Source organism: Serratia sp. CMO1 (assembly GCF_015689115.1).
Taxonomy (GTDB): Bacteria; Pseudomonadota; Gammaproteobacteria; order Enterobacterales; family Enterobacteriaceae; genus Serratia; species Serratia marcescens.
On the sequence record NZ_CP065032.1, the window covers coordinates 2,383,164 to 2,611,241 of the forward strand.

The window sequence follows — 228,078 nt, forward strand, 5'->3', positions numbered from 1 at the left end:
GGAAACGCCGCGCAATATCTCGTTTTGCGGCCATGCTATCTTGCAACGCGAAGCGCTGGTGGTGCCCGATACCGCCAACGATCCGCGCTTTTTTGATAATCCGCTGGTGATTGGCGGACCGCGGATCGGTTTCTACGTTGGGCAACCGCTGCTGTCGCTCGACGGGTTGCCGCTCGGCACCCTGTGCATTATCGACAGCCAGCCGCAGCCGTTTTCCCCGGAACAACTGGCCGACCTGCACGACTTCGCCGCCGTGGTGGAGGAGTATTTGCAGAGCATTGAACGCCACGTCTATACCGAAAACCTGAAGTCCAATCTGCAACGCTCGGAAGCCCTGTTCGAACAGACTTTCGCCCAGGCGGCGGTAGGGATGGCGCTGGTGTCGCTGCAGGGGTATTGGCTGCGGGTCAATCCGCGCATCTGCGAAATGTTGCGCTATTCCGAGCGCGAGCTGATGGATCGCACCTTTCAGGACATTACCTATCCGCTCGATCTCAACACCGATCTGGAAAAACTGCAGCAGCTGCTGAGAAACGAGATCAGCACTTACTCGCTGGAGAAACGTTATTTCCGCGCCGACGGCTCGATCGTCTGGGTGCAGCTGACGGTGGCGTTAAATCGGCTGCCTAACGGTAAACCGGATCATTTCATCTCGGTTATCGTCGATATCAGCGAGCGCAAGGCGGCGGAGGCCGATCTGTTCGCTCTGCAACACGAGCTGGAACAACGCGTCGAAATCCGCACGCGGGAGCTGAACGTGGTCGTCAAGAAACTCAACGAAGAGATTGAAACCCGGGTGCTCGCCGAATATCAGCTCAGCGCGGAGAAGGAACGCCTGCGCGCCATTACTGACAATATGCCGGCGTTGATCAGCCAGATCGACGGCAATGAACGCTACCTGTTCGCCAACAGCGCCTACAAAACCTGGTTTGGCCTGGAAGAAAGCCGCCTCAGAGGAATGACGGTGCGCGATTTTATGGGGGAGAACGTTTATCAGATAGCGAAACCGATGATAGACAGGGCCTTGGCGGGGGAAATGGTGAGCTTTGAAAATGAGCTCCAGACCCAAAAGGGACTGCTGATGATCCACACCACGCTGGTGCCGTGCGAAACGCAGGGGTTTTACATTCTGTCCATGGACATTACCGAGTTGAAGCGGCTGCAGCAGCGGCTGGAATATGACGCAACCCATGACATGCTGACTGGATTGACCAATCGACGCGCGTTTCTGCGCCGGTTGTCGGGCACGCTGCAGGCCTGTTGCCATCAGCGGCAGATGGCGCTGTTGTTTATCGATCTCGACGGGTTCAAAACCCTTAACGACAGCTATGGTCATGACTTCGGCGACGCGATCCTGAAGACATTCGCCACATTGCTCAGCGCCTGCGCAGGCGAGCACCACAGCGTCTCGCGCCTGGCCGGTGACGAGTTCACGGTGATCCTGTGGCCGTTGACGGATCCGCGGCGCGAGGTCAGCGAATTTTGCGAAAACGTGTTGGCGCAACTGGCCAAAATTACGCAGATCGGGCCGCAGAAAGTACGGCTTTCCGCCAGCATCGGCGCGGCCATTTCTCCACGCGGCGATGTGACGGAGGAGATGCTGTTGACCCGTGCCGACGGCGCGATGTATCAGGCGAAATCGGCCGGAAAGGGCACTTATGCCATCTGCGAGCTGTGAGCGTGCAACGGTGGCGGTCTCAGGGTAAGCTGTTTTTCTTTTCCTGTGAGCAGAACTCCGGATTTATTGCATGGCGTCAAATCATCAACATAAAGATTGGCTTGAACTGCGACGCGATGAGGAAACCGGTATTGAGAGCGTCAATGCCCACTTTCAGGGGCATGCCTACGATCCTCACGATCATGATGAAATGCTGGTGGGTGTCACGCAGCAGGGTTTACAGCGTTTCAACTGCCACCGCTCATTGCATACCAGCCGGCCGGGACGCGCCATGCTGATCGAACCGGGTGCGGTGCATGATGGCCATGCGCCGCAGGCCGAGGGATTTACCTATGCAATGCTCTATTTACCCCAGCATTGGGTATCCGCCGCTATGCACCGCCGCGGATTGGGGGACGCTTCAGTGCTGGAAGGCGCCTTCCACAGCACGTTGACCGACGATCCGATGCTGGCGACCGCGATACAACAGGCTTTTTTTGCGTTGCATCAGAGGGAAGGCCGGCTGGCGCGCGATCAAAGCCTGGACCAACTGCTGACGCTTTTGGCGCGGCATATACGCGTCAGGCCAACGTCCCAACGCGATGACGCTTTGATTGAGATGAATCGTTTACGGGACTACTTGCACGAGCACATGGCGGATAATCCCAGTCTGGAGGAACTTGCGCTTCAGTGCGGCCTGGATCGTTTCCGTCTGACTCGCCAATTCACCCGCGCTTTCGGCCAGTCGCCGCATGCTTACCTGATCCGGCTGAGGCTGCGTGCCGCGCGACTGTTACTGGCGCAGGGGGAAGAGCCGGCGCAGGTCGCCATGCGGGTAGGCTTTGCCGACCAAAGTCATTTGGGCCGCTGGTTCCGGCGCGCCTACCGTTTATCGCCGGCGGCCTATCAACGGCAGTGCACAAACGTTCTATACCGCTGACTCGCTCATCGCCGATGATGCGCTTTTAAGAGCACAACGGAGTAGAGCGAAACATGTTTGATACCAAGATAGCGTTTATCGTGCGCGACGATCTGCAAACCTGGCAGCGGCTGAACGTGGTGGCCTTTCTGGCGACGGGCATCGCCGCCGCCGCCCCGGAGATCATCGGCGAATGTTACGTGGATGCGCAAGGCAGACGCTACGGCGGCATTTCCGGGCAGCCGATGCTGATTTTCGCCGCGGATCTGCCGGGCCTGCAAAATGCGCATCGCAAAGGGCTGGAACGGGAATTGACGCTGATCCCCTATGTGCACGCCATGTTCTCGACCGGGCACGATGCAGCCAACCGGCAGGTTTTTCTCGCCGAAGACGCGGACAACCTGGATTTGGTCGGCCTGGCGCTGCGCGGACCGAAAAAAGCGGTGGATAAGGCGATAAAAGGCCTGGTGCTTCACGGCTGAGAATACCGTTAGCGCGGTGCGCTTTTGCGGCGGGATCCAATAGGCGCTTAGGCCTGGAACGTATGCAGCCAGGCGGCGAACTTTCTCACGACCTCATCGTCCCGATCGCGCAGCAGCAGGGAATAAACGCCGGTTCGAATCGTCAAAGCCGGGAAGGGCGACACCAGCCGACCGGACGACAGATGTTTGGCGCAGAACAGGTAAGGCACGACGGCCAGTCCCAGGCCGTCTTCGGCCGCCTGAATGGCGGCGAAGGTATGGTCGAGCGTCAGCGCCGTCGGATAGGTATTCAACCAGCTGCGCCACAAATCCTCCCGGGCGCGGATGCGAATGGCTGTATGCCCGGCCAGATTGTCTGGCGCACCGATCGGCATGGTGTGCAAATAGCTCTGGCTGCAGACCAGCAGGCTGTCTTCCTGCAAAAAAGGGATCGCCTTCAGCCCTGAGAAGTGCGCGGGATCGCGCCTGATCGCCAGATCAAACGGCATATTGCGATCGACGGCCCCAGTGGCGGTGGTGATATCAACCGCGACCTCCGGATGAATCTCGTTGAACGCCGCCAGTTTCGGCATCAGCCAGTGCATGGTGAACGTCGGCAGGCTGTGCACCACCAGCCGTTGCCGACCGGCGCTCGCTTTCAGCGCGCTTTCCGCGGCATACAGTTCGCTTATCACCCGAGATGCGGTGCGGGAAAAATTCTCGCCGGCCTGCGTCAGCCGCACGGATTTGTGTCCGCGATAAAACAGCGTGACCCCCAGCTGCGCTTCGAGACTGCGAATATGGCGGCTGACCGCGCCGGTGGTGAGAAACAGCTCATCCGCAGCGATGCTGAAGCTGCCGAGACGGGCGGCGGCTTCGAAAGCGGACAGGTGCGGCAGGGAGTGGATTTTTTTCATAGGTTGAGTCTAGCTCAACCAAATGAGGGAGGAAAGATCGTTTGTCAGCCGTTGATTTTGCTCACTATGATGAGGCATTTCCTTCTGATTGCTGAGTTTATGATGCGGATCTTTTGGCTATCGGTCATGTGTGTTAATGGCGTTATCCGCACCCTGCGGTTGGCAGGGAGGCGGCGCTGAAATGCGAGCTTTCTTTTTGCTTTGCGTGAGCCGGGCTGGCCTCTGCCTGGGCACCATGATGTTTGCCGGCGCGCTGCCGACCATCAGAAGCGAGTGGCAGCTCGACGCCGCCTCCGCCGGTACGGTGCAGACGGTGTTCAGCCTGACCAACGCCCTGGCGTTGCTGGTGGCTTCCTGGTGGTGTGATTCGCTGGGCGCGCGTCGCGTGTATCTGCTGTTTTCCTGGCTGGGCGCCGGTGCGCTGATGCTGTTCGCCGTGTTTGCCCATTCGTATATCGGAGCGCTGGTGTTGATAGCCTTCGTCGGCCTGACGCAGGGCGGCGCCTATACGCCGGCGCTGCTGTTAGCGATGGGGATGAACGGCCCGGCCCGACGCGGTTACGCCATCGGCATGATCCTGGCGGCCAGTTCGTTGGGGTATTTTCTGTCGGTTTTCATCGCCGGTTGGAGCGCCATGCGCTGGGGCGCCGGCGTGGCGTTTTCCCTGTGCGCCGCCGGTGCGTTACTGGGGGCGCTGGCGGGTTCGTTGGCCCTGGTCGGTTATCAGGAACCGCAACCGCGCACGCTGGGAAGGAAGACGAAACGAGAAAGCTATGCTATCACCTATGCGACCCTACTGTTGCTGATCGGATATATCGCTCACAGCTGGGAACTGCTCGGTAACTGGGCCTGGGCACCCAGCCTGGTCAGCGAGGCGTTGAGCGTTTTCTCTCTGGATCCGCTCAGCGCAGGATTGATCGTCGCGGCGGTGATCCACCTGGCAGGCATGATCGCCACGCTGATTGTCGGCACCGTTTCCGACTATTTCAATCGTGCATCGGTGTTGATGTTTATGGGCGCCGCGGGCGCGTTGGGATCGCTGCTGATGGGGGGGGCGGCGAACTGGGGGCCAGGCTGGACGCTGCTGTTCGTCAGCATCGGCAGTTTCTTTATTCTCGGCGACTCCGGCGTGCTGTCGGCGGCGATGGCGGACAACGTGCCGCCGCAACAGCTCGGTAGCGTGATGGGCTGGCGATCGTTGCTGGGGTTCGGCATCGGTTCGTTCGCCCCGTTATCCTTTGGCGTCGTGATGGATACCACCCAGAGCTGGGGCACGTCTTATGCCGTGTTGGCCTGCGGCGGCGGGGTAGCCTGCCTGGCGGCAGGGTTGCTTTGGCGACAACATTTGAAATGAGGCACGGGCATCATTAATGAATGAGAAAACATCAGGTTACCGCTCAGCGCGATTTATTGATAATGGAATGTGAAAAGATGGATATCACCGCGATTGCCGCTCAGTTTGGGTTGGATGCCACACAGCCGCCGCTCAGTCTTTATCCCTATGCGCCGGTTTATAAGATAGGGGAACATGTGCTGAAACGTACCCGTCCGACGACGGATGAAGCCCATGCGCTGGCGGCGTATCTCGCCGAGTTGCGTTATCAGGGCGTAGATATCGTAGTGCCGACGGCGTGTCCGCAAGAGATGAAGGGAAGCATGTGGGTGGTTTATCCCTTTATCTCGGGAGAGAAATATGCAGGCCGCGATGAACAGATCGTGGCGGCCGGCAGGCTGCTTGGTCGAATACACGCGCTGTCTCCGACAAACCATAACGCCGGGCTGACGACCTATGACGAGTACGCGCTGACTGAAGAAGACATCTTGGCGGATCTGGATGTGATCGCCGACCATGCGGCTGAGCAGGGGATTACTCTCGATATCACGGCGTTCAAAGCACGCATGCTGCAGATTGCCGAACGGCAGATGGCGCTGAAAGAACAGGCTCTTCCTTGTGTGGCGACGCCCTATGACTTTAAAGCCGATAACTTGGTGTATGTCGCGCCGGATAGGCCGGTGCTGATCGATCCCGATAACGCGCTGTTTTTACCGCGGGTATTTGACCTGGCGTTGGCGCTGCTGCTGTTCCACAATACCCTGGCTTCAGCCCCCGGCCGTGTCTTCAGCGTGTGGGAATGGCGACTGTTCTTGGCGGGTTACGGCGAGTCTGTCACGCTGACGGCCGATGAACTACAGGGCTGGCATCAGGCAGTGGAACATCTGTTTCTCGACGAAGTGCTGTGGCTGATGGCGGACTTTGCCGATGGCTGGCGCGATCCCCGGCAGACGGCGCTGTTCGTCTCGCTGTTCAAGCTGCTGGATAATCTTTCCGACTACGGATTAACACCGTAATGCGCTCAACGTTGCAGCGGTTTTTTGCGCCGTCGGCGAGGCTCTTATATATTTAGTAGCATGCCTGAGGCAGGTTAGGCATGAAACGGCGGTCGATCGAGCCGCTGCAAGTACGACAGTTAATCCGTTCGCCAAGAGGCTGCGAGCCTGTGCTTTCGGTAGGGACAGCCGCCAATCGTTTTTACGGCGACCGAAGGCGGAGCAGCTACTCACCGGTCACGAGGACACTTACCATGCATAAGAGAACACTGGCGTCACTGCATTACGAAAACATGCCTTACGATGGGGTACACTTTCACATTTTGAAACGGGAGACGCCTGGCCATACGGCGTTGCTGAAGCTGGATGCGGGCAGCCGGCAACCGGCGCGTTTTCACCCGGGCTGGGTGAAACTGATGGTGCTGAGCGGTGAACTGAAGGTTGACGATCAGACGTTGCAACCCCATGAGATGTTGATCATTCCTGCCAATACCGCTTATACGGTACAGGCCATCACGGAAGTGATTTGTCTGGCGATTTCCGAGCTGGACGGCGCCGAGTTGGCCCGTTGATGAGATAACCACGTTGGATGGAGGAGAGCCTAGGCGCTCTCCCTATCCCTTCAGCAGTAAGCCGCCCCCCAGGCCGAGCTACCTGCTGATTGATGCATACACCTCCTGATTTATGCCACCGCGCTTTCCCTCTCCATCACTTTCGGCCGCGTCGCCCCCGCAACGAGCCGCCATCGCGCAGCGCATGCGCAACGTCATCGCCTCCGTTTTACGCAGAACGATGAAATTTTGGTGTAAATAGTGAGTTTCTTCGCATAAGGCCCCTGGTGTGGCTTGCGAGAACGTCACTATATGGAGGATCATGCGGTCCCTCTATCAAATAAAAGACATTCGCGTTATCAAAAGGGACAAACGATCATGGGATTCGAAGTCGACAACGCCGAAACGAAACGCATCGACCTCAGCAGCCACGAAAATTCCTCGTTCGAGGTGACGGGGCTGGTGAAACACTATCCGGCGGGCTTCGTCATTCCTTACCACTCGCATAAACGCTGTCATTTGCTCTATTCGCAACAGGGCGTTATGGCGGTCGAGGCGAGCAGCGGGCGCTGGATCGTGCCGCCCACCACCGCGGTTTGGTTGCGGCCGGGGGTAGAACATCAGATCGTCATGCAGAGCAACATCTGCGTTTACGGGATTTTGGTCGATGAAATCACCGCCGCGCGTTTGCCGCTGCGCGACGGCGTATTACAGGTTTCACCGCTGTTGCGAGAACTGATCGCCCAGTTGGCGACGCTGGCGCCTGAAGGGCCGGAGACCAAACGCAATGCGCTGCTGAGAGCGTTGTTCCTGGAGGAACTGAGCCTGCAGCCGCAGCTGGCGCTGCATCTGCCTTGGCCGGCAGAGGCGAGAATGGCCGAAATTTGCCGGCAGTTGGTCATCACGCCGGCCGACGAACGCGGTATTGAGGCCTGGGCCGATTCACTGTCGATCAGCGTAAAGACCTTTCAACGCCATTTCAGTCAACAAACCGGCATCACCTTCGGCCAGTGGAAACAACGTCTGCGGCTGCTGTCGTCCATTCCGCTGCTGCTGGCCGGCAACTCGATCATCCACGCCGCCTTCGAAAGCGGTTACGAGAGTCACAGCGCCTATTCGGTGGCGTTCAAAAAATTGTTTGGCGTTTCGCCTTCGCGCTTTACGCTATAGCCTTATGGCATAGCGCGCTTCTCCTATAGATTGAAGCAACCTAATGACGTATAAAGCAAAGCAGTCAACCTCCGAGGCCGCTTCCCGTGATAAAAATTGTCGTGTATCTGATTCTCGCCGTGACGATCGCCATTATTGCGGCAAGAGTCCTCTTTCGTTTGCCGGATATTTCCCAGCGTCTGCCGCAGGCGGCGTTGCCGGCGGATCCTGCCGCCCAGTTACCGGCGAGGGCCGCCGAACTGATGGCGGCGCATCCAGGCCTGAGCGGCGTGGTGCCGCTGGCCAGCGGGCACGATGCGTTCGCCAGCCGCCTGGCGTTGGCGCGGATGGCGGAAAGGTCGATCGACGCCCAGTACTACATCTGGCATAACGACACCTCCGGGCAGATCCTGCTGAAAACCCTGTATGACGCCGCCCAACGCGGCGTGCGCGTGCGGCTGCTGCTGGACGATAACGGCGTCGCCATGGACGAGACCCTGGCGGCGCTGAACGCCCAGGAAAACGTCGAGATCCGCCTGTTCAACCCATCAACCGTGCGCACGCCGAAGCTGGCCGGCTACGCCTTTGACTTTATGCGCATGAATCGGCGCATGCATAACAAGTCTTACATCGTCGACGGCGCCGTGGCGATCATCGGCGGCCGCAACATTGGCGACGAGTATTTCCAGGTCGGCGACGAAAACTATTTCCTCGATCTCGACGTGCTGAGCGTCGGCAGCGTAGTGGCAGAAACGGCCGAGGTGTTCGATCGCTACTGGAACAGCGCGTCGGTGTTCGGCGTTGAGCAGATTATCCGTGGCAAAGGTAATCTTTCTGCCTTCCTGACGCAGGCCACCGCGACCGAAAGCAGCGAGCGGGCCCGCAAATTGGCGGTGCAGCTGGAAACCAGCGCGGTGCGCTTTCGCGATGGCGCCGTCCAGCCGGAATTCACCCAGGTAGAGCTGGTGGCCGACGATCCGGCGAAAGGGCTGGGCAAGGCGTCGCGCGATCGGTTGATGGTGACGCAGCTCGGCAAGATCATCGGCGGCGTCGGCCGGCAGCTGGATCTGGTTTCCGCCTATTTCGTGCCGGGGCGGGAAGGGGCGAGCTTCTTTGAATCGCTTGCCAAACAGGGGAAGTCCATACGCGTGCTGACCAACGCGATGAACACCACCGACGTGCTGGTGGTGCATGCCGGCTACGCCAAATACCGGCGTGAGCTGCTGCAGGCGGGCGTCGAACTGTTCGAGCTGAAGCTGCGCGCCGGTCAACCGACCGGGCGCAAGGAACTCAAGCCGCTGGGGCTGTCCGGCGCGGCGCTGCACGCGAAAACCTTCGCCATCGATGATAAGCGGGTGTTTATCGGTTCGTTCAATTTCGATCCGCGCTCGGCGCACCTGAACTGCGAAATGGGCTTCTTGATCGACAGCCCGACGCTGGCGGCCGACACCCGCCAACTGTTTGATGGCCCGCTCGAGTACGCCGCCTACCGCCCGGTGCTGACGCCCGAGGGCAAAATGGTGTGGAAAGAAGCCTTCGAAGACGGCCACACCGAGGTGCATCAGCAAGAGCCCGGCGCCGGCTGGGTAAAACGCATTATTCTCACCGTGGCCGGCTGGCTGCCGATCGAGTGGATGCTGTAACGGCGTGGCGGGAGGGAAAAGGAAGGCTCGCCGGTTTTGGCCGGCGAACCTTGCGAGGCTCAGTAGGCCAGCTTGTCACGGTGCTTGCGGATAAACGCCCTTAGCCGCATCGGCTCTCTCCCCGCGATCTGCGGGAAATTATCGAAAACCTCATCGACGCCTGGGATATCGCGAGCCGCTATGCGGCGAAAATTGTCGTAGACGCAGCTCATGTAGGCCATTTCGGCGCCCGTCGCGCGCATCTCATCCAGAAAAACCTGCGGATCTTGCGCTTCATAGCGGAACGTCTGCCCCAGCTCTTCCGTCATCATGGCAGCGATCTCGCCGTAGGATTTAACGTCATAGCCCATGCGGTAGGTTTGGCCGCCGTGCCGCTCGGGGTGCAGCAGCGCCAGCGCCGCCGCCTGCGCTACATCGTCGCCGTCCACCCAGCTGAACGGCGCATCGCCGGTATATTGCCGGATCACGCCGTTTTTCACCGCCGGTACGCCGTCGTAGTTGAGCAGGTTCTGCATAAAGCACTCCGGCCGCAGGTGGGTGAAAGAAAATCCCGACCACTCGATGTAACGCTCGATGAGCTGGTGCCAGGCCCAGTGCGCGACGCTGGTGTCGTCACGGCCGCAGGCGCCGAGGTGCACGACATGCCGTACGCCGGCCTGGCGCGCGCGATCGAGAAACACCTTGCTTTGCCGCAGCATGTCCACCGTGTAGCCAGTGGCCAGAAATACGCGCTCGATGCCGGCCAGCGCCGGTGCCAGCGTCTCTTCCCGATCAAAATCGAGCTGGACGGTGCGGATACCCAGTTTTTCGAAGGGCGCCGCCTTGGCGGGAGAGCGCACGGCGGCAACCGGCTCGATCTCTGCCTGGGATTGTAAAAGACGCAGGGTCGCACCGCCTATCTGGCCGGTGGCGCCGGTGATCAGGATCCGGGGCTTCTTGTTCTTCATAACTTACCTCTTGCGGTTTTTAACGCTGTGAGGGAAAGTCTATCGGAATAAAAATCATGATTTGCGCTATAAATTACCGAGTTGCGGGAACTAAATTCATCAATAAGGCAGGGGCATGTTTTCTTCCGAACGTCTTAAAGGGATCGGTCTGTTTGTTTGCGTGGCCGATATGGGCAGCTTTACGCTGGCGGCGGAACGCCTGAACCTGACCGCTTCTGCCGTCAGCAAAGGGATCGCCCGGCTGGAAAGCCGATTACAGACGAAGCTGTTCCAGCGCACCACGCGGCGGCTGGCGCTGACCGACGCCGGCACCCAATTTTATCGCACCTGTACCGGCGTGTTGGCCGAGCTGGAAGAGGCCGAACTGGCGATGCAGGCGGAAAGCGCCGAGCCGCGCGGCAGGGTGCGCATCGATCTTCCCGCTTCCTTTGGCCGTTTGCATGCGCTGCCGGTGATCTTGCGATGTATTGAGGATCACCCGTTGCTGGTGCCGCATATCACGTTTTCGGACCGCTTCGCCGATCCGGTCAGTGAAGGCATCGATATCCTGGTGCGTATCGGCGGTTCGGATGTGTGGCCAAATACGCTGGGGCATCACTACCTTGGTAAGCAGCGGCATATCTTCTGCGCCGCGCCCGGCTACCTGAAGCGCCAGGGTGAACCCACCACCGCTGCTGAATTGGCGCATCATCACTGCGTGCTGTATCAGGAAAACGACGGCGTGCAGACGCCCTGGCATTTCTCGGGAAGCGGTGCCCAGCCGGTAGAGCGAAGAACGCTGACGCCGCGGGTGGCCATTGGCGATGCTGAGGGGCAACTGACGGCGGTGCTGGCGGGGCACGGCATCGCTCAGTTACCGACCTGGCTGGTCAAACGGCAGCTAGAGGAGGGGGCGTTGGCCGAGGTGTTGCCGCATCTGGCGACCGACGGCCTGCCGATCAACGTGGTCTGGCTGAAAAGCCGCCGGGCGCAGCCGAAGGTCAGCGCTTTACTGCAGGCGCTGATCGCCGGGTTGACGCCGGAGGGACAGGCTTAATGAGTTTCACTCAAACTAACCGTCGCCGTGCGGCCGGCGATCAGCTCGACGCCGTGGGGAATGGTGTCGATCGCGATGCGCACCGGGATGCGCTGCGCCAGACGGATCCAGCTGAATGTCGGGTTGACGTTGGCGAGCAGATTGCCGGCGGCGGTGGTGCGCTCGCTGTCGTTGATGCCGGCGGAAAGCCCGTCGACGTGGCCATACAGCGGCTGCCGTTCCCCCATGATGCGGATCACCACCTTGTCACCGTTCTGGATGCGGCCCAGCTTGGTCTCTTCGAAGTATCCGGCGATGTAGAAACTGTTGGAATCCACCAACGCCATGATCGGCTGACCGGCGGTCGCGTAAGCGCCGGGGCGCAGGGAGAAGTTGGTGATCACGCCATCCACCGGCGCATAGAGATCGGCGCGCTGCAGGTTGATGCGCGCCAGCGCCCGATCCGCCAGGGCCTGATCCAGATTGGCCTTTGCCAGCGATTGGGCATCGCGGCGATTGTCGCGTTCCTGCTGTGAAATAGCCGACTGCAGCGCCTGATAGCGCCGGTTTTCGCGCTGGGATGACGCCAACTGGACGTTGGCGCGTTCAACGGCGGCCTCGGCCTGATCCAGCGCATTGCGCAGCCGTACTTTGTCCAGGCTGAGCAGCAGCTGCCCTTTATGCACCACCTGGTTGTCGTGAATGTGCACGGCGTCCACCTTGCCGGAAACATCCGTGGCCAGCGGCACCACGTCGGCGCGGATCTTGCCGTCGCGCGTTTGCGGGGCATAGGTGTAATAGAGATAAAGCTGCCACAGCACGCCTGCCGCGATCAAAACGGCAATCAGGGTCAGCGCGGGGCGCAGCAGAACAAGGGTACGTTCACGAAACATGGGGTCCTCAGGGGGTGGTAAGCCATTTCAGGCCGTGGAAAAACAGCCCGGCCAGAATAAGAAACAGGGCGGTGTCGAACAGCGGGCGCTGCGCGACCCAGCGATAGACGCCCACCGCGCTGAGCGTCCAGGAAAGCGCCATGCGCGAGAAAAACGCGCACACCAGGCACAGCAGCAAGGGCGAGATGAACACGCCGTCAATGTTGATTTCACCGATCATGTCAGGGATTCCAGTGCAAAGCCGTGGGGAAGTGCAGCAGCCGTAGCCGGGTAAGCGGCCGCAGCGCGCGCCGATCGTTCTGCCGCCAGGCCTGTTGCAGACCGACGTCGATCTGGCCCAGCAGCGCGGAGGGGGCCTCAGCGTGCAGAGAAAGTTGGCGGAACGCCGCCGGCAGACCGGCGTTCGGCGAAGCGCCAGGGCTGAGAGCGCCGGCCTGCTGCAGACGAATCAGGTCGATAGCGGTTTTTAAGCGCATCAACAGCTGTGGGCTGCGATCGGCTTGCCCAACGGCGGCCAGGCGGCTACCCAGCGCGGTGATGCGATCCAACGCGCGGGCCTGATAGCGCTGTAAGTCGCGCTCCGTGACGTGGCGATTGAGGCGCAGCATCTCTTGCGCATCCTGCCGCATCAGCCGCGCCACCACCTGATCGGTGCCCCAGCGGCGGAACAGCGCGGCGCACAGGAATGCGAAATAGACGCCGATCAGCGTGCCGGTAGTGCTTTCCAGATACAGCCCCATATTGTTAGGCGCATAGTGCCCCTGAAAGTTGACGTTGCTGAGCGACAGGGCGATCGCCAACGTCGCCAACGGGTTGCTCGCCGCCCACACGCCGAGCGGCAGCAAAAACAGCCCCATCACGATCAGGAAACTGCCGTAATCCCCGGCCAGCGGCAGCAGCACATAGCTGAGCAGGGCGCCGAGGGCCATAGCGATAGCGGCGAAGCGGCCAAAAGTGGCGATGGTGGCGCCGGGATTGTCGCCGGCGCCGAAGAAGGCGATGGCCACGATCCCCATCAGCACCATATTGGCGCCCTGTTCCCAGCCGGTGAAATACCAGAGACCGCACAGCAGGGCGTAGGTCGTCAAAATTCCGGCGAACATGCGCACCGCCATGCCGATATCCGGCGGCGGCGAGAAGACGCGGCTGCGCATCATCTGCGCCTGCAGCGCCGCGGGCAGCGGCTCGCCGTCCAGGAATGCGTTCAACTGCTGTACCTCGGCCCACAGCGTTAACCACTGCTCAACCTGTTCAGCCAGCTCGTCGACGATCAGCGTTTCCCACGGCGACAGCGACGCCGCAGGCGGCAACAAGCTTACCGAGGGCGCAGCGTGCGGTGCGGGTTCAACGGCCTGCCGCCGGACCTCATTCAGCCACGGCTGCAGGCGGGGGCGCAGGCCGACCGGCAGTGCGGCGATGCTGTTGCCGATGGCCGAGAGCAGCGGCACGATTTGCAGTACGCGTTGCTGTATCGAAATCGCCGCCTGACGGGTGGGCTTATCGACCGAACTGTCATAGCCAAGGGTGGTCATCATCTGATTGAACGAGGCGATGTCGCCCAGCAAACGGATACGGTCCGCGTCGGCCTGGGCGTCACTGCCCTTGCCGTCGAGGCTGTCCTCCTGCCAACGCGCCAGGTCAGCCAGCCAGCCTTTCAGCCGCGTGCGCAACACCGGCGCCAGCGACGATGGGAATAGCACGCTGTCTACCAGCGTCACCGCCAAAATACCCAGGCAGATCTCCGTTACCCGCGTGACGACCATAGTGAACATCGTGTCCGGGTGATTGATGTAGGCGATGGCGACCAGCATCATGGTGATGGCGCCCAGCTGGAAAAAGTAAGCGCGTGGCGTGCGATCGAGATAGGAGAGGCCCAGCATCAGTGACGATGACAGCCCAGCGGCGACGATCAACAGCACCGGCGTGTTGCTAAGCCAGGCCGAAAGGCCCAGCGTCAGCACGCCGGCGAACAGCGTGCCGCAAAAACGGTAGGTGGCGCGGGCGCGTACGGCGCCGCTGACCGGATTGCTCAGCACGCAGCAGGTCACCATCGCCCAATAGGGATTTTGCAGGCCGATGCTTTCCGCCAGCGCGAAGGCCAGCATGGCGGAAATAAACAGTTTCGCGGCGTACAGCAGCTGCGGTTTACCGATGTTCATGGCTCATTGCCGGCCTGTTGCAGATAGTGGCCTGCGCGCTCTTCAAACAGGCGCAGAATGCGAGTGGCGGTTTCAATATCTTCCAACGGCACGTCGTGCATCAGCTCGACTCGCAGCTTATCGGCCGCGGTTTCGACCTTTTTGGCCAATTCGGCGCCGGCGGGCAGAATGCGCAGGGTTTTAAACCGACGATCGCCGGCCGACTCCTGCCGCTCGAGGAAGCCTAACGCGGCGGCCTGATCCAACAGACGCACCATCGCACCGGGATTGACGCCGACTTCTTCCGCCAGGTCGCGCTGATTGATGCCCTGCGGATTGCGGTGCACCAGAACCACGACGGTAGCCAACGACATGGAGATGCCGGATTTGGCGATCGCCAGCGTCGCAGCCTGTTTCCACACCCGGCGAACCGGTTGCAGGGCGTTGGTGAGGGCATAGAGGGATTTTTCTTTCGATGACATGGGATACCTCGGCAAACAGTGTATATAGGTTAAATTGCAACAGTTGCTTTGGCAATTAGTTTTGAACACTCGACTGAGAAACAAAAGGTAAGACATACGTGACGACGTCACATAAAACAAACGGGCTACATAGGTAGCCCGTTTGAAAGGTGGGTATTACAGCGCCTGAACGGGGTTCATCGCAGCGCCGGGGAAGGCCGTATCTTCACCGCGTTCACGCCACGGCGCCAGATCGCGGCTGCGGGAGGCTACCGCGCTGTCCCACAGCTGATACGCGTCCTTACCGAGCATCAAACGCACCGGCGGGGTGGCGCTGGCCACCATATCGACGATCACGCGAGCGCCCTTGACCGGATCGCCCATCTGTTTGCCGTTCTGCGTGCGGTAATACTCCACCATGCCGGCATCCAGTGGCGCATAGGCAGCGATTTCGCGTTCGGCCTTCATGGCGGCGCTGCTGGCGAAACCGGTACGGAAGGCGCCCGGCTCGATCAGCGTGACGTGGATCCCCAGCGGCTTGACCTCGTGGTGCAGCGCTTCGGTAAACCCTTCCAACGCGAACTTGGTGGCGTTGTACAGACCGCTGCCGGGGAAGGCCACCAGGCCGGCGATGCTGGTCAGATTGAGAATATGGCCGGACCGTTGAGCGCGCATCTGCGGCAGCACTTCACGCGACAGCTCGGCGGCCGCGAAGAAGTTCAGCTCCATCTGGGCGCGGATCTGTTCGGAAGTGAACTCTTCCAGCGCCCCGTAAGAACCGGCGCCGGCGATGTTGGCCAGTACGTCGAGGCGGCCGAAGGTTTCGACGGTCTTCTTCAGGGCGGCGGCGCGCGCCGCAGGATCGGTCACGTCCAGCTGCAGAGCCAGCGCGCGTTCGCCGTGGCCGGCGGCGATCGCCTGCAGCGGCGCCAGGCGGCGGGCGGTGAGCACCACGTTGTCGCCCTTGGCCAGCACGGCTTCAGCCAAAGCCTGGCCGAAGCCGGAAGATGCGCCTGTAATAAACCAGGTTTTGTTCATATCGAGATTCCTCGTTATCGTGGGGAGTTACAGTTGAATTTCAGTGAGTTCTGCGCCATCAAAAGCGGTGTCTTCGCCCCGTTCGCGCCAGGCGTTAAGCTCCTGCTGGCGTTTGGCGAGGGTGGTGTCCCACATGGCGTAAGCGTCGCGCCCCAGCATCAGGCGCACCGGCGGGGCCGTGAGAGTGACCAACTCCAGCATGCGCTGCGCCGCTTTGGCGGGATCGCCCATCTGTCGGCCGGCGGACTGCGCCAGGTAGGTTTCAAACGGTGCAATCGACGGGCGGTAGGCCTCGATGCGCTGCGTCGGCCGCATGTTCACGTCGCCGGCGAATTCGGTGCGGAAGGCGCCGGGCTCGACCAGGGTCACGTGGATCCCCAGCGGCCTGGCCTCGATGGCCAGCGACTCCGTCCAGCCTTCGAGGGCAAACTTCGCCGCGCAATAGGGGCCGGCGGCGTTCATCGCCACCAGACCGGCGATGCTGCTTACGGTGATCACGTTGCCGCTGCCCTGGCGCCGCATCTGCGGCAGCACGGCGCGGGTCATCTCCGCCGCCGCAAAGAAATTCAGCTCCATCTGCTCGCGCAGCTGTTCGAGGCTGAACTCTTCGCAGGCGCCGGCTACACCGCGCCCGGCCAGGTTGGCCAGCACGTCGATGCGGCCGAACCGCGCCAGGGTATCGGCGACCGCCTTATCGCGCGCGGCGGCATCCGTGACGTCCACCGCCAAAGGCAGCACGCGATCCTCCTGGCCCTTAGCCAGCGCCTGCAGGCGGTCGAGACGGCGGGCGGTCACCACCACCCGATCGCCGTTGGCGATGGCCGCTTCCGCCAGGGCTTTGCCCAGGCCCGACGAGGCGCCGGTGATCAGCCACACTTTATGGTCATTGTTCATTTCAGGTTTCCTGCGAATAAATAAAACGGCGCTTAGCGCCACCAACGGCTGCCGGGGTGCGGCCGAACGATATCGACACGTTCGCCGATCATCGGCGTCGCGACCTGCACGCTAAAGGGAGCGGCATGGCGCAGTACCTGGTCGAACGGGTCTTGCCAGGCGTGCATCGCCAGATCGAAGGTGCCGTTATGGATCGGCAGCAGCCAGCGGCCGAGCAAATCCCGGTGCGCCTGCACGGTTTGCTGAGGGTGCATATGCACATAGGGCCAGCGTTTGTCGTAGGCGCCGGTTTCCATCAGCGTCAGGTCAAAGGGGCCAAAACGGCGGCCAATCTCGGCAAAACCGGTGAAATAGCCGCTGTCGCCGCTGAAGAACACCCGCAGCTCATCGTCTTCAATCACCCAGGAACACCACAGCGTGCGGTTGCCGTCGGTCAGGCTCCGGCCCGAAAAGTGCTGGGCCGGGGTAGCCGTCAGCCGCAGGCCGTCGATTTCCGTGCCTTGCCACCAGTCGAACTGGCGGATTTTGTCCGGCGCCACGCCCCAGGCCGCCAGGCGATCGCCCACGCCGAGCGGTGCGACGAACTGGCCCACCTTGCCGTCCAGCGCCCGAATGGCGGCCTGGTCCAGATGGTCGTAATGATCGTGTGAGAGGATCACGGCGCGGATCGGTGGCAGCTCCTCGATCGCGATCGGCGGCGCGTGAAAGCGTTTTGGCCCGGCGAACGGCAGCGGCGATGCCCGCTCGGAGAACACCGGATCGGTCAGCCACCATTGGCCGCGCAGCTTGAGCAACACCGTGGAATGCCCCAGACGGTACAGGCTACGATCGGGTGCCGCCTCAAGCTCGGCGCGCGACAGGCGCTGAATCGGCACCGGCGTCGCCGGCACCGTGCCTTTGGGCTTGTTGAAAAATACGTCCCACCACACGCGCAGGGTGGACTCGGGCAGGTCACCCGGCGCCGGCGGCCGCTGATTGTTAAAGCGCCGATCGCGCCATTGTGGCGATGAAGCATAGCCGCCCGCTGTCGGGCGCAATTTGGAACAACGGCTCAAAGTCAGAATTCCTTCAGCACAGCAATGGATGATTCGGGCAGCGGCGCGGTTCAGGTCGCCTTTGCCCGCACGACGCGATAAAACTTGTTGTCAAGAATAAGCCTTGAGAGACGGACGATCCATGCGCTAAAGTACTTGTTTGTTTATCAAGAGTACGGATTTCATCATGGACCCGCTGTCAGACGTGTTGTCGCTGCTGCAACCCCAAAACCAGTTTTACGCCGGTTTCGACGCCGCCGGGGACTGGTCGTTCGAGTTTCCCCCTCATGAAGGCATCAAATTCACGGCGGTGATGCGCGGCGCCTGCTGGGGCATGACCGACGATCTGGCGCAGCCGATCCATTTCCGCGAAGGGGACTGCTTTTTGCTGAACAGTCGGCGGCGCTTCAGGGTCGCGTCCGATCCGGCGTTGCCGCCGCAGGGAGGGGAGCAAATCATGGCCGAGGCGACGCGCGACGGCATCGCCGTGCATAACGGCGGTGGCGAGGTCTTTTTGATCAGCGGGCGTTTCGGTTTTTCCGGCCAGCATGCGGCGCTGCTGTTTGATGCGCTGCCGCCGATCATCAACATCCCCAAAGCCTCGAGCCAGGCGGGCGTTTTGCGCTGGACGCTCGAACAGTGGACGAACGAGTTGCGTCACCCGCAGCTCGGCGGTGCGCTGATGTCGACCCACCTGGCGCACTTGATGCTGGTGCAGGTGTTTCGCCAGTTCCTCGAAACGGCCCATGGGCTGCCGAAAGGTTGGTTTCTGGCGCTGACCGACCGCCAGATCAGCCTGGCGATCGCCGCCATGCATGCCGAGCCGGCGCGCAACTGGACGCTGGAAGAGCTGGCCCGCATCGCCGGCATTTCCCGCACCGTATTCGCTCAACGTTTCAAAGGGCTGGTTGGCAGCACCGCCATGGAATACCTCTCGCGTTGGCGTATGCTGCAGGCGGCAGATCGCCTGCGGGCCGGTAAAGAAAACGTCGCGTCGATCGCCTACTCGTTGGGATACGGCTCGGAAAGCGCGTTCAGCACCGCCTTCAAGCGGGTGATGGCGCAGTCGCCGTCGCAGTATCGGCGGCAAACGCCGGCCGGGGCGAGTGAACCGGAGTGAATGGGGCGCAGCGGCCGTGGCCGCCGCGCCTGGCTTTACTGGCTGATGCTCTGCTGCAGCGCCTGAACGGAGGAAACGATGCCGGCATCGACCGACATGGTCAGGTCTTCCATTTCCAGCGACACCCAGTCGTTGTAGCCCATCATGCGCACCACCGAGAAAAACGCCTTCCACCACTGCAGATCCCGGCCGCAGCCGACGGCGACATAGTTCCAGGCGCGGCGGGCCACGTCGTCGATCGGTTTGGTCTCCAGCAGCCCGTTAACCTCAACGACGCCGCGCTCAAGGCGCACGTCTTTGCCGTGCACATGGTGAATGGCGGGGCCAAGGGCGCGGGCCACCGCGATGGGATCCGCGCCCATCCAGATCAAGTGGCTGGGATCGAGGTTCAGGCCCACCATCGGGCCAACGGCTTCGCGCAGCCGGAACAGCGTTTCCGGGTTCCACACCAGCATGGCGCTGAAGTTTTCCAGCGCAAAGCGCTCGACGCCGCACGCTTTGGCTCGGGCGACCAGCGCCTGCCAATAGGGGATCGCCACCTCATTCCATTGATAGTCCAGACAGTTTTTCACCGTAGGCGGCCAGCTGACGGTATAGGTGATCCAGTTGGGGACGGTGTCATGCGGGCTGGCCGGCGGCAGGCCGCTCATCATGACGATTTTCTTCACCCCCAGCAGGCCGGCCAGCTCCAGCGTATTGTCGGTTTGGCGCAGATGGCGCTGCCCCAGCTCGCCCGGATCGAGCGGATTGCCGGAGACATTGAGCGCGGCGATCTCCATGCCACGACTGGCCAGCGCTTGCTGCAGCTGCCGACGTTTGGCGGGGTTGGCCAGCAGTTCCTTGGTATCCAGATGGGGCGCCGGGGACCAACCGCCGGTGGTCATCTCCACGCCGCGCACCCCCAGCTCCAGCAGCCGATCCAGCATCGGCTCGAAGGGTAAATGGCCCAGGCTGTCGGTACAGAACGAAAGTTTCATGGTGCTTTCCTTATTGGTAATTAACCCAGGTGGCGCAGTTGTCGGCGGAACGAACGCAGTTTTCAATCCAGCGCACGCCTTCCAATCCGGCATCGATATCCGGATAGATCAGCGCGGCCAGCGTCTGCCGATCGCCGCGCTGACTGGCGCTGATGGCGATGGCGAACTTGAGGTAAATATTGGCCCAGGATTCGGCTAGCCCTTCGGTATGCAACGCGCCGAGCCGCTCTTCGGCCAGCGCGCTGTCGTCCAGATAGGGCATGCCATGGTGCAGCGTTTGGTTGGGCCGCCCCTGGATCTCATAGCGCAATTCGCCGGGCGTGGAATCGCTCCATTGCAGGCTGGCGCGTGAGCCCACCACGCGAATGCTTTGGCTGTCCATCGCGCCTGCGTTGATGGCGGAGGCCCACATGCGCCCGACGGCGCCGTTTTCGTAGTGCATCAGCACCATGGCATTGTCTTCCAGCGGGGCGCGGGAAGGGATAAAGCTCTGGCGGTCGCACAGCAGGGAGGCAATTTTCATGTCGGGCATGACCAGCTGTGAGATGTAGAAGGTGTGGGTGGAAATGTCGCCCAGCACAAAGGAGGGGCCGGCGATTTTCGGATCGACGCGCCACTTTTGCGCCTCGAACGTGTCCGCGCTTTCGTTGGCGTTGAAGCCATGGGTGTACTGCAATTCGACCATGCGTATTTCGCCGATGTCGCCGTTCGCGATCATGGCGCGCATCTGCATCAGCAGCGGATGCCCGGAGAAGCCGTAGGTTACGCCGACGATCAGGCCTTTCTCCGCCGCCAGCGCCTTGATTTCTCTCGCCTCCGCCGTAGTGAAGAACAGCGGTTTTTCGCAGATGACATGCAGGCCGGCATTCAGCGCGGCGCGCGTGATTTCATAGTGGGTGCCGTTAGGGGTGGCGATGGTCACCACCTCAACGCCATCTTCGCGGTTGGCCTCTTGTTTCAGCAACTGCTGATAGTCGTCATAGCAGCGTTCGGCGGGCACGCCGAGATTGACGCCAAACTCACGCCCGCGCGCCGCGTCGATATCAAAAGCGCCGGCAACCAGCCGATAGGCGGTATTGTCGCGCAGTGCGCCGGAACGGTGCTTGTAGCCCACCTGGCTGAGGCGGCCGCCGCCGATCATCGCCCAACGCAGCGGGCGAGGGATGCTTCTTTCACCATTTAACATGCTGACTCCTGACACTGTGGCTTTGCACTCGGGTGCAAAGCGGGTTGAAAAAGAGAGTGGCAACGGTTTATTTCTGGTTCATCTGCGCAAATTGCGGGTAGTTTTCTCGCGTCACGGTGGCATAAGGCACCCAGTTGTAAGACTCGGTTTTGGCGTGATCCAACATCGCTCGGGTCACTTGCACCGCGCCGATCGCCTGGGCTTTGGCATCCTGGAAAATGGTCACCGCCAGGTCGCCGTTTTTGATAAATTGCAGGCCGTCGGGCGTGCCGTCGATACCGGCAACCCGTACGCCGTTCTTTTTGGCCTGCTTCAGCGCCATGATCGCGCCGATGGCCATCTCATCGTTGTTGGCGGCGATCGCATCGATCGGTACGCCGTTCAGCAACCAGCCGGAGACCACGTCGACCGCTTCATTGCGTTGCCATTTCGCAGTTTGTTTCTCTACCACTTTCAGCTCTTTGTGTTTGGCGATCACCGCTTCCACCGCGCGGGTGCGCTCGCGGGTTTCTTCGTTGGAGAGGGCGCCCATCAGGATCGCCACGTTGCCGCGGTAATTCATTTTTTTCGCCAGGGCCTCCATCTGCAGGCGGCCGCTGAGCGCCGAATCGGAGCCGACGTAGGCCGTCGCGCCGCTCAGCGGCACTTCGGGTTTGCGGTTGACGAAGATAAGGGGGATAGCGGCGCGTTTGGCGGCCGCTATCATCGGCTGGACGCCTTGCGTATCGACCGGGTTGAGGATAATGGCGTCCACGCCCTGATTAATCAGATCGTCTACCTGCTGCACCTGCAGGGCGACATCGCCTTTGGCATCGACGAACTGGCCTTGCAGCTGCCGCGCAGCCAGTTCACGCGCCATTTGGCTGCGCAGGATGGAGACGAAGTTGAGATCGAAATTGGCCAGCGCCACGCCGACCTGATAGCTCTTGGCCTGAGCGGTCATGACAAACAGCGAGCAGGCTAACATCAACAACAGTCTGGTTTTTTTCATTACGGTATCCTGTTGAGAAGAGAGGTGTTATGTAAAAACAACGTTTTTGCAACCGGGTGCAAATCAGAAGGAAAAACGGCGACGAGTCTCTGAATGCCACCGTGAATGTCGGCCATGGATAAAATTTGGTCAACAGGGGAAAGGTGAAAACAACGCGGACGATCACAAACTCTTTACGGTTTGCACCCGATTGCACAGCAAATTGCAATCGGGTGCAAAAACGATACATAATTGCAGCAGATATGCCGAAAGGCGCTTAGGGGATCTGAGCGAGCAGGGTATAGTTTGACTTCACCGAAGCAAGGATCGACGCAACCATGATAAAACACCACAAAGCCACCGCCAGCGACGTCGCCGAAAAGGCCGGCGTCTCTAAATGGACGGTATCGCGCGCCTTTACGCCTGGTGCGTCGATCTCGGACAACGCGCGTGAAAGCGTGTTGGCGGCGGCCGCCGAGCTGGGCTATCGGCCAAACCTGCTGGCGCGCAGCCTGTCGCAAAAACGCACGCACATCATTGGCGTAGCCATCGACGAGATGAAGAACCCGCATTCGATGATGATGCTCGATATGGTCACCAAACAGCTGCAAACCCGCGGCTATATGGCGCTGCTGCTGAACATCACCGCGGGCGAAAACTACCGGGCGGTGATGGCGATGGCCGACCAGCTGCAGGTCGATGGCATTCTGTTCCTGGCGACGGTGTTAACCCAAGAGTGGGCGGCGATCGCGCAAGATCTGCATCAGATCCCGCTGGTGCAGGTGTGCCGCAATACGGAAAGCGAACACATTGATGTGGTCAATATCGACGGCTACCGCGCCGGCGAAGAGATCGCTGCGCTGCTGATAGAGCAAGGGCATCGGCGCTTTGGTTACATGAAGGGGCCGGACACGCAAAGCAGCCATTTACTGCGCATGGAAGGCTACCGCGACAGGCTGATGGCCGCCGGCTTTCAGTTGAATCGGGTGCTCACCGCCGGCCACTACGATCGCCAACGCGGTTTCCAACTGATGAGCGAATACCTGCAGGCAACGCCGGAAAGCGAGCGGGTTGAGGCGCTGTTCTGCGAGAACGACGTGCTGGCGCTGGGGGCGCTCGAAGCGCTCAGGCAAACGGCGCCGTCGTCCGCGATGGCCGTGGTGGGCTTCGACGATATCGATGAGGCCGGCTCAGCCAACTGGGCGCTGACCAGCTACAACCAACGCATCGACCGGCTGGTCGAAGAAGCCTTGAATCGCCTGATCGACAATCGCGCCACGGCAGACGGCGCCTGGCGGCACGGGGAATTGCGGGTTCGGCGGTCGCATGTGAAGCAAGAGGGAATTCAGATCGCTGATTGAGTTCATGGCGGATAATATTTCCGCCATGCTAAAATTATGGAGTTTCATCTGGCACAGAGATAAGCCAGGGTGTAGCAGAGCCATTTTTTATGGCCTCAAGATAATTTCCCACCATAATCTGATTTTTTTCAGACATTTCACAAAATATTACCAGTTGGCCGAATAGTTCAGTGTTATCATTGATTTCATCAGGAATTACTTCTGGAACGAATGTAATAGCACGTTTAGACAACGTTCGCACGGTGAATTTTTTGCCAAAATCAGGTTGGCTATCAAACGCATTAACGCCTATTTCAAGTAAATTCAAAGAGGGTGAATAGATGGCATACCATGATTTTTGGTAGCAAAAAATCCCGCTTTTAAATTTTGGCATTGCTTTGAAATTAATTGTGTTTTCCGTTTTTATTCGCTTTATGGCAGTTAATGTATACTTTTTCGTTGAGTACAGATCCTTGAGAAAAATGGCAGCGCATAAAAAAACAAAGCCTGCTGAAAGAAAAGAAAATATGGTAATCAGAATGCCAGTGGCAGAAAGATCTGAATTGAGAAGGAACATTATCGTAATAGCGATAACTAGAAATGAAGCTATATTTATCAACCCATCTTTTTTTGTTATGTCCTTCCTGAATTTCACAATGAAATAAATTACTGCAGCAATGACTAAACCATAAAAAAAGAGTAATGACCGATCGGGCATGATTCCATTCGCCAAAAAATTGATATTGCGTGTAATTTATAGTAATGGTTTAAAATAAGCAATATCCGGTTTGATTTTCAACCGTTACGACAGGAATCACATCCGCTTAAATCTGAACCCCTGTGTGAGTTTCTTGTCTCCAGATTTCACGTAGCGCGATCAAAAAGGAGGGCATGTTGACCCATTTTGCAGAGTGGCTTAGCCAAATTCAGGCGCTTGAGGTTGAACTGCACCAGCCAACGACGCGCTGCGATCCAAAACGTGTCGCGGCATTGTTGCATGAAGACTTTGAAGAGATCGGTCGTTCAGGGCTGCGCTATGACAAACGCCAGACCGTTGCGGCGCTGGAGATGGAAACGGATTATCCGCCGATTGTCGCCGAAGCTTTTAAGCTGGCGCAAATCAGCGAAGGTGCCGTGTTGCTGACGTATAAAAGTTTTCAGCGTGACGCACAGGGCCGCGCCGTTCGTTGCACTGAGCGCTCATCGATTTGGCTCCTGAAAGATAAAGAGGGTTGGCAGATGCGGTTTCATCAAGGTACGCCGACTGATGATTGATTGCGTTTAAAAGCGGCGAGTGACAGTAAGCCTGGCGGGAAAATGGAATGTCGGAATGATAACGTTGAAGGTGAGGCGAGAGATGATGTGCAGGGCTAATCCCGGTGCGTATTCAGTATTTTAATTTAACATAATATACATTATGCGCACCAATGTGAAGGTATGTGGATTCTGCCGTCCAGGCCTGATTCTTGGGGTTTCTCCTGCGGCCAACCCGACCAGCGCCAACTGCTCGTGCCGTTGAATAAATTCGTTTTTCAATCGGCCATAAGCCACTGGGTTTTGCCGGCAGTCTTCGCTGCCTGGCATTTGATTGCCGCGTATTGCTGAGCAACATCATGATGCTTGCGCAGATAATCTCTGAACGCCAAATGTCTGATCGCCTGTTCACTCTCCGCAATAATGCATGCACGCGATGCGTGCGCTTGCCGTTCTCGCCACGCGGCGTATATCCCATGTCACGCATCCTGTCATTCAAGCTATCCAACGCCGCCAGACTTTCAACCTCCAGCAATATATCAATCGTTGGTTTGGCTGCCAGTTCCGGTACTGCTGTGCTGCCGATATGATGAATGGCCGTTAAAACGCCAGCCAATAATCTCGCGTAGTTTCGATGCGCGCTGCCATTTTCCACTTCAATAATGATGACCGGGCATGATTTTCAATGGCGCGTACCTGCCGGTATTGGCCAAGCATCCCCCTGCTTTTTTGATCGCGCTACGTGAAATCTGATAAAACGTAGCGGCTACGATACTGCAGATTTCTCTAAAACGCGTCATTTAAGCGGACAGTATTTGCACGCTAAATGCGCATTGGCGCGCGTTTGATCGCTTTCGGCACGCACCGCGGCGTTGGCTATACTGAATGGGAACATTCCTCCTCGCTCCAGGAGCCTCCCCATGTTTGATCATGTGAAATTTGGCGTCAGCGACTTTGCCCTCAGCAAAGCGTTTTTCCTCAATGCGCTGGCGCCACTGGGCGTAAAAATCGTTGCCGAAGGCGACCCCGGCTATGGCATTGAGTTGTGTCCCGAACGGGGTAATGTGTCATTGTGCCTGTTTCAAACCGATGAAAAACCGGCACATCTGCACCTGGCATTTGCCGCAAGCAGCCGTGAGCAGGTCGATGCGTTCTACCACGCCGCGCTAAACGCCGGCGGCAAAGACAATGGCGCGCCCGGTTTGCGGCCCAATTACCATGCCCATTACTATGCGGCATTTGTGATCGCCCCGGATGGCCACAATATCGAGGCGGTTTGCCACAATCCGATGGACTAATGATTTTTCTATTTAAAACAGTCTGTTAATTATGACATTATACACTCTATTTAACATAACATTGTGATGCTCGCTAATCCTGTTCTGGCCGCCATTCTTCATATTTCCAGTAAAGCGGATGGTGATCCGTTACCGACAACGATGCCCGTCACGCTTAACTTCCATCCTGATGCGCTATACCGTGGAATGACCATGATTGAGGCGTTAGCTGAGGATGGCGTGTATCGTTCGCAGTTTGAAACGCATACCAGCAACGGTGGATTAACGGCATACCCCGGTGGAGATCGTTGGGCGTGGGAAAACGCTATTTTTGGCATGGCGTATGCTGACGCAAGCCCGGAACTACGCCCTAAATATGGGGCGCTCAATTACCGAAACAGCATAACGGGAGGCTCGCCGCGCTTTGGGTCATCGCATTTCCGTATGCGCCCAGCGGCCATGGAGAGAACGACATTCTGTTACCCCGATAGCTTTTTCGCGCCGTCACATTTTGCTACTGCCGAAAAGTGCGCGCTGATTGAATTAGCCGAGCGAGATAGCCCAATCACAGACGTTTTAGATAACTATATAGAAGCTCACATACACGGCATCATGACTATTGCGGACGACGTTGAAGCCGTAGTGCTGGATGGTTGCTATAAAGACACGCCGATCGACATTTTCGCTCACCGGCTAGCCTGCCCGGTAGAATGGCATCCTGGTTACCGGCTGGCGGAAAAACACCTACCCGAGTGCGTCGATTACCGGGGAAAAGAGATTGCCGATCTGGCGCGAAAACTCGTTAACAACGGTTTTGTGACGCCATTTGATATCGGGCTCGCTCGCGGGAAAGGTTATGACCCACAGCATTTGAAGAAGGTATGGCATTGCGTCGCTAAATTTGGCAGCCCCATCGCGGAGTAAAATATTCTGTAGGCTGATGTCATTGACGCTGCTCTTCCCTACTCTCCTTATATCTGAAGTCCCTCAGCCTTCAGTATGGCGTACCTGACGACGAATAACTTGCGGCGGCTGCCCAATCGTACGAATAAAAGCGCGTCGCATGCGTTCTCTGTCGATAAATCCTGTTTGCCTGGCGATCTCATCCAGTGAACTGTTGCTCTCCTCTAACATCGCCCGCGCCGATTCCAGCCGCAGATACTCAACGGCCCTTGCCGGCGACTGTCCGGTTTCCGCCTGAAAGATACGGCTGAATTGACGAGGCGACAGATTCGCCACGTCGGCCAGTTCTTCAATATTTAGACGACGGTCCAGATTGCGGCGCGCATAGGTCAGCACCTTCTGAATGCGATCGGTTTTCGGTTCCAGCTCCAGTAGTGACGAGTACTGCGATTGTCCGCCCGTGCGGCGATGGTAAAGCACCAGTTTTCGCGCTATAGACCGGGTGATACCGGGGCCCAAATCACTTTCGATCAACGCCAGAGCGAGGTCGATAGCCGCTGTCATCCCTGCTGATGTCCAGTACGGACCATCGCAAACAAATATCCGGTCTTCTTCAACCTGTATCTTCGGGTAGCGCTGCTTGAGTTCCCGGGCATACATCCAGTGCGTGGTGGCGCGATGTCCGTCCAGCATTCCGGCTTCCGCAAGCAAAAACGTCCCAATACACGCTGCTGCGACCCGACGGGCGAATGGCGCGGCGCGGCGCACGAACGCGATGGTATCGGGTGTCGCCTTTTCCATACTGGCGCCAAACAGCAAAACATCGTAATGCGTTTCAGTAAAGGCTTCCGTCACCACATCGAAGCCCGCGGATGTGCGTAACGCGCCGCCATTTTCCGAAAGCAAATGAATGTCATAGACAGGTTCCGGCAACACCATATTGGCGACTTCAAACGCGGTAATAACCGCAAAGCCCATCGGCGAATAACCGGGTGTGAGGATAAAACCGACTCTGCGCATATAGCGGACCCATCATAATCCAATGTCATAAAAAGGTGTTTATATGACATTTAAGACATGAAATGCGAGTGTTATTGTGCTCATCATTGAAAATAACCACCCTGGAGAAAAACATGAGCACATCATCAAATGGCACCGCCCTGGTGACCGGCGCTTCAAGCGGCATCGGCGCACTCTATGCCGACAGACTCGCTAAACGCGGCTACGATCTGATCCTTGTGGCGCGCAATACTGACCGTCTGGAACAGGTTGCCCAACGGATCCGCGATACTCATCATCGTCAGGTCCGTATTATCGGCGCGGACCTCGGTAACCCGCAGGAACTACGCCATGTGGAAGAGCTACTGCGTAATGAAACGTCACTGACTATGCTGGTGAATAATGCCGGTTTTGGCGCCGTAACGCCGCTTCTGGATTCGAATGTTGATGAAATGGAAGCGATGATTAACCTCAACGTCACCGCGCTGATGCGTTTAACTTATGCGGCTGCACCGGCAATGCTCGCTCGCGGAACGGGAACAATCATCAATATCGCGTCTATCGTCGCGATTAGCCCGGAAACCCTGAATGGGATTTATGGCGCAAGCAAAGCCTTTGTGCTGGCGTTCAGCCACTCTCTGCAGCACGAGCTCGGGGATAAAGGGATTCGCGTTCAGGCCGTTTTACCCGGCGCGACGGCGACCGCGTTCTGGAATGTGCCAGGCGTAGGCGGCCATGAAAATCTGCCGCAATCATGGGTCATGAAAAGCGAGGAGATGGTCGATGCCGCGCTGGCAGGTTTAGATGCCGGTGAAACGGTGACCATCCCGCCATTGCAGGACGGTGAAGAATGGAATGCCTGGGAGGCCGCTCGGCGTACCATGAGCCAGCATCTCAGCACTGCGCAGCCGGCCTCGCGTTATCGCCGTTAAGGCACGTCCATTCATTACTTCTGATGCTCCAAAACCGCCTGAGGGATATTACGAAAGCTTATCGCCAGGCGGTTGTAGGCGTTGATGAGACTGATAGCCAGCGTAAGGTCACATACCTCTTCGTCGCTGAAATAGCGCCGCAAATCTGGCGCGCGTTCACGCCGGTTTGATGAAGGGGCAATGAGCGTCATATATTCAGCCCAGGCTAACGCCGCGCGCTCCTTTAAAGAAAAAATGCCTTCGGTACAGACCCATCCCTGGAGCGCCGCCAGTTTCTCGGCGCCGACGCCCTCTTTCATCAACATACGCGTATGCAAATCAGTGCAATACGCGCAGCCGTTAATCTGGCTGACGCGTAAATTAATGAGATCGCGCAGTCGCTCGTCCAAACCGCAATGACAGAGGTAATGGTCAATGGCGCTGAATGCCTGGACGCCAGCGGAGGACGTCCGGGTGTAATCAATTCGGACTCCCATTTATTACGGCTTACTGTCTGGCGTGGTGAGCTGAGTATCTTTGGTGTCCACGACAAATACCGCCAGTAGTTTCGCCGGTTTGGTTTTGCTGGCGTTACTGCTGACAACATGGTGCGCGCCAGGATCTTCATACCAGCTTTCGCCTGCCCGATAAGTCCGTTCAGGTTGACCTTCGACCTGACTGATAATCTCGCCTTCCACGACATAAGCGTAGATAAATGAAGAAGGAGCATGCGTATGAGATGCTGATGCAGCGCCCGCAGGATAAATGACTTCGACGGCAGTAAGCGATTTACCCGGAATGTTGGGGATCGCATGCGAAAAATTCGGTTTAACCGTCTCGCCTTGCCCCTGTGGTTCAACGCCATGCGCCAAAACGGTTGTTGAGAAGATCATTCCAACAGCGGCTACTGCGGATAATAATGGATTTCTGCTTATCATATGACGGGCTCCTGACTGGAGTTGTTAAAGCAGGTGTGACGCCGCGCGATCTCGCTACGTCACAACACGCAATATCAGGGTTTTTGCGCTTCCTGCGGTACATTGCGGAAACTGATAGCCAGACGGTTATAGGCGTTGATTAAGCCTATCGCCATCGTCAAATCCGCCAGTTCCTTATCTTCGAAAACGGCAGATGCCGCCGCAAAGGCTTCATCCGGAACATGCGTTTCAGAAACCCGGGTGACGGTCTCGGCCCAGGACAGCGCCGCCTTTTCACGCGCGGTAAAGACCTCTCCGGCTTCCTCCCAGACTTGCACCAAAGCAAGTTTGACGGGGCTGAGACCTTTCTTCAGGAGATCGCGTGTGTGCATATCCAGGCAATAAGCGCAGCCGTTAATTTGGCTGACGCGCAAATTAACCAGTTCCACGAGCGTATTCTCCAGGCCACATTGCGCGACGTAGGTATAAACACCACCGAGCGCTTTAACCCCTGCCGGAGAAGTTTTAGTATAATCAATGCGTTGACTCATTTTTTATTTCCTTTATCGTTGAAACTGAGTCAAGCATAACAGCTGGATTTACACTTAAAAGAACCAAAAAACGAAGATTTTGCTGTACCACGCATCCGGAATGGTTAAAACATGCTGACCAGAGATGCCTCTGCTATTTCAAGTACATCTGCTGATTAATGGAGCGATATATGAACAGACCCACTCTGGCGCTGACGATTGACCGTAACGCACGGATATCCATCGCCGAGCAGATCCGCCAGGGGATCACCGAAGCCATTGAGAGCGGTGTTCTTGCGCCAGGCACAAGGCTCCCTTCATGGATTGACCTTGCCATACAATTGGGTATCTCTCGCGGCACGGTTAAGACCGCCTATGAACGGTTATCCGATGAGCAACTTGTCGTGATGTCCCGCTCTCGTGGAACCTGTGTCGTGGATAATCTACCGCCGGGCAGGGCGGCGAAAAAGGTGCCTGAATCCGTACCCACTTCAGAATTGTTTCAGGATTTTCTCTTCCCTACAGGCGATTTTCAGATGGGGATCCCTGCCGGCGATGTCTTTCCCGTCCCCCTCTTCTCACGCCTTTTTGCGGCGTCAGCCCGTCACGCCGTGCAGTCCAGACAATGCTATGGCGACCCCAGAGGGGAAAGCGAGTTGCGCCGCGAAATCGCCGGTCAGCTCACCCTTTCCAGAGGAATCAAATGCCATCCTTCTCAAGTTTTCGTGACTGCCGGATTCACCGGAGGACTTGGCCTCATACTGCACGCGCTGTCTTTACGCGGGCACAAAGCCTGGGTGGAAAATCCTGGCTTTCCGCCGGCAAGAAAAGCCTTGAGCCTTGCGGGCCTGGCCACGGTACCTGTGCGGGTCGATTCCGAAGGGATGGATATAGAATATGGCATCCATCACGCGCCTGACGCGGCAATCGCGCTGGTCACCCCCGGGCAGCAAGCGCCCCTGGGGATGGCATTATCATTGGAACGGCGCCACCGTTTAATTGAGTGGGCCCACCAAAATGGCCGCTGGATCATCGAGGATGACTATCTGGGGGAGTTGCAGCTTAATCGCCGCGCGGCGCCAGCGCTGGCGTCACAGGATATTTATGGTCGGGTTATCCATATTGGATCATTCAGTAAAACCATTAGCCCGGCTCTACGCCTGGGGTTTGTCGTGGCGCCGCCATCGCTTGTCGAGACGGTTGCTGATGTCGCCGCCTCGCTTTCCCCCGCTCCGACTCCCGCGATCCAGATGGCGGTGCATGCCTTTTTGAGTGAGGGGCATTTTCTTCGGCATCTGCGAAAAATGAAAAGAGTTTACCATGCCAGAAGTACTGAACTTTCCCGCATAATGAAGGCGTTAGGCTACACCGTTCAGGTCCATGGTTTATCCGTCTTAATCAACCTGCCAGATGGCTCTCAGGATCGCACCATTGCGCATTACGCCTATAACTTTGGCCTGGCGCCATCCCCGCTTTCAGCCTGGTATCAGTCAGGGGTAGCGGAAAAGTCCGGTCTGTTGCTTGGCGTATCAGGCAAGGAAGGCGAATCACTCCTCCATGCCTGCGAGCGGCTGGATCGATTGATCCGTAAACTCGCTTAACGGCCCCTTGCGATTATCGTATTGACGAAGTGAGTGACATTTCAAACGGGCTAAATCGGGTGACTTTTTAATCTTGCAATAACACACTTGCAGTTACCCTGTCACGTCAATCCACTCCGCTCCGGTGATGCTGGCCAGCCGTTGCGGCGCAATTCTCACGCCTGAGTTATCACTGCCGCCTGCCGGAAGCACTTCACTGTAGCTGCACAGGCTGCGATCGCAGTAAACTCTCACCGTTGCCGGTGCGGCAAAGGGGCAAACGCCGCCGGGCGGATAGCCGGTCAGCGCCTCCACCTCCTCCGCCGGCAGCATGCGTGCCTTTACGCCAAAGAATTGCTTGTACTTCTTGTTATCGATTCTGGCGGTTCCCGCCATCACCAACAACACCACGCCGTCGTTCACGCGAAACGAAAGCGTCTTGGCGATCTGCCCGCCCTCCACGCCAAAGGCTTCCGCCGCCAGCGCTACCGTCGCGGTGTTCTTTGCCAGCACCGTCACCGCCGTTTCCGGCGCGTGCTCGGCCAGAAATCGCTGAACGCGCTCTACACTCATGCCCTTCCTCCAGATGTTGCTAAGCCATTGATAATGCCGTGGTGACGGTTTCGGTTTTAACATCGCATGCTAAAAATGAGAATCAAAATTGTTCAAATCGGTGAATCTGAACAAAGCTTTAAGGGGCCAACGCCTTTTTATCTATCATTTTTCATGGAGATACCAGTATGACCACGCAAACGACAGCAAGGCCTTCAGCGGCCGCGGTGGCCGTCTATGAATGGCTCAATCCGATACCCTATGGATTTTTTACCGCGGCGCTCATTTTCGACATCATCTATGCCTGCACGGCGAATATTCAATGGGTCAATGGTGCCAGTTGGCTGATCGCCATCGGCCTGATTTTTGCCATCATTCCCCGACTGATTAACCTGGTGCAGGTGTGGTTCGGCAGCGGCCGGCTACAGGGCTTATCGGTCAAGCTCCATTTCTGGCTGAATCTGTTGGCCATCGTTCTCGCCATTATCAACGCTTTCGTGCATAGCCGGGATGCGTATGCCGTGGTGCCGCAAGGCCTGGTGCTGTCTGCGATCGTGGTCGCGCTGCTGAGCTTCGCCAACATTCTGCTGGCCGTGAGCGCCCGCGCAAAATAAGGAGGTTTTCATGAAGCTATCATCCATCGCGATTGCGCTTTCGGCCGTACTGGCGCTGGCCGGCTGCGATAACAGTGCCGTCATTTCGCCGGAACAACAAATGGGGCCGGATCCGGCATTGCCGGCGGCGCAAGATTTCCTGATGCCGCCGATGCAGGTGCCAAAGGGCGTGGGCTGGCAGCAAAACCAGATGCCGAAAGTCGCCGAAGGCTTGAAAATCGACAAGGTGGCAGACGGTTTGCTGCACCCGCGTCAGTTGCTTACCCTGCCCAACGGCGATGTGTTGGTGGTGGAGGCCAACGGGCCGGGCACCGAAGCGGTCAGCACACCCAAGCAGCTGATCGCCGGGCTGGTTAAGGGGCAGTCAGGTAAAGGGGGAAAAGGTGGTAACCGCATCACCCTGTTGCGCCCCACCGCCGACGGCAGCTGGGAAAAGCATGTCTTCCTCGAGGGGCTCGATTCTCCATTCGGCGTTCAGCTGATTGGCAACACCCTGTATGTGGCCAACACCGGCAATATCATGCAGTACGCCTATCAGCCGGGCGAAACGCGCATCAGCGATCCGGGTAAAGAGCTGGCCGATCTGCCGGACACCATCAACCATCATTGGACCAAGGCCCTGCTGGCCAGCCTGGACGGTAAAAAGCTGTATGTCGGCGTTGGATCCAACAGCAACATCACCGAAAACGGCCTGGCCGTAGAGTACCGGCGCGCCGCCGTGTTGGAAGTGGACACCGCCTCCGGCGCCAGCCGCATCTTCGCCAGCGGCCTGCGCAATCCGACCGGGCTGCAGTGGGAACCGCACAGCGGCAAGCTGTGGGCCATCGTCAACGAGCGTGACGAGATCGGCGCCGATCTGGTGCCGGACTACCTGACCTCGGTACAGGACGGCGGCTTCTACGGCTGGCCTTACAGCTATTTCGGCCAGCACGTCGATCGTCGGGTGCAGCCGGCGCGGCCGGATCTGGTGGCGAAAGCCATCAAGCCGGACTACGCCCTCAGCTCGCACGTCGCGCCGCTGGGGCTGCTGTTCTACACCGCAAGCGCTCTGCCGGCCGACTATCGCGGCGGCGCCTTTGTCAGTGAGCACGGCAGTTGGGATCGCTCGCCGCTGAACGGCTACCGGGTCAGCTACGTGGCGTTCGAACAAGGCAAGCCGGTCGGTAAACTCAAAGCGGTAGTCACCGGCTTTGTCTCCGACGACGAGAAGGAACTCTATGGCGCACCGGTTGGATTAGCGGTCGACAAGGCCGGCGCCCTGCTGATTGCGGATGACGTGGGCAACACCGTTTGGCGCGTCAGCGCTAAATAACGTTAACGTGCAGGTTCCGATGAACCTGCACGTGACGTTGTCACTTGATGCTTTGCGCCAACCAGACCGTTCTTCCCCCGCAGGCGGGATCTTCCACCACATGATCGACCACGCGGAAGCCGTTCTCCTGCAGCAGGCGCGTATACTCCTCCGGCGCCAGGCTGGCGTGAAACAGCGGCTGGCCTTCGAAATTGCCGATCGCCACGCCGTCTTCAGGGCCGCTGGTGAACATCAGTGCGGCATGCGGCTTGGCGTGCCGTCTGAACAGTAGAAACATGCGGCGCTGATCGTTGCGCGCCAGATGGAAGAAGCTGTCCCAGGCCAGCAGGCCGTCGAATCTTGTCGCCAGATTCAGCCGGCGCATGTCCATCTGCCGCCACTCCTGCTGTGGAAAACGCTGCCGGCAGCGCGCGATCATCGCCTGCGCGCCGTCGATGCCGGTGACTCGATACCCTTGTTCGATAAAATAGGCGGCGATCGGCGCGCCATTGCCGCAGCCGAGATCCAGCAGCCGCGCGTTGGCCGGGGTAAGCTGCAAAAAGCGGTCGAGCCACGGCCGCTCGAACAGCGTGGTGGGTCTGAGGCGTTCCCAGGCGGCGGCATGTTCGTCATAAAGCGGAATAATCGTGCTCGCCAGTTCTTCCGTCATTAATATTGTCCCCGTCACGTTAGTGGCGCAATAAAAATAACCTTTGGTCAGAATTAAAGCGCTTATCCGATAATATATTCATCAACAGGCCGTTGACCAGAAATAAAAGGTTTTAACATTTCGACATAAACCAGTACAATTCCCTCCCCTGTGTTAACCCTTTTTTAGGTTGATTGTGTCGTTAATTCAGCCCTCTGCATCGCGAAATCGGGCCGCCGCCTGGTTAGGGGTGTTTGCCATTCTGATGTTGTTCATTGCGCCGGTGATCTCGCGATCTCTGGAGCATGTACGCGCCGGAAGTGCTGGAACGGCCGTCATGGCGGATTGCGGCATGGATATGCCGATGCATCACGGGATGCACTCGCCGCCGTCTGAACCTGAAAAAGCCTCGCAGCCGCTGATGCAGCACGGCGGCGGCCACCACAACATGGCGATGATGATGGACGACAGCGCCTGCGGCTACTGCGTGCTGTTGCTGCACGCGCCGCTGCTGGACGTGAGCCACGCCCCGCTGTTCTGGTCTCAGTCGCTGGCTTCGCGCCCGCCGCCGAACCGCTATCTCGTTCCCCTGTTTGCCCACGTCGTTCACACCGAATTACAGCCGCGCGCGCCCCCCCTCTCTTTCCTCTGATTTAACAATAAGCCCATTGCCGTTCTCTGTATTGCCGTTGATCGCTTCAACCCGGCGGAATTAATTCGCCCAACGATTAAGCACCGAGACGACATTATTAATCCGGTTATTTCCACGCTGATGGAATTAACCCCCGTATTTACCGATGGTGATTTTCGCCAGGCCGCCCCACGCCTGAATAATCCCTCGGCCAAGAACGGAAAAAAGTTAGCTTAAGGAAAGATGATGTTTAAACCCGTTTATAAAAAGAACGCCGCCGCCCGCGCCATCACCGCCGCCATGCCGCTGTTCCTGCTGGCTGGCCACGCGGCGCAGGCGCATCAGCACCCTGCCAACACACAGGTTAATGATGGCGACGTGATCACCGTCACCGCACCGCTCTACTCTCCGCTGACCATCGTGACGTCACCGAAAACTCCGCGTCAGCCGGTGCCGGCCAGCGATGGCTCGGACTACCTGAAAACCATTCCCGGTTTTTCTCAGATCCGCAACGGCGGCACCAACGGCGATCCGGTGTTCCGCGGCATGTTCGGTTTGCGGTTGAAGATCCTCACCGACGGTTCGGAAATGCTGGGCGCCTGCCCATCGAGAATGGATGCGCCCACCTCTTACATCTCGCCGGAAAGTTTCGATCTGCTGACCATCACCAAAGGGCCGCAGACGGTGCTGTGGGGACCGGGATCGTCGGCGGGCACCGTGCGTTTCGAACGTGAACGCCCACGCTTCGACAAGCCGGGCGTCAAGGGCAACGCCAGCGTGCTGACCGGCTCCAACGGCCGCTGGGACGAGAATATCGACGCCAGCCTCGGCGCCGAGCAAGGTTACTTGCGGGTGATGGCCAACAAATCTCGTTCCAACGATTATCAGGACGGCACCAATACGCGCGTGCCGTCGCGCTGGGACAAGTGGAACGGCGATCTGGCGCTCGGCTGGACGCCGGACAACGATACGCTGCTGGAAGTGACCATGGGCCGCGGCAACGGCGAAGCGCGCTATGCCGGCCGCAGCATGGACGGTTCGCAGTTCAAGCGCGAAAGCCTGGGCATGCGGGTGGAAAAATCCAACATCGGCGAGGTGCTGGATAAGCTGGAAGCGCAGGTCTACTACAATTACGCCAACCACGTGATGGACAACGTCACCCTGCGCTCACCGGGCAGCGGCGGCATGGGTGGGCACGGTGGCCATGGCGGTATGGGCATGGGCGGCCATGGCGGACATATGATGTCCTCCGGCATGACGATGCAGCTCGATCGCCGCACCGTTGGCGGCCGCGTAATGGGCACCTGGCTGTGGCAGGACGTGAAGCTGGAAAGCGGCCTGGACACCCAAACCAACACCCATCGCAGCATGAGCCGCGGCAGCTGGGAAAAAGACGCCCAGTTCAACAGCTACGGCGCCTTCAGCGAACTGACCTGGTCCACCAGCGAACAGGATAAACTGATCGGCGGCGCGCGTCTCGATCGCACCCTGGTGGAAAACTTCCGCAACGGCGGCGACGCGGAGCGTTCCGACACCCTGCCGAGCGGTTTTATGCGCCTGGAGCACACGCTGGCCGAGCTGCCGCTGATGCTGTACGCCGGCGTCGGTTATACTGAGCGTTTCCCGGATTACTGGGAGCTGTTCTCGCCGAAGCTCGGCCCGAATGGCAGCAAGGATCCGTTCTCCAGCGTCAAGAGCGAGAAAACTACGCAGCTCGACATCGGCGCACAATACAACGGCAAGCGCTTCAACGGCTGGATCTCCGCTTATGTGGGCCGCGTCGATGATTTCATCCTGTTCAAATACGATCCGCACAATGCGCGTCTCAGCCAGGCCGATAACGTCAACGCCAACATCATGGGCGGCGAAATGGGCATGGGTTATCAGTTGAGCGAGCACTGGAAAACCGACGCCAGCCTGGCCTACTCCTGGGGCAAAAACACCAGCGACGGCCGCCCGCTGCCGCAGATCCCGCCGCTGGAGGCGCGTCTGGGGCTGACCTACGAGTACGGCGACTGGAGCGGCACCGGGCTGTGGCGTTTGGTCAGCAGCCAAAACCGCGTGGCGATCAACGAAGGTAACGTGGTGGGCAAAGACTTTGCCGAAAGCGCCGGCTTCGGCGTGCTCTCCGCGAACGCCGCCTACAAGGTGAATAAAAACGTCAAGCTGAGCGCCGGTCTGGATAACATCCTGAACAAGACCTACAGCGAGCACCTCAACCTGGCGGGCAACAGCGCCTTCGGCTATTCGGCCAACAGCGCGGTGAATGAACCGGGCCGCACCCTGTGGGCCAAGGTTAACGTCACCTTCTAAACCGTTCACCGGGCGATGGGCAACCGTCGCCCGGTCATGCGATATGCGATCCGGTTCTTAGGATATGAGTTTTAAGTTTTTCCCATTCGGTTAGGCGGCGATTACTATCGTCCTCAGGTTAATCATGGCCCCGGAGGGAATATGCAAAAGATCACTCGTTTTCTGGCCCTGCTCGGCGAGCTGATGATCGAAAAAGCCGAAGACGCCGCGCCGCAAGCTGCTCAGCCTGACGATCGCGACGACGCGTTGCCACCGCGCCTCGAACGTGGCGTTCCGCTGGCCGACCGCTTCCTGTTCATGTAATTTCCCGCGCTGTTTACATTAGCCCGATCACACTGAACGCACGATATGTTCGCGCAGCCACCGGTGAGCGGGATCCCGATGCGATCGTTCGTGCCACAGCATCGTCATTTCAAAACCCGGCACCGCCAACGGCGGTTTGAGTTGCTGCAATAACGGTTGGTTGCGCACCAGCCGCTCCGGCAACATCGCCACCAAATCGGACTGCGTCAGTACCGAGATCACGAAGAGAAAATGCGGCACGGAAAGCACCACGCGCCGCGTCAGCCCCACGTCCGCCAGCGCCTGGTCGGTGATGCCGTAGAAACCGCCACCGTCCGGCGAAACCATCACCTGCTCCAATAGGCAGAATTGCGCCAGCGTCAGGTTTTCATGCAGCTTAGGGTGACCGACTCTGCCCACCAGCACATAGCGTTCACGGAATAGCGTACGCTGACGCAGACCGGGCGGCGCCCCTTCGCGGGTGTGAAACGCCAGATCGATCTCTCCCTGTTCCGCCAGTTTGGCGATGCGTGACGGCGCGGTTTCCAGCACCGCCAGCCGGGTGCCGGGCGCCGCCGTGCGCAAACCGTTCAGCGCCGGCAGGACGATGGTGGATTCGCCGTAGTCGAAGGCGGCCACACGCCAGATATCGGTCGCCACAGCGGGATCGAACGGCGTCGCCGGCGTCACCGCCAACTCAAGCGCCGCCAGCGCCTGACGCAGCGGTTCCCGCAGTTGCTCCGCTCTGGCGGTCGGACGCATGCCGCGCGGGCCGGGCAACAGCAGCGGATCGTCAAAGATCGCCCGCAGTTTGGCGAGATGCACGCTGACTGCCGGCTGAGAGAAATTGAGCCGCTGCGCCGCGCGCGTGACGTTGTGCTCAGCCAGCAGCGCGTCGAGCGTCACCAGCAGATTGAGATCCAGCCGCCTTAAATTATTCATGCTTATACCTGGGATAACGGTAATTCATTTCTAATATACCTCGTGACGCCCTACTCTGCAGCTCTCACACCAAGGAGCGTTGTTATGAATGTGCTGATTGTTTACGCCCACCCGGAGCCACAGTCGCTGACCGGCTCACTGAAAAACTTCGCCGTTGAGCGCCTGACGCAGGCCGGCCATCAGGTCCAGGTGTCAGACCTGTACGCCATGAAGTGGAAAGCGGCGATCGACGCCGACGACAGCCTGGAAGGCGCATCAGGGCCCCGTTTCGATCCTTCGCTGGATTCCCGGCGCGCGTTTGCCAACGGCGTGCAGAGCGCCGACATCGAACGGGAGCAACAAAAGCTGCGTTGGGCGGACGCGGTGCTGTTGCAGTTCCCACTGTGGTGGTTCTCGATGCCGGCGATGCTGAAAGGCTGGTTCGATCGCGTCTATGCCTATGGTTTTGCCTACGGCGTCGGTGAGCATTCCGATACCCATTGGGGCGACCGTTACGGCGAGGGTATGTTGGCAGGCAAACGGGCGATGCTGATCGTCAGCGCCGGCGGCTGGGAATCCCATTACGCCCCACGCGGCATTAACGGGCCGATCGACGATATTCTGTTCCCGATCCAGCACGGCATGCTGCATTACCCGGGGTTCGAGGTGTTGCCGCCGTTCGTCACCTACCGCGCCGGTAAGACCGACGAGACGCGCTTTGCCGCCCTGTGCGAACAGCTCGGACAGCGGCTCGATAATCTGTGGCACACCGAGCCGATTCCGTTTCGGCGGCAGAACGCCGGTGACTACCTGATCCCGCAGCTGACGCTGAAAGCCCATCTGGCGCCGGGGCAAGACGGTTTTAGCATTCACCTGAAATAGCGCGAGCCGCTCCCCTTATCGCGGCGCTGACATAGCGCCGCCCCCGAGGAGGAGTTTGGCGCCCAATCCCATCATGACCACGCCCGTAAATCGCTGCTGCCAGACCAACAAACGGGGATTGCGGGCGAGCCATTGCCCCACGGTGCCGGAGGCCATAGCGACAGAGCCCAGCGAAAGGATCCCGGCCAGCTTCTGAATGGAACCTAAAACGAGCAATTGCAACCAAACCGGCCCGGTTTCAGGGTTAACAAACTGCGGGAGAAAAGCAAACATGAACAGCAGCGACTTAGGGTTGGTCAGGCTGTTAATCGCCCCTTCTTCCACCGCCTGCCACCCGGTCATCATCCGGGGTTTCAGCACGGCATCGGAACGCTGCCGGCTTACCTTCAGCATTTTTATCCCCAGCCAGACCAGATAGGCGGCCCCAACCCAACGCAATACGTCCAACGCCAGCGGATAACTATGCAACAGCGTGGCGAGGCCGAGCACCAGCATGGAAACCTGCACCATACCGGCGACAAAGACCATGCCGAAAACATTGAGCAGCGCGATGCGACGACCTTGGCCGATACCCCGGGCCAGCGTGAGCATCATATCCGGTCCGGGAGAGAGTTCCAGAAGGGTGAGTGCAACAAGAAAAGCAATAAACGTTTCGGCTGAAGGCATGGGGTTATCACCGGCGCGTCAAAGAATACGGCAATCATATTCCTCCCCGGACATTCGCAACAGCACTATCAGACGCATCCGGGGCGTGTCGTTCATTCAGGGCGGCGAGAAATGCCTGATAGCCTTGCGCGCTGCGATCCAATTCGTGGGATTGCAGCGGCTCCACCGCCCCGTCCGAAGCGGCTTCCTTGCCGTAAAAGGCAAAGAACGAAGCATAGTCGGCCCGCACGTAATCGGCGGTCACTTCAAACGGCCGGAAGATCTCCTTCAGCGAGTAGCGATAACGCCCGTCGCGCGCGTAATCTTCTGCGCGCACGCCCGCCGTGACCGCCAGCGCCAGTTTCTTGTTCTGCATCTTATAGCCGCTGCGGGAACCGTAGGCCCAGCCGTAGGTGAGCACGTCGTCCAGCCATTTTTTCAGCAGCGGCGGGCTGCTGAACCAGTAAATCGGGAACTGCAGCACGATGTTGTCATGCGCTTCAATCAACTGCTGTTCTTTGGCGACATCGATCTGCCAGTCCGGATAGGCCTGATGCAATTCGTGCACGGTATACAGCGCCGGATAGCGGCGCAGTTCCTCCAGCCAACGTTTGTTGACCACCGAGTTCGCCATATCGGGATGTGTTACTACCACCAAGGTTTTCATACTGATCTCTCCAGTCAGGTGTTTCGACGCATCTTAGGGTATGCTGACAGAATGTAAAATACGCACACTCACGACACATACTTACCCTGGAGAAAGTATAAAATGACCGCCGAATCCCACTGCAGCCCAACGGGCATCAGCCTCGAAGACACCGGCTATGGCTATACGCTGTCGGTGATCAACGGCAAATATAAAATGATTATTCTCTACTGGCTGGCGTTGTATAAGCCGGTATTGCGGTTCAACGAGCTGCAGCGCTGCATCGGCACCATTTCGTACAAAACGCTGAGTTCGACGCTCAAAGAGCTGGAAAAAGATCGCCTGGTGGTGAGAAAGGAGTATCCGCAGATCCCGCCCAAGGTGGAGTACAGCCTGTCCGAGCGTGGACGTTCGCTGATCCCGGTGATCGACATGATGTGTAACTGGGGGGAGCAGCACCGGCCGGAACAGCCGGTGCCGTGAGGGGTTAGTTGTCCGCCGCCGCTGAGGTTGCCGGCGCGGGTTCATCGTGCTCAACCAGCGCGTCCGCCGGCCGGCACTGGCGCAGCGTGCGTACGCTGAAAGCCACCAGCACGCCCAACAAGGCGGCGAATGCGCCAAACGACAGCACGCTCATCAATGGAGTAAACACCCTGCCCAGTACGCCGAGTCCCAGCGCGCCGATCGAATCGCCGGTTACGTCCTGCGCGGTGCCGAGGCTGTTCACCCGCCCCAGCAGATGGTCCGGCGTGTTGCTCTGGATCAGCATGAACTGCAGAAGTGAGGCGATGGCGTTGGCGTAGCCGTAGCACACCAGCGCCAGCAGCGCCGGCGCCAGGTGGCTGAACAGCCCCAGTGACGCGATGGCGGTAAACGCGACGATGGCGGCGATCAGGATCAGCACGCCAGGGCGAGCGTATCGCCCCACCCAGCCGCTGGTCAGCGCGCCCAGCATCGCACCGAGCGGCACTGCGGAGTACATCAGGCCGATAGAGGACGCGCCAACGTGGTAAGCGTCCTGCGCCAGCGCCGGGAACAGCACCCTGACGGCGCCGACGATGCTCATCAGCATCCCCAGCAGCACCACCGAGCCAACCACCTTATTGCGCCAGACAAACTGGAAGCCGCTGGCGAGCGCGCGCAGCGGGTGTTCCGGCTCCTGCTGCTGCGGCAACAGCGTCGGCAAGCGCACCAGCGGCACAAGGGTGCCCAGCGTCCCTGCCGCCGCGACGGCGAAGGCGAGACCGACGCCGCCGAACACGATGATAATCCCGCCCAGCGCCGGCGCCAGGATCGCGCCGATGCGCACCGTCACCATGCTCAAAGCCCCCGCCGCCGCCAGGTTTTCGCGCCCGACCAGCAGCGGGATCACCGCCATCAGCGCCGTCATGCCCAGCGCGCCGAAGAAGCCGTCCCAGGCCGCCAACAGGTAGAGCGCCCACAGCGACGGGGCCGGGGCGAAGGCGTTCAGACTCAGGGCGACAAAGCCCAGCCCGCAGGTGCCGCGCGCAAACAGGATCAGCTTGCGGCGATCGTAGCGATCGGCGAGTACCCCGCCCAGCATCAGGCCGATAAACATGCCCACGCCGTCCAGCGCCACCGCGACCCCCACCTGCAACGTGGAGCCGGTCATCGCCTGGATCTGAATCGGCACCCCCACCGCCAGCATGCCGAGGGAAAACACCGACAGCATGCGGGCGCAGAAAATCGCGCGGAAATGCGCATTGCTTCTCAGCAAACTGAAATCAAGAAAAAAAGAAGGTCTGGCCATAGTGTCCTGCATATCATGTTTTAGTGCGGGCCGGGACGCACGCCCCGGCCCGGTTGCGTTATACCAACCCGTATTGCCGCGTCAGCAGCGAATGCAACAGCGGCCCGAGCGTCTCCAGCGAAGCCGGCGACAGAATGTCCGCGTGCTCGCAGCTTTGGTGATGACAGATCAGCCCATCCAGATACGGCGCCCACACGGCGTTGATATCCATCTCCGGCGGCAGCGTCCGGTCGGCGACGAACAGCGTCGCCGTGCCGTGGAAACGCCGGCTGCGCGCCTGAGACAGAAGGCGCACCGCGTCGCGGTAGTTGGCGACGATGCTGTCGAACATCGCCGCCTTCTCCGCCATCAGCGCCGGATCGCCATGATCTTCCGCCATAAACTCGGCCTGTTCCTGCGCCACCTCCTTCTGCGCCTCCTCCTCGCTGGGGCCGGTCCAGTCCTGGCCTTCCGGCGGATAGGTATCCAGCATGCCGAGGAACGCCACCTCCTCACCCTGCTGCTGCAGACGCGCGGCCATCGAATGCGCCAGCGTGCCGCCGAGCGAATAGCCCAGCAGGTAGTAAGGCCCCTGCGGCTGCAGGCGGCGCAGAGTGGCGAGATGACGATCGACCATCTGCTCAATGTCTTCGCAGGTGGCGATGGCACCATCCGGCCTTGGCGACTGCAGCCCGATAATCGGATAGCTCCCCGGCAGATAACGGCTCAGCCCCGAGTACTGCCAGGCGAAACCGGAAGCCGGGTGCAGACAGAACAACGCCGGGCCTTGGCCGGCCCGCAGCTGCAGGCATTCGCCGACGCCGCGGCTTTCGGCCGAGTTGGCGGCCTGCACGTCATCAAGCAGATGCGCCATCTTCTCCAGGCTACGGGCGAACATGATTTGCCCGACGGTCAATGGCCGAGGGACGCGCCGCCGCAATTCCGCCGCCAAACGCATCGCCAGCAGCGAGTGGCCGCCCAGTGCGAAGAAGTCGTCCTCGGCGTACACGTTTTCACGGCCCAGCAGTTCCCCGAACAGCGCCGCCAGCAGGCGCTCGCAGTCGCTGTGCGGCGCGCGGCCGCTCTGCGGGTTCAGCTGCGGCCGTGGCAACGCCTTGCGATCCAGCTTGCCGCTGGCGCTGAGCGGGAAGCTGTCGGTCATGACATAGCTGACCGGCATCATATGCGCCGGCAAACGCGCCTCCAGCGCCTGATGCAGTACGGCGGTATCCAGCGTCACGCCCGGTTGGGCGATCAGCCAGGCGACCAGCTGCCGCATATCGGCGCCGCCCAGTCCCGTCGCGCCCTCGCCCAGTTCGATGGCGTGCACCGCCGCTTGCGCTACCCCCGGCTGCGCCAGCAGCGCCTGTTCGATTTCGCCCAGCTCGATGCGCTGGCCGCGGATCTTCAGCTGATCGTCGCTGCGGCCCAAATACTCGACGCTGCCGTCCTCCAGCCAGCGAGCGATATCGCCGGTGCGATACATGCGCGCGCCGTTGCCGGCGGGATCGGCGACAAACCGCTGCGCCGTCAACTCCGGCCGATGCAGATAGCCGTCGGCCAGCTGAATGCCGCGCAGGTAGAGATCGCCGGCGCAGCCGACGGGCACCGGCCGCAGCATGGCGTCGAGAATGCTCAGTTGGGTGTTCCAGACAGGTTTGCCGATCGGCACGCCGGCGCCGTTCACCGCCGCCAATGCCTCGCCGGACGCCGGCTGATAGGTAACATCGACCGCCGCCTCCGTCGGGCCATACAGGTTGTGCAGCGGCGCGGCGACCAACGCCTGATAGCGGGAAGCCAGTTCGCACGACAGCGCTTCGCCGCTGCAGAACACGCGTTTCAGGCTGGCGGCGGCGCGCTGCGGCGCCCGTTCGTTCAGCGCCTCAACCCAGATAGCCAACATCGACGGAACGAAATGCAGCGTGGTCACGCCATAGTCGTCGATCAAGGTCGTCAGCGCCTGCGGATCGCGGTGCGCCTCCGGCGGCGCCATCACCAGGCGCGCGCCGACCATCAGCGGCCAGAAGAACTCCCAGACGGAAACGTCGAAGCTGCACGGCGTTTTCTGCAGGACCACGTCCTGCGCATCGAGCGCATACTCGTGCTGCATCCAGAACAGGCGGTTGACGATCGCCCGGTGGTTCACCACCACGCCTTTCGGCCGCCCGGTCGAGCCGGAGGTATACAGCACGTAGGCGGGATGATCGCCGCTCCCCGCCGGTGGGCGCGGCGCCGGTTCGCGCCCGCTGTCGTCCAGCGCATCGAACCGCAGCGTTGGCGCCAGCGCGGCGAAGCGGGCATCCAACGCGCTCTCGGTAACGATCAGCCGTGGTTTGGCGTCCTCCACCATGTAGGCCAGCCGCTCGTCCGGATAGCCGGTATCCAGCGGCAGCCAGGCGGCACCGGTCTGCACAATCGCCGTCAGCGCCAGGCTGAGGCGCACCGAACGCGGCAACGCCACCGCGACGATATCGCCCGGCTGAATGCCGGCCGCCGTCAGCCGTTCGGCCAACAGCGCGGCCTGGCGCTGCATGTCACGGTAGCTGAGGCTGTGCCCGGCGTCCTGCAGCGCGATGCGTTCCGGCGTGCGCCGCGCTTGCTCGGCGATCGCCTTATGCAAGGTGGTGTCCGCCACCGCCTGCCCGGTGCGGTTGACCGCCGCGACCAGCGCCTGCTCCTGCGGCGTTTGCAATTGCCAGCGCGGCAGCGGCAGATCCGGCTGGGCAATCCACTGTTGCAGCAGCGCCATCAGCCGCGCGGCGAAGCGTTCAGGCTGCGGCACCGAATCGCGGTACTCCATCAGCAGACGCAGGCGCTCGCCCGGCAGCACCAGCAGCGTCAGCGGATAGTGGGTATAGCCTTTGTTACGGATAGCGTCGCAGCGCAGCGACCCTTCGCCGCCCAGCAGAGCGTCGTTGTCCGGATAGTTTTCCACCACCAACAGCGTATCGAACAGCGTGCCCGCCCCGGCCAGATGCTGGATCTCCCCCAACCCCAAATCGTCGTGCTCCAGCAGTTCAATCTGCCGGTGCTGCAGTTCGGTCAGCTGTTCCGTCAACGAACGGTCATGCTGCAGACGAACCCGCACCGGCAGCGTGTTGCTGAACAGGCCAACGTGTTCCTCGACCCCTTCTATCTGGCCAAAGCGGCCGGAAACCGGCGAGCCGAACACCACGTCCTGATGGCCGCAACAGCTGGCCAGCTGCAGCGCCCAAATGCCCTGCATCACGGTATTGAGCGTCAACCCGCGTTCGCGGCACAGGGTCAGCAAGCGCCTTTCCTCGGCCGGCGGCAGCGTCATTTCCAACTCCTGCACGCGATCGTCCTGCGCTTCACCGAACAGCAACGTCGGGCGCACATCCTGCAGCGTCTCACGCCAGAGGCGGCGCGAAGCTTCAGCATCCCGCGCGGTCAGGCGGCGCACGATATCGGCGTAGTTCGAACGCAGCGGCGGCAATGCCTGCTCGCCTTCACGCAATGCCAGCATCAGATCGTTGAGCACCACCGGCGTCGACCAGCCGTCGACAATCAGGTGGTGCGCGTTAAGGAACAGCGTGTAGCGTTCGCTATCGCCGTGTTTGATCCGCAGCGCATGCAGCATCGCGCCCGGCTGATTAAACAGATCGCGCTGCAGCTCTTTCTGCTCCAGCTCATTCAGCGCCTGCATTTCTTGCTCTTCGGACAGCGGCGGCAGCCTGTGGCTGTCCAGCGGCCAATGGCTTTCCTGCGGTATCAACTGCAGCGGTTCGCCCTCGCGGTTGAATCGGGCGGCCAGCTGCGGATGGCGGCGGATCACCGCATTCAGCGCCTGCTGGAGTTGATGTTCGTCCAGTTCGCCGAAGAGGCTCAGGCGCGTCAGCGAGTTATAGCTGCCGCCCTGCTGCGCCGTCTGCGCATGGAACAGCAGGCCGTGCTGCAACGGCAACAGCGGCAGCGCCGCGGCCAACGGCCCGCACTCCCGCTCCCAGGCGCGCACCGCCTCATCGTCGGCGCCCGGCTGGGCGATCTCGGCCGCCACCAACGTCGCCGCCGCGCGATCGGGATGCCGCTCGGCAAATTCGCACAGCGAACGCACCGCTTGCTCGATGCCGCTGTGCAACTGCGCAATGTCGCTCTCGCTGAAAATCCCCTCCAGCCAGCTCCAGTTGATCGCCAGGCAGGCGCCGTCGCGCCGCTCTTCGACAAAGATATTCACCTCCAGGCCATACGACAGCGCCTGCTGCGCATCCTGCGCCACGGCGAAGGCGTCGCGGAAGCGGGTTTGGCTGCGTTGCGGCGTCCAGTGTCCCTCATCCTGGCTAAAACGTCCGAGGTAGTTGAACAAGATCTCCGGTGCATTGCGCTGCGCCAGCGCCGCCAGTTCGTCACGCCGCGGGTGCAGATAACGCAGCTGGCCATAACCGACGCCGCGATCGGTCACCGCTCGCGTCGCCCGTTTCACCGCGCGCACGGCCTCATTGTGCTCAGCGTCATGCAGTTCGATGCGCAGCGGATACTCCGCCGTCAGCCAGCCGACGGTGCGGGCAAGATCGAGGCCGTCGTCCAGTTCGGCGCGGCCGTGCGACTCCAGAGAGAAACGCAGCGAAGCGGCCTGGAAACGCTGGCGGCAAGCCTGAGCCAGCGCGCACAGCATGATCTCTTCAACCTGGGCGCGGTATCCCTGCGGCAATGCGCCGAGCAGCGCGGCGGTCAGCCGGCTGTCGAGCAGCGTGCGTTTTTCCGATACGTCGCCCGTGCGATCGTTCAGCGGATCCAACGCTCGCCGCCCCAAACGCGGTGCGCCGTCCGCCAGCATCCGCCGCCAGAACGGCAGCTCGGTTTCCCGGCGTTCAGCGTCGGCTCGTAGGCGTGCAGACCACTCATAGAGCGAGGTTTCTTCCGGCGGCAATGTGATCGGCTGCCCCTGCATGGCGCTGTCGGCCACCTGCCGCAGTTCGTCGAGCAGGATTCGCCATGAAACGCCGTCGACCACCAGGTGATGGATCGCCAGCACCAGCCCCAGGCTCTGCCCGTCGCGCTGCAAGAGGATCGCCTGCATCATGGCACCGGCTGCCGGATCGAGATGGTCAAGCGCGGCATCAAACGCCTGTTCCGCCGCTGATTCCAGCTCACCGGACACGGTATCAACCTGCATCAGCTCACCGGCGGCGGCGGTTTCAACCACCAACTGACCGTCGCGGATCCGCGCGCCCAGCGCCGGGTGCGCCGCACGCAACTGCTCCAATGCATAATGCAGCTGTTCCGGCTGCAGTTCGGCAGGCACGCGCAGGAAAACGCCGTGCGCGAAGCGGCGATGCATATCGCCCGTCTCGGCAAACCAGTGCAGGATCGGCAGCCCGTCGATCGGGCCTTGCTGTACGCTGCATGCGGCCTGAGAGCCAACTACCAGCGGCTGCATCGCCTGCGCCATGCGCGCGGGGGTGTGCAGCGCGAAGATCTCGCGCGGCCGCAGCAGATAGCCTTTGCGCCGCAGGGCGGTGCCCAGCCCCATCGCCGAGATGCTGTCGCCGCCGAGCGCGAAGAAATCGTCGTCGGCGCCGACGCGATCCATCCCCAACAGCTGCGCCATGGCGTGGCAAATCAGCCTTTCCTGCTCGGTGGCCGGTTCACGAATGCTTTGCGCCAGCGTCTCCTGCGGTTTGGGCAACGCCTGACGATCAATCTTGCCGTTGACGTTGAGCGGCAGCTCCGGCATCACCACCAGGATCGCCGGCACCATATAATCCGGCAGACGCTGCGCCAGTTGCCCCAGCAGTTCGCTTTGCAGCGTGGGTGAGGCGCGCCGCGCGTCATCCTGCACCGAGCAATAACCGATCAGGCGATAGGTGGCGCCGATCGGCTCGGCGATCGCTACCGCCCGCCCCACGTCCGGCAAGGCGGCCAAGGCGCTTTCCACCTCACCCAGCTCGACGCGGAAGCCGCGCACCTTGATTTGGTGATCGGTCCGGCCAATGAACACCAGCTGGCCCTCCGCGCTCCAGCGCATCAGATCGCCGCTGCGGTACATCACCTCGCCCTCGACAAACGGATTGGCGACAAAGCGCGCCGCCGTCAGATCCGGGCGCCGCAGGTAACCGCGCGCGATGCCTTTGCCGGAAATGTACAGCTCGCCCGCCGCGCCGATCGGCACCGGCTGCAGGCGGCCGTCGAGCAGCCAGACTTCGGTATTGGCGAGAGGACGGCCAATCACCGGCTGTTCGGCGGCCGTGACCGGCGCGCCGAGGGTATCGACGGTGTATTCGGACGGGCCGTAATAGTTGTGGATCTCCACCTCCGGATGCTGCTGCATCAGGTTCCACAGCGTCGGCGTCGCCGCCTCGCCGCCGATCATCACGAACGCCGGCAGCGGGAACTGCCCTTTCAGCAGGCCGCAGTCCACCAATTGCGAGAAGAACGACGGCGTGATGTCCAGCAGATCGATCGGCGTCTGCTGGGTTTGTTCCAGAAGCGCCCAGGGGTCGCGGCGCAGCTCCTCATCGAAGATAACCAGTTCGCTGCCCATCATCATGCAGAACAGCGGTTCCCAGGAGGAGTCGAAAGAAAACGAAGCGGTATGGCCAGCGCGCAAACGGCGCGCGTGGCGAGCCTGGAATTTTTCAATCGCCGGGCCAAACAGCGAGGCCTGATGCGACAGGAACAGGTTCAGCAGCCCGCGGTGCGTGGACATCACGCCCTTGGGTTTGCCGGTCGAACCGGAGGTGTAAATCATATAGGCCAGATGCGCCTCGTTCAGCGGCGCACGCCGTTCATCGTCCGTTATCGGCGCGGCCTCGGCGGCCTCGCAGCGCGCCAGGCACGCTGCGTCGTCCAGGCACAATACCTGCGGCAGATCCGGCATATTGGCCTGCGTAGCGCGGTGGGTCAGCAGCATCGCCGGCCGCGCGTCGTCGCACATCAGCGCCAGGCGTTCACGTGGGTAATCCAGATCGAGCGGCATATAGGCCGCGCCGCTGGCCAACACGCCGAACAGCGCGACCAGCGTGTCCACCGAGCGCGGAATGCCGATGGCGACCACGTCTTCCGCGCCGATGCCGCTTTCGATCAGCACTCGCCCCAGCTGCATCACCCGCTCGGAGAGCTGACGGTAGCTGAGGCGCACATCGCCGCAGGCCACCGCCAGCGCCTCGGGCTGCCGTTCAACCTGGCGCTGAAACGCATCCATGATTGACACCATACCCGCCGGCGGCGTCAGATGCGCGCCGCGCCCCCAGGCCGCGAGCTGCTTTAACTCCCCTTCGCCGATCAACGCCAGTTGACCGTTCGGCTGGTGCGGCTGCCGCGCCAGTTGCTGTAGCCAATGGCCGATGCGCTCCGCGTGGTGATGCAAGGTGCGCGGCGAGTATTTGGCCGGGTTGGCCACCAACGACAGCGTCAGCACGCCGTTGCGAAAGCCGATCTCAAACTCCAGGTCATCGACCGGCCCCATCGCCAGCGTATGGGTAACGGCCGCCTGGCCGTCGAAGGACAAGGCGCTGTGGTAGACCTTGACGTTGATCACCGGGCCGTACAGTTCCTGATGGCCGCCGACCAGGCCGAGATCGCGTTTGATCTGCTCCGCTTCATAGCGTTGATGGCGGCGCGCCTGTTTGATTTGCGCCACGGTCGCCTGGCAGACGTCCGCCAGCGACATATCCGGCGTCACATTCAGCAGCAGCGGCAGCACGTTAACCACCGGGCCGACCGCCGCCAGCGCCTGGGAGCCCATACGGCGCATGAAAGGAAAACCGAGTGAAAAACGGGTTTCGCCGCTCATGCGCGCCAGATACATCGCCAGCGCCGCTGTGACGATATCGGCCGGTTGCAGCGACTGCAGCGCGCCATCGCGCAGCGCTTCGTCAAACAGCGATTCCGGCAGCACCAGCGCCTGTTTGAGCGGCCGGGCACCCGGTTCAACCTCCCGACTCTCCGTCGATAACGACAGCGGCGACGGCAAATCGCGCAGATGCTGTTGCCAGAACTCGGCCGCCCGCCGGCGCGCCGGCGACGTTTGCCATTGCTCAAACTCTTCCACCACCTTGCCGAACGGGGTAAACGGCGATGCCGCCGGCGACAGCCCGTGACGCAGCGCGCGATAGATATCGGCGATCCGGCGGGTGATGGCCTCGAAGCTGAAGCCGTCCAGGGTCAGATGATGAAAGCGCTGGTACCAGAACCAGCGATCGGCGCTGACGCGGATCACCGCATGGCGATAGAGCGGCCGTTCGCCGTCCGCCGGCAGATCCTGCGCCAGATCGTCGTTCATCAGCGCCAGCGCCGCCTGCTCGGCGTCCGGCCGCGCGCTGAAATCGAACCACTCCGGCGCCTGCACGCGTGCGGGATCGGCTATCAACGGTAAACGCTGCACCGGCTGGCCGTCCTGCGCCTCAAAGAATCGCGCCTGAACCGTATCCGCTTCGGCCAGCCCTTGACGGATCGCGCGCTCCAGCGCCGAACGATCGATAGCGCCGTGCAGTTCGGTGTAGTGCGCCACGGCGAAGCTGTTGCGGCGCAGCGCGATTTGGTCGGCGATCCAGATCCCCGGTTGCGCAGCAACCAGCGGATAATCCCGATACTCGACCTGAGTATCCGGTAAAGAAAGCGTTTCTGACATGGTGTCTGTCCTTTCCCTCAAACGGAATATATCGATTGACTGCCAGGCGCTTAACGCGCCGCATCCGTCGCTTTCAGCGCCGCCGGCCGCATGTCCTGCCAGTGCGTTTCGATGTAGTCGATGCACTCGCCGCGCGACGCCGGCCCCATCAGCACGCGCCACCCCTGCGGCGTATCGGCAAACTGCGGCCACAGCGAATACTGCTGCTGCGCGTTGACCAGCACGGAGAAACGGAGGCTTTCGTCATCGAACGGGTTTTGTTGTTCCTGAGTCATTTTCATTACCTGTCTGTCAAAATGTGGGATTACTTCATTGCGGAAAGCAGCCGGCGCACGCCGTCCACCAAGCCGCCGCGCCAGCAGAGCGCGTCATGTCCGCCGGAATACACGCGGTAGTCGGCGCGGTGCCCGGCCGCCGTCAGCGCCTGGTGCATCTGGCGATTGACGAATTCGATGTCCGCCTCGCGATCGCCGGCCTGTTGGATCACGGTGAGCTTGGGTGCCGCCGCGTTGCGCTGCCGAACCTGGCGTATCAGCCAGCCTTCCTCCAGTTCGTGGCGTTTTTCGAACTGGGTAACAAATTGCACTGTAGGCCACCAGAAAGAGCCGGACTGGCTCAGCACGTGGCCGAAGCGCTCTGGCCAGTGCAAACCGGCGTATAACGCCGCCAGCCCGCCGTAGCTCTGGCCGGCGACCACGGTGCGCGCCCCAGTCTCGCTGAACGCTTCGCGGCGCTGCGCCTGCGGCAGCAGTTCGTCGATCACCGCCTGCCAGAAGACGGCGTTGCAGGGCAGCTCGTTTTCCCGGTGTTCGCCATCGATCGCATCGATCAGCAACCAGCACGCGGGCGGCAACTGCCCTTTTGCGGTCTCGTTCTCAATCACCGGCAGCAGCGCATGCCTTTCGATCCAGTTTTGGCCATCGAGCAGCAGCACCAGCGGGCGGTTCGCTTTCACCGCCGCGTCGCCGCTGGCATACAGCCAAACGCGCCGCTGGTTACCCAGCCGTTCGCTGCGCCACTGAAATAGCTGTAGCCGCGCCTCATCCAGCGGCCGATCGGCGGCCTGCCAGGCGCTTTGATCGTCGGCATCCGGCCCTTGCGCCAGGGATACGGGCCGCGGGCGATGAGACGGCCCCAGCGAGAGGCGATTCAGAGGATCGGCGATCGCCAACGGGAACAGCGATACCCACCAGGCACGCTGCTGGCGGTCGCGTAACGTTTCGTCGTCGCTGAAGACGGGGGGGAGGTCTCGCTCGGTAATGGGGATCAGGCTGTAGCTGCCGCGCCAGCGGCGATCGATAACGGCCGAGCCGTACCAAACGTCGGTGCCGGGGAGCCGAGTCAGGCTGCTGGGGGACGTGCTGTGGTGATCGGTAATGCCGTTGATATCGGCGTAAACGCGGCATATCGGCGAGTGCCGTTCATCGCCGGCGGGGTCGCGCCATAGCCAGGTCATTTTGACGTGGCGTTCGTCGAGCGCGTCGACGATGGGCGTGCCCTGCGCGGCAACCTTTTGCCACCACGCGGATTGCCCTGCCGCCTCTTCACGCAGCCATTGCGCCGCCAATCCCTCAAGGTCGTTTCCTGGCCTCTTTTCCGGCAAAAACTCCATAGCGCCTCTTACATAACATGAGTGATTTTTACAAAACCTGACAATCGTATTGATACTCATTATCATTTTCAATACTATTTGTCGGATTTTTACCGTCGTGCACATACGGCGTCTCCGCGTCGACGGGTGAATACCGCTCGCCGATATTTCGGGGTTTATCAGGGTGGCATAACACACAACGCAGGTATGCAGGAGAGATAATGAAGATTAAAAACAAAGGGATAGCTAACGGGAATGCGGAGGCGATGTCCGCCAGGCGTCTGTTGCTGGGATCGGCGCTGGCGTTATTGCCCTTGGCGCAACATGCGTCTGCGGCAGCGGACGAAACGATTTTGGTGACCGCCGACGCGCAAAATAGCGTGACCGCGCCGGTCAAAGGGATCGTCGCCAAAGAGAGCGCCGCCGGCACCAAGACCGCCGCCTCTCTGCGCAAGACGCCGCAGTCCATCTCGGTGGTCACGCGCGAGCAAATGAACGACCAGGAGCCGGCGTCGGTCGCCGACGCGCTGAACTACACCAGCGGGGTGATCACCACCTACCGCGGCAACTCCAACCGCAATGACGAAGTGATCAGCCGCGGCTTCCGCTATGCGCCCAAACTGCTCGACGGTCTGCACTTTGGCCTCTCGAGCCAAAATGGCGGTGCCGGGCAGATCGACCCCTGGCTGCTGGAGCGCGTGGAGATGGTGCACGGCCCGGCCGGGGTGCTGTACGGCCAGGTCAGCCCCGGCGGCGTGGTGGTGATGACCAGTAAACGCCCTACCGCCCAGAGCATTCACGAAGTCAAATTCAGCACCGGCAACCGCCATCTGGCGGAAACGGCGTTCGATTTCGGCGGCAAACTCAACGACGACAACACCCTGTTCTATCGCCTGAACGGTATCGCCCGAACCGAACACGAGTTTGTCAAAGACAGCAAGCAGCAACGGGTGGCCATCGCCCCGGCCTTCACCTGGCTGCCGAACGAAGACACCAGCTTTACGCTGCTGACCAGCTACCAGAACGATCCGAAAGCCGGGTCGCGCAACTTCCTGCCGCGCGCCGGCACGCTGTTCCCGACCAGCGCGGGCTACGTGCCCTATGACTTCAACGTCAGCGAACCCAGCTTCAACAAGTCGCGGCGCGAGCAGGCGTCGATCGGCTACAGCCTCGAGCACAACTTCAGCGATGCGCTGTCGTTTACCCAGAACCTGCGCTTCACCCACCGCGATGAAGACTATAAGTATCTGGTTTATAACGTAAACTCGAAGATCAACGACCACACCGTCACCCGCATGGCGCAGCATGAAACGCAGATGACCAACGAGTTTGGCGTGGATAACCAGCTGAAGGGCCTGTTCGATACCGGCGAAGTGAAACACACCGTGCTGGGCGGGCTGGATTACCGCTACAGCCATAGCGATTATAAAATGTATCGCGATCGCGGCAACGATTACCCGATCGACTGGGCCAACCCGGTTCGCCCCAGCATCGATGGCAGCACGCTGGCGCTGGCTTCCAGCGACTTGAAGACGCTGAATCAGATCGGGGTGTATCTGCAGGACCAACTGGAGTGGAATAACTGGAATCTGTTGCTGTCCGGCCGTCAGGACTGGTCACAGGTCAACACCCGCGATCGCACCAGCGGCGGAAAGGAACAGACCTACAACGATGCCCAGTTCACCGGCCGCGCGGGCCTGCTCTACGCTTTCGACAACGGCATTTCGCCGTATGTCAGCTACAGCACCTCGTTCGATCCTAACCTGTACCCAAGCGCGCCGGGCGCCGATCCGCTCAAGCCGACCACCGGCAAACAAACCGAGGTGGGCGTGAAGTACCAGATCCCGGGCGGCAATACCCTGCTGACCCTCTCCTGGTTCGACATTACCCAGCGCAATGTGGCGTCTTACAACCGTCTCACCTCCGCCTATGAGCAGATCGGGGAGGTGAAATCCAAAGGGATTGAGGCGGAAGTGCACGCCCAACCAACGCCGGAGATCAAGCTGACCGCCGCCTATACCTACACCGACGTCGTGACCAAAGACTCCAACTCGGCGGACGAAATCGGCCACAGCCCGGCGGGCATCCCGCGCCACGCGGCATCCGCCTGGGGCAGCTACAGCTTCCTGAGCGGCGCGCTGAACGGCCTGACCGTCGGCAGCGGCGTGCGTTACATCGGCGATGCGCCGGCCGACGCCACCGGCCAGTACGACGTGCCGCACTACACGCTGTACGACGCCATGGTGAAATATGACCTCGGCCAGGCTTCGTCGGCGCTGCGCGGCGCGGCGCTCCAGCTCAACGTGCAGAATCTGACGGACAAGAAATACGTTTCATCCTGCAGCGGCGAGTACGCCTGCTTCTACGGCAGCGGCCGCAGCATTATCGCTTCGGTCAACTACCGCTGGTAACGACAAGGGGCGGCCATCGCCGCCCCTTTCTTCCGCCTTTCCCGCCGCCTTTACTCCTGTTTCAATTCCCGCAAGTGCTTGTACACCGTGGCGCGCCCCATCGACAGCACGTTGGCGATGTAGTCCGCGGCGCTTTTGGCCTTGAACGCGCCCTGATGATAAAGATCGCTGACCAGCCGCCGTTTCTGTTCGCGGCTCAGCGCGCCGAGCGCGGCGTTTTCGCGGCGCAGCCAGTCATGCAGAAAGGTATTGATCTTCTCTTGCCAGTCGTCTTTGAACAGCTCTTGTGGCTGTGGTTGCAGCCGCGTGACCGACAGGAACATGTCCAGCGCGTTGCGGGCGTCCTCGAACATCGCGGTGCTCAGGTTGATGCACAGCAGATAGCTGGGCTTGCCCTGCTCGTCGCGTGCGGCAATGCTCACCGAACGCATCTTTTTGCCGTCCCAGTTCAGCTTCTCATAGGGGCCGCTCACGCCGGCGCCGCCATCGAGCTCGAAGTCTTCCAGCCCGGCGTCGTCGCCCGGTTTACGCTTTGACAGGTTGTTCGCCAGATAGGCAATCTTGTTGGTGGCCAGATCGTGGATCACCACTTCCGCATTCGGGAAAAACAGCGCCGCGATGCCGTCAGCGACCGAGCGCAAAAGTTCGAGTTGAGAAGAAGAGTTCGGCACGCTGGGGTATCTCCGTATGGCCCGGTTTGGTTGGCTGTTCAGCTGCTTAGCATACCGCAGTTGCCGCCGCTTGCCGAGTGGAGCGGCGGCAAGCGGCGCATCCTTCGCCGGTTATTCCGCCTCGGCGCCACGCCGATAAAACACGTAGCTCTCGCGCGCCACGCTGTCGCGGACCCGATAACGCCAGATCAGGCCGAGCGTGGTAAACCACAGCGGCATGCTGCACAGCGCGATCAGCGTATCGCTATCGAACACCATCAGCACCAGCGTAAAGGCGAAGAATGCCAGCGTCAGCCAGGCCATCGCTACCCCGCCCGGCATTTTGAAGTGCGAAGCGGCGTGCAGATCCGGCCGCTTCTGGCGATACACCAGGTAGGCGACCAAAATCATGCCCCAGCTGTAAACCACCAGGATCGCCGCCACGGTAGAGACGATGGTGAACAGCGTCATGACGTTCGGCACCAGTACCAGCAGCAAGGTGCCGGCCACCATGCAGAAGCAGGAAAACAGCAGGCTGCGGATCGGAATGGCCGTGGTGCGCGACAGAATGCGGAACTGACCGTGGGCGTGCTTTTCCATCGACAGGCTGTATAGCATGCGGGTGCTGGAATACACCCCGCTGTTGGCCGAGGACATCGCCGAAGTCAGCACCACGAAGTTGATCACCGCGGCGGCGGCCGGCAGCCCCGCCCGCTCGAACAGCATCACGAACGGGCTGCTGTCCGGCGAAATGTGGCTCCATGAGGTGACGGCGATAATGGTCAGCATCGAGCACACGTAGAAGACGATGATGCGGGCCGGGATCGCGTTGATCGCCTTCGGCAGCACCTTCTCGGGGTTTTTGGTCTCCGCCGACATCGTGCCCAGCAGCTCGATGCCGGTGCAGGAGAAAATGGCGATCTGGAAACCGGCGAAAAAGCCGAAGATGCCGTGCGGCATGAAAATGGCGGGATCGGTGACGTTATGCAGCGAAGCGGTCACGCCGTCCGGCGAAGTCCAGCCGCTGAACACCATCCAGGCGCCGGTGGCGATCAACGCGACGATCGCCACCACCTTGATCATCGCGAACCAGAATTCGGCCTCGCCGAACATCTTGACCGACAGCATGTTGAACAGACACAGAAACCCCAGCGTCAGCAGCGCCGGCAACCAGGGCGAGACGTCTGGCAGCCAATATTGCACGTAGCCGCCGCACACCACCACGTCGGCAATGCAGGTCACGACCCAGCTCAGCCAGTAGGACCAGCCGAGAAAAAAGCTGGCGCGCGGCCCCAGATATTCGGAGACAAAATCGGCGAATGAGCGGTAATCGAGCCGCGTGAGCAGCAGTTCCCCCATCGCCCTCATGACCATGAACATGAAAAAGCCGACGATGGCGTAAGTCAGTACGATGGAGGTGCCCGATAGCGCGAGGGTTTTCCCGGCGCCCATAAACAGCCCGGTGCCGATGGCGCCGCCGATCGAAATCAGTTGAATGTGGCGCGCGCTCAGCCCGCGCTGCAAAGTTTGGGCACAGTGAGGCCCCTCGGCTGAACCTGGGCTCAGCCGATCGCAGTGGTTTTTTGTCATGGTGTTACCTGTCCGTCGTTAAGGCGATTAAGCAACCGATGCGCGGTTGCAGCAGGAATGAAACGCCCGCGGGCGCTCTAACCGGCAAAAAATTGAGACCAAACGCTGCCCGCCCCGTTGTGACAGGGAGGTAATAATAATGGGTACCAAGAAAATGCTCTCGTGAGCCGTCGTATCGCCCACGTTTGGCGTACAAAGCCTGAGCGTGGTGGGTAAACACTACAATATCAAATGGTTATACTTTCCCTTGTGCAACAAAAAAACGACGCCGGAGCCGTTTTAACATTAATTTAACTCTGGCGAGGGGAAATGCCATTGTCAACATGGCAGTTAAATAAAATGAAACTTTTTGATCACATTCAAGCTTCTGAAAAATAGATAAAAAGGGTTTTTATGCGCTTTATATGCATAAATTATGCATGTGATCGCTCACCGCCGACAAAAAGTAATTAACTATTCATTTACCGCTCTGCAGGCGGCGAAAAACCGTCCGCTGGCCCGATGAGAGGGGGGCTAACAACCGGCATAATTAGTGGTAAATTTAGCGTCGCAAAGTGTTATGCGCTTGCTAATCCACGGTTAAACGAAATAAATACCTCTAATATATAAAGGTTGGTTATGGAAAAGCTATCCTACGCTTCAGACAGCAGCACCACCGCTTGGGCTACATATCTGCAACAAATCGATCGCGTCGCCCCTTACCTCGGCGACCTGTCACGCTGGGTTGATACGCTGCGTCACCCTAAGCGCGCTTTGATTGTCGATATCCCGCTGCAGATGGACGATGGCACCATCCGTCACTTCGAAGGTTTCCGCGTACAACACAACCTGTCGCGTGGGCCGGGCAAAGGCGGCATCCGCTTCCACCCTGACGTCGATCTGAACGAAGTGATGGCCCTGTCCGCCTGGATGACCATCAAGTGTGCCGCGGTCAACCTGCCGTACGGCGGCGCCAAGGGCGGCATCCGCGTCGACCCGTTCAAACTGTCTGAAGGTGAACTGGAGCGACTGACCCGCCGCTACACCAGTGAAATCGGCTTCATCATCGGGCCACAGAAAGACATTCCTGCGCCGGACGTCGGCACCAACGCCAAAGTGATGGCCTGGATGATGGACACCTACTCCATGAACCACGGCACCACCATCACCGGCGTGGTCACCGGCAAACCCATCCACCTCGGCGGCTCCCTGGGCCGTGAGAAAGCGACCGGCCGCGGCGTGTTCGTCACCGGCAGCGAAGTGGCCAAGCGTCTGGGCGTGCAGATCGAAGGCGCCAAAGTGGCGGTACAAGGCTTCGGTAACGTGGGCAGCGAAGCGGCCCGTCTGTTCGTCGGCGTCGGCGCGCGCGTCGTCACCATCCAGGACCACTCCGCTACCCTGTTCAACGCCGACGGCATTGACCTGGTGGCGCTGACCGAATACCAGGCCAAGCACAAGCAGATCGCCGGCTTCCCTGGCGCCAGCGAGATCGAGAGCGAAGCGTTCTGGTCGGTCGACATGGACATCCTGATCCCTGCGGCGCTGGAAGGCCAGATCACCCGTCAGCGCGCTGAAATCCTCAGCGCCAAACTGGTGCTGGAAGGGGCTAACGGCCCAACCTTCCCGGAAGCGGACGACATTCTGCGTTCCCGTAACATCACCGTGGTTCCGGACGTTATCTGTAACGCCGGCGGCGTAACGGTCAGTTACTTCGAGTGGGTGCAGGACATGGCGAGCTACTTCTGGAGCGAGTCCGAGATCAACGAGCGTATGGACAAGATCATGACCGACGCGATGGTCCACGTCTGGAACAAGGCGGCCGAGAAAGAGTGCAGCCTGCGCACCGCCGCTTACATCGTGGCCTGTGAGCGCATCCTGACCGCACGTAAAGAGCGCGGCATCTACCCAGGTTGATACCGGCTTATTTGGCCTGCGAGCGGGCCATTTTATCAGGGGGCGAAAGCCCCCTTTTTCGTTTTCACCTATTTTTGAAACAAGGCCACGATTTCCGGCGAATACAGGTCGGGATATTTTTCTGCCGCCCCGAGTATATTCTGACGAACCGTTTTACCTTTTACGCTTGGATCTGCTGCCACATACTCTGCCGGGAAAGCCAGCGCATCTTTATCGGCACCTGCAGCCAACAACGCCTTGACGCAGTCAGGATTATTGCTGGTCAGGCTTTCCAGCAGCGGTGTGCCAACAGGCCAGGCCTGTTGCTGGGGCGGTTGAGCATCGATAGAGGTTCCGGGTTTATGCAACAAGGCGATACGCTGCGCCGCTTGCGGGTCCGGCTGGCCGTCCTGGGAAGCATCCCGCGTGCAAACAAAGTGCAAAGGCGTTGATCCTACCTTGCTGACGCCATAAGGATCTGTACCGGCGGCTACCAGCAGTTTGATGACCTCCAGATTAGCCGCCCCTTCCCCCATGATCGGTGAGAATCCTTGCGGGGTAACCTGCTTGGCATCCGCACCAAATTGCAGCAACAGTTTCACCAACGCGGGCGCGGCTCCTTGGCTTTGGGCGGCGGCAATAAGCGGTGTATTAGTCCCCCCTTGCGCAATGACATTGGTATTGGCGCCCGCTTTTAGCAAGCTCTGTAAAATGTGAAGGTCATCATCGGATAATTCAGACTTGTCGGTATTTCCCAACGCTGACAACAATACGGTTTCTCCATTGTCACTGATGGCTTGATTCACATTCACCGACATATCAAGAAAACGATCGAGCAGCGCCGGCTGTTTGTAATAGGCGGCATACCATACCGTTTGAATAGTGGGGTGAGCGCCATTTTTGATCAGTTCATTAATGGTGTCCATATCGCTACTGCTCTTAGAGTAAGCATACGTCATTACCGACTCATCCAGTTTTTGGGTGAGTTCCTCTTGTTCGCCAGCGTGTGCTGCAACCGAGCTCCCCAGCAGGCTCAGCGCCAGTGCGCAGGCTGTGGCACAGCGATTTAAAATAGGCATTTTTTTGTTCCTTCAAAATAATAAAAAAATTAAACAAGTGCTTTCCATTATTACGCAATGGTAATAATCACAGAATTCTTATGTATTCGTATGAAGCGTGCTAACAGATTTCCTTTCCATTTTAGTGGGGAGCCGTTTTTCTATCATAGGAAACAAACGAAAATCAAATTCATTACTGATGAGAACGCCTGGATAATTATGGCCTTTATTCTCGCCAAGAAAGTCAACTCAATTTTTACGCTTTTATATCGTGTATTCCACCGCACTTTGCGGTTCGCATTCCCGGGGGGGCTGGGCTATACCTTAGGCATTCCCCTTTCTGCAGGAGTTGTGATCATGAGCAAGAAAAAGATCCTGATGCTGGTCGGCGACTACGCCGAAGATTACGAAACCATGGTGCCGTTTCAGGCATTGCAGATGATCGGCCATTGGGTGGACGCCGTATGCCCCGGCAAAGCCGTCGGCGATTACATTCAGACCGCGATCCACGATTTTGACGGCGCGCAGACCTACAGCGAGAAACCCGGCCACCGTTTCACCCTGAACGCCGACTTCGCCGCCGCCAAAGAAGAGCACTACGATGCGCTCTTGATCCCTGGCGGTCGGGCGCCGGAATACCTGCGCCTGAATCCCGACGTGATCGCGCTGGTGCAGGCGTTTGACGCCGCGAAAAAACCGATCGCCGCCGTTTGCCACGGCCCGCAGCTGCTGGCAGCGGCCGGGGTGTTGAAAGGCCGCACCTGCAGCGCCTACCCGGCCTGCGCGCCGGAGGTGCGGCTGGGCGGCGGCCATTATGCGGAGATCGGCATCGATCAGGCGCACGTCGATGGCAATCTGGTCACCGCTCCGGCCTGGCCGGCGCATCCGCAGTGGTTGGCGAAGTTCGCCGAGGTATTGGAGCAGTAACGCGGCGCTAACGGAGCTGCTCGATCAGGAAATGGATGTCGTACAGCCAGCGTTTGGCGCGCGCGGAGCGCACCAGCATGGACACGCACAGCGGCCGGGTGTGTTCTTTACAGGCGGAGGGGGAAAACCAGCGCCCGGTATTGCTCGGCGGCTGGAAATACAGCTCGTGGTTGTAATTGCTGCTGTCGACGCCGAAGGTGTCGAAGTAGCGGCGCATCAGCGTGTTGGAGTCGCTGAACGACAGACTGAGCGCGGTGTTGATCTCGGTTTCCGGGGTGATGGCCACGCCCTTCTTCTGCCGCCCAGGCGCGTTGAAGGCGGCGATAAGCGCTATGACCTGTTGCTGAATATCTTCTGCCATGACGACCTCGAGCCGATATGAAGAAAAGGTGAATGCAATTATCTGTCTGACTCTGCTCGCCGCGGCGAGTTCGGGCCACCGGCCGGGTTTTCCGTTTCTTTACACTTTCCATAAGTAAACCGCGCGCCGCCCAACTCGCGGCGCGCGCGGTCGACGGTTAGCGGCTGAGCGTCGTCTTGTCGGCGATGACGCCATCCCCCTGCCGCTCGGCGGCAACCCCGCCGCCCAACACTTTATACAGGGTCGCCTGATTGTCGTACGCCGTCTGCTGCGCGGCGATCAGCGACTGCTGCGCCGTATACAGCGTGCGCTGCGCGTCCAGCACGGTCAGATAGCTGTCCACGCCCTGGCGGTAGCGCAGTTCGGCCAGACGATAATATTGCCGCGCCGCCGCCACATAGCCGGTTTGCGCCGCCAGCTGTTCCTGCAGCGTGGCTTTGCGCGCCAGCGCGTCGGCGGTTTCCTGAAATGCCGTCTGCACCGCTTTCTCATAGGTGGCGACATACAGATCTCTCTGCGCTTTGCTGTAGTTCAGTTGCGACGTGTTATAACCGCCGCTGAAAATCGGCAGGCTGATGCTCGGGGCGAATGACCAAACGCCCGCGCCGTGGCTGAACAGCGACGAGAGTTCACCGCTGCCCACCCCGCCGCTGGCGGTCAGGCTGATCGACGGGAAGAACGCCGCCCGCGCCGAGCCGATATTGGCGTTGGCGGATTTCAGGTTATGCTCCGCCTGCAGCACGTCCGGCCGCGTCAGCAGCACCTGCGAAGAAACCCCGGCCGGCAGGTCGCGCATGATCCTGCCCAGCGCGTCGATGCCGCCGGGCAGCAGGTTTTCCGGCACGCTTTGCCCCACCGCCAAATCCAGCGCGTTTTTCGCCTGCGCGGCGCTGGTCGCATAGCTGGCGGCGTCCGATCGCGCCTGTTGATAAACGGTCTCCGCCGACGCCACGTCAACCAACGATGAAATCCCGTGCTGCTGGTTCTTGCGCGTCACCTCCAGCGACCGTTTGGCGCTTTCCATCGTCTGCTGCGCCACCGCCAGATTGCTGCGCTCGGCCGCCACCGCCACCCAGTCGGTGACGATATCGGCGATCAGCGTCAGGCGGGTGCTTTTCGCCGCCTCCGAGTTCGCCAGGTAAGTTTCGAACGCCGCCCGCGACAGGCTGGCGTTTTTGCCGAACAGATCCAGCTCAAAGGCGCTGACGCCGGCCTGCGCTTCGTAACTCTGGCTGATGGCGGTGGCATTGCCGTTGCCGGTCAGCGAACGTCCGCGACTGCCGTCGGCGGTGGCGTTGATCGTCGGCAACAGCGCCGCGCGCTGCTCACCGTACAGCGCGCGCGCCGACGCGATATTGGCGATCGCCTCGCGCAGATCGCGGCTGCTGCTCAGCCCCATCGCCACCACCTGGCGCAACCTGGCGTCCTGCACATAGTCGCGCCAGGCGATGTCCGGGTAGCTCAACGCCTGCTTGCCGGCGGCCTCGCCCTGCGGCAGCGTTGCCGCTATCGGCGCCGTCGGCCGCTGATAATCAGGATCCAGCGAAATACAGCCAGCCAACAGCAGCGGCAAAGTTAACATCATGACTCGTTGCAACACGTTATTCTCCTGCCTGTGGCGGCCGGCTGGCGGAGCGGCGGCTAAACACGCGGCGCACCAGCACATAAAACAGCGGGACGAAAAAGATGGCCAATGCGGTGGCGGTAAGGGTGCCGCCGATAATGCCGGTACCGATGGCGATGCGGCTGTTGGCGCCGGCGCCGCTGGATACCGCCAGCGGCAGAACCCCGGCGGTGAACGCCAGTGAGGTCATCAGGATCGGCCGCAGGCGCATGCGCGCCGCGTGAACCGCCGCGCCAATCAGCGTTTCACCGCGCTGATGCATTTCCTCGGCGAACTCGACGATCAGAATGGCGTTTTTCGCCGACAAACCGACGATGGTGAGCAGCGCCACCTGGAAGTAGATATCGTTCTCCAGCCCGCGCAGCGTGATTGCCAACAGCGAACCCACGATGCCCATCGGCACCACCAACATCACCGCAAACGGAATCGACCAGCTCTCATACAGCGCCGCCAGGCACAGGAACACCACGATGAGCGAAATGGCGTACAGCGACGACGCCTGGCCGCTGGTCAGCCGCTCCTGATAGGAGAGCCCGCTCCAGGAATAGCTGCTGCCGGCGGAGAATTTCGCCGCCAGTTTCTCCATCTCGCTCATCGCCGTGCCGGAACTGACGCCGGCGGCGCCCTGCCCGGTGATCTCGAACGACGACAGCCCGTTATAGCGCGACAGGTTTTCCGGGCCGTAGATCCAGTGTGAGGAAGCAAAAGCGGAGAACGGCGTCATGCTGCTGTCTCCCGCCGCGTTGGTGCCGCGCACAAACCATTTGTCGAGATCTTCCGGCTTGGCGCGATACGCTACGTCGCCCTGCATATAGACTTTTTTCACCCGGTTGCGATCGATAAAGTCGTTGACGTAGGTGCTGCCGAACGCGCTGCTGAGCGTGCTGTTGACGTCGCCGGCGCTCAGACCGAGCGCCTGCAGTTTGCCGCTGTCGATCTCCACCTGCAGCTGCGGCGTGTCCGGCAAGGTGTTGGCGCGTACCGCCAACAGCGATGGATTGCCGGCGGCGGCGGCGACGATCTGATCGCGCATCGCCTGCAGCTCGGCGCGGGTGGTCGCCCCTTTGGCCTGCAGTTCGAAGGTGAAGCCGTCGGACTGGCCGAAGCCGTCGATCGCCGGCGGGCTCATGGAGAACACCTGGGCGTCGCGCAGCGAGGCGAAGTGCGCCATGGCGCGTTTGGCGATGGCGTCGGCGGTGTTTTCGCTGCCGCCACGTTGGCTCCAGTCTTTGAGGCTGACGAACGCCATGCCGGCGTTTTGCCCGCTGCCGCTGAAACCGAAGCCGTTGATGGTGAAAATGGTGCTGACGTTGGCCTTTTCCTGCTCAAGGAAATAGGCAGTGACCGCCTCGCTCACCGCCGAGGTGCGGGCGTTGGTGGCGCCGGCCGGCAAGGTGTACTGCACCATCACCGAACCCTGATCCTCATTGGGCAGGAAACCGGTCGGCAAACGCAGATACATCACGGCGGTGGCGATCAGCAGCAGGCCGTACAGCAGCAGATAGCGCGTCGGCCGGTGGATCACCCCGCCGACCTTGTCGGCGTACTTCTCCTGCAGCCGGTTATAACCGCGGTTGAATTTACCCAGCAGCCCTTTGTCGGTCTGTTCTTCATGCGTCGATTTCAGCAATGTGGCGCACAGCGCCGGCGCCAGGGTCAACGCCAGCACGACTGACAGCACCATCGAGGAGACGACGGTGATCGAAAACTGACGGTAGATCACCCCGGTGGAACCGCCGAAGAACGCCATCGGCAGAAACACCGCCGACAGCACCAGCGCGATGCCGACCAGCGCGCCGGTGATCTCGCGCATCGATTTCTCCGTCGCCTCGCGCGGCGGCAGTTTATCTTCACGCATCACGCGTTCGACGTTTTCCACCACCACGATGGCGTCGTCCACCAACAGCCCGATCGCCAACACCATGCCGAACAGCGTCAGGGTATTGATCGAGTAGCCGAACGCCGCCAGCACGCCGAAGGTGCCCAGCAACACCACCGGCACGGTGATGGTCGGGATCAGCGTGGTGCGCAGGTTTTGCAGGAACACGAACATCACCACCACCACCAGGACCACCGCTTCAAACAGCGTTTTCACCACCTCCTCGATCGAGATGTTGATAAAGTCGGTGCTGTCTTTCGGGTAAGCCACCTTATAACCCTGCGGCATCGCGCTTTGGTATTCCGCCACCTTGGCCTTCACCAGCTTGGCGGTGTTGAGGGCGTTGGCCCCCGCCGCCAGCTTGACCGCGATCCCCGCCGCCGGGTGGCCGTTGAGGTGCGCGCTGGCGGAGTAATCTTCGTTGCCCAGCTCAACCCGCGCCACGTCGCCCAGCCGTACCAGCGCGCCGCTGCTGTCGCTTTTCAGGATGATATTGCGAAACTGTTCCGGCGTTTGCAGCCGCGACTGCGCCTTCACCGTGGCGGTCAGCTGCTGATCGGCGGCGGCCGGCAGATCGCCTACCTTGCCGGCGGACACCTGGGTGTTTTGCGCCTCGATCGCCGTCTGCACGTCGGAAGGCATCAGCGCATAGCTCGCCAGCCTGGTCGGATCCAGCCAGATGCGCATCGCGTATTCCGAACCGAACACCTGCACGTCCCCCACGCCCTCGATGCGCGACAGCGGATCCTGCAGGTTGCTGACCAGATAGTCGGAAATATCGGCCATCGTCGCCTTGTCGTTCTCGTCATACAGCCCGACGATCAGCAGAAAGCTGCTCTGGGATTTCTTGACCGTCACGCCTTGGGCGGTGACCGCGCTCGGCAAGCGGCTTTCCGCCTGCTGAACTTTGTTTTGCACCTGCACCTGCGCGATATCCGGATCGGTGCCCTGATCAAAGGTGACGTCGATGCTGACCGAGCCGCTGGAGCTGCTGGTCGAAGAGAAATACAGCAGGCCATCCAGACCGGTGAGCTGCTGTTCAATCACTTGGGTGACGCTGTTTTCCAGCGTTTCCGCGTCCGCGCCCGGATAAGTGGCGGAGATGGAAATCTGCGGCGGTGACACGTCCGGGTACTGCGAGATGGGCAACGAATTGATCGACATCAGGCCGCACAGCATGATGATGATGGCGATCACCCAGGCGAACACCGGGCGGCGGATAAAGAACTGCGCCATATCACTGCTCCCCGCGTTGGGCTTTATCGAGCGAGACGGCGACCGGCTTCACCGCCGCGCCGATCGTCACCTTGCTGGTGCCTTCGACGATCAGGCGATCGCCCTCGTTCAGCCCGCTGCCGATCAGCCAGTTGCTGCCCACCACCCGTTCGGCGGTGACGGTGCGCTGCGCCACTTTATTTTGCTCGTCCACCACCAACGCGGTGGCTTCCCCTTTGGCATTGCGGGTGATGCCCTGCTGCGGCGCCAGAATGGCTTTAGAATCGACGCCGTTATCCACCGTGGCGTGGACATACATGCCGGGCAACAGTTCATGTTCGGGGTTGGGGAACACCGCGCGCAGCGTGACCGAACCGGTGGCCTCATCCACCGCCACCTCGGTCAACTCCAGCTTGCCGGCGTGGGCATAAGACGTGCCGTCTTCCAGCTTGATGGCGACCGGCGTGACCGCGCCGCGCTGTAACGCCGCCTGCTGGCGTCGCAACTTAAGCATCTGGGCGCTGGACTGGGTCAGATCGACATAGATCGGATCCAACGCGCGGATGGTGGCCAACGCATCGGTCTGGCTGGCGGTGACCAGCGCGCCCGGCGTCACGGATGAGATGCCGATACGCCCGGCGATAGGCGCACGCACCTGGGTATAACCGAGATTGATGCGCGCCGTCTCCAGCGCCGCCTGATACTGCGCCACCGACGCCACGGCCTGCAGATACGCGGCTTTGGCGTCGTCTGCGTCCTGTTTGGAAACGCCGTTTTCTTTCACCAGCGCCGCATAGCGCTGCGATTTGAGCCGGGTGGATTGCACCGTGGCCTGGGCGTTTTTCAACTGGGCGGCGGCCTGATCGTAGCTGGCCTGATAGCTGGCGGGATCAATTTGATACAATACCTGCCCGGCTTTCACCTCGGCCCCTTCGGTAAACAGCCGCTGCTTGATGATGCCATCGACCTGCGGTCGCACGTCGGAGGTCATGGTGGCGTTGACCCGGCCGGTCAGCTCGCTGCTCAGGGTCACCGACTGGCCGCGCAGCGTGACCACGCCGACCTCCCGTTCACCGCCTGCGCCCGTCGGCGCGCCGGCGTTTTGCCCATCGCAGGCGGCCAGCGACAGCGACAGCCCCAGCGCTAAAAGCGTTTTCCTCTGCATTGCAATACGATCCTATTGAGAATAACTATTCTCAATATATCGAATGCCGCGATGCGCTTCTGAAAGGGTTGCGTAAGGATTCGGTAAAAGTCCGTCGGGCTGAGCCGGCCGGTATCGCGATTATTTGTGCCGCAGCGGCACGTCTTTCAAGAGCCAGGTCAGCGCAAAAGCCAGCGCCATCACCCCGGCGGCAATTTGATACACCGAATGGATCGCCCCGCCGAAAGCCTGCAGGTAATCCTGCTGCAGCGCCGTCGGCAAATGGTGCACCGCTTCTGCGCCGAGCGAGCGCGGCAGCTGCGCGCCTTCCGGCAACAGCGCCGCCAAACGGGTGTGCAACACCTGCGTGAAAATCGCCCCGAACACCGCCACGCCTATCGAACCGCCGATAGAGCGGAACAGCGTGGCGCTGGACGTCGCGACCCCGATATGTCGGGGCTCCACGCTGTTTTGCGCCGCCAAAATCATCACTTGCATCACCATGCCCAGCCCCAATCCCAGCAGGCAAAGATACAGATACAGTTGCTGCACCGGCGTGTTATTGGTCAGAGTGCCGAGCAGCGTCATGGCCCCCAGCGCGCACAGGGTACCGACGATCGGGAACAGGCGATATTTACCGCGTTTGCTGATGATCCGCCCGCTGATGATCGAGCTGGCCATAATGCCGCCCATCAACGGCAGCAGCTGCATCCCGGCCTGCGATGGCGTCGAGCCTTTCACCACCTGCAGATACAGCGGCAGGAAAGTCACGGAGCCGAACAGCGACATGCCGACGATAAAGCCGATCAGGCCGCACAGCACGAAGGTGCGGTTGCGAAACAGCCCGAGGGGAATGATCGGTTCAGCGGCCAGCCGTTCCTCATAGATAAAGCCGCCCAGCGACACCAGGCCAAAGGCCAGAATGCACCACAGCTGGCCGTCCGACCAGGCCATTACCGTGCCCCCCTGGCTGGTGAACAGGATGATGCAGGTGAGCGCCATCGCCAGGTAACCGGCGCCCAGGACGTCGATTTCATGCCGGACTCGATTAACCTGCGACTGAAACACTGCGCCAATCACCAGCAGGGCGAACAGGCCCAGCGGCAGATTGATGTAGAAAATCCAGCGCCAGGAAAAATGCTGCACCAACAGGCCGCCGATCAGCGGCCCCACCACCGTGGCCAGGCCGAATACCCCGCCGAACAGCCCCTGATAACGGCCGCGTTCCGCCGGCGGGATCACGTCGCCGACCACCGCCAGGGTGACCACCAACAGCCCACCGCCGCCCAACCCTTGCAGCGCGCGCATCATAATCAGCTGCGTCATATTTTGCGCCAGCCCACACAGTACCGACCCAAGCAAAAACAGCAAAATAGCGATTTGCAGCACAATCTTGCGGCCGAAAAGATCGCCGAATTTGCCGTACAGCGGCACCACGATAGTGGAAGACAGCAGATAGGCCGTCACCACCCAGGACAGTTTCTCAAGCCCACCAAACTCGCCGACGATGGTCGGCAGCGCGGTGGAGACAATGGTTTGATCCAGCGCCGCCAGCAGCATCACCAGCAGCAACGCGGAAAACAGCAACGGGAGCGAAGGCGCCTTGGCTGGCGCCCCGCCCTGATCGGGCCGGATTGTCGGGTTTTCTATCTCCATCGGAGTCAGTTCACTTGTAATTAATTAATCGCATAATTAATATATGAGTCATCCTTTTCTCCGGTCAATGGATCTCACCGCGATGACAGCACGAAACGTTCAAACTCCCGCCAAGCCTCGCCGCCCCGGCCGGCCGAGCGGCGGTGCCAAAGGGGCTGACAAACGCGAGCATTTGCTTGATACCGCACTGAACCTGTTTGCCCGCCAGGGGATCGTAGACACCTCGTTGAACGCCATTGCGCGCGAGGCAAACGTCACCCCGGCCATGCTGCACTACTACTTTCATAACCGCGATCAGCTGCTGGACGTGCTGATCGAGGAGCGCTTTCTGCCAGTGCGCAAGATGGCCGGCGAAGTATTCGACGCCAACGCGGACGATCCCGTCACCGCCTTCACCCTGCTGGCGCAACGTTTTATCGACATCGCGTTGGAACACCCCTGGTTCGCCCCGCTGTGGCTGCGGGAGGTTATGAGTGAAAGCGGCGTGCTGAAACAGCGCATGGATGAACGCTTCGGTAATGAACGCCATCAGATCGCGCTGCAAGCCATCGCGCGCTGGCAGGCGCAGGGTAAACTTAATCCCGATCTCGAGCCTGCCCTGCTGTTCTTCACCCTGTTCGGCATCACGCTGCTGCCGCTGGCCACCGCGCCCAAATGGCGGCGCGAACGGGATAAAGGCCAGCTAAACGCCGAAGATATCGCCCGCCACGCCGTCGCCCTGCTGCGCTACGGCATCGGCCCGGCGCGTTAACTCACTGGCTCTGGGGATTTAACCAGCCGAAACACCGTTTTGGTGTGCCAATAGTAGTCGATCGCCGCCGCGATATTCGGCATCCAACCGTCCGGCTCATAGGGTACGAAGCCGGAAAAACCCAGCCTGCGGGCAGAAACCTGGAACCCCGCGCCGGAGAAAATGCGCGCATAGTCATCCAGCGAGCGATCCTGCACCACGGTATGCGTCTGTTCAGCTACCCTTGCGCGCCATTGCGGCCACAGCGGGTTGTCGGTGTGGCAACCGGTCACCGCATAGTAAACGCCGCCCGGCTTCAGCGCCCGCAGCATATCGGCGGCATGCTGCGCGATATCTTCGATCAGGTAGATGACTTCATGGCTGAAGGCGATATCGAAATGGTCATCCCAGCCCGTCAGCCGCGTGTCGGTTTGATAACCGATCGGCAGGTTTCCTTTCAGGCGGTTGGCGTGTTCGACGGACTGGCGGGCGATATCGACGCCGAGCCCTTCACGAAATGGCCGGATTTGGTGCAACAGACGCAGAAAACCGCCCTGATTGCAGCCGAAGTCCAGCACCCTGACGCCGGACAGTTCGTGTTCCGGCACCAGAGTTAGCAGATGCCGCCAGATAGGCGCATGGCCTTCCGCCATGGCCTGCTCTGCGTGCGGATCGCGATACCAGGTGGGGATGCTCAAGGGGGAGTCGTTCATTATGGCCTCCTTATGTTTCCACTCAGCCAACCACAGCCTAGGGCGACAAACAACCGCGTGCGCATTTTTTGAACATTCACTGCTCTGGCTTGCCATGCAACGGCAGTTGGCTGGTCACGCAGTGAATGCCGCCGCCGCCGGCGGCGATGGCGTCGATCTCCAACTGTACCACCTTGCGCTGCGGATAGAGCGCCGACAGCAGCGTAAACGCCGCCTTATCCGCCTGCGGATCGCCAAATTCAGGGGCGATCACCGCGCCGTTGATCACGAAATAGTTGATGTAGCCCGCCGCGAAATCGGGATTGCGGCGGCTGAATCGGCTGTCGCGCGGTGCCAACGGCGGCGAAAGCGTATGCACCTGCAACGTGCGGCCATCGGCGTCGGTCGCAGTCTTGAGGATCGCCAGATGCGCCTGGGTAACCGCATGATCATAAGAGGCCGGATCGGTATCCAGGTTGGCCACCACCACGCCCGGCCGCACGAAACGGGCGTAAAAATCGACGTGGGCATCGGTGATATCCCGGCCTTTAATGCCCGGCAGCCAGATAATTTTGCGCAGGCCGAGCATCGCTTTCAGCTCCCGCTCAACCCGCTCCCGGCTCCAGCCCCGGTTGCGGTTCGCATTCACCCAGCAGCTCTCGGTCATGATGCCGGTGCCGTGCCCATCCACTTCGATGCCGCCGCCTTCGCCTACCAGCGCGCTGCGACGCGGTTGAGCGACGCCGTATTTTTTGGCGGCGAACGCCGCCAGACGCTCATCCTTGGCATGTCGCTGTTTATTGCCCCAGCCGTTGAAGTTGAAATCCACCGCGCCCAGCGCACCGGCGTCGTTGAAGACGAAATTGGCGCCGATGTCGCGCATCCAGATGTCATCCAACTCGGTGACGACATAGCTGACGTTATGGCTGCCGCAGGTCGCTTCCGCCAGTTGCCGTTCGTGCGCGCGGCAAAATACCGTCAGTGGCTGAAACTCGGCGATGGCGCGGGCGATGCGCCCCTGCGCGGCCTGCACGTCCGCCGTGAACCCGCCCCAAATCGCACGCTGTGCGCCGAACGCGAGAAACGCCCGCTGCTGCGGTTCCCCTTCGTCGGGCAGGCGCCAGACCGCGTTAAGCGCAGCTTTCGCGTGACCGCGTAACGGAATGCCCAATGATGCCGCCAAACCCACGCCGGCCACTGCCGAAAACTGCTTGATAAAGGTGCGACGCGTTGCCATAAATGGCCTCTTTAAATTAATTTAAATTCAAATGGTTATCCGGTTTCTTTACGCTCCGGCGCTTGAATCCCATGCTAGTCTTCCCCTGCCACCGCGACAAACGATATATTTAGTGGATATCTGATTAGACAGGCTTATCGATAATGTTAAAACACTGGCCTCCTTTGAGCGCCCTGCGCGGTTTCGAAGCGGCGGCGCGCCTGGGCAGTTTTCATCAGGCCGCCGAAGAATTGCACCTGACCCAGTCGGCCATCAGCCAGCAGATCCGCAGCCTCGAAGCGTTTCTGGAACAGCCGCTGTTCTTCCGCACCGGCCGCAGCGTAACGCTGACCGACGCCGGCCACGATCTGTTCAGCACCGCACAGGTGATGCTGCAACAGCTGGCCGTCGGCATTCGCCGTTTGGATCAGTACCGCAAACCCAACCAGCTGATCGTCAACACCACCCCGGCCTTTGCCCGCCACTGGCTGACGCCGCGGCTGGGCGATTTCAACCGGCGACATCCTCAGATCGATCTGTGGCTGTTCACCAGCTTTGAACCGCCGGATATGGCGACGGACAGCATCGATCTGGCGATCCGCGACGATCTCAGCGCGCAGGCGGACTGCACCTTCAAGGTTCTCTGTACCGACCGGCTCTACCCCGCCTGCCACCCCAGCCTGCTTGCGTTGACGCCGGAGCAGCGCGTGACCTTGCACGGCGAACGTGAGATGGACTGGAGCCACTGGGCGGTGGCGGGCGGCACGCACGTCGGCCAACGCGACAGCGGGCTGAACTTCTCCGATCCTGGTCTGCTGCTGGACGCCGCCTGCAATGGCCTCGGCATCGCGTTGGTCAGCCAACTGCTGGCGCAACATGCGCGCGACGTCGGGCTGCTGCAACCGTTAACCGAGCAACGCGTGCGCGGCGCCAACTGGGCGTGGCTGCTGCACCGCGACAGCGAACACAATCCGCTCGCCCGGCACTTCTGCCAATGGCTCCAGTTGGCGCTGTCCGCCGGCGCATAACGCGCCACGTCACGATTTGCTACTCTGGTCAGGCGGCCCCGCCTGACCGCTGCTACCTTCAATAAAGCGTCGCAACAACCCGAAGAAAACGCGCTAACCTGCTGTTTCAAAATAATTAGTTGAATTCACCTGATAACTGAACATCGCTAAAAGGATCTTCTATGTCTGCCGGTTTATTGAAAACGATAGCTCTGAGCGTGGCCCTTGCCTGCACCGTTCCCGCCGCCTTTGCCGCCGATCTGACCGCCGGCGCGGTCGCCGCCCCGGATCAGTATGGCGCCAAGGTCGCCGCGCACATTCTGCAGGCCGGCGGCAACGCGGTCGACGCGGCGGTCGCCACCGCCTTTACCCTCGCGGTGACCTACCCTGAAGCCGGCAATATCGGCGGCGGCGGCTTTATGACGTTGTACGTCGACGGCAAACCCTATTTCCTCGACTACCGCGAAGTGGCGCCCAAGGCCGCCGGCAAGACCATGTATCTGAACGAGAAAGGCGAAGTGATCGAAAATCTCAGCCTGGTGGGCAGCCGCGCCGCCGGTGTGCCGGGCACCGTGCTGGGGTTGTGGGAAGCCCATAAGCGTTTCGGCAAGCTGCCGTGGGCCGAACTGCTGACGCCGGCGATAGGTTACGCCCGGCAAGGTTTCACCGTGGCGGACCAGCAGTATCAGTACCGTGAAGACGCCAACAAACTGTTCGCCGGTAAAACCAACTTCGGCGACTATTTCGGCGCCATGAAGCCCGGCACGGTGTTCAAACAGCCGGAGCTGGCCGCCACCCTTGAGCGCATCGCCAAATCGGGCGCCGACGATTTTTATCACGGCGAAACCGCCCGCCTGCTGGTGGCGCAAATGCAGCGCGACAACGGGCTGATCGGCGCGGCGGATTTGGCCGACTATCGGGTGAAATGGCGTGAACCGATGCGCATCAGCTGGCGCGGCAACACCGTGTATACCGCCCCGCTGCCCAGCTCCGGCGGCATTGCGTTGGCGCAGCTGCTGGGGATCAAAGAAGATCGCGCGGCCGACTTCAAGGGCGTGCCGCTCAACTCGGCGCGCTATATCCACCTGTTGGCGGAAATCGAAAAACGCGTGTTCGCCGATCGCGCCGACTACCTTGGCGACCCGGATTTCACTAACGTGCCGGAAGCGCAGCTGATCGCCCCTGATTACCTGCAAAAACGCGCCGCCGAGATCAACCCGACGGCGATCTCGCCGACCGAACGGGTGCGGCCGGGGCTGGAAAGCCACCAAACCACCCATTTCTCGATCGTCGATGCGGCCGGCAACGCGGTCAGCAATACCTATACGCTCAACTGGGACTTCGGCAGCGGCGTGGTGGTCAAGGGCGCCGGCTTCCTGCTTAACGACGAGATGGACGACTTCAGCGCCAAACCCGGCGTCGCCAACGCCTTCGGCGTGGTGGGCAGCGACGCCAACGCCATCGAGCCGGGCAAACGCATGCTCTCCTCGATGAGCCCGACCATCATCACCCGCGACGGCGACGTCACCCTGGTGATCGGCACCCCGGGCGGTTCACGCATCTTCACCTCGATCTTCCAGGTGATCAACAACCTCTACGATTACCACCTGCCGCTGGCGCAGGCGGTGGCCGCCCAGCGCGTGCACCATCAGCTGTTGCCGAAGGACACCGTCTACTATGACAGCTTTGCGCCGCTGACCGGCAAACCGGCGGACGAGCTGAAGGCCATGGGTTACACCCTCGAAGACCAGGGCTGGAACATGGGGGATATTCAGGTCATCCGCATCGATGGCCGCACGCCGGAAACCGCGTCCGATCCGCGTGGCCGCGGCGTGGGCCTGGTAGTGAAAAAGTAACGCCCCGGCGGCCCGCCTTCGATTAGACGGGCCGCTACTTCCCCGCATTGACTGCCGCTGCGCCCTTTCTTACTCATCTATACTGAAGCGACAGGCGCGCGTTTGACGACGGCGGCGTCTGCCTTCCTTCTTAGACGATAACGAAAATATTATTTTTAAATCAATCACCTGAATTTTTCGTAAGCGGTGTCGGAGGCAATCAATAATGGCGAAAAGACGAGCAGTACCCGGTGTCCATCCCTACGATGGGCCCGCCGGCGGTTGGGGCGCGCTGAAAGCGACGGCCATCGCCGTGCGCACGCAGATGGATACCTTAGAAGCGCCGGTGACACTGATGCGCACCAACCAGCCCGACGGGTTTGACTGCCCGGGATGCGCATGGCCGGATAAAGAGCATCGCTCCACCTTTCAGTTTTGCGAAAACGGCGCCAAAGCGGTGACCTGGGAAGCGACCAGCAAGCGCGTGACGCCCGAATTCCTGGCGCAAAATACCGTGACCTCACTGCTGCAAAAAACCGATTATCAGTTGGAAGACTATGGCCGCCTGACCACGCCCCTGTTTTATGACGCCGGGACGGACACCCTGCGCCCGCTGGCCTGGGACGAGGCGTTCCAACGCATCGCCGCCGTCTTGCAGACGCTGCCGCCGGAACAGGTGGAATTTTATACCTCCGGCCGGGCGTCCAATGAGGCGGCCTACCTGTTCCAGCTGTTTGCGCGTGAATTTGGCAGCAATAACTTTCCCGACTGCTCCAACATGTGCCATGAGCCGACCAGCGTTGGCCTGCCGCAATCGATCGGCATCGGTAAAGGCACCGTCTCGCTGGACGACTTTGACAGCGCGGAGCTGGTTATCTCCATCGGGCACAATCCGGGCACCAACCACCCGCGCATGATGGGCACGCTGCATGAGCTGGCGCGCAAAAAAGTACCGATCATTGTCTTTAACCCGCTGCGCGAGCGGGCGCTCGAACGTTTCACCGATCCGCAAAACGTCATCGAAATGGCGACCTACAGTTCGACCCCGATCGCTTCAACCTACTATCAGGTCAAAGCCGGCGGTGACGCCGCGGCGCTCAAAGGCATCGCCAAAGCGTTGCTGCAGTTGGATGATGAGCATGGCAATGCGCTGGATCACGCCTTTATTGCCGAGCACACTGAAGGGTTTACGGCTTTCGCCGCCGACCTGAAGGCCACCGGTTGGGATGCGATTGAGGCGGAGAGCGGCCTGGCGCGCCGGGATCTGGAACAGGTCGCCGCCGCTTACGCGAAATCCAATGCCACCATCGTGACCTACGGTATGGGCATTACGCAACACAATAAAGGCACCGCCAACGTGCGCCTGATCGCTGACCTGCTGCTGCTGCGCGGCAACATCGGCAAACCGGGCGCCGGCATTTGCCCGCTGCGCGGCCACTCTAACGTGCAGGGCAATCGCACCGTCGGCATCACCGAAAAACCCTCGGCCGAATTTTTGGCGAAGTTGGAAACGGTGTTTGGCTTCACGCCGCCCAAGGCCCACGGTCACGATGCCGTGAAATGCATGCAGGCGATGATCGACGGCGCTTCGAAGGCGTTGATCTGCCTGGGCGGCAACTTCGCCGTAGCGCTGCCGGACCCCGATCAGAGCTTCCCGGCGATGAAAGCGCTGGAGTTAAGCGTGCATATCGGCACCAAACTCAACCGCAGCCATCTGTTGGTGGCGAAAGAAACCCTCATTCTGCCCTGCCTGGGCCGCACCGAACTGGACATGCAGGCCGGCGGGCGACAATCGGTGACGGTGGAGGATTCGATGTCGATGGTGCATGCCTCGTCCGGCAAATTAAAACCGGCGTCGGAACTGCTGCGTTCGGAACCCGCCATTGTGGCCGGCATGGCCAAAGCGGTGATGCCCGCCAGCAAGGTGCCCTGGGATGAACTGATCGAAGATTACGACGTGATCCGCGATCTGATCGAAAAAACCATTCCGGGCTTCGACGATTACAACGCGCGCATTCGCCAACCCGGCGGTTTCCGCATGCCATTGCCGCCGACCGAGCGCCAGTGGCCGACGGCGACGGGCAAGGCGATGTTTTCGGTGTTCAGCGGGTTACACGAAGACCAGATTGCGGCGGAACAAAATACGCTGCGGCTGATCACCCTGCGCAGCCACGATCAGTACAACACCACCATCTATGCTCTGGACGACCGCTATCGCGGGGTTTTCGGCCGGCGCGACGTGCTGTTTATGAATGACAGCGATCTGCAACGTTTGGGGCTGGAGCATGGCGACGTGGTCGACCTGGAAACGGCGTTGCCCGGCAGCACCCAGCGCCTGGAAGGCATCACGGTGATCGCCTACAACATCTCAGCCGGCTCGGTCGGCGCCTACTACCCGGAAGCCAACGTGCTGGTGCCGCTGCATTACATCGATGAGGAGAGCGGCACGCCTTCGTACAAATCGGTGCCAATCCGCGTGAAGTTGAGATCCAAAGAGGTGCGCGCGGTTAAGATCGCTTAGTGGGAACGCTACGGCCCCCACTGGCATCTGAGTGGGGGCCATTTTTATCCGACTACGGGGCAGCGGCTTATTTGCCGTTGGCCAATTCGCCGTACACCACCTGGCCGCGGAAACCGCGCCGCACCTGCTGGAACAGCTCGCGGAACGCCGGGTAATCCTGCGCCTGGCACAGCGCTTCCTTGCCGCGAATGGCGTTCACCTGCAGGCGGTGATTGACGGTCACCTGCTGCCCGTCGCGCCGCCACGCCACGCGATAGTCGCCCGCCGCATTGCGGAACTGCCTGTCTTGCGGAATGGCGATAATCGGCACGTTGGCCGGCAGCTGCAGACGGTAGGTTTCGTCGTAGCGCTGCGCGCTGCAGTAGAACGGGGTTTCGTTGCCCGGCGCCGCCGTGGTGGTATACAGCGTGCGGAACGATTTGCCGCCGGGCGGGTTGGGCAACGTCATGCCGCCCACCACGCCGAAATCGACGTAGTCGTCCGCCTTGAAGCGGAAGCGGTAACCGAACTGCTTTTTGAGATCCAGCGGATCGCTGTTCATCGCCACCTCGCCGCTGCCGTCGATGCCGGAGGCGGACATGATCGTCGCTTCGGCCTGCGCCCGGTTCTGGCGGTTGATCTGCGAGAAGTAGCCCCGCAGGTCAATCTCTTCCACTTCGCTCAGCCGGCGCTCGGTTTGCCCATGCAGATTGCCCGCCTTGTCGAACACAAAATCGACGCTCAGCGCGCTGTTGACCGGCTGCTCGTCGCTGCCCGGCGTGCGCGCCAGTTTGGCGTCGCGCGTGAGCAGCACCGGCGCCCCCAGATCCCCCTCCGGCAGTTGGCCGAACCGCGCCCAGGGATTGGTGGAGTCCAGGTACAAATTGAATTCAGGCACGTAGGTGATGGCGTGATTAAAGCGGCCGAGCAGCGGCACATTAGGCAGTATCGGGCCTTCATCCATGCCGATCAGCACCGGCGAGCTTTCAATGCCCTTGGCGGCGAGCAGCGCCTCCAGGATCACCACATGATCCTTACAGTCGCCATAGTGATTATCGAGAATGCTCTGCGCCGAATTCGGCTCCAGCCCGCCGTTGCCCAGGTACACCGCCACGTAGCGAATGTTTTGCGCCACCCAGCGATAGAGCGCCTCCGCCTGCTCGCGCCGATCGCTGATGCCGGCGGTGATGTTGTCCGCCAGCGCCTGAATGCCCGGAGTCACCTTCGCCGCCGCGCCGGCCTTCAGCTGGTAGGCCTTGGCCAACTGCGGCCACTCGCGGTAGGTGCTGGCCATGATGGTCGGGCTGAAGGTCCAGCTGTCCGCCGCCCAGTTTTGCGCCTTCATCGGCGCGCTGCGCGAATAATGCCAGCGCCAGTGCGCTTGGCCGTTGCGGATCTGCGGTTGGTCCCCGCCCTCGACGCCGCGCGTGAAGATATGCATCGGCAGCTTGGCCGGCGCCTGCAGGGTCACTTCGGCGTCGTCGAACTGATCAAAAACGCTGAAGGTCTCCCACAGGCCGAAATAGTCAGGGAAATACGGGGTGTTCTGCGTGCGGCGCAGTTCGTACACCACGCGCGAGCCCGGCGCCAGGTTGGAGAACACGATGACGCGCACTTTGCGGTCGGCATACAGCGGCGCCGTGGCGCTGGAGTAGCTCTCCTGGGTGTAGATGCGATCGGGCGCCACATCGTGGCGCTGGCCGTCGGCGGTCAGCGTATAGGCAGCGACCACCTCCAGCGTTTCCATTTTCTCGCTGTAGCTCAGGCGGATCTGGCTGAATTTTTCGACCGCCGCCTTGGTTTTCAGCAGCACTTCGTAGCTTTCCGTCTTCACGTTGGTGGCGTTGGCGTTAACGCGATAATCCGCACGATAGCGCACGAAGCTGAAATCGTTGTTGGCCGTGTCGTTCTGGCCCTGATCCGCCGCAGCGGGCGGTGCAGCGGCCAACACGGTGGCCGGGTGCGTCGCCGTCAAACCGGCGAGTAACAGTATGGAAGGAATAGCGATTTTCATCTTCGGTCCTTGAAGGGCGTTAAGCAGCGACACCGGGCCATACGCCCGTCCCGGCGTCAAAACAGGCGGGCACACTAATATAATTGAGAATCATTTTCAATAAACGAACCATCAACGCCGCGCTAGCCCTGCTCGATCAACATGACGGCGGTGGTCTCCGGCTCCAGCGCTTCGAAAATATGCTCGCGATCGGCGGAGTAACTGATGTAATCCCCGGCGCTCAGCACCTGCGGCTGATCCACCGGGCCAAGGCGCGCCCGTCCACTGCTGATGATCACGTGCTCGACGGTGCCCGGCGGATGCGGCCGCGAGCATTTCGTTTCACCGGGTTGCACCCGCAGCCGGTAAATGTCGCGCTGCGCGCCCGGCGGGCAGGTGGCCAGCAGCGTGGCGGCGTAGTTGCCCTGCTCCGACAGCGCCGGCGTTCCTTCATGGGCGCGGATCACTTGCACTGGCCTGCTCGGCTGTGAAATCAGCCGGCTGACCGGCACATCCAGCGCCATCGCCAACGCCCACAGCGTTTCCAGGCTGGGATTGCCGCTGCCGGCTTCGAGCTGCGACAGCGTGGATTTGGCGATGCCTGCGCGCTTCGCCAGCTCGGTCACCGACAGATTCAATCGCTCCCGCTCGCGGCGGATTGCCGCCGACAAGAGGCCGATCGGCGTGATGTTCTGCATCAGGTTATCGCTCATTGTTCATTATACCATTCAATTGTTCGACTTGACGAACACCGTCAACCATGTTCATCATAATGTCCGGTTGTTCATTTTAATGACTAAGCGGCTTCATCACAAGCACGGCCAGGCAACGAGGAAAATGACATGAAAACGACAACGCGCGGCGCAGTGCAAATGATCCTCGCCATGACAATCTCCGGCACCGTCGGTTGGCCGGTACTCGTTTTAGGGCAGCCGCCCGCCACGGTGGTGTTTTGGCGCTGCGCGTTCGGCGCGCTGGCGATGCTGGCGACCTGCGCCGCGCTTGGGCAGTTGAAACCCGGCGCGATCAACCGGCGGCAGCTGGCTGTCGCCATCCTCGGGGGTATCGCGCTGGTGCTCAACTGGACGCTATTGTTTGCTGCCTATCAGCACGCTTCGATCGCTGTCGCCACCGTGACCTACCACGTTCAGCCGTTTATGTTGGTGGCGCTGGGGGCGCTGCTGTTCGGCGAAAAACTGACGGCTAACCGGCTGGGCTGGCTTCTGCTGGCGTTCGCCGGGATGCTGTTGATCGTCACCGGCCGGCAGAGCAGTGGCGGCGAAGGCGACTATCTGCTCGGCGTGGCGCTGGCGCTGGGCGCGGCCCTGATGTACGCCCTGGCGGCGGCGATCGTCAAACAGCTGGCCGCGTTGCCGCCGCAGCTCATCGTGTTGATTCAACTGACCGTCGGCGCGCTGGCGATGGCGCCGTTCGCCGCTCTGGCCCACCTTCCCGCGAAACCGACCGACTGGCTGCTGCTGGCTACCCTCGGCCTGGTGCATACCGGGTTGATGTCCACGTTACTCTATGGCGCGATCCAGAAAATCCCCACCGCTCTGGTCGGCGCGCTGTCGTTCATCTACCCGGCGGTGGCGATCGTGGTGGACTGGGCGGCGTTCGGGCACCGTCTCAGCCTGTTGCAGCTGCTGGGCACGCTGGCCATTCTCGGCGCGGCGGCGGGCATGAACTTCGGCTGGCGATGGGCGCCCGCCGCGCACCGGGCCGGTAAAATCAGTTAATCCCGCCCGATGGGCAAGCTATGCACAATAAGGCATTCGCCTTGTGTCCGGCGCGGTGCTATTTATTTAAACCGTGTAGGGTAGAAGGAGTTTTTCTATGTGGCATCACCGCCTGCAACGGCGCATCCGTTTCAGCTACTGGAACGAACTGTGCGTCACAAAAAAATAAGGGAAGGCGCAAGCCTTCCCTTTTGTCATTCACCGTTCAGCTCAGAAGCGATCGGTTTTCACCACCTCGTCGAACGGCAGTTTGCCGATGCGCGGATAAGGCTGCCCCGCCGCCTTGCCGATGGCAACCATCAGCGCGATCTGATAGTGAGCCGGTTTGTTGATAATCTCGCCCACCGCGTCGAAATCAAACCCGTCCATCGGGCAAGAGTCGTAACCCTGCGCCTTGGCCGCCAGCATCAGCGTCTGGGCGAAGATGCCGCTGCTGCGCATCACCTCGTCGCGCTGCACCTGCGGCTTACCGCGATAATACTGATCGACGGCCGGGATCATGAACTGCTGTACCGGCTCCGCCGCCTCGGCCCAAACGGTTTTTACCTGTGACTCCCAGCTCGACAGATCGCCGCACAGCACGACCAGCATCGATGCGTCGGTCACCTGCGCCTGCCCCCACGCCGCTTCGCGAATTTTCTCGCGTTGTGCGCGATCTTCGATCAGCAGCGGACGCCAGTGCTGCAGGTTAAACGCGCTGGGTGCGCCCTGCAGTGCAATGTTCAACAGCGCTTTTTTCTCTTCGAGCGTCATCACGTGCTGCGTATCAAACTGCTTGGTAGCGCGGCGCTGACGGATTGCGTCTAACGTATTCATTTTACTGCCTCTGTCCATGTGAAAAGCGCTATTGTCGCCAACACGGCGCGGCTGTCCAGCCCCCGGCGGCTATTTCTGCGCGGTTTCGGCGCGCAAGCGGCCGACCTGCGCCGTCAAATCGGGCCACGGCGCCTGACCAGCGTAATGCTGCCGCAGGTAGTTGAGCAGGATGGCGATCTGCGCGTCATTCAGGTTATGGCGGAAGCTCGGCATATAGCCCAGCTCGGCGTTCGCCGGCCGCTGTATGCCGTTCAGCACCACGCGAATGGCGTTGTCCGGCGCCTCGGCGAACAGGTTGGTGTTCAGCGTCAGTGACGGCCGCACCCCCGCCATCTGCGCGCCTTTTTCCTGCGCATGGCACGCCATGCAGGCGCCGGAAAACAGCCGCGCCCCTTCCGAACTCAGAGGCTCCACCTGCCGTTCCGCCTGAGCGTTTAACGTTGCCGCCGTAGCGCCCGCCGCCGTTTCAGGATGATAGCTGCGCAAGTAGACGGCGATCGCCTGCAGATCGGCCTGCGGCAAGCGCGACAGGCCTTCTTCGATCACCGGCGCCATCGGGCCGGCGGCGACGCCGTGGTTGGCCGAGTAGCCGGTGCGCATAAACTCGACCAGATCCTGCTGCGTCCAATCGAGCGGCGCGGGCGAGCGGCCGGTCAACGCGGGCGCCGTCCAGCCTTCCGCCACGCCGCCGTCCAGATGGTCGTCACCGGTTTTCTCGCCGAACAGCACGTTGCGCGGCGAATGGCAGGCGCTGCAGTGCCCCAGCCCTTCGACCAGGTACGCGCCGCGGTTCCAGTCGGCGCTCTGGGCCGCCTCGTCCTGCATCGCGCCCGGCGTCAGGAACAGCAGGTTCCAGGCAAAGATGCCCTGGCGAATATTGAACGGAAAGTGCAAATCGGTGGCCGGTGGCCGGTATTTGACCGCCGGCTGTGACATCAGGTAGGCGTACAGCGCCTGCAGATCGTCGTCGCGGGTGCGGGTAAAGGCGGTATAGGGAAACGCCGGATAGAGATAGCGGCCCTGGCGATCGACGCCGTGGCGCATGGCGCGCTCGAACGCCGCGTAACTCCAGCTGCCGATGCCGGTTTCCACATCCGGCGTGATGTTGGTGGTGTAAATGGTACCGAAGGGGATCTCCATCGCCAGCCCGCCGGTGTTGCGCTCACCGCCCGCACGGGTGTGGCACACGGCGCAGTCGCCGAGATCGGCCAGGGTTTTGCCGCGCGCGATCTGCGCCTCGCTGAAACTGTGGGTCGCATCGGCGGCGAGCGGCGCGATTTCCGGCTGCCAACTGGCGACCACGCCGGCGACCACAACGGCGATCACCGTGACGCCGCCCCACCCGACGATTTTTTTCATCTTACTCATCTTTGCTGTCCTTGTTCGTTACGGGGGGTTAATGGCCGGCCTGAGCGCGCAGCGCGGCGAGCACCCGCGCCGGTGTGAACGGCACCTCCCGCAGGCGCACGCCGAGGGCGTCAAACAGCGCGTTGCCGATCGCCGCCGCACTCGGCACCGAGGCGGACTCTCCGGCGCCCATCGGCGCTTCGTCCGGGCGGTCGATCAACTGGATATCGATCTGCGGCAATTCGTCGAAGCGCAGGATCGGATAGCCGCCCCAGTCCAATGACGTCACCCCCGTCTCGTTGAAGGTCACAAACTCTTTCAGTACCCGGCTGGCGGATTGGATAATGTTGCCGTGCACCTGATGGCGCACCCCGGCCGGGTTGATCATCCGGCCGCAGTCATGCGCCACGAAAATTTTATCGAGCGTGATCTGCCCGGAAAGGCGGTTGACGCTGAGATCGCACACCCAGGCCGCCCAGGCGGCGCCAAAGCCGGGGAATTTGCTGTGGAAATAGCGCGCATAGGCGAAGCCGCGGCCGCTCGCCACTTCGGCGCCGGCGGCGCGCGACCGGTGCGCCGGGCCGTCTTGCCAGTTCGCCTGGCGCTTCAGAGCCTCGATCAAGGCCACCGCGCGCGGATCGTTCAGGTAACGCAGGCGAAACGCGATCGGGTCCTCGCCGGCGCGCCAGGCCAGCTCGTCGATCCAGGACTCATGGGCGAACACGTTGGGCAGCGCCGAAACGCCGCGCATCCACGACGCCCGCACGATCGGCGCGGCGTCCTGGCAAATCACCCGCATGTGCGGATACGCGTATTGCGGAATGGCGGTGCGATCGCCCATCTGTTGCACGTCGGCCCGGTTGGCCATCTTGCCGGTCAACACCAGCGGCAAGGTCACCGCATTGTTGGACGGATAGCTGGTTTTCAACTCGTAGGCCGCCACTCGGTTTTGCGCGTCGAGGCCGCCGCGCACCCGGATCAGCTGACCGGTGCCCTTCGGCTCCCAGCCGGATTCCTGTTCGCGCATCAGCTGCACCCGCACCGGGCGGCCGGTCGCCCGCGCCAACAGCGCCGCGTCCGCCGAGACGTCGTCGGCGCAGTTGCGGCCATAGCAGCCGGAGGCCTCCATGCGGGTGATGTGCACCTGCTCAGGCGGCAATTCCAGCAGCGTGGCGATGTCTTTGCGCAGATCGTGCGGGTTTTGCGTGCCGGACCACACCTGCGCCCGCCCGTCTTTAACCTCCGCCACCGCGCAGGAAGGGCCGATCGAGGCGTGCTGATGGTAGGGCCAGACATAATCAGCCCGCACTTCAGTATGCAGCGCCGCCAGCGCGGCATCCGTGCCCGCATCGTCGCGCAGCACGCGGTCGGTTTTCGGGTTGGCCTCCAGCGCGGCAGGCAGCGCTTCCGGCGACAGATCCGGCAAGCCGGCCCAGGGTTTCCATTCGGTTTTCAGCTGGCGCATGGCGGCGACCGCCTGCTCTTCGCGCTCGGCCACGATGCCGATGAAATCGTTGATCACCACCAGTTTCACGATGCCCGGCAGGTGCGCGATCGAACGTTCATCCACCGACAACAGGCCGCCGCCCAGCGGGGCGCTGCTGTCGGCGCCTACGTAAGGCGGGCGCACCACCCGGCCATGCAGCATGCCGGGCAAACGCAGATCGTGCACGTAGGTCAGCCCACCGCTCACTTTGGCCGGAATGTCGACTCGGGCAACGGCGCGGCCGACGTAGCGATTCTGCTGTTCACCGTTCAGCGGCACGTTTTTATCCAGCGCCACGTGCAGATTCTGCCCGCTCGCCAGCTGCGCATAGCTCAAGGCGCGCCCCGGATTCTTGGTCACAAACACCTGCCCCGCGGCCGCCGTCAGCTGGTCGGCCGGCAGTTCGAAGGCTTTGGCCGCCAGCGCCGTCAGCATATGTCGCACCTGCGCCGCCGCCTGGCGCAGCGGCACCGACGTGACCTGGATGGTGGCGCTGGCGATGGTCGGCCCCTGATCCGGCGTGCGTTGCGTATCGCCCAGGATCATCGTGACGTGCTCGAACGGCGCGCAAATTTCGTCGGCGACGATCTGCGCCAGCGCGGTGCGAATGCCGGTGCCGAGATCGACGTGGCCATTGAAGGCCGTCACCCGGCCGTCGGCGGTGAGGCTGATAAAGCTGTCCACCCGATCCAGCGGCAGATCGGCAGGCGATGAAACCGCCTCGGCGGCGAAGGCGTTAAACGGCGCGGGCAGCAGACTGCTGACCATCACCACACCCCCGGCCTGCAACAACTGTCGGCGGGTCAGTTCGAGGCGGCTCATGCTTGCCTCCGCGCAGCCAGCAGATCGCGGGCGCGCTCGGCGGCGCGCAAGATCTCAAGGTGGGTGCCGCAGCGGCACAGGTTGTAGGCCAGCTCTTTCTTGATTGTCTGTTCATCTGCATCCGGCTCGCGTTCGAACAACGCGACCAGCGTCATGATCATGCCATTGGCGCAGTAACCGCACTGCGCCGCCTGCTCATCGATAAACCCTTGCTGCACCGGGTGCGGCGTTTCCGCTGTTCCCAGGCCTTCCAGCGTAGTGACGGACTTGCTTCCTACCGCGGCCAGCGGCATTGAGCAGGAGCGAGCGGCGACGCCGTCGATAAGCACCGTGCAGGCGCCGCACTCCCCCAGGCCGCAGCCGTATTTGGGGCCATTCAAGTGCAGATCGTTGCGTAACACGTACAACAGCGGGGTCTCGGGCGAGATATCGCCGAGTGGAACCACCCGGCCATTAACATTGATTTCCATGGTGAAACTATCCCTTAAACAAACGGATTTAATCCGTAACATCACTGCGTCGAATAATTGAGCAGCATGCTAATAATTATCATCAAAAGACATTGATAATGTTAAGGGAATGTGGCCGCCATGGCTTTAACGAAAAGTGGGTATTTTCTATAAATTTCCGATAGATAAGCCCGGTTTTATGATTGCTTGCCGTGATTATTGTCGATCATCAATTCGGCCTCGGCGCCGTCAACCAACAGCCGCACGCTGGCTTCGAACAGCGCGTCTGCCCCCTTATCCTGCAATGTTTCCCAGCCTTCGCACAGCAGCGGGTAACGCCGGCGATCGGCGTCATTCAGCGCATCGTCCGGCTGCATTTGTTGCTCTTCCAGCACCCAGCCCACCACGAAGCGCCCGACGGCGAACAGCAGATTAACGGCGCGTTCCGGCGTCAAGCCCGCCCGGCACAGCAGCGCCACCTTGGCCTCGATAATGGCGAATTGCGGCTCCTGCGGCCGGGTGCCGGCGTGCAGACGCGCGCCGTCGCGGTAAGCCAGCAGAGCCCGACGGAAGTTGCCGGCATTGGTGACAACCCAATCCTGCCAGGGCATGTCGGCGGGCACCTCTTCACGGTGATCCAGCATGATGGTTTCCGCCATCGCCTTCAGCAGCTCGGCCTTGTTCTTGAAGTGCCAATAGAGCGTGGGAGATTGCACGCCCAAATGTTGCGCCAGGCGGCGGGTGCTCAGGGCATCGATGCCGATGTCGTTCAGCAACGCCAGCGCCCCGCGCAGGACGGTTTCTCGCGTTAAACGTGTCGCAGTATTTTTTTCGTTCATATCTCTATCACTGATAGGGTAACTGTGGAATACTCAATACTCTATCACTGTTAGAGTCACAATTTTGAAAAAACCCATGCTGGTTATTTTGTTGACGGTGTTGCTGGATGCGGTGGGCATCGGTCTGATCATGCCGATTCTGCCGGCGTTGTTACGTTCGCTGGGCGGTCTTGACGCCGGCAGCCTGCACTACGGCGCCCTGCTGGCGGCCTATGCGTTAATGCAATTTCTGTTCTCGCCGATCCTCGGCGCGCTGAGCGATCGTTTCGGCCGGCGGCCGGTGCTGCTCATCTCGCTCGCCGGCGCGGCGGCCGACTATCTGCTGATGGCGTTCGCACCGACGCTGGCCTGGCTCTATCTGGGCCGGTTACTGGCGGGCATCACCGGCGCCAACATGGCGGTCGCCACCGCTTACGTTACCGATATTACTCCTGCCGGCCAGCGCGCGCGGCGTTTTGGCCTGGTGGGCGCGGTGTTCGGCGTCGGCTTTATCGTCGGCCCGCTGCTCGGTGGCTCGCTGGGCGAATGGCATCTGCATGCGCCCTTCCTGGCGGCGGCGGCGATGAATGCCCTCAACCTGATCATGGCGTTTTTCCTGCTGCCGGAATCGCGCAAACCCCGCGCCCGCGCCGCCGAGAAAATCCGCCTCAATCCCTTTTCGTCATTGCGACGGCTGCACGGCAAACCGGGCCTGTTGCCGCTGGCCGGCATTTACCTGATCATGGCGCTGGTTTCACAGGCGCCGGCCACGCTATGGATTTTATACGGTCAGGATCGTTTCGGCTGGAGCATGATGGTGGCGGGCCTGTCGCTGGCCGGTTACGGCGCCTGCCACGCGCTGTCGCAGGCCTTCGCCATCGGCCCGCTAGTCGCACGGCTCGGCGAACGCAAGGCGCTGCTGATCGGCCTGGCGGCCGACGCGCTGGGTCTGATGCTGTTATCGATCGCCACGCGCGGCTGGGCGCCCTTTGCGCTGCTGCCGTTCTTCGCGGCGGGCGGCATGGCGCTGCCGGCGCTGCAGGCGTTGATGGCGCACAAGGTGGACGACGACCATCAGGGCGAGCTGCAAGGGACGCTGGCCAGCATGGGCAGCCTGATCGGCGTCGCGGGGCCGCTGGTGGCGACGGCGCTGTATGCCGCCACGCGCGATGTCTGGCCCGGCCTGGTCTGGGCGTCGGCCGCCGGCCTGTATCTGCTGGTGCCGCTGTTGCTGGGGCGTTCGCGCGAGCGTGACGCGGCATAGCGTCATGCCCCTCTCCCGCTTAAGCTCATTTATGGCTAAACAAGGCATTATTCAGCATAAGCGGGCGCTTTACACGCCACTGCGCCGCTCATTATCATCGCCCTTATCCCGCCGCAGGAAAATTTAAATGCCGTTTCATGGCGTTACGCCCAGCGCGTCATCGCTATCGTTCACTTGCCTATCGGAAAATCAGGATGAGAAAACTCACAACGCCGCTGATCGCCGCCCTGCTGCTCGGCCTGTTTAGCCTGTTTAGCCTGTTTAGCCTGCCGGCCGGCGCGCAGGAGAAACCGCAGCAAATCACCATCGGTTACCAGAAAGCCAACATTTTTGCGCTGCTGAAATACCGCGGCACGCTGGAAAAAGCCCTTGAGCCGCAGGGCGTCAAGGTTCGCTGGATAGAATTCCCCGCCGGCCCGCAGATGCTGGAAGGGTTGAACGTCGGCAGCATCGATCTGGCGGCGACCGGCGACGCCCCGCCGGCCTTCGCGCAAGCCGCCAAGGCCGATCTGGTTTATTTGGCGCATTCGCCGCCCAGCCCGAAAACCGAAGCCATCGTGGTGCCGCAGGATTCGCCGATCCGTTCCGTGGCCGATCTGAAAGGCAAACGCGTGGCGTTGAACAAAGGGTCTGACGTCAATTACCTGCTGGTGAGCGCGCTGGAACAGGCCGGCTTGAGCTACAAGGACATCACGCCGGTCTACCTGCCGCCGAGCGATGCCCGCGCCGCCTTCCAGCGCGGCAGCGTCGACGCCTGGGTGATTTGGGATCCCTACTACGCCGAGGTGGAAACCCGTGCCAACGCCCGCCTGCTGAAAGACGCGGAAGGCCTGGTGCCGCACTACACCTTCTATCTCGCCAGCCGCCGCTTTGCCGAAACGTACCCGGACAGCGCCAAACAGGTGATTCAACAGCTCGGCGCGCTGAGCGACTGGGCCAACGGGCATCCACAGGAGGCGGCGGCGATCCTCGCTCAGAGCACCGGCCTGGATCAGGCCATTTGGGCCAGAGCCATCGCTCGCATGCCGTTCGGCAGCCAGCGCATGTCGCCAGAGGTGTTCAGGCAGCAACAACAGTTGGCGGATAAATTCACCGCCATCGGGCTGCTGCCGGTTAAGGTGGATGTCAACGCCGCCCGCTGGTCAGAAGATAAACCCGAGGCGCCATAGCTTTTGCCGCGCGTTGGCTTTAGAAAGCAGAAACCGGCATTTTGCCGCCGGCATCAGTTGGCCTATGCTAACTCTGTGTGATGAAACGCGTTTTCATGGCATGTCTTCCGGAACGTTTTTGCTTTAATTTGTTCGTCGTGAACCCTGGGCCGCCCCTGACTGGTGCGGCTTTTCTTTTTGTTCGGCAGTGCCGGCAGCGGCGAATTTTGCTATGGTAACCCGCAGATAAATGTCCCGTTTTCAGCCGCCGGATCGACTCATGTTTACCCATAAAGCAATCGCCGAGCTCAACGCCCTGGAGCTGATGGTTTATAACTACGTCAGCAAACACAAAAATCAAGTGATGTACATGACCATCCGCGAGCTGGCCGAGGCCGCCGGCGTGTCCACCACCACCGTGCTGCGATTTTGCAAAAAAATGGGTTGTGACGGTTATTCAGAATTTCGCATCCGTTTCAAACTGTATCTGGAGCAAACCGATGCGCCGCCGGTCGATTCCGGCATCGGCGAAATTCTCAGTTTTTTTAAAAGCGTCAGCAACGACGAATTTAATCAGTTACTCGATGAAGCGGCGCACCATATAGCCGCCGCCGAGCGGATTATTTTCGTCGGCATCAGCACCTCTGGCGCCTTGGGGAAATATGGCGCGCGTTTCTTTTCCAACGTCGGGAAATTCAGCACCCATATCGACGATCCTTATTATCCCGTCAACAGCGATATGTATAAAAACGCGGTGGCGATCATGTTGTCGGTCTCCGGCGAGACCGAAGAGATCCTGCGACTGGCGAGCCAGTTCAGCCTGCACCACTGCAAGATCATCAGCATCACCAACAACGAAACCTCTTCACTGGCGCGGCTGGCGGACTTTAATCTCTCCTACCACGTGCCGCAGCATTTGATCGGCGGGCATCACAATATCACCACGCAGATCCCCGTGCTTTACATTATTGAAACCATCGGCAAACGGCTTGGGCATATTAATTCGGAAAAATAAAACAGGCTGTTTTTTTATTGTGACAAATCACTTTGCACGGCGATTTGTTATATCGTGACATTTCTTTCGGTCTTGTTACTCTATTGGCAATGCAAACGTTATTATCCTTCATTAAATAAGATGAGACATTGACGATGAAACAGTTGCCGAAAGATTTTCTGTGGGGAGGCGCGGTCGCCGCGCACCAGGTTGAAGGCGGTTGGGATCGGGGCGGCAAAGGGCCAAGCATCGCCGACGTGCTGTCCGGCGGTTCGCACGGCGTGGATCGCGTGATGACCGACGGCGTGCTCGACGGCTATCGCTATCCCAACCACGAAGCGGTGGACTTCTACGGCCGCTACAAGCAGGACGTGGCGCTGTTCGCCGAGATGGGTTTCAAATGCTTCCGCACTTCGATCGCCTGGACGCGCATCTTCCCGAACGGCGACGAAGCAACGCCAAACGAGGCCGGCCTGCAGTTTTACGACGATCTGTTCGACGAGTTGCTGAAATACGGCATCCAGCCGGTGATCACCCTGTCGCACTTCGAAATGCCTTACCATTTGGTGAAAGCCTACGGCGGCTGGAAAAATCGCCGGGTGGTGGAGTTCTTCGTGCGCTTTAGCGAAGTGGTGATGCGCCGCTATCGCGAAAAAGTGAAGTACTGGATGACCTTCAACGAAATCAACAACCAGAGCAACTACCGCTACCCGCTGTTCGGCTACTGCTGTTCCGGCGTGGACTACACCCAGGAAGACAACCCTGAGCAGGCGCTGTACCAGGTGTTGCACCACCAGTTCGTCGCCAGCGCGCAGGTGGTCAAACTCGGTCATCAGATCAACCCGGAATTCAAGATCGGCTGCATGCTGGCCTGCGTGCCGTTTTACCCTTACTCCTGCAAGCCGGACGACGTGATGTACGCCGTGGAAGCGATGCACCAGCGCTATCTGTACACCGACGTGCAGATGCGCGGCTACTATCCCAGCTACCTGCTGCGCGATTGGGAACGCAAAGGGCTGAAGATCGAGATGCAGCCGCAGGACGCGCAGATCCTGCGCGAGGGCTGCACCGACTACATCGGCTTCAGCTACTACATGAGCAACGCGCTGCAGGCCAACGCGGTGGAAGGCAGCGACGGCATGTTCGGCTTCCCGGGCAATGTGCCGAACCCGTACGTCAAGGCCTCCGACTGGGGCTGGCAGATCGATCCGGTCGGGCTGCGCTATTCGCTGAACGTGCTGTATGAACGCTACCAGAAGCCGCTGTTTATCGTGGAGAACGGCTTCGGCGCCTTCGATAAGGTGGATGCGGACGGCCAGATCAACGATGACTATCGCATCGACTATCTACGCGCACATATCGAAGAGATGAAAAAAGCGGTGATTGAAGACGGCGTAGACCTGATCGGCTATACGCCGTGGGGCTGCATCGACTGCGTGTCGTTCACCACCGGTGAGTACAGCAAACGCTACGGGTTCATCTACGTCGACAAACACGACGACGGCACCGGCACGCTCGAACGTTCGCGCAAGAAAAGCTTCGACTGGTATCGCCGGGTGATCGCCAGCAACGGCGAACAGCTGTAACCGCACGACAGACAATCAGGGGCGATTTTCGCCCCTTTTTACTGCGCCTTACTCCGCCGCCTGCCCGGCGGCGAGATACTTCGCCATTTCCGCCGTCGGCACCATGCCGCCGCCGGTCGCCCATACCAGATGCGTCGCCTGGGCCAGGTGCTCGGCGCTCACGCCCTGCTCGCTGAGCTCCCCCGCATGGGCCGCAACGCGCCACGGCCCGGCCATGCCGGCCAGGGCGGAGGGTTCCAGTTGGATATGCTCGTGCCTGTCCAACAACCCAAGCAACGCGAACATCTCTTCGTCGCTCAGGGTGTAAAACGCGCTCAGCAGGCGCTCCATCGCCCGGCCGACAAAACCGGAGGCGCGCCCCACCGCCAGTCCGTCCGCCGCCGTGCGGTTGTCGATGCCGAGATCTTGCACCGCAATGCCGTCATGCAACCCGCTGTAGACGCCGAGCAGCATGCAGGGGGAATGGGTCGGTTCGGCAAAAATGCAGTGAACGTGATCGCCGAACGCCAGCTTGAGGCCAAAGGCGACTCCGCCCGGCCCGCCGCCGACGCCGCACGGCAGATAAATGAACAGCGGATGCTGCGCGTCCACCACGATGCCCTGTTCGGCAAACTGCCGCTTCAGGCGGCCGCCGGCCACCGCGTAGCCGAGGAACAGGGTTTGCGAATTTTCATCGTCGATAAAGAAGCAATTCGGATCGTTCGCCGCCTGTTGGCGCCCTTGTTCGACCGCCACGCCGTAATCGTCGGCGTATTCCACCACCTTCACGCCATTGTCGCGCAGCTTTTGCTTTTTCCACGCCCGCGCATCCGCCGACATGTGCACGCTGACGTCAAACCCCAGCCGGGCGCTGATGATGCCGATGGATAATCCCAGATTGCCGGTCGAGCCGACGGCGATGCGGTACTGGCTGAAGAACTGACGAAACTCGTCGGAAAATAGCCGGGCGTAGTCGTCGCCGGTGTGCAGCAGCCCCGCCTCCAGCGCCAGCTTTTCCGCGTGCGTCAGCACCTCATAGATGCCGCCGCGCGCCTTGATTGAGCCGGAAATCGGCAGATGGCTGTCCTTTTTCAACAGCAGGCGCCCGCCCAACGACTGCCCATAGCGCCGATCCAACGCCTGCTGCATGGCGGGGATCGCCACCAGCTCGGATTCGATGATCCCCTTTGTCGGTTGGGTTTCCGGGAAGGCCGCGGCGAGATAAGGCGCGAATCGCGCCAGGCGCTGCTCCGCGTCGGCGACGTCGGCGGCGGTCAACCCGACGTGGGGCAGCCCTGCGGCCAACGTTGTCGCGCGCGGATTGAACCAGGTGAGCGGCTCTAGCGCGACCATGCGTTGCAACAGCGGATGCTGGGCGACCCACGATAGGATCTGTGATTTCTGCATAAGTGTCCCTGACTGATGTTGGCGTTGCCGTCACCTTGCCGCGAACGCCGACGGCTGACAAATGATAAATTCTGAGCTTGAGGTGCAATAGATTGATGCAAGCGCGGCGTTAGCCGGCCGTCACGCCAAACAGCAGGCCAACGCCGGAAGAAACTGCCATCGCCAGTGCGCTCCAGATGAGAATGCGCGCCACGCCCGGCAAGATCGGCGCCCCGCCGGTTTTCGCGGCGATGCCGCCGAGAACGCCGAGGGAAATCAGCGCCGAGGCCACCAGCGCCGGCCGCGTCCAGGCGACCGGTGCCCACAGCGCCACCAGCAGAGGCAGCAGCGCGCCGAGGGAGAAACTCAAGGCCGACGCCAACGCGGCCTGCAGCGGCCGGGCGCGGGTAGCGGAGGAAATGCCCAGCTCGTCGCGCGCGTGCGCCTCCAGCGCATCATGCGCCATCAGCTTTTCCGCCACCTGCCGGGCCAGCGCCGGATCCAGACCGCGATGCACGTAGATTGACGTCAGTTCGCGAAACTCCCCCGGGTAGTCTTCAAGCAGCTCCGCCTGCTCTTCCGCCAGCGCGGCCTTTTCGGTATCCGCTTGCGACGAGACCGACACATACTCGCCGGTGGCCATCGACATTGCGCCGGCCACCCACCCGGCGACGCCGGCGATCATCAGCGCGGAATGCGAGGCGCTGGCCGCCGCGACGCCCAGCAGCAGGCTGGCCGTTGAAACGATGCCGTCGTTGGCGCCGAGCACCGCCGCCCGCAGCCAACCGATGCGTTCGATACTGTGCCGTTCTCGATGCATCCTTTCTCTCCCTCGTTCTCTTTCCGCTATCCCCGCGCCGCCGCTTCCAACCCGGCGATGTCGATTTTGCCCATCAGCAGCATCGCTTCCGTGACCCGCCGCACACGAGCGGCGTCCGGATCGTTCATCAACTCCGTCAGGCGCCGCGGCACGATCTGCCAGCACAGCCCCCAGCGATCGCGCAGCCAGCCGCACTGCTCCGCCTCGCCGCCCTCGCTCAAGGCATCCCATAGCCGGTCGACCTCCGCCTGATCGTCACATTCCACCATCACGGAGAAGCTGTGGTTAAACGGATCCAGCGGCCCGGCTTCGATCGCCGCGTAGCGCTGGTCGCCCAGCGTGAAGGAAGCCAGCTTCACGCTGCCGGCCGGGCCGCTCGGCGTATCCGCCGGCAGGTCGGAAAACCAGTTCACGGACGAACCGGGGATCAGCGCGACATAGCAATTCAGCGCCGCTTCCATGTCTTTTTCAAACCACAGATGTTGCGTAATTCTGGCCATCTGCGCCTCCTTTACGCATCGAGGATCGGCGCGAACCCGCCAAAGATCATGCGTTTGCCGTCAAACGGCATCTCGCCCAGCGCCTTCACGCGCGGATCGTTCATCATTTTCTCATTGGCGGCGTCGCGCACCGCCTTGGAGGGGTACTCTATCCAACTGAACACCACCACTTCGTCGTCCTGGGCTTTCACCGCGCCGCGAAAGTCGGTGAGCTTGCCGTCGGGCACGTCATCGCCCCAACACTCCACGATGCGCGTGGCGCCAAACTCTTTGAACAGCGGCGCCGCTGCGGCCGCCAACCGGTGATAGGCCTCCTTGTTGGCGGCCGGCACCGCCACCACAAAACCGTCTACGTATTTCATCCTGGCATCCTCTTGTCTGATTAAGGACAGTCGGTTCAGCGCGGGCGACGTTGCCTGCGCCCCCTACCAGTTTAGACGGCGGGCGCGCAACCCGGATCGGAAGTTCAGCGGTCAGGATCGTTCGGAGGGTAAGATTCCGGCGTGGCGACCCGGTTACGGCCGGCGTTTTTCGCTTTGTATACCGCCAGATCCGCCAGTTTGAGCAGGTCGGCCAGGCTGTGGCCGGAACCGCCCGGGCAGGTCACCATGCCAATGCTGACGGTGATCTGCAGCGGATGGCCGGCCGGCATGGTGATCGATTCCGCCTCAATGCGTTGCCGCAGCCGTTCGGCCAGCTGCAACCCCTGCTGTGGCTGGCCGAGCGTCGAAACGATAGCGAACTCTTCGCCTCCCATGCGGCCGAACAGGTCACCGACGCTCAGATCGGCGGCGATCGCGCGGGTAAAGGCCATCAGCGCCTGATCGCCGCCGGCATGGCCAAAACGGTCATTAATCGATTTGAAATAGTCGATATCGAGCATCATGACGCACACCAGCTCGCCCTTTTGGTCTATCAACCGTTCGCCGCGCTGCATAAACGCATTGCGCGTCAGCACGTGCGTTAACGCATCGTGATTCGCCACGTGCTCCAGCGTGCGCAGCAGCGCATTACGCGCATAGTTCATGCTGGCCACGGCGATGGGCCCCAGCGCCAACAGCGCGATGCCCAAACGCATCGATACCGCGTTTTGCAACACTTTCATGTCGAGCGTCGTGCTAAGCAACCCGAAATCGATCGCCAGATGGCACCACAGCACATAAATCAGCACCGCAATCATGGTGCAGAACAATGAGAAGGACATCGCCAGCCACAGCAGCACCGGCATGGGAAAGATCACCGCCCCGGGGCCGCCGATCAGCACGCTGCACACCGCCGCCAGCAACAGCAGCGCCAATACCGTGAGTTTTCGCCCCGCGCGCGGCCATTGGCTGCGCTGGGTGAACAGGGCTCCGGCCGCCGCAAGGCGACGTCGCCAATCGGCGGGAAACGCCAGAATAAACGGCATCAGCGTGACGTAGTTGGTGAATTCGGACGAGAACCACAGCGCCAGCGAGGTCAGATACGGTCTGCCGAACAGCCACTGCGAAGTTGCGGCGCCCACCGCGCCGGTCGCGGCGGCGGCGGCCAGGCAGATGCCGAACAGGTACATGCTGGAAGCGCCACGCTGCAACGTGCGCGCCGGCGGCGACAGCCGCATGAACAACAGATACCCCACCACGACGCCGGTCAGATTGGCGGCGTTCAGCAGCAGCGCCTTTTGCAGCGAACTGCCGGTCAGCAGGTCCGCCGCCAGATAGCCCAGCACCGCCATGCCCCAGCCGGCCCGCGTAGCCCACTGTGGCCGCCGCACCAGAACCGCCAGCAGTACGGCGTTCACCGGCCAGAATATTGCCAGAAAACTGCCGGGACGACTCACGATGCCCAACAGACACAGAGTGAACACCAGCAAAAAAATGATGAGCGCGGGCCAAATTTTCCGGGTATCGGACAACGAGGTGGTTTGCATCTTGGATCCAGAGACTTCCGCTAGCGTAAGGTGACAATCTGTTCGTGTCACAACCGTCGACGATGAGGAGAAGATAAGCGGCCGACTCGCCTATTATTGCCAGTTTTGCCGGCCCGGACATCTGTTTATTCATCTAGGAAAAATATATTTGTGTATCAATATATTGACAGTAATCACCTATCTGGCGAACAAACTGTCGTGACTCTCCAGTCACTACGATCGTTATTACCACCCAGCCGATTTTTTACCGGCAAAATCGCCGTCTTTTACTGTAAAGACAAAATTAAATCGTGCAGTAAAGGGATACAGGCATTGCCCACTATTCAAAATTCATAAATGATAATTATAATGATAATCGTTACTATTTATTATTTTTCACGGAATTATATGCACCAGTCAGTTCTTCGCCACCCCACTCAAAGAAATAAAAATCACGTTCTTCACGCGCTGCCCCTGTTTGCCGGTTTGTTCCCCGTGCTGGCGATCGCCGCCGCGCCCGGCGCAAAAACGGAGGAATCCATTACGGTAACCGCCACGGCCCAACCTATCGGCAGCTATAGCGCCGATACCGCTTCGACCGCCGGCAAGACCGCCGCGCCGATCGCCGAGGTGCCGCAATCGGTCAGCGTCGTCACCTCTCAGGTCATTGACGACTTCCAGGTCAAAAGCGTCAATGACGCGATGAAGTTCGTCAGCGGCGTCACCCAGGGCAACACGCTCGGCGGCACGGAGGATGGCTTCGTCAAACGCGGGTTCGGGGTTAACTCCGACGGCTCGGTCTTCATCGATGGCGTGCGCAGCAACCAGGGGCTGAGCATGGACGCCACCACCGATCGCGTTGAGGTCCTGAAAGGTTCCGCGTCGCTGCTGTATGGCATCCTCAGCCCCGGCGGCGTCATCAACCTGATTAGCAAAAAACCGCAGTATGACTGGAACACCCGCATCAGCGGCGCCACCAACAGTGTTGGCGGCGGCAGCGGCAGCGTCGATGTGACCGGCCCGCTGGGCGGCGGCTTCGCCTTTCGCCTGATCGCCGAACGCCAGCACGCAGATTACTGGCGCAATTTCGGCAGCGACGAACACACGCTGGTCGCCCCCTCGCTCAGTTGGTTCGGCGACCAGGCTTCCTTTAACATCGCCTACAGCGAATACAAGTACGACATTCCTTACGATCGCGGCACTGCATTTATCGACGGCAAGCCGGTCGATGTGCCCTATAACCGCCGCTTGGATGACTACGCTAACCATGCCTGGGGCAAGAACAAACGTCTGAACGCCCATTATGAGTACGCGCTGGATCCGATCTGGACGACCCGCTTCAACTACGCCTGGCTGCAACGCCGTTACGACAGCAACGAAGTGCGCGCCACCGCGGTCGACACCACGACCGGCATCGTCTCGCGCCGCGCCGACGCCAACCGCGGTTTCAATCATCAAACCCACTATTACTCCTGGGATCTGACCGGCTCGCCGCAGCTGTTCGGCATGCAGCACGACCTGCTGCTGGGCGTGGACTACGAGAAGAATCAGACCTACAAAGCCTATTCCTATCGCGGCAAGGTCTCGAAGACCTTCAACATGTACGATCCGGTGTATGGCGAAACGCCGGTCACCGACAGCACCACTTACAGTGACGCGTCAAGCAACCTGCGCGCCACGCTGTTCAGCCGTTCCCTGTACGCCAAGGACAGCATTCATCTCACCGATCAATGGATCGCGGTGCTGGGCGCGCGCTATCAGTCGTATTATCAGAACAACAGCAACGGTTTCCAGAAACCGAAAAATACGCTCAATGACAAAGACGACCAGTTTTTGCCGCAGGCGGGGTTGGTGTATAAGCTGACGCCGAGTCTGTCGCTGTACGGCAATTACAGCCGTTCGTTCACGCCGTCCACCGCCATCGACGACAATGGCGATGTCGCCACGCCGGAAACCGGCACCACCTATGAGGTAGGCGGAAAATGGCAGATCACCCCGGCGTTTGACGCCACGCTGGCGCTCTATCGCATCGATGAAAGCAACATGTCGATCTTTATCAACGGCGTGACCCGCAGTATCCCCAAAGCGCGTTCCACCGGCGTCGAACTGGAATTGAACGGCGAAGTGGCGCGCAACTGGGATCTCACCGCCAACTACAGCTACGACAAAACCGAAATTGTCGAAGACAACCTCAACCCGGACAACGTCGGCAATCGGCTGGTCAACGCCCCAACCAACATGGGCGGCCTGTACCTCAGCCACCGCATGACATTGCCGGTGGTGCCCGGCGAGGTGCGCATTGGCGGCGGCGCGCGCTACGTCGGCCGCCGCGCCGGCGATCCGGAGAACAGTTTCACCATGCCGGCCTATACCGTGGCGGATGCCTTTGTCGCCTGGGACAGCAAGCTGCTGGGGAAACATACTCAGCTGAAACTGAATGTGAAAAACCTGTTCAACCGCGAATACTATGCCTCCAGCGCCGGTAACTTACGCGTGATTGAGGGTGAACCGCGCAGCCTGAGCCTGCAGGCGACGGTCGATTTCTAACCTGTCACGCCTTGGGCGCCGTTTGGCGCCCGTTTTCTTTGCGCCGACCCTCAAAACGCCTTGCGACACATCACACCGGCGAGAAAATCCAACAGCGCGCGGTTGAACAATGCCGGCCGCTGCAGCGGCGCGAAGTGGCTGACACCCGGCAGCGTCACCAGACGGGCGCCGGGGATGCTGTCGCTCAGGTAGGCGGCATGTTCGGCGCGGATAAACTCATCGTGTTCGCTGTGAACAACCGTCACCGGCACGCGAATGGCCGCTAATTCCTGTGCGCGGTAGTCCGGCTGGCTGCTCATCATCAGGCTCACGGCGGCGACGAACGCATCGAAGTCATCCGGCGTCGGCGACAAGGCGGCATAGTCCTGCGCATGACGCGCAAAACAGCGCTCAACGATGGGGTTGGACGCGGGCGGTTTAACGCCGCTGGCGTCCATATTACAGCCGAAGAAAAAAACGCCGTCCACCCGCTGCGGCGCCCGGTGGGCGGCGATAAGCGCAACACAGGCGCCATCGCTCCAGCCCGCCAGCGCGGCGTGCGGGATCCGCAACGCGTCCATTACCGCCAACAGATCATCGGCCATGCGATCGTAACGGTATGGCCGGGCGTCGCTCGTGCTGCGCCCGTGCCCGCGGCTGTCGATGATCAGCACGCCATACCCGGCGGCCAGCAGCGCCGGCAGTTGATACCCCCAGTTGCCGCTGTGGCCCAGGCCGCCGTGCAGCAGGATCACCGTCGGGTCAGCGCCATAGGCCGCATACCAGATGTGTGCGCCGTCGTGTTCGACAAAACCCTGCCAGGAACCGGGCGGCAACGGCGGCGCGCCCTGCGCGGCAAAGCGGGTCAAATCGTCGTCGGTTTGCATCTTTCTCCCCTCATTCGCCGAGGTTGAGCATCGACACGGCATCAAGGGAGTATAGATCGCAGCGGCGAACGGTGCCGTTCGCTTTCCCTGCATATACTTAAAGGAGGAATCGCAATGGAGGACGGTGAGATGAAGAAGATAATTCTCGTGTTTTTGACGTTGATGCTGAGCGGTTGTATCGGCGGCGGCGGCCCATCGAATGCGCCTTCGGCATCGCCGAATGAACCTTACACCTGCACCAAATCCAGCGCCAATAGCGACTGCTCGCAATCGGTGGAACCATCGATGTACTAGCCGCGCTCGGCGGGCCGTCGCTTAACGGCCCGCCGCCTCAGACCGGCGCTAGGAGGAGTGTTCCTCTTCGTTGGCCTGATATCGCGTCGCCTGCTGCTTCATAAACACCACTTCCTGCGGGCTGGACAGGCTCACTTCCTGCGCGCGCAGCAGCTTGAGGATATTGAACAGCAGTTCGCTCTTGGTGGCGCCAACCATGCGCGGGCTCGGCACGTAGCCGGTCACGCTCAGGATAATGCCGTCCGGCCCCAGTTGGCTGAAGCGCACGTAAGGCGCCGGCGTATCCAGAATGGTTTCGTACTCGTTATAGGCGCTGAGCAAGATATTGCGCACCTGCTCCGGATCGATGGAGGTCGGGAACGTCAACGCGATGGTCACCACGCCTTGCGCGTTGCCCATGGTGGCGTTGCGCACGTTCTGCGAGATCAGCTGCGAGTTCGGTACGATCATGGTGGAACGGTCGCTGAGCTGGATTTCGGTGGCGCGCACGTTGATGCGCCGCACGTCGCCTTCCACGCCGCCGATGCCGATCATATCCCCGACCTTCACCGGGCGCTCGGTCAGCAGGATCAGGCCGGAAATAAAGTTCTTCACGATCTCCTGTAAACCGAAACCGATGCCGACCGACAGAGCGCTGACGATCCACGCCAGGTTGCTCCACTGGATGCCCAGCGCCGCCAGGGTGATCAGAATCACCAGCACATAGCCGATATTGCTGAACAGCGTCACCAGCGAGGCGCGGATGCCGACGTCCGTGATGGTTTTCGGCAACAGCTCAGAGCCCAGCCAGCGCCGTACCGCGCGCAGAATGTAGATGCCGATCGCCAGGCAGATCACGGCGTTGAGCAGGTTGCCTGGCACGATGTTGAAACGCTGCAACCCTTCGCCGGTCAGGATGGAGACGATTTTCTCCATCAGCGAACCCGGCGTGGTGCTGCCAAACGAACCGTTGAACAACGCGACAATCATCAACAGCAACAGCGAACATTTGGCCAGCGCGGTGGTGATGATCGACATCTGTTCCAGGTGGCGGTCCTTGAAGCTGAGCGTTTTCTTCAGCATCTTGCCGCTGACGGTCTGCGGCGAAAACAGCGCGGCGCACAGGTCAGTGGCGAACAGCACCATGAAGTAGAACGCCATCAGCACCAGCACCACCCAGATCAGCTGGTAGGTCAGGAAACGGGCGAAGGCAATGTAGCCGATGAGCAGGGAAAGCAGGATCACCACCGAACAGACCAGGGTGACGATGTGCACCAGCCCGCCGACCAGCGTGCGTTTTTCCAGGTGCGCGCCCTGCTGCTCCAGACGGCGACGAATGCGCTGGCCGCGCAGCGGCGCCGCCAGCAGCACCATGCCGATCAGCCCCGCCACCAGGCCATTGCCGAAGATGGTGGTGGCCAATGAGGCGCTGACGACGTTGTTGATCAGCTCCACGGTGCCGAACGCCAGCGCCAGACCGGCCAGCAGCGGCGAGAAGTAACGCAGCCCGGCGGCCACTTCATTGTCCAGCGAAGCCAGACGCCACGACGGACGATTCAGCGACAGCGCCGCACGCCCCAACCCGGCGATCAGCGCGCAGAAAATCCCCAGACGGTTAAAGCCTTCGGCGAAGTCTTCCAGCATCACCGGCAGCGGCTGCACGCGGATAAAGACGTAATACAGCAGGTTCAGCGCGATCGAGGTAGTGAATACCGTCACCGCCACGGTGATGATCGCCATAAAGCTGCGGCGCAGGCGCCCGTCCGGCAGGAAGCGAATGCTGACCCAGGCAAGAAAACGCTCGGACAAATAGCGCCCCCAGGACCAGACGATCACCGCCAGCGCCAGCAGCGCCAGCGTGCCGTAACGCCATTCATCCTGCCAACTGGCGTCCCAGGCCGCTTTCATCTCGGCATTGAACTGGTCCAGCCGCTGCACATCATCCGCTGACGGCTGCACCACCGGCGTCCAGAATTTGACGCCCAAAATGCTGCCGGTGTTCAGCGCCAGCTGGGTTTTGAACGCCACCCGGCGCAGATCGCTGATCTGCTGGCCCAGGTCGAAGGCGCTGGTCTTGATGGCCTGCGCGCGTTTTACCGCATCGTCCAACTGCTTCTTGCTGTTGTTCAGCGCATTGCGCTGCTGGGCGACGGCCGGGGTTTCCGGCAGCGCGCCCGCCGCCGGGGCCGGCCCCAGCACGTCCAGCTGCGCCTGCAGTTTTTCCTGCAGCGGCTGCAGATCGGTAGCGAGTTTGTCCATGCTGGCGACCAGATCGTCCGTCGCCAACCGCAGCTTGCTGAGCTGGGTGTCGGTCGTCGCTTTGGAAACCAGCTGCTTCATGCTGTCCAACTGCTTTTGCGCGGCTTTCAGCTGCGTAGCGGGATCGGGCGCGCTTTCAGCGGCGGGATCGTCCTGAGTGGCGGCGACGGCGCCGAACGGCGTCAGCTGCAAACCCAACAGCAATAATAACAACAGGAGGAACGGGCGAGGCTTTAACATAAATTCAGTGCTCAGCATCATTATCTGATAGACAGACGAACAGGCGGCGGATGAACCGTCGCTTAACCATAAACGCTAATTATAATAGCTGCTTAATGTCGGCCGAAATACCGTAATTATTCCCATTGTGTGCCACGCGCCCGCGCTCTCCTTAGCTTGCTGATTATTCAGGCGCTTTTACTGGCGGCGCGGCGTAAAGCGCTCTATACTCCTGCCACCGATTAACCTGCAACCAATAAAAGGAGACTTACTATGCTGACGTGTGAATTGGTTTTTCACTCACACTTCTTTGGTAATCGTCGCCGCTCAAGCATTACCGGTATCGTGCTGCGATAACCCAGCTTGAGCGAAGCTTACTAAAATCCAGGATCTTCCCTCCGGCTTACCGGGTTGTCGTCAGCGATGTTTGACGATAGGCATTGCCATGCCTGTAACTCTTGAGTAAGCAATGAGCACATTACTGTCTGCACAATCTGTCGGTTACGACAACGCGTTCGGCGTCCTGCTGAGCGAGATATCCTTCAGCCTGAAAAAAGGCGACCGCATCGGTTTGATCGGCGATAACGGCTGCGGCAAAAGCACCCTGCTGCAAATCCTCAGCGGCGCCCTGCCTGCGCACACCGGAACAGTGACATTGTCACATCAATGTCTGATGGCGCGCATCGAACAGCACCTGCCGCCTGAACTGCACGCCTGCTCCCTGCTGGATGCCGTGCTGGCGCAGTTGCCTGCGGGCCAACACCTCAGCGAGCGCTGGCGCTGCGAAGCCTTACTGGCGGAGCTGGGATTTGAATCAGAGAGCTGGACATTGACCGCCGGCACCCTCAGCGGTGGCCAACATACGCGGCTGTTGTTGGCGCGTGCGCTGATCCGCCAGCCCGACCTGCTGCTGCTCGACGAACCCAGCAACCACCTGGATCTGCCCACACTGCTGTGGCTGGAACAGTTCTTGCGAAGCTGGAACGGCAGTTTCGTGCTGGTGTCACACGACCGCCATCTGCTCGATCAGGTGACCAACTGCACCTGGATCCTGCGCGACAAAACGCTGCAGTTCTTCCGGTTGCCCTGCTCTGCGGCGCGCACCGCGCTGGCGGAACAGGACGCCGCGGACGAACAGCGGCGCCACGCCGAGCAAAAAGAGATCGACCGGGTGGAAAAAAGCGCTAAACGGCTGGCGGTCTGGGGCAAGGTCTACGACAACGAAGATCTGGCGCGCAAGGCCAAGCAAATGGAAAAGCGCGTCGATCGGTTGAAGGAAGAACAGACCACCCTGACCGCCGGCAGCCCGTGGCGGCTGCGGCTGCAGGGAGAAGCGCTGGACGCCGATCGTCTGCTGGCGCTGCCGCACTGGGCGGTGCGCCCGGCGCCGGATGCGCCGGTGCTGTTCAACCTCGAACATCTGCGCGTGAAAAGCGGCGATCGCATCGCCATCGTTGGGCGCAACGGCTGCGGCAAATCGTCGCTGCTGCGTCTGCTGTGGCGCGAGTATCAGCAACAAACGCAGCGTCCGGCGCTGTTCCATCCGCGGGTGCGCATCGGCTATTACGATCAGAGGCTGCAGCAGCTGCGCGATGAAGACACGTTGAGCGAAGCGCTGGCGCAGTTCGCGCCGCTGACCGAGGAACAGCGGAAAATGGCGCTGATCGGCGCCGGGTTCCCTTACCTGCGCCACCATCAGCAGATCCGTTCGTTGAGCGGCGGCGAGCGTTCACGGTTGCTGTTTGTCGGCCTGACGCTGGCCAACCATTCGTTGCTGCTGCTGGACGAGCCCACCAACCACCTGGATATGGCCGGCAAAGAGGAGCTGGCGGAAACGTTGCGTCAGTTCCCCGGCGCCGTCATGCTGGTCACCCACGATCGGATGCTGATCGAACAGAGCTGCAACCGCTTTTGGCTGATCGACCAGCAAAAATTGGAGGAGTGGCACGATCTGGCGCCGGTGTATCAGCGCCTGGCGGGCGAAACGCCGGCTCTGCCGACGGCGGGCAAGGCCGATGCAGATACCCCAACGCCGGACGAGCGATTGAAAGGCGAAGAAGCGCTGTTGACCGCCCTGTTTGCCCTCGAAAGCAAACTGGAGGCCGATCTGGCGCGCAAGCCGAAGCACCAGAAACCGGAGCTTCAGGCGCGCTGGCGCCGCGAGATTGCCGACATCACCGCCCGGTTGAATCTGGGCTAACCTTGACAGGCCGCCATCCGGCGGCCTGTTTTTTGACGGAGTGCGACATGGCATTTTCCCTTGAGCAAGCCTCGCTCGCGCAGCGGCCGCTGCTGGCGGCCATGCTGTCCGATTGCCTTCGCGAGCTGGGCGTCGATGGGGATTACCCCTATTTGCCGCTCTACTGGCGCGAGGCCGGCCGCTACCCCTATTTGATGTTGAGCGATCGGCAAACGGCCGGGTTCGCGTTGGTCAGGCGTCTCGATAGCGCCACCGTCGAAATGGCGGAGTTCTACATCAAGCCCGAATGGCGACGCAACGGGATGGGGCAACGGGCTGCCCGCGCCTTGTTCGCTCGGCATCCCGGCGGTTGGTCGCTGTCAGTCAGCCAGGATAATCCGCGCGGGCTGGCGTTTTGGCGGGCGGCGATACCAGCCGAGGCTCTACATATGCAACAAAGCACCAGGCTCACGTTCTCTTTCGTTATTCGGTAATGGCAGACGGCGAATATTGCCAGGCCAAAAGAAACGCGGTGATAGCCGCTTCGGTCATGTGTTGCAATTGTTCCGGCGTCGGCCACTGGTCGGATAGCAAAACCGCGGGCAACGGATACCCCATAACCGCGCCCAGAAATGCCATCGCCTGCGGCTGCGCATGGACAAATTGGATTTGCCCATGCTGCCGCGCCTGTTCCAATATCCTCACTAACGCCTGAAGCACCCGCCCGGCATTGCGTTCGCGCAACGTGGCGTACAACTCAGGTTTCTGCAATAGTAGTTGCACCAGCAACCGCTGAAAATGCACGTTCTCAACGCTGAAAAAATGCGCCTGAACCACCGAGGCGAAACGTGCCAACACCTGCGGTAAATCCACACTCTCCTGTGCCAGAATGCTGGCAATTGGCGGCTGCATCTTTTCGATAAGATGGTTGAACGTCTCCAACACCAAGGCATCCTTGCTCGGGAAATGGTTATATAAGGTTTGACGGGTGGTTCCCGCCTCGTTGGCTATCTCGTCCAAAGAGATGTCCAAGCCCTGCTGCAAAAACAGAACGCTGGCGGTTTCCAGTATCCGTGGCCTGGCCTTCATCGGCCTTCCCGGTTGACGGTTGATCATATTATCTCCCCTGCCCAGAGGCTCATTTTCGCGCTTTAAGTCGTGCCAACCCTTGTTTAGTCAGAACAAAAAACAGCGGTACGAACAATAATGTCAGCAGTGTGCCAGAAATCATGCCTCCTATCACAGCAATACCGATTTCGCGCCGGCTGGCGGCCCCGGCACCGACAGAAAGCGCCAGCGGGATTACACCAGCGACAAACGCCAATGAAGTCATCACGATGGGCCGCAGACGCAATCGCGCCCCTTCCAATGTCGCCTGCAACAAAGCGGATCCCGTTTTTAGCTGTGTTTCAACAAACTCGACGATCAGGATCGCGTTTTTCGCCGCCAGACCAATCGTCGTCAACATTCCCACCTGGAAGTAAATATCGTTTTCATACCCCGCAAGGCGTGCGGCAACAACGGCTCCGATAATCCCGAGGGGAATGATCAGCATCACAGACAACGGAATAGACCAACTCTCATACAGCGCGGCAAGACAGAGGAAAATGAACAACACCGAAGCTAGATACACCATCAGTGTTTGCCCGGCGGCCAATTGCTCCTGATATGAGAGCCCACTCCACTCAAGGCGGTAGCCGTCTATATCGCCGATGATACTCTGCATACGCGCCATCGCGGTGCCGGAGCTTTCTCCCTCGGCTGCCGTCCCCTGTAACTGCGTGGCCGACAGCCCGTTAAAGCGCTGAAGCATTTGTGGGCCTGAGAGCCAACGCGTAGTCGCGAAGCTGGCAAAGGACGCCATGCTGCCGCTTTCACCACGTACAAACCAACTATCGATATCATCCGGCGCCGAGCGCCAGGCCGCATCCCCCTGCATGTAGACCCGCTTCACGCGGCCGCGATCGATAAAATCGTTAATATAAGCACCTCCCCATGCGGCAGAAAGCGTGTTAGTGATGTCAGCCTGCCGCAGCCCTTGTGCGCTAGCTTTTTGCTGATCGATATCGACCTGCAATTGCGCTTTATCTTCGAGGCCGTTTATGCGCACCGCCGTTAACAACGGATCTTCGGTGGCGGCGGCGATCACCTGCCTCTGAGCAGCTTGCAGCGCGTCATGCCCGACGCCGTTTTGATCTTGTAACCACAATTCAAATCCACTGGACTGCCCCAACCCGCGCACCGCCGGCGGCGACAACACATTGATCTGCGCGTCACGATAGCTTTTGAAATGGCGATTGGCGCGGCTAATAATCGCCTGCGCGTTATTTTCATCACCGCTGCGTAGCGACCAATGTTTCAGTTCGGCAAACGCCATACCGACATTCTGACCACTGCCGGCGTTATTGCGCCCGACAACCATGAAGATTACATTCAGGTTGTCCCGCTCGGCGGTCATGAAATAGTCGGCGATAGCGTCAGCAGTCTGTTGCGTTCTGGCCATCGGGGCACCTGGCGGCAGAGAAAACTGGACCATTACCGAGCCCTGATCCTCAACCGGAAGAAAACCGGTAGGCATGCGCAGATATTGCCAGATCATGAAACTAACCAGCAGCAGCGCCAACAGGCAAAAACGCCCCTTGCGCGCCATCACATGGTTCAATCCCAGTCCATAACGCCGCTGCCCGTATTCCACCAGGCGGTTAAAGCCGCGAAAAAAACGGCTGCGCGGCCGGTGCACCGGCGGTTTCAGCAAACCGGCACACAGTGCCGGCGTCAAGGTCAACGCAACTAAAACCGACAGCACCATAGCCGCGACCAGCGTGATGGAAAACTGTCGGTAGATCATCCCGGTTGAACCGCCGAAAAATGCCATTGGAATAAATACCGCCGAAAGTACCAGCGCGATGCCGATCAGAGCGCCATTGATCTCCCGCATCGAAAGCAACGTCGCCTCGCGCGGTGGCAATTGCGCCTCCTCCATCACGCGCTCAACGTTTTCAACCACCACAATCGCGTCATCTACCAACAGGCCGATCGCGAGCACCATGGCGAACAGTGTCAAGGTGTTTACGCTGTAATCCAACAGCGCCAAAACACCGAAGGTGCCGAGCAACACTACGGGTACCGTAATGGCGGGGATCAACGTGGCGCGCCAATTTTGCAAAAACAGATACATCACCACAATCACTAGCGCGATCGCTTCCAACAGCGTTTGTACGACGCCTTCAATGGAAACCAGTACGAACGGCGTGCTGTCTCGTGGATAAGCCACCTGCAACCCCGGTGGAAACTGCGGGGCCCTGCGATTCACTTCGGCCCGTACCCGCTCTGCCACCTCCAGCGCATTGGCGCCGGAAGCCAACTGAATCGAAATACCCGCCGCCGGGTGACCATTGAGGCGCGTTTGGTTTTGATAGTTTTCCGCCCCGATTTCAACACGAGCAACATCGCGCAAATACACCGCCGAACCGTCGGTATTGGTACGCAGAATAATATCCTCAAACTGTTCCGGCGTTTCCAGCCGCGATTGTGCGGTCACGGTCGCGTTCAACGACTGGCCTTCCATCGTAGGCAAGGCTCCGATCTCACCGCTGGTGACCTGGGCATTTTGCGCTTCGATGGCGACCTGCACGTCAGACGGCATCAAACCATAGCCGCTCAGTTTGATCGGATTGAGCCAAATGCGCATAGCATATTGGGCACCAAACACCGTCGTCTCCCCGACGCCATCCACCCGGCTCAGCGGATCTTGCAGCGAACTGACCAGAAAATCATTGATATCAACGCTGTCCATACGGCCTTGCGTGTCGTACAGGGCAACCACCATTAGGCTATCACCCTGCGATTTAGTCACAGTGATGCCTTGCTGCTGCACTTCTTGCGGCAATCGCGACGTTGCTTGATTGACCGCATTTTGCACTTGAACCTGAGCAATGTCCGGATCGGTTTGTTGTTCGAAGCTAAGGCTGATGCGAGCCTGGCCCGCCGAACTGCTGGTTGATGAGAAATACAACAGGCCATCGATGCCTTTAATTTGTTGTTCGATAATCTGAGTCACGCTGTCCTCTACCGTTTTGGCCGAAGCACCGGGGTAATTGGCTGTCACCGTGACACCAGGTGGCGCGATGTCGGGATATTGCTCAATCGGCAATGTCCAGAGCGCCAGAGCACCCGCAGCCATAATGCAGATGGCCAGCACGGCCGCAAACACCGGTCGAAAGATGAAAAAATGCGCTAGCATGCCTGACCCCTCTGATTATCTTGCTGACGGATGCTTTGATGGTACGTTTAACAATTAAATTTACTTTACAGTAAAGTAAATAAATCAAATCAAGCCTGAAATCAAGCAGGAATAGACACCGTATTGTCATCTGACTATGGCACCCTGCACACTAAACTTTGTTTGGAATACTGCCTGCCATGACTTCACTTTCCCCACGGGACATCGAGGCGCGCTACCGCTTTGCACGCGAGATCGCCCGCGCCGCCGCCGATCTCGCCTTCAGCTTTTATCAACGGCGGCAAAGTCTGGCCGTCGAGTTTAAACAGGGCCTGCAGGACGTGGTCAGCGAAGCCGACCGCCGCGTCGAAGCGCTGATCCGCCGCATGATCAATCGCCGGTTTCCCCAGGACGGTTTTCTCGGCGAGGAAAGCGGCGGCACCGACGATAACGCCTCCTGCGTATGGGTCGTCGATCCGATCGACGGCACCGCCTGCTTCCTGAACGGGCTGCATACCTGGTGTATCGCGATAAGCGTGGTGATCGACGGTGAGCCGACGATCGGCGTGGTCTACGATCCCAACCACCGCGAGATGTTCCGCGCCTGTCGCGGCCAAGGCGCTTTCCTGAACGGGGAACCGATCGCCGTGCATGCCGGGCGCAGCGTCGCGGATGGCGTGATGGGCGTCGGGATTTCACCGCGCGCTTCGGTGGCGGAATTCAGCGGCTTTCTCTGTCGCCTGCTGCAGACGGGAGGGATGTTTGTGCGCAGCGGCTCCGGCGCGTTGATGACCGCCCAGGTGGCCGCCGGACGGCTGCTGGGCTATTACGAACCGCACATGAACGCCTGGGACAGCCTGCCTGGGCTGGTGCTGACGCGCGAAGCCGGCGGCGTGACGAATGACTTTATGCACCACAACGGGCTGCGACGCGGCAACCCGCTGCTGCTGGCCAACGCGGCGCTCTATCCGCAGTTGGCCGAGCTGATTCAGACGCCGGGCTTGATCGGCTCGACGTGCCCTATCGCGCGTGAGATGGCCGGATAAAGCGCGCGCAGCCGCCGCTCGACCCGATCGACCGCATCGTGCGCGGCGGCGATGGTTACCGCCGGCGACACCCGGCAGTGGAAGTTGACGATGATGCCGCCGTCGGTTCTGCGCGCCCGGATGTTGTGCACGTCTTGCACCTTATCCCCCTGCTCCAGCGCCGACTGCAAAATCAGCCGGATATCGGCCAGCTCGGCGGCGGAAACATCCTCGCTGGCCAGCCAGTGCGGCGTCTGCGGCTCCAGATGGGTCTCTATCTCGGTGTCCTCGCCGATCGCCTGACGCAGGATCCCTTCTATCTCCGTGGCGATATCATGCGCCTGCGCCACGCTGGCGTTGGCCGGCACCGCCAGATCCATGCCGATCGCCATGCGCGTCGGCAACTGCTGCAAGGTGACGTTCTGCACCTGCGCGCCGTGATTGGCGGCGATCGCCCGAATGCGCGTCGCCATGTCTTCGTCGCTGCGGGTCTGCGGCACCGCGATGACGGTAAACTCCGCCTTGGCATACTGCTCCCGCAGTCGTTCGACGATTTCTCGCTTGAGCGCATCGATGCGCTCCAGCGGCAAGGTGCGGCACACCGCCACCGTGATCTCGACAAACAGTACGGCGCCGGCGTTGCGAATACGCACGCTGTCGCAGGCCAGCACCGCCGGGAAGCTGTCCAGCGTGGCGCGAATCGCCTCGGTGGCTCCGGCCGGCGCGGCATCCATCAGCGAGTCGAAGGAGCGTTTACCCAGTTTGATTGCCGCGACAAAGATAAAACCGGCGACGATCAGCGCGGCGATGGCGTCCGCACGGCCAAAGCCCAGCAGCACAAACACCATGCCCAGCAGCACCACGCCGGACGAAAGCATGTCGGAGAAGAAATGCAGCGCATCCGCCTCCAGCGCCGCGCTGTCGGTCGCCCTGGCGACGCGGTTGAGCGCCCGCACGCGGAAAAAATCGACGCAGATGGAAATCAGCAGCACCGCGATCACCACCGGCGCCGCGACGATCTCATGCGGCTGCCCAAGCAGGCTGCTGCCCGCCTCGTAGACGATCCAACCGGCGGCACCGAGCAACAGCAACACCTCGAACAGCGCCGCCAGGTTTTCCACCTTGCCGTGGCCGAAGTGGTGATCGTCATCGGCGGGTTTATCGCTGATGCGCACCGCCAGCCAGGTGATGCTGGTGGCGATAAAATCGGTGAAAGAGTGGATCCCTTCGGATATCAGGCCAATACTGCCGGTAAAAATGCCGGCGACGAATTTGCCCGTGGCCAGCAACCCGCTGGCGATCATCGAGTTTCTGGCCACGGCCTGTTTTTCATTTTGCATGATGCAGCTCACATTCGGACGGTGATTTATTTTTTTACTTTAGAGGATAATTGCCAGACAAAGGCGATCAGCAGCATACTGCCAGAGAAAGTCAGCATGAGGCTAGTAAGAAAATTGGATTTTCCGGTGGAATAAAAATAAATCTCATTCACCCCCACCGAAATCATTAAAATGGCGTAGAGCAATCCCAGAATAAGAATCGTCATTATTATCAACTCCCGTTTTAGGCTGCGCGTTCAGCGCGCCGCTAAATCCTCCCCATAATAAATAGCGATCACGGGGAGGATGCATCTAGGCGGATCTTTAGCGTTCATTAATCATCCCATTTGGTGCTCATATAGGCCGCCAACAGGCCCAGCGAGCTGATCATTGCCAGGAATCCCATAAAAATAGTCATGTTTCCCATTATTTTGTCCTCAGGTTAAATGTTATCGATAAAATCCCCTTGCGTTAAATATCGGGGTTGGTCGGCGTCCATGGTTTTTAACGTCCTCCTCAGGTTTGTCACATTTCCGCCCTTTACGGGCGGAGCGGTTTAAATACCCAAAACGTGTTGGGCGATTTTGAAATAAATAATCAGGCCGGTGCCATCGATAAAGGTGGCGATAAACGGCGCCGACACCACGGCAGGATCGATGCCGAGACGTTTCAGCAGCATCGGGATGATCGACGAAACAATGGCGCTCCACACGGTGATCGCCACCAGCGACAGGCTGACCACCAGCGTCACCTCCATGCCGACGCCCATGATCCAGGCGCGCACCCAGGCCGCCAGACCGATGGTGACGGCGATCAGCAGCGAGGTCGTGACCTCCTTGCGGATCACCGCGCCCAGGTTGCGCAGGCTGACCTCGCCCAGCGCCATGGCGCGCACCAGCGTCGAGGTGATCTGGGTGCCGCTGTTGCCGCCGGTGCCGATCAGCAACGGGATGAAGAACGCCAGCGCAATCGCCGCTTCGAGCTGATCTTCAAACGCTTTCAGCACGTTGCCGGTGTAGGCTTCAGCGACGAACAACATCAGCAGCCACACCGAGCGTTTGCGCCACAGCGCCCACGGGCTGGTCTCCAGATAAGGCTTGTCCAGCGGCAGGCTCGCGCCCTGGCGTTGTGCATCCTCGGTGTTTTCATCCTCGACCAGCCGGGCGATCTCACGCTCGCCCAGCACGCCGACCAGCGTGTTATTGGCCACCACCGGCACCACGTCCAGCCCCCCTTTGCCCAGCAGATGCGCCACGTCGTTACGGTCATCGTCGGGTGAAACCTGGAAATAGCTGTAATCCATCATTACGCCGACGGCTTTATCCTGTTCTTCGCACTGCAACAGTTTTTTCACCGACAGTGTGCCGCGCAGATGATAATCGTCCGCGGTAATAAATACCCGGCTGGGAATTTCGTCCGTTTTGAGCTGCGAAAGTAAATATTCCCGGGCATGATTGACCGTCATCGTTGCGGGAACGGTAATAAAATCGGCGTTCATATAACCGGCGACCGAAGTCTCGTCGAGAGTTTCAGTCGCGTTCAGCGCCGGAGAAGAAGAGTATTGATGTGACTTGATCATTTTGTCAGTCCCTATTTCTGTTGTGAACTTCAACAGCGAATCGCATAGGGGCGTAACCACAGAGGGAGTGCAGACTGCCTATCTCCGCGTCCAGGTTTTAGCACTATACAACGTATCCGAGTTGTTGCTCGGAAGTTACTTTGGGCTGAACCTTAATCCGATAAAGCCTGTCTTAACCTTGGGCATCTCTCGATGTCGTCAGATCAGTAACCTGTGTTTGTATAGGAGCCTCGCCAAACGAGATACTGCATATAAACTACCGGCGCAGTATAGGCGTTGTTTTATCCGGCGGGAAGAAAAGATTGCCCGTCGTTTATGGAGTATTTAGGATAATGTTAATTAAACGGCCATTTATAAAAACGGCTGATATAAATCAGCCGTTTTTTATTTTTCAGTGTTCGAGAATGTAGACGTTTTTATCGTATAAGGCGCCCTGACGAGTAAAGTCGATCCCCTTCACGTAAGGTTTGATGAGCGTGGCGTTGGCTTCGTAGTACACCGGCGCGACCGGCGTATCGACGGCCAGCACCGCCTCGGCCTGCTGGAAATATTGCTGCACCTGCTGCGGTGTCGGCGCCGCCGTCGCCTGATGCAGAATGCGATCGTACTCCGGATTGCGGTATTTGGGGCTGTTCTCGCTGCTGTCGGAACGGAACACGTTCAGGAAAGTAGACGGATCGTTGTAATCCGCCAGCCAGCGGGTAAAGGCCACGCCGTACTGCCCGCGGTTGATATTGTCCAGCGTGACTTTGCGCTCCTGGCTTTGCAAGGTGGCCTCTGCGCCGAGGTTCTTTTTCCACATGGCGGCGGCGGCGATGACGATCTTCTTAATGGTGGCGTCATTGCTGTACAGCACGGTAAAGCGCAGCGGATGCTCGGCGTTGAAACCGGCCTGCGCCAGCAGTTGCTTCGCCTGGGCGTGGCGTTGTTCCGGCGTCAAACCGGCCGCGGCGCCGGGCTGCAGGCTATAACCGCCCGCCCCGGTTGGGGTAAAGGTCCAGGCCGGCTGCTGGCCGTATCCCAACACTTTGCCGGCGATAATCTCTTTGTCCAGCGCCAGGTTCAGCGCCTGGCGCACCCGCACGTCGTTAAACGGCGCCTGGCGGTTGTTGAAGGCGAAATAGCTGGTGGAGAGCAGCGGATAGGTCACCAGCTGTTGCTCGCCGAGCGTTTTTTTCAGCTGCTGATACAGCTCCGGCGGCGTGGTATACCCCAATTCAACCTCACCGGCGCGAAAACGCGCCACTTCAGGGAAGCCCTGGATCGGCAAGAAGATGACCTTGTTGAGCACGGTATTGGCGTTATCCCAATACTGCGGGTTACGTTCCACCACCACCTTTTCGTTCACCACCCACTGGCTGAGGCGGAACGCCCCGTTGCCGACAAAGTGCGCCGGCTGCGTCCAGTTTTTGCCGTACTGCTCCACCACCTTGCGGTTAACCGGCAAAACCGGGAAATGCACCAGTTGCTTGAGCAGATAGGAATTAGGCTCCGACAGCGTCACCTGCAGAGTGTGCGCATCCAGCGCCTTGACGCCCAGCTCGCTCGGCGGTTTGCTGCCGGCGTTGATCGCCGCCGCATTCAGCACGTAGGCCGAAGCCAGATAGCTGCCGTACGGCGAGGCGGTTTTCGGATCGGTGAGGCGCCGCCAGCTGTAAACGAAATCGTCGGCGGTCACCGGATCGCCGTTCGACCATTTGGCCTGCGGCCGCAGATGGAAAGTCCAGACGTTGCCCTGATGCTCCCACGTCTGCGCCAGTGCCGGGATCACTTCACCGTCTTTTCCGACGCGCAGCAAGCCTTCGAACAGATCGTTGAAGATGTAGAACTCCACATTGCTTTCGGCCAGGTTTGGATCCAGCGTCGCCGGTTCATACCCGTTGGCGCGCACCAGTTCTTGCACCGCCGCCAGTTTAACGCCTGCCGGCACCTCGGCGGCTTGGGCAGCCGTAGCGTTAAAAGCCAGGAGGATTAAACCAGCCAGTTTCTTGCCATTAAATGAATATTTCACGTCGATATCCCTGATTAGTGTTTTATCGCGTTTAATATGCAATGAAGCAGTGGAATAAATTAAATCATTAATCGCTATGAGTCATAACCAAAAGCGGTGTTGAATTTCTTTCATTATCAAAGAAGTACTGGCGACAGAACGATGAAAAACACGAGGATAAACGCGGAGACCGGCATTGCCGTCAGGAACGCCGTGAACCGGCGGTGACATAAATTCAGGCAATCAATACAGATTATTCCAGCCGAAGCTTAACTTATCCTTAGGGCAATTCATTTTGTGAGCGATCGTCAAAAATAATTTAATACGAATCGTTTTCACTATCATTATTGATGTTCTTGGCTAAAATCGGCCTGCTTGCGCTCGCCAGGCGATATTCGTTTTCTTCATTCGAACGCTAAAAAGGATAACTGCATGAAGCTGCGTATTTCATCTCTCGGCCCCGTCGCCCTGCTCGCCTCCTCGATGATGCTGGCCTTTGGCGCTCAGGCGGCCTCCGCCGACCAGGGCATCGTTATTTATAACGCCCAGCATGAGAATCTGGTGAAATCCTGGGTCGACGGATTTACCAAAGACACCGGCATCAAGGTGACGCTGCGCAACGGCGGCGACAGCGAACTGGGCAACCAACTGGTACAGGAAGGCAGCGCTTCACCTGCCGACGTGTTTCTGACGGAAAACTCCCCGGCGATGGTGTTGGTGGATAACGCCAAGCTGTTCGCCCCGCTGGACGCCGCCACGCTGGCGCAGGTGGAACCACAATATCGCCCAAGCCACGGCCGCTGGATCGGCATCGCCGCCCGCTCTACCGTGTTTGTTTATAACCCGGCCAAACTGAGCGACGCGCAGCTGCCGAAGTCACTGCTGGATCTGGCCAAGCCGGAATGGAAAGGCCGCTGGGCCGCTTCGCCGTCGGGCGCCGATTTCCAGGCGATCGTCAGCGCGCTGCTGGAGCTGAAAGGCGAGAAAGCCACGCTGGACTGGCTGAAAGCGATGAAAACCAACTTTACCGCCTATAAAGGCAACAGCACGGTGATGAAAGCGGTCAATGCCGGCCAGATCGACAGCGGCGTGATCTATCACTACTACCCGTTCGTGGACGGCGCGAAAACCGGCGAGAACAGCAACAACATCAAGCTGTATTACTTCAAACATCAGGATCCGGGCGCCTTCGTCAGCATCTCCGGCGGCGGCGTGCTGGCTTCCAGCAAGCATCAGCAGCAGGCGCAGGCGTTCATCAAGTGGATCACCGGCAAACAGGGCCAGGAGATCTTGCGCACCAACAACGCCTTCGAATACGCCGTCGGCGTCGGCGCGGCCTCCAACCCGAAACTGGTGCCGCTGAAAGATCTGGACGCGCCGAAGGTAGACGCCGCGCAGTTGAACAGTAAGAAAGTTGTCGAACTGATGACCGAGGCCGGCCTGCTGTAAGGCCCGCTGGCAAACCGAGAGTTTTTGATCGTTATGTCAAACCTGAGTACCCACGCCGCGCAGACCGCGCGGCGTTATTCTGTTGTCCCCCGTCACCCGCGGCCAGGGGCGATCGTGGTGGTCAGCGCCGTGTTGCTGTCGTTACTGGCGCTGCTGCCGTTGGGATTCGTTATCGGCGTGGCGGTTGAAACCGGCTGGCAAACGGTCAAAGCACTGGTTTTCCGCCCGCGTGTGGCGGAGCTGCTGTTGAATACCCTGCTGTTGGTGGTGCTGACGCTGCCGATCTGCGCCGTGCTGGGCGTGGCCCTGGCCTGGTTGACCGAACGCACCACGCTGCCGGGCCGCCGTCTCTGGGCGGTATTGGCGACCGCGCCGCTGGCGGTGCCGGCCTTCGTGCAAAGCTATGCCTGGATCAGCCTGGTGCCGTCGATGCACGGCCTGGGCGCCGGCGTTTTCATCTCGGTGCTCGCTTACTTTCCGTTTATCTACCTGCCTGCCGCCGCCGTGCTGCGCCGCCTGGATCCCGGTATCGAGGACGTCGCCACCTCACTCGGCTCCCGGCCGCCGGCGGTGTTTTTCCGCGTGGTGCTGCCGCAGCTGAAACTGGCGGTCTGGGGCGGCTCGCTGCTGATCGCGTTGCACTTGCTGGCGGAGTATGGCCTGTACGCCATGATCCGTTTCGATACCTTCACCACCGCGATCTTCGATCAGTTCCAGTCGACCTTCAACGGCCCGGCGGCCAACATGCTGGCCGGCGTGTTGGTGCTGTGCTGCCTGGGGCTGCTGTTGCTTGAGGCGATAAGCCGTGGCCGCGCACGCTATGCCCGCGTCGGTTCCGGCAGCGCCCGCAGCCAAACGCCGCGCCGCCTTTCGCCGCGGCTCGCCGCGCTGGCGCTGCTGCTGCCGATCGCGCTGACTGCGCTGGCGTTGGGCGTGCCTTTCATTACCCTGGCCCGCTGGCTGTGGCTGGGCGGCCTCGACGTATGGCGCAACGCCGATCTGTGGCCCGCGCTGTGGCAAACGCTGTCGCTGTCCGCCGCCGGCGCGCTGCTGATCACCCTGTGCGCCATTCCGATGGCCTGGCTGTCTGTACGCTATCCGGCCCGGCTGTATCGGGTGCTGGAAGGCTGCAACTACGTGACCAGCTCGCTGCCCGGCATCGTGGTGGCGCTGGCGCTGGTGACCATCACCATTCACAGCTTCCGGCCGATTTACCAGACCGAAATCACCCTGCTGCTGGCGTATCTGCTGATGTTTATGCCGCGTGCGCTGATCAATCTGCGCGCCGGTATCGCGCAGGCGCCGGTGGAATTGGAAAACGTGGCGCGCAGCCTGGGCAAATCGCCGGCGCAGGCGTTGTGGAGCACCACGCTGCGGCTGGCGGCGCCGGGCGCCGCTGCGGGCGCGGCGCTGGTATTCCTGGCGATCGCCAATGAACTGACCGCCACGCTGCTGCTGGCGCCGAACGGCACCCGCACGCTGGCCACCGGCTTCTGGGCGCTGACCAGCGAGATCGACTACGTCGCCGCCGCGCCTTATGCGCTGATTATGGTGGCGCTGTCGCTGCCGCTCACCTGGCTTCTTTATTCTCAATCTAAACGCACGGCAGGACTATGAGCACGCTCGAACTGCACGGTATCGGAAAATCTTACAACGCCATCAGAGTGCTGGAACACATCGACCTGCAGGTTGCCGCCGGCAGCCGCACGGCGATCGTCGGCCCTTCCGGCTCCGGCAAAACCACTCTGCTGCGCATCATCGCCGGCTTTGAAATCCCCGACGGCGGCCAGATCCTGCTGCAGGGGCAAGCCATGGGCAACGGCGGCGGCTGGGTGCCTGCGCATCTGCGCGGCATCGGCTTCGTTCCGCAGGATGGCGCGCTGTTCCCGCACTTTACCGTCGCCGGCAACATCGGTTTTGGCCTCAAGGGCAGCAAACGCGAGAAACAGCATCGCATCGAGGCGTTAATGGAGATGGTGGCGCTGGATCGCCGTCTGGCGGCCCTGTGGCCGCATGAACTGTCCGGCGGGCAGCAGCAGCGGGTCGCGCTGGCGCGCGCTCTGTCGCAGCAACCCCGGCTGATGCTGCTGGACGAGCCGTTCTCGGCGCTGGATACCGGCCTGCGCGCCGCCACCCGAAAAGCGGTGGCCGAACTGCTGACGGAGGCCAAAGTAGCGTCGATCCTGGTCACCCACGATCAGAGCGAGGCGCTGTCGTTCGCCGATCAGGTGGCGGTGATGCGCAATGGCCGGCTGGCGCAGGTGGGCGCGCCGCAGGATCTTTATCTGCGCCCGGTCGATGAACCGACCGCCAGCTTCCTTGGCGAAACGCTGGTGTTGACCGCCGAACTGGCGCACGGCTGGGCCGACTGCGCACTGGGGCGCATCGCCGTCGACGATCGCCAACGCAGCGGCCCGGCGCGCATCATGTTGCGCCCGGAGCAGATTCAAATCGGTTTGTCCGATCCGGCGCAGCGCGGCCAGGCGGTGATCACCAGCATCGATTTCGCCGGCTTCGTCTCCACCCTCAATCTGCAAATGGCCGCCGACGGCGCGCAGCTCGAGATCAAAACCGTCAGCCGCGAAGGCCTGCGGCCCGGGGCGCAGGTCAGTCTCAACGTGATGGGGCAAGCGCATATTTTCACCGGCTGAGAGTGTGGGGAGCGACCCTTGACGTTCCCCTCGCCACCGCGCATTATCAATGGCATGAATCGCATCGCGCACGCCCTCACCACCACCACCGCAACCGCCACGCAATGGCGGGCTGCACGGGTGCGCAACAGCTAACGACGTATCCCCAAGCCCCGCCAGCCATGGCCGGGGTTTTTTATTTCTCCGTGCCCGCCGGCAATTTCATTACGGAGAAGACCTATGCCAACTATCCCCGCACCGCGCAGCGCCCTGCTGGTTATCGACATGCAAGTCGGCCTGTTCGCCTCGCCGGACGATCCGCCGTTCGCCGCCGAAACCCTTCTGGCGAAGACCCATGCGTTGATACGCGCCGCACGCGTGGCGAATGCGCTCGTGGTGTTTATTCGCCACACCGGCCCGGCAGGTTCACCTATCGCCGTAAACAGTCCGCTGTGGCAAGTTCACCCCGATCTCGACACCGATGCGCAAGCCGACTGGTTCATCGATAAAACCCATCCCAGCTGTTTTTACCGGACTGGCCTGGCGGAGCGGCTTAAGCAAGCCGGCATCGGTCGGTTGGTGATTTCGGGAATGAAAACGCAATACTGCGTAGACACCGCGTGTCGGCGCGGCGCGGAGTTGGGATTTGACCTGGTGTTGGCCGCCGATGCCCATAGCTGTTCGGACACGGCGGCGCTCGGCGCCGACGCCATTATCCGTCACCATAACCAGACCCTGTCGGGGCCGTTCGTGACGCTGGCGCTGGCGGAAGAGGTGAAATTCTAAAACACGCGCGGCTTGGCTGTCAGGCCGGGCCAACGCCCGGCCTCCTCAGCGGCAAATCTTGTCGCGGCGCGGCTTTTTCGGCGCCAGCAGATAATCCACCACGCTTTCGTCAACGCAGCTGTCGATACCGTTCAGCGCCAGCGTATGCCCGTCGCGTTCGCGGGTGATCAGCGGGCTTTTAAAGGCGGCGGCCATCGCTTGGGCATTGCGGTACGGCGTGGTCGGATCGTAGCGCTGCGCGACGAACAGCAGCGGCGGCAGCGCGGCGGACGCCACCGGGGTGTGCGGCCGATCTTTGCCGCGGTACGGCCACAGATCGCACATTTCCAGCGGATACTCGTGCAACGGCAGGTAGTGAGCGTACAAAGCGGCGGTATTGATCTCCTGCCGCTGCCTGCGCAACTGCTGCGGATCGGCCGTCGGGTTGGCGACGTCGGCGCAGGTGATGACGTTCAGGGCGTCATCGGCGTCCGGCGAATAGCTTTCGTCAATCAGATCGGAAACCTGCTGCCCGGCGATGCCGGCATCGAGTTGACGCAGCACGGTCGCCAGCTCATGCCAGCGCTCCGGCCACAGCAGCAGCGAACGCGTGACCGTCAGCACGTCGTCGGCGGAGATTTCATAGCCCGCGGCGGTAACGAACGGTTGATCGTGCAGCTTGCGCAGTAAGGCATGATAGCGCTGCAGCGCCTGATTAGCGCCGCCGCCCAGCTGGCAGCTGTCGGTTTTGCCGCAGTAGGCGGCGAAGCGCAGGAAGCTTTGCTGGAAGCCCCGCTCCTGGTTCATGCGCTGGGTGAAATCGTCCTCCGCCAGATCCACCACCCCGTCCAGCACCAGCGCGCGCGTTTTCTTCGGAAAACGTTCGGCATACAGCGCCGCCACCTTGGTGCCGTAAGAGTATGCCACCGCCGTCAGCCCCGGTTCACCCAGCGCATGGCGGATCGCGTTCAGATCGTTGACCGCCTCGTCGGTGCCGATGTGTTGCAGCACGTCCGCGCCGGTCTGTTTGATGCAGGCGGCAATCAGGGCGCGCGTCTGATTCTCCGCGCCGGCCACGTCGTTGTCGTCCGGTTCAGGGAGTTCGTCACCTTCGGCCACCTGACAGGAGATTTTCGGCGTCGATTGGCCGACGCCGCGCGGATCGTAACCGATGATGTCGTAGGATTTACGCAATCTGGCGACGTGGGCGTCGTTGCCTAAATAGGGGTTGATGCCCGGCAGGCCCGGGCCGCCGCTGATCGTCACCACGCTGCCCTTTTTCGGCCCGGTGGCGGGCAGCAGGGTCAGCGCCAGGCGCACGGTCTGTTCACCCGCCGGCACCGTCTGGGCGGGCGGCGTGGCGTACGCCAGCGGCACCTCGAGATAGCCGCAGCGCAGCCCCGGCGGCGGCGCCTCATCGAACCAGCGCTGAAAGCCGCTGTTGAGACAAGATTGCCAACGAATGCCGTTCCCGGCCGCCGCCCCGTGGAGCGCAGGCTTGGCCTGAGCGGGCAACGCGGCGGCGGTCGCGGCGAGCAGCGCCAGAATACGCAGTACTGACATGGGGAGTCCTTTCAACTCAACGAATCGGTCAAAGGGTAAAGATTCTCGGTTAAACCGCTAGCCAATAGAACATAAAAAACGCGCGGGTGAAGCCGACGCCGCGCGTATGGAAAGACTTTTCTTTGCTCAGATTGATCTTATAACGCACAGAATGCTGCAAAAAATGCCATTCACCTGCTAGGCTTAGGGTTCGTTAACCCACAAGGAACAGGAGAGCAGCATGTTTGGAAAAGCGGAAGACAAAGCCAATGAAGCCGCAGGTGCGGTACAAGAAGCGTTCGGCAAAGCCGTTGATTCTCCGGAGCATCAGGTGCGCGGCGCGGCGCGCAAGTACGCCTCCCAGGCCAGCTATGCCGCCCGTGACGCAGCGGACAGCGTAAGAACACAGGTAGAAGCCAACCCGCTGGCAGGCGTGGCCGTTGCGGCGGCGGTCGGCATCGTTTTCGGCTTCCTGCTGGGACGCAAATAAGCGGCGAACGCGCCGCTCGACAACAGGCCCGTTACGGGCCTTTTTTTCGCCCTTTCTTCGCCTGCGTGCAAACTTTCATCTATCACAGCCATCGCTTAAAAAAACCAACGCCTTCAACTACGATTAGTTTGTGACCAGAGCGAGGCTCTGCGATCCGGCGGATAACCCTATGAGGATTATCACCATTATCCATGCTGTTTAAGCCGCTCTCCTTCACGCGGCTAAGAAAGGTTGATTATGGCTCGCACCACCCCTATCGAACGTTACCGCAATATCGGCATCTCCGCGCATATCGATGCCGGCAAGACCACCACCACCGAGCGGATTCTGTTTTACACCGGGGTCAGCCACAAGCTGGGTGAAGTGCATGACGGCGCGGCGACCATGGACTGGATGGCGCAGGAACAGGAACGCGGCATCACCATCACCTCGGCGGCCACCACCTGCTTCTGGAACGGCATGCAGCATAATTATCCGCAGCACCGCATCAATATCATCGACACCCCCGGGCACGTCGATTTCACCATTGAAGTGGAGCGCTCGATGCGCGTGCTGGACGGCGCCGTGATGGTCTATGACTCGGTGGGCGGCGTGCAGCCGCAGTCGGAAACCGTCTGGCGGCAGGCCAACAAGTACAAGGTGCCGCGGCTGGCGTTCGTCAACAAGATGGACCGTATCGGCGCGGACTTTTTCCGCGTACGCAAAATGATGATCGAGCGCCTCAAAGCCAATCCGGTGCCGATCGTTATTCCTATCGGCGCCGAAGACCACTTCAGCGGCGTGGTGGATCTGGTGCGGATGAAAGCCATTCTGTGGGACGAAGCCTCGCAGGGCATGAACTTCAGCTTCGAAGAGATCCCGGCAGAGCTGCGCGACTCGGCGCAGGAGTGGCGTGAAAATATGATTGAGGCCGCCGCCGAAGCCTCGGAAGAACTGATGGAGAAATACCTTAACCAGGTGCCGCTGAGCGAAGAGGAGATCGTTCACGGGCTGCGGGTGCGCACCGTCGCCGGCGAAATTCAGCCGATGCTGTGCGGGTCGGCGTTCCGCAACAAGGGGGTGCAGCGCATGCTGGACGCGGTGATCGAGCTGATGCCCTCGCCGCTCGACGTGCCGCCGATGGAAGGCCACGGCGAACACGATGAAATCATCACCCGCAAAGCCGACGATAATGAAAAATTCTCGGCGCTGGCGTTCAAGCTGATGACCGATCCGTTCGTCGGCCAACTCACCTTCGTGCGCGTCTACTCCGGGGTGCTGGCCAAAGGCAGCAGCGTTTACAACCCGATCAAGGGCAAAAAGGAACGCATCGGCCGCATCGTGCAAATGCATGCCAACGATCGTAAGGACATCGACGAGTTGCACGCCGGCGACATCGCCGCCTGCGTCGGCCTGAAGGACGTCACCACCGGCGATACGCTGTGCGACCCTGGCGCCATCATTACGCTGGAGCGCATGACCTTCCCCGAACCGGTGATCGCCCAGGCGATCGAGCCGAAAACCAAGGGCGATCAGGAGAAAATGGGCATCGCGCTGCAGCGCCTCTCTTCGGAAGATCCGTCGTTCCGCGTGCGCACCGATGAAGAATCCGGCCAAACCATCATCTACGGCATGGGCGAGCTGCATCTGGAGATCATCGTCGATCGCATGCGCCGCGAGTTCGGGGTGGAGACCACCACCGGCAAGCCGCAGGTGTCGTACCGCGAAACCATCCGCAAACGGGTGGCCGACGTGGAAGGCAAGTTCGTGCGCCAGTCCGGCGGTAAAGGGCAATACGGCCACGTGGTGCTGACCGTCGAGCCGAACGAACCCGGCAAAGGCTTCGAGTTCTTCGATGAAATCAAGGGCGGCGTCATTCCCGGCGAGTTTATTCCGGCGGTGAAAAAAGGCGTGGCCGAGGCGCTGAACAACGGCGTGCTGGCCGGTTATCAGGTGGTGGACGTCAAAGTGCACCTGACCTTCGGTTCTTACCATGACGTCGACTCGTCGGAACAGGCGTTCCGCATGGCGGCGATCTTCGGCTTCAAGGACGCCTGCCGTCTGGCGGATCCGGTGATCCTTGAGCCGATCATGTCGGTGGAAGTGGAAACGCCGGAGGATTACGCCGGCAACGTGATGGGCGACCTCTCCTCACGCCGCGGTCTGGTGCAGGGCATGGAAGAGATCCCGGGCGGCGGCGGCAAGGAGATTCGCGCCAAGGTGCCGCTGTCCGAGATGTTCGGTTACTCGACCACCCTGCGTTCGATGTCGCAGGGCCGCGCCACCTACACCATGGAATTCAGTCACTACGCCGAAGCGCCGCGCAACGTGGCCGAAGAGATCATTCACCACAGCAAGCGTTAACCCTCACGCCCGCCGCCACGGCGGGCGTCATCTCGGTTTGTCTTCCAGCGCCACCACCACCGGCTGCGGCTTGATGCGCATGGCGTACACCACGCCGACGATCAGGCAAACGATGCCGGCCAGCGTCAGCAGCGGCGGCCAGGCCTGGCGCAGCAGAAAGGTATAGGCCAACCCCGCCAGAATTTCGAACACGATGAGCGGCCCCACCAACACCGTCGGCAGCCGCTGGCTGGCTTCGTTCCAGCACAGCGCCCCCAGCCAGGAGCAGAACACGCCAATAACCAGCATCAGCGGGATAAACACCTCAGGGCGCGGGCCGAACGGCAAGGCGAACGCCGGTTCGCTCAGCGCCAATTGGCCGCAGACCGCCAGATAGCCCAGCAGCGCCAGCGGCAGCGTCACCAGCCCTTGTGCCGTGGCCCAGGTGGCCGGCCGCTGCGTCGGATTCTCCCGCAGCCAGCGTGAATTGCGCAGCGGGAACCAGGTCCAGCACGCCACCGCCAACACGGCCAGCCCAAGACCGCTGAGATAGCGCCAGCCGTCGATCGGCACCGCATTGCCGCGCAGCTCGGCGACGTTCACGCACGCTAACCCGCAGACGATCAGCAGCAGCGCCGGCGCCAGCTGGCCCCAGGCCAGGCGCCCGTCATGCCGGCCGTAAAACAGATTGGCGCAAATGGCGATCACCACCGGCAAGGTGCCGATGATCATGGTCGACACCGGTGCGCCGGTGCGCTGAATGGCGCTGGCCAGGCACAGGTAGTACAGCAGATTGCCGATGGCCGTCAGCTTGAGTGCTTCCAGCCAATCCTGACGCCGCAGCTTGCGCAGACGGCGACGATCAAACCACGCCAGCGGCAAGGTAATCAGCCCAAAGGCCAGATAGCGCCCGGTGGACTGCAGCGCGGCGGGATAGTCCGGCACCAGCAGCGGGCCGACGAAAATCAGTCCCCACATCAGCCCGGCGGCCAGGGCAAAAACAACGCCAATGAACATAACGACTCCGACAAACGGCCGGCGCGGCCAACCCGCCCGACAAGACAGCGGCAGAGTAGCGAAAACGCGGGGAGGAATTATTGTAGCAGGTTGCTGTTTTAGCCCAATTTCACCTGTTTCTGGAAACGCACTGGCGTGACACCGTAACGATTGGCGAAGGCGCGCGTCAGGTGCGCCTGATCGGTCAACCCCGCCGCCGCCGCCACCTGTGCGGCGGGCATGCCGCGCTCCAGCATACGTTTGGCCTGCGACAGCCGGATCGCCATCAGCATCTGCTGCGGCGAGACGTGGTATTCGGCCTTGAACTTGCGCAGAAAATGGTACGGGCTGAGCGACACCAGCTCGGCCAGTTGGTTAAGGGTCACGGCCTCGGCGAAGTTATCGCGCAGATAGCTTTTCACCACCTCGAAACGGTGCGCCGCCTCGGCTTTTTCCCGCTGCCCGGTGCGGATGTGCGGTTGCAGCAACGCCACCGCTTCCAACAGCAGGCCGTCGAGCGTAAGCGGATCGTCGGTTTGCCACAGCGCGGCGAGAATGGCGGACAGGCGCTGCGCCGCCCGCGGATCGTGGCGCACCGCCTCGGTAAACCACTGGCTCCGATCGCCGGACAGCTGCTCCAGCGCCTCGGGCGCCAGATAGAGCATGCGGTAACACCAACCGCCCGGCGTTTCGGCTTCGCCGGTATGCAGCTCATCAGGATTCATCAGTACCAGCGCGCCCGGCGCCGCCAGGTGCTGCGCCCCGCGATAGCGAAAACGCTCCGCCCCGGCATCCACGGTGCCGATGGCGAAGGCGTCATGGGTATGCGGCTCGAAGGCATAGCGTTCGATATGCGCCTGATAGAGTTCGACGCCGGGCAGATGCGACAAATGCCGGAACTGCGCGCAATCCTTTTCGAACGGAAACTGTTGTGGTACCCCTTGCACCCGACCTCCTCATCCGTGCTGACAATCTGCTCAGCATAGCCAAAACATCGCCGATTGAGTAGCCGCTCTGGTCCTTTCGTGCCCCTCGCCTGGACGATCGCCGCCATTCGGCGTAGGGTTAAGGTCCCTGTCCCATTCAGGCGCGCCGCATCGCGAAACTCAGCGGCCCCTGACCACTCCGCAAACAAGAGGCAACAATGTATCCGGATACTCAACTGTATATCGATGGACAATGGCGCAATGCGCTGGCCGGGAAAACCCTGCCTGTCACCAACCCCGCCAGCGACGAGGTAATCGGTCAGGTGGCGCACGCCGTCACAGAGGATCTCGATCTGGCGTTGGCCGCCACCGCGCGCGGGTTTAACGTCTGGCGCGACACCGCCGCGCACCAGCGCGCCAACCTGATGCGCAAAGCCGCTGCGCTGCTGCGCGAACGCGCCGACGCCATCGCCGCCATCATGACGCAGGAACAGGGTAAGCCGGTGGCGCAGGCCAAAATCGAAATTCTCAACGCCGCCGACGTGATCGAGTGGTTCGCCGGCGAAGCCACCCGCACCTACGGGCAGATTATTCCGTCCCGCGCTCGCGACGTGCAGCAGCAAACCCTGAAACTGCCGGTCGGCCCGGTAGCCGCCTTCACGCCGTGGAACTTCCCGATTAACCAGATCGTGCGCAAGCTGTCCGCCGCGCTGGCGGCGGGCTGTTCCATCATCGTCAAAGGCCCGGAAGAAACCCCGGCCTCCCCGGCAGAGCTGATCAAAGCCTTCGCCGACGCCGGTATCCCAGCCGGGGTGATCGCGCTGGTGTACGGCACCCCGGCGGAAATCTCGGAATACCTGATCCCGCATCCGACCATTCGCAAGATCTCCTTCACCGGCTCCACCCGCGTGGGCAAACATCTGGCGGCGCTGGCCGGCCAGCATATGAAAAAGGCCACCATGGAGCTGGGTGGCCACTCGCCGGTGCTGATCTTTGACGACGCCGATCTCGACGCGGCAGCCAAAGAGCTGGCGCAGTCGAAGTTCCGCAACGCCGGCCAGGTCTGTATCGCCCCGACCCGCTTCCTGATCCAGCAAGGCGTTTATGAAGCCTTCGTGGAGAAATTCACCGCCGCCGTGCGTGAGCTCAAGCTCGGCAACGGGCTGGAAGACGGCGTGACGATGGGGCCGATGGTGCTGAGCCGCAGCGTCGACAATATCGAAGCGCTGGTGCAGGACGCCATCGCCCACGGGGCGAAGGCCAGCACCGGCGGCAAACGCGTGGCGGGCAAAGGCAACTTCTTCGAGCCGACGGTGCTGCGCGACGTGCCGCTGAGCGCACGCGCCATGTCGGAAGAGCCGTTTGGCCCGGTCGCCCTGCTGCGCCCGTTCGCCACCTACGACGAGGCGATCGCCGAAGCCAACCGCCTGCCGTACGGGCTGGCCGCCTACGCCTACAGCCGTAACATCGCCACCGTCAATGCGCTGGGGCGCGACGTGGAGAGCGGCATGCTGAGCATCAACCACATCGGTTTCGGCCTGCCGGAAACGCCATTTGGCGGCGTGAAAGACTCCGGTCACGGCACCGAAGGCGGCAGCGAAGCGATCGAATCCTATCTGGAAACCCGCTTCGTCACCGTCGCCGGCCGTTAATCGCGTGTCTGATGAATAGCCAAACGCCCCGCAATGCGGGGCTTTTTTTTACTCGCCGGCCAGCTCGAACATGCGCCGCGCCGCCGGGGTCAGCCCCAGCATGTGTATGCAGGCATGCACCATGCCCGGCAACCGTTCGCAGCGTACCGCCACGCCCGCCTCGCGCAGCCGCTGCGCATACTCCTCGGCCTCATCGCGCAGCGGATCATATTCGCAGCTCAGAATGGTGGCCGGCGGTAACCCGCGCAGCGTGGCGGCGTGCAGCGGTTCGCCGTAGGGTTCGCGCCGCTGAGCCAGATACTGCTGCCAACAAAATACCATCGCGTCGCGCGTCAGAAAGTGCCCCTCGGCAAACTCGCGATAGCTCCTCGTCGCCATTTCGCGGCTGAGCGCCGGATACAGCAGCAGCTGACGCTCGATATGCGGGCCGCCGCGATCCCGCGCCAGCAGCGCGACCGCCGCCGCCAGATTGCCCCCGGCGCTGTCGCCCCCCACCGCCAAGCGCTGCGCGTCGATCCCCAACTGCGGCGCCTGTTGCACCACCCAGCAGAGCGCCTGATAGACATCTTCCAGCGGCTGCGGAAACGGATACTCTGGCGCCAGACGATAGTCGACCGACAGGATCACCCGGCCGGTGGCGTTAGCCAGCGCCTGGCAGGGCTGGTCATACAGCGACAGCGAACCGAGGCACCAGCCGCCGCCGTGGGCGAACAGCATCGCCGGTTGTGCGGCAGCGCGCCTTTCCCCCGCCGGTAGATAAGCGCGCAGCGCCATCCGGTGCCCATCGGCGGCGACCACCGTATAGTCCCTGACGCCGCCGCTCGGTGCCGCTTCGCCCTGCAGCAAGCGCAAACAGGTTTCCGTGGCCGTGCGCATTTCCGCCAGCGACGCGGGTGGCAGTGCGTCGACCGATGCCGTCAAAAAGGCGGCGATGCGTTCATCAAGCGGCATGTTGTTCTCCCGCCAGGAACGGCGTAATCAGTGCGATAAACGCCTCATGACACTCCTCGGTGATGAAATGGCCGCAGCCGGCGACCGTTTCGCCCCGCAGATCGCGCGCATTGCCCTGCAGCGTCGTCAGCGGCGCGTCGCCGGTGGCGTGTTCCGCCCCCACGGTCAGCACCGGCATCGTCAATGGCGTGGCGGCGCGCACTCGGTTCTGGCGAACGGTCTCCGGGATCGCCCGGTAATAGTCGAATCCGGCACGCAGGCCGCCCGGCGCAGAATAGGCGGCGATATACACCTGCGCCGCTACCCGATCGCGCCGATAGGACCAGCGGTTGAAGATATAGCCAAGATACTCCCGCTCGCGCCCCTGGGTCAGGGTCTCCGGCAAATCCGCCAACTGGTTGAACATGAAATGCCACAGGAAGATGTTCTCCTCCGGCGCGACGAAAATCGGCGGCGGCGGCGCCAGACCGGGGATCACCGCCTCCGTCAGCACCAGGCGCTTCACCGCCTGCGGGAAGTCGCTCGCCATGGCGTAACCGATCCACATGCCGATGTCGTGGCCGACCAGTTGGTAACGTTCGTGGCCCAGTTGCGCCATCATCGCGTGCAACGCCGCACCGATGCTGCCGGTGTCGTAACCGCCGACGGGCTTGTCCGAATCGCCGATGCCCGGCGGATCGACGGCGATCGCCTGAAAACCGGCCGCCGCCAAGGCGCGCATCACATGGCGCCAGGTGTACCAGGTTTGCGGCCAGCCGGGGATCAGCAACACCGGCCGCCCTTCACCGGCTATCACGCAGTGGATACGTTGGCCATTGACCTGGGTATAGACGTGTTCCGCCCCGAGATCCTGCAACAGGATCTCGTTCTCTTGTTGTTTCATGGGGTGACTCCCTGTGATGGATTGGCTCAGCGAATGCCGAGCAAGGCATTGATCTGCTGTGGGTTGACCGGTGCGCCGGCGAAGTCATCGAACACTTTGTCGGTGACATGGATGATGCGATCGCGAATGAAGGCCGCGCCTTCGCGCGCGCCGTCCTGCGGATTTTTCAGGCAGCATTCCCACTCCAGCGTCGCCCAGCCCGAATAGCCGTACTGCGTCAAACGGGAAAAAATGCCGTTGAAATCGACCTGGCCGTCGCCCAGCGAGCGGAAGCGGCCGGCGCGATCGATCCATGACTGATAACCGCCGTAAATGCCCTGGCGACCGGTCGGATTGAACTCGGCGTCCTTGACGTGGAACATGCCGATAACATCCTTATAGATATCGATAAATTCCAGATAGTTAAGCTGCTGCAGCACCATATGGCTCGGATCGAACAGCACCCGGCAACGCGGGTGGTTGCCCACGCGCTCAAGAAACATTTCGAACGTCACGCCGTCGTGCAGATCCTCACTCGGGTGAATTTCATAACACAGGTTGATGCCCTGCTCCTCGCAGGCGTCGAGCACCGGCAGCCAGCGTTTGGCGAGTTCGTCGAACGCGGTATCGATCAATCCTTCCGGACGCTGTGGGAACGGGAACAGATAGGGCCAGGCCAGTGAACCGGAAAAGGTGCCCAGCTCGCTGAGCCCGAGCCGCGCCGAGGCTTTTACCGCCAGCAGCATTTGCTGCCGCGCCCACTCGCCGCGCGCTTTGGCATCGCCGTGCAGCGCCGGCGGCGCGAAGCTGTCGCACAGCGCATCGTAAGCCGGGTGCACCGCCATCAGTTGACCGAAAATATGGCTGGTCAGTTCGCTGACCACCAACCCATGCTCCGCCAACATGCCGGTCAGATCGTCGCAGTAGGTTTGGCTTTGCGCAGCGGTGGCCACGTCGAATAAACGCCGATCCCAGGCCGGGATCTGCAAGGCGGTAAACCCGGTTTGCGCCGCCCACTCGGCGATGGCCGGCAGGCTGTTGAACGGCGCTGTCTCATCGCTGAACTGCGCGAGATGCAGGCTTGGACCTTTGAGGGTTTTCATCGTAAACTCCTATTGGTTGTCGATTGACAAACAATAGGGGCAAAGCGAATTGACCGCAAGCGAAATTTATAAAGACATTGGTATTCCCGTCGATTTAAGCGATCCTATGTCGCTGAATGACAGGTAAATTGGAGCAGCGAATGGCAGGCAGACCGCGCGAGTTCGATCGCGAACAGGCGCTCTTGAAGGCGCGAAACTTATTCTGGCGGCAAGGTTATGAAGGCACCTCGATGTCGGATCTGGTGGCGGAATTGGGCATTGCTTCCGCGCGCATCTACAAGGCGTTCGGCTCCAAAGAGCAGCTGTTCCGCGAGGCGATCGCCAGTTACGAAGCCGAGGAAGGCGGCTTCGCCGATCGCGCCTTCGCACAGGAAAGCGGCATTCGCCCGGCGATCCAACGTATGCTGGAAGATGCCGTGCGCCTCTACAGTCGGCCGGATCTGCCGCAGGGCTGCATGGTGGTCTCCGCCGCCGCCAGCGTCAGCGCAGAAAACGACGGGCTCAAAGCCTGGCTGGCAGAGCATCGGCTGCAGCGCACGCAGCAGATCGTCGAACGGCTGCGGCAGGCGGTGCAAACCGGCGAACTGCCGGCCGACACCGACGCCGACAGCCTGGGGGACTATTTCGCCGTCTTCCTGCACGGCCTGTCGATTCAGGCGCGTGACGGCGTCACCGAAGCGCGGTTATTGGCGGCGGTAAACGTGGCGCTGACGGTCCTGGGCAACCGCGCCTAATCGATTCTTGAATGCGGTTCAAACTCAGGCGCGTTTTACCTATGGCTGTGGAGGAACCGCGTTTCTGACAAAATCTGCGACGTGAGGATTAGTATTTTCCCGCTTGTGAATCAAAGCAACCTGATACGGGATCTGTTCTCCACTAAGCCGGCAAAAAGAAACGTTTACCCAGCCGCTTTTTTGCATGAATTCAGGGACCAGACTGACTCCTAATCCCGAAGCAACAAGGCCGACGATCGTTTCCATCTGCACGGCTCGCTGAACAACCTCAGGAGCAAATCCTGCCTTTTCGCAGGCTTCAATAATAGAGCGATAAAGACCAGGCCCTTCCTGCTCTGGGAACAATACCCACGGCTCCCTGGCCAGGGTAGAAAGCGGCATCGCGCCGCGTGTTCCGCCAGGATGTTTACTCGGCAAAACGGCAATCAGCGGGCAGCTAAAAAATCGATGGCAGGACAGTTTCGGTATGGCGTATTCAGGAACAGGTAAAACCGCAATGCCAACGTCAAGCGAGTCTTCCAAAAGGCTTTCAACCTGTCGCGCGGTGGTCATTTCTTTCAGTTCAAGCACCACCTGCGGACTGGAAAAGTGAAACCGCGTGAGCGTTTCCGGAAGCAGATGTCTGACGGCAGAAGCGACAAAACCGATGCGCAAAGCCCCCGTCATTCCCTGGCCGACGCGTTGGGTCAGCAACATCGACCTTTCCATCTGCATCAGCGTCGCAACCGCTTCCTTCTGCAACACTTTGCCTGCCGGGGTCAGTGCCGTTATACGATTGGTTCGTTCAAAAAGCCGGGTGCCCAACGCCTCTTCCATTTGACGGATCGCGTTTGTCAGCGGGGGTTGAGCCATATGCAAACGCTCAGCCGCTTTACGGACATTCATTGTTTCCGCAACCACAAGAAATTGGCGGAGCTGACGCAGGGTGAGCATATCGCGATACCTTCAACGTATTAAGAAAGCCCCTCGATAGTATTAGACACACTAGCCAGGTAACCTGAAGATGCTTCCTGTATATATTGGCGGAGCAGAAATAACAATGAACATACTCAGATCGTTGTCACTGACTTACCGAAACCTAAATATGTTGCTGGCCCTCCTTGTGATGTCGGCATCACCCACGCTGGCTGCATCGAAAGAAAATGAAATCCCCGCGCCAATAAAGCGCACGGACAGGCACATTTTGCTTGCGAACGGAGAGCAACTCCACATCAGGGAGGTCAGGCAGAAACCTGACGGCAAGATACCGCAACCGTCTGTATTGCTGATTCATGGCGCCCGGGTTCCCGGCCTCGCCTCTTTTGATTTGCCCGTCAAGGGCGGCTCTCTGGCGGCAGATCTGGCATTAGCAGGCTTTCGAGTGTACATCCTCGATCTGCGGGGATATGGGTTATCCAGCCGGCCGGCCGCGATGGATAGCCCCCCTGACCAGTCGGCGCCTTTGATCCGCACGGCGGATGCCGTGACCGATATCGCTTACGCCGTGCAGGCTATTCAGGCGTGGAGCGGCTCCCCTCGCGTTAGTCTCTTGGGATGGGCGACAGGAGGACACTGGGCGGGCGCTTATGCGGCACAATACCCACAGAATGTGGAACGACTGGTGCTCTATAACACGTTATATGGCGGAACCGACCATCATCCGCTGCTGGGACAGGGATCACCCCTGGACGATCCCCAAAACCCGGGACATTTCAACGCAGCCAAATTTGGCGGCTGGAACCTGAGCACGCGGGACAGTCTGTTTGTCGTCTGGGATAACAGCATTCCCGTGGCGGATAAAACACAGTGGCGTGATGAAACAGTGAAACGCGCTTACGGTGATGCCGCACTGGCATCGGACAACACCTCGCAGCACAGAACGCCACACAGCTTCCGCGCACCGACCGGTGCAATGGCTGACAGCTTTGAACTGGCGATGGGCAGAAAACAGTGGTCCGCAACAGCCTTAACCACCGTTCCCGTATTGGTTGTTCGCTCGGAGCGGGATTTCTGGAGCCGGCCAGAGGATGTTGACGCCATCATGAAAGATGCCCCTACAGCCGAAAAGCTGGTCATTCCTGATGCGACACATTTTGTCCATCTCGATAGAGATAACGCCGGCAGACAACGCTTTCTCCAGGGCGTCGTCAGATTTCTGGCGCAACCCCAGCCCAAACACGGAGCTTAATCCTCCGGCAGGTCGACAATCACCAGCGTGCCTTCGCTACCCGGCAACACGCGGTGCGGCACGCCGGCCGCGGCCTGATACAGCTGACCGGCTCGCACCACCACTTCTTCCCCCGCCACCTGCAGCCGCAGGTGGCCGCTGATCACCAGCAACCCTTCGCTGTAATCATGCACTTCATCCGCAATGCTGCGCGCATCCATACGCAGCACTTTGATGTTGGCCGCACCGACGCGGCCCAGCACGGAGGAACGCCAAGCCTCGGGCAGTTCGGCCGCCTGCTGGTTTAAATCGAACAGCATCGTCATACCTTATCGCTACAGAGGAACCGGCACTCTACTGCAAAGCCGTCACCTGCTGAAAGACGCGTTGGTTGTAGATTATGCCCCGGCGTTCTGAGCCGCCGCCTCACGGCGCAGCCACTGCCGCAGATTTTCGCCCTCCTGCGACAGCTCACTATCCAGCCGAGCGCACAGGTAATAATCGCGGCCGTCGTCGATCGGCAGATCGAACATTTTGATCAACTCACCGCTTTCAAGGTACTGGGCGATTAACGGTTCACGCATCAACGCGCACCCTAGCCCCGCCTGCACCGCCGCCAACGTCAACAATCCGTCCTCAAACATCGGGCCGATACTGCGCAGCGGGCGCTTGACGCCGGCCTGCTGAAACCATTGCATCCAGGTATTGCGTTCCTCGTCGTGCAGCAGCGGCAGCGTCGCCAGTTGATCCGGCGTATCGAGCAAACCGTGCAGTTTACTGAATGCCCGGCTGCACACCGGCACCATTTTGCCGGACATCAGCTTCTCGCTGCGATAGCCGGTCCACTGCCCGACCCCGAAGCGGATCGACAGATCGGCGGCGTCGCTCAGGTAATTGCGGTGGTTGGCGTAGACCACATTGATGTCGATATCCGGATTTTCGCGCAGGAAACCGCGCAGCCGCGGAATGAACCACCCCATGCCGAACAGCGGGATCAGACTGATGGTCACCTGCCGCGACGCGGATTGCTCGCGCACGTGTTCGGTCGCCTGGCGCAGCACGTTGAACGCCGAGCGAATCGAACGGTAGTACTCCCGCCCCTCGCTGCGCAACACCAGGTTACGCCCCTGCCGTTCGGTCAACGGCATCTGCAAAAATGCCTCCAGCGTTTTGAGTTGATGACTGACCGCCGAAGGCGAAATCATCAGCTCGTTAGCCGCCGCGCTGATCCCCCCCAGGCGCGCGATGGCCTCGAACGCCCGTACGGCGCGCAGCGGCGGATCGTTCGGCAGCATCGGCAACGGCTCATCATACTGTTCTGTTTTTTTCATATATTGACTGTTTTTGGGAAATGAACACTGAAGGAGTGGGTTTAATATACATAAAAATCAATGCATTAAAAACACTCGTTTTTTATATAAGAAAGTATTTTTCCGTATTTTACAATTTTTTTAAATTCTCTATTGTGAGCCTCTGACTCATTATCTCCGGACTCTCCTTATGGATACGCTGGTACAGCAAACCGTCAACGGTTTGATGCTCGGCAGCATTTATGCGCTGATCGCGCTCGGCTACACCATGGTGTACGGCATCCTGCGCATCATCAACTTCGCGCACGGCGACGTGCTGATGGTCGGGGCGCTGAGCGCGCTGTCGGCGATCGGGGTGTTACAGCACCACTTTCCCGCGTTACCGCCCTACGCCACGCTGCTGCTGGCGGCCCTGTTCGCCATGGCTATCTGCGCCATCACCTCGATGGCGATCGAGCGCCTGGCCTATCGCCGGCTGCGTAATGCGCCGCGCCTGGCCCCGCTGATCAGCGGCATCGGCGTGTCACTGCTGCTGCAAACCCTGGCGATGCTGATCTGGTCACGCAATCCCCTGATGTTTCCGCAGCTGTTGCCGATGGCGCCCATCGCCCTGACCGCAGGCAGCGCCGAACATGCGCCGGCGGTGATCACCGGCACGGCGATCGTCACGCTGGCGGTAGCCGTGGCGGTGATGGCCGGCCTCTGGCTGCTGGTCGAACACAGCCGTTTCGGCCGCGCCATGCGCGCCACGGCGGAAAACCCGCAGGTCGCCGGCCTGATGGGCATCAGTCCTGACCGCATCATCGTTCTGACCTTCGCGCTCGGCGGCGCGTTGGCGGCGGTGGCCGGCATCATGATGGCCAGCAACTACGGCAACGCCGGTTTCTCGATGGGCTTTCTGCCGGGCATCAAGGCGTTTACCGCCGCCGTGCTCGGCGGCATCGGCAACCTGCGCGGCGCGATGCTTGGCGGTTTGCTGCTGGGTCTGTTCGAATCACTGGGCACCGGCTATCTCGGCGAGCTGACCGGCGGCGTGTTCGGCAGCAACTACCAGGACGTGTTCGCGTTTCTGGTGCTGATCGCCGTGCTGGTCTTCCGCCCCTCCGGGCTGTTGGGCGAACGCATCGCCACGCGCGCATAAGGACATCACGATGACCGTTTTGACTCCCCCCGTTCCTCTGGCCACGCCGCGTCGCGCCGGGCTGGGGCTGACGCTGTTCATTCTCGCCCTGCTGCTGGCGCCCTGGGTGGCGGGCGCCGCCGGCGGCAACTACTGGGTGCGGGTCGTCGACTTCGCCCTGCTGTATCTGATGTTGGCGCTCGGGCTGAACATCGTGGTGGGCATGACCGGGTTGCTGGACATGGGTTTTATCGCCTTTTACGCGGTCGGCGCCTATCTCGCCGCGCTGCTGTCGTCACCGCATCTGACGCAGCAGTTCCCGCTGCTGCTGCAGTGGTTCCCCGACGGGCTGCATCTGCCGATGCTGTGGCTGATCCCGCTGGCGGCGCTGTTGGCGGCGGTATGCGGCATCCTGCTCGGCGCGCCGACGCTGCGGCTGCGCGGCGACTATCTGGCGATCGTCACGTTGGGATTCGGCGAAATCGTGCGCATTCTGATGCGCAATCTGGATCGCCCGGTCAATCTCACCAACGGCCCCAAAGGCATTTCCGGCATTGACCCGGTCAGCCTGTTCGGCCTGAGGTTTTCCGGCATGCACGAGTGGTTCGGCGTGCGTTTTTCCGGCCTGTACCTGTATTACTACCTGTTCGCCGCGCTGCTGCTGGCGATCCTGTTCATCAGCCTGCGGCTGCAAAACTCGCGCATCGGCCGTGCGTGGACAGCGATCCGTGAAGATGAGGACGCCGCGCGGGCGATGGGCATCAACACCCGCAACTTCAAGCTGCTGGCCTTCGCCATCGGCGCCACCTTCGGCGGCGTGGCCGGCGCGTTGTTCGCCGCGTTTCAGGGCTTCGTGTCGCCGGAATCGTTCACCCTGCAGGAATCGATCGCCGTACTGGCGATGGTGGTGCTCGGCGGCATGGGGCACATCCCCGGCGTGATCCTGGGCGCGCTGCTGCTGGCCGCCCTGCCGGAGCTGCTGCGCAGCAGCATGGGGCCGCTGCAGCAGGCGCTGTTCGGCCAGGTGCTGATCGATCCGGAAATCATCCGCCAACTGTTTTACGGCCTGGCGCTGATCCTGGTGATGCTGTATCGCCCGGCGGGCCTGTGGCCGGCTCGCCATGCCGGGAGGACCGCCGCATGACGCCGCTGCTTGCTTTAAATCACGTCAGCAAACGTTTCGGCGGCCTGACGGCGGTGGATGACGTCAGCATGAGCATCCGCCAGGGGGAAATCTACGGCCTGATCGGGCCGAACGGCGCCGGCAAAACCACCTGCTTCAACCTGATCACCGGCCTGTATCGCGCCGATGAAGGCGAGTTCCGCCTGTTGGGCCAGCGCTATAAACCCCAGGCGATCGACAAAGTGGCGCAGGCCGGCATTGCCCGCACCTTCCAGAACCTGCGGTTGTTCAACGAAATGAGCGTGCTGGAAAATGTGATGGTCGGCTGCCACGTGCGCACCCGCAACGGCCTGTGGGCGGCGATCGCTCGCCACCGGCGCGCCAAGGCAGAGGAACAGGCGGTGCGCGATAAATCCCATGCGCTGCTGGAGTACGTCGGCATCAGCCAATTCGCCCATTACCGCGCCGGCGATCTCGCCTATGGCCACCAACGCCGCCTGGAGATTGCCCGCGCGCTGGCGACCGAACCCCGGTTGCTGGCGCTGGACGAGCCGGCGGCCGGCATGAACGCCGGTGAAAAAGTAGCGCTGCGCGAGCTGCTGCTGCGCATCCGCGACAGCGGCAAAACGCTGCTGCTGATCGAACACGACGTCAAGCTGGTGATGGGCCTGTGCGATCGCCTGACGGTGCTGGACTACGGCAAAGCGATCGCCGAAGGCGAACCGGCGCAGGTGCGGCGCGAACCGGCGGTCATTCAGGCCTATCTGGGAGGCGGCGCGCATGTCTGAAGCCCTGCTGAGCGTTAAACGTCTCAAAGTGTCTTACGGCGGCATTCATGCGGTCAAAGGCATCGATTTCACGGTGAACGCCGGCGAACAGGTGACGCTGATCGGCGCCAATGGCGCGGGCAAGACCTCCAGCCTGCGAGCGCTGACCGGCCTGCAGCCGTTCGAAGGCGACATCCTGTTCGACGGTTGCTCGATTCGCGGCGCGCCGCCGCACCGGTTGCTGCAACGGGGGCTGGTGATGGTGCCGGAGGGACGCGGCATTTTCACCCGTTTGACGGTGCGGGAAAACCTGCAGCTCGGCGCCTATGCGCGGCGTGACAAATCGGCGGTGCGGCAAGATTTCGAACGGGTGTGCGCCACCTTCCCGCGGCTGAGCGAGCGCCTGCACCAACCGGCCGGGCTACTTTCGGGCGGTGAACAGCAGATGGTGGCGATGGGCCGCGCGCTGCTCAGCCGCCCGCGATTGCTGATATTGGACGAACCCTCGATGGGGCTGGCGCCGATTGTGGTGGAAGCCATTTTCACGGTCATCAAGCAGTTAGCCCGTGACGGCGTCACGCTGCTATTGGTCGAGCAGAACGCGCGCCTGGCGCTGGAGTCCACCGATCGCGCCTACGTGTTGGACAGCGGCAGCCTGAGCCACAGCGGCCGTTCCGCCGAGATGCTGGACGATGAAAAAATCAAACAGATCTATTTGGGTGAATAACCGTTGTTTCTTTTAACCGCACCAGGAGTATGACATGCAACAGAGCATTCGCATCAAACCGTTGGCGCTGGCCGCCATGACAATGATTCTTAGCCTCCCGGCGCTGGCGGCCGACACCGTGCTGATCGGCCTGGCCGGGCCGCTGACCGGCCCTTCCGCGCGCATCGGCAAAGATCTCGAAAACGGCGCGCAACTGGCGATCGCCGACGCTAACGCGCAGAAACCGACGCTGAACGGCAAACCGGTCACCTTCAAACTGGTGTCCGAGGACGACCAGTCCGACCCGCGCACCGCCGTGGCCGTGGCGCAGCGTTTGGTCGACGAAGGCGTCGCCGGCGTGGTCGGCCACTGGAACACCGGCACCAGCATCCCGGCGGCGCGCATCTATCACGATGCCGGCATCGCCCAGGTGGCGCCGGTCGCCACCGGTCACGGCTATACGCAACAGGGTTTTGACACCAGCTTTCGCGTGATGGGCCACGACGACGACGGCGGCAACTATGCCGGGCAATATGCGGTGAAAACGCTGAAAGCCCAGCGCATCGCGGTGATCGACGATCGCACCGCTTTCGGCCAGGGGCTGGCGGACGAGTTCATCAAATCGCTGCAGGCCCAGGGCGTGCAGCCGATCGCCCGCGAGTATGTGGATGACAAGACCGTCGATTTCAGCGCCGTACTGACCACCGTGCGCAGCAAAAACGCCGATCTGATCTTCTTCGGCGGCGTAGATTCCCAGGCGGCGCCGCTGGCGCGCAAACTGAAGCAGCTGGGCATGAACGCGCAGCTGATGGGCGCCGGCGGCTTTGTCAGCCAAACCTTCCTGACGCTGGCGCAGCAAGAAGGCGAAGGCGTCGTCGCGTTGGAGCCGGGGCTGCCGCTGGAACAGATGCCGGGCGGCAAGGCGTTTGAGCAAGCCTACCGCGATCGTTACCACACCCACATCGAACTGCATGCGCCCTTCGCCTACGACGCCACCCGGGTGCTGATCGCCGCCATCGAACAGGCCGGCTCGGCCAACCCGGCCGATTATCTGCCGAAACTGCGCGCCATACATTATCAGGGCGTGACCGGCGCCATTGCCTTCGATGCGCAGGGCAACCTGCAACAGCCGAGCTTCACCCTGTACCGGGTAGTCGACGGCAAATGGCAGCCGCAAACCGTGTTGGGCGGCGCCAAACCACAATAAATCAAGAGGAGCAAGGCGATGAGCTGTGCAAATAATGAATTGGGCATTTTGGCCCGCAGAAAGATCGAGGCGGAAATCATCAAACCGATCTACCAGATTCTGGTGCGTGAAATCGGCAAGACGCGCGCTCAGGCAGTGATCGGCGAAGCCATCGAGAATGCCGCCATCGCGGCGGGCAAACAGTTCGCCGCTCAGGAACCGAACGGCGCGGATCTGCGCAGCTTCGCCGCCTTGCAGTACCTGTGGGAAAAAGACGATGCGTTGCGCGTCGAGGTGATCAATCAGGACGAACAGCACTTCGACTATAACGTCACCCGCTGCCGCTACGCCGAGATGTATCATGAGATGGGGCTGGGAGACATCGGCCACCTGCTCTCCTGCGCTCGCGACAGCCAGTTTATCGTCGGCTATGCGCCTGACGTTGAACTGCAGCGCACCCAGACCATCATGTCCGGCGCTCCCTGCTGCGATTTCCGTTACGCCGCCAAAACGCCGGGAGAAAAGCCATGACGCATCGGGTCAACGGCGAGCGCCTGTGGCAAAGCCTGCAGGCGATGGCGCAGTTCGGCGCCATCGCTGACAACGGCGTCACCCGCCTGGCGCTCAGCGAAGAGGATCGTCAGGCGCGCGACCAGCTGCGTCTGTGGGCGCTGGAGGCCGGTTGCAGCGTGCGCGTCGATCGGATGGGCAACATGTTCCTGCGCCGTGAAGGCGCGCGGCCCGAGCTGGCGCCGGTTGTCACCGGTTCTCACGGCGACTCTCAACCCCGCGGCGGCCGTTTCGACGGCATCTACGGCGTGCTGGCCGGATTGGAGGTTATTCGCAGCCTTAACGATCGGCAGATCGTCACCGAACGCGCGATTGAAGTGATCAACTGGACCAACGAAGAAGGCGCACGCTTTGCGCCGGCGATGATCGCCTCCGGCGTGTTCGCCGGGGTATTCGACCTGGAATACGGCCTGACGCGCCACGACGAGCACGGCGTCAGCCTCGGCGAGGCGCTGGAGCGAATCGGCTACGCCGGCGAGTATCCGGTGGGCGGCACGCCGATCCATGCCGCCTTCGAGTTGCACATCGAACAGGGGCCGATTCTGGAAGCGGAGCATCTCGACATCGGCGTGGTGACCGCCGCACAAGGGCAGCGCTGGTATGAACTGGAGGTCGTCGGCTTCAGCGCCCATGCCGGCACCACGCCGATGGACCGCCGCCGCGACGCCCTGCTGGGCTTTGCGGCGCTGGTCACGGCGGTCAACCGCATCGGTTGGGATTTCGCGCCCGACGCGCGCGCCACGGTGGGCATGGCGCAAATTACCCCCAATTCACGCAACGTGGTGCCGGGGCGCGTCTTTTTCAGCGTCGAATTCCGCCATCCAGAGGAGTCAATTCTGGAGCAGATGGAGCAGCGCCTGCTGGCGGCGGTGAACGCCGTCAACGGCGGCGGCCTGACCGCTCGCGCCGAGCGCATCTTCCAGTATCCCCCGATCGCTTTTGATCGGGGCTGCATCGACAGCGTACGTCAAGCCGCGCAAGCGTTGGGCTATCGCCATCGCGACATGATTTCCGGCGCCGGCCACGATGCCTGTTACCTTAACCGCGTCGCCCCGACCGCAATGATTTTCATTCCCTGCGTGGACGGCATCAGCCACAACGAGCGGGAAGATATCACCCCCGCCTGGGCCGCCGCCGGCGCTGACGTATTGCTGAACGCGCTGCTGGCGCACGCCGGCGCCTGATCGTCGCCCCGGTTTCTCGCCGGGGCAAAAAATATTCAACAAAACGGTTGAATATTAGCCCGCCTGTTCTATATTCAACCATATGGTTGAATTATCTTCCTCACAGCTGGACGCCATTTTTCATGCGCTGGCCGACCCGACCCGCCGTTCGATGTTACGCGCGCTGGCCGGCGGTGAGCGCAGCATCGGCGAACTGGCCGCGCCGTTGCAGATGTCGTTCGCCGGCGCCTCCAAGCACGTGAAAGCACTGGAACATGCGGGCCTGGTGCAACGCACCGTGCAAGGAAGAAACCATATCTGCCGGCTCGAACCCGAGCCTATGGCGCAGGCCATGCACTGGCTGCAAACCTATGAACATTTCTGGACTGAACGGCTGGATGCGCTCGAACAGGCGCTGCTGCAGCCCGAACAGCTTCCTCCCAAGGAGTGAACCATGAATGATTACGGCATGATTATCGAACCCGGCACGCTGCGCATCCAGCGGCTGCTGCCCGGCCCCATCGAGCGGGTGTGGGCTTACCTGACCGAATCCGACAAGCGCGCCACCTGGCTGGCGGCTGGCGCCATGAAGTTGGAAAACGGCGCGCCGCTGGAGCTGGAGTTTCGCAACTCCGATCTGGCGGGCGAGCACGAGCAACCGCCGGCCAAGTACAAACAGCACGGCGGCTGCGTCAGCAACCGCGGCCACATCACCTGCCTGTTCCCGCCGCGCCTGCTGAGCTTTACCTGGGCCGAACAGGATCAGGGGCGCCCTTCCGAAGTGACCTTCGAGCTGACGGAACAGGGAAACGCGGTGCTGCTGACGGTCACCCACCGGCGCCTGGCCAACCGCGACGAGATGCTCAGCGTCGCCGGCGGCTGGCACACCCATCTGGATATCCTGCTGGATCGTCTGCACGATCGGGCGCCGCAGCCGTTCTGGAGCACCCATGCCCGGCTGGAAGAAGAGTACCGCGCCCGCCTGTAATTACGACTCGTCCCGGCGCCTGAACGCCAGATAACCGGCGATCAGCGTAAAACTGCCGACCAGCAACACCAGCAGGATAAAACCGTGGTGATTGCTGGCCAGCGGTATCCCCCCGACGTTCATGCCGAAGAAACCGGCGACGATGTTGATCGGCAACGCCAGCACGGTGATCACCGTCAGGGTGTAGAGCGTGCGGTTATTCTGCTCCATCAGCTTGGCACCCAGCTCTTCCTGCAATAGCCGGATGCGTTCGGTCAGGCTGGCGAGATCGTTCAACACCACGGTGAACTCTTCGGTAAACTGCCGCAGATCTTGCACCACCTCGCGGCTCAGCCAGGCCGGCGGCCGGTTCAACAGCCGAAACAGCGCGGCCGGTTCCGGCGCCAACAGGCGCTGAAAGCGCAATAACATGCGGCGCATGCGCCCCAGCTCGGCGCGGTTGCGTTTGACGCGGCGGGTCAGCAGGCGATCCTCGATGGCATCAACATACTGGTTAGCCTGCCGCACCACCTGTTCCAGCACGTCCTCCTGCTCTTCCAGCAGGTGCGCCAGCAGCTCGGTAGACGACGCCAGCTCCAACGCCGTCAGGCGGCCAAGCAGCCGTTCAATCAATCGCACCGGTTTGTGACGCACGGTGACCACCAGCCCACGGCAGCAATAGAGCCACAGCGTCGCCGTTTCCGGGTTGCTGTCCTCAGGGTGGAAAATCACGTCGTTGAGCACGGCGAACAGATCGTCGCCCTGGCGCTCGATGCGCGTCGTGTGGGAACCATGCCGAATTTCATGGAAGAAAAAATCGGAAATGGCGAAATGGTTTTTCAGCCACTTCTCCGCCGCCGCGTGGTTGAGATTGAGGTGCAGCCAGACAAAGCCGTCGCCGGACGGCAAAGCCTGGTAAGCCTGGCAGACCTGTTGCGAGTTCAGGCGCGCCGGCGGCTCACCGGAACGAAACACATGGCCGTAGATCAGCCCGGTCACTTCATCATCGAAATCAAGCTTGTGCATCTTTTCCGCTAACCGTTGCACCATAACGCCTTATCCTGCCTGTTGCCGTTAACCCAAGACCGTCCCCGCTGTTATAACAATCTTTATTTATCGGCGTTAATGATTTTCGCCGTTCCCGATGATTAATATTTTCGTCATAAAAAGGCCACATTCATTCAGAATACTTTTCAGGCGACAGCTACCGCATTCAATCCTCTCAGGAAGGTCATTATGAGCGATAACAGCGCCGTTCAAACGGGTGTGCCGGCCGCATCCAGCCTGCCCAAGCTGCATCAAAAGAACAGTCGACTCACTGTTCTTTTTTTTGTGTTCTTATTAATTCTGGGGATCGCGTTCGCCGGAGTGAACTTATTTAACGACGTCAGCGACGCCGGCGCCGTCTATACCAGTTACATTCCGTTTTTATTATTGGGGCTGGCGCTGCTGATCGCGCTGGGCTTTGAATTCGTCAACGGCTTCCACGACACCGCCAATGCGGTCGCGACGGTGATTTACACCCACTCTCTGTCGCCGATGGTCGCCGTGGTGTGGTCCGGTTTCTTCAACTTTCTCGGCGTATTGCTCTCCAGCGGCGTGGTGGCCTTCGGCATCATTTCGCTGCTGCCGGTTGAGCTGATCCTGCAGGCCGGCACCGGCAACGGTTTCGCCATGGTGTACGCCCTGCTGTTCTCCGCCATCATCTGGAACCTCGGCACCTGGTGGCTCGGGCTGCCCGCCACGTCGTCGCATACGCTGATCGGCTCGATTATCGGCGTCGGCGTGGCCAACGCTCTGATCCACGGCCGCACCGGCACCAGCGGCGTGGACTGGGGCCAGGCGATCAAGGTGGGCTACGCGCTGCTGCTGTCGCCGGTGATCGGCTTCGTGTTCGCCGGCCTGCTGCTGCTGGCGCTGAAGCTGTTCGTCAAGAACCGCCAGCTGTACAGCGCGCCTAAGGACAATAGCCCGCCGCCGCTGTGGATCCGCGGATTGCTGATCCTCACCTGCACCGGCGTTTCCTTTGCCCACGGCTCCAACGACGGGCAGAAAGGCATGGGCCTTATCATGCTGATCCTGGTGGGCACCATGCCGATCGCCTACGCCCTGAACCGTTCGATGCCGCCGGAGCAGATCCCCCGGGTGGCGGCGCTGGCGGAAGTGACCAAAAACGAGCTGCTGCGCCAGTTCCCGGCCGGCGGCCAAACGCCGCCGCGCGAGGTGCTGACCGGCTATGTGCGCACCAGCGAACTGACGCCGGAGGTGGTGCCGGCGCTGGCGCAGCTGGCCGGCGCGATCGGCGATCAAATCCGTCAGTACGGCTCGGTCGACAAGATCCCGGCGCAAGCGGTGTCGAACACCCGCAATGACATGTACCTGGCGTCCGAGACCATCAAGCACCTGAAGGCAGAGCGTCAGTTGCAGATCAATTCCGATGCGCAGCGCAACCTCGACGCGTTGAAAGGCGAACTCGACAACGCCACCCGCTTCATTCCCTTTTGGGTGAAAGTGGTGGTGGCGATTGCGCTGGGGCTCGGCACCATGGTTGGCTGGCGCCGCATCGTGGTGACGGTGGGCGAAAAGATCGGTAAATCGCACCTGACCTACGCCCAGGGCGCCAGCGCCGAACTGGTGGCGATGACCACCATCGGCGCGGCCGACGCCTTCGGTTTGCCGGTTTCGACCACGCACGTACTTTCGTCCGGCATCGCCGGCACCATGGCCGCCAACCGCTCCGGCCTGCAGATGGCCACCCTGCGCAATCTGCTGATGGCCTGGGTGCTGACGCTGCCGGCCTCGGTACTGCTGTCGGCGGTGCTGTACTGGATCTTCAACCATTTCTAACACCGGGCTGACACGGAGAAAATCTGATGACCATGCATGAATTCAACCGCGATGACGGTTTCAACCAGCGCCTGCTGCAAGAATTTTACGACAGCTACGATGAAGAGCTGGAAATGGAGCTGGACGACCTGCGCTTCGACGCGGCAGAAGTCGACAGCGACGCGAAGAAAGCCTGGCGCAAACAATACTTCCGCGAACTGCTGCGCCTGCAGGGCGAACTGGTGAAGCTGCAGGATTGGGTGATGCGCACCGGCCACCGGCTGGTGATCCTCTTCGAAGGCCGCGACGCCGCCGGCAAGGGCGGCGTGATCAAACGCATCACCCAGCGTCTCAACCCGCGCACCTGTCGCGTGGCGGCGCTGCCGGCGCCGAACGACCGCGAACGCACCCAGTGGTATTTTCAGCGCTATATCGCGCATCTGCCCGCCGCCGGCGAAATGGTGCTGTTCGACCGCAGCTGGTATAACCGCGCCGGCGTGGAACGCGTGATGGGCTTTTGCAACGACGAAGAGTACGAGGAGTTTTTCCGCAGCGTGCCGGAATTCGAAAAAATGCTGACGCGCAGCGGCATCCAAATCGTCAAATACTGGTTTTCGATCACCGATGAGGAGCAGGAGCTGCGTTTCCTCAGCCGCATTCACGATCCGCTCAAGCAGTGGAAGCTCAGCCCGATGGATCTGGAAAGCCGCCGCCGCTGGGAAGACTACACCGAGGCCAAAGAAATCATGTTAGCGCGCACTAACATTGCCGAGGCGCCCTGGTGGGTGGTTCAGGGCGTCGACAAGAAAAAGGCCCGCTTGAACTGCATCACCCACCTGCTGCAACAGGTGCCTTATGAGGAAGCCGAAGGCAACGTCATCACGCTGCCGCAGCGCAAACGCAGCCCGGAGTACCACCGTAACCCGGTGCCGGACAACATGGTGGTGCCGGAAATCTACTGACCGTAGCGCAGAGAGGCGGTTGCCGCAGCTCTGCGCAAATACAACGCTTTGATTTCTCTCACGCTAAGGGGCCAGACCCCATGTTAAAGTGGTTGCTTTCCATTTTGACAGGAGTCCTCCATGCGCCAACGCATCATTGTCTGCCCGCTGATTGAAAACGATAACGCCTTCCTGCTGTGCAAAATGGCGGCGCACAAGGGCGTATTTCCCGGCCAGTGGGCGCTGTCCGGCGGCGGCGTCGAGCCGGGTGAACAAATAGAACAGGCGCTGCGACGCGAAGTGCGCGAAGAGTTGGGCGCCGCGCTGATCCTCGACAACATCACGCCCTGGACTTTCCGCGATGACGTGCGCATCAAAACTTACGCCGACGGCAGCCGGGAGCAAATCTACATGATTTACCTGATTTTCGACTGCCATGCCGCCAACCGCGACGTGACGATCAACGACGAGTTCGACGACTACGCCTGGGTGCCGCGCGAGCGTCTCGCGGACTACGATTTGAACGAGGCCACCCGCTTCACCCTGCGGCAAAAGGGATTGTTGTAACAGTTTGAGCGATTATCGCCCTATTTCCTTCACATTTGCCCGGCAGACTCTTTTGATATTTTTTAATCACTTAGGGTCACTATTGCCGCCGTTATGCTTTTATCTCACGCTTTTCTCCGTCTGCCTGTCCGGCGCTTCGGCGCCGCCCTGCTGTTCAGCCTGCTGTTCGTTTTGGCGCCCGTGCATGCCGCTGCACCGCCGCTGGTGCTGAATGCCAAATCGGTGCTGGTCGTCAATCAACGCACCGGAAAGACCCTCTATCAGAAGCAGCCGAACCGCGTGCTGCCGATCGCCTCGCTCACTAAACTGATGACCGCCATGGTCGCCCTGGACAGCAAACGCCCGATGGGCAGCAAGCTCAAAGTCACCGCCGCCGATCGCGATCTGCTGAAGAAAACCCATTCGCGCCTGACCATCGGCTCGGTGCTCAGCCGCCGCGACATGCTGCACATCGCCCTGATGTCTTCGGAGAACCGCGCCGCCGCCGCGCTGAGCCGCAGTTATCCCGGCGGGCGCAAGGCCTTCGTGGCGAAAATGAATCAGAAAGCGCGCGCCATCGGCATGAAACGCGCCCGCTTCTACGATCCGACCGGGCTGACGCCGCGCAACGTGGCGAGCGCCAACGATCTGCTGAAGATGGTCAATCACGCCTATCGCTATCAGTCGATTCGCCGCTTCAGCACCGACAAGCAGCAGATCGTGCGCCCCGGCCGCGGCCAGTTGGTTTACCGCAGCTCCAACGGCCTGATCAACAACCCCGCCTGGAAGATCCAGCTGCAGAAAACCGGCTTTACCGACGAGGCCGGTCACTGCCTGGTGATGCGCACCACCATCAAAGGGCAGCCGGTGGTGATGATCCTGCTCGGCGCACAGCCGCGTTACGGCCACTACCGTGACGCCATTCGTCTGAAGGCCTGGCTCGAGGGGTAACACCGCGGCGCTTTACCGTTCTGCGCATATCCAAATCCGTTTTGGATCAATGGAATATCCTATCGCCAATCAGTATTAAGGCGCACGCCGCCCACATGGTATTTGTCTGGCATATCTGATGAGGAAAGGAGCGGGAAAATGGCTTATGCCTTGAGCATATTGGAAAAGAGTCCGATCGCCGAAGGGGAAAGCGCCGCGCAGGCGCTGGCGCGCACGCTGCATCTGGCGCAACAGGCGGAGCGCTGGGGATATCGGCGTTTCTGGTTAGCGGAACACCACAATACGCCGCAGCTCGCCTGCCCGTCGCCGGAGGTGTTGATCGGTTATCTGCTCGGCCAAACGTCGCGCATTCGCATCGGCTCCGGCGGCGTGATGCTGCAGCACTACAGCGCCTACAAGGTGGCCGAAAACTTCAACCTGCTGGCGGCGCTGGCGCCGGGGCGCGTCGATCTCGGGGTGGGCAAAGCGCCCGGCGGGCTGCCGCTCGCCACCCAGGCGCTGCAGGCCGCCCATGACCGGCAAAACAAACCGGCCTTCCCGCAGCAGCTGTCGCAGTTGACCGCTTACCTGAACGACGACGCCGAACCGGGCCTGAGCGCCACGCCGTTGCCGCCGCACGCCGCCCAGCGCTTTTTGCTCGGCGCCAGTAAAGAGAGCGCGACGCTGGCGGCTGAATCCGGCTGGGCCTTCGTGTTCGCCGCGCATCTGAACGGCAATCCGCAAGACATTAGAGAAGCGCTGGAGCACTACACCGCACACAGCGGCGGCCGCAAGGGGCTGCTGGCGGTGGCGGCGATCGTGGCGCAGAGCCCGGAGCAGGCCGCGATGCTGGCGGCGGATATTCAGCAATACCGCGTGCACGTCGCCGGTGAGCAGAGCGTGACCGTCGGCAGCCTGGCCCAGGCCGAGAGTTTCGTGCAACAGGCCGGCGCCACCGACTACCGCATCGAGCCGCGAGAAAGCCATGTTCTGCTCGGCACCGCGCCGCAGGTGCATCAGCAACTGGCGCAGCTGCAGCAGCAGTACGGCGTGGATGAGTTCATCATCGACACGCCGATCGCCGAACCGGCCGCCCGGTTAGCTTCGCTGCAGTTACTGGCGGAGGAGAGTTTGACGCCGGCCTAGTTGATCGCCGCCCCGGCCCGCATGGCGTCGGTCAGATCCTGCGCCAGTGGCGCCAACTGCGCCGGCGTGACGTTAGCCAGGCTGACGCGGAGCGCCGGGCCGCCCTTCAGGCGGAAAGGTTCACCGCCCTGCACCAACCACCCCCGCTGCGCCATCAGCTGCGCGGCGGCGGTTTCCGACCGCACCGGCAACCACAGATGCAGCCCTTCACCCACCGCCAGCGCCGTGTGATTCAATGCATTGAGCCGCTGCACCAGTTCATCCCTTCTGGCCTGATATGCCTGTTGCGCCCGCTGCAGTTGCCCTTCCTGCAAGGCCTGTCTCCACAGCCTGGCGGCGATCTGCTGCAAGATATGGCTGACCCAGCGTTCGCTGATGTACTGATCGGCGCGCATCGCCTGCAGCAACGTCGGGTCACCGCAGGCCAGCGCGATGCGCAGATCCGGGCTGAGAAACTTGCTCAGCGACAGCACATACAGGCCGCGATCGCCGTCGAACGGCAGATGCAGCGGCTGCTGCGACAACGGCCCCCAGAAATCGTCGACGATCGCCAGACACTGCGGATTGTCGCGCAGAAAACGCCGCCACTGCTGCGCGCGTTGCGCAGAGAGCGAGACGCCGGTCGGATTGTGGGCGCGCGGCGTCAGGATCACCGCGCCGGCCGCCCCGCTTTCCGGCAACCGACAACCCTGTTCATCTACCGCCAGCGGCAGCGGCCGCAGACGCAGGTGGCGCAACAGCGTCAATAGCGGCGGCCAGCAGGGATCTTCCACCCACACCGCCGCGCCCGGCTGCACATGGCAGCGCAGCGCCTTTTCCATCGCATCCAGCGCGCCGGAGAACACCGCCGGCTCCCCCAGCGCGACGCCCTGGCGGCCGAGCCACTCGCGCCCCAGATCGGTCAATGCCGGCAGATCGCCGCTGATGTCATAACCATTTTGCTGCGGGAACGCCTCCGCCGCGCCAAGCGCCAACGCCGGCAACAATGCGGCATCCAGATTGCCGCTGGCCAGATCGCACATCCCCGCCGGCACCTGACGCGGCGTATAGGCCGCACTCACCGCCGCCAGCGGCGGCTCCAGCACCACCGTTCCCGCCCGCCCGCGCGTCGCCACCAGACCGGCATCGCGCAATCGGGCGTAAGCGCTGGCGACGGTATTCGGATTGACCTCCAGCTCCGCCGCCAGTTGGCGTACCGGCGGCAACAGCTCGCCCGGCCGCAGCGCGCCGTCTTTGATGCGTGCGGCGATCTGCTCGGCAATCTGGACAGCGCCGCCGCCTTTTGCATACAATGAAGTCATACATAAATCCTTTTGTACTAGTTCAAATAAGATTACCCGTTTCCGCGGCCAAAAGTAAGGGGTTCCATGGATAAACATTACGTGCTCGACATTCAGTATGCAGGAAAAGCCTTTGCCCGCCTGCAGATGTTCACCCCCTGGGCAGCCGATCAGCTGGAACAGGCGTGCGCGCTGTTCCCGGCCGCGCAGGGTTATCAGGTGCAGCTCAGCCAGGTCAGCGAACGCCGCATCGTCTACCAGAGCGGCGCGCAAGGCATCACGGTGCTGGGCGAGTCGCTGGCGCTGACGCCGTTCACCCACGCTAGCGAGGTTAAACAATGAAAAAAGCCGTCGCCATTCGACACGTCAATTTTGAAAACCTGGGTATCCTCGGTTCCCTGCTCTCGCTGCGTGGCTATCAGATCGATTATTACGATGCCGGCCGCGATGATATTCGTGCTATCAATAATGAAGAGACCGATCTGTTGGTGGTGCTCGGCGGGCCGATCAGCGCCGCCCAGCACTTTTCCGGTGAGCAGCGCTACGATTTTCTCGACCATGAATTGGCGTTGGTCAAACAGCGCCTGGCGCAGCGGCGACCGACCCTCGGGGTGTGTCTCGGCGCGCAGGTGATCGCCCAGGCGCTGGGCGCCGACGTGATCTCGCTCGGCGTCAAAGAGATCGGCTTCGCCCCGCTGACCACGCTCGCGGCACAAGACGACTCGGTGCTGGCGCCGCTGGCCGATACGCCGGTGCTGCATTGGCACGGAGATATGTTCATGATCCCGGACGGCGCCCGCTGCCTGGCCGGCACGGCGATTTGCCCGCATCAGGCTTTCGACTATCAGGGGTTCGCGCTCGGCCTGCAGTTCCATCTGGAGGCGGATCACCGCGATATCGAACGCTGGCTGATTGGCCATGCCTGCGAGCTGGAACTGGCCGACATCTCACCCCAGAGCCTGCGCGAACAGGCGGCGCGCCACGGCGCACAGCTGGAACAGCGCGCGCGGCAGGTGTTCGCCCGCTGGCTGGATAATAACGAACCAAGGATGTAACTCATGCAACAGGCTTCACCCTTGCGGTCACCGTCCATCGACGTGATCAGCATTCAATCTCAGGTGGTCTACGGCAGCGTCGGCAACGGCATCGCCTACCGCGCTCTGCTGAAAAAGGGGCTGGAAGCGCTGCAGGTGCCCAGCGTGCTGTTCGGCTGCCCGCCCTATTACGGCAAGCCGCACGGCGGCGTCATCTCCGGCGAGTGGTTCGGCGGTTTTCTCGACGATCTGATCGCCCGCGGCGTGATGAAACGCACCCGGGCGGTGATCGTCGGTTACCTGGGCGACGTGATGCAGTGCCATATTCTGGCCAACTGGCTGCAGCGGGTGCGCGCCCTCAATCCGCAGATAAGGATTTATATCGATCCGGTGATGGGCGATTACGGCGAAGGGATCTACGTGGATGAGCGCATCGTCAACTGCTATCGCTCGCCGTTCCTGCGACTGGCCAACGGCCTGACGCCGAACGGTTTCGAACTGGAGCAGCTGTGCGGCCGCTCTCTGAGCAGCCGGGAGCAGACGCAACGCGCCGCGCAGGCGCTGTTGAACGACACCACCGAATGGGTGCTGGTCACCAGCGCGCCGGGCGTCGCGCAGCGCGAAGACGAGGTGGGATTGATGCTGGTCACCCGGCAGGAAACGCAGTGCTTTACCCATCCGAAGGTTAAATCGGCGGTCAAAGGCACCGGCGATCTGTTCACCGCACTGCTGGTGAGCCATTTGCTGCGCGGCGCCGCGCTCGACGCGGCCGTGGTCGCCGCCGGGGGCGAAGTGTGCGACGTGCTGGCCGAAGCGGCGCATTTCGGTTGGGAAGAGATCGGCAGCCTGCGGGCGTTAAAGCCGTAAGGCCGGTGGAGAGTCAGGGGCAGCGTGCCGCCCCTGATACCTATCAGCGTTTTTTCTTTTTGTTGAAATCCAGCTCGAAGGCGAACACCGCGCTCTGAATTTTGCGTTCCATCGCCAGCCCCAGCTTGAGGAAACGGCACGACAGGCGCGAGAAGTGCACCACCTGATCGTTATCGTCGGTTTCCTGATCGTCGTTGACCACCACCAGTTCCATGTTGACCTTGAAGCTGCCGTAGCTGCCCAGATCCAACTCCGCTTTCTTGAACTGCAGGCCTGGCTGGAAGAAATCCGGCAGCGGGCCGTCGAAGCGCAAACCGACGCCGCCGGCGGACAGATCGTGGATCCGCAGCTCGTACGGCGTGCCGTCCGGGTATTCGCCGGTACAGAAGAATTGGCGCCAGTGCGGCGTGGTGATGCGGAACTGACGGCGGCGCTGGATGTAAACCAACTCCTGCGGCAGCCGGGTCGAGCAGGCCTGGACGCCCTGATGTTCGGTCAATTCCGCCTGGCCGACGGAAAACTCGATTTTGGCGTCGTGGCTTTCAATCACGATGGTGCAGGCGCCGTCGATGGCGTTTTCCGCTTCCTCACCGCTAAACACGATATTGTCCGGCCCGACGCTCAATAACAGACTTTGAAACCGGTGCTGCTGATTTTCTACGCGCAGCGGCGTGCGTTGTTTGCAAATTTCACGCAGAATCGCCAGAACTTCAAAACGCTCCCGTTTGATAAACAGTCCGTTATCGCTGTGCTCCACACGTCTCTCCTGACTTTTTTTCTAATGACGTATTACGTATTCCTTACGGTTATCATCTCTGGGAATATTCCTAAAGTCAAATTTGCCAGCGCTGCCAGGCCTGCGGCAGCAGGCGTGCGAAACGTTTCGCCCACGCCTGCTGCCCGCGTTCATCGGCGATCAGATCCTGGCGGATTTCGATGCCGACATAAGGCAAACCGCGCCGTTCCGCATGCACCGGCAACGTGTAGTCGGTGGCGTCAGTCATTGCATAGGGCTCGTTGATCCCCACCTGCAAATCCCCCTCTTCGCGCAGCAGTTCGGCCAGCAGCAGCGCAAATTCCGGGTAGCGATTAAACAGCAGCCCCACCTGCCAGGGGCGCGATTCCCCTTTGAACACCGGCGTGAAGCTGTGCATGGCGATCACCGCCGTCGGCAGTTCGCGCAGCTGACGTTGCCCCAAATGATCGTCGATGGCGTGGTGATACGGCAAAAACACCTCACGCTCGCGCGCCAGCGCGTGCGCGGCGTCGATACCGATATTGCCGGGTATCGGCGTCAGTTCGGACAAATGCGGGATCGAGCTGGCGATGCCGGGCGCCCGGTTGCAGTCGATCACCAGCCGTGAGTAACGCTGGTGGATCAGGGTGGCGTCCAGTTGGCGGCTCAGATGGCGCGACACGCTCAGCGCGCCGATATCCCAGCCGATGTGGCGTTCAATCTCCCCCGGCGGCAAACCGAGATCGCCAAGAGATTGCGGTATCGCCTTGCCGGCGTGATCGCACAGCAGCAAAAAGGGCGCTTTGCCGCGCGGGATTTCAACGGCAGCGGCGGGCGGTTCATCGTCGGACAATAGCGGCGGGATAAACGAATGGGGCATGACAGGCTCCGGCGGTGGAAAGCAAAACGTTTATCGTAGCGCTATCCCCTCGCCGGCCCCAAGGTCGTGCTTAGATCAAAAAGGCATGAGTCAGACTATAGTCATGCCGTCTCGGCCGGCTGCGGCTGGTGCACCGCGATATAACGCTGATACCGCGACGGCTTGAGCCGCGTGGTATCCACCAGCACCAATCCGTCGATACAGTTGTTGAACGCCGGATCGGTGCCGAAATCGATAAACTGTACCCCGCCCGGCTCGCACAGCTCGGTGTACTGCTTGTACAGCGTTGGGATCGAGCAGCCGATATTGCTGAGCAGGCTCTTCAGCCGCACCAGATCTTCCTGATAGTTGTCTCCGGCAAACTGCGCCAGCACCTGCGGCAGCGACGCCGGATAAGGCCGCCGCGACTGCCCGAACGCGTGATCCGGCGAGAAATAGAGCCGATAGAAGGCGATCAGCAAGTCACGTGCTGCCAGCGGCATGCCGCCGGAGATCGACACCGGGCCGAACAGATAGCGGTACTGCGGGTATTTCGACAGATAGGCGCCGATGCCCAGCCACAAATAGTCCAGCCCGCGCTTGCCCCAATAGGCCGGCTGAATAAAGCTGCGCCCCAGCTCAATGCCCTGCGCCAGGATCGGTTCCATATCGCGGTCATAATGGAACAGGCTGTTGCTGTAGATGCTTTCCAGCCCTTTGCGCGCGATTTGTTCGGCGGTAGGGATAAAGCGATAGGCGCCGACGATCTCCAACTCCTCCTCATCCCACAGCACCAGGTGGTAGTAATCGTCGTCGTAGCTGTCCAGATCGCGGCGGCGGCCGGATCCTTCCCCCACCGCGCGGAAGGCGATCTCGCGCAGGCGCCCCAGCTCGCGCAGGATTGGCGTACGCGCTTCGTCATGGCGACGGTAGAGATAGATGGTTTTACCGTCCGGCGTTACCCCCAACCGTTCGCAGTTCGCCAGCGCCTTTTTCAGCTCAAGACGATCTTCCGGCAGCGCGATCGGCGACTCGCTGGCGAACAGCCCCGGCTTGCCCTGGCCCAGGCGATAGACGTGGCGGCGAAAACGCTCCGCCAGATCCTTGGCGCTGGTGTGGCCGTCGTGCCAGTTGGCGAACGGCACGCGGCCGCCCACGCGGATCTTGATGCGCCCGCCCCGCTGCTGGAACATTTCGCGCACCAGCAGCAACGTCGACAGCGGCCGGTAGACCAGTGAGGTAAAGTAGAACAGGTTGCTGTTGCGTGCGCTGATGTGGATTGGCACGATCGGCGCGCGCGCTTTGGCGGCCAGGCGCAGAAAACCGGTATGCCAGTGGCCGTCGCGGATGCCTTTCGGGCTCATGCGCGACACTTCGCCGGCCGGGAACAGGATTAGCGCGCCCTGATTGTCCAGTTGTTGCTGCATGCCTTCAATCTGTTTGCGGCTGGTTTTATAAGCGACGTTATCCACCGGCACGAACAGGCTGCGCAGCGGTTCAATGTAGGTCAGCAGTTGGCTGGCCACCACTTTCACGTCCGGGCGCACCGCCGCAACGGCGCGCAGCAGCACCAGGCCGTCGAGCGAACCGATCGGGTGATTGGCCACGAGCACCACCGGCCCCTGGCTCGGGATGTTTTCCAGATCGCCGTCCACCAGTTCGCAGCTGAGGTTAAAGTAGTCCACCACCTGCTCGATCAGATCGAGCCCTTTCAGGTGGGGATAATCGGCGGCGAACTGCTTGAATTCTTTTTCGAAGAGAAGGGTTCTTAGCAGGCTGCGCTGCCAGGCAGGGGTATTGCGGTGTGGAAATGCATCTTGCAACAGAGAATCCAGGCTGAACATCGCGTTATCTCCTGACGTAGTCGCTGCAAACTTAAGCCAGAGCCATGACTCTGACGTGTCAGTTACATGACAATAAAGTGAATCCATCGACTATCAGGTATAGCAAAGTAATGGCGAATTGGGAGCGAAAGACGCATTTTCGCCCCCACTTGCCTTCACATCGGCGCCAGCAACGCTTCGATGCGGCGGTTTACCGCGTCGCGCAGGCGCAGCAGCGGCCCGGCCTGGTGCGGATAACGCTTGAAGGTGATGCGCATGCCCAGCTCGCGTTCGATCAGCGCCTCAACCGTCGGCCGGTCGGTCAGACTCTCCAGCAGTTGCAGCGCGCGCATGTCCTGCAGCCCCTGATGCAGCACCCGCAGGCGCAGCGACTCCACCGGCTGCAGATCATCGCCCGGATAGACCACGAACGGATCGCCGGAGGGAAACGCATGGCCGCTGTCGGTCACGGCATAAGGATTGATACGTTCGAGCGAATGGGCGCTGTTATAGAAGTTGAATCCCCAATGCAGGAAGCCGGCGATGCGGTACAGATAGAGCTGCACGCCCAATATGCGGTTGCGCGCCGAAGGCTGGGCGAAGAACCGGTTGGCGACCTCGGTCTTCTGCACGCAGCAGTAATAGGCCCACAGGCCAGGCACCCGGTGTTCGATAAAGGGCTCAATATGATCGGTGGCGGCGACCGGGATTTCCACCAGGCCTCGCTGATAGAAAGCGAAATCCGACAGCGCATCGAAAGTGCGAAAGCCATCCAGTAGCGGCAGCAGCGCGGCGCTGGCGCGCCGGTAGGCCGCCAGGTTGTCCAGCGTCGGCTCATCGGAAACATGGAACCACACCTGTCGTTCCAACCCCCGCTCGCGGAACCAGGCGGTCAATTCGGGCAGCAGTGCCTGCAGGAAACGCTGATACGGTTCGCCCTGCGCATCGGTGTGCCAGCCGAACAGCGGTCGCGCCTCGCCCTGCTCCTCCACCACGATCTTCGGCGCATGCGCCGCGCCCCATTGGGTAAACAACGGCGCGATTTCGAAGTGCTCGATGCCCTCTTCCTGCGCCAACGCCACCCACTGCGCCAAGCGGCTGAAATCGAAGCGATACCCCTGCGCGGAACGCGACACCCTCACCAACTGCACTGTGGTGCGTTCACCGCCGACGGCGGTATCCAGCGGCGGCGTAAACAGCGGCGTCAGCAGCATATTGACCCCGCTATGCACCGCGCAGCGCACAAAGTTGCGCACCGCGCGCCAGTAATCCGGGCTGAACACCGCCAGACGGTAGTAATCCGCCAGGCAGTCGGTGTGCAGCCACTCGGTGTGCAACAGCGTTTGCGGCGGCAACGCCGCCGGCACCAGATGCAGCGTCAGCGTGGCCTCGGCCAGCGCCTCGCCGCTCTGGGCATCCCGCAGCCGCAGGGTCAACGGAAAGTCGCCGGCCAGTTGCGTGTCGGCCGGCGGCGTCAGGGTCAACCACAGGCTGCCATAATAGCGGCAGGCGGCAAAAAAACGCCGTTGCGGCAGCGGTATCAGCGGATCGGGAAATAAGCCCGGCTCAGTCGTCAGGTAATTCTCATCGGTCTCGCGATAACAGGGAAAACCGCTCGGCACCGATTGCACCTGGCGCACGCTGATATACTCCGCCAGCGGCCCGTCGAGTTGATAACACAGCTCATGGCGAGTCTCGTTGCCCGGGGTTTGCAAACAGTACACCGCCTGCCAGGACAGCACCTCGTTATTTAACCCGCTCAACCGATTTTCCACGGCAATGGGCGGCATATTTTGGCGATGAAATACTTTCTCCAGGCAATGCGTAAATACCAGAGACAGGCGCATGATATTCCGCCCTCTTTATTATGGATGAATAAGTGTTGTGAGATTCAGGCTAGCGTCTTTTATCGACACAAACAATAGCCGGCAATAAAAAACGTTTGCGCGCCCTCCCTGGACAGCCTCAGCAAGATTTTTTTGTTTATTTGCATCACAAAAATGAAAGAAGCTGAAGCTTGCACAATAAAAATATTTTTAATCCCCATTATGGTGCAAGGGTTATCAGTTATTCCTATGCCTGCGAAGGCCGCTAAATGCCGCGCCACCGGGGAAAAACCCCGCATAAAGGTTAATGAAATGTGAACAAGAGCACCTTTCACTTGACCGTGAAAGCCTTTCGATTTTAACAAAAACGAAACATTGACGCCCCATTTTTGGGCGTTTGGGGGTGTATTGACACATTGAAAGTTAAGGGATAGAAAGAATTTACGTTGCAAAAAACGCTATTCGTCGCTCACCGAGGGGAAAGCAATGTCACCGATAAAAAATACCGGCCGCTTGCTGGCGCATTCTATTCTTGCCAGCGCATTATTATTACCCACGCTGCTCCATGCCGCAGATAAAATAACTTTGCGCTATGCCGTTTGGGACAGAAATCAATTACCCGCCGAACAGGAGATTGCCAAGCGCTTTGAACAGGCCAATCCGGATATAAAAATAGAAATAGAATTAACCCCCTCGGCGCAATATTTCGTTAAATTAGATTCCGCCGCCGCCGGCGGCGTAGCGCCAGATATATTCTGGATCAATATGCCTTATTTTGTGCAGTACGCCAAAAACGGCATTATGGAGCCGTTGGCGCCCTATATTAAGGACAGCGGCCTTAAGCTGGACGACGTGGTCGCCAGCTCGGTGAAAGCCTATCAGTATGACGGTCAGCAGATGGCCATCCCGCGCGACGTCGATTCCATCGCCGTGTGGTACAACAAAAAGCTGTTCGATCAGGCCGGCGTCAGCTACCCCACCAACGACTGGAGCTGGGACGATCTGAAGAGCAAGGCCGCCGCGCTGAAAAACGGGCTGAAAGGCGCCGCCTTCCCGCTGGTGATGGATCTCAGCATCGACGGCCAGGACAGTTACATGAACCTGCTGTTCCAAAACGGCAACCACATCGTGCCGAAAGACGGCCAGCCCACCGACATCGCCAACGACAGATCCCTCTGGGTCTACCAACAGCTGCAGGGCATGATGAAAGACGGCCTGATGCCAAGCGCCCAGCAAATGAGCGAAGTCAAAACCGAGAATATCTTCCAGTCCAACCGCGCCGCGATGGTCTATGCCGGCTCCTGGCTGGCGGCGCCGTTCGCCAATAACCCGCTGATCAACGACCACATCGGCGTGGTGATGATGCCCAAAATTGAACGCCAGTCCGGCGTGGCGCACAGTCTGGCCTTCGCCATGTCGGCGAAAAGCGCCCACAAGCAGGCCGCCTGGAAATATATCGCCTTCATGAGCAGCGAAGCCTCGCAGGCGGAGCTGGCCAAGGTGGTGATCCCGGCCAACAAGACGGCGGCCAAGGTCTGGGCGCAGCAGATCCAAAAGGTTGACGTCACGCCTTATATCCAGACCCTTGAAGTGACCCAGGCTTACCCCACCGCCGGCACCAATACGCCGAAGTGGCAAAACATGTGGATCGCCAGCCTGAAAAAGATCTTTATGGGCGCGGACGCTAAGCAGGAAATGGACAAATCGGTCAAGAAGATCGCGCGCGTCATGGAGCAGTAATCACCCCGCCGCGGCGCGCAGCCCCGAGCGCGCGCCGCGGGGGAACCACGCTGAACGTCATAGGTGAGGAATGGCAACATGTCGCTGGCAGAAACGGCTACGGTCACCCTGAAACACCCCCGGCGCACCGCCCGTCCCGCGCTCAATCGGCTCGAACGCGCCGAGCGCTTCTGGGGCTGGGTGATGATCCTGCCGCTGTTGTTGGGGGTGACGGTGTTTTACCTGATCCCCTTCTTGCAAAACATCTTTTACAGCTTTACCGATCTCAACCAATTCATGCGCTGGAGCAGCATCAGCGTCGATAACTATCTCAACCTGTTCGAAGACGACGACTTTTACACCGCCGCCGCCAACACCCTGTTCTACGTGGTGGTCTGCGTGCCGATCAGCCTGAGCCTGTCGCTGCTGCTGGCGATCGGCCTCAACCAGAATATCCGCGGCAAAGGCCTGCTGCGCACCCTGCTGTTCCTGCCGGCGGTCACCATGCCCGCGGCGGTGGCCATGGTGTGGCAATGGCTGTTCAACAAGGACTTCGGCCTGATCAACCAGGCGCTGGGCCTGCTGCACATTGCGCCGGTCGCCTGGCTGTCCGATCCGGACGTGGTGCGCATCAGCGTATCCATCATCATCATCTGGTCGTCGCTGGCGCTGAAGATCATCATTTTGCTGGCCGGACTGCAGAGCATTCCACGCCAGTTGTACGAAGCGGCGGATATCGACGGCATCGGCACCCTGCGGCGCTTCTTCTGCATCACGCTGCCGATGATGGTGCCGACGCTGTTCTTCGTGTCGGTGATGAGCTTTATCGAGATCCTCCAAGTCTTTGACGTGGTGTTCCTGATGTTCGACCGCGCGCTGGTGGAAAACGACGTGATGACCGTCACCAACCTGTTCTACAAGTACGCGTTTTACCTGCAGGAAAAAGGTTACGCCTCCGCCATCACCGTGGTGCTGTTCGCCGTCACGCTGGTGATCACCCTGATTCAAATGGCGATCGGCAAGCGCCTGAAAGTCAGCTGAGGAGCTGCACATGAACGCAAGCAAGAAAACGCTGGTGTACCTGTTTATGGGGCTGGCGGCGCTGGCCTCGGTGGTGCCCTTTATCTGGATGCTGGTGACCTCGCTGAAAACCCAGGCCGAGAGCATCCAGATCCCGCTGACGCTGCTGCCGGGGCATCCCAGCCTGCAGGCCTACGGCCGGGTGATGCACGAAATCCCGTTCGCCGGTTTTTATCTCAACTCGCTGCTGGCGACCTTCTTCACCGTCAGCCTGCAGATGGCTATCGCCACCCTGGCCGCCTATGGCTTCTCGCGCCTGCATTTTCGCGGCCGCGACGCGGTGTTTCTGGTGTGCGTGTCGATCCTGATGGTGCCCGGCCAGGCGTTTCTGATCCCGCAATTCCTGGTGGTGCAGAAGCTGGGGCTGGTCAACAGCATCACCGGGTTGGTGCTGCCGGGCATTTTCAGCGTTTACGCCACCTTCCTGCTGCGCCAGTTCTTCCTGGCGGTGCCGAAGGAGATGGAGGAAGCGGCGCTGATCGACGGTTACAGCTACTTCGCCATCTTCTGGCGCATCATGCTGCCGCTGATCCGGCCGGGCATTATCGCCTGCGTCATCATCAACGGCCTGTGGAGCTGGAACAACCTGATGTGGCCGCTGATCGTCAATACCACCACCGAGAAGCTGACGCTGCCGGTAGGGCTGGCCTCGCTCTCCAGCCGCGCCGGGGTGGAATACCCGCTGCTGATGGCCGGGGCGCTGATGGCAGTGATCCCGATGCTGATGCTGTTCATTATTTTCCAACGCTATTTCATCCAGGGCATCGCCAGCGCCGGGGTGAAAGGCTAACGCGCAGACAAGGTAAACAACATGGCCGGAATTCAGTTAAACAGCGTTAAAAAAGTGTACCCCAACGGTTTCCACGCGCTGCACGGCGTCGATCTGGACATTGAAGATGGGGAATTTATGGTGTTCGTCGGCCCGTCCGGCTGCGCCAAATCCACCCTGCTGCGGATGATCGCCGGGCTGGAGAGCGTCAGCGAGGGGCAGATCCTGATCCACGATCGCTGCGTCAACGACAGCATGCCGAAGGATCGCGGCGTCGCCATGGTGTTCCAGAACTATGCGCTGTACCCGCACATGACGGTGTACAAGAACATGGCGTTCGGCCTGATCGGCAAAGAGAGCAAGACGGAGATCGACCGCCGGGTGCGCGACGCGGCGGAAAAGCTGGAGATCACCAATCTGCTGCAGCGCAAGCCGGGCCAGCTCTCCGGCGGCCAGTGCCAGCGGGTGGCGGTCGGCCGCGCCATCGTGCGCAAACCCAAGGTGTTTCTGTTCGATGAGCCGCTGTCCAACCTCGACGCCAAGCTGCGGGTGTCAATGCGCGTGCAACTGATCGAACTGCACAACCAGCTGAAGCAAGAAGGCGCCGCCGCCACCATGGTGTACGTCACCCACGATCAGGTCGAGGCGATGACCATGGGCGATCGCATTTGCGTGATGAACCGCGGCGCCATCATGCAGGTGGATAAACCAATCAATCTGTACCACCACCCCGCCAACCGTTTCGTCGCCGAGTTTATCGGCAGCCCGTCGATGAATTTGCACGATCTGGCGATCGTGCGCGACGGCCAAACGGTGCGGCTGCGTATCGGCCTGCAGCACCTGCTCGATCTGCCGCCGGCGCTGCAACGGCAATTGGCGGACTACCCGCATGCGCGGGTGTGTCTCGGCATCCGGCCGGAGTCTTTGCGGCTGTGCGCGCCCGGCAGCGCCAACTGTTTCCCGGCGCAGATCGTCACTATCGAGCGCATGGGCAACGAAGAGCTGCTGCACTGCGAACTGGCCGATCTGCGCTTCGTGCTGCGCATGGCGTCGCTGCCGGACTGGGAGCCGCGCCTCGGCGAAAGCATTCATCTGGCATTCGATCTGACGCGCGCGCATTTGTTCGACGAGCTCAGCGGCCAAAACCTCAAATAACAACAGCGGAGTATCCAGCAATGTCGTCAACACAACCCAACAGCTTTGCCCATCGCCCGGTGCGGGTGCTGGTGGTCGGCGCCGGGGCGCGCGGTGAAATCTACTCGCGCTATGCGCTGGCGCATCCCGATTTGATGCAGGTGGTGGCGGTAGCGGAACCGCGCGACGCCTACCGCGAGCCGTTCGTGGCGCAGCATGCCATCGCGCCGGAAAACGTCTTCACCGACTGGCGTCAGGCCGCCGACGCCGGCAAGCTGGCCGACGCGGTGCTGATCTGCACCCAGGATCAGATGCATCTGGAACCGGCGCTGGCCTTCGCCCGCCAGGGCTACGCCATGCTGCTGGAAAAACCGCTGTCGCCGGACGCCGATGAGTGCCGCGCCATCGTCGCCGAAGTGACGCGCCAACGGCTGATCTTCTCGGTCGGCCACGTGCTGCGTTACACCCGCTATACCCAAAAGCTCAAACAGTTGCTGCGCGACGGCGCGATCGGCGACATCGTCAGCCTGCAACATTTGGAACCGGTCGGCTACTGGCATCAGGCGCACTCCTTCGTGCGCGGCAACTGGCGCAACGATCGGCAGGCCGCCTTTATGCTGCTGCAGAAATCCTGCCACGACATCGACTGGATCCGCTACGTGATGGAGCAACCCTGTGAACAGGTCAGCTCCTTCGGCAACCTGCGCCACTTCCGCCAGGAAAACCAACCGGCGGGCGCGGCGGACAACTGCCTGGATTGCGCGGTAGAGGCAAACTGCCCCTATTCCGCCAAACGCATCTATCTGGGCGACGATCACAAGGCCACGCCCGGTTTTCTGCGCGTGCTGACGCCGGAACCCGACCAGACGACGCTGCGGGCGGCGCTGCGCGACGGGCCTTACGGCCGCTGCGTCTACCGCTGCGACAATAACGTGGTCGACCATCAGGTGGTCAACATGCAGTTCGCCGGCGGCCGCACCGCGTCGTTCACCATGACGGCCTTTACCCGCCACGAAGATCGTCACACCCGTATCTTTGGCAGCCGCGGCTGCCTGGAAGGCGACGGCCGCCATATCCGCATCACCTCGTTCCTCGACGACGGCGAAACGCATTACGACACCGATGCCGGCCAGGATCTGCACGCCATGGCCGGCCACGGCGGCGGCGACTACTTCCTGATGCAGCACTTTATCGCGGCCATTCGCGCCAACGATCCGAGCCAGGTGCTGGCCGGCCCGGCGGAAGCGCTGGAGAGCCACCTGATGGTGTTTGCCGCCGAACGCGCCCGCCGCGAGGCGGCGGTGATCGCCCTGAGTGGAGCCTAAAGCATGGCCACGACAGAGATGCGTTACGGCTTCGACATCGGCGGCACCAAAATTGAAATGGCCGCTTACGATCGCCGGCTCAATCAGGTGCTGCTCCAGCGGGTGCGCACCCCAACCGGCGATTACGGCGAGTTCGTGGCCTGCATCGCCGGGCTGGTCGAGCAGGCGGATCGCGAACTGCACACGCGCGGCAGCATCGGCATCGGTTTGCCGGGGATCACCGATCCCGTCAGCCGCCGCCAGTTGGCGGTCAACGTGCCCTGCCTGACCGGCCATTGCCTGGCGGATGATTTGACGCAGGCGCTGGCGCGACCGATCGCTATTGAGAACGACTGCCGCTGCTTCGCGCTGTCGGAAGCCAGCACGCCGCAAACCGCGCACCTGCCGCTGGTGTTCGGCGCCATCATCGGCACCGGCGCCGGCGGCGGCCTGGTGGTGAACCGGCAACTGCACAAGGGGCGCAGCGGCGTGGCGGGCGAATGGGGCCATATGCCAATCTCGGCCCAGCTGGCGCAGCGTTACGATCTGCCGCTGTTCGGCTGCAACTGCGGACTGACCGGCTGCTTTGAACGCTACGTCTCCGGCAGCGGGCTGCTGGCGCTGAGCCGCCATTTCGCCCATCCGGCCGCTGACGTGCCGGCGCTGGTCGCCTGCTATCGTGCCGGTGATGCGCTCGCGCAGCGGCTGATGACCATCTACGTCGACATCCTGGCCAGCGCGCTGGCCGGCTTACAGCTGCTGCTGGATGTTGATGCCTTCGTGCTGGGCGGTGGATTGTCCAACGTCGGCGAGCTTTACCGGCTGTTGCCGCCGGCGATGCGGCGCTGGCTGCTGCCGGGCATGGAGCCGGCGGCGGTGTTCCCGCCGGTGCACGGTGACAGCAGCGGCGTGCGCGGCGCAGCGCTTTTACGCGCGCCGGCATAAAAAAACAGTGAAAGCCCGGAGATTGTCGAGCGATCGCTGCGGCTTTCGGCATCGACGGACTGAATGAATAAGCGCTGGGAATTGGCGACTGAAAAATAACGAATTTGCCGTTTTCACTTTGCGTTAACACTGCTTTCGGTTGCCGCCCAACCGAAAGCAAAATCAAATATAACCAACTGATAGATATAGATATTTTAAAATTAATCGATTGCATTTCAGTGTTTCGTTTGCTGTAATTCGCCACGAACAACTGAAAGCGCTCCGGTCGGTATCGCTGCGGCTTATTAAGCCGCGGTCGGGCACGGCTACAGGTAAATCAGGAGTCTGCGTTAATGATCAATACCGCAAAACGCCGGGAATTAATTATCGACCAGCTGTGTCGCGAGGGCACGGTGCGCGTGGAGCAGCTCAGCCAGCAGTTTTCGGTGTCCAGCGTCACCATCCGCAGCGATCTGCGCCAGCTGGAAAAACACGGCTGCGCGGTGCGCGCCTACGGCGGCGCCATGTTGAACAAACAGTTCGCCTTCGACCGCCCGTTGCAGGACAAGGGCCGCATCAATCGCGACGTCAAACACGCCATCGCCTGCGCGGCCGCGGCGCTGATTGAAGACGGCGACGCCGTCATCCTCGACTCCGGCTCCACCACCAGCCAAATGGCGCCGCAGCTGGCGGGGAAAAAGGATCTGGTGGTGATGACCAACGCGCTCAACATCGCCTTCGAACTGGCCAACAACGAGGAGATCGACCTGATGGTGGTCGGCGGCAGCGTGCGCCGCAAAGCCTGGTCGCTGTACGGCCCCGCCGCCGAACAGCAGCTGCGCCAGTATCGGTTCGACAAGCTTTTTCTCGGCGTCGACGGCTTCGATCTCGCGAGCGGCATCACCACGCCGGATCCGGGCGAAGCGCAGCTGAACCGGGTCATGTGCGAGGTGGCGCGCGAAGTGATCGCCCTCGCCGACGCCAGCAAATTCGGCCGCACCAGCTTTTGCATGATCCGCGACATCGGCCAGATCCACCGCCTGGTCACCGACAGCCGCATTCCGGAACACTATCTGCAGGCGCTGCACCATTTAGGGATCGACGTGATTATCGCCGACCGTTAACCGAGGCTTTTTAAGGAGCTGTCATCATGAACGCGTATTTCTCTTACGAGGCGAATTGGCTGAAGCAGCGCAACGCCTGGCATACCGCCGCAGAAATTTGGCAACAGCCGGATTTGTGGGCGGCGCTGCACCGCCAACTGCAGGATCAACAGGCGCAGTGGCAACCGTTCCTGGCGCCGTTGCTGGCTAATCCGCGCCTGCAAATCGTCTTGTGCGGCGCAGGCAGCTCGGCATTTGCCGGCCGCGCCCTGGCCCCCTGGCTGCGCGAACGCACCGGCCGCGACGTGGTGGCTTACGGCACCACCGATATCGTCGCCAACCCGCTGCAGTATCTTGACCCTGATCGGCCGACGCTGCTGGTTTCCTTCGCCCGTTCGGGCAACAGCCCGGAAAGCGTGGCGACGGTGGAGCTGGCCGATCAATTGCTGCCGGAAAGCTATCATCTGATGCTGGTGTGCAACCCGGACAGCCGGCTGGCGCAGTACGCGCATCAGCGTGGTAACGTCTGTTCGCTGGTGATGCCGCAAGGCGCCAACGATCAGAGCTTCGCCATGACCTCCAGCTTCAGCTGCATGATGCTGAGCGCCGCGCTGCTGCTCGGCCCGGCTTCGCTCGAGGCCGCCCAGGCGCCGTTGAACGCCATGGTGCAGCGCTGCCGCGCACTGCGCGAAACGCTGCAGCCGCAGGTGAAGGCGCTGGCCGCCAGCGGTTTCCGCCGCTATATCACCCTCGGCGGCAGCTGTTTTACCGGCCTCGCCGAAGAGGCCTCGCTCAAGATGCTGGAGTTGACCGCCGGCCGCATCGTTACGCGCTACGACTCGCCGCTCGGCCTGCGCCATGGCCCGAAATTTATGGTCGACGGCCAGACATTGGTGGTGCTGATGTTCTCCCACAACGACTATGCCCGCCAGTATGACCGCGACCTGTGGAACGAACTGCAGCGCGACGGACTGGCAATGCAGCTGGTCGGATTGACCGGCGAACGCCAACCTCTCGCCGATGCCCTGCTGCATATGCACGATGCCGCTGACGATATCTGGCTGCTATTCCCGTATCTGCTGTTCAGCCAAATGCTGGCCTTCGAGAGTTCGCTGGCGCTGGGGCTGACCCCGGACAACCCTTGCCCGACCGGCGAGGTTAACCGGGTGGTGAAAGGCGTGACGATTTACCGTTTTCCTTCCCTCGAGCTGTAAGGAGATCCCATGTATCTGATAGCCAACCGAGACATGCTGCTCAAGGCGCAGCGCCAGGGTTACGCCGTTCCGGCGTTTAACGTCCACAATCTGGAAACCGTGCAGGTGGTGGCGGAGACCGCCGCCGAGCTGCGCTCGCCGGTGATCATGGCCGGCACGCCCGGCACCTTCAGCTATGCCGGCACCGACTACCTGATCGGCATCTGCCAGGCGGCCGCGCACCGCTACGATCTGCCGCTGGCGCTGCATCTCGATCATCACGAAGCGCTGGACGACATCGAGTATAAGGTGAAAAGCGGCATCCGCTCGGTGATGATCGACGGCTCCCATTTGCCGTTCGAGCAGAATATCGCCAAGGTGGCCGCCGCAGTAGCCCTGTGCCACCGCTACGGCGCCAGCGTGGAGGCGGAGCTGGGTCGCCTGGGCGGGCAGGAAGACGATCTGATCGTCGATACGGCGGACAGCTTTTATACCGATCCGGCCGCGGCACGCGAGTTTGTCGCCGCCACCGGCATCGATTCGCTGGCGGTGGCGATCGGTTCCGCCCACGGCCTGTATCACGGCGAACCGAAGTTGGACTTCGAGCGCCTGGCGCTGATCCGCGAGCAGGTGGACGTCCCCCTGGTACTGCACGGCGCTTCAGGCATTCCGGAAGCGATGGTCAAGCGCGCGATCTCGCTCGGCGTTTGCAAGGTCAACGTCGCCACCGAATTGAAAATCGCCTTCGCCGATGCGGTAAAAAGCTACTTTTCACAGCACCCGGATGCCAACGATCCGCGCAAATACATCGTCCCCGGCAAGCTGGCGATGAAAGAAGTGGTGGCGGAAAAGATCCGCATCTGCGGCAGCAGCGGCATGCTGTAACCCCGCTCTCGCCCCCGTTGCTGCCGCCGCGCAACGGGGACGAAACAGTCCGCCCTTGTCCGACTTTCCTGAGAGAACGATCACAGCCTGTTATCCCGCCTGCGCCTCAAATCATTAACCAGTCTTCACTATGATCCAAATCATGGTTTTACTCATCCTACCTCCCTATTATCAAATTCATTGAATGCGGGCAGTAGGATTTTTGCCCATTCGTTTTTATTTCGCCAGGCGAAATGGCTTATTTGATGAAAACAAGCGCGCTTGTTTTTTAATTGGCAGTGTTTTTACTCTGAAAGGAACAGCATATGAACCATTACTTAGCCGTATTAAGCGCATTGGTCATTCTGCCCTTCGCTCTGCAAGCAAAACCGCTTTCCGGCAGTCAGGTCGCCTCCGGCGTCGTGCGCTTCACCGGCGCCATTACCACGCCGGCCTGCACCGTCAAACATCAGGATGAAAAGCTTATCTCCAGCTGCTTCGGTAAAGTGACGGAATATCAGAACGGGTATATATCCTTTTCGTTAACAGAGATGCCAAAAGAATTAGTTTCTGCCGTCAGCAGTGAGATGGTGAATAACGACCCCCATTTAAAGCGCGTGACTATCAGCTATAAGTAACCGCAAAGCGGCACTGCCTGCTTAAATAATAAACAAGGTACGACTCGTCTTGATGAATTATAAATTTATTTTATAAATTTATCGCACAATAACTCCCCGCCTTACCGTAAGCCGGCTATTCGGGCAACCCTGCGGTTGCCCATCAGCATGTCCGAAATCCGCCATCGTCTCCCTCCGTTTCATGCGATAATCGCCACACTAAACCGAGGAGTGATCCAGATGCAGAATTTTTTGATTGATCGTACCGCTACGCCGGTGGGTGAACTGGTGCTGATTGCCGATGAACAGGGGCGCCTGCGGGCGATCGACTGGACCGATCACGAAGCGCGCCTGATGAAGCTGCTGAACACCCACTACCGCGCCGATCGCTTCACTCTGCGCGAGCAGCGCGATCCCAGCGGGCTGACCGACGCCATGCAACGCTATTTCGCCGGGGAACTGAGCATTATCGATCGGTTGCCGGTGATGACCGCCGGCACCGAGTTCCAGCGCACCGTGTGGCAACAGCTGCGCCAAATCCCCTGCGGCGAGATCCTGACCTACGGCCAGCTGGCGCAACGTATCGGCCGTCCGACCGCCTCGCGCGCGGTCGGCATGGCCAACGGTTCAAATCCGATCAGCATCGTGGTGCCCTGTCACCGAGTGATCGGTTCGCAGGGCGCGCTGACCGGCTATGCCGGCGGCGTACAGCGCAAGCAATGGCTGCTGCAGCATGAAGGCTACCTGCCGAAAAGTTTGCTGTAGCCGCTGCGATCGGCTTAAGCAGCGCCATTGTTTGGCGCTGCTTAATAAAGCACATTGCCCAACGCCGCGCTCGTGCCCGCTGGGCACTATTAATAACCTGTGTGAATAAAACGCATAAGTCACAAATAATACTCATAACTTCAGTCCGATACAGAATAATCGGCGGCATGTGTGCGCAAAATTCGCACACAATACCCCTATTCATGCTAATGCCACCCTTATCAGCTGCAGCAAAAGATGTTAAAATTGACTCATATCAATTATTGAATGAGCGTAATCTATGATCCCGGAAAAACGCGTGATTCGTCGTATCCAGTCTGGTGGTTGTGCGATCCATTGCCAGGACTGCAGCATCAGCCAGCTGTGCATTCCTTTCACCCTCAATGCTCACGAGCTGGATCAGCTCGACAACATTATCGAGAGGAAGAAGCCCATCCAGAAAGGCCAGACCTTGTTCAAGGCCGGCGACGAGCTGAAATCGCTGTACGCGATCCGTTCCGGGACCATCAAAAGCTACACCATCACCGAGCAAGGTGATGAGCAGATCACCGGCTTCCACCTGGCGGGCGACCTGGTAGGCTTCGACGCCATCGGCGGCCTGAAGCATCCGAGCTTCGCTCAGGCGCTGGAAACCTCGATGGTGTGCGAGATCCCATTCGAGACCCTCGACGATCTGTCCGGCAAAATGCCGAACCTGCGTCAGCAAATCATGCGATTGATGAGCGGCGAGATCAAAGGCGACCAGGACATGATCCTGCTGCTGTCGAAGAAAAACGCCGAAGAGCGCCTGGCGGCGTTCGTTTACAACCTGTCGCGCCGCTTTGCGGAGCGCGGCTTCTCACCGCGTGAGTTCCGGTTGACCATGACCCGCGGCGACATCGGCAACTACCTTGGGCTGACGGTGGAAACCATCAGCCGCCTGCTGGGGCGCTTCCAGAAAAGCGAAATCCTCAGCGTGAAAGGCAAATACATCACCATTGAAAACGCCGACGCGCTGTCGGTGCTGGCCGGTACGCCGCGCATCAACGTGACCGTCAACGCCTGATTCCCCCGCCGGATCACCATTTCACCGAAATTGTTGATCCGGCACGCTTCCGTTGTTGTTCTGTTTTTCAATGTTGGGTTACTCTGTAAATTAACAGACTGTTGATTTCAGCTGTAAGGAGGCCCTATGGCGAAGTATCAGAATCTTCTGGTGGCTATTGACCCCAATCAGGACGATCAGCCGGCATTGCGCCGCGCCGTGTACCTGGTAAAACGGAACGGCGGGCGCATCAAGGCCTTCCTGCCCATCTATGACTTCTCTTACGAAATGACGACCCTGCTCTCCCCGGATGAAAGAACGGCGATGCGGCAAGGTGTGATCAGCCAACGCGCCGCCTGGATCAACGAGCAGTGCCGCTTCTATCTCAACGACGGCGTGCCGATCGAAATCAAAGTGGTTTGGCATAACCGCCCCTTCGAAGCCATCATTCAGGAAGTGCTTTCCGGCCAACATGACCTGCTGCTGAAAATGGCGCACCAACACGATCGGTTAGAGTCGGTGATCTTTACCCCCACCGACTGGCACCTGCTGCGCAAATGCCCTTGCCCGGTGTGGATGGTGAAAGACCAGCCCTGGCCGGAAGGCGGCAAGGCGCTGGTGGCGGTCAACCTGGCCAGCGAGGAACCCTATCACGACCCGCTCAATATCAAACTGGTGCAAGAAACCGTCGAACTGGCGCAAAACGTCAACCAGACCGAGGTTCACCTGGTCGGCGCCTATCCCGTTACCCCGATCAACATCGCCATCGAATTGCCCGACTTCGACCCGAGCGTCTACAACGACGCCATTCGCGGCCAGCATCTGATCGCCATGAAGGCGCTGCGGCAGAAATTCTGCATTAAGGAAGAGTTCACCCACGTGGAAAAAGGCCTGCCGGAAGAGGTCATCCCCGATCTGGCCGAACATCTGCAGGCCGGCGTGGTGGTGCTGGGCACCCTGGGCCGCACCGGCATTTCAGCCGCCTTTATCGGCAACACCGCGGAACATGTGATCGATCATCTGAAATGCGACCTGCTGGTGATTAAACCGGAAAACTTCAACTGCCCGATCGAGGCGGATGAAGATGACGAGCATGACGACGAAGATTAACCTTCGCGCATAAAAAACGGGCCGCTAAGCGGCCCGTTTTTTTGGTTGCCCAATTTTACTTCTGCAGCGCCCGCAGAATCGCCTCCACGCTGTCTTTGGCGTCGCCGAACAGCATCTGGGTATTCTCCTTGAAGAACAGCGGGTTCTGCACGCCGGCGTAGCCGGTGTTCATCGAGCGTTTGAACGCGATTACGTTCTGCGCTTTCCACACTTCCAATACCGGCATGCCGGCGATCGGGCTGCGCGGATCTTCCAGCGCCGCCGGGTTCACCGTGTCGTTGGCGCCAATCACCAGCACGGTGTCGGTATCCGGGAAATCGTCGTTGATTTCATCCATCTCCAGCACCACGTCGTACGGCACCTTCGCCTCTGCCAGCAGCACGTTCATGTGCCCCGGCAAGCGCCCCGCGACCGGGTGAATGCCGAAACGCACCTTCACGCCGCGCGCCCGCAGTTTTTCGGTGATTTCCGCCACCGGATACTGCGCCTGCGCCACCGCCATGCCGTAGCCCGGGGTGATGATCACCGAGGTGGAGTTCTTCAACTGCTCGGCCACCTCTTCCGCCGTGGTTTCACGGTATTCGCCCATCTCTTCGGCGTCACCGGTGGAAGAACCGTCGCTGCCGAAACCGCCGGCGATCACGCTGATAAACGAGCGGTTCATCGCCTTGCACATGATGTAAGACAGGATCGCACCCGAAGAGCCCACCAGCGCGCCGGTGACGATCAGCAGATCGTTGCTCAGCATGAAGCCCGCCGCGGCGGCCGCCCACCCCGAGTAAGAGTTGAGCATCGACACCACCACCGGCATGTCGGCGCCGCCGATCGAGGCGACCAGATGCCAGCCGAACGCCAGCGCGATCGCCGTCATCAGCAACAGCGTTACCACCTGCCAGCCCACGCTGTCGGTGCGCACGAACGCCACCAGCAACAAGAACGAGATCACCAGCGCCGCCAGGTTCAGCTTGTGGCGATTCGGCAGCATCAGCGGTTTGGAAGAAATGATGCCGCGCAGCTTGCCGAAGGCGACGATCGACCCGGTGAAGGTCACCGCACCGATAAAGACGCCGAGGAACACTTCGGTCAGATGGATATTCGCCATCACCGGCTCCATCGGCCCGCCATGATCCAGGTAGCTGTTGAAGCCGACCAGCACCGCCGCCAGGCCAACGAAACTGTGCAGCACCGCCACCAGCTCCGGCATTTCGGTCATCTCGACCTTCTTGGCCAAATAGACGCCGATCGAGCCGCCGATGATCATGGCGATGATGATCCAGCCGACGTTGCCGGAATCCGGCCCCAAGATGGTGGCGATCAGCGCGATCGCCATGCCGGCGACGCCGAACAGGTTGCCCTGCTTCGACGTTTCATGACGCGACAGGCCCGCCAGGCTGAAAATAAACAAAATAGCGGCAACAATGTATGCAGCTGTAACCAATCCTCCAGACATTTGTTACCCCTTAGTTCTTGCGGAACATCTTCAGCATGCGCTGAGTGACGGTGAATCCACCAAAAATGTTGATGCTGACGATCAGCACGGCGATAAAGGAGAGGAAACTCACCCAGCCGCCATGACCGATCTGCAGCAGCGCACCGACCACGATAATCCCTGAGATCGCGTTGGTGACCGACATCAACGGGGTATGCAGCGCATGGCTGACGTTCCAGACCACGTAGTAACCGACCACGCAGGCCAGCGCGAACACGGTAAAGTGCGACAGGAACTCTTTCGGCGCCGCGTCCGCCAGCCAGCCGAACAGCAGGATCGCCAGAGCCATCAGGCCATACTTCAGCCACGGCGAGGTCGGTTTGGCTTCGGGTTTGGCGGCCGGTGCGGCGGCGGGCGCCGCTTTCGGCTGGGCGGAGACCTGGATCGGCGGCGCCGGCCAGGTGATTTCACCGCTGCGCACCACGGTAACGCCGCGGATCACCGTATCGTCGAAATCGATGTCAATCTCGCCGTTTTTCTCTTTCGACAGCAGCTTCAACAGGTTGACCAGGTTGGTGCCGTACAGCTGCGAAGATTGGGTCGGCAAGCGGCTCGGCAGATCGGTATAGCCGATGATTTTCACGCCGTTGTCGGTCACGGTAATGGTGTCGGCCACGGTCAGTTCGCAGTTGCCGCCGGTTTGCGCCGCCAGATCGACGATCACGCTGCCCGGCTTCATCGACGCCACCATCTCTTTGGTGATGAGCTTCGGTGCCGGTTTGCCCGGGATCAGCGCGGTGGTGACGATGATATCGACCTCCGCCGCCTGTGCGGCGAACAGCGCCATCTCGGCCTTGATAAAGGCTTCGGACATCACTTTGGCGTAACCGTCGCCGCTGCCCGCTTCCTCTTCAAAATCCAGCTCGAGGAATTCCGCGCCCATGCTCTGCACCTGCTCTTTCACCTCCGGGCGGGTGTCGAAGGCGCGCACGATGGCGCCGAGGCTGCCCGCAGCGCCGATCGCCGCCAGGCCGGCCACGCCGGCGCCGATGATCATCACTTTGGCCGGCGGCACTTTGCCGGCGGCGGTGATCTGGCCGGTGAAGAAGCGGCCGAACTCATGCGCCGCTTCGACGATCGCGCGGTAGCCGGCGATGTTGGCCATCGAGCTCAGCGCGTCCATCGACTGGGCGCGCGAGATGCGCGGCACCGAGTCCATCGCCAGCGCGGTGACGTTGCGCGCCGCCAGCTTGGCCATCAATTCAGGGTTTTGCGCCGGCCAGATAAAGCTGACCAGCGTGCTGCCTTCGCGCATCAAGGCGATCTCGTCGTCTTGCGGCGCGTTGACTTTCAGGATCAGATCCGACTGCCACACTTCGTTTTCGTCGACCAGCGCCGCGCCGGCGGCTTCGTAGGCGACGTCCTCAAAACTGGCCAGTTTGCCCGCCCCGCGTTCAATCGCGACGGTAAAACCCAGCTTCAGCAGTTGTTCCACCGTTTTCGGCGTGGCTGCGACCCGGGCTTCATTGGCCAACCGCTCTCTTGGTACACCAATACGCATAATGTTCCCTTCTCACCTGTCTTGGATGATGTTTATTATTTTCCTGCCCATAGCACGGCGCCGCCGGCGGGCGAAGCGTCAACTTGCCCGCACTGATTTCAGACGCCAACTATAACCTACTGAAAATAAGGTCGATGATCCATAATTGCTTACGCATTCAGCTCTGTTTTTACATAAAAACGCCGCGCGTGATATGACAAATCGCAATTTACTGTGAAAAAATCCATACAGAACAGCGTATTCTGCGTGGCAAGAGGTTTACGCCCGGCGTAACGAATTATGGCCATGCGCGGCGGAAAAGCATAAAAGTTATCATTTTGTGAATAATTAACATTAATGACACCCAAGCCGTTATTATGGAAACTTATGACGGTGGCGCCATCCGTGCGACCCGCGTCACCGTCACCGATTTGTCGCACGGGATAACATAAAATGCTGAGACAGTTTTCAGAATTACATGTAATAATCGACGGCTGAATTACACTTAAACAGTTCAGTACGTTATAAACGTTAATGCGCTAGGCGAAAGGATTTTTTATGAAGCTGAAGACCACGATCATCGCGTCAGCCTTGTTATCACTCACCGCGCTGTCTGCTCATGCGGCGCAAGAGTTAACTCCTGAGAAAGCAGCGGCGCTGAAGCCGTTTGATCGCATCACGATTACCGGCCGCTTCAATGCCATCAATGAAGCCGTCGACGCCGTATCCCGCCGTGCAGACAAACTGGGTGCCGATTCCTTCTATATCCAGGACAGCAACAACAGCAACAACGGCGGCAACTGGCGCGTCACCGCAGACCTTTATCATAAAGATGCGCCAGAAGTGAGCAAAACACCAAAATACCGCGTATTTAACGGCGTGAATGAACTGCCTAAAGAGGAAGCCTACCTGCTGGAGCCTTACGATACCGTGAGCGTCAGCGGCTTCTACCGCAGCCAGCCGGACATCAACGACGCCATCTCCAAAGAAGCGAAGAAAAAAGGCGCTGCATCCTTCTTCATCGTGCGCCAGGTTGACGCCAACTCCGGCGGCAACCAGTTCGTCACCGCCTATATCTATAAGGCCGATGCGCCGAAACGCCGCGTGCAGAGCCCGGACGCCATTCCGGCCGATTCTGACGCCGGCCGCGCCGCGCTGGCCGCTGGCGGCGCCGCAGCCGCGAAAGTCGAAATCCCTGGCGTCGCATCTTCCGGTTCGCCAAGCCGCGAAGTGGGCCGTTTCTTCGAAACCCAGTCCTCTACCGGCCAACGCTATACCGTCACGCTGCCTAACGGCACCAAGATCCAGGAAGTGAACAACGTGACCGCCGCGCAGATGGTGCCGTTCGATTCCGTCACCTTCACCGGCCACTTCAACAGCATGACCGATGTCTCCACCGAAGTGGCGAAACGCGCGGCTGAGAAAGGCGCCAAGTACTACCACGTCACCCGCCAGTGGCAGAACAAGAGCGGCGGCAACCTGACCGTCAGCGCCGATCTGTTCAAATAAAACCCGTTTTTAGGTTTACCATAGGGCAGCCCTTGAGCTGCCCGTTTTTATTGCCGCTTTTTCCATCGCGCGTTGAATAGTTTTTTGTAAATTCCGCATATTCAATCATTGCATCTCTAATCATCCCTCCGTAGAATTTGCGCCAATTTTTAGGGCTATTGTCTATTCGCGCAGTGGTTGTTAATACATTGTTGCAGCCAAGCAGTTCCCTTCCAGTTGTTTATTCTGCGTTCAGGATCCGTCATTGGAAAAAAAACTCGGTCTTACCGCGCTAACCGCTTTGGTGCTCAGCTCGATGCTGGGCGCCGGCGTGTTCAGTCTGCCGCAAAACATGGCGCAGGTCGCCAGCCCCGCCGCGCTGCTGCTGGGTTGGGGGATCACCGGCGTCGGCATTCTGTTCTTAGCATTCGCCATGCTGTTGCTTACGCGTTTGCGTCCGGATCTGGACGGTGGCATCTTCACCTACGCCAAAGAAGGATTCGGCGAACTGGTGGGCTTCTGCTCCGCCTGGGGTTACTGGCTGTGCGCCGTGATCGCCAACGTCTCGTATCTGGTGATCGTGTTCGCGGCGCTGAGCATTTTTACCGATCGCGGTGGCAACGTTATCCTCGGTGACGGCAATACCTGGCAGGCGCTGATCGCCGAATCTGCCCTGCTGTGGATCGTGCACGCGCTGGTGCTGCGCGGCGTGCAAACCGCCGCCAGCATCAATCTGGCGGCCACCCTCGCCAAGCTGTTGCCGCTCGGGATGTTCGCCGTTCTGGCGGCGATCGCCTTTAAAATGGACGTGTTCACACTGGATTTCAACGGCATCGCCCTCGGCAAACCGGTATGGGAACAGGTCAAGGACACCATGCTGATCACCCTGTGGGTGTTTATCGGCGTGGAGGGCGCGGTGGTGGTTTCCGCCCGCGCCCGCAATAAGAAAGACGTGGGCCGCGCCACTATGCTGGCGGTGCTGTCGGCGCTGGCGGTGTATCTGATGGTCACGCTGCTGTCGCTGGGCGTGGTGCCGCGCAGCGAACTGGCGGAGATGCGCAATCCGTCGATGGCGGTGCTGATGGTAGAACTGCTCGGCCCGTGGGGAGACGTGCTCATCGCCGCCGGCCTGATCGTTTCCGTGTGCGGGGCCTACCTGAGCTGGACCATCATGGCGGCGGAAGTGCCGCTGCTGGCCGCGCAGCACGGCGCGTTTCCGCGCGTGTTCGGCAAGCAGAACCGCCATCACGCCCCGTCCTCTTCGCTGTGGCTGACCAACATCGCGGTGCAGCTGGCGCTGGTGCTGATTTGGCTGACCGGCAGCAACTACAACTCGCTGTTGACCATCGCGTCAGAGATGATCCTGGTGCCTTACTTCCTGGTCGGCGCGTTTCTGTTCAAGGTGGCTTACCGCCGTCGCGACAAGCGCCTGATCTTCGCCGCCTCCGGCGCCTGAGTCTATGGCCTGTGGCTGCTGTATGCTTCCGGGCTGATGCACTTGCTGATGTCGGTGCTGCTGTATGCGCCTGGGCTGTTGGTGTTCATGTATGCCCGCCGCGGCCATCGAGATATCAATCTGCTCAATCGCCTGGAAAAAAGCAGCATCTTCTTGCTGCTGGTGGCCACGCTGCCTGCCGGCTGGTTTATGTTGCACTAAAATCGCCTGCCCATGCGGCTGCCCGTCAGCCGCATTTCGTTTCCTCGCCCTTCCTCTTACCCCGCTCCCCGTTATTGATTCGTCCGAGGCTCCGCTTGCGATCTTAAATGCAATTGATTATCATTATCATCCAAGCATTAACGGTAAGACACAAGTGCCCCCGCTGAGAGGCGTCAGGAGGCGGGTTTGGACAGGCTGAAAATGGAAGGCATTTCATGGCTGAAAAACTGCTGCACGCATTCCCCTTGTTTGCCGCTTGGGAAGCACTGATCGCCAAGGGCAACACGGCATTCAATCAGCGGCGCGATCGCCTGGCGATGATGCACTATCAGCAGGCGCTGGGCGTCGCTCAGGCGATCATCGCCGAGAAACCCTGGCTGAATGTGGAATATGCCGCCAGAGTTAACGCACTGAATATTTTCGAGTCTGCCCTGGCCGCGCTGATCGTCACATTCAACAACATTACCCATCTGCGCCTGCGGCAGAAGCCTCTTCGCGGCGTCGAGCTGCATGTTCATCAGGCCCGAGTCGCTATCGAGCAACTGTTGGACGATACGTCGCTGTGCGAACAGATGCAGCAGATCGCCGAACGGCACCTGCTGCGTTTCAGGATTGAAACCCTGCACTTGCTGCGCGAACACCGGCTGCCGGAAACCAGCGTCTGCGCGCCGGCGGCCAACGCTTCCGCTACCTTGCATTAAAAGTGACACACCAATCTGAGGGTCATCTGTAATGAATGAATTGAATGATGGGATGAAGGTTAGACGCTGACCGTGACGCGGCGCGAAATTTCACATTCATGGTTAGGCCATCGCGGTAAGTCAATTGCCTAACCATGAACGGGCGGCCGGGTCGATACACCCGGTCAGCTTTTAGGGGGAATGGTGATGGTCATGCGCTCACCCACCAGGGCGATCGCAATGCCTTCCTCGCACTCTTTTTGAATGGCCGCCAGCTGTTGCGCTTCCAGCGCATAGGGCAACTGAATATCAAACACCGTCAGGCCCTGCTGCTGCGCCAGGTCAATCAGGCGCACGATATTGGTTTCATCGCTGACCTGCGTCGACACCACTTGCAGCGCCAGCTCTTTCAACTGCTCTTTGCGCGTTTGTGACGTGGTCACGCGCGATTTCAACACCATGCCGAAGATCGGCATCACACCATAAATAGCATCAACAAAGCGCCAGTGCTTCCTGCACGATGCGGACAGAAAATCCATATAGTCAAAACAGATTTTCTCACTGCGCGCGATGGATGCAAGGTGATTGCTGTTCATCCCCTCATTCCTCTCATGGCCAGTGTTAACCCGTGGTCTTTCAAGCCGCCGCCGGGCGGCAACCTGAAACGCATTGGGGATCTTACATCCAGAAATGGATAATCATGCGAAGCTTTAACGACTTTCCGCCGTATGATGGCATAATTCCCCTATTGTTTGCCAGTCTGTCCAGGAGCTTTAATCAATGGAACACCCCAACTCTGCCCCGGTGCTGATTACCGGCGGCGCGCGGCGCATCGGGCTGGCGCTCGCCAGAGCGTTTCTCCAGCGCGGCGTTCCCGTCATCATTGCCTATCGCAGCGAATATCCGGCGATGACCGAGTTGAAAGCCTTGGGCGCCAGTTGCATTCAGGGCGATTTTTCCACGCACGAAGGCATCTACCGTTTCGCCGACCAGGTGCGGCAGGTGGCGCCCAAATTGCGCGCAGTGATCCACAACGCCAGCGCCTGGCAGGCCGAGTCGGCGGAAGTGCCGCCGGAGCAAGTGATGGCGGCGATGCTGCAAATTCACGTCTATACGCCCTATTTGCTCAACCAACTGCTCGAATCTTGCCTGACCGGCCAGGGCCAGGCAGGCGCGGACATTATCCATCTGACCGACTACGTGGTGGAAAAAGGCAGCGACAAACATATCGCCTACGCCGCCAGCAAGGCCGCGCTGGACAATATGACCCGCTCGTTCGCCCGCAAGCTGGCGCCGGAGGTGAAGGTCAACGCCATCGCGCCGGCGCTGATCATCTTCAATCCGGGCGACGATGAAGCCTACCGCCAACAAGCGCTGGCGAAATCGCTGATGAAGGTCGCGCCGGGCGAGAGCGAAGTGGTCAATCTGGTGAACTACCTGCTGGAGAGCCGTTACGTGACCGGCCGCACCCACGGCGTCGACGGCGGGCGGCCGCTGCGCTGAGGCAAAGATCCGCATGGCGCTTCGCTGTGGGCCGCGCTATGCTGAAATCCGCTTTTCTTATTAAAACACGGGCATATGCATAAAATTGTTTTTGTGGAAGACGATCCTGAAGTCGGCAAACTGATCGCCGCCTATCTGGGCAAACACGACATCGAGGTGCTGATCGAACCGCGCGGCGACAGCGCGCAAGCGCGCATCGAGCGCGAGCAACCCGATTTAGTGCTGCTGGACATCATGCTGCCCGGCAAAGACGGCATGACGCTGTGCCGCGATCTGCGCCCTACCTTCCCCGGCCCGATCGTGCTGCTCACCTCGCTCGACAGCGACATGAACCATATTCTGTCGCTGGAGATGGGCGCCAACGACTATATCCTGAAAACCACGCCGCCGGCGGTGTTGCTGGCCCGCCTGCGTTTGCACCTGCGCCAACACAGCCAGCAGCCGAAAGAAGAGTCGGTTCAGCCGCTCACCCAGCATAACGCGCTGCATTTTGGGCTATTGTGCATCGATCCGGTCAACCGGCAGGTCACGCTGGGCGAAGAAACGATCACCCTGTCCACCTCGGATTTCGATTTGTTGTGGGAACTGGCGACCCACGCCGGGCAGATCATGGATCGCGAGGCGTTGCTGCAAAACCTGCGCGGCGTGAGCTACGACGGTATGGACCGCAGTATCGACGTGGCGATCTCCCGCCTGCGCCGCAAGCTGTACGACAACGCGCTGGAGCCGTTCCGCATCAAGACCGTGCGCAATAAAGGTTATCTGTTCGCCCCTAATGCCTGGGCATCGGTGCAACAATGAGAAAACTTTTCGTCCAGTTCTTCCTGTTGCTGTTCGTCTGTTTTCTGGTGATGGCGATGCTGGTTGGCCTGGTGTACAAGGTGACCGCCGAGCGCGCCGGCCGCCAGTCGATGGACGATCTGATGAAAAGTTCGCTGTACCTGATGCGCAGCGAGCTGCGCGAAATCCCGCTGAAGGACTGGAACAAGACCATCGCCACGCTGGATCTCAACCTGTCGTTCAAGCTGCATATCGAACCGCTCGGCAAACAGGAGCTGAGCGAGGATCTGAAAAAACGGCTGCGGCTGGGGGAAATCATCGCCCTCGACGATCAGTACACCTTTATGCAGCGTATTCCGCGCAGCCACTACGTGTTGGTGGTCGGCCCCATTCCTTATCTGTTCTATCTGCACCAGATGCGCCTGCTGGATCTGGTGTTGCTGGTGTTTATCGGCATGTCGCTGGCACTGCCGGTGTTTCTGTGGATGCGGCCGCACTGGCAAGATCTGCTGAAGCTGGAAAACGCCGCCCAGCGGCTCGGCGCCGGGCATCTGGATGAACGCACCCACTTCGATCCCACTTCCAGCCTGAGCCGGCTCGGCGTGGCGTTCAACCAGATGGCCGACAGCGTCAACACCCTGATCGCCAGCAAGAAACAGCTGATCGACGGCATCGCGCACGAGCTGCGCACGCCGCTGGTGCGCCTGCGTTACCGGCTCGAAATGAGCGATAACCTGTCCGAAAGCGAGCAGCAGGCGTTGAACCGCGATATCGGCCAGCTGGAGTCGCTGATCGACGAGCTGCTGACCTATGCCCGTTTGGATCGCCCGCAGGTTGCGTTAAACATTGAACCCATCGATCTGCCAAAATGGCTCGAGGATAAGGTCGATGATATCCGTCTTATTCATCAGGAACGCGACATCCAGCTCGATATCCCGCACGTCGGCGACTTCGGCGGCGTCGATCTGCGCCTGATGGAGCGCGTGCTCGACAACCTGGTCAACAACGCGCTGCGCTATTCCGAACAGCGTCTGCGCGTCGGCCTGTGGTTTGACGGCGACCTCGCCTGCTTGCAGGTCGAGGATGACGGGCCAGGTATCCCGCCGGAAGAGCGCGAGCGGGTGTTTGAACCTTTCGTCCGTCTCGACCCCAGCCGCGATCGCGCTACCGGCGGCTGCGGGTTGGGCCTGGCCATCGTCCACTCCATCGCCGTCGCCTACCAGGGGCAGGTGTTCGTCGAAGGGAGTTCGCTCGGCGGCGCCAGTTTCCGTTTCTGCTGGCCGGTAAAGCCGACATTCAGTTTAAAAGCCGATCTGGCGTAATGCCGCCAGACCTTCTCATTGGAGCCGAATAATAATGACATCTGCACATTCCAACACGTCTGCTTACGATCACCTGCGCGCCCTGTTCAGCCGGTTGTCGCGTTTCGGCCACCTGTCCGCCATCGCCGGTTGGGACATGCAAACCATGATGCCGCCGGGCGGCAGCAAGGCACGTTCCGAGGCGCTGGCTGAGCTGAGCGTGCTGCAGCACCAGATTTTAACGGCGGAAAGCACCGGCGCGCTGTTGGATCGCGCGCAGCAAGAGACGCTGGACGAGATCGACCGCGCCAACCTGCGCGAAATGCGCCGCCAGTATGAAGACGCCGTGCTGCTGCCGGCCTCGCTGGTCGAAGCCAAGTCGCTGGCCGGCGCGCGCTGCGAACACGCCTGGCGCGCCCAACGCCCGGCCAACGATTGGGACGGCTTCGCCGAGAATCTGCGCGAGGTGGTCAAGCTCAGTCGGGAAGAGGCGCAGATCCGCGCGCAGGCGGCCGGCACCAGCCGTTACGACGCCCTGCTTAACCTGTATGAACCGGGCATGCGCAGCAGCGATCTCGACCGCATCTTCGGCGATCTGAAAACCTGGCTGCCGGATCTGTTGCAGCGCGTGGTGGCCAAACAGGCTAATGAGCCCTGCCAGGCGCCACAAGGTCCATTCAATGTGGACACCCAGCGTCAGCTGAGCCTGAGCGTGATGAAACTGCTCGGTTTCAACTTCGACAACGGCCGCGTCGACGTCAGCGCCCACCCGTTCTGCGGCGGCGTGCCGGAAGATGTACGCATCACCACGCGTTACAACGAGAAAGAGTTTTTGACCGCGCTGCTCGGCATCGTGCACGAGACCGGCCACGCCCGCTACGAGCAAAACCTGCCGCGCGATCTGCTCGGCCAGCCGATCGCCCTGGCCCGTTCCACCGCTATCCACGAATCGCAAAGCCTGCTGTTCGAAATGCAGCTGGCGCGCGGCAATGAATTCCTGAAAATATTGCGTCCGTTAGTCACCGCACAGTTTGGCGAACAGCCGGCGCTGGAAGAAGCCAACTTCATTCGCCTCAACCAGCGCGTTAAACCGGGCCTGATCCGCGTCGACGCCGATGAGGTGAGCTATCCTGCTCACGTCATCCTGCGCTACGAAATTGAAAAAGCGCTGATCGAAGGCGATATCGAAGTGGAAGACATTCCGGCGCTGTGGAATGAGAAGATGAGTGCTTACCTCGGCCTCGACACCATCGGCAACTACCGCAATGGCTGCATGCAGGATATTCACTGGACCGACGGTGCCTTCGGCTACTTCCCGACTTACACCCTCGGCGCGATGTACGCCGCGCAGCTGTTCCACAGCGTGCGCCAGGCCCTGCCTTCGCTGAGCGAAGATATCGCCGCCGGCAACCTGCAGCCGCTGTTCCACTGGTTGCAGCACAACATCTGGCGCCACGGCAGCCGCTTCCCGACCGAGACGCTGATCGTCAATGCGACCGGCGAAGCGCTCAACCCACGCTACTTCCGCCAGCATTTGGAAAACCGCTACCTGTAATCTCTCCTGGCGCGGCCCCAGCCGCGCCCTTTTTCCGTCTGCATGACCGGATAATGTTTCATAGCGCACGTTCCCTGCTGACAACGCCTTAGCCGCAGAGTGGCGGGTGGCTACTCATCATTAGTATGTTGTAACTAAAATGGCAAAAAACGCCGGCGTCCCGGCTTCTCATCCCAGAGCATGACGGGCGATCATCGCCGCCAGCTGCGGCCTCAACGGCGCAGGCAGGTCATGCCCCATGCCCGGCATAATATGCAATTTGGCGTTGACGACAGCCCGAGCGATCGCCACCCCGCCGGCCTTGCGCACCAGCCGATCGCGATCGCCGTGAATGACCAGCGTCGGCGCGGCTATGCGCCGGCTGTAGCGACGCAGATCGCCGCTGCCGAGCAACGCGGAAAGTTGCCGCTGCACGCCTTCGGGATCCACGCCCCGCTTCAATAGCCGATTCACCAATGCATCCAGTTCCGCCTCCTCCGGCGGGTAAAACCGGGTACCGAGCGCGCGCAGGAAGGCCTTCATTCCCTCCTGGCGCTGCTGCAGCGTCAAATCGGCCGCCGGCCGGCGCGCCAACAGCCACAGCAGCGAAGGCGCCGGCGGTGGCAACAGCGGCTGATTGGTGCTGGAGAACAAGATGCATAGCGAGGCGACGCGCTGCGGGTATTCGGCGGCCAGCACCTGGGCGATCATCCCCCCCATCGAAGCGCCCAGTACGTGAGCCTGCGGGATGCGTAAATGATCGAGCAGATGCGCCGCGTCCGTCGCCATGTCCGCCAGGGTATAAGGCACCGGCGTTTGCCAGCCGAGCTGGGCGCGCAGCATCAGCAGCCACAACGGCTGCGTGCGTTGCGCCTGCGTTTTGCCGGAAAGGCCGACGTCGCGGTTGTCATAACGGATCACCCGAAATCCCTGGGCCACCAGGGCGCGGCAGAAGTCGTCAGGCCACAACAGAAGCTGCGCGCCGATGCCCATGATGAGCAGCAGCGGCGGGTGCGCCTCATCGCCCCAGTCCTCATAGGCCAGCGGCACCTCGCCCTGTTCGGTCACGCCACAACGAATCACTATCTCGTTCATTTTAAATCTCTTTTATCGCGCCTGGCGGTCATTATAGCAGCAATCCCCTCGCCGCCGCCGCCCTGTACATTAGGTTACATGCCGAAACCAATCACTCACGGAAAGCCGGGCGCCGTTTGCCTACTATCATTTCAACGGCCCCGCAGTGGGGTTGATACCCAAAAGTCATGTTGAGGATTCTACGATGAAAAAAGTATTAGCTCTGGTTGTTGCCGCTGCAATGGGTCTGTCTTCCGTGGCTTTCGCTGCCGAGGCTGCCACCACCGCACCTGCGGCTACCGCAACCACCGCCACCGCTGCGCCGGCTAAAGCTCAGGTGAAACACCACGGCAAGAAAGCACCGGTACAGAAAGCGCAGGCGGCCAAGAAGCATCACAAAAAAGCCGCGAAGAAAGCCCCGGCTCAAAAGGCCCAGGCGGCTAAAAAGCACCACAAGAAAGCCAGCCACAAAAAAGCGTAATGACGTGAGGGTCCCCTCACCGCTTCAGGCTTGACGTGTACGACACCCGGTTCGCCGGGTGTTTTTTCATCGGGGGGTTCTCATTGATGCTGCGCCGCTACCTGTTCGAGATCGTTCTGACCGCCCTGATCCTTTGCGGACTGATCGCCGTCTTTTTTTACCTGTAGCCTGCCGCGTTGCCGGCGGGAAATTATTGAAAAATCAATTATTGCCCATCCACATGGCTGCTAAATCAGTCTATAGTTAGCATTCAGTGTGTTTATGGATGATCCGTATTTGTCAGGCAAGAGATCTATGCGCATATCCGTTTTACTGTTGCTGTGCTCACTTCCGCTTATCGCTGCTCAGGCGGCACGCGCCGACGGCCCGTCCAAGGCCGAGCAAACGCGTCTGTTTTTCGGCAAAGATGAACGAATCAAGGTCACGGATACCGCCGCCCAGCCGTGGCAAGCCATCGGCCAGGTCGAAACCGCCAGCGGCAATCTGTGTACCGCCACGCTGATCTCTCCGCACCTGGCGTTGACCGCCGGCCACTGCGTTCTGGCGCCGCCCGGGCAACTGGATAAAGCCATCGCCCTGCGCTTCGTGGCGGGCGATAAATCCTGGCGGTATCAAACCGGCGATATCGAGACCTTGGTCGACAGCAAGCTGGGCAAAAAGCTGAAGCCGGACGGTGATGGCTGGATCGTCCCGCCCGCTGCGGCCGCTTATGACTTTGCGCTGATCCGTCTGAAAGACAAAAAGCCGCTGCCGATCGCCCCGTTGCCGCTGTGGCAAGGCGACAGCAAGGCGTTGACCCAGGCCCTAAAACAGGCCAAGCGGCTGATAACTCAGGCGGGTTACCCGGAAGACCACCTGGATGACCTCTACAGCCACCAAAACTGCAAGGTCACCGGCTGGGCTCAGCAAGGCGTACTGTCGCACCAATGTGATACCCTGCCCGGCGACAGCGGCTCACCGCTGCTGTTGAAAACCGCCGACGGCTGGCAACTGATCGCCATCCAAAGCTCGGCGCCGGCGGCGAAAGATCGCTATCGCGCCGATAACCGCGCCCTGGCGGTGCCCGGCATCCGCGAAGCGCTGGACGCCCTGGCGGCAGGCAAATAATCCTCTCACAACGGCGCATTATGCGCCGTTGTGCTTTTTCAGCCCCCTTGCATATAGCGCCGCGGCGTGGTGCCGGTGAACTGACGGAAAAACGCGATAAACGCACTGTCGCTGGAAAACCCCAACCGCTGCGCCACCGCGCTGACCGACGGCAACGACGCCAGCAGTTCGATCGCGCGCATCAGCCGCCACTGCTGGCACCACTGCTGATAGCTCAGGCCGGTTTCCCGCTGAAACAGCCGCGTCAGCGTTTTGGCGTGCAGGTGCAAGCGCTGCGCCAACGCCGCCAACGCCGGCAACTCGTCGCTCTCCGGCAGCGTCGCCAACCAGGCGGCAAGACGCTTATCCTGCGGCAGCCGCAACTGGGTATTCTCGCGCTGCGCCTCGCCCAACTCATTGATCAGCACCGCCAGCAAATCGCGCGCGTGGGGCTGTGCCAACGCATAGTCCAGCGGCCAGTGCGCGATGCGCTCGACGATCGCCGCCAACAGCGGGTTTACCGCCAGCACCGTTGCCTGTGGCGGCATGGCGGCCGTCAGCGCCGGATCGAAATACAGCGAGCGATACGCGACGCGGCCGCGCAGCTGCACCCGATGCGCAATGCCGCCCGGTATCCAGACGCTGCGCGTCGGCGGCAGAATCAGCCACTGCTGCGCCAACGTGACCGTCATGCAGCCCTGCGGCGCATACAGCAGCTGCGAACGCTGATGCCAATGCAGCCCGGAGTCGTGCTCCGCCAGTACCGCCGCGATGCCGAGAGCCGGTGCCGGCAGCCGATCCGGGTCGAACGGGTGATGCTGTTGAATCAGCGCCATCAGACTGTCCTATACCTGTTGTTTTTTGTCCGGATGATTGTAATCGAACAAAACGCCGCTCCCTATACTGGCCGCCTTAACTTTTAGGGAGAATGTGCATCATGCAACGCTTATCTTTGCCGCTGCTCGTCACCGCCATCATGACGCCGCAGCTCCTGGAAACGCTGTACAGCCCGGCGCTCACCGCCATCCGCAGCGATTTCGGCGTCAGCGCCGCACAGGCCGGGCAGACGTTATCCATCTATTTCTTCGCCTTCGCCCTCGGCGTCGCCTTTTGGGGAGCCTTCTGCGATCGGTTCGGCCGCCGTCCGGCGATGCTGGCCGGCCTGGCGCTCTATCTGGTCGGCGCCGGCCTCGCGCTGCTGAGCGGCAGTTTCACGCTGTTGCTGGCCGCCCGTGCGCTGATCGCCTTCGGCGCCGCGGTCGGCTCAATCGTCACGCAAACCATGCTGCGTGATGTCTATCAAGGCCCGGCGCTGGGGCGCATGTTCGCGCTGGTCGGCATCGCGCTCTCCATCAGCCCGCTGCTGGGGATGTTCGCCGGCGGCGCGCTGGTCGCCTGGGGCGGCAGCGCGGCGATTTTCACCGCGCAGGCGGCCTGGGCGCTGGCGCTGCTGCTGTGGAGCTACGGCACATTGCCGGAAACGCGACGGCGGCAAACCGCAACGGCCGCCGCGCCGGGCATTGCCCTGACGGCAATACTGCGCGATCGGCACATCTGGTGCTCGGCGCTGCTGGTCGCCAGCTTCAATATCATGGTGTTCAGCTACTTCAGCCTGGCGCCGTTCATGTTCGAAAGGCTGGGGTTGAACAGCCAACAATTTGGCTACTCGGGCGTGATGCTGGCTTTGGGCAGCCTGGCGGGGGCGCTGTTGAACCGCCACCTGCTGGCGCGCGGCGTCAGCGCCAAACATCAGATCCTGCTGGGCGGTTTGCTGGCGGTGGCCAGCGGCGTGGCATTGTTCTGGTGGCAACACAGCCTGTGGATGCTGCTCCCCTGTGCGCTGGTGATGCTGGCGTTCGGGTTGGCTATCCCGAATGTGCTGAGCCAGGCGCTGAGTCGCTACCGGCAGCAACTCGGCACCGCCGGCGCGTTATTCGGGCTGCTGTACTATCTGTTGATCGCCCTGGGGCTGACGATCGTGGCGCGCGGGCAGGATTTGGCCGCCACGCTGCTGCTGTGCGGCCTGTTGAGCCTGTGGTGCGCCGGCCGCTTGCCGGCCGGTGCGCCCGAGCTTAACCCGAAAGCTGCTCGATAGTTTGCAAAATGCGCTTGTCGGAAATCGGGTAAGGCGTGCCCAACTGCTGCGCGAACAGGCTGACGCGCAGCTCTTCGATCATCCAGCGCACCGCCTTCACTTCTTCCTCCTGCTGTCGCTTCGGCGGCAGCTTGTTCAACCACTGCTGCCACGCCTGCTGCACCTGCTCCACCCGCAACATCTGCGCGCGGTCGCGGTGCGGATCGATAGCCAATTTTTCCAATCGGCGCTCGATCGCCTGCAGGTAACGCAGCGTATCCGGCAGGCGTTTCCACCCGTTGCCGGTCACGAAGCCGCGGTAGACCAGCCCACCGAGCTGGGTCTTGATGTCCGACAGCGCCAGCGCCAACGACATGTCCACCCGGCCCTTCAGCCGTTTGTTGATGTTGAAGACCGCCGTCAGGATCTGTTCAACCTGCTTGGCCACCTCGACGACCGTGTCGTTCAGCTCGGCGCGGATCTGTTCCTGCAGGCGCGCAAAGCCTTCTTCTTGCCAGACCGGGCCGCCGTGTTCGGCGATCAGCTTGTCGATGCCGCACGAAATGCAGTCGTCGATCAGCTCCAGCACCTTGCCGTACGGGTTGAAATAGAGCCCCAGCTTGGCCTTGTTCGGCAACTTTTCATGCAGGTATTTGATCGGCGAAGGAATATTCAGCAACAGCAGGCGGCGCGTACCCTGCCACATCGCCTGTTGCTGCTCGATTTCGCTGTCGAACAGGCGGATCGCCACGCTGTCCTTTTCATCCACCAGCGCCGGGTACGCCTTCATCGAATAGCCGCCGCGCTTCTGCTCGTAAAACGCCGGCAGTTGGCCAAAGCTCCAGACATGCAGATTGCTCTGCTCCAGCCCGTCGTCGGCCACCGCCGACAGCGTCTCCTGCACCTTCTCTTTCAACTGCAGGCGCAACGCGGCCAGGTCTTTGCCTTCGCGCAGCGTCTGGTTTTTCTCTCCCACCACGCGGAAAGTCATCTTCAGGTGATCGGGCACCTGATCCCACTGCCAGTCATCACGTGACACGGTCACACCAGTCATGCGCCGCAGCTCGCGCTCCAGCGCGTCCAGCAGCGGCAATTCCAGCGCCGTTACGCGGCCCAGGAACGCCTCGGCGTAGTTCGGCGCCGGCACGAAGTTGCGACGCACCGGTTTCGGCAGCGACTTGATCAGCGCAATCACCAGCTCACGGCGGATGCCGGGGATTTGCCACTCGAAGCCCTGCTCCTCCACCTGATTGAGGATCGGCAGCGGAATATGCACCGTCACGCCGTCGGCGTCGGTGCCCGGTTCGAACTGATAGCTCAGCCGCAGCTTGAGATTGCCCTGATGCCAGAAGTTCGGGTAGTCGAGCGCGCTGATCTTGTTGGCGCCGTCTTTGATCAGCATCTCTTTTTCGAAGTTCAGCAGATCCGGCTGCTGTTTGGCCGCGTTCTTCCACCAGCTGTCGAAATGACGGCCGGACACCACGTCGTTGGGGATCCGGCGATCGTAGAAGCCGAACAGCGTTTCGTCGTCCACCAGAATATCGCGGCGGCGCGATTTATGCTCCAGCTCTTCCACTTCGGCGCGCAGCTTTTGGTTGTCGCGGAAGAAGGCGTGGCGCGTCTGCCAGTCCCCCTCCACCAGCGCATGGCGGATAAACAGCTCGCGGCACAGCAATGGATCGATGGCGCCGTAATTGACCTGGCGCGCCGCGACGATCGGCAAACCGAACAGCGTGACCTTTTCGCTGGCCATCACCGCCCCCTGCGACTTCGACCAGTGCGGCTCGCTGTAGCTGTGTTTCACCAGATGCTGAGCCAGCGGCTCGATCCATTCCGGTTCGATGCGCGCGGCGATGCGCCCCCACAGGCGGCTGGTTTCCACCAGTTCGGCCACCATGGTCCACTTCGGCGGCTTCTTGAACAGGCCGGAGCCGGGGAAGATCGAGAAGCGGGCGTTGCGCGCGCCGGTGTATTCCTGCTTGTCCGCATCCTTCTGGCCGATGTGCGACAACAGGCCGGTCAGCAGCGCGGTGTGCACGCTGCGGTAGTCGGAAGGCGTGCTGTTGATAGGCAACCCCAGCTCTTTCACCACCTGGCGCAGCTGGGTGTAGATATCCTGCCACTCGCGTACCCGCAGGTAGTTGAGAAAATCGTTGCGGCACAGCCGGCGGAACTGGCTGGAGGAGTTCGCCTTTTGCTGCTCCTGCAGATAATCCCACAGGTTGACGAACGCCAGGAAATCCGAGTCTTTGTCGGCGAAGCGGCGGTGTTTTTCATCCGAGGCCTGCTGCTTGTCCATCGGGCGCTCACGCGGATCCTGAATCGACAGCGCGGCGGTGATGATCATCACCTCGCGCACGCTGCCGCTCTTCTGCGCTTCCAGCACCATGCGCGCCAGACGCGGGTCGATCGGCAACTGCGCCAGTTGGCGGCCTTGCGGCGTCAGCTGATAGTGGCCGTTGTCGGCGGTGGCGATCGCCCCTAGCTCTTCCAGCAGGCGCACGCCATCCTGAATGTTGCGTTTATCCGGCGCTTCGACGAACGGAAACGCGGCGATGTCGCCCAGCCCCAGCGAGGTCATCTGCAGAATGACCGACGCCAGGTTGGTGCGCAGAATTTCCGGATCGGTAAACGCCGGCCGCGACAGGAAATCCTGTTCGGAGTACAGACGAATGCACACCCCTTCCGACACGCGGCCGCAACGCCCTTTACGCTGGTTGGCGGAGGCCTGCGACACCGGCTCGATCGGCAGGCGCTGCACCTTGGTGCGGAAGCTGTAGCGGCTGATGCGCGCGGTGCCCGGATCGATGACGTATTTGATGCCCGGCACCGTCAGCGAGGTTTCCGCCACGTTGGTGGCCAGCACGATACGGCGGCCGTGGTGCGACTGGAACACCCGATTCTGCTCGCTGTTCGACAGGCGCGCATACAGCGGCAGCACTTCGGTGTGCGGCAGATTGAGGCGGTTCAGGGCGTCGGCGGTGTCGCGGATCTCGCGCTCGCCGCTCATGAAGATCAGAATGTCGCCCGGCCCTTCGCGTCCAAGCTCGTCCACCGCATCGAAAATCGCCTGCAGCTGGTCGCGATCGGTATCGTCGCCGTCGTCGACCACCGGACGGTAACGCACCTCCACCGGGTAAGTGCGTCCGGAAACCTCGATGATCGGCGCATTGTTGAAGTGGCGCGAGAAGCGCTGCGGATCGATGGTCGCCGAGGTGATGATCACCTTGAGATCCGGGCGCTTCGGCAACAGTTCGCGCAGGTAGCCGAGAATAAAGTCGATGTTGAGGCTGCGCTCGTGCGCTTCATCGATGATCAGCGTGTCGTACTGCATCAGCAGGCGATCCTGCTGAATCTCCGCCAGCAAGATACCGTCGGTCATCAGCTTGACCAGGGTGTTTTCCCCCACCTGATCGTTGAAGCGCACCTTGTAGCCCACGCTGCCGCCGAGCGGGGTTTCCAGCTCGTCGGCGATGCGGTTGGCGACGGTACGCGCCGCCAGGCGGCGCGGCTGGGTATGGCCGATCAGCCCTTTCACGCCACGCCCCAGCTCCAGACAGATCTTCGGCAACTGGGTGGTTTTCCCCGAGCCGGTCTCCCCGGCGACGATCACCACCTGGTGGTCGCGGACAGCGTTTAAAATGTCCTGCTTTTTCTGGCTGACCGGCAGGCTTTCCGGATAGGTAATGCGCGGGCAAGACGCGGCGCGCGCCTGCACTTTTTGCCGCGCCGCCGCGATGTCGCTTTCCACTTCGGCGGCGACCGCCAGCTGGGCATCGGGATTTTTGATTTTTCGTGCGCCATGCAGGCGACGACGCAGGCGTTGTTGATCGCGGAGCATCAGCTCGCCCAGTTGGGCCGGCAGTGCCTCGAGCGGAGATTTCACGTTCGGTGTTCCTTGTTTCATCGTGGCCAAGACCAGGCTTGGCCACGGTTTAATGTTTTTTTAGCGATTTTTTTGCTTTAGCCGCACAGCCTATCACAAACGGCTTTTCCTCCCTACTTTCGCGAGTAAAGCCTCGGCATGTTATTCAATAAAATCGAACGAAGATCTCGAAATATTGCGCTATCACTGTGTGTGGAATGTGAATAGCATGTACTTCATGCAAGGGACGCTGAGTCCTGATGTCACTGTCACAACGTAAGGAATTATCGATGAGCAACGTATTGGTTCTGAAATCAAGCATCCTGGCGACCTACTCTCAGTCTAACCAACTGGCCGATTTCTTCGTAGAGCAATGGAGCAACGCCCATGGCGGCGACACCATCACCGTGCGCGATCTGGCCGCACAGCCAATCCCGGTGCTGGACGGCGAACTGGTCGGCGCGCTGCGTCCTTCCGATGCTCCGTTGACCCCGCGTCAACAAGAAGCGCTGGCGCTGTCGGACGAGCTGATCGCCGAGCTGCAGGCCAATGACGTCATCGTGATTGCCGCACCGATGTACAACTTCAACATCCCGACCCAGCTGAAAAACTATTTCGACCTGGTTGCCCGCGCCGGCGTGACCTTCCGTTACACCGAAAACGGTCCGGAAGGCCTGGTGAAAAACAAACGCGCCGTGATCCTGACCAGCCGCGGCGGCATCCATAAAGGCACCCCGACCGACCTGGTAGAACCTTACCTGCGTCTGTTCCTGGGCTTCATCGGCATCACCGACGTGGAGTTCGTCTTCGCGGAAGGCATCGCCTATGGCCCGGAAGTGGCGACCAAAGCACAGGAAGACGCCAAGGCGGCCCTGTCTCAGGTGGTTGCTGCCTAAGACCCTGCGCAGGGGCGCCGTGCCCCTGCCGGACAAGAGGCAAGTCCTGTCAAACCTGCACTACCCTCATAATAATCATCTATCCGTATCTTTTGGCGCGCCAGACGGCGCGCTTTTTTTTATTTCTTCAGCCACTGCCCGTTGATGCCGCGCACATACTCGCCGCTTTGCGCGCGCGTCACCAGCTTTTGCCCGGCCATGCGCGCCACTTCGTCGACGGCGATATGGTTGCCGTCCGCCACTTCCTGATACTTCTCGGCGCGGCCGGCGTTGATGCGTTTCACCAGCGCCAGGGTTTCCGCGTCCTGCTTCACCGGCGCGATATAACCGCTCAGGGTTTCCCCCACCCGACCTTGCTGCTTCGCCTCATCCAGCGTCAACGCCATCGCCAGGCCGCTGAACAGCCAGGCGGCGCCGGCCAGCCACAAATAACGTTTTTTCATGTCGGCTCCTAGAACAGACCGCTTTGGGTTTTCAGCAGGTTTTCGACGTCCTTATCCACCTTGATATGAATTTCATGCTCGATCTTGACGTTCATATTGATGGTGATCGGATCCTTCGGCGTCGCCACCTCGATGCGCGGCACGCAGCCGCTCAGCAGCGAAACGCACAGCACCGCTGCCAGCGCCGACACACTCATGATTTTCATTGTTGCTCCCCAGGTTGTGAGAGGGCCTGCTCCAGCCACTCCTGTAAATTGTCGCCGAAGCGCAAACTGCGCCACAGCTGAAACACGTTTTCCTGATGGCGATAGTTCAGGATCACCTCGCGCTTGGCGCTTTTCTGCGGGTTGATGCCGTCGATGCGCGCGCTCAGCGTCAGCTCGCCCAGGTTGTCGAGATCGACCCGGGCGTGCGAACGGTTGATTTCCATGTAGCGCAGCCAGTCGATCGCCGCGCCGGTCGCCAGGTTGTTGCTGCCGATGGCGTCGGCCATGTCTTTGTCCAGGCGCAGCGTCAATGTGCCGGCGTTGGCGATCCAGCCGTTTTGCACCAGCCATTTCGGGTGATTCAGGAACAGCGGCAACTCGCCGTCGACGCGGCCGGACATGGCGAACTGCTTCGGTTTCAGGGCGGTAAACAGCGCGCTGAGATCGACCTTGTCCAGCTTCAGCACTGCGGCGTCATGCTGCGGCAACCGCAGTGCCGACAGGCTGATATGCCCGTTGAGCATGTCCACGCCGACGTTGCTCAACGTCAGCGGCTGCCCTTCGCTATAAGGATAGGTGCCCTGCAAATCGGCGGAAATGTTCTGCATCTCGAACAGGTTGGTGAAAGACTTGATGCGCAGCGACACCGGCTGTTTGGCCCCCAATTGCCAGTGATGCTGCTTGAACCGGTACGACAGGATAAAATCCAGGCCGCTCATCTCGCCGTCCTTCAGCCACATGCCGCCGTTTTTCACCACCCAGTGGCCACCGGCCTCGAACCCCTGTTCGCGCGCGGCGGAAAACGCCGACTGCGCGTAAAACTCGCCGTCGCGCAGCGTGAGATTGAGATCCGGCGCCAGCAGCGGTTGGAACACCTTCAGCGACTGTTTCGGCCACCAGGCTTCGCCGCGCAGACGTTCGCCGTCCCAACGGCCGCGCAGCGCGATCGGCCCAATCTGTTGCGCCTGCAGTTTGCCCTGCAGTTGGAAACTGTCCGGCGAACGGCCGTTTACCTGCAGCGCCAGCACCGGCGCCGGCAGATAGCCGCCGTCGCTGAAGCTGACCTTATCCGCCGCCAGCTGCAACTCGCCGTTGAACTGCGGACTTTGTTCATCACGCCGCCAGCGCAGCGGCTGATTGAGGCTCAGGCGCGGCGCGGCGACCGTCACCAGACCGTACTTCAACTTATCGAAGCCGGTGGAAAGTTTGTCGAGCACCAACTCACTGTCGCGCCAACGGCCGCTGCCGGCGACGTCCCAGGCGGCCTGCAGCGGCGGCAAGCGGCCATTGCCCCAGTAACGCCATTGCCAGTTGCCCTTGTCCGGCCAGAAATCCTGCGCCTGGCCGTCCAGATGCAGCTTGAAGCGGCCCCAGTAACTGTCGCTGGCGCTCAAAATCGCCTGCAGGCGGCCGGTGATACCGGCGGCGGTCACCTTCACGCCCGCCAGCGGCAAACGCGCCTCTTCCAGCGTCATTTCCGGCGTCACCTTGCCCCACAGGCGCAGCAGCGAACCCGGCTGCAGCACCAGCGTCGGGTTGAGAATGCTGCCGCCGATCACGCCCGGGATCGACGCGGTAGTGGAAAAGTCGGCCAGATTGGCCTGGCCGGTCAGTTGGAAGCGCAGATCGCTGTCGGTCAACCCCACCTTGCCCGGCCCGAGGGTGAGCACCGCATTGCCCTTGCCGTTGTGACCCGCGGTGATGACGTTCAGCCGCGCGCTGATCTCCGTTTCATCCAGTCCTTTGCTCCAATCGTGCAGCGCGATGCTGAGCCCGCCGTTCAACGGCTGCTCGCTGTACGGCCAACGCCACTCGCCCTGCTTGATGCTGACCCGCTGCGGCGCGACTTCCCACGGCAACACCGCCAGCGGGCGATCGTCACCTTTTTCGCTTACCGTCAACACGCCCTGCTGCTGTTGCCAGCGCATGTCCAGCAATACCGGTTTTTCCAGATAGGCGGTCTGCATTTCCCCCTGCAACGCGCCCTGCGTCGGCAGGCTAGCCAGATCCAACGGAATGGTTATCTTGCCGGCGAGGTGCAGCGGTTGTGCGCTGTTGGGCGGAACCACGGTCAGGCTCTGCAACGTCAGCTGCTGTTTTTCATCCAGCTGCGCCTCGGCGCTGAGATTCGGCCCCCGATAATGCAGACGTTGCCCGTCGGGGCCGGAGGAAAGCTGCAGCTTGCCGGCATAGCGCTGCCAGGGAATGAGCGTCAAGTCATTAATGGTGAGATCCAGCGGCGGCAGCTGTTGCTGCAGCTGATCGAGCGCCAGCGGCGCGCTGTTGGCGTCGCCGCTCGGCAGTTTTGACAAACAGGCGCTATCGACGCTGACCTTATGGCTCGACAGCTGCCAGCGGCCCTGACGGTAAACCAGCCGCGTCGGCCCGACGTTGGCCAACAGGCAATCTTGCGCAGTGAAACGCGCCCCCGCCAACGCCAGCCCGCCCTGGCGCCAGTGCAATTTGCCCTGCAATTCCAGGCGGCTCCCCGCCGGCAACCAATGCGATAACACCCCCGGCAGCCAGCGCGGCAAGGTTTGCCACAACGCCAGCACCAGGATTGCGCAGCCCGCCACCGTCCCTATGAATACTTTCAATCGCCTGGTCATTAAATGATTGCTTCGTTCCTGAGTTAGGCATTGGTTAAGTCTATGCCTGAATTGACAATAATGATGGCACGAATTTGACATAGGGTGAAGCCGAGCAGGCTCGCAGAAGCGATTTGCACCTTTTTGGCGCAAACGTGTGCGGAGTTGTAGATTTTCGTTACAACTACATCACATTAACAGGACAGTTTTCAGACTTTTGTTATTGTTGTTACCGTTGATGATTAATAGTCTTGCAACCATTCTAATAAAAGTTTAGCTGCTAGCTAACTGTGTACTAGAGAAGCCATTCCCCACACCCCCGTGGGGATTTTTTTGCCGTTAATTTCAAATCACGGCCTCAATAAAAGCCTGTACTATGCGGCTGTCGCTCGCTTTACGCCAGATAGCATAAATATCGCTGCGCATTTCATTCCCGCACTCGATATACGCCACCTCCCGCTGTCGCGCGAGGCTTTCAGGGACAAACGCATACCCCAACCCCGCTGTTACGCAGGCGAATATCACGTCGTAGCATTCCACCTCCAGCAGCGCGGCGGGGATGATTTGCTGCTTTTGCAGCCAGGCGTCCACCAGATGGCGATAGTGGCATTGACGCGAATAAACATAGAGATCGCTTTTTGCCAGCAACGCTGGCTGATACGCCCCGCCAATGAAGACCAAACGCTCCTGAAAAGCACGCCGGCTCTGCAGCTGCGGATGTTCTATCGGCCCATCTGAAAACACCACGTCCAGAGTCCCTTTTTGCAATTGAAACTCCAGATCCAGCGAATAGCCTTGCACCACACTCAACTGAACGCGGCGGTTCTGCGCACGGTAATGCGCCAACTTTTGCGGCAGATGATGACTCAAGGCGATATCCAGCGCGCCAAGCTTCAATTCACCCTGTACCGGATCCTGTTCAAGCTGCGCTCGCGCCCGCTCTTCGATAGCCAAAAAGCGCTTGGCCTTATGGTAAAGCGCCCGGCCTTCCGGTGTGAGCGACAGCCGATTGCGCTCACGCTCAAATAGCGTAACGCCACACGCCGTTTCCAACTCTTTTAATTTCTTGGTCACGTTAGAGGGCACGCAAAACAGCCGCTCCGCCGCAGCCGTGAGACTCTCCGACTCAACCACCATGCAAAAGGTGACCAACTGAGCACGTTTCAACACCACAAATCTTCACCAAAAATGAATGATAACCGAACTTTATTTCACTTTTAATCAACCATCAAGCCCATAGAATGCTCGCAGTCAGCACATTGCTGCCTCCTGGAAATTCCAGTTTCATTATCGACAGAGGAAATAAACCATGATCACGCTCAACGTCTTTTTTCAGGTCAACCCGGCCAAACGCCCAGCTTTTCTCAGTCTGCTCAACACTATGGTGCAGGAATCCAATAAAGAAACCGGCTGCTCTTTTTACCAGCTTTGGCAATGCCAGAACGATGAAAACAGCTATGCGCTGATCGAAAACTGGGACGATAAGGCGGCGCTTTCGGCACACCAGAAAACGCCGCATTGGATCGCCTTTAACGATGCCGTCAACGGGTATTTGACCCATGATTACGATGAGCACCATTACACGGAAATCGCTCGCTAACATCGCGTGAACCGGCCCAATGCGGGCCGGTTTCATCCCCCTGTTTCATCGGACAAACCCCGTGCAGGACAAACCGCTAACCAATTGTCGAATTTACTAAAATCTGTTAAATTGATCACAAAATCACGGTGGAGAAACCACGATGAAATTGGCGATATACAGTACCAAACAGTATGACCGTAAATACCTCGAACTGGTGAACCAGCAGTTTGGCTATGAGCTGGAATTCTTCGACTTTTTACTCAGTAAAAAAACCGCCAAAACGGCCGCCGGTTGCAAGGCGGTGTGTATCTTCGTCAACGACGACGGCAGCCGTGAAGTGCTCGAAGAACTGGCGGCGCTGGGCGTCGAAATTCTCGCCCTGCGCTGCGCCGGTTTTAATAACGTCGATCTGGACGCCGCCAAAGAACTGGGCATCAAGGTGGTGCGCGTGCCGGCCTACTCGCCGGAGGCCGTGGCGGAACACGCGGTAGGCATGATGATGTGCCTGAACCGCCGTATTCACCGCGCTTATCAGCGTACCCGTGACGCCAACTTCTCGCTGGAAGGGCTGATCGGTTTTAACATGCACAATCGCACCGCCGGCGTGATCGGCACTGGTAAAATCGGCGTGGCGACAATGCGCATTCTGAAAGGCTTCGGCATGAAGCTGCTGGCCTACGATCCGTTCCCGAGCGAACAGGCGCTGGAACTGGGCGCGGAGTATGTCGATCTGAAGACGCTGTACGCGCAATCCGACGTGATCACCCTGCACTGCCCGCTGACGCCGGAGAACCACCATTTGCTGAATGCCGACGCCTTCGCGATGATGAAAAACGGCGTAATGGTGATCAACACCAGCCGTGGCGCGCTCATCGACTCCACCGCCGCCATCGATGCGCTGAAGCAGCAAAAAATCGGCGCCCTCGGGATGGACGTCTACGAGAACGAACGCGATCTGTTCTTTGAGGACAAGTCTAACGACGTGATTCAGGATGACGTGTTCCGCCGCCTGTCGGCCTGCCACAACGTGCTGTTCACCGGCCATCAGGCTTTCCTGACCGAAGAGGCGTTGACCAGCATTTCCCAAACCACGCTGCAGAACATCAGCCAGTTGGATCGCGGCGAAGCCTGCCCGAACCAGTTGAACGCCTGAGCGTAACCTCGGGGCGCCCTTGCGGCGCCCTGTTTATTTGAGAGAACGCGATGAGAAAAACCACGGTGGCCGCCCTTGCGGCGCTGGCCTTAGCGGGGTGCAGCATGAAACCACACACGGCCGTCACGCCAGGCGATCTGCTGCATCACAACTTCGTGTTGCAAAGCGTGGATGGCGACACGGCAGAATCACCGGCGGGCGGCGGCCTGCTCAATCTGGAGTTCGGCGAGAACCTGCATGTCTCCGGCACGATGTGCAACCGCTTTTTCGGTCAGGGGCAATTACGCGACGGCGTGCTGACGGTGAAATCGCTGGCCACGACGCACAAGCTGTGCCCTGATGAGCAGCGCAACCGCTGGGATCGGGTGATCGGCACCGTGCTGGAAAACGGCGCCGAAGTGACGCTAAACGCACAGCAGCTGACGCTCACCGGCAGCGGCCACACGCTTATTTATACCCTGCGCGATTGGGTGTATTGATCCTGCAGGCCAGGCGCCGGGGCTTACCCGGCGCAGCTGCCCAGGGCCAGCGTGCGCTCTTCGCACTGCTTGCCGTTCGGCATCTGGCACATGCGCTGCGCTTCACCGTTCAAATTGTGCGCGATGGTGGTAACGCCACCGACCGCCGCGCAACCGGTGCTGGTCTGCAACGTATTGATTCTGGCACTGTTGCCCTGCTGTACTGGCTCTTCGTTATTGCTGCTGCAGGCGGCTAAAAGCAGCACGGCGCTGGCAAGCAGCCATTTTGATGTCGTCATTATCCCACTCCTGAACCCGGAACTGCGCTGTGTAAAATCGCCATTGCTGATAACGCGCGTCACTTGGCGGACACGTTTCGCTATCTTTGATGCAAACTTGTTTAATCTAGCTCGATATATAAATAATGAAAATATATTCCAGCCATTATTTGTCGTTTTTTTGCGCCGGCCGGACATTTATTTTGTTTGCAGAATATTTCCGTGACGGCGCCACTCGCTGCCAGGCGCTGGCTGCACGCAAAAAGTGATAACGTCACCGCTGCCATCGAGGAAGTTTTTCCCGCGACATTGGTATTAATTATCTTCGCGTGCTTTCATTGCGGCGGCGCATTTTTTGCTACCGGAGAGAACGATATTTGCGTCTATGCTGGCGGCGCTAAGTAATTAGCATTCCACTATTTTCAGTGAATGATGACTGAATTCTTCAACCGGCGCGACTTGCTGTCACGCCGGCCTTTTTTTACATTAAAATAACACTCAGTGCACCGAGGCTTTCGACAGTAAATTAATCACCAGCACGCCGGCAATAATTAATCCCATGCCGACGATCGCCGGCCAATCCAATTTTTGCTGATAAACGAACACTGCGGCGACCGACACCAGCACGATGCCCATGCCCGACCAAATCGCATACACGATGCCCAGCGGCATGCTTTTGACCACCATCGACAGCCCCCAAAACGCCACGCCGTAGCCCAGCACCACCAGCAGCGACGGCCACAGGCGGGTAAAGCCCTCAGAGGCTTTCAACATGGTGGTGGCGATCACTTCCGCGACTATCGCCATCGTCAAATACATAAATGCGCTCATGGTTTTCTTCTGTCAATTTGCCGATGCGCAATTATGACGCGCCGGAAATAAATTGTCTTTAAACGGTGAAAACAATTTATTGCCCCGGCCCCTAATCGGCGAGGAAATACGCCTTTGACGATTTATCACCCGCCACACAAACACGATAAAGCCACGTTCGCCCCCTCTGTTAGACTTTTTTCCATTACTGCGAAAGTGCGCTTTCGCGGCTTTGTGAGCAATGAAAAGGTAACGCCGATGATAACTACAGATGGTAATAATGCAGTCGCTTCCGTGGCCTATCGCACCAACGAAGTGATTGCCATCTACCCTATCACGCCAAGCTCCACCATGGCGGAGCAGGCGGACGCCTGGTCCGGCGATGGCCGGCAAAACATCTGGGGCGATATCCCCCGGGTGGTGGAAATGCAGTCGGAAGGCGGCGCGATCGCCACCGTGCACGGCGCCTTGCAAACCGGCGCGCTGTCGACCTCGTTCACTTCATCGCAGGGTCTGCTGCTGATGATCCCCACGCTGTACAAACTGGCCGGCGAGCTGACGCCGTTCGTGCTGCACGTCGCCGCGCGCACCGTGGCCACGCATGCGCTGTCCATCTTCGGCGACCATTCGGACGTGATGGCGGTGCGCCAAACCGGCTGCGCCATGCTGTGCGCCGGCAGCGTGCAGGAGGCGCAGGACTTCGCGCTGATCTCACAGACCGCCACCCTCAACGCGCGCGTGCCGTTTATCCATTTCTTCGACGGTTTCCGCACCTCGCACGAGATCAACAAGATTGTGCCTCTCAGCGACGATACGCTGCGGCAAATGCTGCCGCAGGCGGCGATCGACGCCCACCGCAGCCGGGCGCTGTCGCCGGATCATCCGGTGGTGCGCGGCACTTCCGCCAACCCGGACACCTATTTCCAGTCGCGCGAAGCCACCAACCCGTGGTATGACGCCACCGGCCAACACGTGATCGACGCCATGGAAGCCTTCGCCGCCCTCACCGGCCGCCACTACCGGCCGTTCGACTATTACGGCCACCCGCAGGCCGAACGCGTGGTGGTGGTGATGGGCTCCGCCGCCGGCACCTGCGAAGAAGTGATCGACACCCTGCTGACCCGCGGCGAGAAAGTCGGCGTGCTGAAGGTGCGGCTGTTCCGGCCGTTCTCCGCCCAGCATCTGCTCGGCGCGCTGCCGGACAGCGTGCGCAGCGTCGCGGTGCTCGATCGCACCAAAGAACCGGGCGCGCTGGCCGAGCCGCTGTATCTGGACGTGATGACCGCGCTGGCGGAAGCCTACAGCCGAGGCGAGCGCGCCACGCTGCCGCGGGTGATCGGCGGCCGTTACGGCCTGTCGTCGAAAGAGTTCGGCCCGGACTGTGCGCTGGCGGTGTTCCGTGAGCTGGCCCAGCCGCAGCCGCGCCCGCGCTTTACCGTCGGCATCTTCGATGATGTCACCGGGCTTTCACTGCCGCTGAGCGACGAAGTCCTGCCGCAGCGCGCCTCGCTGGAAGCGCTGTTCTACGGTTTGGGCAGCGACGGTTCGGTCTCGGCCACCAAGAACAACATCAAAATCATCGGCAACGCCACGCCGCTGTATGCGCAGGGCTATTTCGTCTACGACTCCAAAAAGGCCGGCGGCCTGACGGTGTCGCATCTGCGCGTCAGCGAGCAGCCGATCAATTCGGCCTATCTGGTCAGCCAGGCGGATTTCGTCGGCTGCCACCAGCTGCAGTTTATCGATAAGTACCAGATGGTTGAACGCCTGAAGCCCGGCGGCACCTTCCTGCTCAATACCCCTTACGGCGCCGATGAGGTCTGGTCGCGCCTGCCGCAGGAGGTTCAGGCGTTGTTGTACCAACGCCAGGCGCGTTTCTATATCATCAACGCCGCCAAGCTGGCGCGCGAATGCCGGCTCGGCGCGCGCATCAACACCGTGATGCAGATGGCGTTCTTCCACCTGACGCAGATCCTGCCGAGCGACGTGGCGCTGCAACAGCTGCAGGACGCCATCGCCCGCAGCTACAGCAGCAAGGGCCAAGAGATCGTCGAGCGCAACTGGCAGGCGCTGGGCGCCACCCGCGGTGCACTGATTGAAATTCCGCTGCAGCCGGTCGACGACAGCAGCCCGATGCGCCCGCCGGTGGTCTCGGACGCCGCGCCGGACTTCGTCAAAACCGTTACCGCCGCGATGCTGGCCGGGCTGGGCGATGCGCTGCCGGTTTCCGCCTTCCCGCCGGACGGCACCTGGCCGGTGGGCACCACCCAGTGGGAAAAGCGCAACATCGCCGAAGCGATCCCGATCTGGCAGCCCGACCTGTGCACCCAGTGCAACCACTGCGTCGCCGCCTGCCCGCACTCCGCCATTCGCGCCAAAGTGGTTCAGCCGGCGGAGATGGAACACGCCCCCGCCTCTCTGCAGTCTCTGGATGTCAAAGCGCGCGATATGCGCGGCCAGAAATACGTACTGCAAGTGGCGCCGGAAGATTGCACCGGCTGTAACCTGTGCGTCGAGGTCTGCCCGGCGAAAGATCGCCAGAACCCGGAGATCAAAGCCATCAACATGGCGTCGCGCCTCGATAATCTGACGGCGGAAAAAGACAACTACGACTTCTTCCTGCAGCTGCCGGAAATCGATCCGGCGCAGCTGGAGCGCATCGACATTCGCACCTCGCAGCTGATCACGCCGCTGTTCGAATACTCCGGCGCCTGCTCCGGCTGCGGCGAAACGCCGTACATCAAGCTGCTGACCCAGCTCTATGGCGACCGTTTGCTGATCGCCAACGCCACCGGCTGTTCCTCGATCTACGGCGGCAATCTGCCGACCACGCCTTACACCACCAATGCCGAAGGGCGCGGGCCGGCGTGGGCCAACTCGCTGTTCGAAGACAACGCCGAATTCGGCCTGGGCTTCCGTCTGACGGTCGATCAACATCGCGCACGGGTGCTGCGCCTGCTGAACTCGCTGGCGCCGCAGCTGCCGGAGCAGTTGGTCAATGCCTTGCAGATGGACGACGTGGCGCCGGAGCCGCGCCGGAAGCAAATCGCCGAACTGCGCACGCTGTTGGCGAGTTTCGAAGGTGAAGACGCACGCCAGCTGGCGGCCGATGCCGATTACCTGGTGGATAAATCCATCTGGCTGATCGGCGGGGACGGTTGGGCCTACGACATCGGCTTCGGCGGTTTGGATCACGTGCTCAGCCTGACGGAGAACGTCAACGTGCTGGTGCTCGACACTCAGTGCTACTCCAACACCGGCGGCCAGCAGTCGAAAGCCACGCCGCTGGGCGCGGTGACCAAGTTCGGCGAGCACGGCAAGCGCAAGGCGCGCAAGGATCTGGGCGTCAGCATGATGATGTACGGCCATGTCTACGTCGCGCAGATCTCGCTGGGGGCGCAGCTTAACCAGACGGTGAAAGCGATTCAGGAAGCCGAGGCCTATCCGGGGCCGTCGCTGATCATCGCCTACAGCCCGTGCGAAGAGCACGGCTACGATCTGGCGCTCAGCCACGATCAGATGAAACAGCTGACCGCCACCGGCTTCTGGCCGCTGTACCGCTTCGATCCGCGCCGCAGCGCCGATGGCAAGGCCGCATTGGCGCTGGATTCGCGGCCGCCGAACAGCAGCCTGGCTGAAACGTTGCTGAACGAGCAGCGTTTCCGTCGCCTAAACGCGCAGCAGCCGGAGGTGGCCAGCGCGCTGTATCAGGCCGCCGAGAAAGAGCTGAAGGAGAAATACGATTTCCTCAGCCTGCTGGCCGGCAAGGCGGAAAAGTCCGCCGCTGAGTAACCCCTGTCAGGGCGCGAGCGATTCGCGCCCTGTTCTTTTACTACCGCCGGCGTAAATCGCAGCAACAAAACCTGCTGGCATTCCGGCGCGCAATCCGTACCATACAGGCCTCGCGTCGGGCGCATGGAAGCAGGATGATGAATAATGATCAAAATTGGCCGGTTGAATGGTAAACTCGCGGTCTACAACCCCATGCCCCTAGTGCCCCCCATTGAGAATGAGCACGATTTAAATGTCAGAAAAGCAATCCGTTAGCCAAAAAGAGCAGTACAACCTGAACAAATTGCAAAAGCGCCTGCGCCGCAACGTGGGCGAAGCGATCGCCGATTTCAATATGATTGAAGAAGGCGACCGCATCATGGTCTGTCTGTCCGGCGGCAAAGACAGCTACACCATGCTGGAGATCCTGCGCAATCTGCAGCAAAGCGCGCCGGTCAACTTCTCGCTGGTGGCGGTGAACCTCGATCAGAAACAGCCCGGCTTCCCGGAGCATATTCTGCCCGCCTATCTGGAAAGCCTGGGGGTGGAATACAAGATCGTCGAAGAAAACACCTACAGCATCGTTAAAGACAAGATCCCGGAAGGGAAAACCACTTGTTCACTGTGTTCGCGCCTGCGCCGCGGCATTCTGTACCGCACCGCCACCGAACTGGGCGCCACCAAGATCGCACTGGGCCACCACCGCGACGACATTCTGCAGACGCTGTTCCTCAACATGTTCTACGGCGGCAAGATGAAAGGCATGCCGCCCAAGCTGATGAGCGACGACGGCAAACACGTGGTCATCCGCCCGCTGGCCTATTGCCGCGAGAAAGACATCGAGCGTTTCTCGATTGCCAAAGCGTTCCCGATCATTCCATGCAACCTGTGCGGCTCGCAGCCTAATTTGCAGCGCCAGGTGATCGGCGACATGCTGCGCGACTGGGACAAGCGTTACCCAGGCCGGTTGGAAACCATGTTCAGCGCCATGCAGAACGTGGTGCCTTCGCACCTGAGCGATATCAACCTGTTCGATTTCAAAGGCATTCACCACGGCAGCGCCGTGGTGGACGGCGGCGATTTGGCCTTCGATCGCGAAGACATCCCGATGCAGCCGGTCGGCTGGCAGCCGGAAGACTCGGACGACGCAGCGCCTGCGCCAGAGCGTTTGAACGTGCTGGAAATCAAATAAGCCCCCTCGCCGCTTGCCATCCTGCGAGCGGCGACATTTCCCTTTCCCGACGATCTCGATCCTGTTCACAGTTTGCGCAAAATTTGCTGGGCAGTGCCGTTTTTACCCTATACTGTTTATTTATACAGTCATATGGAGATCGCGCAATGAATATCACCCCCTGCCTGTCCCACGTCTCGCTGGGCTCCAACGATTTCGAGGCCGCCGCCGCCTTTTACGATCGTGCGCTGGCCGCTTTGGGTTGCCGACGGGTGCTGGAGCATCCCGGCGCCATTGGTTACGGCCGCGACTACCCGGAGTTTTGGCTACAGGTGCCGATCGACGGCCGGCCGGCCTCACCCGGCAACGGCACGCACGTCGGTTTTTTCGCCACCAGCAAGCAACAGGTGGATGAATTCCATCGCCAGGCGCTGCTGGCCGGCGCCGTCGATGAAGGCGCGCCCGGTTCGCGGCCGCATTACGGCGAGGCTTACTACGGCTGCTTTGTTCGGGATTTGGATGGGCACAAGATTGAAGCCAGCTTCTGGGATGAAAGCGCGGCCTGAAGAAGAAAGGAAGCCGAATAAAAAAATGCCGGTGATTAAACCGGCATTGTACGAATCAAATGTGCTATGCAGTAATTCAAAAATAAGAAAGTAAGACAATTATGGAGCGCAACGCCCATCGCTTGACGTTGCATTCACCTGCGAGAGAGATCATGCCCCATTTCCCCCGGCTAAATGTTGATATTGCTCAATGTTAACCGGGTTTTCGTCATTTTTGCCTACAGCCAGCGGCTGCGCTTCAACCACCAGGCGACGCCAAGCACCAATCCGACCAGCATCAGGCAAAATGCCGCGAAACCGAAAGGATTACCGCCGCCCGGAATACCGCCAAGGTTGACCCCGAACAGCCCGGTCAGGAAAGTGGTGGGCAGAAATACCATCGCCAACAATGACATGGTGTAAGTGCGGCGGTTCATCGCGTCGGCCATCACCGTGGTGATTTCGTCGGACAAGATGGCGGTGCGTGCAATGCTGCCGTCCAGATCGTCCAATCCCCGTCCCAGGCGATCGGCGATATCCTGCATGCGGCGGCGATCGTCGTCGCTCATCCACGGCAGGCGGTCGCTGGCCAGCCGCGCGAAGACGTCGCGCTGCGGCGCCATGTAACGGCGCAGCACGATCAGCTGTTTACGGATCAGCGCCAGCTGGCCGCGCTCCGGCACCTGCTGCTCCAGCAAGGCGTCCTCCAGATCGATAATCTTGTCGTGCAGATCCTCGATAAATTCGCTGGTGTGATCGGTCAACGCATCGGAAATTTCCACCAGCCAGCTGCCGCTGTTGGTCGGCCCAGCGCCGCTTTGCAAATCGTTCACCACCTGATCGATGGAATACACCTTGCGGTGCCGGGTGGAGATAATCAGCTTGTCGGTGATATATACGCGGATGGTAACCAGCTGATCCGGCCGGGAATTAGCGTTAAAGTTGATGCTGCGCAGGGTGATCATGGTGCCTTCGCCCTGGCGGCTGACGCGCGGCCGTGAGCTTTCGCCGGAGAGTGCTTCGCGCACCGAGTCCGGCAGCAGCGGCGTGGTACTCAGCCATTCAGCGCTGGCCGGGTGCGCGTAATCAAGATGCAGCCAGCACGGCACGTCGCAGGTGATCTTGTCATCCTGTTCGATCGGCGTGACGCCCCCCTTGCCGTCGAGCTGGTAGGCGTAAACCGCATCGGCGACCTGCAGCTCGCTCCCCTCAATCACATCCATTCATTTATCCCCTCAGTCTTGCTTATGTTGCTGAGTCTAGCGTTAACGTCTTGGAGATCAAAGGCCAAGCTGTAACGCCAGTTTTCTCGTTGTCCCATAAACGTGTTCTATACTTCTGCCGCAAGGAACGCCAGACAGCCCGAGAGGAGACTCGCATGTTACCAATCAGCACCGCAGATATCTTGAAAGTCGTCTTACCGACCGTCATTACGCTGTTTATCGCCGTGGTCAAAACCCCTTTTCGCATTCGGCGGGAAAAACACGATAAGCTGCTCAAACTGCTCGAGTCTGTCGAGAAACCCCACGCCGCCCCCATTTGCCTGCTGCAGTTTCGAGACTATATGGGAAATAAAACCATCAGGCTGACGGCATTGCGGCTACTGCTGGCGCTGCCGGACAGCGTGACCGCGCTGGAACGTTATCGCTTCACCGGTGGCCGCCAGCAAATCCTGCGCGCCACGTCCGCAGGCTTCGTTTTGCGGCCAAACGCCGATAGCAAGTTCAAACGTTTTTTGCTTTCCGGCCGTTATTTCTTGCTGTACCTGCTGTTCGTCATGCTGCTGGTGCTATTGCTGGCACTGGCGCAATGGGGGCTGCGTGGGGTAGAAATCACCACCACGTCGATCACCTATCTGCCCGATGCGCGCATCGGCGACGGCTGGCAACTGCTGTTCCTCGGCTTATTGTTTACTATCATTATGCTTAGCCTGGTATTCATGATTTTCAGACAGTTGATGCTGGCGGGCAATCTCAGCTCGGAAAGCGCCTTTTATCGTTACTATCAACAGGCGCGTGAGGAACAACGATGTCGGGAACTCCTAAGACAAATGCGCGATGTTCTGTGCCGTATCTGATGGGGATGCGCCGCTTGTTTCGCCGCGCGATAGCGACGCTGCTGTTCGCCGGGCAAACGGCCTATGCGCAGCCGACGCTGGAGCGCATCGCCGTTCCGTTTCGCGTAGCGACGGCGGCGGGCGATTTTTCTTACTATGTCGCCCATGAGCACCGCCCCCAGCCGCGTACCGCGCTGGTGGTGATGCACGGGCATCCACGCGACGCCGCCAAGACGTTGCAAGCGGCGATCGATGCCGCGCAGGGAGCGGGAGGCAACAGCTTGCTGGTCGCCCCGCTGTTCCAGGTGCCGGTAAAACTCGCCGTCCACTGCCATTCCGCCGGTCTACCCCGGCCGCAAGACGGTGACGCTCTCTGGCGCTGCGGCTCGTGGATCGCAGGCGATTTGGATAATAGCGGGAAAACCGGCTCGTTCAACGCCATGGATAACCTGCTGGCCGATCTGAAACGGCGTTGGCCGTCGCTGCAGTCGATAACCGTGGCCGGTTTTTCCGCCGGCGCCCAGTTCGTGCAACATTATGTCGGCTTTGCTCAACCGCCAAGCGGAGTGCGTCTGCGCTATGTGGTGGCCGATCCCGGCAGCTGGCTCTATTTTGATCGTCTGCGCCCTCTGCCCACAAGCTGGGGAAGCTGCGGCAGTGAGAAAACCTGCCGCTTCCGCTGGCAAACGCTGGACGCCGGCCGCTGTCCGCAGGCCAATCGCTGGAAATTCGGTCTGGAAACGCTTCCCGCTCACCTGCAGCGCGCCGCAGACGCGGCTCGCCGGCGCTATGCTGCGGCCGATATCACCTATCTGGCCGCCGCCGATGATACCGGCACCGCGCCGGGCGCCTACTATCGGATACTCGACAAATCCTGCGCCGCCCAGCTGCAGGGCCCCTATCGATTGCAGCGCGCCCTGGCCTACGCCGACTACGATCGGCGTTACCTGGCGCCCCAGAAGCCGCATCGGTTAACGATCGTTCCCGGCTGCGGGCACAATGTCGCCTGCGTCTTTCCCGCCCCGACGGCCAGGCAGGCGCTTTTCCCCATTAATGCAGACTAATAATAACGGCAATGAAATAAACCCTTGCCGATAAATCGGACAATATCGCCGATAAAGCGCTGGCAATAGCGTTATTATTATGACTTAACATATTGCTATCAATTTTAATTCAAAATGATAATAATAAATCAACACAAAGCTGTTTCAGCGCAAATTTTAGGGGCATATACTTTTCTCACTACGAGGAGGTAGTTATGTTACGCGACCATTTAAAAATAAACGCCAGCGATACGCTGGAAAAAATCAGCAATATCCATTTGCAAAACCAGGGCCAGGAAGAGATCAGTGAGTTCGTGGTGAAAAACGCCGCCGGCCTGCAGATTGGCAAGGTCTCCGTCCACGATCGTTTCAGCACTCGTCGCTCTTACCCCACCAGCTACCGCATCACCCAAACCGACATGAGTGGCCGTGTGGTGGTGGATGCCATGCGGGACTGTCTATAAGCGTAACCACTCGCTGAAATAGCGAAACAATAATGTGATGATGGCAACCCTGTTTATTATTAAACGGGGTTTATCGCGTGGAAAAATTAATTACCTTCGTTGTTGCAGCGTCGAGAAAATAAAGCCCCCGCATTAGACGGGGGCGATCAATAAATCGACTCAGTGTTTGATGATATACATCGTTTGACTATAGGCCACGTCTTCCGGATTAGTGATCGGGTAGCCTTTTACCCACGGTTTGATCAGGCGGCCGTTGGTGTATTGGTAAATCGGCGCGATCGGCGCCTGATCGGCAATGATCTGTTCCATTTTGTTGTAATCGGCGGTCACCGCCGCCGGATTGGTTTCCCGCCCCGCCTGCGCCAGCAGCTTGTCGTAGTCCGCGTTCTTGAACTTGGCGATGTTGCCGCTGTGGGTGGAGGTCAGCAGCGACAGGAAGGTCGACGCCTCGTTATAGTCACCCACCCAGGAGGCGCGGATCACATCAAAATTGCCGGTGTTGCGGCTGTCGATATAGGTTTTCCACTCCTGATTCTGCAGCTTGACGTCAATACCGAGCTTTTTCTTCCACATCGAGGCCACGGCGATGGCGATCTTCTGGTGGCTTTCCGAGGTGTTATACAGCAGCGTCAGTTTCAGCGGGTTGTTCGGGCCGTAACCGGCCGCCTGCAGCAACGCCTTGGCCTGTGCATCCAACTCCGCCTGTGATTGCTGTTGCAGCAAGCTCGCTTCCGGTTTGAACCCGGCGGTCACATCCGGCGTGAAGTGATAGGCCGGTTTTTCGCCGGTGCCCAGCACTTTTTCCGCGATAATCTTGCGATCGATGGCGTAGGACAAAGCCTGGCGCACCCGCACGTCGTTGGTTGGCGCGCGCTGGGTGTTGAACGCGTAGTAATAGGTGCCCAGTTGATCCGGCGTGTACACCTGCCCCGGAATGTCTTTCAGCAGCTTCTGATACATGTTTTTCGGGAAGGATTCGGTGATGTCGATGTCACCCGCCAGGTAACGCTTGGTGGCGTTGGATTCCTGGTTGATCGGCACGAAGGTCACTTTAGTCAGCACGGTACGCGCATGATCCCAGTAATAGTCGTTAGGCGTCAGCACCAGCTTCTCGTTCACCACCCGCTCCTGCAGTTTGAACGCGCCGTTGCCCACCAGATTGCCGACCTTGGTCCAATCATTGCCGTATTTTTCCACCACCGTCTTATTGACCGGGAACAGGCTGAAGTTGGCCGTCAGGCTGACGAAGTACGGCACCGGTTTGTCCAGCTGCACTTTAAGCGTGTAGTCGTCCGGCGCCGACACGCCTAAACGATCGGCCGGCAATTTGCCGCTGATGATCTGCTCGGCGTTCTGGATCCCCGCCAGCTGCGCGAACCAGGCGAACGGCGACAGGTTTTTCGGCTCTACCAGCCGCTGCCAGCTGTAAACGAAATCCTTCGCCGTGACAGGGGCACCGTTTGACCACCGCGCGTCTTTGCGCAGATGGAAGATATAAGTCTGGTTGTCGCTGGTCTGCCAACGCGTGGCGACGCCGGGGATCACTTTACCGCTGGCGTCCTGATTGACCAGCCCTTCGAACAAATCGCGCGCCAGCTGAGCCTCCGGCAAGCCTACCGCTTTGATCGGATCGAGCGAGGCCGGTTCGTCTTTAATGTGGCGCACGATTTCCTGTTTGGCCGCCAACGCGGTGCCCGGGGGAACCTGCGCCGCCATAGCGCTGCTCATACAGGCGCCGATCGCCGCCGCGCAAAGCGCCAAACGAAAACCCCGTTGCATTCTTCTTCCCGTCATTATGATTTTCCCCCGTTAACCATCTGAATTTTTTATCATATAGCACAAGATCCATCCGGCCTAGAGCCCGCGGTCGAGAAGTTGCAAAAAGTGCGATTCAGGCGATAAAAAACCCGTGCGGCGCAGGGCGGCACGGGCGGTGTTTGCAGCGGCGACCGTCAGTCGTACAGGTGGATGCTGTTGATGCGGTAGCTGAACTCTTCGCCCTCTTCTTCATCGAACACGGTGAAAAAGCCTTTCTCGGCCAGCGGACGAGCCGAGATATCGGTTTTTTGCAGCTGGCGCGCGTCGGCGTCGTCATAACCGTAGTCGAGGTAGAAGGCATCTTTCTGGTAATCGATATGCAGGGTGAACGGATAGTTCGATTCGTCACCGCGCCCGTCGTCGTTTTTCACCACGCCGAACCATTCCCCCTGGCGGATCTGGTTTTCAGCGTCCACGCCGCACAGCAGCGTGATGGTGTCATTTTCATTTTCGCTATAGCTGGCGATGATTCTGGCTACTGGCATGTTAAATCCTCTTGCGGGTGATTGGCTTAGCACTGCCGTTAGTATAACAATAGCGTCAGGCCAGGTGCGGTTTAATTGGCGTTTTCACCGCAGCGGCCTCACAGATCGCGCAAACGCCGCACAATTGCGATGGGAAAGATGTCTCAAAGCGTAATACACTGAATAAAATGACAATGACTCTCGACCTTTCATCCAGGGACAACACCATGACCGAACATCGACCACGCAGTGAACGTGGCCAGTTGGCCATCGCAGGAGAGAACTACGGCAGCTCGCTGCTGGGCGCGCCGCTGCTCTATTTCCCGGCGGCGAACGGCGGGCCGCAGACCGGGCTGATCATCGCCGGCACCCACGGCGATGAGAGCGCCGCCATCGTGACCCTGTCCTGCGCGCTGCGCAGCATCGCCCCCGAGCAGTTGCGCCACCACGTGGTGCTGGCGGTCAACCCCGACGGCTGCCAGCTGGGGCTGCGCGCCAATGCCAACGGCGTCGATCTGAACCGCAACTTCCCGGCCGCCAACTGGCGCTCCGGCGACACCGTCTACCGTTGGAACAGCGCGGCGCCGGTGCGCGACGTCAAACTCTCCACCGGCGGGCGCCCCGGTTCCGAACCGGAAACCCAGGCGCTGTGTCACCTGATCCATCGCCTGAAGCCGCACTGGGTGGTGTCGTTCCACGAGCCGCTGGCCTGCATCGAAGATCCCGCCAGTTCGCGGCTCGGCGTTTGGCTGTCGCACAAGTTCGAGCTGCCGCTGGTGACCAGCGTCGGTTATGAAACGCCCGGCTCGTTCGGCAGCTGGTGCGCGGATCTGTCGCTGCCGTGCATCACCGCCGAATTCCCGCCGATCTCCGCCGATGCCGCCAGCGAGCGTTACATCGACGCGATGACCGAGCTGTTGACCTACCCGAATTAATCCCTACGGGGCGATATCGACGATCGCCCCGCATTCGAACGCCAGGCCCGGTTCGGCGTCCCGCGCCAGCCAGGTCGGGCCGTCCAGATCGACGAAGCGCGCCGCCGGCGCCAGCGGCAAGGCAGCGGATATCGCCCGCGACGTACATAACATGCAGCCGAGCATGATGGCGAACCCTTGTTCGCGCGCGGCCTGCGCCAGCGCCAGCGCCTCGGTCAAGCCGCCGGTTTTGTCCAGTTTGATGTTGACCATCTGATAGCGTTGCGCCAGCTGCGGCAGATCGGCACGGGTGTGGCAGCTCTCATCGGCGCAGATCGGCAGCGGATGGATAAAGTGCTCCAGCGCGGCGTCGTCACCGGCCGGCAGCGGCTGCTCCAGCATCGCCACGCCAAGATCGGCCAGCAGCTGGCAGCGCGCCGCCAGCCCTTCCGCCTGCCAGGATTCATTGGCGTCGACGATCAGCGTCGCCTGCGGCACCGCGGCGCGGATCGCCACCAGCCGCTCGCTGATATAGTGATCGTCGAGTTTGATCTTCAGCAGTGTGGCGCCCTGCCGCTCCAGCTCGCGCGCGGCGAAGGCCATCGCTTCCGGCGTGCCAATGCTGACGGTCTGCGCCATGCGGATCTGCGCCGGCGCCGTCACGCCGCTGCGCTGCCACAGGCTCTGCCCGTGCAGCCTGCACTCCAGATCCCACAGCGCCGAATCCAGCGCGTTGCGGGCCGCGCCCGCCGGCATCTGCGTCAGCAGCTGCTCGCGGGTGATGCCCCGCGCGATCGCCGGCGCCATCTCTGCCAGCTGCGCCATCACCGATTCCTCGCTCTCGCCGTAGCGCGGATACGGCGTGCATTCACCGGTGCCGCGCACGCCCTGCTGTTCGATTTCGACCACCACCACCCGGGCTTCGGTGCGGCTGCCGCGCGCAATCACGAAGGCGGTATGCAGCGGCCAGGCTTCCGGGTAAAAACGCATGTCTCTCATAACGGCTCCTGAGCGAAAACTGCGCATTCAGCCAGGCTGATGCGCCGGTGATGTTTTATAGAACAGTCTAATATATACAACTATTTAGCAAACTTTGATATCCAATCCGTCCCGGTTGTCATAAACTGGCGCCAGGGTGTGAACCTGATGTTAACTGCCGTTGTCGGCGCGCCGTTTCATCAGGTTCATACCCTTTGTATAAACACCTGTAAAAGGAATCTAGCAATGACTCAGACAGTACATTTTCAAGGCAATCCGGTCGGCGTAGCGGGCAAGCTGCCACAGCAGGGCGAACAGGCCAAGGCCTTCTCGCTGGTTGCCAAAGACCTGTCAGACGTGGCGCTGAGCAGCTTCGCGGGTAAACGCAAAGTCCTGAACATCTTCCCAAGCATCGATACCGGCGTCTGCGCGACGTCGGTGCGTAAATTCAACCAGCTGGCCAGCGGCCTGGATAACACCGTGGTGCTGTGCATCTCCGCCGACCTCCCGTTCGCGCAGTCTCGTTTCTGCGGCGCGGAAGGCCTGAGCAACGTGGTCACCCTGTCCACCCTGCGCGGCGCCGAGTTCAAGCAGGCGTACGGCGTCGAAATCACCGAAGGCCCATTGGCGGGCCTGACCGCGCGCGCGGTCGTGGTGCTGGATGGCCAGGACAACGTACTGTACAGCGAGCTGGTGAACGAAATCACCACCGAGCCGGACTACGACGCGGCGCTGGCTGCGCTGAAATAACAAAGCCGGCGAACGCCGGCTTTGGAAACACGCTAAAGGCGCCGCAAGGCGCCTTTTTTATTCTTCGCCCTCAGCGCCGCCTTTGCGGCTGCTCAGGCCATACTCGCGCAGCTTGTTGGCGATGGCGGTATGGGAAACGCCCAACCGCTTCGCCAGCTTGCGGGTGCTGGGATAGGTGCGATACAGGCGCGTCAGCACCGAGCGCTCGAAACGCTTGCTGATGTCGTCCAGCGAGCCGTCCAGCACCTCGTCGCCCAACGACATCTCCACCTCGAACTCCGGCAACACGATGTCCTGCGGCCGCAGCTCGTAGCCTTCGGTTTGCGTCAGCGCGCGGTAGATGGCGTTTTTCAGCTGACGCACGTTGCCCGGCCAGCCGTATTTGCTGAGGAAGCCGCCCAGATCGCTCGCCAGCTTGGGCCGCGCTACGCCCTGTTCATCGGCGAAGCGCGCCACGAACAGTTCGGTCAGCGGCATGATGTCCTGCGGACGTTCGCGCAGCGGCGGGATGGTGATGGTCAGCACGTTGAGGCGATAATAGAGGTCTTCGCGGAATTCGCCGCGCTGCACCAGCTCGGTAAGGTTTTTCTGGGTGGCGCAGATCACGCGCACGTCGACGTGCACCTCATGCTCCTCACCGACGCGACGGAACGTGCCGTCGTTGAGGAAACGCAGCAGTTTGGTCTGCATGCGCGGCGACATTTCGCCGATCTCATCCAGCAGCACCGAACCGCCGTTGGCCTGCTCGAAGAAGCCTTTCTTGCCTTCCAGCGCGTTGGGATAAGCGCCCGGCGCATGGCCGAACAGCTCGCTCTCCACCACGTCATCCGGCAGCGCGGCGCAGTTCAGCGCCAGGAACGGCTGTTTGCCGCGCGGGCTGCGTAAATGGCAGGCGCGGGCCAGAATATCCTTGCCGGTGCCGGTATCGCCGACGATCAGCAGCGGCGCATCGAGCATCGCCAGCTTGCGCGCCTGCTCCAGCACATGACGCATCTTGGCGCTCACCGCGACGATGTGGTCGAATTCGGTATCGTCGTTCACCGACAGATTTTGCAGTTGGCGGCCCATGCGCGCGGTGGACTTCAGCATCACCACCGCGCCAACCGCGGCCGGCTGCTGCTGTTGGTCTTCCAGATAAATCGGCGTGATGTCCATCAGGAAGTCCTGGCTGCGGATCACCACCCGCTCGGCGTGCGGCGCCGTATGCTCGCTCTCCAGCCAACGGCTGAAGTTATAGCCGCCGATCAGCGCCCCGGCGGTCTGGTTGCGGATCTTGTCTTCGCTCAGGCTGAACAGCGCCTGCGCCGCCGGGTTGGCCAGCTCGACCTTGCCTTTCATGTCGATCGAGAACACCGGTTCCGGCATCGACTCCAGCAGCGCACGCAGCGCGCGATGCTCGCGTTCGGAAGGCATAAAGCTGACGGTGCGCACGTCGGTTACGCCGGCGATGCGGCGGATCTCCGCCATCAACGCGCGGAAAGTATCGAAATCCAGCTGGGAGAAATTGAGGTAAATGCGGCCGATGGGATCGATTTCGATGCCACGTAAGTCAATGCTGCGCGATACCAAAAGATCGAGTAATTCTCGAGTGAGACCGAGGCGGTCTTCGCAAAATACTTCCAAACGCATCAGTGTTGGCCTTATCTCTGCAGGTGCGGGGATCGTTGACGATGATGATACTCCCTCGCACCGGGCGGTAGAAGCGATCTGTCAGCAAAAGTTGACAGAACTCTGATTTATTGCCGTGGTTGCTGATTTTAAACGCAAGCGGATAACAGCATCGGCGTCATTTTAGCCTACAAACAGAGAGTTATCACAACCAGAATTAATTTTGCAGAGATTTATCACGTAATCACAGGGGGATCGACTGTCGTCAAGTCTCGATTACGTCCGGCGTCGGCGCCGTTGAGAAAACGGCGCTCCTGAGAGCGCCGTCGCGGGGTTATTTGGCCTTGCCGTCGCTCTTTTTCAGCGTATCTTTCAACTGGCCGATCAGCTGGCTGCGGAAATCGCCAAGCTTCGGTTTTTCCCCTTCCAGCCACGGCAGCGGGCGGCACAGTTCCATCGCCTTGATGCCCAACCGCGCGGTCAACAACCCGGCGCCAATGCCCTGCGCCGCGCGCGCCGACAGCCGCGCCGCCAGATCCTGCGACATCCAGTCCATGCCCACTTCGCGCACCAGTTCGGAGGCGCCGGCGAAGGCGATGTTGAGCAGCACCAGCCGGAACAGACGAATGCGGCTGAAGTAGCCCAACTCGATGCCGTACAGCGCGGCGATGCGGTTAATCAAACGGATGTTGCGCCAGGCAATAAACGCCATATCCACCAGCGCCAACGGGCTGACGGCGATCATCAGCGTCGACTCGGCGGCGGAACGGCTGATTTCGCGCCGCGCCTGGTTGTCGAGCACCGGCTGCACCAGTTTGGCGTACAGCTCCACCACTTCACGATCGTTTTGCGTTTCATGCAGCGACGCCTGCCAGCGCTGCAGTGCCGGATGCCCCTGATCCAGACCGGCCTGGCGCGCCAGCTTCTCGCAGAATTCGCGCCCTTGCCCCAGCCCGTGGCTGTGCAACAGCTCGCGCGCCACGTCACGCTCTTCCGCGCGCTGGCGCAGCCGATACAAACGCCGCCACTCGGTGACCACCGAACCGACGCCGGCGAACACGATCAGGCCGCCGGCCACGCCGCCGCCCATGGCGATCCAGTCCTGCTGCACCCAGGCGGTATGCACCCACTGCACGCCCTGCGCCACTACGCTGACGCCGAACAGCGCCAGGCCGGCGGTGACCATTTTGCGCCACAGGCTGCGTTTAGGTTTCAGCGCGGCGTTAATGATGCCTTCGGCGCGCCCTTCTTCCTCTTCCTGCTGCAGCTCCGGCGCCGCCGGAAAGAAGCTTTCCGCCTGTTCGGCATCGAAAGCGACGCCGGCGCGCAACGCCGGCTCCTGCGGCGGCTGCAGCGGCTCGACAAAATCGATACGCGGTTTGATCGGCTCGCTCATCGCAATTTGTCTCCCAATAAAAACTCCATCACCGCATCCAGACGGATGTGCGGCAACGGGCTGTCCACGCTCATGGCGCGCGGACGAAACTCATCGAAGTGGAACCCCTGGCTCTGCCAGAACGCCGGCCCCGGCAGACGGGCGGGCACCTCGCCGGGGAACACCGTCAGCGGCGCGCCGTCGCTCAAGCGGTTGCCCTTCAGCGCCGGGATACGCTGCCCCTGATGATCGACGATGCCGCTCTCGGTCGCCTGCACCGAGGCCAGGCCGACGCAATCCATGCTGATGCCTTCGAACGCCGCATTCTGCCACGCCTCTTGCACCAGCTGTTGCAGCAACGACACCAGATTGGCGTGCTGATCGGCGGTGATATGGTCCGCCTTGGTGGCGGCGAACATCAGTTTGTCGATGGTCGGCGAGAACAAGCGGCGAAACAGCGTGCGCTTGCCGTAATGGAAGCTCTGCATCAGCTGGGTCAGCGCCAGACGCATGTCGTTGAACGCCTGCGGGCCGCTGTTGAGCGGCTGCAGGCAGTCAACCAGCACGATTTGCCGATCGAAACGAACGAAGTGTTCTTTGTAGAAGTTTTTGACGATCGACTGGCAGTAATAGTTGAAGCGAGCGCGCAACATGCCGATGTTGGTGTGTTTGTCGGCCTGCGCCAGCTTCGATTCGCCGATAGTGGCCACGTCAGGCCACGGGAAAAACTGCAGCGCCGGCGCGCCGGCCATATCGCCCGGCAGCACGAAACGCCCCGGCTGAATGAAGTGCAGCCCTTCGCTTTTGCAGCGCAGCAGATAATCGGTGTAGGCCTGGGCGATCGCCGCCAGGCGGTTTTCGTCGACCGGCGCCAGCGGATCGCAGGCTTTGCACAGCTCAAGCCAGGGCTTGGCCCATTCGGCGCGCTCGCCCTGCAGCAGCCCGGTCATCTGGCGCGACCAGGCCAGGTAATCCTGCTCGAGCATCGGCAGATCAAGCAACCATTCACCGGGATAATCGACGATCTCCAGGTACAGCGTGGAGGTGTCTTTGAAGTGGCGCAGCAGCGAGTCGTTGGAACGGTAGCGCAACGCCAGCCGGATTTCGCTGACGCCGCGCGTCGGCGTCGGCCAGGCCGGCGGCGTGCCGTACAGCTGCGCCAGCCCTTCATCATAGGTGAAACGCTGGATGCCGAGATCGCGCTGCGGGATGCGTTTAACGCCCAGCAGGCGCTCTTCGCGCACCGGTGAAAACAGCGGCATGCGCGCGCCGCTGTGCACATGCAGCAGTTGGTTAACGAAGGCGGTGATAAAGGCGGTTTTGCCGCTGCGGCTCAGGCCGGTCACCGCCAGGCGCAGATGGCGATCCATTCCGCGGTTGACCAGCGAGGTTAACTCATTTTGCAGTCGTTTCATTGCTCTCCTTGACGTAACGCCCGAATGCCTTGTTCAGACCTTTACGGAACAGCGGTTCCAACACCAGCGCCAGCACGAAGCGCACCGGTTTGCGGCCGACGGTCTTCAACAGCCAGCCGGCGGCGCCCGCCGGGCCATAGTTCAGTAACGCTATGATGATGACTTTAGCCAATGTCTTCAACATTGCCGCCGCTCCTCGTTTAAATCCACCCGTTCTGGCGGTGTTCGCGACATCGATTTTATTCATGACAATGCCCTCCGGCACAAGACGATTAAGATGACCCTCAACGGGATAACGGCGGCGAAGATGCCCGGCCTGCGCAGGCCGGGCATCGCAAGAAGGGTTATAGCTTGCGGAAACGGCTCTGTACGCCGAAGGTGTCGGACGTCACGTAACGCTCGACCTGACGCAATTGCTGTTCGCCGCTGCCCAGCTCATATTCCAGCTGATCGAGCAGCTGGCGCGGCGTTTTCTGATGCTCGCCCTCGAAACGGCTGGCCGGCGCTTCGTCCAACACGAAGACCAGCGCGATATAGGCCACCAGCGTGAAGAAGAACAGCCCAAAGAACAGCGACAGCACCACCATCACGCGGATCAGGCGCACCGGCACGTCGAAATAATGGGCCAAACCGGCGCAGACGCCTTTCACCATGCCTTCTTCGGGTACGCGATAAAGCTTTTTACTGCCCAGCGTATTGCTCATCAGGACTGTCTCCAGTTCGGGTGTTCCGCATCGAGGATCTCTTCCAGCGCCTGAATGCGTTCACGCATGCGTTTGGCGTCTTCCGCCAGCTGCGCCAGGCGCTGCATTTCTTGCTGACTCAGCTGGATGCCGGTCTGTTGCCGATTGCTGTAATGCAGCCAAAGCCAAATCGGCGCGACAAACAGCACGAAAATTGTCAGCGGAATGGCAAGTAATAAAGCACTCATTGTTATTCCTTCTTATTCGGGTCCTGGATTGGCGGCCACCTCCGGCGTGTGGCCGCGGTTCGCCTTACTCTGAGCGGTTCATCTTGGCTTTCAGCGCCGCCAGCTGCTCACTGATGGCGTCGTCGGCTTTCAGCTCGGCAAACTCTTGGTCCAGCGACTTCTTTTTACCGATGCTGATGCTTTCCGCTTCGGCTTCCATGTGGTCGATGCGGCGCTCGAACTGTTCGAAACGCGCCATCGCCTCATCCAGCTTGCCGCTGTCGAGCTGACGGCGCACTTCACGGGAAGAAGACGCGGCCTGATGACGCAGCGCCAGCGCCTGCTGCCGCGCGCGGGTTTCGGTCAGCTTGTTTTCCAGCTCGCCGATTTCGCTCTTCATGCGCGCCAGCGTTTCTTCTACGGTCGCCACTTCCTGCGTCAACGTGGCGATCAGATCGGCCACCTTTTGTTTTTCGATCAGCGCCGCGCGGGCCAAGTCTTCTTTATCCTTACGCAGCGCCAGTTCGGCTTTTTCCTGCCAGTCGCTTACCTGGCTTTCACCCTGCTCGATGCGGCGCAGCAGCTGTTTCTTTTCCGCCAGCGCGCGCGCCGACGTAGAGCGGACTTCAACCAGCGTGTCTTCCATCTCTTGGATCATTAACCGCACCAGCTTCTGCGGATCTTCCGCCTTGTCCAGCAGGGTGTTGATGTTGGCGTTCACGATGTCGGCAAAACGAGAAAAAATACCCATAATTCACTTCCTCTTGGTTCTGATGGCGTCTGAAGCGCCGCGTTAAGTCGTACAGCTTGCCCAAAGATATAATCAAAACCCGTGCCAACTTTTATATCATTGAAAAACAACAATTCTTTATTTTTGACTCTCCGAGCGCTTGCTGTAGAGTGATTATTTTCACCAAACATTGGCGAATTTCATCATGAACGAACAGCCAGAGAATTTGTTGGGCGAAGCAAACGCCTTCGTCGACGTATTGGAGCAAGTCTCCCAGGTGGCAAAGCTGAACAAACCGGTGCTGGTGATCGGCGAGCGCGGCACCGGCAAGGAGCTGATCGCCCACCGCCTGCACTACCTCTCCAACCGGTGGCAAGGGCCGTTCATCTCGCTCAACTGCGCGGCGCTGAATGAAAATCTGCTGGACTCCGAGCTGTTCGGCCACGAGGCCGGCGCCTTTACCGGCGCGCAGAAACGTCATCTGGGCCGCTTCGAGCGCGCCGACGGCGGCACGCTGTTCCTCGATGAGCTGGCGACCGCGCCGATGCTGGTGCAGGAGAAATTGCTGCGGGTGATCGAATACGGTCAGCTGGAACGCGTGGGCGGCAGCCAGCCGCTGCGGGTGGATGTGCGGTTGGTGTGCGCCACCAACGACGATCTGCCGGCGCTGGCGGCGGCGGGCAAGTTTCGCGCCGATCTGCTGGATCGGCTGGCGTTCGACGTGGTGCAGCTGCCGCCGCTGCGCCAACGCCGGCCCGATATCATGTTGCTGGCCGAGCACTTCGCCATTCAAATGTGCCGCGAGCTGGGGCTGCCGCTGTTTCCCGGCTTTACCGAACGCGCCAGGCAGACGTTGCTCGAATATGGCTGGCCGGGCAACGTGCGCGAACTGAAAAACGTGGTGGAACGTTCGGTCTATCGTCACGGCGACAGCGACAGCCCGCTGGATGAGATCGTCATCAACCCGTTTGCGCCGCGCGAGGCCACGCCGGTCGCGCCCATTCCTGAAGACGCCGCCGCGTTGCCGCCGCTGCCGTTGGATTTGAAACACTGGCAGCTCGAGCAGGAGAAGGCGCTTCTCGAAGCGGCGCTGCAGCAAGGCCGGTTCAATCAGCGCAAGGCGGCGCAGCTGCTGGGGCTCACCTACCATCAGCTACGCGGCATGCTGAAAAAACATGCGCTGCTGCAAAACGGCGAAGCGGACGAGGAATAGCGGGCAAAAAAAAGCCAGCACCCGAGCTGGCTTAAAAAACACTGGAAGCAATGTGAGCAATGTCGTGCCTTCCACATCAGAGCCGCAAACCGTGGCCTTCCGTGAACTGCCAGGCGATGATAATAGTTATCAGTATCGTCTGTAAAGCACTTTGTTGAGAATTTTTCTCATTACCACACGAAGATTGCGCAATTACCACTCAGGGAACGGGTCCGCCATCTCCAGCCAATAGTCCACGCCGGCGGCCATTTCATCGTCGCTCAGCAGGCAGTCATCCAGCAAACGCACGATCGCCGCCTGTTGCAAGTGCTGGCCGATAAACACCAACTCCTGGCGCATGTCGCCGAACGGCTCCACCCATTTCTCCTGAATATGTGCCCGCGTTTCCGGATCCTGCGGCCAATTATCTTGCGGGATAGCGCGCCAAAAGGTGCCCGCCAGGCCGTAATGGGCGATGCCGCCGGCCTGGCTCCACTGCCCGGCCTGTCGCGGACGCGTCGCCAGCCAGAAGAAGCCTTTCGAACGCAGCAGCTTGCCGCCGCCCCAGTCGCCGTTGATCACACGGTAGAACTTGTCCGGCGCAAACGGCCGCCGCGCTTGATAGACAAAGCTGCTGATGCCGTAGCTTTCCGTTTCCGGCACGTGTTCGCCGCGCAGTTCTTTCAGCCAGCCGGGCGCCTGCTGCGCCTTTTCAAAGCTGAAGCTGCCGGTATTCAGCACCGCCTCCAGCGGCAGTTTGCCCGGCGCGATCGGCACAATGCGGGCGTCGGGATTCAGGCTGGCCAGCAGCGCCATCACTTCGCCCTGCTGCGTTGGCGTCAACAGATCGGTCTTGCTGACCAGGATCACGTCGCAAAATTCAATTTGCTCGATCAACAGGTCCGCCACGCTGCGCAGATCGTCCTCGCCCAGGCTTTGGCCGGCCTCCTGTAGGCTTTGCGCCTGTTGGTATTGCTGAATGAAATTCACCCCGTCGACCACCGTCACCAGCGTATCCAGCCGGGCGAATTGGGACAGGCTTTCGCCCGCTTCATCCTCAAAGGTAAAGGTTTCCGCCACCGGCAGCGGCTCCGAGATGCCGCTCGATTCGATCAACAGGTAATCGAAACGCCCCTCCTGCGCCAGTTCGCGCACCGACACCAGCAGATCTTCGCGCAGCGTGCAGCAGATGCACCCGTTGCTCATCTCCACCAGCTTCTCTTCCTGGCGATCGAGATGCACTTCATTCTCTACCAGCGCGGCGTCAATGTTCACTTCGCTCATGTCGTTGACAATCACCGCCACGCGCATGCCCTGCCGGTTGTTCAGGATATGGTTCAGCACCGTGGTCTTGCCGGCGCCGAGAAAGCCGGAAAGCACGGTCACGGGAAGTTGTTTCATGGAAACCTCATTAAAATTCATTGCGTAATGCCTGATAACCGCGCACCAGTTCGACGTTGGTGGCGGCCACTTCTTCCGAAAACTGCAGCGCGCCGCGATCGACCTGGCGATAACGCGACAAATCGCTGTCCGGCCCCACGCGCTCGGTCGAGGGGATATAGCGGTTTTCCGGCAGCGTCACGCCGTCCACCACCGCGTTGTAGCGCACCACGCAGCCGGACTGAACGTGGCAGTTGAACAGCACGCTGTTGAAACCGATAAACACCCGATCGTCGATGCGACACGGGCCGTGCACGATGGCGCGGTGGGCGATCGAGCTGTAACGGCCGATGGTGACCGCCGCCCCGCTCTTGGAATGGATCACCACGCCGTCCTGAATATTGGAGTGCGAGCCGATGACGATCGGCTCCATGTCGCCGGTTGCGTTCAACTCGTCGGCGCGGATCACCGCATACGGGCCGACGTAGACGAAATCTTCGACGATCACCCGGCCGCAAATAATGGCGGTGGGATCGATGTAGGCCAGCGGCGAAACCTGCGGCAGATGGCCGCTGGGATTTTTACGCAGCATGGTGTTCTCCCCGCCAGCTCAGCTCCGCCACCGCATTGTGGGCATGCAAACTCTCCTGATGCTCGACGCGCAGCGAGAAGGCGCGGTAGTCGCACTGGCTGCGCAGCATGCGATACAGACGCCGCGCCGCGTCCTCGCAAAACATCAGGTTCTGACCGTTGGCCAGCGCGAAGGCCTGCTCGTCGCGGCGTTTCACCAGCGTTTGCACCGGCGTGCCCAATGCGTGTTCGATGCGGTCAATCAGTTTCACCGGTTCGAACGCCCTTTCATTCTCGGGCGTTACGGTGATCCAGGCCCAGCTGCGCTGGCTGTGGGGGGTGGCCGGCATCCCTTGATCCAGCAGCCACTCGCTCACCTGCCGCTGGCTGACGCGCTCCGCCGCCTGTTCAAAATCAAACTGAAACTGTTGCTGCGCCAGCTGGCGGCTGAGCGCCGCCGAACTCGGGCAGGTGGAGGAGTAAGGCACGCCGACGGTCAGCGCCAGCGTCAGCGTGCCTGCCAGGGTGGCCTCGATGCGCAGCGGATAAGCTTTCCAACCGCGCTGCGGCGACAGCAGCGCCGGGCGCGACAGCAACAGCTCGCCGCTGAGCGTCAGGCTGGCGCGATCGCTGTGTTCCGGCTGCGAATCCAGAAAAGCCTGCAGCGTCCGATCGATGCGCTGCGGCGTCAGCTCTCCCTGCGTCAATTCGTCCAGCGCCAGATACAGCCGCGACATGTGAATGCCGCGTTCCCCCGCCGCCTCGGCGCGCAGGTTGATACCGGCGTCGACCTTCGCCATCAATGGCTTGCCGGCCAGCTCCAGCGGCAGCGCGATCCCTTGCATCCCGACCCAATCGAGCCCGACATCACTCATTTCGCCGCGCCCTGCCTGAGCGTCCGGCAGCGAACGGCGTGGTGGAAGTGCAACTTCGTTCATACATCCCCTTGCGTTGTTGTGACTTTGCCGGGGAACGGTAACATGTTTTTGTTATATTATAACATAACATAAAAAACTTTTTTCTTGCCGCTGAACGGCCTGATTAATCAAGTCGCAGAAAACTCAGCGATTTTGCTCAATGGATTGGGCTGCCGGTCAGAGTGCGATACACTAACGCTATTGCTGATTAACCCATGAGCCTCTATGCGTGGTTTACCCTTTTGGATACTGTCGTTATGCCTGACGGGCTCTGCCCTGGCCGCGACAACACCGCCCGCGCCCGCCGCCGCGGCGCCGCTGCCGGACATTCGCCAGAGCGGCTTTGTCTATTGCGTCAGCGGCATACTGAATACCTTCAACCCGCAAATGGCCAGCAGCGGCCTGACGGTGGATACCCTGGCCGCCCAGCTGTACGATCGCCTGCTGGACGTCGATCCCTACACCTATCGCCTGATCCCCGAGCTGGCGCAAAGCTGGGAAGTGCTGGATAACGGCGCTACCTACCGCTTCCATTTGCGCAAGGACGTGCCGTTCCAGACCACCGCCTGGTTCACGCCCACCCGCAAGATGAATGCCGACGACGTGGTGTTCAGCTTTGCCCGCGTATTCGATCAGAAACATCCGTATCACGACGTGAACGGCGGCGAATACCCCTATTTCGACAGCCTGCAGTTCGGCGATTCGGTGCAGAGCGTGAGAAAGCTCGACGACTACACGGTGGAAATTCGCCTGCAGTCGCCCGACGCCTCGTTCCTGTGGCACCTGGCGACTCATTATGCGCCGGTGTTGTCCGCCGAATACGCCGACACGCTGACGCGCGAAGGCCATCAGGAGCTGATCGATCGTGAGCCGGTCGGCAGCGGCCCATTCCTGCTCAACGAATACCGCTCGGGGCAATATATTCGGCTGGCGCGCAACGCCGCCTACTGGAAAGGCCTGCCGCGCATGCCGCAGGTGGTGATCGATCTGGGCGCCGGCGGCACCGGCCGCCTCTCCAAGCTGCTGACCGGCGAGTGCGACGTGCTGGCCTATCCAGCGGCCAGCCAGCTGTCTATCCTGCGCGACGATCCGCGCCTGCGCCTGACGCTGCGCCCAGGGATGAACATCGCCTACCTGGCGTTCAACACCCGCAAACCGCCGCTCGACAATCTCAACGTGCGCCAGGCGATCTCGCTGGCGATCAACAACCAGCGGTTGATGCAGTCGATCTATTACGGCACGGCGGAAACCGCCGCCTCGATCCTGCCGCGCGCCTCCTGGGCCTACGACAACGATGCGCACGTCACCGAATACGATCCGGCCAAATCGCGCGAGATGCTGCGGCAGGCCGGCGTCAGCCAGCTGAACCTGAAGCTGTGGGTGCCGACCGCCTCGCAGTCTTACAACCCGAGCCCGCTGAAAACCGCCGAACTGATCCAGGCCGATCTCGGCCAGGTGGGCATCAACGTCACCATCGTGCCGGTGGAGGGCCGTTTCCAGGAAGCGCGCCTGATGGAGATGAACCACGATCTGACCCTGACCGGCTGGGCCACCGACAGCAACGATCCGGACAGCTTCTTCCGGCCGCTGCTGAGCTGCGCGGCAATCCGTTCGCAAACCAACTATGCTCACTGGTGTGATCCGGGCTTTGACGAAGTGCTGCAGAACGCGCTGCTGTCGCAGCAGCTGTCTCAGCGCATCGACAACTACCGCAAGGCGCAGAAGATCCTTGAGCAGCAATTGCCGGTGCTGCCGTTGGCGTCTTCCCTGCGCCTGCAGGCCTATCGTTACGACATCAAGGGATTGGTGCTGAGCCCGTTCGGCAACGCCTCGTTCGCCGGGGTGTACCGTGAATCCGCGCCGGAGGTGAAAAAGTGATTATCTTTACCCTGCGCCGCATTCTGCTGCTGCTGATCACACTGTTCTTCCTGACGCTGGTCAGTTTCAGCCTGAGCTATTTCACGCCGCGCGCGCCGCTGAACGGCGCCGCCCTGCTGGACGCCTATCAGTTCTACTTCGTCAGCCTGCTGCACTGGGACTTCGGCGTCTCCAGCATCAACGGCCAAGCGATCAGCGAACAGTTGCGCGAAGTGTTCCCGGCTACCATGGAACTGTGCCTGCTGGCCTTCGCTATGGCGCTGTTCATCGGCATTCCGCTGGGCATCATCGCCGGCGTGCTGCGCGGCAAGTGGCAGGACACCGCCATCAGCACCTTCGCGCTGCTGGGCTTCTCGATGCCGGTGTTTTGGCTGGCGCTGCTGCTGATGCTGTTCTTCTCGCTGCACCTGGGCTGGCTGCCGGTATCCGGCCGTTTCGACCTGCTGTATCAGGTGAAGCCCATCACCGGTTTCGCGCTGATCGACGCCTGGCTGTCGGATTCGCCGTACCGCGCCGAGATGATCGGCAGCGCCCTGCGCCACATGATCCTGCCGATCGCCGCGCTGGCGGTGGCGCCCACCACCGAAGTGGTGCGCCTGATGCGCATCAGCACCGACGACGTGCTGAGCCAAAACTACATCAAGGCCGCCGCCACCCGCGGCCTGTCGCGCTTCACCATCATCCGCCGCCACGTGTTGCACAATGCGCTGCCGCCGATCGTGCCCAAGCTGGGGCTGCAGTTCTCCACCATGCTCACGCTGGCGATGATCACCGAAGTGGTGTTCAGCTGGCCGGGCCTCGGCCGGTGGCTGATCAACGCCATTCGCCAGCAGGACTATGCGGCGATCTCCGCCGGCGTCATGGTGGTCGGCACGCTGGTGATCACCATTAACGTTCTGGCCGACATTCTGGGTGCGGCAACCAACCCGCTGAAACATAAGGAATGGTATGCCCTTCGATAACGTATACCGCGAGAAAAAGATGCCGAGCCCGTTGCGCTACACCTGGCGGATTTTCTACGGCGACGCGCTGGCGATGATCGGTTTTTACGGCGTGATCGCCCTGCTGCTGCTGTCGCTGTTCGGCAGCCTGCTGGCGCCCTACGCGCTGGATCAGCAGTTCCTCGGTTATCAGCTGCTGCCGCCGTCCTGGTCGCGCTACGGCAACGTGTCGTTCTTCCTCGGCACCGACGATCTCGGGCGCGACATCCTCAGCCGTCTGTTGACCGGCACCGCCGCCACCTTCGGTTCCGCGCTGGCGGTGACGCTGGCTGCGGCGTTCTGCGGGGTGATCCTCGGCGTGTTCGCCGGCGTCACCCACGGGCTGCGCTCGGCGGTGCTTAACCACATTCTCGACACTCTGCTGTCGATTCCGTCGTTACTGCTGGCGATCGTGGTGGTGGCGTTTATCGGGCCCAAACTCGAACACGCCATGCTGGCGGTGTGGCTGGCTCTGCTGCCGCGCATGGTGCGCACCATCTACAGCGCGGTGCACGATGAGTTGGAGAAAGAGTACGTGGTGGCGGCGCGCCTTGACGGCGCTTCCACGCTGCAGATCCTGTGGTATGCGGTCATGCCGAACATCGCGGCGGTGCTGGTGACCGAGTTCACCCGCGCGCTGTCGATGGCTATTTTGGATATCGCCGCGCTCGGCTTCCTCGATCTCGGCGCGCAGTTGCCTTCGCCGGAATGGGGAGCGATGCTCGGCGATTCGCTCGAGCTGGTGTACGTCGCGCCCTGGACGGTGATGTTGCCCGGCGCGGCCATCCTCGTCAGCGTGCTGCTGGTTAACCTGTTGGGCGACGGTATGCGCCGCGCAATCAATGCCGGGGTGGAATAATGCCGTTACTCGATATCCGCAATCTGACGATTGAATTTATGACCGCCGAAGGGCCGGTCAAGGCGGTCGATCGCGTCAGCATGACGCTGACCGAGGGCGAGGTGCGCGGCCTAGTGGGCGAATCGGGCTCCGGCAAGAGCCTGATCGCCAAGGCCATCTGCGGCGTGACCAAAGACAACTGGCGCGTCACCGCCGATCGTTTCCGCTTCGACGACATCGATCTGCTGCAGCTGAGCCC

205 protein-coding genes, 2 pseudogenes and 1 riboswitch (2 of these 208 running past the window's edge) are annotated in these 228,078 nt (G+C 60.7%); of the genes and pseudogenes, 107 read left to right on the top strand and 100 right to left on the bottom strand.

Features of this window, described 5'->3' with window-relative positions; all coding sequences use genetic code 11:
• The 3 genes from IT763_RS11400 to IT763_RS11410 form a co-directional block, all read left to right on the top strand.
• Positions 1 to 1,678 carry the 3' portion of a diguanylate cyclase domain-containing protein gene (locus IT763_RS11400; protein ID WP_016927733.1) on the top strand. It extends 203 nt beyond the left edge of the window, so 1,678 of the gene's 1,881 nt are visible here — the last part of the coding sequence; its start codon lies beyond the left edge, outside the window; it ends in the stop codon at positions 1,676 to 1,678.
• A gap of 70 nt (positions 1,679 to 1,748) precedes the next feature.
• Positions 1,749 to 2,597 (top strand): AraC family transcriptional regulator, encoded by an 849-nt coding sequence (locus IT763_RS11405; protein WP_206195423.1) that lies wholly within the window; start codon positions 1,749 to 1,751, stop codon positions 2,595 to 2,597.
• 53 nt (positions 2,598 to 2,650) lie between these two features.
• Positions 2,651 to 3,058 (top strand): DUF2000 domain-containing protein, encoded by a 408-nt coding sequence (locus tag IT763_RS11410; RefSeq protein ID WP_206195424.1) that lies wholly within the window; start codon positions 2,651 to 2,653, stop codon positions 3,056 to 3,058.
• 47 nt (positions 3,059 to 3,105) lie between these two features.
• Here the strand turns inward: IT763_RS11410 and IT763_RS11415 are convergent, their stop codons facing one another.
• Positions 3,106 to 3,954 (bottom strand): LysR substrate-binding domain-containing protein, encoded by an 849-nt coding sequence (locus tag IT763_RS11415; RefSeq protein WP_206195425.1) that lies wholly within the window; start codon positions 3,952 to 3,954, stop codon positions 3,106 to 3,108.
• Positions 3,955 to 4,135: 181 nt separating this feature from the next.
• Between IT763_RS11415 and IT763_RS11420 the strand changes: the two genes are divergently transcribed.
• The 5 genes from IT763_RS11420 (at position 4,136) to IT763_RS11440 (ending at position 9,625) form a co-directional block, all read left to right on the top strand.
• The gene (locus tag IT763_RS11420) at positions 4,136 to 5,308 is read left to right on the top strand and encodes a nitrate/nitrite transporter (protein WP_241005499.1); all 1,173 of its coding nucleotides are present in this window, start codon (positions 4,136 to 4,138) and stop codon (positions 5,306 to 5,308) included.
• Between the two features lie 77 nt (positions 5,309 to 5,385).
• Positions 5,386 to 6,303, top strand: a complete 918-nt coding sequence (locus tag IT763_RS11425) for a phosphotransferase (protein ID WP_206195426.1) — start codon at positions 5,386 to 5,388, stop codon at positions 6,301 to 6,303.
• Between the two features lie 233 nt (positions 6,304 to 6,536).
• Positions 6,537 to 6,854 carry a cupin domain-containing protein gene (locus IT763_RS11430; RefSeq protein WP_015377878.1) on the top strand — a complete coding sequence of 106 codons (318 nt, stop codon included), beginning with the start codon at positions 6,537 to 6,539 and terminating at the stop codon, positions 6,852 to 6,854.
• 357 nt (positions 6,855 to 7,211) lie between these two features.
• Positions 7,212 to 8,003 (top strand): helix-turn-helix domain-containing protein, encoded by a 792-nt coding sequence (locus IT763_RS11435; RefSeq protein WP_110146997.1) that lies wholly within the window; start codon positions 7,212 to 7,214, stop codon positions 8,001 to 8,003.
• 86 nt (positions 8,004 to 8,089) lie between these two features.
• Positions 8,090 to 9,625 carry a phospholipase D family protein gene (locus tag IT763_RS11440; RefSeq protein WP_039566127.1) on the top strand — a complete coding sequence of 512 codons (1,536 nt, stop codon included), beginning with the start codon at positions 8,090 to 8,092 and terminating at the stop codon, positions 9,623 to 9,625.
• A gap of 59 nt (positions 9,626 to 9,684) precedes the next feature.
• Here the strand turns inward: IT763_RS11440 and IT763_RS11445 are convergent, their stop codons facing one another.
• Positions 9,685 to 10,572, bottom strand: a complete 888-nt coding sequence (locus IT763_RS11445) for an SDR family oxidoreductase (protein ID WP_206195427.1) — start codon at positions 10,570 to 10,572, stop codon at positions 9,685 to 9,687.
• A 115-nt stretch (positions 10,573 to 10,687) separates the two neighbouring features.
• Between IT763_RS11445 and IT763_RS11450 the strand changes: the two genes are divergently transcribed.
• Positions 10,688 to 11,608 (top strand): LysR family transcriptional regulator, encoded by a 921-nt coding sequence (locus IT763_RS11450; protein WP_049299225.1) that lies wholly within the window; start codon positions 10,688 to 10,690, stop codon positions 11,606 to 11,608.
• On the opposite strand, the gene IT763_RS11455 is transcribed toward IT763_RS11450, so the two are convergent.
• The 7 genes from IT763_RS11455 to IT763_RS11485 form a co-directional block, all read right to left on the bottom strand.
• The gene (locus IT763_RS11455) at positions 11,605 to 12,480 is read right to left on the bottom strand and encodes an HlyD family secretion protein (RefSeq protein ID WP_033648322.1); all 876 of its coding nucleotides are present in this window, start codon (positions 12,478 to 12,480) and stop codon (positions 11,605 to 11,607) included. The two genes, IT763_RS11450 and IT763_RS11455, sit on opposite strands and share 4 nt — an antisense overlap.
• A gap of 7 nt (positions 12,481 to 12,487) precedes the next feature.
• Positions 12,488 to 12,700, bottom strand: coding sequence for a DUF1656 domain-containing protein (locus IT763_RS11460; RefSeq protein WP_033648323.1), 213 nt, complete (start codon positions 12,698 to 12,700; stop codon positions 12,488 to 12,490).
• A 1-nt stretch (position 12,701) separates the two neighbouring features.
• Positions 12,702 to 14,639, bottom strand: a complete 1,938-nt coding sequence (locus IT763_RS11465) for an FUSC family protein (protein ID WP_049299227.1) — start codon at positions 14,637 to 14,639, stop codon at positions 12,702 to 12,704.
• Complete coding sequence (locus tag IT763_RS11470) at positions 14,636 to 15,100, bottom strand: MarR family winged helix-turn-helix transcriptional regulator (protein WP_049299229.1); 465 nt, start codon at positions 15,098 to 15,100, stop codon at positions 14,636 to 14,638. Before IT763_RS11470 ends, IT763_RS11465 begins: the two co-directional genes overlap by 4 nt.
• A gap of 156 nt (positions 15,101 to 15,256) precedes the next feature.
• A complete protein-coding gene (locus IT763_RS11475; protein WP_043147473.1) occupies positions 15,257 to 16,117 on the bottom strand; it encodes an oxidoreductase in 861 nt (286 codons plus the stop codon).
• A 27-nt stretch (positions 16,118 to 16,144) separates the two neighbouring features.
• The gene (locus IT763_RS11480; RefSeq protein WP_038871624.1) at positions 16,145 to 17,011 is read right to left on the bottom strand and encodes an oxidoreductase; all 867 of its coding nucleotides are present in this window, start codon (positions 17,009 to 17,011) and stop codon (positions 16,145 to 16,147) included.
• 32 nt (positions 17,012 to 17,043) lie between these two features.
• Entirely contained in the window at positions 17,044 to 18,066 is a 1,023-nt protein-coding gene (locus IT763_RS11485; RefSeq protein ID WP_049299232.1) for an MBL fold metallo-hydrolase, read from the bottom strand.
• A 166-nt stretch (positions 18,067 to 18,232) separates the two neighbouring features.
• On the opposite strand from IT763_RS11485, the gene IT763_RS11490 reads away from it, so the two are divergent.
• Positions 18,233 to 19,165, top strand: coding sequence for an AraC family transcriptional regulator (locus tag IT763_RS11490; RefSeq protein ID WP_049299233.1), 933 nt, complete (start codon positions 18,233 to 18,235; stop codon positions 19,163 to 19,165).
• A gap of 35 nt (positions 19,166 to 19,200) precedes the next feature.
• On the opposite strand, the gene IT763_RS11495 is transcribed toward IT763_RS11490, so the two are convergent.
• The 3 genes from IT763_RS11495 to IT763_RS11505 form a co-directional block, all read right to left on the bottom strand.
• On the bottom strand, positions 19,201 to 20,142 hold the full coding sequence (locus IT763_RS11495) for a sugar phosphate isomerase/epimerase (protein WP_206195428.1): 942 nt from the start codon (positions 20,140 to 20,142) through the stop codon (positions 19,201 to 19,203).
• Between the two features lie 10 nt (positions 20,143 to 20,152).
• Positions 20,153 to 21,328: a Gfo/Idh/MocA family protein gene (locus IT763_RS11500; RefSeq protein WP_176063161.1), complete on the bottom strand. Its 1,176-nt coding sequence runs from the start codon at positions 21,326 to 21,328 to the stop codon at positions 20,153 to 20,155.
• 67 nt (positions 21,329 to 21,395) lie between these two features.
• Positions 21,396 to 22,319 carry a substrate-binding domain-containing protein gene (locus IT763_RS11505; RefSeq protein ID WP_016927713.1) on the bottom strand — a complete coding sequence of 308 codons (924 nt, stop codon included), beginning with the start codon at positions 22,317 to 22,319 and terminating at the stop codon, positions 21,396 to 21,398.
• Between the two features lie 317 nt (positions 22,320 to 22,636).
• On the opposite strand from IT763_RS11505, the gene IT763_RS11510 reads away from it, so the two are divergent.
• On the top strand, positions 22,637 to 23,659 hold the full coding sequence (locus IT763_RS11510) for a LacI family DNA-binding transcriptional regulator (RefSeq protein WP_206195429.1): 1,023 nt from the start codon (positions 22,637 to 22,639) through the stop codon (positions 23,657 to 23,659).
• A 34-nt stretch (positions 23,660 to 23,693) separates the two neighbouring features.
• Here IT763_RS11510 and IT763_RS11515 read toward each other — a convergent pair whose 3' ends face one another.
• A complete protein-coding gene (locus IT763_RS11515) occupies positions 23,694 to 24,356 on the bottom strand; it encodes a hypothetical protein (RefSeq protein ID WP_049299242.1) in 663 nt (220 codons plus the stop codon).
• 176 nt (positions 24,357 to 24,532) lie between these two features.
• Here IT763_RS11515 and IT763_RS11520 point away from each other — a divergent pair, with 176 nt between their 5' ends.
• The gene (locus IT763_RS11520) at positions 24,533 to 24,913 is read left to right on the top strand and encodes a DUF4440 domain-containing protein (protein ID WP_079452134.1); all 381 of its coding nucleotides are present in this window, start codon (positions 24,533 to 24,535) and stop codon (positions 24,911 to 24,913) included.
• A gap of 257 nt (positions 24,914 to 25,170) precedes the next feature.
• On the opposite strand, the pseudogene IT763_RS11525 reads toward IT763_RS11520, so the two are convergent.
• Positions 25,171 to 25,547 (bottom strand): annotated as a pseudogene (locus IT763_RS11525) (GrpB family protein).
• A 265-nt stretch (positions 25,548 to 25,812) separates the two neighbouring features.
• Here IT763_RS11525 and IT763_RS11530 point away from each other — a divergent pair.
• On the top strand, positions 25,813 to 26,190 hold the full coding sequence (locus IT763_RS11530; protein WP_016927710.1) for a VOC family protein: 378 nt from the start codon (positions 25,813 to 25,815) through the stop codon (positions 26,188 to 26,190).
• A gap of 66 nt (positions 26,191 to 26,256) precedes the next feature.
• Positions 26,257 to 27,093: a DUF3626 domain-containing protein gene (locus tag IT763_RS11535; RefSeq protein ID WP_049299246.1), complete on the top strand. Its 837-nt coding sequence runs from the start codon at positions 26,257 to 26,259 to the stop codon at positions 27,091 to 27,093.
• A gap of 63 nt (positions 27,094 to 27,156) precedes the next feature.
• Here the strand turns inward: IT763_RS11535 and IT763_RS11540 are convergent, their stop codons facing one another.
• Positions 27,157 to 28,092 carry a GlxA family transcriptional regulator gene (locus IT763_RS11540; protein WP_176063158.1) on the bottom strand — a complete coding sequence of 312 codons (936 nt, stop codon included), beginning with the start codon at positions 28,090 to 28,092 and terminating at the stop codon, positions 27,157 to 27,159.
• A gap of 113 nt (positions 28,093 to 28,205) precedes the next feature.
• On the opposite strand from IT763_RS11540, the gene IT763_RS11545 reads away from it, so the two are divergent.
• The gene (locus IT763_RS11545) at positions 28,206 to 29,003 is read left to right on the top strand and encodes an SDR family oxidoreductase (protein WP_143778999.1); all 798 of its coding nucleotides are present in this window, start codon (positions 28,206 to 28,208) and stop codon (positions 29,001 to 29,003) included.
• 14 nt (positions 29,004 to 29,017) lie between these two features.
• Here the strand turns inward: IT763_RS11545 and IT763_RS11550 are convergent, their stop codons facing one another.
• The 3 genes from IT763_RS11550 to IT763_RS11560 form a co-directional block, all read right to left on the bottom strand.
• Positions 29,018 to 29,479 (bottom strand): carboxymuconolactone decarboxylase family protein, encoded by a 462-nt coding sequence (locus IT763_RS11550; protein WP_110147002.1) that lies wholly within the window; start codon positions 29,477 to 29,479, stop codon positions 29,018 to 29,020.
• Positions 29,480 to 29,482: 3 nt separating this feature from the next.
• Positions 29,483 to 29,920 (bottom strand): cupin domain-containing protein, encoded by a 438-nt coding sequence (locus IT763_RS11555; RefSeq protein ID WP_075205893.1) that lies wholly within the window; start codon positions 29,918 to 29,920, stop codon positions 29,483 to 29,485.
• Between the two features lie 74 nt (positions 29,921 to 29,994).
• A complete protein-coding gene (locus tag IT763_RS11560; protein ID WP_049299252.1) occupies positions 29,995 to 30,450 on the bottom strand; it encodes a carboxymuconolactone decarboxylase family protein in 456 nt (151 codons plus the stop codon).
• A gap of 170 nt (positions 30,451 to 30,620) precedes the next feature.
• Between IT763_RS11560 and IT763_RS11565 the strand changes: the two genes are divergently transcribed.
• The gene (locus IT763_RS11565) at positions 30,621 to 32,030 is read left to right on the top strand and encodes a PLP-dependent aminotransferase family protein (protein WP_097102025.1); all 1,410 of its coding nucleotides are present in this window, start codon (positions 30,621 to 30,623) and stop codon (positions 32,028 to 32,030) included.
• Positions 32,031 to 32,123: 93 nt separating this feature from the next.
• Here the strand turns inward: IT763_RS11565 and IT763_RS11570 are convergent, their stop codons facing one another.
• Positions 32,124 to 32,582 carry a YbaK/EbsC family protein gene (locus tag IT763_RS11570; RefSeq protein ID WP_016927702.1) on the bottom strand — a complete coding sequence of 153 codons (459 nt, stop codon included), beginning with the start codon at positions 32,580 to 32,582 and terminating at the stop codon, positions 32,124 to 32,126.
• A gap of 167 nt (positions 32,583 to 32,749) precedes the next feature.
• Between IT763_RS11570 and IT763_RS11575 the strand changes: the two genes are divergently transcribed.
• Both IT763_RS11575 and IT763_RS11580 read left to right on the top strand, forming a co-directional pair.
• Positions 32,750 to 33,175 (top strand): DUF2231 domain-containing protein, encoded by a 426-nt coding sequence (locus IT763_RS11575; RefSeq protein WP_028127428.1) that lies wholly within the window; start codon positions 32,750 to 32,752, stop codon positions 33,173 to 33,175.
• 10 nt (positions 33,176 to 33,185) lie between these two features.
• Positions 33,186 to 34,487, top strand: a complete 1,302-nt coding sequence (locus IT763_RS11580; protein ID WP_143779001.1) for a sorbosone dehydrogenase family protein — start codon at positions 33,186 to 33,188, stop codon at positions 34,485 to 34,487.
• Positions 34,488 to 34,527: 40 nt separating this feature from the next.
• On the opposite strand, the gene IT763_RS11585 is transcribed toward IT763_RS11580, so the two are convergent.
• A complete protein-coding gene (locus tag IT763_RS11585; RefSeq protein ID WP_049299256.1) occupies positions 34,528 to 35,136 on the bottom strand; it encodes a class I SAM-dependent methyltransferase in 609 nt (202 codons plus the stop codon).
• A gap of 244 nt (positions 35,137 to 35,380) precedes the next feature.
• On the opposite strand from IT763_RS11585, the gene IT763_RS11590 reads away from it, so the two are divergent.
• The 3 genes from IT763_RS11590 to IT763_RS11600 all read left to right on the top strand — a co-directional run bounded on the left by IT763_RS11590 (position 35,381) and on the right by IT763_RS11600 (position 38,362).
• Complete coding sequence (locus tag IT763_RS11590; RefSeq protein ID WP_241005500.1) at positions 35,381 to 35,767, top strand: DUF2946 domain-containing protein; 387 nt, start codon at positions 35,381 to 35,383, stop codon at positions 35,765 to 35,767.
• Between the two features lie 225 nt (positions 35,768 to 35,992).
• On the top strand, positions 35,993 to 38,059 hold the full coding sequence (locus IT763_RS11595) for a TonB-dependent copper receptor (RefSeq protein WP_206195431.1): 2,067 nt from the start codon (positions 35,993 to 35,995) through the stop codon (positions 38,057 to 38,059).
• Between the two features lie 141 nt (positions 38,060 to 38,200).
• A complete protein-coding gene (locus IT763_RS11600) occupies positions 38,201 to 38,362 on the top strand; it encodes a hypothetical protein (RefSeq protein WP_016927696.1) in 162 nt (53 codons plus the stop codon).
• A gap of 27 nt (positions 38,363 to 38,389) precedes the next feature.
• On the opposite strand, the gene IT763_RS11605 is transcribed toward IT763_RS11600, so the two are convergent.
• Positions 38,390 to 39,283, bottom strand: coding sequence for a LysR family transcriptional regulator (locus tag IT763_RS11605; RefSeq protein WP_016927695.1), 894 nt, complete (start codon positions 39,281 to 39,283; stop codon positions 38,390 to 38,392).
• Between the two features lie 84 nt (positions 39,284 to 39,367).
• Between IT763_RS11605 and IT763_RS11610 the strand changes: the two genes are divergently transcribed.
• Positions 39,368 to 40,144: an NAD(P)H-dependent oxidoreductase gene (locus IT763_RS11610; RefSeq protein ID WP_016927694.1), complete on the top strand. Its 777-nt coding sequence runs from the start codon at positions 39,368 to 39,370 to the stop codon at positions 40,142 to 40,144.
• 15 nt (positions 40,145 to 40,159) lie between these two features.
• Here the strand turns inward: IT763_RS11610 and IT763_RS11615 are convergent, their stop codons facing one another.
• Together IT763_RS11615 and IT763_RS11620 are read right to left on the bottom strand one after the other, a co-directional pair.
• On the bottom strand, positions 40,160 to 40,810 hold the full coding sequence (locus IT763_RS11615; RefSeq protein ID WP_197758273.1) for a LysE family translocator: 651 nt from the start codon (positions 40,808 to 40,810) through the stop codon (positions 40,160 to 40,162).
• Positions 40,811 to 40,844: 34 nt separating this feature from the next.
• On the bottom strand, positions 40,845 to 41,456 hold the full coding sequence (locus tag IT763_RS11620) for an NAD(P)H-dependent oxidoreductase (protein WP_206195432.1): 612 nt from the start codon (positions 41,454 to 41,456) through the stop codon (positions 40,845 to 40,847).
• A gap of 102 nt (positions 41,457 to 41,558) precedes the next feature.
• On the opposite strand from IT763_RS11620, the gene IT763_RS11625 reads away from it, so the two are divergent.
• Positions 41,559 to 41,918, top strand: coding sequence for a helix-turn-helix domain-containing protein (locus IT763_RS11625; RefSeq protein ID WP_025302868.1), 360 nt, complete (start codon positions 41,559 to 41,561; stop codon positions 41,916 to 41,918).
• A 4-nt stretch (positions 41,919 to 41,922) separates the two neighbouring features.
• Here IT763_RS11625 and entS read toward each other — a convergent pair whose 3' ends face one another.
• Genes entS through fes form a run of 4 tightly spaced genes read right to left on the bottom strand, consistent with a single transcriptional unit; the run spans position 41,923 to position 53,387 of the window.
• Complete coding sequence (gene entS, locus IT763_RS11630; RefSeq protein WP_049299268.1) at positions 41,923 to 43,206, bottom strand: enterobactin transporter EntS; 1,284 nt, start codon at positions 43,204 to 43,206, stop codon at positions 41,923 to 41,925.
• A 58-nt stretch (positions 43,207 to 43,264) separates the two neighbouring features.
• Positions 43,265 to 51,775 carry a non-ribosomal peptide synthetase gene (locus IT763_RS11635; protein WP_206195433.1) on the bottom strand — a complete coding sequence of 2,837 codons (8,511 nt, stop codon included), beginning with the start codon at positions 51,773 to 51,775 and terminating at the stop codon, positions 43,265 to 43,267.
• A gap of 50 nt (positions 51,776 to 51,825) precedes the next feature.
• Complete coding sequence (locus tag IT763_RS11640; RefSeq protein ID WP_033633649.1) at positions 51,826 to 52,050, bottom strand: MbtH family protein; 225 nt, start codon at positions 52,048 to 52,050, stop codon at positions 51,826 to 51,828.
• Positions 52,051 to 52,079: 29 nt separating this feature from the next.
• Complete coding sequence (gene fes, locus IT763_RS11645) at positions 52,080 to 53,387, bottom strand: enterochelin esterase (RefSeq protein ID WP_239505747.1); 1,308 nt, start codon at positions 53,385 to 53,387, stop codon at positions 52,080 to 52,082.
• Between the two features lie 200 nt (positions 53,388 to 53,587).
• On the opposite strand from fes, the gene IT763_RS11650 reads away from it, so the two are divergent.
• A complete protein-coding gene (locus IT763_RS11650) occupies positions 53,588 to 55,777 on the top strand; it encodes a TonB-dependent siderophore receptor (protein ID WP_049299273.1) in 2,190 nt (729 codons plus the stop codon).
• A 50-nt stretch (positions 55,778 to 55,827) separates the two neighbouring features.
• On the opposite strand, the gene IT763_RS11655 is transcribed toward IT763_RS11650, so the two are convergent.
• Together IT763_RS11655 and IT763_RS11660 are read right to left on the bottom strand one after the other, a co-directional pair.
• Positions 55,828 to 56,448: a transcriptional regulator gene (locus IT763_RS11655; protein WP_049299274.1), complete on the bottom strand. Its 621-nt coding sequence runs from the start codon at positions 56,446 to 56,448 to the stop codon at positions 55,828 to 55,830.
• 111 nt (positions 56,449 to 56,559) lie between these two features.
• A complete protein-coding gene (locus IT763_RS11660) occupies positions 56,560 to 58,017 on the bottom strand; it encodes an amino acid permease (RefSeq protein ID WP_206195434.1) in 1,458 nt (485 codons plus the stop codon).
• Positions 58,018 to 58,635: 618 nt separating this feature from the next.
• Here IT763_RS11660 and IT763_RS11665 point away from each other — a divergent pair.
• Positions 58,636 to 59,910: a Glu/Leu/Phe/Val dehydrogenase gene (locus IT763_RS11665; RefSeq protein ID WP_025302877.1), complete on the top strand. Its 1,275-nt coding sequence runs from the start codon at positions 58,636 to 58,638 to the stop codon at positions 59,908 to 59,910.
• Between the two features lie 68 nt (positions 59,911 to 59,978).
• Here IT763_RS11665 and IT763_RS11670 read toward each other — a convergent pair whose 3' ends face one another.
• Positions 59,979 to 60,968, bottom strand: coding sequence for an ankyrin repeat domain-containing protein (locus IT763_RS11670; RefSeq protein ID WP_079452121.1), 990 nt, complete (start codon positions 60,966 to 60,968; stop codon positions 59,979 to 59,981).
• A gap of 336 nt (positions 60,969 to 61,304) precedes the next feature.
• On the opposite strand from IT763_RS11670, the gene IT763_RS11675 reads away from it, so the two are divergent.
• Positions 61,305 to 61,874 carry a DJ-1/PfpI family protein gene (locus IT763_RS11675; protein ID WP_004937978.1) on the top strand — a complete coding sequence of 190 codons (570 nt, stop codon included), beginning with the start codon at positions 61,305 to 61,307 and terminating at the stop codon, positions 61,872 to 61,874.
• 7 nt (positions 61,875 to 61,881) lie between these two features.
• Here the strand turns inward: IT763_RS11675 and IT763_RS11680 are convergent, their stop codons facing one another.
• The 5 genes from IT763_RS11680 to IT763_RS11700 form a co-directional block, all read right to left on the bottom strand.
• Positions 61,882 to 62,235, bottom strand: a complete 354-nt coding sequence (locus IT763_RS11680; RefSeq protein ID WP_176063138.1) for a DUF1493 family protein — start codon at positions 62,233 to 62,235, stop codon at positions 61,882 to 61,884.
• Between the two features lie 157 nt (positions 62,236 to 62,392).
• On the bottom strand, positions 62,393 to 63,835 hold the full coding sequence (locus tag IT763_RS11685; protein WP_305792062.1) for an efflux transporter outer membrane subunit: 1,443 nt from the start codon (positions 63,833 to 63,835) through the stop codon (positions 62,393 to 62,395).
• Between the two features lies 1 nt (position 63,836).
• Positions 63,837 to 66,974, bottom strand: a complete 3,138-nt coding sequence (locus IT763_RS11690) for an efflux RND transporter permease subunit (RefSeq protein WP_060445133.1) — start codon at positions 66,972 to 66,974, stop codon at positions 63,837 to 63,839.
• A 1-nt stretch (position 66,975) separates the two neighbouring features.
• Entirely contained in the window at positions 66,976 to 68,118 is a 1,143-nt protein-coding gene (locus tag IT763_RS11695; protein WP_016927677.1) for an efflux RND transporter periplasmic adaptor subunit, read from the bottom strand.
• 120 nt (positions 68,119 to 68,238) lie between these two features.
• The gene (locus tag IT763_RS11700) at positions 68,239 to 69,753 is read right to left on the bottom strand and encodes an MDR family MFS transporter (protein WP_049299281.1); all 1,515 of its coding nucleotides are present in this window, start codon (positions 69,751 to 69,753) and stop codon (positions 68,239 to 68,241) included.
• Positions 69,754 to 69,835: 82 nt separating this feature from the next.
• Between IT763_RS11700 and IT763_RS11705 the strand changes: the two genes are divergently transcribed.
• Entirely contained in the window at positions 69,836 to 70,504 is a 669-nt protein-coding gene (locus IT763_RS11705; RefSeq protein WP_228009708.1) for a TetR/AcrR family transcriptional regulator, read from the top strand.
• Here the strand turns inward: IT763_RS11705 and IT763_RS11710 are convergent.
• Positions 70,501 to 71,196: a bifunctional 2-polyprenyl-6-hydroxyphenol methylase/3-demethylubiquinol 3-O-methyltransferase UbiG gene (locus tag IT763_RS11710; RefSeq protein WP_048797238.1), complete on the bottom strand. Its 696-nt coding sequence runs from the start codon at positions 71,194 to 71,196 to the stop codon at positions 70,501 to 70,503. The genes IT763_RS11705 and IT763_RS11710 overlap by 4 nt on opposite strands.
• A 76-nt stretch (positions 71,197 to 71,272) precedes the next feature.
• Positions 71,273 to 72,412, bottom strand: a complete 1,140-nt coding sequence (locus IT763_RS11715) for an agmatine/peptidylarginine deiminase (RefSeq protein ID WP_206194728.1) — start codon at positions 72,410 to 72,412, stop codon at positions 71,273 to 71,275.
• 143 nt (positions 72,413 to 72,555) lie between these two features.
• Here IT763_RS11715 and IT763_RS11720 point away from each other — a divergent pair, with 143 nt between their 5' ends.
• From IT763_RS11720 to IT763_RS11730, 3 genes are all read left to right on the top strand, one after another.
• Positions 72,556 to 73,419: a LysR substrate-binding domain-containing protein gene (locus IT763_RS11720; protein ID WP_206194729.1), complete on the top strand. Its 864-nt coding sequence runs from the start codon at positions 72,556 to 72,558 to the stop codon at positions 73,417 to 73,419.
• Positions 73,420 to 73,580: 161 nt separating this feature from the next.
• Complete coding sequence (gene ggt / locus IT763_RS11725; RefSeq protein ID WP_049299286.1) at positions 73,581 to 75,254, top strand: gamma-glutamyltransferase; 1,674 nt, start codon at positions 73,581 to 73,583, stop codon at positions 75,252 to 75,254.
• Positions 75,255 to 75,456: 202 nt separating this feature from the next.
• A complete protein-coding gene (locus tag IT763_RS11730; RefSeq protein WP_116403610.1) occupies positions 75,457 to 77,754 on the top strand; it encodes an FdhF/YdeP family oxidoreductase in 2,298 nt (765 codons plus the stop codon).
• Between the two features lie 67 nt (positions 77,755 to 77,821).
• Here the strand turns inward: IT763_RS11730 and IT763_RS11735 are convergent, their stop codons facing one another.
• Both IT763_RS11735 and IT763_RS11740 read right to left on the bottom strand, forming a co-directional pair.
• Entirely contained in the window at positions 77,822 to 79,747 is a 1,926-nt protein-coding gene (locus tag IT763_RS11735; protein WP_049299288.1) for a DUF3857 domain-containing protein, read from the bottom strand.
• A 122-nt stretch (positions 79,748 to 79,869) separates the two neighbouring features.
• The gene (locus IT763_RS11740; protein ID WP_176063136.1) at positions 79,870 to 80,439 is read right to left on the bottom strand and encodes a helix-turn-helix domain-containing protein; all 570 of its coding nucleotides are present in this window, start codon (positions 80,437 to 80,439) and stop codon (positions 79,870 to 79,872) included.
• Between the two features lie 129 nt (positions 80,440 to 80,568).
• Between IT763_RS11740 and IT763_RS11745 the strand changes: the two genes are divergently transcribed.
• On the top strand, positions 80,569 to 81,465 hold the full coding sequence (locus IT763_RS11745) for a DMT family transporter (RefSeq protein WP_176063133.1): 897 nt from the start codon (positions 80,569 to 80,571) through the stop codon (positions 81,463 to 81,465).
• A 210-nt stretch (positions 81,466 to 81,675) separates the two neighbouring features.
• Here IT763_RS11745 and IT763_RS11750 read toward each other — a convergent pair whose 3' ends face one another.
• The 5 genes from IT763_RS11750 to tetR all read right to left on the bottom strand — a co-directional run bounded on the left by IT763_RS11750 (position 81,676) and on the right by tetR (position 87,224).
• The gene (locus IT763_RS11750) at positions 81,676 to 82,281 is read right to left on the bottom strand and encodes a nitroreductase family protein (RefSeq protein ID WP_033640238.1); all 606 of its coding nucleotides are present in this window, start codon (positions 82,279 to 82,281) and stop codon (positions 81,676 to 81,678) included.
• Positions 82,282 to 82,350: 69 nt separating this feature from the next.
• Positions 82,351 to 83,649, bottom strand: a complete 1,299-nt coding sequence (locus tag IT763_RS11755; protein WP_176063131.1) for a cytochrome c — start codon at positions 83,647 to 83,649, stop codon at positions 82,351 to 82,353.
• A gap of 28 nt (positions 83,650 to 83,677) precedes the next feature.
• On the bottom strand, positions 83,678 to 85,936 hold the full coding sequence (locus IT763_RS11760) for a molybdopterin cofactor-binding domain-containing protein (protein WP_143779011.1): 2,259 nt from the start codon (positions 85,934 to 85,936) through the stop codon (positions 83,678 to 83,680).
• Positions 85,933 to 86,406 carry a (2Fe-2S)-binding protein gene (locus tag IT763_RS11765; protein WP_033640233.1) on the bottom strand — a complete coding sequence of 158 codons (474 nt, stop codon included), beginning with the start codon at positions 86,404 to 86,406 and terminating at the stop codon, positions 85,933 to 85,935. Before IT763_RS11765 ends, IT763_RS11760 begins: the two co-directional genes overlap by 4 nt.
• Positions 86,407 to 86,582: 176 nt before the next feature.
• Complete coding sequence (gene tetR / locus IT763_RS11770; protein WP_049299297.1) at positions 86,583 to 87,224, bottom strand: tetracycline resistance transcriptional repressor TetR; 642 nt, start codon at positions 87,222 to 87,224, stop codon at positions 86,583 to 86,585.
• Between the two features lie 76 nt (positions 87,225 to 87,300).
• Here tetR and tet(41) point away from each other — a divergent pair, with 76 nt between their 5' ends.
• From tet(41) to IT763_RS11790, 4 genes are all read left to right on the top strand, one after another.
• Complete coding sequence (gene tet(41), locus IT763_RS11775) at positions 87,301 to 88,467, top strand: tetracycline efflux MFS transporter Tet(41) (protein ID WP_371811592.1); 1,167 nt, start codon at positions 87,301 to 87,303, stop codon at positions 88,465 to 88,467.
• 194 nt (positions 88,468 to 88,661) lie between these two features.
• Complete coding sequence (locus IT763_RS11780) at positions 88,662 to 89,636, top strand: sulfonate ABC transporter substrate-binding protein (RefSeq protein WP_206194731.1); 975 nt, start codon at positions 88,662 to 88,664, stop codon at positions 89,634 to 89,636.
• Positions 89,637 to 89,895: 259 nt separating this feature from the next.
• Positions 89,896 to 90,630 (top strand): MurR/RpiR family transcriptional regulator, encoded by a 735-nt coding sequence (locus IT763_RS11785; protein WP_016927659.1) that lies wholly within the window; start codon positions 89,896 to 89,898, stop codon positions 90,628 to 90,630.
• 128 nt (positions 90,631 to 90,758) lie between these two features.
• On the top strand, positions 90,759 to 92,195 hold the full coding sequence (locus IT763_RS11790) for a 6-phospho-beta-glucosidase (RefSeq protein WP_139375584.1): 1,437 nt from the start codon (positions 90,759 to 90,761) through the stop codon (positions 92,193 to 92,195).
• A 48-nt stretch (positions 92,196 to 92,243) separates the two neighbouring features.
• Here the strand turns inward: IT763_RS11790 and IT763_RS11795 are convergent, their stop codons facing one another.
• The 5 genes from IT763_RS11795 to IT763_RS11815 all read right to left on the bottom strand — a co-directional run bounded on the left by IT763_RS11795 (position 92,244) and on the right by IT763_RS11815 (position 96,789).
• Entirely contained in the window at positions 92,244 to 93,581 is a 1,338-nt protein-coding gene (locus IT763_RS11795; RefSeq protein ID WP_206194732.1) for a D-serine ammonia-lyase, read from the bottom strand.
• A 109-nt stretch (positions 93,582 to 93,690) separates the two neighbouring features.
• Entirely contained in the window at positions 93,691 to 94,380 is a 690-nt protein-coding gene (locus tag IT763_RS11800) for a VIT family protein (RefSeq protein ID WP_033640227.1), read from the bottom strand.
• 26 nt (positions 94,381 to 94,406) lie between these two features.
• Positions 94,407 to 94,880, bottom strand: a complete 474-nt coding sequence (locus IT763_RS11805; protein WP_015377932.1) for a VOC family protein — start codon at positions 94,878 to 94,880, stop codon at positions 94,407 to 94,409.
• Positions 94,881 to 94,891: 11 nt separating this feature from the next.
• Complete coding sequence (locus IT763_RS11810) at positions 94,892 to 95,242, bottom strand: DUF1428 domain-containing protein (RefSeq protein WP_151254561.1); 351 nt, start codon at positions 95,240 to 95,242, stop codon at positions 94,892 to 94,894.
• Between the two features lie 104 nt (positions 95,243 to 95,346).
• A complete protein-coding gene (locus IT763_RS11815) occupies positions 95,347 to 96,789 on the bottom strand; it encodes a diguanylate cyclase (protein WP_049299304.1) in 1,443 nt (480 codons plus the stop codon).
• Positions 96,790 to 97,254: 465 nt separating this feature from the next.
• Here IT763_RS11815 and IT763_RS11820 point away from each other — a divergent pair, with 465 nt between their 5' ends.
• A complete protein-coding gene (locus IT763_RS11820; RefSeq protein WP_164052389.1) occupies positions 97,255 to 99,315 on the top strand; it encodes a TonB-dependent siderophore receptor in 2,061 nt (686 codons plus the stop codon).
• Positions 99,316 to 99,365: 50 nt separating this feature from the next.
• Here IT763_RS11820 and IT763_RS11825 read toward each other — a convergent pair whose 3' ends face one another.
• On the bottom strand, positions 99,366 to 100,181 hold the full coding sequence (locus tag IT763_RS11825; RefSeq protein WP_049299308.1) for an alpha/beta fold hydrolase: 816 nt from the start codon (positions 100,179 to 100,181) through the stop codon (positions 99,366 to 99,368).
• Positions 100,182 to 100,310: 129 nt separating this feature from the next.
• On the opposite strand from IT763_RS11825, the gene IT763_RS11830 reads away from it, so the two are divergent.
• Entirely contained in the window at positions 100,311 to 100,475 is a 165-nt protein-coding gene (locus IT763_RS11830) for a hypothetical protein (protein ID WP_228009709.1), read from the top strand.
• 48 nt (positions 100,476 to 100,523) lie between these two features.
• Here IT763_RS11830 and IT763_RS11835 read toward each other — a convergent pair whose 3' ends face one another.
• Positions 100,524 to 102,953, bottom strand: coding sequence for a DUF3772 domain-containing protein (locus IT763_RS11835; RefSeq protein ID WP_049299428.1), 2,430 nt, complete (start codon positions 102,951 to 102,953; stop codon positions 100,524 to 100,526).
• Between the two features lie 448 nt (positions 102,954 to 103,401).
• Between IT763_RS11835 and IT763_RS11840 the strand changes: the two genes are divergently transcribed.
• Together IT763_RS11840 and IT763_RS11845 are read left to right on the top strand one after the other, a co-directional pair.
• Positions 103,402 to 105,132, top strand: coding sequence for an ABC-F family ATP-binding cassette domain-containing protein (locus IT763_RS11840; RefSeq protein WP_206194733.1), 1,731 nt, complete (start codon positions 103,402 to 103,404; stop codon positions 105,130 to 105,132).
• Between the two features lie 47 nt (positions 105,133 to 105,179).
• Positions 105,180 to 105,605 carry a GNAT family N-acetyltransferase gene (locus IT763_RS11845; protein WP_049299312.1) on the top strand — a complete coding sequence of 142 codons (426 nt, stop codon included), beginning with the start codon at positions 105,180 to 105,182 and terminating at the stop codon, positions 105,603 to 105,605.
• Here IT763_RS11845 and IT763_RS11850 read toward each other — a convergent pair.
• Entirely contained in the window at positions 105,595 to 106,227 is a 633-nt protein-coding gene (locus tag IT763_RS11850; protein ID WP_028127437.1) for a TetR/AcrR family transcriptional regulator, read from the bottom strand. The two genes, IT763_RS11845 and IT763_RS11850, sit on opposite strands and share 11 nt — an antisense overlap.
• A gap of 22 nt (positions 106,228 to 106,249) precedes the next feature.
• Complete coding sequence (locus IT763_RS11855) at positions 106,250 to 109,354, bottom strand: efflux RND transporter permease subunit (RefSeq protein WP_206194734.1); 3,105 nt, start codon at positions 109,352 to 109,354, stop codon at positions 106,250 to 106,252.
• 179 nt (positions 109,355 to 109,533) lie between these two features.
• On the opposite strand from IT763_RS11855, the gene IT763_RS11860 reads away from it, so the two are divergent.
• Complete coding sequence (locus IT763_RS11860) at positions 109,534 to 110,379, top strand: inositol monophosphatase (protein ID WP_176063120.1); 846 nt, start codon at positions 109,534 to 109,536, stop codon at positions 110,377 to 110,379.
• Here IT763_RS11860 and IT763_RS11865 read toward each other — a convergent pair.
• From IT763_RS11865 to IT763_RS11885, 5 genes are all read right to left on the bottom strand, one after another.
• Complete coding sequence (locus IT763_RS11865; protein ID WP_049299315.1) at positions 110,322 to 111,698, bottom strand: cation diffusion facilitator family transporter; 1,377 nt, start codon at positions 111,696 to 111,698, stop codon at positions 110,322 to 110,324. The two genes, IT763_RS11860 and IT763_RS11865, sit on opposite strands and share 58 nt — an antisense overlap.
• Positions 111,699 to 111,724: 26 nt before the next feature.
• Positions 111,725 to 111,904, bottom strand: a complete 180-nt coding sequence (locus IT763_RS11870; protein WP_004938106.1) for a hypothetical protein — start codon at positions 111,902 to 111,904, stop codon at positions 111,725 to 111,727.
• A 107-nt stretch (positions 111,905 to 112,011) separates the two neighbouring features.
• Complete coding sequence (mgtS, locus tag IT763_RS11875; RefSeq protein WP_004938109.1) at positions 112,012 to 112,104, bottom strand: protein MgtS; 93 nt, start codon at positions 112,102 to 112,104, stop codon at positions 112,012 to 112,014.
• Positions 112,105 to 112,233: 129 nt separating this feature from the next.
• Positions 112,234 to 113,256, bottom strand: coding sequence for a magnesium transporter (locus IT763_RS11880; protein ID WP_049299317.1), 1,023 nt, complete (start codon positions 113,254 to 113,256; stop codon positions 112,234 to 112,236).
• Positions 113,257 to 113,331: 75 nt separating this feature from the next.
• Positions 113,332 to 113,505: riboswitch (M-box (ykoK) riboswitch) on the bottom strand.
• A 142-nt stretch (positions 113,506 to 113,647) separates the two neighbouring features.
• Positions 113,648 to 115,267 (bottom strand): ABC transporter substrate-binding protein, encoded by a 1,620-nt coding sequence (locus IT763_RS11885; RefSeq protein WP_206194735.1) that lies wholly within the window; start codon positions 115,265 to 115,267, stop codon positions 113,648 to 113,650.
• A gap of 411 nt (positions 115,268 to 115,678) precedes the next feature.
• Between IT763_RS11885 and IT763_RS11890 the strand changes: the two genes are divergently transcribed.
• From IT763_RS11890 to IT763_RS11905, 4 genes are all read left to right on the top strand, one after another.
• Positions 115,679 to 116,695 (top strand): iron ABC transporter substrate-binding protein, encoded by a 1,017-nt coding sequence (locus tag IT763_RS11890; protein WP_004938115.1) that lies wholly within the window; start codon positions 115,679 to 115,681, stop codon positions 116,693 to 116,695.
• A gap of 33 nt (positions 116,696 to 116,728) precedes the next feature.
• Positions 116,729 to 118,312 (top strand): iron ABC transporter permease, encoded by a 1,584-nt coding sequence (locus tag IT763_RS11895; protein WP_206194736.1) that lies wholly within the window; start codon positions 116,729 to 116,731, stop codon positions 118,310 to 118,312.
• Positions 118,309 to 119,346: an ABC transporter ATP-binding protein gene (locus IT763_RS11900; protein WP_206194737.1), complete on the top strand. Its 1,038-nt coding sequence runs from the start codon at positions 118,309 to 118,311 to the stop codon at positions 119,344 to 119,346. Before IT763_RS11895 ends, IT763_RS11900 begins: the two co-directional genes overlap by 4 nt.
• A gap of 219 nt (positions 119,347 to 119,565) precedes the next feature.
• Positions 119,566 to 120,111 (top strand): cysteine hydrolase family protein, encoded by a 546-nt coding sequence (locus IT763_RS11905; protein WP_033650334.1) that lies wholly within the window; start codon positions 119,566 to 119,568, stop codon positions 120,109 to 120,111.
• Positions 120,112 to 120,156: 45 nt separating this feature from the next.
• Here the strand turns inward: IT763_RS11905 and IT763_RS11910 are convergent, their stop codons facing one another.
• Positions 120,157 to 121,653 carry an alpha/beta hydrolase gene (locus IT763_RS11910; RefSeq protein ID WP_049299326.1) on the bottom strand — a complete coding sequence of 499 codons (1,497 nt, stop codon included), beginning with the start codon at positions 121,651 to 121,653 and terminating at the stop codon, positions 120,157 to 120,159.
• Positions 121,654 to 121,873: 220 nt separating this feature from the next.
• Between IT763_RS11910 and IT763_RS11915 the strand changes: the two genes are divergently transcribed.
• A complete protein-coding gene (locus tag IT763_RS11915) occupies positions 121,874 to 122,122 on the top strand; it encodes a CsbD family protein (protein WP_016927634.1) in 249 nt (82 codons plus the stop codon).
• A gap of 237 nt (positions 122,123 to 122,359) precedes the next feature.
• Positions 122,360 to 124,465 carry an elongation factor G gene (fusA, locus tag IT763_RS11920; RefSeq protein ID WP_016927633.1) on the top strand — a complete coding sequence of 702 codons (2,106 nt, stop codon included), beginning with the start codon at positions 122,360 to 122,362 and terminating at the stop codon, positions 124,463 to 124,465.
• A gap of 27 nt (positions 124,466 to 124,492) precedes the next feature.
• Here fusA and IT763_RS11925 read toward each other — a convergent pair whose 3' ends face one another.
• A complete protein-coding gene (locus IT763_RS11925) occupies positions 124,493 to 125,461 on the bottom strand; it encodes a DMT family transporter (protein WP_079449753.1) in 969 nt (322 codons plus the stop codon).
• Positions 125,462 to 125,559: 98 nt separating this feature from the next.
• The gene (locus tag IT763_RS11930; protein WP_143779019.1) at positions 125,560 to 126,387 is read right to left on the bottom strand and encodes an AraC family transcriptional regulator; all 828 of its coding nucleotides are present in this window, start codon (positions 126,385 to 126,387) and stop codon (positions 125,560 to 125,562) included.
• Between the two features lie 197 nt (positions 126,388 to 126,584).
• On the opposite strand from IT763_RS11930, the gene IT763_RS11935 reads away from it, so the two are divergent.
• Positions 126,585 to 128,018, top strand: coding sequence for an NAD-dependent succinate-semialdehyde dehydrogenase (locus IT763_RS11935; RefSeq protein ID WP_206194738.1), 1,434 nt, complete (start codon positions 126,585 to 126,587; stop codon positions 128,016 to 128,018).
• Positions 128,019 to 128,066: 48 nt separating this feature from the next.
• On the opposite strand, the gene IT763_RS11940 is transcribed toward IT763_RS11935, so the two are convergent.
• The 3 genes from IT763_RS11940 to IT763_RS11950 are packed head-to-tail and all read right to left on the bottom strand — an operon-like array spanning position 128,067 to position 130,934.
• Positions 128,067 to 128,969 carry an alpha/beta hydrolase gene (locus tag IT763_RS11940; protein WP_206194739.1) on the bottom strand — a complete coding sequence of 301 codons (903 nt, stop codon included), beginning with the start codon at positions 128,967 to 128,969 and terminating at the stop codon, positions 128,067 to 128,069.
• Positions 128,959 to 129,852, bottom strand: coding sequence for an alpha/beta fold hydrolase (locus IT763_RS11945; RefSeq protein ID WP_176063104.1), 894 nt, complete (start codon positions 129,850 to 129,852; stop codon positions 128,959 to 128,961). Before IT763_RS11945 ends, IT763_RS11940 begins: the two co-directional genes overlap by 11 nt.
• 26 nt (positions 129,853 to 129,878) lie before the next feature.
• Positions 129,879 to 130,934: a sugar phosphate isomerase/epimerase gene (locus tag IT763_RS11950; protein ID WP_049299337.1), complete on the bottom strand. Its 1,056-nt coding sequence runs from the start codon at positions 130,932 to 130,934 to the stop codon at positions 129,879 to 129,881.
• 140 nt (positions 130,935 to 131,074) lie between these two features.
• Between IT763_RS11950 and IT763_RS11955 the strand changes: the two genes are divergently transcribed.
• The gene (locus IT763_RS11955) at positions 131,075 to 131,668 is read left to right on the top strand and encodes a TetR/AcrR family transcriptional regulator (protein WP_176063102.1); all 594 of its coding nucleotides are present in this window, start codon (positions 131,075 to 131,077) and stop codon (positions 131,666 to 131,668) included.
• Between the two features lie 39 nt (positions 131,669 to 131,707).
• Here IT763_RS11955 and IT763_RS11960 read toward each other — a convergent pair whose 3' ends face one another.
• The gene (locus tag IT763_RS11960; protein WP_049299339.1) at positions 131,708 to 132,601 is read right to left on the bottom strand and encodes a LysR family transcriptional regulator; all 894 of its coding nucleotides are present in this window, start codon (positions 132,599 to 132,601) and stop codon (positions 131,708 to 131,710) included.
• Between the two features lie 106 nt (positions 132,602 to 132,707).
• Here IT763_RS11960 and IT763_RS11965 point away from each other — a divergent pair, with 106 nt between their 5' ends.
• Complete coding sequence (locus IT763_RS11965) at positions 132,708 to 133,835, top strand: alpha/beta fold hydrolase (RefSeq protein WP_065426402.1); 1,128 nt, start codon at positions 132,708 to 132,710, stop codon at positions 133,833 to 133,835.
• On the opposite strand, the gene IT763_RS11970 is transcribed toward IT763_RS11965, so the two are convergent.
• Positions 133,832 to 134,134 carry a cupin domain-containing protein gene (locus tag IT763_RS11970; RefSeq protein ID WP_028127440.1) on the bottom strand — a complete coding sequence of 101 codons (303 nt, stop codon included), beginning with the start codon at positions 134,132 to 134,134 and terminating at the stop codon, positions 133,832 to 133,834. The genes IT763_RS11965 and IT763_RS11970 overlap by 4 nt on opposite strands.
• A gap of 78 nt (positions 134,135 to 134,212) precedes the next feature.
• Positions 134,213 to 135,145: a LysR substrate-binding domain-containing protein gene (locus IT763_RS11975; RefSeq protein ID WP_049188959.1), complete on the bottom strand. Its 933-nt coding sequence runs from the start codon at positions 135,143 to 135,145 to the stop codon at positions 134,213 to 134,215.
• Positions 135,146 to 135,314: 169 nt separating this feature from the next.
• Between IT763_RS11975 and IT763_RS11980 the strand changes: the two genes are divergently transcribed.
• The 9 genes from IT763_RS11980 (at position 135,315) to IT763_RS12020 (ending at position 142,747) form a co-directional block, all read left to right on the top strand.
• Positions 135,315 to 136,265 (top strand): branched-chain amino acid ABC transporter permease, encoded by a 951-nt coding sequence (locus IT763_RS11980; protein ID WP_049299340.1) that lies wholly within the window; start codon positions 135,315 to 135,317, stop codon positions 136,263 to 136,265.
• 10 nt (positions 136,266 to 136,275) lie between these two features.
• On the top strand, positions 136,276 to 137,388 hold the full coding sequence (locus tag IT763_RS11985) for a branched-chain amino acid ABC transporter permease (protein WP_049299342.1): 1,113 nt from the start codon (positions 136,276 to 136,278) through the stop codon (positions 137,386 to 137,388).
• Positions 137,385 to 138,155 carry an ABC transporter ATP-binding protein gene (locus IT763_RS11990; protein ID WP_016927621.1) on the top strand — a complete coding sequence of 257 codons (771 nt, stop codon included), beginning with the start codon at positions 137,385 to 137,387 and terminating at the stop codon, positions 138,153 to 138,155. Before IT763_RS11985 ends, IT763_RS11990 begins: the two co-directional genes overlap by 4 nt.
• Positions 138,148 to 138,861, top strand: coding sequence for an ABC transporter ATP-binding protein (locus tag IT763_RS11995; protein WP_016927620.1), 714 nt, complete (start codon positions 138,148 to 138,150; stop codon positions 138,859 to 138,861). Before IT763_RS11990 ends, IT763_RS11995 begins: the two co-directional genes overlap by 8 nt.
• A gap of 34 nt (positions 138,862 to 138,895) precedes the next feature.
• Positions 138,896 to 140,047, top strand: coding sequence for a branched-chain amino acid ABC transporter substrate-binding protein (locus IT763_RS12000; RefSeq protein ID WP_049299344.1), 1,152 nt, complete (start codon positions 138,896 to 138,898; stop codon positions 140,045 to 140,047).
• Between the two features lie 18 nt (positions 140,048 to 140,065).
• Complete coding sequence (locus IT763_RS12005; RefSeq protein WP_016927618.1) at positions 140,066 to 140,557, top strand: L-2-amino-thiazoline-4-carboxylic acid hydrolase; 492 nt, start codon at positions 140,066 to 140,068, stop codon at positions 140,555 to 140,557.
• Complete coding sequence (locus tag IT763_RS12010; protein WP_197758299.1) at positions 140,554 to 141,780, top strand: Zn-dependent hydrolase; 1,227 nt, start codon at positions 140,554 to 140,556, stop codon at positions 141,778 to 141,780. The genes IT763_RS12005 and IT763_RS12010 overlap by 4 nt, the downstream gene beginning before the upstream one ends.
• An 82-nt stretch (positions 141,781 to 141,862) precedes the next feature.
• A complete protein-coding gene (locus IT763_RS12015; RefSeq protein WP_004938187.1) occupies positions 141,863 to 142,210 on the top strand; it encodes a helix-turn-helix transcriptional regulator in 348 nt (115 codons plus the stop codon).
• Positions 142,211 to 142,213: 3 nt separating this feature from the next.
• On the top strand, positions 142,214 to 142,747 hold the full coding sequence (locus tag IT763_RS12020; protein WP_016927616.1) for an SRPBCC family protein: 534 nt from the start codon (positions 142,214 to 142,216) through the stop codon (positions 142,745 to 142,747).
• Here the strand turns inward: IT763_RS12020 and IT763_RS12025 are convergent, their stop codons facing one another.
• Positions 142,748 to 143,776, bottom strand: coding sequence for a transporter (locus IT763_RS12025; protein WP_016927615.1), 1,029 nt, complete (start codon positions 143,774 to 143,776; stop codon positions 142,748 to 142,750).
• 186 nt (positions 143,777 to 143,962) lie between these two features.
• Between IT763_RS12025 and IT763_RS12030 the strand changes: the two genes are divergently transcribed.
• The 5 genes from IT763_RS12030 (at position 143,963) to IT763_RS12050 (ending at position 149,115) form a co-directional block, all read left to right on the top strand.
• On the top strand, positions 143,963 to 145,573 hold the full coding sequence (locus tag IT763_RS12030) for an inorganic phosphate transporter (protein WP_206194740.1): 1,611 nt from the start codon (positions 143,963 to 143,965) through the stop codon (positions 145,571 to 145,573).
• A 26-nt stretch (positions 145,574 to 145,599) separates the two neighbouring features.
• The gene (gene ppk2, locus IT763_RS12035; protein WP_016927613.1) at positions 145,600 to 146,514 is read left to right on the top strand and encodes a polyphosphate kinase 2; all 915 of its coding nucleotides are present in this window, start codon (positions 145,600 to 145,602) and stop codon (positions 146,512 to 146,514) included.
• 120 nt (positions 146,515 to 146,634) lie between these two features.
• A complete protein-coding gene (nudI, locus tag IT763_RS12040; protein ID WP_004938207.1) occupies positions 146,635 to 147,060 on the top strand; it encodes a nucleoside triphosphatase NudI in 426 nt (141 codons plus the stop codon).
• Positions 147,061 to 147,153: 93 nt separating this feature from the next.
• Positions 147,154 to 147,990, top strand: a complete 837-nt coding sequence (gene pbpG, locus IT763_RS12045; protein ID WP_206194741.1) for a D-alanyl-D-alanine endopeptidase — start codon at positions 147,154 to 147,156, stop codon at positions 147,988 to 147,990.
• A gap of 138 nt (positions 147,991 to 148,128) precedes the next feature.
• A complete protein-coding gene (locus IT763_RS12050) occupies positions 148,129 to 149,115 on the top strand; it encodes an LLM class flavin-dependent oxidoreductase (protein ID WP_049299352.1) in 987 nt (328 codons plus the stop codon).
• Here the strand turns inward: IT763_RS12050 and IT763_RS12055 are convergent.
• Positions 149,112 to 150,416, bottom strand: coding sequence for an aminotransferase class I/II-fold pyridoxal phosphate-dependent enzyme (locus tag IT763_RS12055; RefSeq protein WP_193842808.1), 1,305 nt, complete (start codon positions 150,414 to 150,416; stop codon positions 149,112 to 149,114). The genes IT763_RS12050 and IT763_RS12055 overlap by 4 nt on opposite strands.
• Before the next feature lie 66 nt (positions 150,417 to 150,482).
• Between IT763_RS12055 and IT763_RS12060 the strand changes: the two genes are divergently transcribed.
• The 3 genes from IT763_RS12060 to IT763_RS12070 are packed head-to-tail and all read left to right on the top strand — an operon-like array spanning position 150,483 to position 152,296.
• On the top strand, positions 150,483 to 150,737 hold the full coding sequence (locus IT763_RS12060) for a hypothetical protein (protein ID WP_016927608.1): 255 nt from the start codon (positions 150,483 to 150,485) through the stop codon (positions 150,735 to 150,737).
• Positions 150,734 to 151,450, top strand: a complete 717-nt coding sequence (locus tag IT763_RS12065; RefSeq protein WP_079449764.1) for a glutamine amidotransferase — start codon at positions 150,734 to 150,736, stop codon at positions 151,448 to 151,450. Before IT763_RS12060 ends, IT763_RS12065 begins: the two co-directional genes overlap by 4 nt.
• Positions 151,451 to 151,453: 3 nt before the next feature.
• On the top strand, positions 151,454 to 152,296 hold the full coding sequence (locus tag IT763_RS12070) for a PfkB family carbohydrate kinase (protein ID WP_049299356.1): 843 nt from the start codon (positions 151,454 to 151,456) through the stop codon (positions 152,294 to 152,296).
• Positions 152,297 to 152,339: 43 nt separating this feature from the next.
• On the opposite strand, the gene IT763_RS12075 is transcribed toward IT763_RS12070, so the two are convergent.
• The 5 genes from IT763_RS12075 to IT763_RS12095 all read right to left on the bottom strand — a co-directional run bounded on the left by IT763_RS12075 (position 152,340) and on the right by IT763_RS12095 (position 157,992).
• The gene (locus IT763_RS12075) at positions 152,340 to 153,053 is read right to left on the bottom strand and encodes a flagellar brake protein (protein WP_004938226.1); all 714 of its coding nucleotides are present in this window, start codon (positions 153,051 to 153,053) and stop codon (positions 152,340 to 152,342) included.
• A gap of 76 nt (positions 153,054 to 153,129) precedes the next feature.
• Complete coding sequence (locus IT763_RS12080) at positions 153,130 to 153,912, bottom strand: N-formylglutamate amidohydrolase (protein ID WP_079449766.1); 783 nt, start codon at positions 153,910 to 153,912, stop codon at positions 153,130 to 153,132.
• A gap of 101 nt (positions 153,913 to 154,013) precedes the next feature.
• Positions 154,014 to 155,735 (bottom strand): ornithine lipid synthase OlsF, encoded by a 1,722-nt coding sequence (gene olsF, locus IT763_RS12085; protein ID WP_016927604.1) that lies wholly within the window; start codon positions 155,733 to 155,735, stop codon positions 154,014 to 154,016.
• A 155-nt stretch (positions 155,736 to 155,890) separates the two neighbouring features.
• Positions 155,891 to 157,561: a DUF4091 domain-containing protein gene (locus tag IT763_RS12090; RefSeq protein WP_016927603.1), complete on the bottom strand. Its 1,671-nt coding sequence runs from the start codon at positions 157,559 to 157,561 to the stop codon at positions 155,891 to 155,893.
• Between the two features lie 59 nt (positions 157,562 to 157,620).
• Positions 157,621 to 157,992 carry a hypothetical protein gene (locus IT763_RS12095; RefSeq protein WP_206194742.1) on the bottom strand — a complete coding sequence of 124 codons (372 nt, stop codon included), beginning with the start codon at positions 157,990 to 157,992 and terminating at the stop codon, positions 157,621 to 157,623.
• Between the two features lie 34 nt (positions 157,993 to 158,026).
• Between IT763_RS12095 and IT763_RS12100 the strand changes: the two genes are divergently transcribed.
• From IT763_RS12100 to uspE, 13 genes are all read left to right on the top strand, one after another.
• A complete protein-coding gene (locus IT763_RS12100; RefSeq protein WP_049191746.1) occupies positions 158,027 to 159,280 on the top strand; it encodes a sugar ABC transporter substrate-binding protein in 1,254 nt (417 codons plus the stop codon).
• Positions 159,281 to 159,358: 78 nt separating this feature from the next.
• Entirely contained in the window at positions 159,359 to 160,300 is a 942-nt protein-coding gene (locus IT763_RS12105) for a carbohydrate ABC transporter permease (protein WP_015377976.1), read from the top strand.
• Positions 160,301 to 160,310: 10 nt separating this feature from the next.
• Positions 160,311 to 161,129 carry a carbohydrate ABC transporter permease gene (locus tag IT763_RS12110; protein ID WP_049299359.1) on the top strand — a complete coding sequence of 273 codons (819 nt, stop codon included), beginning with the start codon at positions 160,311 to 160,313 and terminating at the stop codon, positions 161,127 to 161,129.
• A gap of 21 nt (positions 161,130 to 161,150) precedes the next feature.
• Positions 161,151 to 162,263, top strand: a complete 1,113-nt coding sequence (locus IT763_RS12115; RefSeq protein WP_197758302.1) for an ABC transporter ATP-binding protein — start codon at positions 161,151 to 161,153, stop codon at positions 162,261 to 162,263.
• Positions 162,264 to 162,283: 20 nt separating this feature from the next.
• Positions 162,284 to 163,567: a Gfo/Idh/MocA family protein gene (locus IT763_RS12120; protein WP_016927598.1), complete on the top strand. Its 1,284-nt coding sequence runs from the start codon at positions 162,284 to 162,286 to the stop codon at positions 163,565 to 163,567.
• 18 nt (positions 163,568 to 163,585) lie between these two features.
• Entirely contained in the window at positions 163,586 to 164,491 is a 906-nt protein-coding gene (locus IT763_RS12125) for an ROK family protein (protein ID WP_049299361.1), read from the top strand.
• Positions 164,492 to 164,823: 332 nt separating this feature from the next.
• Positions 164,824 to 165,594: a transcriptional repressor AgaR gene (gene agaR, locus IT763_RS12130; protein WP_016927596.1), complete on the top strand. Its 771-nt coding sequence runs from the start codon at positions 164,824 to 164,826 to the stop codon at positions 165,592 to 165,594.
• A 26-nt stretch (positions 165,595 to 165,620) separates the two neighbouring features.
• Entirely contained in the window at positions 165,621 to 166,787 is a 1,167-nt protein-coding gene (locus IT763_RS12135) for an SIS domain-containing protein (protein ID WP_206194743.1), read from the top strand.
• Positions 166,788 to 166,796: 9 nt separating this feature from the next.
• On the top strand, positions 166,797 to 167,651 hold the full coding sequence (locus IT763_RS12140; RefSeq protein WP_206194744.1) for a tagatose bisphosphate family class II aldolase: 855 nt from the start codon (positions 166,797 to 166,799) through the stop codon (positions 167,649 to 167,651).
• A gap of 305 nt (positions 167,652 to 167,956) precedes the next feature.
• Entirely contained in the window at positions 167,957 to 168,268 is a 312-nt protein-coding gene (locus tag IT763_RS12145; RefSeq protein WP_164052347.1) for a hypothetical protein, read from the top strand.
• Positions 168,269 to 168,487: 219 nt separating this feature from the next.
• A complete protein-coding gene (ogt, locus tag IT763_RS12150) occupies positions 168,488 to 169,012 on the top strand; it encodes a methylated-DNA--[protein]-cysteine S-methyltransferase (protein ID WP_206194745.1) in 525 nt (174 codons plus the stop codon).
• 280 nt (positions 169,013 to 169,292) lie between these two features.
• Positions 169,293 to 170,057: an FNR family transcription factor gene (locus IT763_RS12155; RefSeq protein WP_004938278.1), complete on the top strand. Its 765-nt coding sequence runs from the start codon at positions 169,293 to 169,295 to the stop codon at positions 170,055 to 170,057.
• A gap of 126 nt (positions 170,058 to 170,183) precedes the next feature.
• Positions 170,184 to 171,146, top strand: coding sequence for a universal stress protein UspE (gene uspE, locus IT763_RS12160; protein WP_004938281.1), 963 nt, complete (start codon positions 170,184 to 170,186; stop codon positions 171,144 to 171,146).
• A gap of 55 nt (positions 171,147 to 171,201) precedes the next feature.
• Here uspE and pntB read toward each other — a convergent pair whose 3' ends face one another.
• Together pntB and pntA are read right to left on the bottom strand one after the other, a co-directional pair.
• Positions 171,202 to 172,596 (bottom strand): Re/Si-specific NAD(P)(+) transhydrogenase subunit beta, encoded by a 1,395-nt coding sequence (pntB, locus tag IT763_RS12165; protein ID WP_028127446.1) that lies wholly within the window; start codon positions 172,594 to 172,596, stop codon positions 171,202 to 171,204.
• A 10-nt stretch (positions 172,597 to 172,606) separates the two neighbouring features.
• The gene (gene pntA, locus IT763_RS12170; RefSeq protein ID WP_197834876.1) at positions 172,607 to 174,136 is read right to left on the bottom strand and encodes a Re/Si-specific NAD(P)(+) transhydrogenase subunit alpha; all 1,530 of its coding nucleotides are present in this window, start codon (positions 174,134 to 174,136) and stop codon (positions 172,607 to 172,609) included.
• Positions 174,137 to 174,673: 537 nt separating this feature from the next.
• Here pntA and ydgH point away from each other — a divergent pair.
• The 3 genes and pseudogenes from ydgH (at position 174,674) to IT763_RS12185 (ending at position 177,961) form a co-directional block, all read left to right on the top strand.
• Positions 174,674 to 175,624 carry a DUF1471 family protein YdgH gene (gene ydgH, locus IT763_RS12175; protein ID WP_004938291.1) on the top strand — a complete coding sequence of 317 codons (951 nt, stop codon included), beginning with the start codon at positions 174,674 to 174,676 and terminating at the stop codon, positions 175,622 to 175,624.
• A gap of 244 nt (positions 175,625 to 175,868) precedes the next feature.
• Positions 175,869 to 177,260, top strand: a pseudogene (locus IT763_RS12180) (amino acid permease).
• Between the two features lie 215 nt (positions 177,261 to 177,475).
• Positions 177,476 to 177,961 (top strand): hypothetical protein, encoded by a 486-nt coding sequence (locus tag IT763_RS12185; protein WP_206194746.1) that lies wholly within the window; start codon positions 177,476 to 177,478, stop codon positions 177,959 to 177,961.
• Between the two features lie 164 nt (positions 177,962 to 178,125).
• On the opposite strand, the gene IT763_RS12190 is transcribed toward IT763_RS12185, so the two are convergent.
• The gene (locus IT763_RS12190) at positions 178,126 to 178,536 is read right to left on the bottom strand and encodes a hypothetical protein (RefSeq protein WP_004938301.1); all 411 of its coding nucleotides are present in this window, start codon (positions 178,534 to 178,536) and stop codon (positions 178,126 to 178,128) included.
• Between the two features lie 184 nt (positions 178,537 to 178,720).
• On the opposite strand from IT763_RS12190, the gene folM reads away from it, so the two are divergent.
• The 4 genes from folM to IT763_RS12210 all read left to right on the top strand — a co-directional run bounded on the left by folM (position 178,721) and on the right by IT763_RS12210 (position 183,079).
• Entirely contained in the window at positions 178,721 to 179,443 is a 723-nt protein-coding gene (folM, locus tag IT763_RS12195; RefSeq protein WP_016927586.1) for a dihydromonapterin reductase, read from the top strand.
• A gap of 75 nt (positions 179,444 to 179,518) precedes the next feature.
• Positions 179,519 to 180,244: a two-component system response regulator RstA gene (gene rstA / locus IT763_RS12200; RefSeq protein WP_004938307.1), complete on the top strand. Its 726-nt coding sequence runs from the start codon at positions 179,519 to 179,521 to the stop codon at positions 180,242 to 180,244.
• Positions 180,241 to 181,545: a two-component system sensor histidine kinase RstB gene (rstB, locus tag IT763_RS12205; protein ID WP_033640178.1), complete on the top strand. Its 1,305-nt coding sequence runs from the start codon at positions 180,241 to 180,243 to the stop codon at positions 181,543 to 181,545. The genes rstA and rstB overlap by 4 nt, the downstream gene beginning before the upstream one ends.
• 34 nt (positions 181,546 to 181,579) lie before the next feature.
• Positions 181,580 to 183,079 (top strand): carboxypeptidase M32, encoded by a 1,500-nt coding sequence (locus tag IT763_RS12210; RefSeq protein ID WP_143779035.1) that lies wholly within the window; start codon positions 181,580 to 181,582, stop codon positions 183,077 to 183,079.
• Between the two features lie 168 nt (positions 183,080 to 183,247).
• Here the strand turns inward: IT763_RS12210 and IT763_RS12215 are convergent, their stop codons facing one another.
• Complete coding sequence (locus tag IT763_RS12215; RefSeq protein ID WP_079449769.1) at positions 183,248 to 184,153, bottom strand: alpha/beta fold hydrolase; 906 nt, start codon at positions 184,151 to 184,153, stop codon at positions 183,248 to 183,250.
• Between the two features lie 184 nt (positions 184,154 to 184,337).
• Here IT763_RS12215 and asr point away from each other — a divergent pair, with 184 nt between their 5' ends.
• Together asr and IT763_RS12225 are read left to right on the top strand one after the other, a co-directional pair.
• Positions 184,338 to 184,613, top strand: coding sequence for an acid resistance repetitive basic protein Asr (gene asr / locus IT763_RS12220; protein ID WP_028127450.1), 276 nt, complete (start codon positions 184,338 to 184,340; stop codon positions 184,611 to 184,613).
• A 294-nt stretch (positions 184,614 to 184,907) separates the two neighbouring features.
• Complete coding sequence (locus IT763_RS12225) at positions 184,908 to 185,720, top strand: serine protease (RefSeq protein WP_016927580.1); 813 nt, start codon at positions 184,908 to 184,910, stop codon at positions 185,718 to 185,720.
• A gap of 38 nt (positions 185,721 to 185,758) precedes the next feature.
• On the opposite strand, the gene IT763_RS12230 is transcribed toward IT763_RS12225, so the two are convergent.
• Entirely contained in the window at positions 185,759 to 186,535 is a 777-nt protein-coding gene (locus IT763_RS12230) for a helix-turn-helix transcriptional regulator (protein WP_176063083.1), read from the bottom strand.
• Between the two features lie 101 nt (positions 186,536 to 186,636).
• Between IT763_RS12230 and IT763_RS12235 the strand changes: the two genes are divergently transcribed.
• The gene (locus IT763_RS12235) at positions 186,637 to 187,794 is read left to right on the top strand and encodes an MFS transporter (RefSeq protein ID WP_206194747.1); all 1,158 of its coding nucleotides are present in this window, start codon (positions 186,637 to 186,639) and stop codon (positions 187,792 to 187,794) included.
• On the opposite strand, the gene hrpA is transcribed toward IT763_RS12235, so the two are convergent.
• Entirely contained in the window at positions 187,772 to 191,659 is a 3,888-nt protein-coding gene (hrpA, locus tag IT763_RS12240) for an ATP-dependent RNA helicase HrpA (protein ID WP_206194748.1), read from the bottom strand. The two genes, IT763_RS12235 and hrpA, sit on opposite strands and share 23 nt — an antisense overlap.
• Before the next feature lie 269 nt (positions 191,660 to 191,928).
• Between hrpA and azoR the strand changes: the two genes are divergently transcribed.
• Entirely contained in the window at positions 191,929 to 192,534 is a 606-nt protein-coding gene (azoR, locus tag IT763_RS12245; protein ID WP_016927576.1) for an FMN-dependent NADH-azoreductase, read from the top strand.
• A 119-nt stretch (positions 192,535 to 192,653) separates the two neighbouring features.
• Here the strand turns inward: azoR and IT763_RS12250 are convergent, their stop codons facing one another.
• The 4 genes from IT763_RS12250 to IT763_RS12265 all read right to left on the bottom strand — a co-directional run bounded on the left by IT763_RS12250 (position 192,654) and on the right by IT763_RS12265 (position 196,941).
• Complete coding sequence (locus tag IT763_RS12250; protein ID WP_049299369.1) at positions 192,654 to 192,977, bottom strand: YdbL family protein; 324 nt, start codon at positions 192,975 to 192,977, stop codon at positions 192,654 to 192,656.
• Between the two features lie 8 nt (positions 192,978 to 192,985).
• Entirely contained in the window at positions 192,986 to 193,183 is a 198-nt protein-coding gene (locus IT763_RS12255) for a YnbE family lipoprotein (protein WP_004930472.1), read from the bottom strand.
• Positions 193,180 to 195,792 (bottom strand): YdbH family protein, encoded by a 2,613-nt coding sequence (locus IT763_RS12260; RefSeq protein ID WP_206194749.1) that lies wholly within the window; start codon positions 195,790 to 195,792, stop codon positions 193,180 to 193,182. The genes IT763_RS12255 and IT763_RS12260 overlap by 4 nt, the downstream gene beginning before the upstream one ends.
• A gap of 324 nt (positions 195,793 to 196,116) precedes the next feature.
• Entirely contained in the window at positions 196,117 to 196,941 is an 825-nt protein-coding gene (locus tag IT763_RS12265) for a LysR family transcriptional regulator (protein ID WP_197758311.1), read from the bottom strand.
• 139 nt (positions 196,942 to 197,080) lie between these two features.
• On the opposite strand from IT763_RS12265, the gene IT763_RS12270 reads away from it, so the two are divergent.
• From IT763_RS12270 to hslJ, 3 genes are all read left to right on the top strand, one after another.
• Entirely contained in the window at positions 197,081 to 197,371 is a 291-nt protein-coding gene (locus IT763_RS12270; RefSeq protein WP_016927572.1) for a putative quinol monooxygenase, read from the top strand.
• Between the two features lie 142 nt (positions 197,372 to 197,513).
• The gene (locus tag IT763_RS12275) at positions 197,514 to 198,506 is read left to right on the top strand and encodes a 2-hydroxyacid dehydrogenase (protein ID WP_016927571.1); all 993 of its coding nucleotides are present in this window, start codon (positions 197,514 to 197,516) and stop codon (positions 198,504 to 198,506) included.
• A gap of 50 nt (positions 198,507 to 198,556) precedes the next feature.
• Positions 198,557 to 198,985, top strand: a complete 429-nt coding sequence (gene hslJ / locus IT763_RS12280; protein WP_176063079.1) for a heat shock protein HslJ — start codon at positions 198,557 to 198,559, stop codon at positions 198,983 to 198,985.
• A gap of 23 nt (positions 198,986 to 199,008) precedes the next feature.
• On the opposite strand, the gene IT763_RS12285 is transcribed toward hslJ, so the two are convergent.
• Positions 199,009 to 199,263 (bottom strand): DUF333 domain-containing protein, encoded by a 255-nt coding sequence (locus IT763_RS12285; protein ID WP_206194750.1) that lies wholly within the window; start codon positions 199,261 to 199,263, stop codon positions 199,009 to 199,011.
• A gap of 186 nt (positions 199,264 to 199,449) precedes the next feature.
• Between IT763_RS12285 and IT763_RS12290 the strand changes: the two genes are divergently transcribed.
• Complete coding sequence (locus IT763_RS12290) at positions 199,450 to 199,647, top strand: hypothetical protein (RefSeq protein ID WP_143779040.1); 198 nt, start codon at positions 199,450 to 199,452, stop codon at positions 199,645 to 199,647.
• 93 nt (positions 199,648 to 199,740) lie between these two features.
• Here the strand turns inward: IT763_RS12290 and ssmE are convergent, their stop codons facing one another.
• Positions 199,741 to 200,073 (bottom strand): multidrug efflux SMR transporter SsmE, encoded by a 333-nt coding sequence (gene ssmE / locus IT763_RS12295; RefSeq protein ID WP_004930487.1) that lies wholly within the window; start codon positions 200,071 to 200,073, stop codon positions 199,741 to 199,743.
• A gap of 237 nt (positions 200,074 to 200,310) precedes the next feature.
• Between ssmE and nifJ the strand changes: the two genes are divergently transcribed.
• The 3 genes from nifJ to IT763_RS12310 all read left to right on the top strand — a co-directional run bounded on the left by nifJ (position 200,311) and on the right by IT763_RS12310 (position 205,560).
• Positions 200,311 to 203,844, top strand: a complete 3,534-nt coding sequence (gene nifJ, locus IT763_RS12300; protein ID WP_206194751.1) for a pyruvate:ferredoxin (flavodoxin) oxidoreductase — start codon at positions 200,311 to 200,313, stop codon at positions 203,842 to 203,844.
• Positions 203,845 to 204,076: 232 nt separating this feature from the next.
• Complete coding sequence (ttcA, locus tag IT763_RS12305) at positions 204,077 to 205,015, top strand: tRNA 2-thiocytidine(32) synthetase TtcA (protein ID WP_004930494.1); 939 nt, start codon at positions 204,077 to 204,079, stop codon at positions 205,013 to 205,015.
• Positions 205,016 to 205,161: 146 nt separating this feature from the next.
• A complete protein-coding gene (locus IT763_RS12310; RefSeq protein WP_004930496.1) occupies positions 205,162 to 205,560 on the top strand; it encodes a VOC family protein in 399 nt (132 codons plus the stop codon).
• A gap of 218 nt (positions 205,561 to 205,778) precedes the next feature.
• Here IT763_RS12310 and zntB read toward each other — a convergent pair whose 3' ends face one another.
• A complete protein-coding gene (gene zntB / locus IT763_RS12315) occupies positions 205,779 to 206,762 on the bottom strand; it encodes a zinc transporter ZntB (RefSeq protein WP_143779042.1) in 984 nt (327 codons plus the stop codon).
• Between the two features lie 155 nt (positions 206,763 to 206,917).
• Between zntB and IT763_RS12320 the strand changes: the two genes are divergently transcribed.
• From IT763_RS12320 to IT763_RS12330, 3 genes are all read left to right on the top strand, one after another.
• On the top strand, positions 206,918 to 207,616 hold the full coding sequence (locus IT763_RS12320; protein WP_206194752.1) for a hypothetical protein: 699 nt from the start codon (positions 206,918 to 206,920) through the stop codon (positions 207,614 to 207,616).
• Complete coding sequence (locus tag IT763_RS12325; RefSeq protein WP_206194753.1) at positions 207,568 to 208,659, top strand: hypothetical protein; 1,092 nt, start codon at positions 207,568 to 207,570, stop codon at positions 208,657 to 208,659. Before IT763_RS12320 ends, IT763_RS12325 begins: the two co-directional genes overlap by 49 nt.
• A gap of 194 nt (positions 208,660 to 208,853) precedes the next feature.
• Entirely contained in the window at positions 208,854 to 209,102 is a 249-nt protein-coding gene (locus IT763_RS12330; protein ID WP_004930507.1) for a hypothetical protein, read from the top strand.
• Positions 209,103 to 209,261: 159 nt separating this feature from the next.
• Here the strand turns inward: IT763_RS12330 and IT763_RS12335 are convergent, their stop codons facing one another.
• Positions 209,262 to 210,896: an ABC transporter substrate-binding protein gene (locus IT763_RS12335; protein WP_206194754.1), complete on the bottom strand. Its 1,635-nt coding sequence runs from the start codon at positions 210,894 to 210,896 to the stop codon at positions 209,262 to 209,264.
• A gap of 158 nt (positions 210,897 to 211,054) precedes the next feature.
• Positions 211,055 to 211,405 (bottom strand): hypothetical protein, encoded by a 351-nt coding sequence (locus IT763_RS12340; protein WP_015378006.1) that lies wholly within the window; start codon positions 211,403 to 211,405, stop codon positions 211,055 to 211,057.
• Between the two features lie 206 nt (positions 211,406 to 211,611).
• Here IT763_RS12340 and mpaA point away from each other — a divergent pair, with 206 nt between their 5' ends.
• The gene (gene mpaA / locus IT763_RS12345; protein ID WP_028128339.1) at positions 211,612 to 212,319 is read left to right on the top strand and encodes a murein tripeptide amidase MpaA; all 708 of its coding nucleotides are present in this window, start codon (positions 211,612 to 211,614) and stop codon (positions 212,317 to 212,319) included.
• Positions 212,320 to 212,322: 3 nt separating this feature from the next.
• On the opposite strand, the gene ycjG is transcribed toward mpaA, so the two are convergent.
• A complete protein-coding gene (gene ycjG / locus IT763_RS12350) occupies positions 212,323 to 213,297 on the bottom strand; it encodes an L-Ala-D/L-Glu epimerase (RefSeq protein WP_206194755.1) in 975 nt (324 codons plus the stop codon).
• Between the two features lie 225 nt (positions 213,298 to 213,522).
• On the opposite strand from ycjG, the gene tpx reads away from it, so the two are divergent.
• Positions 213,523 to 214,026 (top strand): thiol peroxidase, encoded by a 504-nt coding sequence (tpx, locus tag IT763_RS12355; protein ID WP_016927561.1) that lies wholly within the window; start codon positions 213,523 to 213,525, stop codon positions 214,024 to 214,026.
• A gap of 57 nt (positions 214,027 to 214,083) precedes the next feature.
• On the opposite strand, the gene tyrR is transcribed toward tpx, so the two are convergent.
• The 7 genes from tyrR to pspA all read right to left on the bottom strand — a co-directional run bounded on the left by tyrR (position 214,084) and on the right by pspA (position 220,085).
• Positions 214,084 to 215,655 carry a transcriptional regulator TyrR gene (gene tyrR / locus IT763_RS12360; protein WP_033634193.1) on the bottom strand — a complete coding sequence of 524 codons (1,572 nt, stop codon included), beginning with the start codon at positions 215,653 to 215,655 and terminating at the stop codon, positions 214,084 to 214,086.
• A gap of 313 nt (positions 215,656 to 215,968) precedes the next feature.
• Positions 215,969 to 217,030, bottom strand: coding sequence for a YcjF family protein (locus IT763_RS12365; protein WP_206194756.1), 1,062 nt, complete (start codon positions 217,028 to 217,030; stop codon positions 215,969 to 215,971).
• Complete coding sequence (locus tag IT763_RS12370; RefSeq protein ID WP_016927559.1) at positions 217,027 to 218,424, bottom strand: YcjX family protein; 1,398 nt, start codon at positions 218,422 to 218,424, stop codon at positions 217,027 to 217,029. The genes IT763_RS12365 and IT763_RS12370 overlap by 4 nt, the downstream gene beginning before the upstream one ends.
• A complete protein-coding gene (gene pspD / locus IT763_RS12375; RefSeq protein ID WP_031299672.1) occupies positions 218,405 to 218,671 on the bottom strand; it encodes a phage shock protein PspD in 267 nt (88 codons plus the stop codon). The genes IT763_RS12370 and pspD overlap by 20 nt, the downstream gene beginning before the upstream one ends.
• 97 nt (positions 218,672 to 218,768) lie before the next feature.
• Positions 218,769 to 219,128 (bottom strand): envelope stress response membrane protein PspC, encoded by a 360-nt coding sequence (gene pspC, locus IT763_RS12380; RefSeq protein WP_015378011.1) that lies wholly within the window; start codon positions 219,126 to 219,128, stop codon positions 218,769 to 218,771.
• Entirely contained in the window at positions 219,128 to 219,355 is a 228-nt protein-coding gene (gene pspB, locus IT763_RS12385) for an envelope stress response membrane protein PspB (protein ID WP_004930553.1), read from the bottom strand. The genes pspC and pspB overlap by 1 nt, the downstream gene beginning before the upstream one ends.
• Before the next feature lie 64 nt (positions 219,356 to 219,419).
• Positions 219,420 to 220,085 (bottom strand): phage shock protein PspA, encoded by a 666-nt coding sequence (gene pspA / locus IT763_RS12390; protein WP_004930555.1) that lies wholly within the window; start codon positions 220,083 to 220,085, stop codon positions 219,420 to 219,422.
• A 184-nt stretch (positions 220,086 to 220,269) separates the two neighbouring features.
• Here pspA and pspF point away from each other — a divergent pair, with 184 nt between their 5' ends.
• On the top strand, positions 220,270 to 221,277 hold the full coding sequence (gene pspF, locus IT763_RS12395) for a phage shock protein operon transcriptional activator (protein WP_049299379.1): 1,008 nt from the start codon (positions 220,270 to 220,272) through the stop codon (positions 221,275 to 221,277).
• A 192-nt stretch (positions 221,278 to 221,469) separates the two neighbouring features.
• On the opposite strand, the gene zigA is transcribed toward pspF, so the two are convergent.
• The 3 genes from zigA to folE2 are packed head-to-tail and all read right to left on the bottom strand — an operon-like array spanning position 221,470 to position 224,144.
• The gene (zigA, locus tag IT763_RS12400; protein ID WP_049299380.1) at positions 221,470 to 222,657 is read right to left on the bottom strand and encodes a zinc metallochaperone GTPase ZigA; all 1,188 of its coding nucleotides are present in this window, start codon (positions 222,655 to 222,657) and stop codon (positions 221,470 to 221,472) included.
• Between the two features lie 10 nt (positions 222,658 to 222,667).
• Entirely contained in the window at positions 222,668 to 223,228 is a 561-nt protein-coding gene (locus IT763_RS12405) for a carbonate dehydratase (protein ID WP_016927555.1), read from the bottom strand.
• On the bottom strand, positions 223,218 to 224,144 hold the full coding sequence (folE2, locus tag IT763_RS12410; RefSeq protein ID WP_049299382.1) for a GTP cyclohydrolase FolE2: 927 nt from the start codon (positions 224,142 to 224,144) through the stop codon (positions 223,218 to 223,220). The genes IT763_RS12405 and folE2 overlap by 11 nt, the downstream gene beginning before the upstream one ends.
• A 204-nt stretch (positions 224,145 to 224,348) precedes the next feature.
• Here folE2 and sapA point away from each other — a divergent pair, with 204 nt between their 5' ends.
• The 4 genes in view from sapA to sapD are tightly spaced (each overlapping or abutting the next) and all read left to right on the top strand, a layout consistent with a single transcriptional unit that may run on beyond the window.
• A complete protein-coding gene (gene sapA, locus IT763_RS12415; RefSeq protein ID WP_016927553.1) occupies positions 224,349 to 226,001 on the top strand; it encodes an ABC transporter substrate-binding protein SapA in 1,653 nt (550 codons plus the stop codon).
• Positions 225,998 to 226,963, top strand: coding sequence for a putrescine export ABC transporter permease SapB (gene sapB / locus IT763_RS12420; protein WP_016927552.1), 966 nt, complete (start codon positions 225,998 to 226,000; stop codon positions 226,961 to 226,963). The genes sapA and sapB overlap by 4 nt, the downstream gene beginning before the upstream one ends.
• Positions 226,950 to 227,840 carry a putrescine export ABC transporter permease SapC gene (gene sapC / locus IT763_RS12425; protein ID WP_004930580.1) on the top strand — a complete coding sequence of 297 codons (891 nt, stop codon included), beginning with the start codon at positions 226,950 to 226,952 and terminating at the stop codon, positions 227,838 to 227,840. The genes sapB and sapC overlap by 14 nt, the downstream gene beginning before the upstream one ends.
• Positions 227,840 to 228,078: the 5' end (the start) of a putrescine export ABC transporter ATP-binding protein SapD gene (gene sapD, locus IT763_RS12430; protein ID WP_016927551.1), read on the top strand. Its footprint extends 754 nt past the window's final position; only the first 239 of its 993 coding nucleotides appear in the window; the start codon lies at positions 227,840 to 227,842; its stop codon lies off the right edge, out of view. The genes sapC and sapD overlap by 1 nt, the downstream gene beginning before the upstream one ends.

What these genes read in the sequence shown, in the direction of transcription:
- IT763_RS11405 (WP_206195423.1), top strand. Translation starts at nt 1,749, where the DNA reads ATGGCGTCAAATCATCAACATAAAGATTGGCTTGAACTGCGACGCGAT.
- IT763_RS11410 (WP_206195424.1), top strand. Translation starts at nt 2,651, where the DNA reads ATGTTTGATACCAAGATAGCGTTTATCGTGCGCGACGATCTGCAAACC.
- IT763_RS11415 (WP_206195425.1), bottom strand. Translation starts at nt 3,954, where the DNA reads ATGAAAAAAATCCACTCCCTGCCGCACCTGTCCGCTTTCGAAGCCGCC.
- IT763_RS11420 (WP_241005499.1), top strand. Translation starts at nt 4,136, where the DNA reads ATGCGAGCTTTCTTTTTGCTTTGCGTGAGCCGGGCTGGCCTCTGCCTG.
- IT763_RS11425 (WP_206195426.1), top strand. Translation starts at nt 5,386, where the DNA reads ATGGATATCACCGCGATTGCCGCTCAGTTTGGGTTGGATGCCACACAG.
- IT763_RS11430 (WP_015377878.1), top strand. Translation starts at nt 6,537, where the DNA reads ATGCATAAGAGAACACTGGCGTCACTGCATTACGAAAACATGCCTTAC.
- IT763_RS11435 (WP_110146997.1), top strand. Translation starts at nt 7,212, where the DNA reads ATGGGATTCGAAGTCGACAACGCCGAAACGAAACGCATCGACCTCAGC.
- IT763_RS11445 (WP_206195427.1), bottom strand. Translation starts at nt 10,572, where the DNA reads ATGAAGAACAAGAAGCCCCGGATCCTGATCACCGGCGCCACCGGCCAG.
- IT763_RS11450 (WP_049299225.1), top strand. Translation starts at nt 10,688, where the DNA reads ATGTTTTCTTCCGAACGTCTTAAAGGGATCGGTCTGTTTGTTTGCGTG.
- IT763_RS11455 (WP_033648322.1), bottom strand. Translation starts at nt 12,480, where the DNA reads ATGTTTCGTGAACGTACCCTTGTTCTGCTGCGCCCCGCGCTGACCCTG.
- IT763_RS11460 (WP_033648323.1), bottom strand. Translation starts at nt 12,700, where the DNA reads ATGATCGGTGAAATCAACATTGACGGCGTGTTCATCTCGCCCTTGCTG.
- IT763_RS11465 (WP_049299227.1), bottom strand. Translation starts at nt 14,639, where the DNA reads ATGAACATCGGTAAACCGCAGCTGCTGTACGCCGCGAAACTGTTTATT.
- IT763_RS11470 (WP_049299229.1), bottom strand. Translation starts at nt 15,100, where the DNA reads ATGTCATCGAAAGAAAAATCCCTCTATGCCCTCACCAACGCCCTGCAA.
- IT763_RS11475 (WP_043147473.1), bottom strand. Translation starts at nt 16,117, where the DNA reads ATGAACAAAACCTGGTTTATTACAGGCGCATCTTCCGGCTTCGGCCAG.
- IT763_RS11480 (WP_038871624.1), bottom strand. Translation starts at nt 17,011, where the DNA reads ATGAACAATGACCATAAAGTGTGGCTGATCACCGGCGCCTCGTCGGGC.
- IT763_RS11490 (WP_049299233.1), top strand. Translation starts at nt 18,233, where the DNA reads ATGGACCCGCTGTCAGACGTGTTGTCGCTGCTGCAACCCCAAAACCAG.
- IT763_RS11495 (WP_206195428.1), bottom strand. Translation starts at nt 20,142, where the DNA reads ATGAAACTTTCGTTCTGTACCGACAGCCTGGGCCATTTACCCTTCGAG.
- IT763_RS11500 (WP_176063161.1), bottom strand. Translation starts at nt 21,328, where the DNA reads ATGTTAAATGGTGAAAGAAGCATCCCTCGCCCGCTGCGTTGGGCGATG.
- IT763_RS11505 (WP_016927713.1), bottom strand. Translation starts at nt 22,319, where the DNA reads ATGAAAAAAACCAGACTGTTGTTGATGTTAGCCTGCTCGCTGTTTGTC.
- IT763_RS11510 (WP_206195429.1), top strand. Translation starts at nt 22,637, where the DNA reads ATGATAAAACACCACAAAGCCACCGCCAGCGACGTCGCCGAAAAGGCC.
- IT763_RS11515 (WP_049299242.1), bottom strand. Translation starts at nt 24,356, where the DNA reads ATGCCCGATCGGTCATTACTCTTTTTTTATGGTTTAGTCATTGCTGCA.
- IT763_RS11530 (WP_016927710.1), top strand. Translation starts at nt 25,813, where the DNA reads ATGTTTGATCATGTGAAATTTGGCGTCAGCGACTTTGCCCTCAGCAAA.
- IT763_RS11535 (WP_049299246.1), top strand. Translation starts at nt 26,257, where the DNA reads ATGCTCGCTAATCCTGTTCTGGCCGCCATTCTTCATATTTCCAGTAAA.
- IT763_RS11540 (WP_176063158.1), bottom strand. Translation starts at nt 28,092, where the DNA reads ATGCGCAGAGTCGGTTTTATCCTCACACCCGGTTATTCGCCGATGGGC.
- IT763_RS11545 (WP_143778999.1), top strand. Translation starts at nt 28,206, where the DNA reads ATGAGCACATCATCAAATGGCACCGCCCTGGTGACCGGCGCTTCAAGC.
- IT763_RS11550 (WP_110147002.1), bottom strand. Translation starts at nt 29,479, where the DNA reads ATGGGAGTCCGAATTGATTACACCCGGACGTCCTCCGCTGGCGTCCAG.
- IT763_RS11555 (WP_075205893.1), bottom strand. Translation starts at nt 29,920, where the DNA reads ATGATAAGCAGAAATCCATTATTATCCGCAGTAGCCGCTGTTGGAATG.
- IT763_RS11560 (WP_049299252.1), bottom strand. Translation starts at nt 30,450, where the DNA reads ATGAGTCAACGCATTGATTATACTAAAACTTCTCCGGCAGGGGTTAAA.
- IT763_RS11565 (WP_097102025.1), top strand. Translation starts at nt 30,621, where the DNA reads ATGAACAGACCCACTCTGGCGCTGACGATTGACCGTAACGCACGGATA.
- IT763_RS11570 (WP_016927702.1), bottom strand. Translation starts at nt 32,582, where the DNA reads ATGAGTGTAGAGCGCGTTCAGCGATTTCTGGCCGAGCACGCGCCGGAA.
- IT763_RS11575 (WP_028127428.1), top strand. Translation starts at nt 32,750, where the DNA reads ATGACCACGCAAACGACAGCAAGGCCTTCAGCGGCCGCGGTGGCCGTC.
- IT763_RS11580 (WP_143779001.1), top strand. Translation starts at nt 33,186, where the DNA reads ATGAAGCTATCATCCATCGCGATTGCGCTTTCGGCCGTACTGGCGCTG.
- IT763_RS11585 (WP_049299256.1), bottom strand. Translation starts at nt 35,136, where the DNA reads ATGACGGAAGAACTGGCGAGCACGATTATTCCGCTTTATGACGAACAT.
- IT763_RS11590 (WP_241005500.1), top strand. Translation starts at nt 35,381, where the DNA reads ATGTTGTTCATTGCGCCGGTGATCTCGCGATCTCTGGAGCATGTACGC.
- IT763_RS11595 (WP_206195431.1), top strand. Translation starts at nt 35,993, where the DNA reads ATGTTTAAACCCGTTTATAAAAAGAACGCCGCCGCCCGCGCCATCACC.
- IT763_RS11600 (WP_016927696.1), top strand. Translation starts at nt 38,201, where the DNA reads ATGCAAAAGATCACTCGTTTTCTGGCCCTGCTCGGCGAGCTGATGATC.
- IT763_RS11605 (WP_016927695.1), bottom strand. Translation starts at nt 39,283, where the DNA reads ATGAATAATTTAAGGCGGCTGGATCTCAATCTGCTGGTGACGCTCGAC.
- IT763_RS11610 (WP_016927694.1), top strand. Translation starts at nt 39,368, where the DNA reads ATGAATGTGCTGATTGTTTACGCCCACCCGGAGCCACAGTCGCTGACC.
- IT763_RS11615 (WP_197758273.1), bottom strand. Translation starts at nt 40,810, where the DNA reads ATGCCTTCAGCCGAAACGTTTATTGCTTTTCTTGTTGCACTCACCCTT.
- IT763_RS11620 (WP_206195432.1), bottom strand. Translation starts at nt 41,456, where the DNA reads ATGAAAACCTTGGTGGTAGTAACACATCCCGATATGGCGAACTCGGTG.
- IT763_RS11625 (WP_025302868.1), top strand. Translation starts at nt 41,559, where the DNA reads ATGACCGCCGAATCCCACTGCAGCCCAACGGGCATCAGCCTCGAAGAC.
- entS (WP_049299268.1), bottom strand. Translation starts at nt 43,206, where the DNA reads ATGGCCAGACCTTCTTTTTTTCTTGATTTCAGTTTGCTGAGAAGCAAT.
- IT763_RS11635 (WP_206195433.1), bottom strand. Translation starts at nt 51,775, where the DNA reads ATGTCAGAAACGCTTTCTTTACCGGATACTCAGGTCGAGTATCGGGAT.
- IT763_RS11640 (WP_033633649.1), bottom strand. Translation starts at nt 52,050, where the DNA reads ATGACTCAGGAACAACAAAACCCGTTCGATGACGAAAGCCTCCGTTTC.
- fes (WP_239505747.1), bottom strand. Translation starts at nt 53,387, where the DNA reads ATGGAGTTTTTGCCGGAAAAGAGGCCAGGAAACGACCTTGAGGGATTG.
- IT763_RS11650 (WP_049299273.1), top strand. Translation starts at nt 53,588, where the DNA reads ATGAAGATTAAAAACAAAGGGATAGCTAACGGGAATGCGGAGGCGATG.
- IT763_RS11660 (WP_206195434.1), bottom strand. Translation starts at nt 58,017, where the DNA reads ATGACAAAAAACCACTGCGATCGGCTGAGCCCAGGTTCAGCCGAGGGG.
- IT763_RS11665 (WP_025302877.1), top strand. Translation starts at nt 58,636, where the DNA reads ATGGAAAAGCTATCCTACGCTTCAGACAGCAGCACCACCGCTTGGGCT.
- IT763_RS11670 (WP_079452121.1), bottom strand. Translation starts at nt 60,968, where the DNA reads ATGCCTATTTTAAATCGCTGTGCCACAGCCTGCGCACTGGCGCTGAGC.
- IT763_RS11675 (WP_004937978.1), top strand. Translation starts at nt 61,305, where the DNA reads ATGAGCAAGAAAAAGATCCTGATGCTGGTCGGCGACTACGCCGAAGAT.
- IT763_RS11680 (WP_176063138.1), bottom strand. Translation starts at nt 62,235, where the DNA reads ATGGCAGAAGATATTCAGCAACAGGTCATAGCGCTTATCGCCGCCTTC.
- IT763_RS11690 (WP_060445133.1), bottom strand. Translation starts at nt 66,974, where the DNA reads ATGGCGCAGTTCTTTATCCGCCGCCCGGTGTTCGCCTGGGTGATCGCC.
- IT763_RS11695 (WP_016927677.1), bottom strand. Translation starts at nt 68,118, where the DNA reads ATGCAGAGGAAAACGCTTTTAGCGCTGGGGCTGTCGCTGTCGCTGGCC.
- IT763_RS11700 (WP_049299281.1), bottom strand. Translation starts at nt 69,753, where the DNA reads ATGGAGATAGAAAACCCGACAATCCGGCCCGATCAGGGCGGGGCGCCA.
- IT763_RS11705 (WP_228009708.1), top strand. Translation starts at nt 69,836, where the DNA reads ATGACAGCACGAAACGTTCAAACTCCCGCCAAGCCTCGCCGCCCCGGC.
- IT763_RS11710 (WP_048797238.1), bottom strand. Translation starts at nt 71,196, where the DNA reads ATGAACGACTCCCCCTTGAGCATCCCCACCTGGTATCGCGATCCGCAC.
- IT763_RS11715 (WP_206194728.1), bottom strand. Translation starts at nt 72,412, where the DNA reads ATGGCAACGCGTCGCACCTTTATCAAGCAGTTTTCGGCAGTGGCCGGC.
- IT763_RS11720 (WP_206194729.1), top strand. Translation starts at nt 72,556, where the DNA reads ATGTTAAAACACTGGCCTCCTTTGAGCGCCCTGCGCGGTTTCGAAGCG.
- ggt (WP_049299286.1), top strand. Translation starts at nt 73,581, where the DNA reads ATGTCTGCCGGTTTATTGAAAACGATAGCTCTGAGCGTGGCCCTTGCC.
- IT763_RS11735 (WP_049299288.1), bottom strand. Translation starts at nt 79,747, where the DNA reads ATGAAAATCGCTATTCCTTCCATACTGTTACTCGCCGGTTTGACGGCG.
- IT763_RS11740 (WP_176063136.1), bottom strand. Translation starts at nt 80,439, where the DNA reads ATGAGCGATAACCTGATGCAGAACATCACGCCGATCGGCCTCTTGTCG.
- IT763_RS11745 (WP_176063133.1), top strand. Translation starts at nt 80,569, where the DNA reads ATGAAAACGACAACGCGCGGCGCAGTGCAAATGATCCTCGCCATGACA.
- IT763_RS11750 (WP_033640238.1), bottom strand. Translation starts at nt 82,281, where the DNA reads ATGAATACGTTAGACGCAATCCGTCAGCGCCGCGCTACCAAGCAGTTT.
- IT763_RS11755 (WP_176063131.1), bottom strand. Translation starts at nt 83,649, where the DNA reads ATGAGTAAGATGAAAAAAATCGTCGGGTGGGGCGGCGTCACGGTGATC.
- IT763_RS11760 (WP_143779011.1), bottom strand. Translation starts at nt 85,936, where the DNA reads ATGAGCCGCCTCGAACTGACCCGCCGACAGTTGTTGCAGGCCGGGGGT.
- IT763_RS11765 (WP_033640233.1), bottom strand. Translation starts at nt 86,406, where the DNA reads ATGGAAATCAATGTTAATGGCCGGGTGGTTCCACTCGGCGATATCTCG.
- tetR (WP_049299297.1), bottom strand. Translation starts at nt 87,224, where the DNA reads ATGAACGAAAAAAATACTGCGACACGTTTAACGCGAGAAACCGTCCTG.
- IT763_RS11780 (WP_206194731.1), top strand. Translation starts at nt 88,662, where the DNA reads ATGAGAAAACTCACAACGCCGCTGATCGCCGCCCTGCTGCTCGGCCTG.
- IT763_RS11785 (WP_016927659.1), top strand. Translation starts at nt 89,896, where the DNA reads ATGTTTACCCATAAAGCAATCGCCGAGCTCAACGCCCTGGAGCTGATG.
- IT763_RS11795 (WP_206194732.1), bottom strand. Translation starts at nt 93,581, where the DNA reads ATGCAGAAATCACAGATCCTATCGTGGGTCGCCCAGCATCCGCTGTTG.
- IT763_RS11800 (WP_033640227.1), bottom strand. Translation starts at nt 94,380, where the DNA reads ATGCATCGAGAACGGCACAGTATCGAACGCATCGGTTGGCTGCGGGCG.
- IT763_RS11805 (WP_015377932.1), bottom strand. Translation starts at nt 94,880, where the DNA reads ATGGCCAGAATTACGCAACATCTGTGGTTTGAAAAAGACATGGAAGCG.
- IT763_RS11810 (WP_151254561.1), bottom strand. Translation starts at nt 95,242, where the DNA reads ATGAAATACGTAGACGGTTTTGTGGTGGCGGTGCCGGCCGCCAACAAG.
- IT763_RS11815 (WP_049299304.1), bottom strand. Translation starts at nt 96,789, where the DNA reads ATGCAAACCACCTCGTTGTCCGATACCCGGAAAATTTGGCCCGCGCTC.
- IT763_RS11825 (WP_049299308.1), bottom strand. Translation starts at nt 100,181, where the DNA reads ATGCAAACCGACGACGATTTGACCCGCTTTGCCGCGCAGGGCGCGCCG.
- IT763_RS11830 (WP_228009709.1), top strand. Translation starts at nt 100,311, where the DNA reads ATGAAGAAGATAATTCTCGTGTTTTTGACGTTGATGCTGAGCGGTTGT.
- IT763_RS11835 (WP_049299428.1), bottom strand. Translation starts at nt 102,953, where the DNA reads ATGTTAAAGCCTCGCCCGTTCCTCCTGTTGTTATTATTGCTGTTGGGT.
- IT763_RS11840 (WP_206194733.1), top strand. Translation starts at nt 103,402, where the DNA reads ATGAGCACATTACTGTCTGCACAATCTGTCGGTTACGACAACGCGTTC.
- IT763_RS11845 (WP_049299312.1), top strand. Translation starts at nt 105,180, where the DNA reads ATGGCATTTTCCCTTGAGCAAGCCTCGCTCGCGCAGCGGCCGCTGCTG.
- IT763_RS11850 (WP_028127437.1), bottom strand. Translation starts at nt 106,227, where the DNA reads ATGATCAACCGTCAACCGGGAAGGCCGATGAAGGCCAGGCCACGGATA.
- IT763_RS11855 (WP_206194734.1), bottom strand. Translation starts at nt 109,354, where the DNA reads ATGCTAGCGCATTTTTTCATCTTTCGACCGGTGTTTGCGGCCGTGCTG.
- IT763_RS11860 (WP_176063120.1), top strand. Translation starts at nt 109,534, where the DNA reads ATGACTTCACTTTCCCCACGGGACATCGAGGCGCGCTACCGCTTTGCA.
- IT763_RS11865 (WP_049299315.1), bottom strand. Translation starts at nt 111,698, where the DNA reads ATGCAAAATGAAAAACAGGCCGTGGCCAGAAACTCGATGATCGCCAGC.
- IT763_RS11870 (WP_004938106.1), bottom strand. Translation starts at nt 111,904, where the DNA reads ATGACGATTCTTATTCTGGGATTGCTCTACGCCATTTTAATGATTTCG.
- mgtS (WP_004938109.1), bottom strand. Translation starts at nt 112,104, where the DNA reads ATGGGAAACATGACTATTTTTATGGGATTCCTGGCAATGATCAGCTCG.
- IT763_RS11880 (WP_049299317.1), bottom strand. Translation starts at nt 113,256, where the DNA reads ATGATCAAGTCACATCAATACTCTTCTTCTCCGGCGCTGAACGCGACT.
- IT763_RS11890 (WP_004938115.1), top strand. Translation starts at nt 115,679, where the DNA reads ATGAAGCTGCGTATTTCATCTCTCGGCCCCGTCGCCCTGCTCGCCTCC.
- IT763_RS11895 (WP_206194736.1), top strand. Translation starts at nt 116,729, where the DNA reads ATGTCAAACCTGAGTACCCACGCCGCGCAGACCGCGCGGCGTTATTCT.
- IT763_RS11900 (WP_206194737.1), top strand. Translation starts at nt 118,309, where the DNA reads ATGAGCACGCTCGAACTGCACGGTATCGGAAAATCTTACAACGCCATC.
- IT763_RS11905 (WP_033650334.1), top strand. Translation starts at nt 119,566, where the DNA reads ATGCCAACTATCCCCGCACCGCGCAGCGCCCTGCTGGTTATCGACATG.
- IT763_RS11910 (WP_049299326.1), bottom strand. Translation starts at nt 121,653, where the DNA reads ATGTCAGTACTGCGTATTCTGGCGCTGCTCGCCGCGACCGCCGCCGCG.
- IT763_RS11915 (WP_016927634.1), top strand. Translation starts at nt 121,874, where the DNA reads ATGTTTGGAAAAGCGGAAGACAAAGCCAATGAAGCCGCAGGTGCGGTA.
- fusA (WP_016927633.1), top strand. Translation starts at nt 122,360, where the DNA reads ATGGCTCGCACCACCCCTATCGAACGTTACCGCAATATCGGCATCTCC.
- IT763_RS11925 (WP_079449753.1), bottom strand. Translation starts at nt 125,461, where the DNA reads ATGTTCATTGGCGTTGTTTTTGCCCTGGCCGCCGGGCTGATGTGGGGA.
- IT763_RS11935 (WP_206194738.1), top strand. Translation starts at nt 126,585, where the DNA reads ATGTATCCGGATACTCAACTGTATATCGATGGACAATGGCGCAATGCG.
- IT763_RS11940 (WP_206194739.1), bottom strand. Translation starts at nt 128,969, where the DNA reads ATGCCGCTTGATGAACGCATCGCCGCCTTTTTGACGGCATCGGTCGAC.
- IT763_RS11945 (WP_176063104.1), bottom strand. Translation starts at nt 129,852, where the DNA reads ATGAAACAACAAGAGAACGAGATCCTGTTGCAGGATCTCGGGGCGGAA.
- IT763_RS11950 (WP_049299337.1), bottom strand. Translation starts at nt 130,934, where the DNA reads ATGAAAACCCTCAAAGGTCCAAGCCTGCATCTCGCGCAGTTCAGCGAT.
- IT763_RS11955 (WP_176063102.1), top strand. Translation starts at nt 131,075, where the DNA reads ATGGCAGGCAGACCGCGCGAGTTCGATCGCGAACAGGCGCTCTTGAAG.
- IT763_RS11960 (WP_049299339.1), bottom strand. Translation starts at nt 132,601, where the DNA reads ATGCTCACCCTGCGTCAGCTCCGCCAATTTCTTGTGGTTGCGGAAACA.
- IT763_RS11965 (WP_065426402.1), top strand. Translation starts at nt 132,708, where the DNA reads ATGAACATACTCAGATCGTTGTCACTGACTTACCGAAACCTAAATATG.
- IT763_RS11970 (WP_028127440.1), bottom strand. Translation starts at nt 134,134, where the DNA reads ATGCTGTTCGATTTAAACCAGCAGGCGGCCGAACTGCCCGAGGCTTGG.
- IT763_RS11975 (WP_049188959.1), bottom strand. Translation starts at nt 135,145, where the DNA reads ATGAAAAAAACAGAACAGTATGATGAGCCGTTGCCGATGCTGCCGAAC.
- IT763_RS11980 (WP_049299340.1), top strand. Translation starts at nt 135,315, where the DNA reads ATGGATACGCTGGTACAGCAAACCGTCAACGGTTTGATGCTCGGCAGC.
- IT763_RS11985 (WP_049299342.1), top strand. Translation starts at nt 136,276, where the DNA reads ATGACCGTTTTGACTCCCCCCGTTCCTCTGGCCACGCCGCGTCGCGCC.
- IT763_RS11990 (WP_016927621.1), top strand. Translation starts at nt 137,385, where the DNA reads ATGACGCCGCTGCTTGCTTTAAATCACGTCAGCAAACGTTTCGGCGGC.
- IT763_RS11995 (WP_016927620.1), top strand. Translation starts at nt 138,148, where the DNA reads ATGTCTGAAGCCCTGCTGAGCGTTAAACGTCTCAAAGTGTCTTACGGC.
- IT763_RS12000 (WP_049299344.1), top strand. Translation starts at nt 138,896, where the DNA reads ATGCAACAGAGCATTCGCATCAAACCGTTGGCGCTGGCCGCCATGACA.
- IT763_RS12005 (WP_016927618.1), top strand. Translation starts at nt 140,066, where the DNA reads ATGAGCTGTGCAAATAATGAATTGGGCATTTTGGCCCGCAGAAAGATC.
- IT763_RS12010 (WP_197758299.1), top strand. Translation starts at nt 140,554, where the DNA reads ATGACGCATCGGGTCAACGGCGAGCGCCTGTGGCAAAGCCTGCAGGCG.
- IT763_RS12015 (WP_004938187.1), top strand. Translation starts at nt 141,863, where the DNA reads ATGGTTGAATTATCTTCCTCACAGCTGGACGCCATTTTTCATGCGCTG.
- IT763_RS12020 (WP_016927616.1), top strand. Translation starts at nt 142,214, where the DNA reads ATGAATGATTACGGCATGATTATCGAACCCGGCACGCTGCGCATCCAG.
- IT763_RS12025 (WP_016927615.1), bottom strand. Translation starts at nt 143,776, where the DNA reads ATGGTGCAACGGTTAGCGGAAAAGATGCACAAGCTTGATTTCGATGAT.
- IT763_RS12030 (WP_206194740.1), top strand. Translation starts at nt 143,963, where the DNA reads ATGAGCGATAACAGCGCCGTTCAAACGGGTGTGCCGGCCGCATCCAGC.
- ppk2 (WP_016927613.1), top strand. Translation starts at nt 145,600, where the DNA reads ATGACCATGCATGAATTCAACCGCGATGACGGTTTCAACCAGCGCCTG.
- nudI (WP_004938207.1), top strand. Translation starts at nt 146,635, where the DNA reads ATGCGCCAACGCATCATTGTCTGCCCGCTGATTGAAAACGATAACGCC.
- pbpG (WP_206194741.1), top strand. Translation starts at nt 147,154, where the DNA reads ATGCTTTTATCTCACGCTTTTCTCCGTCTGCCTGTCCGGCGCTTCGGC.
- IT763_RS12050 (WP_049299352.1), top strand. Translation starts at nt 148,129, where the DNA reads ATGGCTTATGCCTTGAGCATATTGGAAAAGAGTCCGATCGCCGAAGGG.
- IT763_RS12055 (WP_193842808.1), bottom strand. Translation starts at nt 150,416, where the DNA reads ATGACTTCATTGTATGCAAAAGGCGGCGGCGCTGTCCAGATTGCCGAG.
- IT763_RS12060 (WP_016927608.1), top strand. Translation starts at nt 150,483, where the DNA reads ATGGATAAACATTACGTGCTCGACATTCAGTATGCAGGAAAAGCCTTT.
- IT763_RS12065 (WP_079449764.1), top strand. Translation starts at nt 150,734, where the DNA reads ATGAAAAAAGCCGTCGCCATTCGACACGTCAATTTTGAAAACCTGGGT.
- IT763_RS12070 (WP_049299356.1), top strand. Translation starts at nt 151,454, where the DNA reads ATGCAACAGGCTTCACCCTTGCGGTCACCGTCCATCGACGTGATCAGC.
- IT763_RS12080 (WP_079449766.1), bottom strand. Translation starts at nt 153,912, where the DNA reads ATGCCCCATTCGTTTATCCCGCCGCTATTGTCCGACGATGAACCGCCC.
- olsF (WP_016927604.1), bottom strand. Translation starts at nt 155,735, where the DNA reads ATGTTCAGCCTGGATTCTCTGTTGCAAGATGCATTTCCACACCGCAAT.
- IT763_RS12090 (WP_016927603.1), bottom strand. Translation starts at nt 157,561, where the DNA reads ATGCGCCTGTCTCTGGTATTTACGCATTGCCTGGAGAAAGTATTTCAT.
- IT763_RS12100 (WP_049191746.1), top strand. Translation starts at nt 158,027, where the DNA reads ATGTCACCGATAAAAAATACCGGCCGCTTGCTGGCGCATTCTATTCTT.
- IT763_RS12105 (WP_015377976.1), top strand. Translation starts at nt 159,359, where the DNA reads ATGTCGCTGGCAGAAACGGCTACGGTCACCCTGAAACACCCCCGGCGC.
- IT763_RS12110 (WP_049299359.1), top strand. Translation starts at nt 160,311, where the DNA reads ATGAACGCAAGCAAGAAAACGCTGGTGTACCTGTTTATGGGGCTGGCG.
- IT763_RS12115 (WP_197758302.1), top strand. Translation starts at nt 161,151, where the DNA reads ATGGCCGGAATTCAGTTAAACAGCGTTAAAAAAGTGTACCCCAACGGT.
- IT763_RS12120 (WP_016927598.1), top strand. Translation starts at nt 162,284, where the DNA reads ATGTCGTCAACACAACCCAACAGCTTTGCCCATCGCCCGGTGCGGGTG.
- IT763_RS12125 (WP_049299361.1), top strand. Translation starts at nt 163,586, where the DNA reads ATGCGTTACGGCTTCGACATCGGCGGCACCAAAATTGAAATGGCCGCT.
- agaR (WP_016927596.1), top strand. Translation starts at nt 164,824, where the DNA reads ATGATCAATACCGCAAAACGCCGGGAATTAATTATCGACCAGCTGTGT.
- IT763_RS12135 (WP_206194743.1), top strand. Translation starts at nt 165,621, where the DNA reads ATGAACGCGTATTTCTCTTACGAGGCGAATTGGCTGAAGCAGCGCAAC.
- IT763_RS12140 (WP_206194744.1), top strand. Translation starts at nt 166,797, where the DNA reads ATGTATCTGATAGCCAACCGAGACATGCTGCTCAAGGCGCAGCGCCAG.
- IT763_RS12145 (WP_164052347.1), top strand. Translation starts at nt 167,957, where the DNA reads ATGAACCATTACTTAGCCGTATTAAGCGCATTGGTCATTCTGCCCTTC.
- ogt (WP_206194745.1), top strand. Translation starts at nt 168,488, where the DNA reads ATGCAGAATTTTTTGATTGATCGTACCGCTACGCCGGTGGGTGAACTG.
- IT763_RS12155 (WP_004938278.1), top strand. Translation starts at nt 169,293, where the DNA reads ATGATCCCGGAAAAACGCGTGATTCGTCGTATCCAGTCTGGTGGTTGT.
- uspE (WP_004938281.1), top strand. Translation starts at nt 170,184, where the DNA reads ATGGCGAAGTATCAGAATCTTCTGGTGGCTATTGACCCCAATCAGGAC.
- pntB (WP_028127446.1), bottom strand. Translation starts at nt 172,596, where the DNA reads ATGTCTGGAGGATTGGTTACAGCTGCATACATTGTTGCCGCTATTTTG.
- pntA (WP_197834876.1), bottom strand. Translation starts at nt 174,136, where the DNA reads ATGCGTATTGGTGTACCAAGAGAGCGGTTGGCCAATGAAGCCCGGGTC.
- ydgH (WP_004938291.1), top strand. Translation starts at nt 174,674, where the DNA reads ATGAAGCTGAAGACCACGATCATCGCGTCAGCCTTGTTATCACTCACC.
- IT763_RS12185 (WP_206194746.1), top strand. Translation starts at nt 177,476, where the DNA reads ATGGCTGAAAAACTGCTGCACGCATTCCCCTTGTTTGCCGCTTGGGAA.
- IT763_RS12190 (WP_004938301.1), bottom strand. Translation starts at nt 178,536, where the DNA reads ATGAACAGCAATCACCTTGCATCCATCGCGCGCAGTGAGAAAATCTGT.
- folM (WP_016927586.1), top strand. Translation starts at nt 178,721, where the DNA reads ATGGAACACCCCAACTCTGCCCCGGTGCTGATTACCGGCGGCGCGCGG.
- rstA (WP_004938307.1), top strand. Translation starts at nt 179,519, where the DNA reads ATGCATAAAATTGTTTTTGTGGAAGACGATCCTGAAGTCGGCAAACTG.
- rstB (WP_033640178.1), top strand. Translation starts at nt 180,241, where the DNA reads ATGAGAAAACTTTTCGTCCAGTTCTTCCTGTTGCTGTTCGTCTGTTTT.
- IT763_RS12210 (WP_143779035.1), top strand. Translation starts at nt 181,580, where the DNA reads ATGACATCTGCACATTCCAACACGTCTGCTTACGATCACCTGCGCGCC.
- IT763_RS12215 (WP_079449769.1), bottom strand. Translation starts at nt 184,153, where the DNA reads ATGAACGAGATAGTGATTCGTTGTGGCGTGACCGAACAGGGCGAGGTG.
- asr (WP_028127450.1), top strand. Translation starts at nt 184,338, where the DNA reads ATGAAAAAAGTATTAGCTCTGGTTGTTGCCGCTGCAATGGGTCTGTCT.
- IT763_RS12225 (WP_016927580.1), top strand. Translation starts at nt 184,908, where the DNA reads ATGCGCATATCCGTTTTACTGTTGCTGTGCTCACTTCCGCTTATCGCT.
- IT763_RS12230 (WP_176063083.1), bottom strand. Translation starts at nt 186,535, where the DNA reads ATGGCGCTGATTCAACAGCATCACCCGTTCGACCCGGATCGGCTGCCG.
- IT763_RS12235 (WP_206194747.1), top strand. Translation starts at nt 186,637, where the DNA reads ATGCAACGCTTATCTTTGCCGCTGCTCGTCACCGCCATCATGACGCCG.
- azoR (WP_016927576.1), top strand. Translation starts at nt 191,929, where the DNA reads ATGAGCAACGTATTGGTTCTGAAATCAAGCATCCTGGCGACCTACTCT.
- IT763_RS12250 (WP_049299369.1), bottom strand. Translation starts at nt 192,977, where the DNA reads ATGAAAAAACGTTATTTGTGGCTGGCCGGCGCCGCCTGGCTGTTCAGC.
- IT763_RS12255 (WP_004930472.1), bottom strand. Translation starts at nt 193,183, where the DNA reads ATGAAAATCATGAGTGTGTCGGCGCTGGCAGCGGTGCTGTGCGTTTCG.
- IT763_RS12260 (WP_206194749.1), bottom strand. Translation starts at nt 195,792, where the DNA reads ATGACCAGGCGATTGAAAGTATTCATAGGGACGGTGGCGGGCTGCGCA.
- IT763_RS12270 (WP_016927572.1), top strand. Translation starts at nt 197,081, where the DNA reads ATGATCACGCTCAACGTCTTTTTTCAGGTCAACCCGGCCAAACGCCCA.
- IT763_RS12275 (WP_016927571.1), top strand. Translation starts at nt 197,514, where the DNA reads ATGAAATTGGCGATATACAGTACCAAACAGTATGACCGTAAATACCTC.
- hslJ (WP_176063079.1), top strand. Translation starts at nt 198,557, where the DNA reads ATGAGAAAAACCACGGTGGCCGCCCTTGCGGCGCTGGCCTTAGCGGGG.
- IT763_RS12285 (WP_206194750.1), bottom strand. Translation starts at nt 199,263, where the DNA reads ATGACGACATCAAAATGGCTGCTTGCCAGCGCCGTGCTGCTTTTAGCC.
- ssmE (WP_004930487.1), bottom strand. Translation starts at nt 200,073, where the DNA reads ATGAGCGCATTTATGTATTTGACGATGGCGATAGTCGCGGAAGTGATC.
- nifJ (WP_206194751.1), top strand. Translation starts at nt 200,311, where the DNA reads ATGATAACTACAGATGGTAATAATGCAGTCGCTTCCGTGGCCTATCGC.
- ttcA (WP_004930494.1), top strand. Translation starts at nt 204,077, where the DNA reads ATGTCAGAAAAGCAATCCGTTAGCCAAAAAGAGCAGTACAACCTGAAC.
- IT763_RS12310 (WP_004930496.1), top strand. Translation starts at nt 205,162, where the DNA reads ATGAATATCACCCCCTGCCTGTCCCACGTCTCGCTGGGCTCCAACGAT.
- zntB (WP_143779042.1), bottom strand. Translation starts at nt 206,762, where the DNA reads ATGGATGTGATTGAGGGGAGCGAGCTGCAGGTCGCCGATGCGGTTTAC.
- IT763_RS12320 (WP_206194752.1), top strand. Translation starts at nt 206,918, where the DNA reads ATGTTACCAATCAGCACCGCAGATATCTTGAAAGTCGTCTTACCGACC.
- IT763_RS12325 (WP_206194753.1), top strand. Translation starts at nt 207,568, where the DNA reads ATGTCGGGAACTCCTAAGACAAATGCGCGATGTTCTGTGCCGTATCTG.
- IT763_RS12330 (WP_004930507.1), top strand. Translation starts at nt 208,854, where the DNA reads ATGTTACGCGACCATTTAAAAATAAACGCCAGCGATACGCTGGAAAAA.
- IT763_RS12335 (WP_206194754.1), bottom strand. Translation starts at nt 210,896, where the DNA reads ATGACGGGAAGAAGAATGCAACGGGGTTTTCGTTTGGCGCTTTGCGCG.
- IT763_RS12340 (WP_015378006.1), bottom strand. Translation starts at nt 211,405, where the DNA reads ATGCCAGTAGCCAGAATCATCGCCAGCTATAGCGAAAATGAAAATGAC.
- mpaA (WP_028128339.1), top strand. Translation starts at nt 211,612, where the DNA reads ATGACCGAACATCGACCACGCAGTGAACGTGGCCAGTTGGCCATCGCA.
- ycjG (WP_206194755.1), bottom strand. Translation starts at nt 213,297, where the DNA reads ATGAGAGACATGCGTTTTTACCCGGAAGCCTGGCCGCTGCATACCGCC.
- tpx (WP_016927561.1), top strand. Translation starts at nt 213,523, where the DNA reads ATGACTCAGACAGTACATTTTCAAGGCAATCCGGTCGGCGTAGCGGGC.
- tyrR (WP_033634193.1), bottom strand. Translation starts at nt 215,655, where the DNA reads ATGCGTTTGGAAGTATTTTGCGAAGACCGCCTCGGTCTCACTCGAGAA.
- IT763_RS12365 (WP_206194756.1), bottom strand. Translation starts at nt 217,030, where the DNA reads ATGAGCGAGCCGATCAAACCGCGTATCGATTTTGTCGAGCCGCTGCAG.
- IT763_RS12370 (WP_016927559.1), bottom strand. Translation starts at nt 218,424, where the DNA reads ATGAAACGACTGCAAAATGAGTTAACCTCGCTGGTCAACCGCGGAATG.
- pspD (WP_031299672.1), bottom strand. Translation starts at nt 218,671, where the DNA reads ATGAATAAAATCGATGTCGCGAACACCGCCAGAACGGGTGGATTTAAA.
- pspC (WP_015378011.1), bottom strand. Translation starts at nt 219,128, where the DNA reads ATGAGCAATACGCTGGGCAGTAAAAAGCTTTATCGCGTACCCGAAGAA.
- pspB (WP_004930553.1), bottom strand. Translation starts at nt 219,355, where the DNA reads ATGAGTGCTTTATTACTTGCCATTCCGCTGACAATTTTCGTGCTGTTT.
- pspA (WP_004930555.1), bottom strand. Translation starts at nt 220,085, where the DNA reads ATGGGTATTTTTTCTCGTTTTGCCGACATCGTGAACGCCAACATCAAC.
- pspF (WP_049299379.1), top strand. Translation starts at nt 220,270, where the DNA reads ATGAACGAACAGCCAGAGAATTTGTTGGGCGAAGCAAACGCCTTCGTC.
- zigA (WP_049299380.1), bottom strand. Translation starts at nt 222,657, where the DNA reads ATGAAACAACTTCCCGTGACCGTGCTTTCCGGCTTTCTCGGCGCCGGC.
- IT763_RS12405 (WP_016927555.1), bottom strand. Translation starts at nt 223,228, where the DNA reads ATGCTGCGTAAAAATCCCAGCGGCCATCTGCCGCAGGTTTCGCCGCTG.
- folE2 (WP_049299382.1), bottom strand. Translation starts at nt 224,144, where the DNA reads ATGAACGAAGTTGCACTTCCACCACGCCGTTCGCTGCCGGACGCTCAG.
- sapA (WP_016927553.1), top strand. Translation starts at nt 224,349, where the DNA reads ATGCGTGGTTTACCCTTTTGGATACTGTCGTTATGCCTGACGGGCTCT.
- sapC (WP_004930580.1), top strand. Translation starts at nt 226,950, where the DNA reads ATGCCCTTCGATAACGTATACCGCGAGAAAAAGATGCCGAGCCCGTTG.